Genomic DNA, 230686 nt, shown 5'->3' on the forward strand with positions numbered 1-230686 from the left:
GCCGCTTGATGAGCCGACGAATTCAGGGAAAAGCGAGTTTTGCGGAACTTCAGGACTCTGCCGGTAAAATTCAGGTATATTTTAACCGTGATGAGATTTGTCCGGGCGAAGACAAAACGCTTTACAATGAGGTTTACAAGCATCTTTTGGATATTGGTGACATCATCGGTATCGAAGGTGAACTTTTTACCACACAGGTTGGTGAGATGACCGTAAAAGTGACGAATTTTAAGATTTTAACCAAATCTCTACGTCCGCTTCCACAACCAAGAACCGACGAAAACGGAGTAATTCACGACGCTTTCAATGATCTGGAACTTCGCTACAGACAGCGTTATGTGGATTTAATTGTAAATCCGCAAGTGAAAGAAGTTTTCATCAAAAGAACAAAACTGTACAATGCAATGCGTACTTTCTTTAACGACGCAGGATATTTTGAGGTAGAAACGCCAATTTTACAGGCAATTCCGGGCGGCGCTGCGGCGAAACCTTTCATCACGCATCATAATGCTCTCGATATTCCCCTTTATTTGAGAATTGCGAATGAATTATATTTGAAAAGACTGATTGTTGGAGGTTTTGACGGTGTTTATGAGTTTTCTAAAAACTTCAGAAACGAAGGAATGGACCGAACGCATAATCCGGAATTTACCGCGATGGAAATCTATGTCGCGTACAAAGATTATAACTGGATGATGGATTTTACCGAGAAATTGCTGGAATTTTCCGCAATGCAGGTAAATGGAAGTGTAGAATCTACGTTCGGTGAGCATACAATCAGCTGGAAAGCACCGTATCCGCGCGTTTCTATGACCGAAGCTATTAAAAAATATACAGGTTTCGACATTACGGGGAAAACCGAAGAGGAACTGTTTGATTTTGCAAAATCCATCGGTGTGGAGGTGAATGAAACCATGGGGAAAGGAAAATTGATCGACGAAATTTTTGGTGAAAAATGTGAAGGCAATTTCATACAGCCAACTTTCATCACCGACTACCCTATCGAAATGTCGCCTTTAACCAAAAAACACCGCAGCAAGGAAGGTTTAACGGAGCGTTTTGAGCTGATGGTTTGCGGAAAAGAAATCGCAAATGCCTATTCGGAATTAAATGACCCGATTGACCAAAGAGAACGCTTTAACGAACAGCTGAAATTAGCTGAAAAAGGCGATGATGAAGCAACCGGCTTTATCGATGAAGACTTTCTTCGAGCGCTGGAATATGGAATGCCACCAACTTCCGGTTTGGGAATCGGTATGGATCGTTTAATTATGTTTTTAACCAACAATCCGTCCATCCAGGAAGTGCTGTTTTTCCCGCAAATGAAGCCGGAAAAAGCTGCACCAACATTCGAGCTTGATGAAGACGAGAAAATGGTTTTAGAAATCCTGAAATCGCAGGAAGAACCGATGACTTTGAACGTGGTAAAAGTGAAAAGTCAGCTTTCCGGAAAAAAGTGGGATAAAGCCGCGAAAAATTTAACCAAATACGATTTGGTTAAAGTTGAAAAAATTGATGACGTAGTTTTGATGAAAGCACTTTAAGCGCTACATTTTTTGAATATTTAATCCCCAAATTTTCGGGGATTTTTTTATGGATTTTCCAGAATTTTATAAGCGAATAAATTTCAATATTTCACCGAAATTCAGTATCTTTGTTGGTCTTTTGAAATAGAGAAAAAATGCTCTGTTTCTCAGCAAATTTTTAATTTAAAAATATTTAAAATTCGGGGCTTTGGTCCTGAAGAATAGAAAAAATATGAGCCAAAAAGAATACACAGCGAGCAGTATACAAGCATTAGAAGGAATGGAGCACGTAAGAATGCGACCATCAATGTACATTGGAGATGTGGGCTCCAGAGGTCTGCACCACCTGGTTTACGAAGTGATTGACAACTCCATAGATGAAGCTTTGGCAGGCCACTGCGACACCATTTCAGTGGTGATTCACGAAGGTGAAAGTATTTCGGTAAGAGATAACGGCCGCGGTATTCCGGTGGATATGCATGAAAAAGAACAGAAATCTGCGCTGGAGGTTGTAATGACCAAAATTGGTGCGGGTGGAAAGTTTGATAAAGATACTTACAAAGTTTCCGGTGGACTCCACGGTGTGGGTGTTTCGGTGGTAAATGCGCTTTCCAATTCTTTGGTGGCGACCGTTTACAAAGACGGTAATGTGTATCAGCAAAAATATGCTAAAGGAAAAGCTTTGGCAGATGTAGCGCAAATAGGTACGACTGAAGAACGCGGAACATTGGTTTCGTTTACGCCGGATGACACCATTTTTCAGGATTTGGTTTACAACTACGATACTTTGGCGAGCAGACTTCGCGAACTTTCTTATTTGAATAAAGGCATCACGATTACTTTGACCGATGAAAGATTCATCGATGAAGAAGGCGCTCAGAAATTCGATATTTTCTACTCCGAAGGTGGTTTGAAAGAATTTGTTGAATATATCGATGGTAACCGCGAAAGTATTATGAACAACGTCATCTTCATGGAAGGTGAAAAAGACAATATTCCGGTGGAAGTTGCAATGCGTTACAACACGTCTTACAACGAAAATCTACACTCTTACGTAAACAATATCAATACGCACGAAGGTGGAACACACCTCGCGGGTTTCCGTAGAGCTTTGACAAGAACTTTAAAAAAGTTCGCTGATGAAATCGGTCTTCCTGCAAAAGAAAAAGTAGAAGTTACCGGTGACGATTTCCGTGAAGGTTTAACTGCGGTTATCTCTGTGAAAGTGATGGAACCTCAGTTTGAAGGACAAACCAAAACCAAACTTGGAAACTCCGAAGTTTCCGGTGCGGTAGACAAAATTGTTGGCGAAATGCTTACTAATTTCCTGGAGGAAAACCCGAACGAGGCGAAATTAATTGTTCAGAAAGTAGTTCTTGCAGCAAAAGCACGCCAGGCAGCGAAAAAAGCACGCGAAATGGTACAGCGCAAATCGCCGATGGGCGGCAGCGGTTTACCGGGAAAACTTTCCGACTGTTCTTCAAAAGATCCCGCAATTTCCGAACTGTTTTTAGTTGAGGGAGATTCCGCAGGCGGAACAGCAAAACAAGGACGTGATCGTCATTTTCAGGCGATTTTGCCTTTACGAGGTAAAATTCTGAATGTTGAAAAATCAATGCTTCATAAAGTTTATGACAATGAAGAGATTAAAAATATTTATACCGCATTAGGAGTTTCTGTAGGAACCGAAGAAGACAGTAAAGCGCTGAATATCTCCAAGTTACGCTACCATAAAGTGGTGATTATGACCGATGCTGATATTGATGGTGCGCACATTTCAACCCTGATTCTTACCTTTTTCTTCCGCTATATGAAGGAACTCATCGAAAACGGTTACATCTACATCGCGCAGCCGCCATTGTACTTACTGAAAAAAGGCAGCAAAAAGATTTATGCCTACAACGAGAAAGAACGCGAAGAAATTACGCTTCAACTGGCGCCTGATGGCAAAGGTGTGGAAGTACAGCGTTACAAAGGTTTAGGGGAAATGAACCCCGAACAGCTTTGGGACACGACTCTGAACCCAGAATTCCGTATTTTGAAACAGGTAACCATTGAAAGTTTAGCAGATGCAGATAATGTTTTCTCAATGTTGATGGGCGACGAAGTTCCACCAAGACGTGAATTTATTGAGAAAAACGCCATCTATGCAAAAATCGATGTGTAACACTTCAATTATTCAAAAACAAAAAAACCGCTCAATTTGGGCGGTTTTTTTTATTTTAAGATTTCAGCGAAATAAAAATAATTAAGTAAATTTAGACATGAAATTTTCCGTCATTTATTTTCTCGCTTCGTTTCTCGCAATTTCCGGTTGTGAGCAGAAAAAACCAGCCGTACAGAAGTCTGCCACGGAGAAAACTGAAACTGCAAAAACGGTTCCTACTTTTGCGGTAGATTCAATTTCGGTAAATGATTCGCTGGAAATAACTAAAAATCTAACGGCGTCTTTCACCAAGAAAATCCTGATTTTCCCCACTTTTAACCGCCAAAATATTTTAGATTCCATTTACGCGCCCGAAAAGATTCAGCTTAAAGACTATTCAAAAGAAAATCTGGGAAAAGCTTTGGAAGAAAAAAAACAAGGCTATTTCGATGAAACCAAAAAATCGCTGAAAAACTTTAGTCCGGATTTCAAGCAAACATGGACCAACAATTCAAAAATGGCAGTTTTTTCCAATACCAACGGTTTTCTGACTTTGGTGTATACCGGCGACGGTTACACGGGCGGCGCGCACGGCTATTACTATAAAAAATTCAAAGTTTTCGACCTTAAAAATAATAAAACTGTTCAGCTTTCCGACGTACTCACCAATCAGGATGCTGGAATCTGGGGACGGATTTTAATGGATAACTTCCTTAAAAATGATCTGCAAAAAGGCCAGAGCGAAATGCTTTTGGTGAAGAAAATTCCGCTGAATGACAACTTTTATTTCGACGCCGAACATCTTTATTTCCTTTACAATCAGTATGAAATTGCAGCGTATGCCGCCGGTCCGGTTTTAATTAAAGTTCCGCTTTCGGACATTAAACCGTTTTTAAATTCCGATTTTAAAAAGCGAATCGGTTTGTAATCTAAACTGAAAACCACCATTAGTCGCGTACTTTCTCTATTTTTGTAGGTATGAATCATGTCGCCTTCATCATCAACCCATTTTCTGCCCAGAAAAATTACCAGCCGTTTTTAGAATTATTAAAAAAAAGCCTCGAAAAGCCGGTAATTTTTCTTTCAGATTCCGTTGAAGGGACTGAAAAATTCATCAAAGAAAATTTTGATCACATTGATATTTTTGTGGCAGTTGGCGGTGATGGAACAATTTCTTCTGTAGCAAAAAACCTCATTTTAACCGACAAAATTCTCGCAATTTTTCCCGCCGGTTCCGGAAATGGATTTTCGAACGAAAATAATTTTACCAAAAATCTGGTCAGTTTGCTCGGAAAAATCAAGAACGGAAATCACCGCGCAATCGACACTTTCATGGTGAATGAGCATTTTTCCATCAATGTTTCGGGAACCGGTTTCGATGGAAAAGTGGTGAAAGATTTCGAAAAAACAAGCCGCGGCTTTTCAAATTATATCAAAGTTTCTCTGCGTACTTTTTTCCGTTTTAAAACCGTGGCAATTCAGTTTAAAGCAAAAGAATTCCAGCAACACAACGGAAATTATCTGATGATAAACGTCGCAAACACGCGCCAGTTCGGCAATAACGCCTACATTGCACCGCACGCCAGCACAATGGACGGTCTTGCCGAAATTGTTTTGGTAAAAAAATTCCCGATCTGGTATAGCGGAATTTTTACGGTGAATATGTTTGCAAAAAAACTGAAAAAAAACCGTTACCTCACCTACCTTTCCGTTCCGGAAATTGAGTTTAGCGTTGATTCTGAGGATTGGCATCTGGATGGCGAATATACGGTGATTAAATCGCCAATCAACGTAAAAGTTTTACCGAAAAGTTTAAAAATTCTGGTTTAAAATCAGCTGTTTTCAAGACCAGATTTATAAGCCTTTAAAGCTCTTTCGCGCGCAAACTTATGCTCGATCATCGGTTCCGGATAATCTTTTGACCCAAATTCCGGCACCCATTTTTTAATGTAAATAAAATCCGGATCGAACTTTTTTTGCTGCTCCATCGGGTTAAAAATCCGGAAATAGGGCGCCGCATCACAGCCGCTACCGGCGCTCCATTGCCAGTTTCCGTTGTTTGCGGAAAGATCGTAATCAAGCAGCTTTTCCGCGAAATATGCTTCACCAATCCGCCACTCCATCAACAAGTGTTTGGTGAAAAATCCGGCGCAAATCATACGCACGCGGTTGTGAATAAATCCCGTTTCATTGAGTTGCCGCATCCCGGCATCTACAAGCGGATATCCTGTCTTTCCGGTTTGCCATTTTTTTAAATCTTCTTCATCGAAAAGCCAGGCAATTTCGTCGTACTTTCTTTTGAATGACTGATGGACAACGCGCGGAAAATGAAAAAGAATCTGCATAAAAAATTCCCGCCAGATCAGTTCCTTTAAATACGTTTGGTTAAAATTTACCGCTGAAGCAGCCAATTTTTTAATACTCACCGTTCCGAAACGCAAATGAACACTCATTTCGCTGGTTTTCACCGTGGGAAAATTACGTGTTTCGTGGTAATTTTTTATGATTTCAGGATTGAAATGCGGAATTTCAAAATTCAATGAAGTTTTTTCAAAACCGATTTTTTCGCACGAAATATTTTGCGGCTCAACATCTATTAAATGATGCAGCAAATTCTCACTTCGGTATTCGGCTAATTTTTCACTTTCAAACCGCAGCAACCACTTTTTGGAATATGGTGTATAAACCGTGTACGGCGGGCCGTCGGGTTTCGCAATATCGTTTTTATGAAAAATTACCTGGTCTTTAAAAGCGAAAAAATTTACCCTTTTAGCGGCTAAAAATTCCGCTATTTCAGCATCCCTTTTAATTGCTGCCGGTTCGTAATCTTCATTGCAGAACACCGCTTCCAGATCATATTTTTCCGAAAGTAGCTGAAAAATTTCTAAAGGTTTTCCGTGAAAAACTTCGATCGATTTGCCTGTTTTTTCTAAAAACGCATTTAATGTCTGTAAAGTCTGAACAATATAATCAACGCGTTTGTCTGCCTTATTTTCTAATTTCGACAGAATATCTGTATCAAAAATAAAAATCGGCAAAACTTTTTCGGAAGTTTCAAGTGCGCGAAAAAGTCCGTGGTTATCGCTTAACCGCAGATCGCGCCGAAACCAGAAAACCGTAATTTTTTCAACCATTTCCCACCATTTTCAGGATTTTTTCCGGGTCTTCATTCCGCAGGTTCGTGTAAACCGTATGGTGAAAAGTATTCAGCTTTTTCAGTGAATTCAGCAGCTGCTCCTTTTCTTCCGAACTAAGTTTGCCGCACATGATTTTTGAAACCACCGTGATATCCTGCATTGCTTGCTGAAAAACTTTTTTCCCTTTTTCAGTCACCGCGATACGAGTGCTTCTTTTATCATTTTCATCGGGACTTTCTTCGATCAAACCATTCCGAACCAGCCTTTTAATAATTTCAATTCCGGACTGTTTTTCGTGCGCGTTTTTCTCGATCAGCTGCATCTTCGTAAGCGACGGATAGTCCATGAGGCGGAAAAGATAAGTGAAATCTTCGTTTATGAGATCGCTGTGATTTTCGAGCGACTTTTTAATTAAATGTTTCGAATAACGTCCCAACATAATCACCTGTTTCGCGATTTCATTTTCCAGGTCGAAAACTTTTAAATCATATTTTTCCGTCAGATTTCTCGGATTTTCCCTTTCATAAGCTTTTTCGTTCAGGTAAAGCCGAAAATCATCCAGGGTAGGTTGGTTGCTGTTCTGGCTTTTTTGAAAAGTATTAAGCTCCGACAGAATCTCAATGACTAAATTTAGTTCCATACCGATATTATAATTTTATATTACCTAAACCTCCGTCTACACCAATAATTTGGCCCGTCATCCAGGAACTTTTCTCGGAAAGTAAAAATTCCACCAGGTGCGCACTGTCTTCTGCCGTCCCAACTCGCTGCAACGGATGACGTTTTGCGGAAGCACTTCTTTTCTCCTCCGTCGATAGCAATTGCGTGGCAAGTGCTGTGTCGCTTAATGAAGGTGCTATTACATTCACCCGGATTTTATAAGCAGAAAATTCAGCTGCTAAACTTTTAGCAAAACCTTCAATAGCACCTTTGCTGGCAGTAATTGAGGTATGGAAGGGCATCCCGAGCTTGGCTGCCACCGTGGAGAATAGCACGATGCTGGCGCCACGTGACTTTTTTAAAGCAGGTAAAATTTTCTGAATAACCTTTACAGCGCCCAAGAAATTTTGGTTAAAATCAGCTAAAAAATCGTCTTCCGAGAGGCGGTTAAAAGGCCGTAAATTGATGCTGCCGGGGCAGAAAACCAAACCGTGCAATTCCTCCGGCAGATTTAAACCGGAGAGATCATCCTTTGTAACATCGGCTTTGTAAAAAGTTGTATTTAATGCCTCTAATTCCGTGGTTAGGTTTCTGGAAACTGTGAAAACATTTTCTGTTTTTAAAAGTTGTGCGCTCGCTAAACCAATACCTTTTCCGGCGCCGATAATCAGAATATTTTTCATTAGTCGGCAAAGTTCTTATAATTATTAATGCGGATTTCTTTCGCGTTGATTTCGTGCATCAAATTGAAAAGCCCGAAAAACGTACGGTTCATGTAAATAAAATGTTTGGAGCCGCGGTTTGCATTTCTACCTTTAATTTGCGTGTTTTTCGCGTATTTCTGACCGAGATCTGCAATAGCTGCGAAAAATTCGCCGTCAGAAAAATCGAAAGTTTCGTCCTGGAATGGTGTCGTAAACAGGAAAAGCAAGTCGTAGAAAATTTCGGTAAAAAATGCTTTTTCCTCGGGTGAATCGTCAGGTCTGATGATTTCCAGTTCCAGTAATTTCCGGTCAAAAAACGCCTTATTTTTCAGGTTTTCTCTTGACGCAAGTTCAAAATACGGAACGTAAAAATCCTCCGGAATGGTTTTCATACAGCCAAAATCGATGGCCGTTAAAGTTCCGTCGTCAGTCACCAGAAAGTTTCCGGGATGCGGATCGGCGTGAACTTTTCGCAGCTCATGAATCTGAAACATATAAAAATCCCAAAGTGCCTGCCCTACTTTATTTGCTTTTTCCGGATCGGAATTTTCCGCACAGAAAGTCGAAAGATGCTTGCCGTGCATCCAATCCATGGTGATGATTTTGTCGTTCGACAGTTCCGGATAATAATTCGGGAAAATTAAATTCGGCAAATTTTCACACTTTTTCCTGATTTCCAGACTTTGCTCAATTTCGAGTTTATAATCGGTTTCTTCCAACAATTTATCTTCAACTTCCTTAAAGTATTGGTCGGAATTTTTGCCTTTAATATTGAACATTTTCATTGCAATTGGTTTTACCATCGCCAAATCGGAGGAAATGCTGTCGGAAACTCCGGGATATTGAATTTTTACTGCGAGTTCCTTTCCGTCTTTAAAAGCTTTGTGAACCTGTCCGATGCTCGCCGCATTGCTGGAAGTGCTATTGAAAGAATCAAATAATTCTGTCGGCTTTTTACCGAAATAATTTTTGAAAATTTTGTTCACCAAAGGCGCAGAAAGCGGCGGAACCTGAAACTGCGAAAGCGAAAATTTCTCCACATAAGCAGCGGGCAGAATATTTTTTTCCATGCTGAGCATTTGCGCGACTTTCAAAGCGCTGCCCTTCAGTTCTTTTAAGCTGTCATAAATATCTGAAGCATTGTTGGTGTTCAGATTTTCCTTGGCTTCGTCTTCGGTTTTGGTGATTTTTTCACCATAATATTTAAGATAATTAACGCCAACTTTGGCTCCGGTGGAAATTAATTTGCTTGCGCGCTGTATTTTACTGGTAGGAATTTTGTCTAATGTTTTCATGAATTGGGTCTCACTTTTTCGTTAAATAAAAATTTTCCCAGATCCAGCAGCTTTTTAAACGGTTTTACATCAAGCAAATCCATGCCTGTGTCTACAGATTTTTCGATGAAAATATCGGTTTTTTCGAAGTTTGAACTCGTGTCATCAAGCCAGAATTTCAGCGTTGCCAAAAACTGTCCCCAATAAAATTCCTCGATTCCTTTGTTTTTAATTCTTTCAAGCTTCATCTTGCTTTCTGAAGAGTTTCCTAACATCGAATCTGTAACATCAAGACTTTTAATAAATCTTAAAAATTCGGCCTTTAAAGCCCATAATTTTTTAAAATTCTGAAGGTTGTTTTTTTCCTGACCAATGAGGTAAATCACCAAAGTCCGGTTCAGCGTAAGCTGTTCGAAAAAGGTAAAGTAAAAAGAAAGCAGCTTATTTTTCGGTGTCTCCATAATATAGGATTCTTCCGCGGAAATCAGCAGCAACGTTTGCTCAAGGAAATATTTTAAATAATCAGCTTCCAGCTGGTCAAAATTCGCGTAATAAAAATAAAAATCGCTTTCTGAAATCTCGTGATCATCGCAGAAAGTAAAGACATTCAGCGGCTTTCGGTTTTTGCGAAGGACATAGTTGGAGTACAGCTCCAAAATATTTTCCTTTGTTATTTCTGTATTTTTCATATCTTCTCTGTGTATTAAAGTACAAATTTAGTAAAAACATTTTCTATTTAAAAAATAAAAGTATATTTTTGTTCCATTATAAAATTAATGAAAAAAGTTGTAATCATTGGATCTGGTTTTTCTGCGCTCGCTTCCGCCTGTTATATGGCGAAAGCTGGTTTTGCAGTGCAGGTTCTGGAAAAAAATGAGCAGCTTGGCGGGCGGGCTTCGATGTGGGAAAAAGATGGTTTTAAGTTTGACATGGGTCCGAGCTGGTATTGGATGCCTGATATATTTGAACGTTTTTTTTCTGATTTTAGTAAAAAAGTTTCAGATTATTATTCACTTGAAAAATTATCGCCGGCTTACCGCGTAGTTTTTGGTGAAAATGATTTCATTGATATTTCCGACGATCCGGACAAAATCATTGAAAAATTTGAAGAAGTTGAATCCGGAAGTGGCGCTCATCTCAGAAAATTTATGGAAGATTCGCGGAAAAATTACGAAATCGCGATGCAGGATTTGGTTTACAATCCAGGAAAATCTCTTCTCGAACTTGTAAGCTTTGAAACAGCAACACGGCTTCCGCTATTTGTAAAAAATATCTCCGAAACGGTCCGAAAAAATATTAAAAATCCAAAACTTCAAAGTATTTTAGAATTTCCAGTTTTATTTTTAGGCGCAAAACCGCAGAACACGCCGGCTTTTTACAATTTTATGAACCATGCCGATTTCGGTTTGGGAACCTGGTATCCGAAAGGTGGTTTTAATGCTGTGGCGCTCGGAATCGTCAGTTTAGCTAAAGAATTGGGTGTGCAATTTCACGTCAATCAAGAAGTGACGAAAATTGAAACCGAAAATAACCTGGTAAAAAAAGTGATTACCACGACAGATTCTTTTGAAGCTGACATCGTAATTTCCGGCGCTGATTATGCACATACAGAAAAACTGCTCAAACAACCGGAAAAAAATTACAGCGACGATTACTGGATGAAAAAAGTTTTCGCACCGTCGTCCTTTCTATATTATGTCGCGTTCGATAAAGAAGTTCCAGAATTGCAGCACCACAATTTGTTTTTCGATACCGATTTTGGCAGGCACGCGGTGGAAATTTACGACGAACCGCAATTGCCAAAAAAACCGCTTTTTTATGCCAATTTTTCTTCAAAAACAGATAAAGATCTCTGTCCGCCAGGAAAAGAAGTCGGATTTTTTTTAATTCCTGTTGCGGTAGATTTAGAAGACAGCCCGGAAATTCATGAACAATATTTCGAGCTAATTATGGATCGAATTCAGAAAAATATAGGCGTTGACCTCCGAAAAAATGTTCTGTTCAAAAGAAGTTTCGGCGTTCAGGATTTTAAAGACCGTTACAACTCCTGCCGCGGAAACGCTTACGGATTGGCTAATACTTTGCTGCAAACTTCCGTACTGCGGCCCAGCATCAACAATAAAAAGATTAAAAACCTTTTTTATACCGGACAACTTACGGTTCCGGGACCTGGTGTGCCGCCGGCTTTAATCTCCGGAAAAGTGGTGACAGACTACATACTTAAACATGAAAAAAACACGACCAGATGAATAATTTAGAAATTTTTAATGAAGTCTGCGGTCAGTCATCCAGGTTGGTGACGGAGCGCTACAGTACCTCTTTTTCTCGCGCTTCTACCCTTTTCCAGCCCGAAATTCGCCAGCACATTTACAATATTTATGGCTTTGTACGCTTGGCGGACGAAATTGTGGATACTTTTCACGATTTCGATAAAGGAAAACTCATGGCGGAATTCGAACAGAATTATCACCAAGCGCTTGAAAACGGCATCTCGCTGAACCCGATTTTACAATCTTTCTGCACCACGCAGCGCGAAAAGAATATTCCGCAAGATCTTGTCGATTCCTTTCTTTATTCAATGAAGATGGATTTGCATGAAATTAAAAATCTCAATGACGAAAAGTATAACGAATATATTTACGGCTCGGCCGAAGTGGTGGGTTTAATGTGTTTAAAAGTTTTCGTAAACGGAAATGTGACAGAATATGAAAAGCTGAAACCTTACGCACAAAGCCTTGGCGCAGCTTTTCAGAAAATAAATTTTTTACGGGATATAAGCGCAGATTTTAACGATTTAGATAGAACGTATTTCCCGAATGTAGATTTCCGAAATTTTTCGGCTGCTGATAAGGAAAAAATTGAGCTGGATATTGCAAAGGATTTCGCGCACGCAAAAACCGGAATTAAAATGCTGCCGTTAACCTGTAAACTAGCGGTTTTTATGGCATATAAATATTATTTCAACCTCTTTAAAAAAATACGGAACACAAAACCGGAACTTTTGCTGACGAAAAGAATCCGCGTTTCGAATGCAAGAAAAATCTATCTTTTTGGAGAAATGATTTTAAATAAAAACCTGAATTTGCTTTAATGAAAAAAATTAGCCTCTTATTAGTCCTTTTTTTTATGAACGTCACCAATGCGCAAAACCTTAAAGATTACCGTGCGCTTCTTCAGAAAGGAGAAAATTCTGAAGTCGCGGCGAAAAAACTCATTGAAAAATCTGCCTCGGCATTCGATGAAACAAAACAACCGATTTACGCCGGGTTTTTGGCAGTTGGAAAGTTTTTTATGGCAAAACACGTTTTCAATCCTTTAAAAAAAATGTCCTATTTTAATGCAGGAAAAAACACCATGGAAGCGGCAGTAAAATCTGATCCGAAAAACCTGGAAGTCCGTTTGATGAGGCTTATCACCCAGGAAAGTGTCCCCAAATTTTTGGGTTATTATCAAAATATTGAGGAAGACAGAAATTTTCTCACCAGAGATTATAAAAAAACGGCAGATAATGACCTAAAAATTTACATAAAAGCGTATTTAAAACTATAAAATGGAATTTACAGGATATATATTTCTCACCATCGCTGTAGTTATCACTATGGAAGGCGTTACGTGGCTTACACACAAATTCATCATGCATGGTTTGGGCTGGTATCTGCATGAAGACCACCATCAGCCCGGATATCCGCATGTTTTTGAAAAAAACGACGCTTTTTTCGTGGTTTTTGCCATTCCAAGCATGTTGCTTTTTTGGTTCGGAACAGTAGACGGCATCAACTGGATGTTTTTTGTCGGCCTCGGAATTTTAATTTACGGAATCTGCTATTTTCTGGTTCACGATGTTTTGATCCACCGCCGTTTTAAATGGTTTGACAAAACCAATAACTGGTATTTCCGCGGACTTAGAAAAGCGCATAAAATGCACCACAAACATCTGGGCAAGGAAGACGGAGAATGTTTTGGAATGCTGTATGTTCCGATGAAATATTTTCGCGAAGCGCGTTTATCCACTTTAAAAAAATAAATTTTGCAGTCCTACTATTATCTTCTCCTCGATTTTTTCAGCTTTATAATACCCTTCCTGTTCACTTTTGAAAAAAAGCGGATGCATTTTATTCAGCACTGGAAGGCTTATTTTACGGCGATAATCTCCGTCGGGATTTTCTTTATTTTATGGGACAGCTATTTTGCGTACAATGATGTTTGGGGTTTTAATGACCAATATTTAGTCGGTTGGCGAATCTTAAAATTACCGATTGAAGAATGGCTTTTTTTCCTTTTAATACCTTACGCCAGCGTTTTTATCCATTATTCACTGAAATATTTTTTTCCGCAAATTATTCTTTCTAAAAAAATTACGCATATTATTACTTATATTTTATTTGCAGTTGGTTTGGTTTTGTCGGTTTCCAATTACGACAAAATGTACACGTTCATCTGCATCGGGCTTTTCACGATTTTAATGCTGTTACAGATTATTTTTGAATGGAGTTATGCCCGAAGATTTTACCTCAGTTTTATCATTATTTTTATTCCTTTCTTTTTTGTGAATTCTGCGCTGACGGGAAGTTATTCTGAAAATCCTGTGGTTTTTTATGACAATTCAGAAAACCTCGGAATTCGGCTCGGTACTATTCCGGTGGAAGATGCTTTTTATTGTTTTGCGCTTTTGTATTCCATCACTTTGGTTTTCGAATATTTGAAAACAAAGAAATTATTCCGTTCCAGCCATGAAAATTAATTTGACCAAACAATCAGGAATTTATACGCTGACCTCGGAGCAGGTTTTGCCATTATCTTTAGAAAAAGCCTGGGAATTTTTCACATTGCCGACGAATTTAGACAGAATTACACCGAAGGAAATGGAATTCAGAATTACAAATAATCCGCCAAATAAAACTTACAAAGGTCAGATTATCACTTACAAAATTGGCGCTTTACCTTTCATTAAATCTAATTGGATTACAGAAATCACGCATCTGGAAGAGCAAAAATTTTTCGTCGATGAACAGCGATTCGGACCTTATGCGATGTGGCATCACGAACATCATTTTAAAGCAGTTTCGGACAACGAAGTTTTGATGACGGATATCGTGAATTTTAAACTTCCTTGCGGAATTTTTGGTGATTTAGTGGCCGGAAATTATGTAAAAAACAAGGTGAAATTTATATTCGAAAGTCGCTATAAAATTTTAGAAAAAACCTTTTTATCATGAAAATTCTCCTCACAGGCGGCACCGGTTACATAGGCAAAAGACTTCTGATTCAGTTGCTCGAAGAAGGTCACCACGTGGTGTGTTCTGTGCGTGATAAAAACCGGTTCGGTTTAAAACTTTTTAAAGATAAAATCGACCAGATTGAGGTTATTGAAAACGATTTCTTAGATGAATCGAGCTTAGAAAATATTCCGAAAGATATTGAAGCTGCGTATTATTTAATTCATTCCATGTCGTCCAGCGACGGAGATTTTGAACAAAAAGAAAAAATTTCTGCCGATAACTTTCGAAAAGCTTTAGAAAAAACAGCCGTAAAGCAGGTAATTTTTCTCACTGGAATCATCAATGAAGAAAAACTCTCGAAGCATTTACAATCGCGGAAAAATGTGGAAGGAGCTTTGCAAAGTTCGGTTTACAGTTTGACGAGTTTACGCGCTGGAATTATCGTGGGTTCCGGCAGCGCGTCCTTCGAAATCATCCGCGATTTGGTGGAAAAACTTCCGGTCATGATTACACCAAAATGGCTGAATACCAAATGTCAGCCAATTGCAATCAGGAATGTGATGCAGTTTTTAGTCGGCGTTTTGGGCAAAGAATTTACCTACAACCAAAATTACGATATCGCAGGAACCACCGTTGTTACGTACAAAGAAATGCTTTTGCAATATGCAAAAATTAGGGGCTTAAAGCGGCAAATTTTTATAGTCCCTGTGATGACACCGAAATTATCGTCTTACTGGCTCTATTTTGTAACATCAACAAGTTATTCGCTCGCCGTAAATTTGGTGGACAGTATGAAAATTGATGTGGTGGCAAAACCGAATAATCTGGCTGAAAAGCTCGGTATTCATCTATTTTCTTACGAAGAAGCCATCCGTCAAGCCTTTGATAAAATCAAGCAAAACGATGTTTTGTCCAGTTGGTTTGATTCTTTTACAAACCAGTTTCACAACAGGAAAGTTTGGCAATATCTGGAAGTGCCGACGGAAGGCTGTTTTAAAGATATCCGAGAGGAAAAAGTGGATGATGTAGAAAAATCTCTAGACCGAATCTTCAGCATCGGCGGTAAAACAGGCTGGTATTACGCAGATTTTCTCTGGAAAATCCGCGGGCTTTTAGATAAACTTTTTGGTGGTGTAGGATTACGCCGTGGCCGCCGAAATATGAGTGAGTTGGAAGCCGGCGATTCCGTGGATTTTTGGCGCGTGCTTTATGCCAACCGAGAAGAAAAACGGCTTTTGCTTTTCGCTGAAATGAAACTTCCTGGCGAAGCCTGGTTGGAATTCAAAATAAAAAATGGCGTCCTGCATCAGGAAGCCACGTTTCGTCCGCTTGGATTATCTGGAAGATTGTATTGGTATTCCGTTTTGCCGTTTCACGGTTTAATTTTTAACGGAATGCTGAAAAAACTGGCTGGAAAATAATTTATTCCACCGCTACGGAATCATCGCCGCGACCATCTGCAATAGCGACCGCATTTCCATTTTCATCGATTACGATTACTTCTGTACGACCGATTTGCGCGGTTCTTTCCATGGTGTATTTATTTTTAACTAAATCAGCAATCGTGGTTTCCGGGAAATTCCTTTCAATCAAAACCGATTCTGGCAGCCACTGATGATGAAATTTTGGTGCATTGACCGCCATATTCGGACTTAATTTAAAATCGATGATGTTTACGATCGTTTGAAAAACAGAAGTGGGAATCGTAGTTCCACCCGGCGTTCCAACAATAATATATGGTTTTGAATTTTTCAAAACGATGGTCGGTGTCATAGAACTCAACATTCTTTTTCCCGGTTGAATGGAATTTGCTTCGCCACCTACCGCACCGAACATATTCGGAACACCTGGTTTTACGGAAAAATCATCCATTTCATTGTTTAGGAAAAATCCGGCACCAGTAACCACCACTTTGCTGCCGTACAAACCGTTCAACGTTGTTGTCACCGCCACCGCGTTTCCTTCTTTATCGATGACCGAAATATGCGTAGTCTCGGTGGATTCTTTAGGTTGTGGAATAATTTTGCCGACTTCAGCACTTGGCGTAGCGCGGTTCATAGTAAAAGTTTTCCAGCGGTTTTTTAAATATTCTTCGGAAATCAGCATTGCTGTTTGATCTATTATAAATTCCGGATCGCCCATAAATTCTGCGCGGTCTGCAAACGAACGTCTTTCAGCTTCCACCATTATTTGCACCGCAGGTGTTGAGTTATGCTGATATTTTTCCAGATTTTCGAACGAAGTCATTTTCAGCATTTGCGCTAATAAAATTCCGCCGCTGGACGGTAACGGCATGGAAACAACTTCGTTTTCTTTATAATTAAAAGTGATCGGTTTTCTTTCCACCACCTTGTAATTTTTCAGGTCGCTTAAAGAAATAATGCCATTTCCGCGCTGCATTTCTTTTACAATTAAATCAGCTGTTTTGCCTTCATAGAAACCTTTTGCACCGTTTTTCTGGATGAGTTTCAAAGTTTCTGCAAGTTCTTTCTGAACTAAAATTTCTCCCGCTTTCCAGGGCATTTTTTTGTGAAATACCGTGGCGGTTTTATTATGCTGGTTGAAAAATTCCATTTGGGTATTCAGCAGATTTGCTTCTTTTTGGGTGATTGCAAAACCTTGTTCCGCCAAATCTATCGCGGGCTGAATAAGTGTTGACATCGGCAGGTTGGCGTGTTTCAACGTAGCGTAAAAACCAGCAACAGAACCCGGAATACCAACCGCAAGTCTGCCGTTTTGGGAAAGATCGGTATTTGCGTTTCCTTTTTTATCGAGATACATGTCTCGCGAAGCTTTTGAGGGCGCGGTTTCGCGGAAATCGATGGTGAATTTTTCACCGTTTTTTTTCACGCCGACTAAAAATCCGCCACCGCCGATGTTTCCCGCCTGTGGATAAACCACCGCCAAAGCGTATTGTGTGGCGATGACCGCATCGAACGCGTTGCCGCCGGCTTTCAGTATTTTTGCGCCGGCTTCGCTGGCTAAAGGATGCGCAGAAACCACGAGACCTTTGTCTTTGGTGTGGATTTCTTTGACGACATTTATATCGGTGAATTGCGCGAAAACAAACTGGGACAAAAGAAGAAAGGAAAGAAAGAACTTTTTCATGCTGAAGAATTTTACCAAAATTAGGGAAAAAATGCCCAAATAGCAGCTAATTTTTTTTGGTGCGATTACCGCGACCCGGCTTGAGTGGAGCTCTTTTTGCGGAGCGAAGCGGAGCAAAAAAGCGGGAACGGAAGACGGAAAAAGTCGCCCAAAAAAAATAAAAAAATCGGCCTTCGAAGCCGTAAAATGTCACCCAAAAAATTCCGGGGAAAAACGGGTAATTTTAAGCGATTTTTCTAAATTTGTGGAAATCTAAAATCAACGCATGGAATCTCACACGGAAAAAATACTTATTACAGGCGCTTTGGGGCAAATCGGGACCGAACTTACTAACCGTTTGGTGGAAATTCACGGTGCTGAAAATGTAGTCGCTTCGGGCCTTGACCGCTGGGACAAAAGCCTGACCTCCGCGGGATTTTATGAAAGAATGGACGTTACCAACACCCAGCTGGTGCGCCAGGTCATTAAAGATTACGAAATTACAACCGTTTACCACCTTGCCTCATTACTGTCCGGAACATCCGAAAAACAGCCGCTTTTCGCCTGGAAACTGAATCTGGAACCACTTATCCAGTTTTGTGAAATGGCGAAAGAAGGTTTGATTCAGAAGATTTTCTGGCCGAGCTCCATCGCGGTTTTTGGGAAAGGAATTCCAAAAGAAAATGTGGGTCAGGAAGTGGTTTTAAACCCAACGACGGTTTATGGGATTTCTAAAATGGCTGGTGAAAAATGGTGTGAATATTATTTTGATAAATATGGCGTGGATGTGCGCAGCATCAGATATCCGGGATTGATTTCCTGGAAAACTCCGGCTGGCGGCGGAACCACCGATTATGCAGTGGAAATTTTTTATGAAGCGGTGGAAAGCGGAAAATATACGAGTTTTATTGCCGAAAATACCGGAATGCCAATGCTTTACATGGAAGATGCGATAAACGCAACATTGAAATTAATGGCGGCGCCGAAAGAAGATTTAAGCGTGCACACCTCCTACAATTTAGGTGGTTTGTCTTTTACGCCGAAAGAACTTGCGGCAGAAATTCAGAAAGAAATACCGGAGTTCAGCATTGATTACCAACCGGATTTTCGTCAGCAAATTGCAGATTCCTGGCCGGCTTCCATCGACGATTCAGTGGCGAAAAAAGACTGGGGACTCAGCTACGATTACGACATCACGGAAATGACGAAGGATATGCTGAAAAACCTGAAGGTAAAACTGCAAAAAAATTAAATTTTACAAAACCCCAAAAAGTCTGCAATACGCAAGTTTGCAGACTTTTTTTATTATCTTTCTGACATGATTTTACTGACTTTCAATATTCTGGCGAACGATTTCAGCTACAAGCAAAAAACGGAAAAAACCGCTGTAGAGCCGGTAGAATTTGCAGTTTCTACTACGAAAACCATTTTAAAAAGTTTAGAACAAGCTGAAATTTCCGCCACGTTTTTTGTGGAGATCTCATTTTTGGCCAAAATGGAAAATCTGCTGAAACAAATGCGAAATGAAGGTCATGAAATTGCTTTTTTTCACCAAAATTCAAGTTTGGAAGAAATAGAAGCTGCTAAGAAATGGACTGAAGATTTGCTTGGAAAAAATGTGCGCGGAATCCGCATTAATGAAAATGCTTTTGAGGTGAGCGCGCTGAAAAAACTTCAGTTTAATTATATTTCATACATCGATGATCAGCAAGTTTCTTTTCCGCTGAAAAAGCTTGTGCGCAAAGCGCCTTTGAAGGAAGAAAATGGTTTGACACTACTCTACCAAAGCATTTCGCCGTATTCGCAGATGCCGTACAACGATTTGGTTTTTCAGCTGGTTCCGTTTTTTTATTACCTGAATATGGTGGTAGAAACGGTAAAAAGAGACGATTTTGTTTTGGTAAATTTAAATTCCTGGCAATTTGGAAATGTGAAAAATCTGCCGTTTCAGCTGCCTTTTTTTAGAAAATTAAAAAGCGGAAAAGCGATGCAGCTGAAACTTGAGCGTTTTCTGGATTGGATTAATGAAAACCAAATGGCGACTTCGCGCGTAAAAGATTTTATAAGCTAATCACAAAAAATATCGCGCTAAAACGGCTTTATTTTGAGATTTTGCTCATTCGCGAAAATTCAGCATCGAATATAATTTCGAAAGTGCTTTTAATTCCTTCAGTATCTTGCATGTTAGCAAAAGAAGTTATATTTTTGCACCTCGAAATAATTAACAATTTTAATTAACATTATGAACAATTACGAAACTGTTTTCATTTTAACTCCCGTTCTATCTGACGCACAGGTGGAGGAAGCAGTAAAAAAAGTTGAAGATCTTTTAAAATCTAACAATTGCGAAATCGTTGCCAAAGAAAACTGGGGACTGAAAAAATTGGCTTATCCAATTCAATTAAAAAAGAATGGTTTTTACACTTTGATCGAGTTCAAAGGTGAAGGAACTGTGGTTGCAGATTTAGAGTTGATGTTTAAGCGTGACGAAAGAGTAATCCGTTACCTTACCACAAAACTTGACAAGCACGCGATCGAGTATGCAGTGACAAGAAGAACCAAAGTAAAAACTGCAAAAGTTTAATTTAACCCTCAAAAAAAAGAACAATGGCAATAGATGATATGGCTAAACAAGCCTCAGCAGGTGGTGAATCGGAAGTAAGATTTTTAACTCCAGTAGACATCAACACAAAATCTGACAAAAAATACTGTAGATTTAAAAAATACGGTATCAAACACGTAGATTATAAAGATCCTAATTTCTTACTTCAGTTCGTTAACGAGCAAGGTAAAATTTTACCAAGAAGATATACAGGAACTTCTTTGAAATACCAAAGAAAAGTATCTGCAGCTATTAAAAGAGCAAGACACTTGGCAATGATGCCTTACGTAGCAGATTTATTAAAATAACATTAATCATTGGTTGTTGGTTATTGGTTGTTGGTTGTTGGTTCGCTAACTTCTGACCTCTAAAATCTAACTTCTAAATAAAAAAGGACAACAACAATGGACATTATCCTAAAAAAAGACATAGAAAACTTAGGTCTTGAATTCGACACGGTAAGTGTAAAACCTGGTTACGCAAGAAACTTTTTATTGCCACAGGGCGTTGCAGTATTGGCAACTCCAAAAAACAAAGCAGACTTAGAAGCTACTTTAGAAGCAAGAAAAGAAGAGGAAGCGAAATTGGTTGCTGCAGCTAACGCAACAGTAGATCAGTTGAAAAAAACAAACATTACCATCGCTACTAAAGTAGGTTCAGGTGATAAATTGTTTGGCTCTATCAACAATGCAAATCTTTCTGAAGAATTATCTAAAGCAGGTGTACAGGTAGATAAAAAATACATCAAAATTCCAGGGAACAATATTAAGAGAACTGGTAAATTCACAGCATTGATCAGACTTCACAGAAATGTAGAGCACAGCTATGAATTCGATGTTGTATCAGATGCACCACCCGTTGTAGAACCAAAAGCAGCTCCGGCAAAACCGAAAGCACAGCAAGAGGAAACTCCGACTGAAGAAGCTTAATCGCTCTTTTAAAATAAAAAAATCCGGTATTATTGCCGGATTTTTTTGTTTTAGTGGTCAGGTTTTCAGTTGGCAGTAGTCAGTGGTAGGACGCTTATCGCTTACTGCTTATTGCCTACAGCTTATTGCTTACTGCTTATTGCTTAAGACGACAACGCCCCAAAAAAAAGCTCCGAAAATAATCCGGAGCTTTTTTATTATTGTTTAAATTTTAATAACGGTGAACAGGCGCTTTTACGTTTCCTAAAATATCTGGGAAATAATAATCGGCCAAGTGTTCGAACTCGTCACCACGCATAAACATGCTCGCATCCACTTCTTCGTACGACGTTCTTCCGGCAGCAGCAATCAGCTCGTTGCAGGTTCGTAAGGTGTTCTTGTGGAAGTGATACACTCTTTCACTTTTATCGGTTACATCAAGGCCTTTAATAAGCATTTTGTCCTGTGTTGCAACTCCCGTCGGGCAAGTGTTCGTATTGCAGCGCAAAGCCTGAATACAGCCGAGCGCAAACATAAATCCGCGCGCGTTGTTACACATATCAGCGCCCATTGCGATAGCGCGCAGAATGTCAAGCGAGGTTAAAACTTTACCGCTTGCGATTACTTTCAATTTGTCGCGAACGTTGAAGTTGGTTAAAGTTTTATTCACGAAAATCAAAGCCGGTTCCAGCGGCATTCCTACTCCATCCGAAAATTCCGGCGGCGCGGCTCCTGTTCCACCTTCAGCACCATCAACGGTGATGAAATCCGGATAAATTTTCAGGACATTCATCTGAACGCAGATGTCTTCAAATTCTTTGGTATCGCCAATACATAATTTAATTCCGACAGGTTTCCCTTCTGAAAGATCGCGCAGCTGTTTCACAAAACGCAACATTCCTGCAGCATCTGAAAAGGCTGAATGCGACGGCGGCGAAATAATGGTCATTCCTGGTTGTACATGACGGATTGCGGCGATTTCCGGTGTATTTTTAGAACCTGGTAAAACTCCACCATGTCCCGGTTTTGCACCTTGAGAAATCTTGATCTCGATCAATTTTACACTAGGTAAAGACACATTTTTCTGAAAAATTTCCGGTGAAAAATTTCCATGGTCATCGCGGCAGCCGAAATATCCGGTTCCGATTTGCCAGCAAAGATCACCACCTTGCAAATGGTAAGGTGAAATTCCACCTTCGCCGGTATTGTGGAAAAACCCACCTTTTTTGGCTCCTCTGTTCAAAGAAATTTGCGCGCGGTCACTTAACGAGCCGAAACTCATCGCTGAAATATTGAACAAAGATGCTTTGTATTTTTGTTTACAGTCTACACCACCAACCAAAACCGTCGGTAATTCTTCCGCCGGTGATTTTGCGTAAATGGAATGCTTAATTCCTTCGTAATGTCTGTTATTAATTTCCAACTGAGTTCCGAAAGGCACCGTATCGCTGATGTTTTTAGAGCGTCGGTAAGCTGCTGAACGTTGGTTTCGCGGAAAAGGTTTCCCGTCGGTTTCTCTTTCGATAAAATATTGCTGCATTTCGGGTGAAATGCCTTCAAAAATATATCGGAAATAACCGATCACGGGGAAATTTCGCAGGATTGCATGTTTTTTCTGGAAGCTGTTATACAGTCCCAAAGCGTAAATGGCGGTAAGTAAGATGGGAATCCAATAGTGGGTTTTAATCAAAATAGCAATTGCCCAGGTGACCACCAGTATTACAATTCCCCACTTAATGAACTTGTCTCTCATTATAATTTTATTTTGTATTTTCTGCAAAATTACCAATAATAAACCGATAAAAAAACCGCACAGCGCCGAAAAAGGGATAAAAAATTGCGAATTTAGAAATTCGAAAAAAAAGCCGTTTTAGCACCATATTTTTTGGCGTGCTATTTGTGATGCATCGATAAATCAAAATACAAATATTATGAATAGAAATACAATATTAGTGGCAACCATGGCAGTTGCAACTATCGGTACCACAGCGCAATCCTGCGTTGCTTTAGCTACTTCGGCGGTGGGCATCGCGGTTTTAAAACAGATTCTTTTAGGTGGTATCACCAAAGGTCTTAATATTTTCGGCGACAAAAACAGCTTCCTTGCAAATAATCTCATCGATGCTGCGCTTCCGTCGCAATTGCGCGACCTCAACAATACTTTACAGAAACTTGGTCTGAACAGTTTGGTTCAGAAAGAAAAAGAATATATCGCTGAAGCTGCTGCTTTTACCGTAGAAACTTCGCGACCGATTTTGGTAAATGCTGTAAATTCTTTAACCGCAGATGATGCAGCCAGAATTTTACAGGGCGGAAGCGGCGCCGCAACACAAATTTTGCGCGAAAAAACTTCAGAACAGCTGATGTTGGCAATAGCGCCGAAAGTTGATGCAAAACTGAATGAATTCGGATTGGTACAATCGCTGAATTCTGCGCTTACCGGCACCAATCTTTTGAGCGGAATTTTCGGTGGACAAACCAATAACGGACTCACCAGCGGAATAAGCAAATTTGCAGCACAACAAATGGTGAACGGACTTTTCAACATTATTGAAAGTCACGAACAGCAAAACTCAGCAGCGATTATAAACTCGCTGAGCGGCGCAAAATAATATATTATTAAATACGTAAATTTGAAAATCCGGCCTTTGGTCGGGTTTTTATCATTTTAATTAAAACTTGCAAAATGAATATTATAGATAACGAAAGCAGCAAAAATCCGGAAGAATTTTACACTTCTCTGAAGGAAAAGCTGGATCACACGCATAATTTTCCCGAAGATTTCCTTTTTAAATTTATAATTGAAGGCAGCGAAGCCAAAAGCACCGAAATTTTTCGCGTTTTTGATGATGTGAAATTCACTTTATCCACGCGCGACAGCTCTAACGGAAAATACACATCGATCAGCATCAACGCTTTTGTAATGGATTCCGATCAGGTGATCAGGCTTTACAAAGAAGTTGGTAAAATTGAAGGCGTGATGATGCTTTAATTATGAACATTTTAATCACGGGCGGCACCGGCTTGATCGGTAAAGCTTTAACCGAAAATCTTCAGCAAAAAGGTCATATCGTTCGGGTTTTAAGCAGAAAACCTGAAGGCGACGAATTTTACTGGAATTTGAAAGAGAAAAAAATCGATGACGCGGCTTTTGAAAACTTAGACTGCATTATTCATTTAGCCGGTGCGACTATCAGCCAGCGCTGGACCGACGATTACAGAAAAGAAATGTTTGCAAGCCGTGTAAATGCGGCGAAACTTCTGAAAGATTATTGTCTTAAAAATAATGTCCATTTAGATTCTTTTATTTCGGCTTCCGGAATTAATTATTATGGCACCCTTACTTCGGATGAAATTTTAGATGAAAAATCCGGCGTTATAAAGGCAGATTTTTTAGCAAAACTTTGCGTTGACTGGGAAAAAGCTGCTGATGATTTTTCTGATATTTCCGATCGTGTAGTTTGTTTACGAACCGCAATGGTTTTCGCGAAAGACGGCGGCGCTTTTCCGCTTTTAGAAAAAACCGTTGCTTTAAATATCGGTTCTGCGGTTGGTTCCGGAAAACAGTGGATGAACTGGATTCACCTCGACGATTTGGTAAATATGTACGTTTTCGCGGTAGAAAACCCTGAAGTAAACGGAAAATTTAATGCCGTAGCGGACGATATTCCAACCAATAGGGAATTCATGAAAAAACTGGCAAAAAGCAAGGAAAAATTTTTCCTGCCGCTGAATGTACCGGCTTTTTTACTTCAAACGGTTTTAGGAGATATGAGTTCAATTATTCTCGAAGGAACGCGCGCCAGCAACAAAAAAATCAAATCGCTGGGATTTGATTTTAATTATTCTACTTTGAAAGAAGCTTTTAAAAGCTTGGTCTATTAAGGTTCAACAAAAAATTTTGCCAGTTCTACCGGTCTTGCGATCATCGCCACGGCATCTTTAATGATAATTGGCCGCTGAATGAGTGACGGATTTTTTACCATGACATCAATCCATTCATCTTCGCTTAAATTTTTGTCGCTGAACTGTTCTTTAAAAAGATTTTCGTTTCTGCGGATTAAATCTTTCGCTGCGATGTGCAGCTTTTTCAAAACCGTGCGGATTTCCAGCTCGCTTAAAGGATTTGTAATAAAATCGATTATTTCAAACGGTACGCCGTTTTCGTCCAGATATTCCAAAATTCCGCGACTTTTGGAGCAGGTATTATTGTACAGCACTTTTACCATGATGAATAGTTTTTTAAAATTACGGTTTGTGATAAAAACTGAGGTTTTTAAGCTCAATTCACTTAGAATAAACCGTGTAATTCTGTCTCTATTCTTTCCAGGATATAACCAAAATCTTCAGGTCTTTCTACAAAATCCAGGTCATCAACTTCGATGATCAGGAGTTTTCCTTCATTATATTCAGAAATCCAGCGTTCGTATTTTAGATTAAGTTTGGAGAGGTAATCAATGGAAATTGAGGATTCATAATCGCGGCCTCTTTTATAGATTTTCTTAACCAGATTCGGTACGTCAGACTTCAGGTAGATCAGCAAATCCGGTGCCGAAACAAAGCTTTTCATCAGGTTAAAAACCGACGAATAATTCTGGAAATCGCGGTCGGTCAAAAGGTTCATATCGTTCAGGTTTTCCGCGAAAATATGCGCATCTTCATAAATCGTGCGGTCCTGCACAATATCTTTTCCGCTTTCGCGGATTTCTTTCACCTGACGAAATCTGCTGCCCAAAAAATAAATCTGCAAAGCAAAACTCCATTTACTCATATCCGCGTAAAAGTCCTCCAGATAAGGATTGTGGTCTACATCTTCAAACTGAGCTTCCCAATTATAATGTTTCGCCAACATTTTGGTTAAAGTGGTTTTTCCCGCGCCGATGTTTCCTGTGACAGCAATATGCATTCTTAAAAGTGTATTTTTTAATTAAATTTTGGCTGCTTTTTGGGCAAATTATTGTGTTTTACCCTCGCCGCCAAATCTTTTTTCAAGCGGGTAAAGATAAAGTTTGTTGCCGCTGACTGCAAAATAAGACGAGGTGTTTTTATCCACAATTTCGCAATCTTCACACTGAAATAAAACAGTGAGTTGATTACCAGAAATTTGTGCAACAGCATTTTGACCGACGATTAAAATTTTGTCATTTTCGCGCCGAAGTTTTCTGGAATTTTTCGCTGCTATTTCAACCAATTTTTCCGATTTGAAATTATAGATTTCCAGTTTATTTTTGAACAGAAGATACAGCTGCTTTTCGTACACGAGCATATCCAAAACCTCGTCGAAATCAAAGTTTAAAGGAAATTTATTTAAAACTTTATCGTCGCGGAAATGGTATTGAATTAAATTTCGGGAACTAGCGTCCAGAAGCCAGATTTGCTGTAAATCTTCAGCGTAAGCAGCTTTAATGAACCCGAATTTTTGCTGAAATTTTACGGTTTGAATTTCTGCCAGGTTTTTATCGAAAAATTTCAGTTCCTGTGCATTTTCCGAAAAAGACGGAATATTCAGCGGATTTTGCACCGACTGAACTTTGAACGGAAAAGTCAGCCGCAACTGCGCGTTTAAATTTCCTTGCGAATCATATTTCGCAAAACTAAAATCGGAATTTTGGTAAAAATAAAAATTGCCGTAATCATCGGCGAAAAAATCTTTCGTTTCAGGTAAATTTTCGGCGATTAAAACCGCTTTTTTCTGCGCTGAAACCGAAGTGAAGAAAAGCAAAAGAGCAAAAAATATGATTTTCATAAAATTAAAAAATTTGCCCTTTTAACCGGGAATTATTTGATTTTAACTTCGTAAATCGTCGGCCAGTTTTTTCCGGTAACCAGCATATTTTCACCTTTAAAGGTAATTCCGTTTAAAACAGAATCGGTGTCGGTTTGGTGCTTTTTCGCGATTTCAGACAAATCAAATTTCCCGACAACTTCGCCGTTTTTTGGATTGATTTTCAAGATTATCGGTTTCTGCCAAACATTAGAATAGATGAATCCGTCGTGAAATTCCAGCTCATTCAGCTGGTCATAAGCTTCGGTATTTCCGGCAACCGAAATATAGCGCACCATTTTTGAGGGATCATTCACATCCAGAAAATAAATATTTTTCGTACCGTCGGACGCGATGAGATTTTTACCGTCGTAAGTAAGTCCCCAACCTTCGCCCATCACGTTTGGATACTCGAATTCGCTTAATAATTCAAATGAATTTTTGTCGTAGATAAAACCTTTTTTATTTCTCCAGGTCAGCTGATAAATTTTATCACCAACAATGGTGCAGCCTTCAGAAAAAACGTCGGAAGCCTGCGGAGCTTCTTTCAGCGCAGTTGTGGTGCCGAGCGTATATTTTAAAATTCGGGATTCCCCAAACTGACCTTCCGATTCATAAATGGTGTTTCCTTCAAGTTCAAATCCCTGCACGAAATTATTCGGGTCGTGCGGATATTCTTTTACAATTTCGTAAGTCAAAATAGCTTCCGGATTTTTCGCAAAAACATTGATGGTGGCATCCTGCGTTAAAATTTCGCCGCCTTTCTTTTTAATATTAAAAGTCACCGCATTATCTCCAAGTGTAAAAAATTCGGGGTCTACAACGAGTTTATCGGTTTCTTTATCGCCAAAGCTGATGGTAATGCTTTCCGCGTTTTCAAGCACTTTTGCCGGCAAATCCAGCTTGTCGCCAAAATGATAACCTTTACTTTCCATTGACAGGTTGTAATCGTTCAAAGTGTTTAGAACTTCCTTGTCGTTGTTACAGGAAAACAGAAAAATAAGGGCAAAAAGGGCGGAAAAAATTCGAAGTTTCATTGAATAAAATTTTTTCAAAAATACTGAATTTAATCAAGAATAATTTGAGAGCCATTTTTCGTCGCGGACTTCCCCGGAAATAATAATTATATTTGCCTTGCTTATCAAACTAAACATGAAAAAAACAGTCATTGTCCTGCTAATTTCCTCGGGATTTTTTTCCGCGCAGCAAGCTACAAAACAAGACACTTTAAAAGGTTCCAATACCGAATTCCGCAATTTTTGGGACGTAAAAAAATATGAAATTTCCGTAGAGCCGAAGTTTGCCGATCAATCGGTTTCCGGCACGAATAAAATTACTTTTGAAATCCTACGCGATGTTACCAATCCGGTTTTCCAGATTGATTTACAGCAACCGATGAACTATAAAATCATCGATTCTGATGAAAAGTTATGCTCCTCCAGACGCGACGGAAATTTTATTTTCATCGAAACCAAACGCGCATATAAAAAAGGAGAAAAACACACTTTTACCCTGCAATTTTTTGGAAAACCAACCGTGGCGAAAAATGCGCCCTGGGACGGTGGTTGGGTTTTCAAAAAAGACGAAAACGGCAATCCGTGGATGTCTGTAGCGCAGGAAGGAATCGGTGCTTCGGTTTGGTTACCGTCGAAAGATTTGTGGAGTGATGAACCGGACAATGGAATCGTGATGAATATCATCACCCCAAAAGATTTGGTTGGAGTAGGCAACGGCAGATTGATTTCGCAAAAATCAGAAAAAGATAAAAATGTCTTCATCTGGGAAGTGAAAAATCCCATCAACCTCTACTCCATTGTGCCGAATGTTGGGAAGTATGTAAATTTTAAAGATTCTTATGCCGGTGAAAAAGGTGCGCTGGATTTGGATTATTGGGTTTTGGATTATAATCTGGATAAAGCCAAAAAGCAGTTTACGCAGGTAAAACCGATGATGAAGGCGTTTGAATATTGGTTCGGGCCGTATCCTTTCTACGAAGATTCTTATAAACTGATTGAAACACCGTATTTGGGAATGGAACATCAAAGTGGTGTCGGCTACGGAAATCATTATGAAAACGGTTATTTGGGCAGAGATTTATCCGGAACCGGCGTGGGTTTAAGTTGGGATTTCATTATCATTCATGAAAGCGGCCACGAATGGTTTGCGAACAACATTACCGCAAAAGAAAAAGCGGATATGTGGGTACACGAAGGCTTCACCAACTATTCCGAAACTCTGTTTGTTGAAAAGTTCATCGATAAAGCTTCCGCGGAAAAATATGTGGTGGGAATCCGGAAAAACATCCGTAATGATGAACCGATTATTGGCCAATACGGAATTGCAAAATCTGGCAGCGGCGACATGTATTATAAAGGTGCAAATATGCTTCACACGATTCGCCAGGTCATTAACAATGATGCGAAGTTCCGGGAAATTTTACGCGGTTTAAATGCTGATTTTTACCACCAAACCGTAACTTCAAAAGATGTTGAAAATTATATTTCCGAAAAATCCGGCATTGATTTTTCAACTGTTTTCGACCAATATTTGCGCACCACGCAAATTCCGACTTTACAGTATTCGCAGAATGGAAATACTTTGAAATTCCGTTACGACGTGGCGGTGAAAAATTTAAAACTGCCAATTAGAATTAATGGAAATCAGGAAATCAAACCTACGGACAAATGGCAGACTGTAAAATTAAATTCCGCAGAACCAGTAAAATTTGATGAGAATTATTACATCTATTATTCTGCAGAAAAATAAATTTTACCGGCATTTTACCCCGATTTTTTTTAAAATAAAAAAAATACCGTCTTTTAAGCGGTATTTTTTTGGTTTTAGCTGAATTAGGAATTCCGTATCATAATCCGGAAAGTGGTTCCTGCGCCGAGGGCGGTCGCTGCAATTTTAATATCTCCGCGGTGATATTCCTTCACCACACGGCGCGCCAGCGAAAGACCCAGACCCCAACCTCTTTTTTTCGTCGAATAACCAGCTTTAAAGGCGTTTCGCGCCTGTGAACTCGTCATGCCCGAACCGGAATCTTTTACATCTATTATCGTCGTATTATTTTTTTCGTACAGCTCAATTTCTAGGCGGCCTTCCCCTTTCATTGCATCTACGGCGTTTTTCACCATATTTTCTATCACCCAGCTCATCAAAATCCGGTTGTGCGGAATCAGCAGCTGTTGTTTCGGCAAGACGAGCATGAATTTTACTTTTCTGGAAATTCTGGACTTTAAATAATCATAATTCTGCTGCACGGTTTCATTAATATTCAAATCGTTCAGCTCCGGCACGGAACCAATTTTTGAAAATCTTTCCGAAATTGTTTTCAGGCGGTTAATATCATTTTCAATTTCTTTCACACCAACACTGTGTTCGTTTTCCATGCGAAGAATTTCAATCCAGCCAATCATCGAAGATAAAGGTGTCCCAATTTGGTGTGCGGTTTCTTTCGCTAAACCGGCCCACACATAACCTTCGTCGGTTTTTTTGATGGTGCGTAAAAACCAAAAAGAAAAAAAGATGTATGACAAGATCAAAAGTCCCAAAATATACGGTGTGTACCGCAAATTATTCAAAAGATTAGAGTTCGTGTAAAATACATATTGGTTATTTCCGTCGGGCATTTGAAGTTCAATCGGTTTATAGGAACTTTCCATTTGCCGCAGCAGCGCCAACATTTTTTCCGGGTCTTTCCGTATGTTTTCCGGAATATTTATCTGAAACCCTTCGCCGTCAATAGGCACTTTATTTTTATCGGTAACAATAACAGGAATGGTATTGTTGGTTTTGGTGATCTGCAGAATTAGATCTAAAGTCATTGGATCTTCGATGATTTCTTCCTGCTGATATTTTATGGCTGTTGCGAAAAGTTCAATACGTTTGATTTCCTCTTTCCGTAAATAATCAATAAGAACGATCGACGCCACGACGATTGCAGCCACCGCCAAAGTCAGCAGAAGATAAATGATCCAGTTGTTGAATTTCGATAAAATATTCCGCTGTTTCATCGTTTTTTTGCTATTTCAATGGACTTAAAACCTGGTACAGCGCGTCGCTGATGTTGCTTCCCTGATAATTATTGATGATGATTGCAAAAACATACTTTTTACCGTCGCGCGAAGTCTGGTAACCCGCGAATGACTTGGTGTCTTTCATAGTGCCGCTTTTCATTTTCATGCCGTTTCCCTGCGTTGGGAAACCTTCAAAAAATTCCGGGAACCACGGCTGTTTTTTGCTGTAAATTAAAGCCTGAACTTCAGCGCGCGCTGAGACGTAATTTTGTGGTGAAAGCCCGCTGCCGTCCGCAAAATTAATCATCGATGCCTGGATTCCTTTTCCTTTCCAGAAGTCTTTGAGATATGAAATTCCTGAATCGAAACTGCCGTCGCGCTTTTTTTCTTTTGCTAAAGTTTTAATTAAAGTTTCGCCGTACAAATTCACGCTTTTTCGCATAAACCAGAAAATTATTTTGTCTAAGGTCGGCGATTTATATTCGAGCAAAATATTATTTTTAGAAAAATTTGCCGTTTTCTCCCCTAAAATTTTTTGTTCGGAAACCGTTATTATTTTTCCTTTTAAATCAATTTTTGAAGTTTTCAGCCAATCACCAATTTCATTTCCAAAAGTCAAAGGCGGATTGGGCATCGCACCGGAAACGGTAATGGATTTTGCAGGCAATTTCCCATTAATATAAGCAACATCGGAATGTGGCGCGGTAAAAATCAAGCTTTGATCGGAATTTCCGCCGGTTGCAACTTCATTTACCCACTGAAGATTTGGCAATTTCACATTGGTGTTTTTCAGTTTCCCGTTCACCATTTCCATATCAAACTGATTTTCACGCCAGTTAACACCCCAAACACCCGCGCCGTAGTAATTTCCGAGATCGTTCCAAGGCCAACCGCCGGGCACGGTTTGGAAATCGAAATAAGAATCATCGATGATGAGATTTCCGGTAATATGGGAAATGCCTTTCTCTTTTAGCGCCTGCAGCAGTTTTTGCCTGAAATTTTCAGGTTTGTAACCGTCGTAGCGCCAGCTTCCCAAAGTAGGGTCACCGTTTGAAGTTAAATATAAGTCACCGTTTAAAGTGCTTCCGGACACCGTTCCGTTATACTGAAGTGTGGTGGTATACCGAAAATCTTTACCTAAAGTTTCCAGCGCGGCCGCGGCTGTGAAAATTTTTTGGGTTGAAGCGGTAGAAAGCCCTTTGTTTCCGTTGTATTCGTAAACAAAATTTCCGTCTTCATCGGCCACATAGAAAGAAAGATTCGCTGAATAGGCGGCATCTGAGCTTAATAATTTCCGGGTTGTATCGTCTAATTTTTGCGAAATAGTCTGCGAAAAACAAATTTGCGAAATCAAAAGCAAAGCGGGAATCAGTCTCTTCATAAAAATTTTATTTCAAATATAAAGAAATTAAAAATTCGGTATAATTAAAATACGGTTATTCCACTCCAAAGGCACTGTTAAAAACAAAAATATTTGACGTTTTTATTGCATTTTTAATAATTAAAACGTAAACTTTGTACATAAAATTTAATTAATCACACAATGACATCAATTATTACCGGCTTATTCAGAAGCCAAAGCCTGGCACCCATTATTGCCTTAGATTTAGAGAACGCTGGTGTTAAAAAATCATCTTACATTTTGTACTTACACCCTATCGCTAAAGAAATTAAAACCTCGCTCTGGAATTATTTTTTCAAAGACAACCTAATTTTGCAGGACGACAGTTTGGTCGTAAGTGTAAAAGCGAAAACACCAGAACGTAAAGAAAGTGTACAGTGCATTTTCTGCGGACATGAATGTTTGGTTCAAAACTATTTTGAAAATATTAAATTTAAAGATGCGCGTTCGCTAGAATATTTGCACAGACTTGCTGCCATCCGCGCAAAAGCTCAAATTTATTCTTTACCGCCAACACACCATCACATTTCGCATGAAGGAATGAGCTCCGAAATTAACTTTGGCAGAGCCTGATTTTTCATTATGAAATCTGTGCCGTAAGCCATTTTCCATTAAAAACGGTTATGAAGAGTTCATGTTTTTTTTCTTATTTTCGTAACTTAATTGCAGTGGATAAATGGTTTACGATTTAGAACAGGAAAACAAAGAAATTCTGGCAAGGTACAGGGATTTGATTACCAATACGTACCGAAACTTAGATGAGGAGCAAAATAAACTCATCCGGAAAGCCTTTGATATTGCGTTGGATGCTCACAAAGATCAGCGCCGCAAAACCGGTGAACCTTATATTTATCACCCGATTGAAGTTGCTAAAATCGTAGCCAACGAAATTGGTTTGGGAGCAACTTCAATCGCTTGCGCACTCTTGCACGACGTTATAGAAGATTCCGATTACACCTACGAAGATTTACAGAAGATCTTCGGTAAAAAAATTGCGGATATCGTAAATGGTCTGACCAAAATTTCGGTCATGAACCACCAGAATATTTCCATCCAATCCGAAAATTACCGAAAGTTATTACTGACTTTATCTGAAGATTTCCGCGTGATTTTAATTAAAATCGCCGACCGGCTGCACAACATGCGTACGCTGGACAGCATGACGCCCGAAAAACAGAAAAAAATTGCCTCGGAAACCGTTTATATTTATGCACCACTCGCACACCGTTTGGGACTTTATAATATTAAATCGGAGCTTGAAGATTTATCGCTAAAGTTCAATAATCCAGAAGTTTACAATGAGATTTCGGAGCAGTTAAAATCTGCAAAAGAAAACCGCGAAAAATATATTGAAGAATTCCGGAAGGAAGTTTCTGTTCAGCTTGAAGATGAAGGTTTAAATGTTTCCATCAAAGGCCGCGCAAAAGCAATTTCATCGATTTACCGGAAAATGCTGAAACAGGGCGTAACTTTCGATGAGGTTTTCGATAATTATGCGATTCGGATTATTTATAGATCTGATGCTAAAAACGAGAAATTTCTCGCCTGGAAAATTTATTCCATCGTAACAGATTTATACCACAGCAATCCGCACCGTATGCGAGACTGGATTTCACGGCCGCGTTCAACAGGCTATGAAAGTTTGCATTTAACAATTTTAGGCCCGGATAAAAGATGGATTGAAGTGCAGATCCGTTCCGAAAGAATGGACGATATCGCCGAAAAAGGCGTTGCAGCACATTATAAATATAAAGAAGGTTTTAACCAGAATCAGGACGAGAAAAATTTCGAAACTTGGGTGGCAGAAATCCGTGAAGTGCTGGAAAATCAGCAATCGCTTTCAACAACCGAATTGCTTGATGATATTAAATTAAACCTTTATTCCAAAGAAGTTTTCGTCTTCACGCCGAAAGGTGAAATTAAAATTTTACCGATAAATTCTACCGCTTTAGACTTTGCTTTTTCTGTCCACTCCGATCTCGGGACTAAATGTCTGGGCGCAAAAGTAAACGGAAAACTCGTCCCAATTTCCTACATTTTAAAAAACGGCGATCAGGTGGATATTCTGTCTTCCCAAAACCAGAAACCGAAAGCAGACTGGCTGGAATTTGTGGTAACCTCGAAAGCAAAATCCAAGATAAAAGCCATTTTAAACTCGGAAAAAAACCATCTGTCAGAAGAAGGAAAAGAGATTTTGCAACGTAAAATGCGTCATGCGAAAATCCCCTTCAATGATGAAGAGATCAATAAAATGCAGAAGTTTTTCGGATTAAAATCTTCGCAGGAACTTTTTTTGAAATTCCAGAACGGTCAACTCGACATCAGCGATATTAAAAAATATACCGAAGGAAAAGGAATTTTCAGCAATATTTTGCAGCGTTTCCGCAAGTCACCGGAAAAAAATACCATTTACGAAGAGACGCCGGCGACCAATTTAGATATGATTGTTTTCGGGAAAGATGAGGAAAAAATGAACTACTCTTTCGCTAAATGTTGTACAGTTATTCCAGGAGATAAAATTTTCGGGTTCATCACGATTTCGGAAGGAATTAAAGTCCACAACGACAATTGTCCCAACGCTGTAAACCTTCGTGCCCAGTACGATTACCGCGTTTTACCGGCGAAATGGGTAAATGAAGAAAGCTTCCGAAACCGAATTAAAATCGAGATTGAAGGACTTGACAGGATGGGAATGATCAACGATATAACGGCTGTAATCAGTAATAATATGAACATGGACATGAAAAGCATGTCTATTGAATCCAATAACGGAATTTTCCTCGGTAATATCAACCTGGAAGTGAAAAACCGCAGCCAGCTTGACGAAACCTTCAAGCAGCTAAAAAACATCAACGGCGTTTCGCGCATCAAACGACTTTAATATTTAAATTTTTCCATGCTCATCACCGATTATTTTAAAAAATTCCTCCACAGTTCACAATCTTCCGGTATTTTGCTGATTTTATGCGTTTTGATCTCGCTTTTCATCGCAAACTCTTCGATGGGCGAAGCTTTTCAAAACCTTTTAGATACCAAAATTGGCACTGAACTTTTTCATCTGAATTACCCAGTCAGTATCTGGATTAATGACGGTTTAATGGCTGTTTTTTTCCTTTTGGTCGGTTTGGAAATTAAGCGTGAAATAGTTGAAGGCGAGCTTTCAAGTTTCAAATCTGCATCATTACCAATTGTTGCGGCGTTGGGCGGAATGGTAGTTCCGGCGCTGATTTACGTACTTTTTAACCAAGGAACAGATTATGCAAACGGTTGGGCAATTCCGATGGCAACAGACATTGCTTTTTCTCTTGCAATTATTTCGATGTTAGGAAAACGCGTGCCGCTTTCTTTAAAAATATTTCTTGCAGCACTGGCGATTGTAGATGATTTGGGCGCTATTTTAGTGATTGCGATTTTCTACACTGACCAGATTAACTGGATGTATTTAGGTCTCAGCGCGCTGATGGTAGCAATTCTGGTGACTTTTAACTTGCTGAATAAAGTCAGACATTTTTGGTACGTAATACCAGGAATTTTTCTGTGGTATTTCATGCATAATTCCGGGATCCACGCTACAATTGCCGGCGTCGTTCTGGCATTCACCATTCCCACAAATACCTCAGCGACGGTGAGTTCACCGCTCGAAGAAATGGAGCATAAACTGCATCTGCCGGTAAACTTCCTCATCATGCCGATTTTCGCGCTTGCGAATACGAATATCATTTTTAAATCGGGCATGGTCGATGGGTTATTTTCGAATTTCGGTTACGGAATAATTTTTGGGCTCTTTTTTGGCAAAATTATCGGAATTAACTTGTTCTCTTGGATTTTTATTAAACTAAAAATCAGCACCTTACCGGACCAAAGTTCCTGGTCGCAAATGTTGGGCGCAGGACTATTGGCCGGAATTGGTTTCACCATGTCTATTTTTATTTCGCTTTTATCTTTTAAAGGACATCCGGAAATTCAGGATGAAGCGAAATTCGCCATTTTGGTCGCCTCGGTTTTATCCGGATTTGCCGGTTTTTCGCTGCTGAAATATATTGGTAAGAAGAGAGAAGCGCGGGCTGAGGCAGAATAATTACTGAACAGTGATGTGGTGATGATCTTCCAGATCGTCATTAATTTCCATTTGCTCTTTGGTGATTTGCAGGCTGTTTGTGTAGATTTCATCCGCAATCATTTTTTCTACCCGAACTTTTTTAATAGCAATGTTCAGCTCATTTCCGAGCAGAATTAAAATAATGTTGATATTCACCCAGATCATTACCAGAATAATGGTCCCGATGGAACCGTAAAGCACGTTGTACCGCGCAAAATTCCGCACATAAATGGCAAAAAAATAGGTTACAACTACAAATAAAATCGTGGTTAAAATAGCGCCCGGAATTGCCTGCTTAAATGAAGTAATTTTCAGGCAGCCAACCCAGTAAAACAAGCCAAGTAGGATAAAGTAAAATACCGGAAACGAGATAAATCCGATGATCCTCGACATGTTATCCACTAGCCAGGAAATATTGATTTCCGGTGTGAAAAGTTTCAGCACCACCTCGCTATAATACACGCCAAGCAGCGAAATCACGATTAACAGGATAAAAGCGATCGTAATCCCAAACGCGACCAGATATTCTTTCACCACCCCGCGCTGCAAATTGGTGTGAATATTAAAACCATTTATCAGCGAGTGCGTGCCATTTACCGCGAAAACCATCGCGAAAATAATGGTCAGATTGCTTATGTTTTTAATGTTTGGAAGGATAAAATTCTGGATATAACCCGTGACATCTTTCTGGATGTGCGCCGGTAAAATATTGTTCATCAGAACCTCGAAAATGTAAAACTGAAGTTTGTCATAATGCGGCAAATACGGCAGCATGGACAGCAAAAAAAGAATAAACGGAAAAAGACTCAGGAAAAAACTCCAGGAAATGCTCGCGGCGCTGCGGCCAATCTGCATTTTAAAAACGCCCTCACCATAAATTTCGAACATTTTAAGCAGAGAAATCCCTAAAAATGGAATATGAATCTCATCCAGAAAGTCCCGTATTTTAATGATGAATCTAGGAGTTTTAATACCCATTAATTTATATTTGCAAAACAAAGATATGAAATGCGAATTAATTTAGTGTGCATGGGCAAAACGGCGGATAAGGAAATCGGCGTGCTGCTGAAATATTACGAAAACCGGCTGCCCAAATACTGGAACTTCGAATTGGTGGAAATCAGCGATGTTAAAAATGCCAAAAACCTCACACCCGAACTTCTGAAAAAAGAAGAAGCAAAATTATTTCTGAATTTCATTGAAAACTCCGACTATGTTGTAATTCTGGACGAAAAAGGTTCGCAATGGACCAGCCGCCAGTTCGCCGGAAAAATAGACCAGTGGATGTCTGCCAGCATTAAGAAAGTCGTTTTCATTGTTGGCGGCGCTTATGGCTTTTCCGATGAAATTTATTCCCGCGCGAACGAAAAAATTTCACTTTCGAAAATGACTTTTACCCACCAAATGATCCGGCTTTTTTTCCTCGAACAAATTTACCGCGCCGACCAGATTCTTCAGGGAAAACCGTATCATAACGATTAGCGCAAAATTTTCAATTCAAATTTCTCTTTCAAAAATTTCCCGCTAAAAGCACCAATTTTTCCAAATTACCAACTTCCACCTAAATCCTTATTTAATAATGGTTTATGGTACATTTTTTTCTGTATAGCGAAAAAAATAAATTATGGCTCTGGAAAATCTCGATAATTACGCTAAATTTTTCGCTTTTATTTTAAAATATTACAACAGCGATGTTGTAAAATCCACCACAGAAACCGCTTTAGGAGAATCTGATCCGACAGAAAAATCGCAGGATTTTTCCCAAAAACCGGAAGAATTGGTGGAAGATCTGAAAAAAATGGGCCCAACTTTCGTAAAACTGGGCCAGCTCCTTTCAACAAGACCGGATTTGCTGCCCGACAATTATCTCGAAGCGCTCGCTGATTTGCAGGACGACGTGGAAACCATTTCCTATGAGGAAGTTGCAAAGATTTTCGAGGAAGAAATTGGTGTAAGCATCAGCAAGGCTTTTGTGGATTTCAATCCAGAGCCGCTTGCAAGCGCTTCCATTGGTCAGGTTCACCGCGCGACGCTGCATTCCGGACGCGAAGTTGCAGTGAAAATTCAGCGGCCAGGCGTTCGGAAGAACTTTATTTCAGATCTTGAAACTTTGCAAAAAATGGCCGATTTAGCCGTTAATTATTCTAAAGGTGCCCGGAAATATGCGCTGGATAATGTAGTTGAAGAGTTGCGCTTTATATTGTTAAATGAACTTGATTATAATAAAGAAGCACAAAATCTTTTAACCTTAAGAGAAAATCTGAAGAAATTCAAAAACCTGCTGATTCCCGCGCCAGTGAAAGAATATTCCTCGTCAAAAGTACTGACGATGGATTACATCGAAGGTAAAAAAATTACCTCGCTTGGAAATCTGAAAAAAGTTGAAACCGATTTTACTCCGATTATCGATGATTTGGTGGAAGCATATTTACAGCAAATTGTGGTTGATGGTTTTGCGCACGCCGATCCGCATCCCGGAAATATTCACCTCACGCCAGACAATAAAGTAATTTTGATGGATTTGGGCATGGTGGCGAAATTCAGCCCGCAAATGATGGAAAAAATCATGATGCTGATGGTGAGTATCAGCAAAAAAGACGGCGACGCCATGGCTGATGCGCTGCTGGAAATGAGCGATTTCGATTATGACAAAACCAAGATTGCGAGCTTCCGTAAAAACATCAACCGACTGGTTTTAGAAAGCACAAGCACCGCCGCCGAAGATATGGAAACCGGAAGAATCGTTCTGCAAATGAACCGAATTGCTGCAAACGACGAAATAAAAATCGCCGTTGAGCTGAATATTTTAGGCAAAATCTTGCTTAATCTCGACCAGATCATTGCCGTACTTACACCGAAATACGACCTGCAGCAAGCGATTCGCCGTTTTATGGAAAAAATGGTGAATAAGCGGATGAAAAACGAGCTGAAACCAGAAAACCTTTATGGCTTTCTTCTCGACAATAAAAAACTGGTAGAAAATTTACCGAGCCGTTTAAACAAAATTACCGAAAATCTCGCCAATAATCAGTTTGAACTTAAAATCCAGGCGCTGGATGAAAAACGCCTCACCGACGGTTTTCAGAAAATCGCAAACCGAATTACGGTCGGCTTAATTATCGCCGCCATGATTATCGGCGCTGCACTATTAATGAGGATTCCATCGGCTTTCACCATTTTGGGTTACGGCGTTCTGCCGTTTATTTTCTTCTTAATCGCCATCAGTCTCGGACTTTTTCTGGTGTACAATATTATGTTTAAGGACGAAAGTTTTAAAGAACAGAAAAAATAAGCTGCTTTAACGGCAAATTTTTTCGTTTTAAAAAGTTATTCTTTCGGATAACTTTTTTCTTTATTTAAATCCTTATTTTTGCACTATGCCAGATTTAAACCTTCGGACCGTTACGGTGATGCGGTATATTTTGCCTTTGCGTGAAGGCGGTTCCCTGCCGGCTTTAGCGGAAGCGGATGACGATTTTAAATATGTTTTAAAGTTTCGCGGCGCGGGCCATGGCGTGAAAATGCTTATTTCTGAACTTTTGGGCGGAAAAATTGCGCAGGTTTTAGGTTTGCCTTTGCCGGAGCTGGTTTTCGCGAATCTGGATGTTGATTTTGGCCGAACCGAAGCTGATGAAGAAATTCAGGATCTGCTGAAATTTTCCGAAGGTCTCAATTTGGGACTGCATTTTCTTTCCGGCGCAATTGCTTACGATCCGTCAGTGAAAATTGATGAGTTTTTAGCCTCAAAAATTGTTTGGCTGGATGCCTTTATCACTAATATCGACCGCACTTTTAAGAATACCAATTTGCTGATGTGGCACAAAGAACTTTGGGTGATAGACAATGGCGCGTCGCTGTATTTCCACCACTCCTGGATGAATTTTGAAAAACATGCGCTGAGCCCGTTTCCGTATATTAAAGATCATGTTTTGCTTTCGCAAGCCACGAAACTTGATGAAGCGGATGAATTTGCAAATTCGGTTTTAAGTGATGAAATTTTAAAGGAAATCGTAGAGCTCATTCCGTTGGAATGGCTGGATTGGGCGGACACCGACGATTCACCGGAACAGATAAAAGAAGTGTATTACAATTTTCTGAAAACGCGCCGCGACCACTCGGTAAACTTTTTAAACGAAGCCAAAAATGCAAGAGGTTAAAATCTACGAATACGCGGTAATACGGCTTGTACCAAAGGTTGAAAGGGAAGAATTTTTCAACATCGGGCTCATTATGTTTTCGAAAAAAGAAAAATATATCCGTTTTGAATTTCATTTGTGTCCCGATAAATTCCGGTTAATGCATTCAAAGTTAGATTATGACGATGTGCAGAAAAATCTCGAAAATTTTCAGCATGTTGCCAACGGTGATAAAGCCGGCGGCGAAATAGCAACTTTCGATATTCCGGAAAGATTTCGCTGGCTGACAGCGGTTCGAAGTTCTGTTATCCAGACTTCGCGGCCACACCCTGGAAAAACTTTGGATTTAAATGCAACTTTCAACAGGCTGTTCGAAGAATTGGTAAAATAGAAAAATCCGGTCTTTTAGCACCGAATTTTTATTGTTGATTTTGATTTGCTAAAGTTTAATGCAGAAAAAAACTGCCATTTATAGCGGAATTTTTCAAATTGGTAAAACATAAAAATCTGGTCTTCTAGCACGGAATTTTTATTATTGATTTTGATTTGCTAAAGTTTAATTCAGAAAAAAACTGCCAACTAAAGCGGAATTTTTTTAAGAATTTTAAAACGAAAAAATTTGCTCTTAAAAGCACTAAATTTTTGTCAGCTTCGCGAATTTTAAAATTAAATTCTTTTCGCCTTCGTGCTGAAATTTCACTTTTGCTTTAATATTTTGCGGATCGGTTCCATCAAGGAAAATCACTTCGCCCACACCGAAACGATCGTGTCTTACCTGATCGCCCACTTCAATATCCTGAGACGAAGCGCCACTGGGATTGATAATTCGCGCTGTTGCGACAGGTTTTAAATTCTGCGGCACGGACAACGGTTCGTTTCTTTCGATGGATTTTTTCGGTTCTTTCTTTTTGAAAAAACGCGGTTCTGATAAATCATCATCAAAAATATTGGATTTCAAACCGGAATGATTTACAAATCGGCTTTCCACTGCCGGATTTATAAATTCCAGATATTTTTCATCGACTTCACTTAAAAATCTGGACGGTTCTGCGTCGGTAATTTTTCCCCATTGAAAACGCGAAATTGCATACGTGAAAAACGCCTGCTTTTCTGCGCGCGTAAGTGCAACATAGAACAAACGGCGCTCTTCTTCGATTTCCTCGCGAGTGGACGAACTCATAAAGCTTGGGAATAAATTTTCTTCCAAACCAACCAAGTGTACCACGGGAAATTCCAAACCTTTTGAAAGGTGAATGGTCATCAATGAAACTTTGTCGCCATCATCATTTTTATCGGTTTGCGTGTCCGCGGAAAGCGCGATATTTTCAAGGAAATTGGATAAGGACGGATCTCCGTCTTCCAACTGCTGCTGTTCTTCGATAAAGCCCTGCATGGAGTTCATCAATTCCTGCACGTTTTCAACGCGGGAAATACCTTCGGGCGTTTGATCGTCTTTTAAAAATTTAATCATTCCCGTTCTTTTCGCGACTTCCATCGCGACGTTGTAGGCGTTTTCGGTTTTCAACATGACCTGAAAAGCTTTAATCATCGACCAGAAATCTGATAGTTTGGTCAGAATTCCGTTGTTTAAACCGATGTTTGGGGCATAAAATCCGAGGTTATCCAAAACCTGCGAGACCGAAACATTCTGGCTGTCGGCAAATACAATCAGTTTATTTTGCGTTGTTTCGCCAATGCCACGTGCGGGATAATTGATAATTCGTGTTAAGGCTTCGGAATCGTTTTCGTTGATTAATAACCGCAAATACGCGACTAAATCTTTAACCTCTTTTCTTTGGTAAAAAGACAGTCCGCCGTAAACGCGGTATGGTATATTTTTACGGCGCAATGCATCTTCGAAAGCGCGCGTCTGTGAATTGGTGCGGTAAAGTATGGAAAAATCGGTGAATTTTCGCTGCGCAGAATTGTGCTGTTCCCAGATGTTAGAAGCCACAAAATTGGCTTCATCAGCATCGGAAAGTGCGCGGTAAACCTTTATTTTATCGCCTTCTTCATTATCGCTGAAAACATTTTTTGCGAACTGCTGCACGTTTTTCGAAATGACGACATTTGAAGCATTTACGATGTTTTGCGTGGAGCGGTAATTCTGTTCGAGTGAAACCGTAATTGCGTCCGGGTAATCTTTTTTGAAATTTAAAATATTGTAAATATTTGCGCCACGGAAGGAATAAATGGATTGTGCATCGTCCCCTACCACGCAGATATTTTCAAACTTTGAAGCCAAGGCTTTGATAATCAAATACTGAGAATGGTTGGTATCCTGGTACTCGTCCACCAAAATATAACGGAACCTGTCCTGATACTTCGCGAGCACTTCCGGAAAGCGGGTTAACAACTCGTTGGTTCGTAAAAGCAAATCATCAAAGTCCATTGCGCCATTGCGGAAACAGACTTCCACATATTTCTGGTAAATCGCACCGATCAATTTCATGTTCGCGCGCTCATCAGCTTCGATAAGCTCCGGATTGTTATAATACGCTTTTACCGTAATCAGGTTATTTTTGTATGACGAAATCCGAGCCTGAACTTTTTTAGGTTTATAAAGATCGGAATCAACATTCAGCTCTTTTAAAACTTTTTTAATGACATTCAGCGAGTCCTGGGAATCGTAAATGGTAAAATTGGAAGGGAAACCTAAATAATGTGCTTCGGAACGTAAAATTCTGGCAAAAACGGAGTGAAAGGTTCCCATCCACAAAGATTTTGCTTCGCTTTGTCCCACGACTTTCGCGATACGTTCTTTCATTTCTTTCGCCGCTTTATTGGTAAAAGTAAGCGCAAGAATATTAAAAGGATCAACCAGATTCGTAATGAGGTGCGCGATTCTCATTGTGAGAACGCGCGTTTTCCCGGAACCTGCGCCGGCAAGTACCATCAGCGGTCCTTCCAATGTTGTTACGGCTTCATATTGAGGTTCATTCAGTCCTTCTAGGTAATCCATCTGCATTTTTTATAATCTTCAAATTTAGGGATTATTTAGAAATTAGTTGTAGTTGTAACAGTAGTGCAAAAGTTAAAATTCGGGTATTTTTCGCCAATCGAATAAAAGGGCATAATTCTTGAGTAATTGTCAGTACAAAACACAAAAATTTACCACTATGTCAGAAAATATATTATCTCTTGAAGACCTTAAATTTCTGGAAGTCCTGTATCATAAATACGGACTGGAATTTATAAAATGTGACGAAGCGGGAATTAAAATTAACAACCAGGAGCAAATCTCGCAGGCGAAATCTATTGATTCCTACGATAATATGAGTTACATCGCACAAATTTCTAATAAATTAAAATACCGTTTGGATTCTAACTTTCAGCTGAATTTTTCGCGTGGATTTAATTTCGACTTACAGAGAATTTAAGAATTAGATCAGAACATAAAATAAGACAATCTTTACAGGTTGTCTTTTTTTTGTCTTATGATGCCAGTTGCTGCACCGCATTAATAATATCATCAATCTCGAATGGCTTCGCAATGAATGCGTTGGCGCCAGATTCAAGAGCAGTATGTTCCAGACCGCGGCTTGCGGACATTATTACCACAGGTATATTTTTAGTTCGTTCGTTTTCCTTTAATTTTTTACAGATATCCCGGCCATCTTCGCCGGAAAGCCACATATCTAACAGAATGATATTTGGTTCGTACGATTGTTCTACTAATCCGAAAATTTCGGAACCTCTTTCGAAGGTGTTTACTTCAAAACCTTCAAAATCCAACATTGTTCCTAAAGAATCCAGAATGGCAACATCATCGTCGATAATTACTATTTTTTTAGAATTCATTTTTTACGCTTAACTATTAACTTTAGGTAGAGAAAAACAGAAAGTTGATCCGTGGTTTAAAACACTCTTTACAGAAATTTTACCGTGTGATCTTTCAACAATCTGCGAAGAAATGTACAAACCGAGACCTAAACCCGGAAATGTACTTTGTTCGTCGCCGCTTACGCGATAATACTGTTCGAAAACCCTGTTTTTTTTATCTTCAGCCATCCCGATCCCGAAATCCTGCACAGACAATTCCACATAATTATCGGTGTCTGTAACAGTGACCATAATGGTATCCGCTTTAGGCGAATATTTTATGGCATTGGAGATGAGATTGGTAATGACCTGACCTATTCGATCCCTGTCGGCAAAAACCATACCTACCGGTTTGGTATGCAGATCAATTTTATATGCTGTAGACATTTGTTGCTCCTCAATCACTTCTATGACGAGCTTTTCAAAGTCGAAAACATCTTCATTCAAATAAATTTTTCCTGAATTTATTTTGGTTACGTCTAATAAATCACCGATCAGGGAAGTTAATTTTACGATCTGAACGTCCATTTTTTTTGCAAATTCCGCGTTCTTTTCGTCGCCGGTTTTTCGCAACATTCGTTCCAAAACCTGCGCATATAATTTCAGCGAGGTCAATGGTGTTTTCAGCTCGTGGCTTGCAATCCCGAGAAATGTATCTTTTTGTGCTGAAAGCGTTTTAAACTCATCGATATTCGTACTGGTGCCAATCCACTGTCGCAGATTTCCGTTCTCATCCAATACAGGCGTAGCGCGGTTTAAAAACCACACAAAATCATTTTTTTCCGGGCTGTAAAGGCGAAATTCCATTTCGAAGAATTTATGCTCCATGGTGGATTTTTCCCAAACATCTTTAAATTTAATTAAATCTTCGGGGTGAATAACCGCAGAAAAATCAAACGAATCGATCTCGTCTTCCTTTAAATTTAAAAAGTTGATTAAATTTTTATTGTAGTAAACCAGTTTATTCTCCAGGTCGGTGGTCCATACGATATGTGGCATTGCTTCGGCCAAATCTCTGTATTCCTGTTCTGTGTTCTGAGCTTTAATGCGGGATTGCACCAATTCTGTAACATCCATAGCACTGTTCCAGATGGCGTAAATTTTTCCGCTGGAATCACGAAGCGGCCGATAGGAAAAACTATAGTAAAAACGCTGAAGCTTTCCATCAACCTCCAAATCTACAGCATCTTCTGTCGCCATGTACGGTTCACCTGTACGGAAAATATTGCGCAGAATATCGATAAAAGGCTGACCGTCTAATTCCGGAACAGCTTCTTCTAATTTTTTACCAATTACAGCTCTTGTTTTGCCCCAGGTTTTAATCATCTGATCGTTAGCGAACTCAATTACCAAATCTTCTCCTTTATATAAAGCGTTGGAATATTCGGAAATTTCCATGAGTTCTTTGAAAAGCATTTCATTTTCCTGTAATTTCTTTTCGCTCAAAACCTTATCCGTCACATCAATTGCGACAACGGAAATTCCCGAAATTTCATCACCGGAAAAAATTGGTGCGTAGATGAAATCAAAATAAAATGGCTGCAAAACGCCGTCCCGCTCCAGGTACGCTTTGGTTTTGGAACCATTATAAGTAACGCCCGTTTTATAAACTTTTTTAAGAATTTTCGGGAATTCCTGGTTTGTAATTTCCGGCAGTGCTTCCAAAATCGGCAATCCGATCACAGTGGAATCTTTCTGCCAGAATTGCAAAATCTGAGTGTTGGCATTCTCTATTACGAAGTCTTTGCCCATTAACAGGGCAAGTCCTACAGGTGCCTGACTGAAAAGAGAAATGATGGATTCTGGACTGATCGTACTGTTCAGGAAATTTTTCATTAATACAAACATAAAAAATTATTGTTACATTATAAAGAAAAAATTTTCCGCCTTAAAACGGCAAAAAATTACCGTTTTTATAGCCGAACTTTTTCAATATTTAAAGCTGAACAACTGCTTAGATATATTTCTGATTTAGCACAAATCTTTTCCTTAAATAATTAAAAAATATGATTATATTTGCCCTTCGAAAACTTTAAATTAAAGATGAACACAATATTTACCTTATTCATGATCCTGATCATGATTTTAAGTATCTTACTAATCATTATTGTTATGGCACAAAACCCGAAAGGTGGCGGCCTTTCCGGAACCTTCGGCGGAACGTCTGCGGCGCAGTTCGGTGTTCAGCGTACCAATGATTTCATGGAAAAAGCAACATGGTGGTTAGGCGGCGGTATTGTATTTTTAATTCTGTTAAGCGTAATTCTTACCGCAAACCCAACAACTGTACAAAATGCTCCGGTTCGTACTGAAGTTCCGGCACCGCAAACTGCACCAGGCACCAACAACCCAGCGACGTTGCCAGCTACACCGGCACCATCCAACTAGTAAAAATTATTTATTTAATACCGAAAGAGATGCAATTATTTTGCATCTCTTTTATTTTATCCGCTGCTTTTCCAGGGTATGCCGAACCTGCAAACCGGCGGAAAGAATGCGGTGCTGTAGCGGTTTTTGGTCTTTATAATATTTATCAATAAAAATCTGCATCGCACCGTAAAAACGTTTTAAATAATCTAAATCTTTGGTAGTGCTTTGACCTTTGTGATGTAAAATGGAAGTTTTTCCGTAATACCAATTGCTGTAATCTGCGCGTAACAAAGTGAAACAGAAGTCGATGTCTTCGCCGTACATGAAATATTTTTCATCCAGACCACCAATTTCCAAAAAAACTGCCCGTTTAGCAAGTAAAAAAGCGCCGGTAAGTATTTCTACTTCCGCAACCTCAAATTCACCGATATCATTCCGGTAATATGACTTGGTTTTTTCGTTTTTAAAATTCAGATAAAGCTTGCGAAAAGAGCTGAATAAATTTGGAACCGAACGTTTGCTTTCAGGTAAAAAATTTCCGGCTGCATCGTGCATGCGAACGCCGAGACAGCCAAAATTCTGTGTTGAATCCGCGAAATCCATCAGATCTTTCATCGAAAAATCCTCCAGTTCCGTGTCCGGATTTAAAAGCAAAATATATTCTCCACGCGCGATTTTTGCTGCTTGGTTATTTGCTTTTGCAAAACCGCAATTTTGGTCGGAAGTAAGAAAATGAAAATCGGGAAATTCATAAATTAAATTTTTCCACGACGAATCCGTAGAACAGTTATCAATTACAATTACCTCATAATCAACACCTTTAATATATTTTTGCAGCGAAACAAGACAGTTTCGCAGCAAATCGGTGACGTTATAGTTTACAATTAGTATTGATAATTTCATCGGCCTTGCTTATTAAAATAAAAATTCCGGGCTATTCGGACTAAAAATTTCATTTTATAAAAAATGAAATAAGCGACATATTCCGCAAAACCAATCTTTTTCAATGATAAAAGCTCCTTTAGATTTCTCTGAAAACCTTTTTCCATTTCAAGCAAATTTGCAGATAAACCAGAAACACCGAAACTGCGTTTTCCATCACCCGCCAAAATCAATTCTTCATTTAAAATATACATTTTGCAATGCAGAGAAATTTTTAACCAAAAATTCAGGTCTTCAGCAAATCGGAAATTTTTGCCAAAAAAGCCGGTTTTTTTTAAAATCTCTTTTTTGAAGATTACGGTCGAAGGTTGAACTTCATTCCGAAGCATCAACTTTCTAAAAGTAACTTTTGCAAGATTATTTTCTCCCACCCAAAACGGCCATAAAATTTTTTGATTTTTTCTCAAACAACCCAGAAAGTCCACATCCAGATTTCTGTCTTCGAGAACGTCCATCTGCCTCTCGGTTTTCTCTGGCAGCCATTCGTCATCAGCATCTAAAAGCGCGATATATTCTCCTGTCGCTAACTGCATGGCAACATTTCTGGCTACTGAAACACCCAAATTTTCCTGATTGAGTAAAGTGATTTTCAGCGGACTTTGCTTCATATAATTTTCCACCACCGCGGCACTTGCGTCCGTGGAACCGTCATTCACCACAAATATTTCAAACTCACCTTTCCATGTTTGATTTTTGATGGAATCTAAAGTTTTTTCAATACTATTTTCAGCATTGTAAAGCGGAATGATGACTGAAATCAAGGGTAAAAAATTAAACAGCAATGAAGATAGTAAATAATCTGAAATCCGCGCTGTTAATCCTTCTCATTGTAAGGCAAACGGTTTTGGATGGAACGTCCGAGTGAAATTTCATCAGCATATTCCAGTTCATCGCCAACGGAAATTCCGCGCGCAATTGTGGAAAATTTCACGTTGCTGTTTTTAAACTTTTTGTAGATAAAATACGCGGTCGTATCGCCTTCCATCGTGGCGCTCAGCGCAAAAATAAGTTCCTTAACAATTCCTTCTTCAAGTCTTTTTTCAATCGAAGAAATATTGAGTTTGCCCGGTCCAATGCCTTCCATCGGTGAAATTTTACCGCCTAAAACCAGGTATTTTCCACGAAATTTCCCTGTGTTTTCAATAGCCATCACATCGCGAACGTCTTCTACTACGCAAATTACTTCTTCTGCACGTTTCGGATCGGCACAGATTTCACAGACTTCAGAATCCGAAAAATTATGACATTGGCGGCAATACTGGATTTCGGTAACAAGTTTTTTTAGTGAATCGCCCAAGGCCACCGCTTGGCTCGTCGGCTGCTTCAAAAGATGAAGCGCTAACCGCAAAGCAGATTTTTTACCAATGCCCGGCAAACCTGAAATTTCTTCAACGGCTTTGGCTAAAACTTTACTCGGATAATCCATTGCACAAAAATAAAATTAAATCCCGCAATTACCAAGTCTCTCCTATTTTATTATCTTTAAAAAAAATTCTGATGACGCTTAATAACCTGAACTATCCACTCGATTTTAAATTTAAAATCACCACGCTTTCCAGCGACTTCAACATCACCGACAAAAACGGAAATTATGTGGCATACGTGCGGCAAAAAATGTTTAAATTAAAAGAAGATGTGCTGGTTTTCAATGATGAAACAAAAACGCGCGAACTTTTCCGGATTAAAGCCGACCGCTGGCTGGATTTTAACGCAAGCTATTCCATCAAAGATGCCGCGTCACAGCAAAATTTCGGGCGCCTTGCACGAAAAGGAATGCGCTCGCTCTGGAAATCGCATTATGAAATTCTCGACGAAAATGACAATATGAGATTTACCGTCAGCGAAGACAATGCGTGGGTTAAAATTCTCGACGGATTGATCAGTGAAATTCCTTTGGTAGGAATGTTTTCGGGTTATTTTTTAAATCCGGCTTATACCGTGAAAGATGTGGAAAATAATGATGTTTTTAAGCTGAAAAAAATGCCGTCGCTTGTAGGCAGACGATTTCAGCTCGACCGTTTGAATGACATTGCGGATTCCGAAGAATCATTGGTGGTTTTATCACTATTAATGATGGTTTTGCTGGAACGCGACCGCGGATAAATTTTAATAAAAAATATATTTAATGAAAAAATTATTGTTTCTCGCAGCTTTTGCATTTTTATTTTCCTGTTCCAAAGACGAAAAAATGGCCGAAAATACCGGTAAAATTTCAGATTCCACGGTAGTAATCCAGGATTCTGTAAACTCAAATCAAGCGGAAGTTCCGGCGCAAATTAAAGTAGAAGCCTTCGGCTTTCCGGCGGAAGTTTCGGGTTGTTCCTGCTATTTCAGCACCAATAAAGAAGATTTTCAGGATGAAAAATTCATATACATTGATGATTACGGCAATAATGCATATTTAAAACTCGATGGAAAAACCATAAAAATTCCCATGAAAGAAGGTGATTTCGATCCGGAAAATTTCAATAAATCCATAAAAAACGATGAATTTACGATCACCATTAAGGGTAAAAAAATCAAAGAATTTGACGAAGTGATGATGTTTGAAGGCACCATGACGGTTGAAAATAAAAAAGGTGAAAAAACCGTGACACCAATTTACGGTGAATGCGGCTGTTAAAATAGTCACAAAATCTGCTGCGAAGCGCTTCTGGATATTCCGGAAGCGCTTTTTTATTCGTAATTTTGAGCTAAACAAATTTTTAAAATGGAATTATCACAACTCGAACCGCAGATCGTCTGGAAGAATTTTGCAGCTTTAAATTCGGTGCCGCGTCCTTCAAAAAAAGAAGAAAAAGTAATTGAATTTATAAAAAATTTCGGCGAAAAACTCAATCTGGAAACTACCGTTGATGAAGTCGGAAATGTCATTATCAAAAAACCTGCAACCGCCGGCATGGAAGACCGCAAGCCAATTGTACTGCAGTCGCATCTGGATATGGTTTGCCAGAAAAATAACGACGTAAACTTCGATTTTGAAAGTGAAGGAATTCAAATGGAAGTTTCGGGCGATTGGGTAAAAGCTAAAGGCACTACTTTAGGTGCGGATAACGGTTTGGGCGTCGCCTCGATCATGAGTATCCTGGAAAGCGATAATATTCCGCATCCGGCTCTTGAAGCACTTTTCACCATCGATGAAGAAACCGGAATGACCGGAGCAAAAGGTTTAAAACCCGGTCAGCTTCACGGCGAAATTTTGCTGAATTTGGATACCGAAGAAGATGATGAAATCGATATCGGCTGCGCGGGTGGAATTGATGTTACAGCCTCACAAAATTATAATCTGGAAGACGCCAAAGGACAAATTGTAAAAATTACCGTTCAGGGCTTGCAGGGTGGTCACTCGGGAATGGATATTCACAAAGGTTTCGGAAATTCCAACGTGCTTTTGGGCAGACTATTGTACACCGGACTTTACAACCAAAATATTCAGCTGATTTCCATTGACAGCGGTGGTTTGCGTAATGCAATTCCGCGGGAAGGAAATGCCGTTTTATCGGTGCGAAACGCGGTTGAATTCATTGAAAACACAAGTATTTTAAAGCAGGAAATCCTGGAAGAATTTGCGGAAATTGAAAAAGATTTGCAGATCAACATCGAAAATTTTTCCAGCGAAGAAAAAGCCATTTCGGAAAAAGATTCAAAAAACATTATTTTAGCTTTAAAATCAGCACACAACGGCGTTTACAGAATGTCGCCGGATGTGAAAGATTTGGTGGAATCTTCAAACAATATTGCGCGTGTGGAACTGCAGAACGGTGCTTTGAAAATTTTAAATCTTTCCCGCTCATCTGTAGAATCTTCGAAAAATTCGGTCGCAGAGCAGCTAAAATCTGTCTACGAACTTGCCGGAATGGAGGTGGAATTCAGCGGTTCTTATCCAGGCTGGAAACCAAAACCAGGTTCTGAAATCGTGCAGATTATGGAAAAAATATACGAAAAAGATTTCGGTGCAAAACCAGCTGTCGTTGCTTGCCACGCCGGTTTGGAATGCGGCATTATCGGCGCCAATTATCCCGAAATGGAAATGGTAAGTTTCGGCCCGACCATCCGCGGCGCACACTCGCCGGATGAAAAAGCAAACATCCCGTCTTTACAGAAATTCTGGGGCTTTTTGCAGGAAATTTTAGCAAATATTCCGAAGAAATAGATTACCACCTTTCAATAAATAAAAGCGATATACAATATTTGTGTTTCGCTTTTTTATTTAAAATTCGCCGCTATTCGGGCAGATTTTGTCAAAATAGCTTTCTACCTTTCGGAATTTATATGTTGGTTCTGAAATTTTTTCCGGAAAATATTAGGGCTTTCACCGGCAATTTTCTTGAAATATTTTCCGAAATGCGATTTGTCGGAAAAGCCCAGCTCAAAAGAAATTTCAGTTACTGAAAGATCGGTGTTTAACAACAATCGTTCCGCCTCCAGAATCACGCGGTTTTGAATTAAATTCTCCGCTGAAACATCGAGTTTTTCTTTCACCAAAGCATTGAGATAATTTGCAGAAATAGCCAAATATTTGGCATAATCTGAGGTTCTTTTTAAATCTTTAAAATGAAGTTCAATAAGATTTTTAAACTGCTCTATATGCGAATTTTTCCGGTTTGTCTTAAATTTAATATAATCGGCATTATTGGTTTTCCGGATGAATTTTAACATCGAAACTTTCAGCATCAGGCAGATGATTTCTTTGTTCAAAAGCGCCGCTGACTCGAATTCTTTTTTTATATCTGAAATGCCGTGGCGGAAATTAATGAAGCCACTTTTAGAAAAATCCATCATCGGCGGTAAATCCGAAAAAGCCGTATCATTTTTAATTTTCCGATTTCCTGTGTAAATCAGGTTGTAAAAAGAACGCGTAAAAAGTACCGCTTCACCGGCAAAATTTTCGACTTCCGAAAACCGGAAAACCTGATTGTAATCCACGAAAAAAACACGGCTTTTTTTCAGGTCGTAAATTTCATGGTCGATGAGAAGTTTTCCCGCACCGCTTTCCACCGTCATCAATGTGTAAAATTTACTCTTGAAGGCATCACTGCGGGAAAATATTTCACCCAGTTCTTTTCCGTTTAGAAATATGAATTCACCTTCCAGCGAATTTGTTTTCTTTAATGAATTGATGGTAACAGAATTGATTTTTGTTTTCGCCATTGGTAGAACATATTACTAACCAAACAAAGGTAAAACAAACCATTTTAATGAAAAAATTCGGCCTTAAAACACCTAAATTCTATGATTTAGTTCAAACATAAATAATGATCTGAACTACCGCCAAGGTGAACAACTTCAGTTTTCACCTTTTTGTCTACGTAATCGGAATTCATGGCGCGCAAAACCGCCATATAATTCATGCTGAAATCGATGGTGTCGCCAACCTCCAGATTTTCAGAATTTTCACCTAAATCTAAAATCAGCATATCCGAACTCGCGCCAATAATTTCGATATCGGAATTTAAAGCCTGAATATCTTTATGATCAATATCCAGCAAACCGACATCAACAATGGCGCGCAGCGAAAGTTTTCCTTTTTCATTTTCGGAAAAAACAGGTGTTTCGCCGGTTAAATTTGTCCCGGGGGTTCCGGACGGAATCGTTGGTTTTTGCTGCATTTCGATAATTTCAGCGGTCAGCGTGAAAACATCGTGGTACATTCCGCTGAGCAGGGAATCCTGATAGACATTCGTACCAAAAAACAAAGTTTCACCAACCCGGAAATGATTGATTCCAAACGGAACTTCATTGGTAAAAATAAGTGGAATTGTCACCGAAGAACCACCGGAAATGTACGGAATTTTCTCACCGGAATGTTCTTCCACGATTTCTTTGAAACGGTTGAGCTTGGACAATTTCTTCTCGTCTGGTAAGATGCCGTTCAGGCAATTCAAATTGGTTCCCAGACCAACGACTTCAATATTCGGCAGCGCCAAAACGTCGTCGTAGAAAGACATCAGGTTGCGCGCCATAATTCCCTCACGCAGCTCGCCCATTTCGACCATGAGCACCACTTTGTGGGTTTTCTGCTGTTTTACGGCTTCCGCGGAAAGCACTTCCAGCGTCGCAAGCTCGGTATTGAAACTTACATCAGCAAACTGCACAATGCTTTTTGCCAAACGTTTTGCAGGAGGTTTAATGTAAATCGTCTGCGTTTTTGGTGAAAGTTTTTTGATGGTTTTCAGATTGCTTAGCCGCGAATCGCAAATCTCGGTGTTGCTGATATTGAGCAAAACTTCCAGGAATTTTTCGTTGCCACACAGCAGTTTTGCTACAATCGCCCACTCGATTTCGTGTTCGCGGAAAAGTTGATCCAGAACTTTGAAATTATGACGCAATTTTGTAGCATGTAAAGTAATATATGACATCTTATTTTTTTAATCTCATTTCGAGATATTTGCTTGTAAAACCAAGGTTTTGGTAAAGGAATTTTGCCGGATTATCCGGTTCACAGTGAAGCGCCATATCGCCTTCGGAAACTTCTATTGCGGTCTGCATCAGTCTTTTGCCAAGCCCCTGACCGCGCATTGATTTGTCGGTAGCTATATATACCAGAATATTTTCCGGAATATAACCTTGCATGCCGGTTTTGTTCACCACCACGGCGCCTGCAATGCGTTGTGTCACGGTATTAAAAGCACTCAGCACCACACCGCCGGGTTTATTATCAATTCCAAAAGCGTAATTCACCGCTTTTTCTATTTCGGCTTTCGGATCGCCGTATTGCTCCAGACTTTCCACCAGAAAATCTATAATATCTTCTTTTGTGTGTTCGTCTGCTATATTTTCGTGGGTATAAATATTTATTTTAATCATTATTTTAATTTTTATCCGGGAAACGGCAAAGTCACGTCGAAACCTGTAAGCGGCTCTTCGCTAATTCGTTCACCTTTTGTCTTCACAATAAAAAGCGGGACATCGGTGCCGTTAATCATTTTTTTAAAGAAATTTTCAGCCATAAAAGATTTCCAGGAATTTTCGTCCTGATCCGCCAATACGATAATATCGCTTTCTTCGCGCTGTGCGGTTTCTACAATTTCGTCGGCATTATCCGCGCACAGTTTGAACTCCGAAACATAATCAGCCCCTTTCGTCTGCATTACTTTCCGCATTTCAGCGTAAGATTTTTTAATCATAGCAAGCCGCTCAGCATCTGCAACACCTAATAAGTTAATTCCACCTTCATTTTTTTCGGCCAAAACAAGGGAAATTTTTGCTTTTTCAGCTAAATCATTTTCTACACGAACCGGCAAAAGGATTTTCTTGAAATGCGTTTTTTTTGTAAAAGTCTCTGGAACCAAAAGCACCGAAGTTGCCGCGTACTGCAGGATATTGTACGAATTGGAACCTAAAATAAAGCTTTTCACATCCTGTTTTCCCGAGGTTCCAAGAACAACTAAATCCACACTTTCTTCCCGAATCAGTTCATTAATGCTGGCAGTAAGACCTTGCGTGCTTAGCTTAATTTCGATTTCGATATTGAAATTCTGCTGAAGCGCTCCGCGGATCTCATTAAGTTTAAGCTGCGCCACGTCAAGCGATTGCTGCACAATTTCGGAACCTATTACCTGCTTTCCGCCGCGATCCATTAAATAATAAGTGTGTACGACATGCAGAATAATTATTTTCGAACCGTGGCGCATTGCCATTTCCGTCGCCAAACGCACAGCGTTTTCTGCTTTCGCGGAAAAATCCGTAGGAACTAAAAGTGTTTTCAATGGACTGCTCATCATCAGAGTATTTTATGGTTTGCAAATTTATGGGCTCGAATTTCAAAAGCGTGGCTAAAAAAAGCCGGTTTGTGGTATCAATTATCTTCTTTAAGAATGTATTTTGACACACAAATTAAATAAGAAAATCTGCTAAATGATTTTTCGTTCATTAAATATCGGAAAATTTAAATTGAAAAATTATCTGCTTTATGATCATATTTTCTTCAATTTCAAAAAATATTATCTTTAACTTCAAATTCATTGCCATGAAAAATACCGAGACTAATGACGCTTTGCTAAAGATTTTAAAAAAACGTTTCGACCAAAATATGCAGCGGCACGAAAATTTAAGCTGGAGCGAAATTGAAAAAAAACTGCAGAATAACGCCGAAAAATTAAACTCTTTACAGCTTATGGAAGCCAGCGGCGGCGAACCGGATGTAGTGGGTTTTGATGAAAAAAGCAATAAATTTCTCTTTTTCGATTGTGCTCCGGAAAGTCCCGCGGGCAGACGAAGTTTTTGCTACGACAAAGCGGCGCTGGAAAAACGCAAAGAAAACAAACCGAAAAATAATGCCGAAGAAGCGGCAAAATTAATGGGAATTGAACTGCTGACCGAAGAAGAATATCATTTTCTGCAAACTCTGGGAAAGTTCGACACGAAAACTTCAAGCTGGTTGAAAACTCCGGAAAACATCCGTAAACTTGGTGGTGCTATTTTCGGTGATTGTCGCTATGACACGGTTTTCATTTACCACAACGGCGCAGAATCTTATTACGCTTCTCGCGGCTTTCGCGGTGTTTTACGCGTTTAGAACTTCAGAAAAATTAGTCGTTAAAAGGGCAAATTTTTCGGTTTTTTCCGAACGTTTTAAGCCAAAATATTCAGTGTATTTTCGTCTTTTTTACCATCGTAATATTTCCCGAGCGCTTTGCTGAAAATGCGGTATTTTCCCTCGGAAAACTTTTTTGGATTTTCTTCGACCATGAAATTAAACAAGGTGAGACATGATTTAAATTTCAGAAAATCCGGATAGCCAAAAATCTGCTCCGCCGATTTTCCGTGTACGTCATCAACCAAAATTTTTGTTAACCGCAACAGCCTTTCACCTAAAACTTCGTGGGTCAAATACGCTTCAGCTTCCGCTAAATCCTGAATTTCAAATTCGCGCGCGATGGCAGATCTTCCCAAACCTTTAATCTGCGGAAAAATATACCACATCCAGTGCGTAGTTTTTTTACCGTTTTTCAGTTCCTGCAAAGCATCTTCGAAAGAATTTTTCTGCGCCTCGACGAAACGGTTTAATTGAGTTTCCATTTTTTGTGTTTTAAAGCTTAAAGTTACCGGATTTAATTCAAATTTTTTAGCTGCTTTAAGGGCTAATTTTTCAAAATTTCTAAAGTCTGCTTTTCTCAAAACCTAACATTTCTCATCGATTTTACCGTGCCGTTTCGGCAAAAAACCGCGCTTTAATGGTTATATTTGCCAAAATTTTTATCCATGCGCGAAGCACTTTTCAATCCGTTTCAGGAAATGATTTTCAATGACCAGTTCTGTTTCCTCACCGGTGACCTGACGACCGAAAAAATGTCGGTTTATCCGGAGTGGCTGCTGAATCATTTTGATTTTGCCAATGACCGGATTGAAATGATGGACAAATCGAAATCGTATCAGTACAAAGATTTGCAGCTGCCGTGTTCACCGCGCGTGAAAAAAGCTTTCGAAGCTTTGGAAGAACAAATCCAGACCGCTTATAAAAAAGGCTACGAAGGAATGGCGACGCTGGACGAGCAGCTGATTTTCCTTTGGGCCGGACGCATGGTGTACGGAATGTTGTACTATGAAATGCGCTACGAAACCACACGACTGATGAAAAAAGGAGAAAATTTTGACCTTTCCTCATCGCTGCGCGAAAGGTTTGGGAACTTCCATCTGATGATGCAGTCCATCGTGGAACCTATAACTTTCGTGGGCAGAAAACCCTGGACAATTGTAGTTTTTCCGCTGAAATATTCCGCGGACATCATCAGTTACCGCGACGATACCATTAATTTGCTTTTCCAGTTCGGCATCAATGGTTTTGGATTTATCGCATGTTTGCAGGACAACGGCGTGATCGGCAATAAACAGCAGGAAATTCTGGAAAAAATGAAAGGTCACGTTTTGCATCCGGTGCAGTTTGAGGAGCTTTTCGCGCGTTTCCACTATTCCGATTATATTTTGCAGTATAAAGCGGAATATGATATTAAAAAAAATATAAACGGAATTACGATTGAAGCACTTCCGATTGAAGCTAACGCGAACCGGCCGGTTTTCGGATTTTGGGATGAAGATATTTTTGCGCAGCTACTTGCGAATTATTGGTCGGTGTACGGCATTCAGCGCGAAGATATTATTCAGTTCCAAAAACCGCCGATGAGTTTTCTGGAAAATCCATACACCAAAGATTTCATTTTACCGGAAAATATCGATTTGCCGTTTTAGAAAAATTTGCCGTTTAACCGGCATTTTTTTCATTTTCAGCTTGCTGTTTTTCTACGTATAATTTATTGACGACCGTCATGATGATGGCAACAACCGGCGTGGCAAGCAAAACGCCCCAAAAACCGGCGATCAAACCCATCGCGACCTGACCAAAAATGAGCAAAGCAGGTGGAACGCTGACCATTTTTTTCTGAATTAAAGGTTGAGTGACGGTGCTTTGAACAATTTGGATAAAAGTATACAGGCCGAGCACAAGCAGCGCGGTGTTTGGACCTTGCATCAAGCCCAGTAAAACTGCTGGAACGAGCGCAATGAGCGGTCCGAAATTCGGGATGAAATTGAGCAAACCGGCGATTAAAGCTAAGGTAAGAATCAGAGGCATACCGAGAATCCAAAGTCCCAAACCGGAAAGAACGGCGATGAAAAAAAAGCCGAAGATTTCACCTTTAATCCAGTTTTTCAGCACGCGGTGAATTTCGTCATAAAGATTTTCGGCGGTTTTTTTTCCTTTCGACGGTACGAGGTGAATGATGCCGCGACGGTAAACACTGGGACCTGCGGTGAAAAATATGGCAAGCAAAAGCACGATATAAATATCACTTAAAATTCCGAAAGTTGAAGAGAAAAAGGATTTCAAAGCGGAAGTTGCTTTGCCGGAATTCAGAGACTTGGTAGAATAATTAAGAATTTTTTCGCCCAAAGGTCTTTCGGAAAGCCAGGTTTTGGCATTGTTGATCGTTTGCGGCAGTTTTTGTGAAAGTTCATCAACCTGAGAATTTAAGCGTGCACCGACGAACCAAAAAAACGCGCCGATAATAATGAGATTCAGCACAATTGAAACGATAAGCGCGTAAGGTGAACCGATTTTCAGTTTTTCGGTAATTAAACCTGCGAAGGCGTGAAAATAAATACTGATTAAAGCGCCGGCAAGAACCAGTAAAAGCAGATTTAAAAGCGTGCTGAAAAGATAGGCGATTACCACAAAAAGCAAAAGAATTCCGGCGGCGATCCAGACTTTGTTTTTGAAATCGAGGTTTTTTGAAGCAGGAGAATTTTGATCCATAAGGCAAGAATTTTATGGTAAAAATGAAGAAGTGCTATTGTAAAGGTAGAAATTTTGAAATAAAAAATTTTTAAATATCAAAAGCTAAATCGAAAATTTTGGCCTTTTTAGCAGCAAATTGTTTAGAAGTTCAAAAGTTTAAAATGGAAAAAAATGCGGTTTTAGCACGGAATTTTTTAGAACAACAAAAATTAAAATCGAAAAAAATGATGTTTTGTGCGGGATTTTTTTTAAGACAGTAAAATATTCTTTAGTTAAAATTGAAATTTTAGCGGTTTAATTGTTTTGTATTAAGTAATTTTGTACCTTATCACTTAATCTAAAAACACCAAAAATTATATGGCGGATTCTTTCTCCAAAAAAGAAAACTTTAAGAAAAAACTTCAGAAACAAAAAGAAAAAGCTGCTCGCCGTGAGGAGCGGAAGGACAGCAACGACAAAGGAAAAAGCCTGGACGACATGATTATGTACGTGGATGCCAACGGTCAGTTCACTAGCACGCCTCCGGATAAAAGAAATGATGAAGATTTTGATTTAGGAAACATTCAGCTTGGCGCGGCGCCGATTGAAGCTGAAAATCCTATTAAATCAGGTATCGTTACTTTTTTCAGCGAAAAGGGTTACGGTTTCATCACCGAAGATAAATCGAAGGAAAATATATTCTTTCACAGCAATAACTGCGAAGAGATGATTAAGAAAGGCAATAAAGTGTCTTTCGAGATTGAAAAATCGCCCAAAGGACTGTCGGCAATGAACATCAAACTCATCCGATAAAAAATAAAAAAAGCTTCTTTCAGGAGCTTTTTTTTATGTTAATTTGAGCGGGTAAAAATTCTTTAAAATGCCAGCACGACTTTGCAAATCCTATTTTCAGGAGAAAAATGCTCCGGAGCTTGCGCGCGAGCTTTTGGGAAAAACTTTGGTACGCCAATTCCCCGATGGCCGGGAAATCCGCAGCAAAATAACGGAAACCGAAGCCTATTTCGGAACCGATGATGAAGCAAGTCACGCCAGCAAAGGCCGCACGCCACGGACTGATCTGATGTTCGGCGAGGGCGGTCACGTCTATGTTTATCTGATTTACGGAAAATATTGGCTGCTGAATATCGTCACCGGAAGAGCGCATACGCCGGAAGCCGTGCTTATCCGTGGACTGAAGACCGTAAGCGGACCGGGACGGTTGGGGAACCTCTTGGAACTGGATCGTAGCTTTTACGGAGAAGATCTAGGCATTTCGGAAAGGCTGTGGCTGGAAGATTCTAAAATATCGGGAACTATTAAAAGCGGACCGCGCGTGGGAATTGATTATGCAGAAGAAGAATGGCGGTTGAAGCCCTGGCGCTTTTGGCTGGAAAAAGATTAAATAAAAAAATATCGCTATTTAAGGCGATATTTTTTTTAATCGGAAGACATCAAACTTAATTTGTACAATAGCATTTTCAATTATTCGGTGTATTTTTTTACTGTTTTTTCAAAGAGATAAACGTCAAAAGGTTTTGCAAGGAAATCATCTGCGCCGGCTTCCGTGGCAAGTTTGCTAATATTGCTGTTTGCAGAAAAATAGATTACCGGAATGTTTCGCAGTTTGGGATCTGTTTTAAGCAGTTTAGTCGCTTCAATTCCGCTGATATCAGGCAACCAGTTGTCCATAAAAATCAGGTCGGGCATATAATCAGTAACCTGCTGCACCACGCTGTTGGTAGTTGGCGACGTTCTTACTTCGCAGCCTATGTCCTGAAGAATTTCGGTACAAAGTTCCAAAATTTCGACATTATCATCAAAAATAAACACTTTCTTTTTCATATCACTTTTGGCATTACGCCATTTTATTTATATAATTGGCCATTTCCGTGGGGTACAGCACCGCATCAACATTTACGTGATCGAGCGCAGATTGCGGCATATAAGTTACCACCGCGGAAGTTGGATTCTGAACGAGGACGGTTCCCCCATATTTTTTAATCGCCTGTAACCCTGCGGTTCCGTCGCTGTTGGCTCCCGAAAGCAGCAGACAGGCAAGGTTTTCACCAAAAACTTCGGCAGCACTTTCAAATGTTACATCAATAGACGGACGGGAAAAATTGACTTTCTCTGAGGCATCCAGCGAAAAAGTGTGATCGTTTTCGATGAGCAAATGGTAATTGGGTGGCGCAATATACAGGGTTGCAGGCAACATTTTTTCTTTTTCCTCAACTTCTTTTACCGTCATTTTAGTTCTGGCGGCGAGCAGATTGGTTAAAATATCGTCTTTTCCGGGTTTGCGGTGGAGCACCAGGATAATGGGAAAAGGCAGTGCGGGCTTCAGTCCCGGGAGTAGTTTCAGGAGTACCTCCAGGCTGCCGGCAGATCCGCCAATGAGTAATGCTTCACAGTGTTTCATTATTCATGGATTTTGCGCCAAATTTTTTCACCTTTCAACCTTTCAAAGTTCTTCGCCACGCTGGAGAAATCCAGTGTTTCCTTTGTGCCCAGCGCCAGATAACCAAATTTTTCCAGACTGTTGTTAAAGAGTTCGAAAACCTTATTCTGCAGCGGCCGGTCGAAATAAATGAGAACATTGCGGCAAAGGATGAGCTGGAATTCATTAAAGGAATTGTCGGTCACGAGGTTATGGGTTGAAAAAATAATTTTTGATTTCAGTTCATCATTCAGTTTACCGAGAGAATAATTTGCAGTATAGTAGTCAATAAAGTTTTCAGTTCCGCCTGCGGCGATATAATTTTCGGTATACAATTTTAATTTATTGAGCGGAATCATCGCCTGTCTGGCATTGCCCACGACCTCGCTGTTGATGTCGGTTGCATAAATCAGGGATTTCTGCAGGAGATTAAGTTCCTTTAAAAAAATAGCAACGGAATAGACTTCTTCACCCGTGCTGCAGCCAGCGACCCATATGCGGATAAATGGATAAGTGCCGAGTCGTGGCAGGATTTCGTCTCTTAAGGTTTTATAGAATGCCGGATCGCGAAACATTTCGGTGACATTGATCGTGATTTCCTCCAGAAACCGTTTAAAATACCCGGGTTCGTTTCTTATTTTGTACCGGTATTCGGCGAAACTCACGAATTTGTCCATTTCATAAAGCCGCAGGATTCTGCGTTTCAGCGAAGCGCGGGAATAGCCCGTAAAATCGTAGCCATAGACTTCCAGTACATCGGAAAGCAGAATTTCTATCAGTTCGTCGTTATGCTCGGATGATTTCAAAACTAACCAATTAATTTATTAAGTAAAACAAGCAATTCATCCACATTCACCGGTTTGCTGATATATCCGTCTGCACCAGCTTCCAGACATTTTTCTCTGTCCCCCGTCATGGCCTGGGCTGTAATGGCAATCACTGGGATGTTCTGCAGGGCGCTGTCGTTTTTCATTTTGCCAATGGCTTCATACCCATCCATTTCTGGCATCATCATGTCCATGAGTACGGCTCCGATATTTTTGTTTTTCTCCAACAACTTCAGTCCTTTTACTGCACTTGACGCGGAAAGACAAGTGTACTTTTTAGCTTTCAGTACCGCGCTGAGCGCGAAGATATTCCGGCTGTCGTCGTCGATGATCAGGATTTCCTTTTCGGTATTCATCATAATGAATTTTTAAATTTTATCGTACAGCCAAACTCTAAGTAATGAGATCAGCTGGTCGATGTCCACAGGTTTCGAAATATAATCTGAGGCGCCAACAGCGATGCATTTCTCACGGTCGCCCATCATTGCTTTTGAGGTTACGGCCAGCACCGGCAGGTTTTTAAACTGAGGCATGCTACGGATTTCGCGGATACTTTCATAGCCATCCATTTCCGGCATCATCATGTCCATCAGCACGACATCAATGGTGGGATCATTTTTAAGGGTGTTGAGTGCTTCCTTTCCGTCCATAGCAGGAACTACTTTCATTCCGTGAAGTTCCAGGGCTTTGGTGAGCGAAAAAATGTTCCTTACATCATCGTCCGCAATGAGTACGGTTTTGTCTTTCAGGATATTGCGAAGTTCACCCAAATTTTCGAAGCCTCCGTTATTTTGCTTGTTCTTTTTGGTTTTTTCTTCCACCAAGTGCAGAAACAAACCGGCTTCATCTAAGATTCGCTGATATGAGTACGCAGTTTTCACCACAATGGAATCTGCATATTTCTTGATTCGGTTTTCTTCACCCTGAGAAAGGTTTTTCCCGGTGAACACAATGATCGGAAGCTGCTCCAGTCCTTTGTTCTGTTTGATGGTTTCCAGTGTTTCGTAGGCGGTTCTGTCGGGAACACCCATATCCAGAATCACACAATCGATTTCACGGTTTTGCAGGGCGTCGATACTGTCTGAAACATTATTGGCGATGTCCGTATTGATGTTGTTGGCACTTAGGAAATAGCTCAGTGCTTTTGCATGCTGCTCGTTTTCCTCTACAATCAGCACTTTTTTTGGGCCTTTCGTCAGTACATTTTCAAGTTTTTTAAAGATTTCCTGCATCTGCTCAAGGGCAAATGGTTTGTTGATGAAATCTACGGCGCCGCGCAGCAAACTCTCCTGTCTGAACTTCATTGAAGACATAATATGCACCGGAATCGGTTTGGTTTCCGCGTTGGATTTCAGCGCTTCCATCACCTGCCAGCCGTCCATGACCGGCAGCTGAATGTCCAGCAGAATTGCCAGCGGTTTAAAATGCTGTGCCATTTCAATCCCTTCATCGCCACGTACGGCAACAAGCACTTTATAGTTTTTCGTGCGGGAAAAATCCACGAGAATCTTGGCAAAAGCCGTATCGTCTTCAATAATCAAAATTACTTTATCACCGGCCTGGATACTTTCGCGGTCGTCATCGATAGATTCAGGAATCCTGTCGGAAATATAACGTTCAGGTTGTGGTTTGGTTTCTGGAATATAAACTGGCGGTTCCAATTGAACTTCCGGCTGGGCATCCTGCACTTTTTCCGAATCTACAGGAACGGTGAGGGCAAATTCGCTTCCTATTCCTTCGGTGCTTTCCAACGTAATTTTGCCACCCAGAAGCCTTGAAAGTTCGCGGCTGATGGAAAGTCCAAGACCTGTACCACCATATTTACGCTGGGTTGAGCCGTCAGCCTGCTGGAAGGCTTCAAACACGAGCCTCATCTTGTCTTTAGCAATACCGATTCCGGTATCAATGACTTTAAAAATAACTTTTTCCTTCGATTCGTCTTGCGAAACTTTCAGCGTAATGCTGCCTTCAGAAGTGAATTTTATGGCGTTTGAAAGCAGGTTTTTAAGAATTTGTTCCAGGCGGAGTTTGTCGGTACGCAGCATCTGGACAACTCCGGCATCTGTTTCAATGTTGAGTTCCAGATTTTTGTCTTTCGCAATAGGGCTGAAAAGCATTCGCATATCTGCCGTAACTTCATTTAAAGGAACATCATTGAACTCAAGCGTCATTTTACCTGATTCAATTTTCGAAAGGTCCAGGATTTCATCGATCAGGGTCAGCAAGCCCTGACCGGAACTCTGCATCACTTCTGCGTATTCAACGTATTGTTCATCCAGATCCTCGCTTTCAGACATGAGTTTCGAAAGCAGTAAAATGGAGTTCAGCGGAGTGCGCAGTTCATGAGACATGTTGGCAAGGAATTCCGACTTGTATTTGGTGCTTTGTTCGAGCTCACGCGATTTCTGCTGAATATCAATGTTTCTTTCCTCAATAAGAGCATTTTTCTCTTCAAGAAGGCTCGTGCGTTCTTCTAGTTCCTGGTTGCTTTGCAGAAGTTCTTCCTGCTGCACGCGGAGTTCTTCTTCGGAAGCTAAAAGCTTTTGAGACTGAGCTTCAAGTTCGGTATTGATATTTTCCAGTTCAGCATGCTGAGACTGAAGTTCCTCGGATTGTGCCTGGGTTTCCTCTAAAAGTTCCTGAAGTCGCACACGGCTCTGCGAACTGTGGAAGGCAAGGCCTATATTTCCCGCAACCGAGGAAAGGAATTCGAGTTGAAGCGGTGTATATTCATGCGTACTCGCAAGTTCCAGTACGCCCAAGGGAATATTGTATCTGGTAATTGGGACGGCCACGACGTTGCGTGGTTTGGTGTTTCCGGTAGCAAAACTGATGGTGGTCTCGTCATCTGGAATCTTTTCCACAACAATTTGCTGTCTAGACTGGAACGCCTGCCCCACAATACCTTCACCAATCTGCAGGACTTTTTGGGTGTCGCTGCCCGAGAGGGCAAAACTGCCTTCCAGATGCAGCCGGTTATCTTCGTGCTGCACATAGAGCGCTGCCACATGACTGTTCGTCTTGGTGGTGATGTGGTCTAAAATATCTGCGGCCAGAACGTTGATATTTTTTTCGCCCATCATACGGTCATTCAGTTGGGCAATCGAAGTGCTCAGCCATTCTTTTTCCTCCAGCGAGTTGAATGAAGTCTGAAGCGATTGGGCCATACGGTTGAGTGGCTCGGCTACATTCCCCAGGCTTTGCTGTGCGTTGTCATCAGAAAGAATATCGTAATCACCATCAGATATCCGTGCGGTTACTTTCTCAATGGCGATAAGGCGGTTCACGGTTTCTTTGTTTATTTCTTTGAGCTCGGTGGCAAGTTTGGTTTTCTCATTAAAATCCAACATGACCTTTCGGAAGAATACCAAGGTGATCGTTATGGCAAGCAGTGCCGAAATAATAATCAGGAACGGCGTGTACGAAGCAAAGCTGTTCATGGTATCGGTACGTTCTTGCAGAATTCTTTCTTCCTCGCTCTGCATTGTATCGACCGTAGCGCGAATTGCATCCATGTATTTTTTACCCGACAGCAGCTGTTCGGCCGTCACATCCTGATTTTTTAACCTTTTGTAGTTTAAGTTTCTATCCAGGATCATAATCCTGGTTTCGATATTTATTTTTAACTGTTCCAGATTTTGGGCCTGTACCGGAGAGGGAGTAATTTCGCTGTTGAGTTCGGTTATGGCCTGTGCAATTTTAACCTTGGCGTTATCATAAGGGGTTAGAAATGCTTCGTCGCCCGTAAGCAGATACCCACGCTGGCCGGTCTCCGCATCTTTAACGAGCGAAAAAACCCGGTCCAGGTTTTTAATTGTATCGTTGCTTTCGCGGACCATTTTGGAACTCCCGATGAGGTTTTTAATACTGATAAAAGACGCCGCAGAGCTTACCAGCAAGAGCAGCATTGATATGCCAAGTCCGTAAAGAAGATTGTTTTTAAAATTCATACACTTTAATTATGATTTCGCATCCATTTCGGGATGCAGGGGGATAGTAAAATAAAATTCAGATCCTTCGCCCGGCACACTGTTTATGCCAATGCTGCCCTGGTGTCTTTCGATGATTTCCTGACAAATATAGAGACCGATTCCCAATCCCTGAAAACGCTCTGAAGTTTCCTCAACCCGGTAAAATTTATCGAAAATCCGAAGCTGATGGTCTTTTGCTATTCCAATGCCAAAATCCCGAACCGAAAAATAAATTTCATTACCACGCTGTTCGGACGTGATGTGAACTTCGTTGCTGTCGGGAGCATATTTAATCGCGTTGGTAATGAAATTAATAATAACCTGTTCCACACGCATTTCGTCACCAAAAATTTCGGTATTGATTTCACCTTTTCTAATGAACTTCACATCGGGATTGGCCTGCTGCATGATTTCAATAATATGATCAAGAATTTCATTGAAATTGAAATATTTTTTATTGAATTTCAGTTTGCCGCTTTCAATCTTGGAGATATCGAGCAGGTCAGCGACCAACAAATTCAGCTTTTCAACCTGGTTCTGTACCTTTTGCAGCCGGGCTTTCACGGTTGCAATGTCGTTTTTGTCCACGCTCCTTTCAAGTAACTGAATATAACCTTTAATACTCGTCATAGGCGTTTTAAGTTCGTGACTGGCAATGCTGATGAACTCGTCTTTTTTACGTTCAGCTTCTTTTCGGAATTCTATTTCTTCCAGAAGTTTTTTCTGCATTTCATTCAGCGCGCGGCTTTGCTCATAAATACGGTAAAATGTTTTCACCTTCAGCAAAAGAATATTCATATCCACGGGCTTGCTGATATAATCCAAACCACCTGAAATATAACCTCTTGTAATCAAATTTACATTGGCGCTGGCGGCGGAGAGAAAAATGATGGCGGTTTCTTTGGCTTTGCTGTAGCCGGATATCGCTTCTGCAACTTCAAATCCATCCATCCCCGGCATCTGTACATCAAGTATGATTAATACGTAGGATTTTTTGAGGATTTTTTTCAGCGCTTCGTCACCTGATGAGGCGGTATCCACCTCAAAACCGTTTTTTTCAAGAACGATCTTTAGCGAAATTATGTTTTCAGGAGCGTCATCAACAATAAGAATCATTTTATAGTAAATTTTTTACAGAAGTGGACAAATATAATGTTTTTGAACGTTAGAAGCTTAAAGCAAGCGGATAAGACCGATGAAATATAACATTTCTAAGTTTATCATATTAAATTCTCTAAAAAGTCTGATCCCGCAAATCGCTTAAAAATCACAAAATGGAAAAAATACCGCGTTCAAGGGCGATATTTTTTGAAATTGTAAGATTTAAATTTTAATTAAACGGACTCGGCGCAACCTCAACTGCAGTTGCGCTTTACTTTAAATACAAAATGAAAAAATACCGCGTTCTAAGGCGGTATTTTTTGAAATTGTAGGATTAAATTTTAATTAAACTTAAGCTGCTGCAACCCAGTACCGTCGCTTTTTACTTTGATAGACAAAATGAAAAAATACCGCGTTGTAAGGCGATATTTTTCTGAGTAAACGTTGCAGACTTTAGTTAGAGACACCACCTAAAACCCCGATAATCTGGCCGGTGATGTAAGAGGAACAAACAGGCGCAGCGAGGAATACGTAGGTTGGTGAAAGTTCTTCCGGTTGTGCGGCACGTTTCATGGGATTTTTAGCTCCAAATTGCTTGACATCATCTTTTTTCTGATCGGCGGGATTTAGTGGCGTCCATACGGGACCGGGAGCAACAGCGTTGACGCGGATGCCTTTTTCCACGAGGTTTTTGGCGAGCGACTGCGTGAAAGCATTGATGCCACCTTTGGTGAGGGAATAATCGATCATCTTCTCATTGCCGAAAAGCCCGTTTACGGAACTGGTGTTGATGATGGAATCTCCTTCTTTCAGGTGTGGCAGCGCGGCCTTGGTCATGTAGAAATAGCCGTAGAGATTGGTTTTCAGGGTTAAATCAAAATGTTCGTCGGAAATCCAGTCGAGCTGTTCGGCGTGCGCCTGAAAAGCTGCATTGTTAACGAGAATATTGAGACCGCCGAGCTGGTTTACGGTTTCTGCCACGGCGGCGCGGCAAAATTCAGCATCGGTGACGTCACCGGAAAGGATTAAGGCGCGGTGACCTTCCGCTTCCACGGCTTTTTTAGTGACTTCGGCGTCTTCGTGTTCGGTGAGGTAAACGATGGCGACGTCGGCACCTTCGCGCGCGAAGAGAACAGCTACAGCGCGTCCGATGCCGGAATCTCCACCCGTGATGAGCGCGACTTTACCTTCTAATTTCCCGGAACCTTTGTAATCGGGAGCTTCGTAGCGCGGCTGAAGCTCCATGTCGGCTTCCAGGCCGGGTTTTTCCAGTTTCTGGTCGGGAAAAGGCGGCGTAGGCTCGTCGCGCTCGTTGGCTTGTGCAGATTTTCCGCCGGATTCTTCTTCTTTCTTTTTTGATTTTGATTTTGATTTTTTATCGAGTTCATCGATATAATCCTGAATTTCGCGGTGTTTTTTGGCGGTTATTTCGGCATTTTTTGCAAATTTTTCCAGATTGTTTTCCATCGTCGTATTTTTTTGTGTTGGTGAATTTTAAGCCAAGGAAGGAGCAAAGATTGTGCAAATGAAGCTTCGGAAAACGGGAAAGCTATTTGAAACGCGCCACCCTAGCCCTGATTGCAGCGGCTACCCCGCAACACGCGTGGGGAAAAGCGCAGGCGTGAGGAGTAATAGCGGAAAGCAGGTTCCCGGCTACGAAAGATTAGTGGTCAGTAATCACTTGTCGGTGGGACAAAATGGAAAAAAACGGTTAAAATGCGGCAAATAAATGCGGCGCTGTAACTTCAGGCTCATAAGTCGCTCACCTTCAAGGGTGGTGCCAAAAAAAATTTCGAGCTAAAAGGCTTATTTTTTGCGGATTTTTTGATAACTTAGTTTTTCCTAAACACTAATGCTATGAAAACCAACAAATTAAAAGACGTGTTATCGTTTACGGGCTTCGTGGGAATGATTGGTGCCCTTATTTTCTTAACCACCAATTCTACCAAAACCTACAAACCGATCAGTGAGTCGCAAACCGAGTGGAAAAACCTGAAAATTCTACCGAAAAACATTACCAAAGACAGCCTGATGTTTGTAATGAAAACCTTCAATGCGTCTCTGGGCGTAGATTGTGCGCACTGCCATGCGGCGCAGAAAGACAACCCGCAAAAGCTGGATTTCCCGTCTGACGCGAAAATGACCAAAGAAGTTGCGCGCGGTATGCTGGCGATGACGAACGACATAAACTCCAAATATTTTCTGCCGCATCGCCCGGACGCGAAACCTAAAAATCTGGTTGCCGTGTACTGCGTTACCTGCCACCGCGGAAATCCGAACCCCGAAAAATATTTGCAGGATGTAAGCAAAATGATTCCGAGACTTATGCCGACCAAACAGAAAAACGAAAAATAGCCGGTTTTACCGGCTTATTTTTTTGCTTTAAGTTTTGCGATAAGCCTTAGGAGCGCCTCACGGTTTTTGGCTTCGTGGTAAAAGCGCGGAAGCTTTTCCAGCAGCGTAAAATGGCTGCGATCTTTGTGTTCGCGCAGTGTGGCTGAAATATAGGCTTCCAGATAATCCAGATGTTCGAGATTAAATGCGAAAAATTCTTCGTTTTTAAAAGGCGCCGCGAACCACAACTTGGCGCCGAAATATTCGTGTGCAGGAATTTTAAGGTCGCCGCGAATTCCCAGCACTTCAGTTGTTGTAGTCGCGATTTTTGAGAAGCCACAGTGCAGGCAGTACAGGCGGGCTTCTTTTTTCTCATGGTCGGCAGTAGCCGCTGCCTTTTTGCCACAGCCGGGACACACGACATCTACGTGATCCTGAAAATGGCTGAGCCGGTGGTTTTTGTCCTGGAAACGGTGAGGCATGGTGGCTAAATATTTAAATAGGTATTTAAGTGTTTAATAAGTCTGGCCGGTGATGGCTGTAGAGAAACTCCCGGAACTTCCTGACATCATCTTCAAGCGCATAACCACCCAGCCAGTGGGTGTAACGGTTATACAGCAGCGCTTTCAGAGACATAGGAATACCATCATCCTCATTAAAAAGGGGCAGCACATCACTCATATATTCCTGCATACGGGGGTGGTCATTACTTCTCTCCTCTTCATTTTCTGCCCACAACTGCTCATACTCCCAGATGAGTCTTTTATTATTTTCGTTATCCCCCGGTTCGGTACCGGGACCTTTGTAGTAGCGAGTGAAGGTGTAAAGGGGGTTACTCATGTTTAATATGTCTTATTTAAGCGCCTGATGACAAAATTTTAGACTTATAAAATAATAGGCAAAGAAATCCCTAGCTTGTATACTTTATGATATGCCAAAAGCTCGCTCCGCTTCTCAATAATATATTCTAGATTAAAATCTTGATTTTTTTGAGCATTTAAATCTGGATAAACAATTAAACAGTCAATATGTCGTTCGTCGTCCTTATCAATACCTAATTCCTTCCTCACTTTATTCAACCGGGTATACCCTGATACTTGCCTGATATCTGCATGAACGTCCTGTGATTTATGCTGCAGCTTATATTTTGTATCGATTACCATTTGAAATCCCGGCTGTGTAATTAAAATATCTAGTGAATTGCCGTACGTGGAAAATTGATATTTTATTTCAGTGGCATACTTAGGATTACTTTGTAATAACTGACGATAAAAGTAGAGTTCAAAAAGAATAGGCATATCGATCCAGAAAGGCGGCGTGAAAATCTTTGTTTCGGTAGTATTTGAAATATTATATGAGAATTTTTTTAGAATATAACCACCGAGTTTGATTCCCTCCTTGTATTCTTTAAAGAATGGATTAAACTTTACATTTTTTAATTCCTCCTCTTTAATTTCATTAGAAACGTTTTCAAAAGCGGGACGACAGTAATTGATAATATGCAGCAACTCTTCCTTAAAAAATACAGATTTATCTGTATTTTTTTGGACGAAAAATATTTCATCATTCTGCACATAATTTACTGCAAAAGCAAAAGCTTTCTTTAAAAACCTGTTCTCGAGATCATTAACACCGAATTCCTGGTATTCACAATACGTTTTGGTAATTCTGTTTTTAAAAATATTCTGCTTGATATGGTGCCCCACCAAAATTTTCCCTTTGACTCTATTAGTCAAATTATTCTGCACTTTGTAATAAGATTTTTTCAAACCTTTTCTAACGATAGACTTCAGAATCTGTAAAAACTGAACAATTAAAAACGGCGTTAGACGGTCTTCTTTTTGTTCAATAGGAATCTGTTCTGCATCCCAATCAATTTTGAGAATAGAAGAAATTAAAGGAGCCGTTCGTGGACTACCAGATAAGTCGAGTAAAATGCTTAAATAATCAACTTCTACTGTACTTTCTGCAGTCTCGGCAGCTTTTTCTGCCGCCTTTTCCACCTGCTGAGTTCTTGGATCTGCAATATCATCTGACTCGGTATGGGCAACGAAGGCGGTTATGAGGGCTGAGTTAATTTTAGGCTCTACCTGAACGAACTTCTCTCCTTTTATTAACCAATCAATGCCTACATAATAATTCGCTGTCAGGTCGCAGGTGTTTTCCTTTAACTGTAGTTGAAAGGGATAATGATGTTGCCCACGGTCCGTTTTGAAAATATTAATGTTCTCAGGATTGAGTTTTTCGAATAGATCTGCAGTGAATTCCAAATGATTTCCTGTTATTGGCTCATCTGCAATGGAAATTGTCTGGCGCCTGTGTTCTGACAGCAGAATTTTCATGACACTTTTTTCAAAGACCGGATATAATCACGGATTGGTTTGTTTTCAACCTCACCCATTAGAATACCATCTTTCACATACTCCTCCAATATAGGAAGGACTTCATACTGCATTTTCATATTAAAAATGGCATCCCGTGCAGTTTCGTCTTTTGCTTTAATTTTATCAGCAATAAAATAACTGTGACCTATCTGGACGTCCTGTATTTCAAACTCAGAACTTACATTTGTCGTCGTAAATAGTTCTGCTACCAAATCGTAGCCTGTCACATTAAAATATATTTCATCATTGTCCGCTAAGCGTTTTGGCGGAACCTCTACAAAAGCAAATCTTCTTCTTATCGCATAATCTATATGACCTACACTTCTATCTGCGGTGTTCATTGTTCCGATGATGAAGAGATTTGGTGGAAGCATAATTTGATATTTATTATCTAAAACTGAGTCTTCAACTGAATACATGCTTTCTACAGCTTTTTCTCGATATTCTAAAGCGTAAATTAACTCTCCTAAAACAGACGAGAGATTGGCTCTGTTGATTTCGTCGATGACTAAAACATAATTTTTAGTTTCTGATAAAATTTTGTTTTCATTTTTAAATTCAGTTTTTATAGAATTTTGAAAATCACTTAAAACTTTGTAATAGTAGCCGTAATGTTGTTTTGCAGAACCGGAAGTATTTGGTAATGCTTTGAAACTTTTTGCATCTACAACATTATTAATATATCCTTCCTTAATATCCGAAAATTTCATTCTGTGTTTTGGTTCACCAAACCAACTATCTCCCGTATAATAAAATGATGAGGCATCTAAATCAAATAATTTTACTTTATCTGTTAGGCGATACTCTCCGCTATTATCTATAGAAGCTTGAACTGTATCTATAAAATTATCAAACTGGTCGTCAATCCAATCTTTGTATGAAATTTGACTTTCTGTTTTTGTGGATTGCTCATAATTTTTATAGGCTTCTTGCGCGAATAAACTCAAAATTTTATTTTCCGCTTTGTACAGTATTCCCTTACCATCTTCCGAAGGTATCGCGCTAATTCCTCTTACAAAATCCTCATAGGTGTAACTTGGGTGAAACTGAACCAATTTGTATTGATCATTATTTTCTAATTGTTTAATATCAGAAAGTCCTAACATTTCTTTTGCAATTAATTCTGCTTCTCTAGTTTTACCAGTTCCTGGTGGACCTTGTAAGATGATTTGTTTTTTATATTTGAGAATCGTTTTTATGTTTTGCATTTTTTGTTTTTTATTGTATAATTTATTCCATTCTCTTATAAAATCTTTAGTTGCATTATTATTCACGCACTTGGTGAGAGTTCCGGAGGCCTGAATATAAGACTTATTATATTTTGACAGCATTATATGAAGTAGATCTTCAGCATCCTCATCTCTAAATGACAATACTTTAACATGACGATAATTCTGGTTCTTATATTTAGCTTCTAAAACGGAGTCTCTAAAACTTTCACTATATACTTCGCAAAGAGCAATCGGATCTTTACCGTCTCGGACCATAACAATATCTCCGACTTTCATACCAGTGCCCTTTTCGTCGGTGAAATTTCTGCATTGTTCATCATCCCAGTTTCCAGTGCCAATGACGGGAACTGTTTCTCGAAGCATTGCCACTGGATCTATTTTAATACTGTTTCTGCCCCAAGGCTGATTCATTTGTATGTGCCAATAATTCATCTATTTATTTTCTTTTTTTACTTCTTGTAGTTTTAATCTTTTCTTTCTGTTTTTTACCATATTCTTCTCTACATTCCTTCATAAAATCCGGCCTTAATAGCATTCTTTCAATTAATGGAATTAACGCTTCAGAATATTTATGAATTTGCGACTTTTTACCAAGACTTATTTCTGTATGATATTTATTATTCTCTTTAATTTTCAGTTTTGAAATAATGCATTGAATCTCATAAGAATTTAATTCGAGCCGCTCCTTTAAATCTGTTGATAGCAAAGGAAATAACTTATCACTTTCCATAACAACCGAGGGCTCCACTAATCCTTCTATATCACCTATCAATCTTAAAGTTGGCAAACCTTCCTCATCACTTTCAACAAACTTTCCTTTTTTTATAAAGTTTAATTTATCAACTATCGATTTATCTAGTAAAATCCTTCCATTTCCTACACTTATTTCTCCTTTATAAGTATCGAAAAGACTAACATTTTGAGGACCGATTTGAGCAATTTTCTGTATGTGCTGCATCCACATTAATCTTTCTTTTTCATTTTCTTTATCTAAAACTGTTCGTAGTTCAGAATATTCAATTTCTTTTGTTTCAGCACGATATCTATAATAAATAGCTCCCTCTCTTAATAATCCATCTTTATTTTTCTTACAAATGAGTGGTTTATTTTCTGCTTCGAGTACAGTTATTTGTCCAAAATCTTTACCGTCGAATTCTAATATTTCTGCAGTCCACTGTATTTCCTGCGAAAAATACTCTCGTATGATTCTATCAATTTTTTTGGGGTCTGTTTCGTGCCATCTTCTGGATAAAATACCAATCGGCAAATGCGGAGAATCTTTAATACCAAAAATTATCTGTCCTCCCTTATTATTTGCCATTCCGACCAGTGTTTTTGCGTATTTAAGTAAATTATCGCCGCCTTGGAAAGATTGCTTGTATTCTAGATCAAAGGATTCACGTCGTTTTACATAGTTACGTCTGTCCAGTTCAAATGTAAAGGTCGGCTTCATGTATTATTTTTTAATAGTTCTCATCTTCCTCCGCCACCATTCCCAAACTCCCCTCTTCCATTTCATATTCCCCAGAAGCTACCGTTACCTGCCCGTTCATCAGCATAGGCAGCAACCAGTCCCGTAATTGGGCGAGCTCCTGGTTTTGTTTTGTATTAATTTTTATTTTAGCGTCAAACTTTGAAACTATTTTTTCAAATTTCTCAAGAATATGCTTGTTTGGATAGCAGAGTTCTAGATTGTATAAATCATCTTTCGTCAGGGAGCCAAAAGTGGTACCTACTGAATTTAAATAGTCAAATTTTTTCTTGAAATAATTCATCTGATAGATTAAGAATGAATTATAATTTTCTTTACTGTTTAATGCAGATAAACCACGGCCAATACAGCAATCGTACATCGCAATATTCATAGTCCCGATAGGAGCTCGTACACTTAATAGAATATCATTTTCTTTTGCGAACCTCGTTGGAGAAGTTGTGTAAATTCTATTCTCAGGAAAGCGCCACCCAAAATCAGTAGAACCCTGAAAAAATATCATTCCCCCTTTCTGTTCGTTATAAGATTCTCCGGAAGGCGACTGCCCCATCGTAATATTCGCAATCTCGTGAAGTCTTTTCACTTCCCACCCCTCAGGAATCTCCCTCTTCAGCACTTCGTTATAAACCATTTTGCCACCGGAGGATTTGTAGCCTCGACTCCGCTCGGCTACCGTACGGCTCCGCTCGGCTACCGGTAAGGGTTGGTCGGCTACCGGTGCGTGTTCGGCGGCTACCGGTGAGTATCCATCAGCTACCGGTGCGTGACGCTCGGCTACCGGTGCGTGTCGATCGCCTATAGTTGCGTGTTCCTCTGCTACTGTTCCATTCTGCGACGCCGGACCCTGAGCGGAGGCGATGGGACCGAAGTCGAAGGGTTTACCCTGAGCGCAGTCGAAGGGAAAATCAAACTGCACAAACCAATAATCATAAAGCGTTTTGGCCATTTCTTCCAGCTCCGCATTGATTTGATTGTTGAGTTCTATTTTGTCATCTAATGCAGAAAGAACTTTGGCGATTTTCTGTTGAACTTTTAGTACGGGAAATTTGAATCTTAAATTGCCAATTTCTTCTGGTTTTATTGACGGATATGCAGAGACAGAATTCTCTGCAATGGTTTGTAAATAACTTGTTACAACGGGATTAGTAAGTTTATAGTAAAGGTATTTGGGATTAATCTCATTTGATTTTACATCGATTGTTGTAAAACCCGTAGAAACAATTAAATTATTGATATTAGTATTTTCTACTATCCCAAAGTGCTCTTGATTTGGCCTAACTGTAGAATATAATATTGTATCGGCTTTTACTTTCCTTTTTGCTCGACTAGGAAAATTAGTGTCAAGATATTGAATATTTTCAATTTTGTTTCTAGTCAAATTACTAGTATCCAGGTAATTTATATATTCATAATTATCTCTGGAAGTTAAACTGCTTCGGTTAAGATCTGCAATTTCATAAATGCTAAAAGACTTATTCATAGCTGACCAGTTTCAATTGCGACTGAATCTCCATATCCAAACTATTTCCCTGCTGAAATAATTCAGCCAAACGGTTTTCAAAGCCACTCATTTTTTCTGCAAATTCTGCGGGAGTAATATCTACATACTCAATCTTCACCTCAAAATACTGCCCAGCCGAAAAAGAATAATTCTTTGCTGCAATTTCTTCTTTTGAAACTACCACAGACAAATCCTCGACGGCCTGCTTTTCATTAAAAGTAGAAATTATTTTATCTTCTTCCGCTGTGGTTAACACGGTTCGCTGGTTTTTGCCTTCTTTAATGGTTTCACCCAGTTTGGTAATATCAGGTCTAAATTCTTCATCCCCGCTTTTACAGGTCAGCTCGGTGGTTACATGAAAACTGTTGTTACTGAAGCTGTCGAAATCGATTAATTTGATGCCGGAAGTTGCAGTTAAGCGCTCATAGAATTTCTTTCCTAAATCGTCATAATCGAGCTCCAGATTGATTTCATCCAATATCCGTTGGGCCTCTTCTTCCGAAATCTCATTGATTCTCGAGATCTCTAATATAAATATTGAAGAAAAAATATTGTTTTCTTCGTTTCTTATCTGCTTAGACGAGGGAACATACTCATAACCCAGACTCATTAATTGCAGTATTGCGGGAATTTTGACTCTTGAGTTTTCGTTGAATGCCATTTAGTTTATAATGGGGTTAATGGTTGTGAAATATACAAATTCCTGCACACATATTCAATTCCCAGTTTTGCCCAAAAACATAAAATCCACCTTCGCATTTTACAGCACTCTCCTTCCCAAAAACACCTTTTTTCCGAAACATTCCGCAACAATTCCGCAAGGACGCCGCAACAAAACCTGCATCAGCGCAGACAGAAGGTGACAGGAGGAGACATTTAAAGACAGAAAAAGACCTACACAGTCAAGCGGTGCCACTTTCGGCCACTACCAGAATCCCAGCGACAAGCAAAGAATAATCCACAGAAAAAGCGACAGAAAAAGCCTGACAGCGCCAACCGAAGACAGTTAAGATGTTTCTGGTGACAGGTGACGCAAATAGGTGTCTTTAACTGAAAGTAGCAGTCAAATTCAGTCAATGCAAGTCACTGTAAATCAATTACTTGCATTTAAAAAGCGCCTGCGTTATATTTGTTACTTAATCTTTAAAACCCCTAAAATTATGGGAACAATCAAGAAAGGAATCCTCGGAGGATTCAGTGGTACGGTAGGTACCGTAGTAGGCGCCAACTGGCGCGGCATGGACGTCATCAGAAGCCGTCCGAAATCTTCAGGCAGCAACCCCACACCTCTGCAGCTTTTGCAGCGCGAGAAGTTTGCCCTGGCGATTAAATTCCAAAACTCCCTGCGCAGCATGCAAAGCCGGCTCTATGGAGAAAATGCAGGTGTAAAATCCCGTGTGAACCTGGCAGCGGCTTATCTGCTTCGTGAAGTGGTGGCGGAAGAAAACGGGCAGGTCTCCCTGATGATGGAAAAAGTGATCGTCACAAAAGGCACGCTTACCGGTTTCCAGAACCTTACCGTTACAGCAGCGCCCGGGCAAACCCTGAACTTTACCTGGGACGACAACAGCAACCAGATGCTGGCGCAGCCAACGGACATTTTCTGTACGGCGGTCTACGAGGAGGAATCGGGTGAGTTTGCCATTAAGGAAGGTCCGGAGGAACGGAGCACAGGTGCATCCTCTATAGTGCTCGCGGAAACGTGGAGTGGAAAGAACGTACATGTATATGCCTTCTTTCAGAATGCCCAACAGGACTCCGCATGTAATTCGGTATATCTGGGAACGGTGGTCGTGCAATAGTGCCGCCGCATTTACGCGGTCACAAAGCGCCGCAGGATTCAAAAGTTCCTGCGGTTTTTATTTATTCGGTAAATTTCCTACTCTTTGGCATCATCACCCTTGCGCATCATCCTGAGGACATCTTCGGCAAGATAGAAGATCTTTCCTCCTATCTTTTTATAGGGAACGATCCCTTCTTTACGCCAGCGCTGCAAGGTTCTGCCCGATACATGAAACAGTTGCATCATGTCTGCATTGTCATAAATTGGCGGCGAAGTCTGCCGCTTTTTTCCCCCACTGAAAGGTGGTGTTCTGTAGGATGGCCGTTTTTTATTTCGTTTCCGTTCGTTCATCTTTACTACTTATTCTTGGTCGTTTTCTCAGATTTTTAGCGCTGCATTAAATGGTAACACTGCGCGGAGTAAGAAAGTTCAATCGCTTTGTGCAGATCTTTCTATACTTCCAACCTAAGCAACTATCTAATATAGTGGATAACTTTCAGAAACAAAAGATGACTGCTTAAAAATCAGTCATTTAGGGTGAAAAGTTTTCCACATTTACACAGACTCTGCAGTATAAAGTCGCTGCCAAAGATTTAATAGCGTAAAACACGAAAAAAGGGCGATTCCGGTTAAACACAACGCTGCTGACACCTATACATAAAGCAAATTTATTTAAACGGAAAAATTTTCGGTGCTCAACGAGGCATTTTTTGTTTGCTGGTAAAATAGAAAAATCTGCCCTTTTAGCGGCAGATTTTTTTTGAATAGATCGGTTTACATACAAAGCCAGCCTCAAAGCTTCCTCGGTTTTTGGTTGAATAAACTCAATTATTTCAGAATCTCGGATGAATTCACGTGCGGCGTGAAGTCAAACAATATATTCTTTAATAATGCCGGTTACCTCCTGATAATTATCACTTAGTGCGACAATATAATCGCCGGTTGCAGCGGTTTCGATGGCATGGCGGATGGCTTCCTTTTCGTCCGGAATCAGTTCATACGGCACCTTTCGCCCGCTTTTTTCCATTCCGCGGATCATCAGGCTGTTCATCTCCTCCAGCTCCCGGCCACGCAGACTGTGTTCCTGTCGTACGATGATACGGTCAAACATATTCGCCGCGATTTCCGCCAGTTCAATAATATCACTGTCGCGGCGGTCACCCACTCCCGCGATGATTCCCACCTTGCGGGGCGCCTGCACATGGCGGAGGTAGTCCTGCATTTCACACATGCCGTGTGGATTATGGGCATAATCGACCAACACTGAAAAATCGCGGATTGTAAAATGGTTCATCCGCCCTGGTGTCTGTTCCGGACCAGGTAAAAAAGTCTGCCACGCCTCTTTGATCTGCGTTGCAGAAAAACCATACGCAAAGGCGGCGGCAGTGGCGGCCAGAATATTCGCCGTCATACATCGGGAAGTACCGTTCAATGTGAGCGGAATACCCTGGATGCTTGAAATTGCGGTTTTTTTATTCCTTTTTATTACAACTACGTTTTCGTCCTCAACCGTCACCACTAAGCCTCCTTTCCAGAGATGTTCTTCAACCGTTGGGTTGGTTTCCAGTGAAAAATAGGCGATATTACAGTTTAAAGTATTTGCGATTTGAACGCAACGGTGATCATGAGCATTCAGCACCGCCCAACCATCCTTTTTTACGCTTCGCACCACAGCTGCTTTTACCTCCGCCAATTCCTCCAATGTATTGATGTTCTTGAGACCTAAATGATCAGCCGCAATATTGGTCAGGATTCCTACGTCGCATTCATCAAAGGCTAGTCCTGCGCGCAGCAGTCCGCCGCGTGCCGTTTCCAATACCGCAAAATCTACTAGAGGATCGGCTAAAACCAGCGCAGCACTGGAAGGACCGGAGCAGTCGCCTTTCATCACTTCGTGACCTCCGATATAAATTCCATCTGTTGTGGTATAACCCGGAAAATAACCGCAGGATTGTGTGAGGTGTGCGAGCAGGCGCGTAGTCGTAGTCTTTCCGTTGGTGCCGGTAATGGCAAAGATGGGTATCCTGCTGGGCTTCTTGGGAGGATAAAGCATATCAATTACAGCAGCGGCTACATTTCGCGGCTGACCTTCAGTTGGAGCAAGATGCATCCTGAAACCCGGCGCAGCATTGACTTCGATCACGGCGCCGTTGTTTTGGATGATCGGTAACTTAATATCCGGTGTTATGATATCAATGCCGCAAATATCGAGATTCAGAAGAGCCGCGACGCGTTCCGCTAAAAATCGGTTTTCCGGGTGAACTTCATCTGTTACATCGACGGCAGTGCCGCCGGTGCTGAGATTGGCGGTAGATTTTAAAATGATGATTTCATCTTTCGCCGGAATGCTTTTGATATCGTAATTTTTTCTGCGCAGTATTTTTTCCGTGTCAGCATCAACTGAAATTTTGGTCAGCACATTTTCGTGTCCTTCACCTCTTTTCGGGTCAAGGTTCACTTCTTCGATCAATTCATGAATTGTAGATTTCCCGTCGCCCACGACCCGAGCCGGCTGGCGTTGCGCTGCTGCCACCAATTTTCCACCGATCACCAAAAGGCGGAAATCTTTTGCTTCAACATACTTTTCAACCATCACCGAAGAGCGGAAATCTTTTGCTTCATCAAAAGCCTGTCGGGCAGCATATAAATCCGGAATATTGACGGAAACGCCGCGACCGTGGTTTGCACCGGCAGGTTTAATAACCAGCGGAAACCCGAGTTCTTTACAAATATCTTCCAGTTCTTCAATAGTATGGCAAATTGTACCACCAGGCACCGGAATGCCGGATTCATCTAAAATCTTCTTGGTTTTAAATTTGTCATCCACTGTTTCTACGCCAATACAGGAGGATTTTCCGGTTATGGTGGCGCAGAGCAGCTCCTGATTTTTACCGTAGCCCAGAAGGATTTTCGAACCTTCATTCAACCGCCGCCAGGGGATGCCGCGTTTTTCAGCCTCTGCAATGAGGCTTAGTGTACTCGGTCCCAGATTTTCGGTATTCCGGAGTTTTGCCATCATGCTGCCAAGTGCAAAGGGAAGTGGTTTTTGATTTTCAGTTTTCTCAGGACAGTGCTGAATATCCTCGATATCCGTCTGATTAGCTGGACTGTTCTGATCGGTTGTTATTTTCGCCATTTGTTCTGTTTTGTTTTGCTGATACTGCTCGTGCAGATGAAAACAGCTGTCTCACTTTAAAAATAAGAAAGGTGCGCCCACAGATTTAAAAAAGAAAAAAACCCGCGTACACGGATTTTTTCGAATCAAAGTAAATGCCAAGCTTAAGGATTGAAAATCAGAATTTTGCCAAAAATAACAGGTTAAATCCATCAAAAAATATTTGCGAGACTTTCCCTTTTTTCTAACTGAATGATAATTTTTACTATCGTAGCTGCGCTTTTTATATTCCATTTTAACCATTTTTTGGGAGAAGTATCGCGAAATTTTTTCAGCCATGAACGGCGTGCTTTTTGATTCTGGACATTTCAAATCACCGGATTGCCGTGCTTTTTAAAATGGAAAAAACAGGCCTTTAGCTGGATATTTTTTTTCTTTAAAACATCTTTGAACGAGAGTCGCGCGCCCTTAAAATTCATTAAAGCTAAAAGAGTAGAAAATCCGAAAAATCACCCAAAATAGCCGCTAAAAAATTGGTCTTGCCCTCTGAACAGACCACTGAATAATACTTTTTGTCAACTAAAAAACACAACGATGGCTTTAGAAAAATACCGTGAAAAACGTGACGAAAACCAAACGCCGGAACCTTTCGGTGGAAAAACTTCCGGAAAAGAACTTGTTTTTGTGGTTCAAAAGCATGACGCCTCGCACCTGCATTACGATTTCCGTATTGAGATGGACGGTGTCCTGAAAAGTTGGGCTGTGCCGAAAGGTCCGTCACTCGATCCCGATGTGAAACGCCTCGCCATGATGGTAGAAGACCATCCATACGATTACCGGAAATTCGAAGGTCTTATTCCGAAAGGACAATACGGCGGCGGCACCGTAATTGTCTGGGACGAGGGAACTTACGAAGCCATCGATGAAGCTGGCAGTGATGTGAAAAAACAGGAAAAAAGCCTCGTGGAGCAGCTAAAATCCGGAAAGATAAAGATACGAATGCACGGCAAAAAGCTAAAAGGCGATTTTGCGCTGGTAAAAGCGCACGGCCGTGGAGAAAACGGCTGGCTCCTGATGAAACTGGAAGACGAGTTTGCCTCGACCGAAGACATCACCAAAAAAGACAAATCTGTAATTTCCAAAAAAAGCATTGCCCAGATGGAAAAAACGCCGGACCGCATTTATGGTGAAGAGAACGCAGCTGATACTGAAAAAGCCAAAACCAAAAAAAAGCCTGAAAAAGCGCCGAAAAAATCATCAAAAATCTCCAAACTTTTAAAGTCTGCACCGGATGAACCTTTTTATGATACGGTAGAACCGATGCTGGCGACGCTCGTGGATAAACCTTTCGACAGTGAAGACTGGCTGTACGAAGTAAAGTGGGACGGTTACCGCGCAGTGGCTTTCCTTAATAACGGTACTGTAGAGCTGAAATCCCGGAATGATAAAAGTTTCAATGAAAAATTTTATCCAATTTTTGAAGAACTTAAAAAATTAAAAATCAATGCCGTTCTGGATGGAGAAATTGTGGTGCTGAATTCCGAAGGAAAAGCAGATTTCGGTGCGCTGCAAAACTGGCGTAGTGAAGCAGACGGCGACTTGGTGTATTATGTTTTCGACATTTTATGGCTGGATGGCAAAGATCTGAAAGATTTGATTTTCACGGACAGACGTGCCATTTTATCGGAAATTTTGACGGAAAACAAAACCATCTTGTTGAGTGAAGCCTTCGATACTTCAGGTATTGAATTTCTGGAAACTGCCAGGAAAATGGGTCTGGAAGGAATTATGGCAAAGCGGAAAGACAGCCGCTATCAGACGAAAAACCGCACAAAAGACTGGCTGAAAATCAAAGCCAATAAAAGACAGGAAGTGGTTATTGGTGGTTTTACACTGAATGAAGATTCCAACAAAAAATTCAGCAGTTTGTTGCTGGGCGTTTATGAAGGGAAAAAACTCGTCTACACCGGAAAAGTAGGCACCGGTTTCAATGCGAAAATGCAGACTGAAATGATGGAACTTTTCCAACCGCTGATTACGGATAAGGTACCTTTTTCGGAGGAGCCGGACGTCAACAAACCTTCGCGCTTCCGTCCAAATCCGCCCCACGCCACAGTCACCTGGCTAAAACCCGAACTTTTATGCGAGGTGAACTATACGGAAATCACGAGTGACGGCATTATGCGGCATCCTTCTTTCCAGGGAATGCGCACTGATAAAGACGCAAAGAAAGTAGTTTTAGAAACCGAAAAACCAACGGAAGAAATTGTAAGTGAAGAAACATCACCCATAAAAATGCGCGGAAAAGCCGCAAGAAAAACTTTGCTGAATCCGAAGAATAAAAGCCAGGCTCGCAAAATAAACGGCCGTGAACTGAAATTCAGTAATCTCGACAAAACATTCTGGCCAAAAGAAAAGATTACCAAGCGTGACCTCATCAATTATTATTATCAGGTCGCGCCCTATATTCTCCCTTATTTAAAAAAACGTCCCCAAAGCATGAACCGTTTCCCCGACGGCATTGAAGGTGAACAGTTCTACTACAAAGACGTGACGGGACGCGCGCCAAGTTGGGTGGAAACCTATCTTTACCACAGCGAAAAAGATAATCGCGACCGACATTATCTGGTGGGGAAAGACGAGGCGACGCTGTTGTACATGGCAAATCTCGGATGCATTGAGATGAATCCGTGGAACAGCACCATAGAGAAACCCGAACATCCCACTTATTGCATCATCGATCTGGACCCGGATCAGAATTCTTTCGACCAGGTGGTTGAAACAGCATTAGTGACACGAGACATCTTATCAGATATGGGCGTGCAGTGCTACTGCAAAACCAGCGGTTCCACAGGTCTGCATCTTTATATTCCACTAGGGAACAAATATACGTATGAGCAAAGCAAAGAATTTGCGCGTGCTATCGTAACTTTAGTACACCGTGAGCTGCCGGGAATTACGAGCATAGAACGCATAATTAAGGAGCGTGAAGGCAAAATGTATCTGGATTTTCTGCAAAACCGTCCGCACGCTACCATTGCATCCGTATACTCCGTCCGACCAAAACCCGGTGCTACGGTTTCAATGCCACTTCACTGGGACGAAGTAAAAATAGGACTGAAAATGACAGATTTCACCATTTTCAATGCTGTAAAAAGGCTTGAAGAAGTAGGTGATATTTTTAAACCCGTTTTAGGAAAAGGAATTGATTTGCTGAAGGTTTTGCAAAAGTTTGAGGAGAAATAATTTTTTGTTTTTTCAATTAGGCAATAAAGAAAAAAAGAGCCGTTTATGCCGGAAAAAAAGCTTTAGTGAAATTCCGGGAAGTTAGCGTCAAGCTTTTTAAGCTTCGCAAAATGTTTGCGGCAATTTATCATGGTTCTCCAGCCTTGTTTAAACTTATCGTATTTCACTCCATTGGTTCTGTTATGTCTGGAGATGTGAGCCAAAATTAGCCAGTGTTCAGCCAAAATTTTACAAGCTTTAAGCAATGAATTTCCGTTTCCGTAGACGTGATGTGGCTCGGCACCGCAGCCATTATATTCAATAATTGAGTAATTTTTACCAACTTTTAAATCGTCTACCGAAGCACATTTGATGTCAAACCGCCCGTAAAATAAACTATCAGAATACGAGCTGATTTTATCAAAAACCTGGTGCAAAGCATCATCTTTTTCATGCTCCAGACTCATTAAACGGCAGCCTTTGCTGAGGTTTAAAGCATAACTCAAACATAAAGTTTCATTATCTTTTAAAACCATTTGCAGCCGGTCTTTGTGTCGGATTTTCATGTCCTGAATTCGTGCGCTTACTCTGTTGTTGGCCAACATCAACTGCTCAACAGTAGATTTTCCGTCTCCACAAATCTGCAGGTATTCCTTGCGTACAAAACCAGTGATGGTGCCGCAATGTTTGTTCGGAAAGCGGTAATAGAAAACGCTGACTTCAAGCGGATAATTTACTTTTTCCTGAATAAGGTAATCCACAGACATCGCGCCATTGTAAGCCAACAGCTGCGCGCGGTTGTGAATAATGCGAAACATAAATCCCATGCGTCCGATATCCGGTTTTACGATAAAAGGATAAGTAAATTGGTTTTCTATGGAGTTTTCAACTTCGGAAAAAGAGGTCTGCGCCTTTACGAAAAGCGATTTGGGAAAACTTCCGGGCGGTAAATGTTCGTAGATCGATGTTTTGGTGGCTCCCTCGAAACCTCCAAAGACCAGTTTTGGATTTGAAGGTGTAAAAAACCAAAAAGACCTGGCGCGCAGACAGTTCCAAACCCACACGGGCAGAATCGGCACGTATTTTATACGCCAGTCCCACCGCTCCCAGGAGGCTAATTTGAGAAACAGCGTTTGCATTTTAATTAAACTCAGTGTTTATTTTTTGTGAAGGTGATTAGATAATCTGGAAAAATAGTGCTTTCGCTGTTTTATTTCAACTTTTTGTGCGGCTTAAAATAGCTAAAATTCAGGATTTTAAGATTATTATAAATTTATTTCCCGATACAAAACTTCGAAAATATATTACCCAAAACCTCATCATTGGTAAATTCACCTGAAATTTCCCCCAAATGTTCAAGGGCGTTTCGAAGTTCATAAGCCAAAAGTTCGGTATGAATGCCGGAGCGTACCGCCTCTTCCACCTGTAATACAGATTGCAGCGATTTTTCTAAAGCATCGTAATGTCTTTGGTTGGTAATGATTACATTACTTTCGTGATCTTTCAGATTTTCCACGTAGTCGGTCAGCACATTTTTTACCGCCTCAATGCCCGTTTTTTCCTTGGCTGAAATCCGCAAAATTTGGTCACAGTAGTCCGGAAAAAGTTCCTCCGTTAAAATGCGATCAAATTCGTTCGGGATTTCGTCATTGGTCAAATCCACTTTATTATGAATCAGCACAATCTTCAGATCCTCGCGATGAAACTCCTTCACGAACGCAATCACCTCCTCCGTCGTAGAATCCTGTTCGTCGTAGAGGTACAACAGCACTTTCGCAGAAGCAATTTTTTCTTTCGCTTTTGTCACGCCAATCTTCTCAATAACGTCGGTGGTTTCGCGAAGTCCAGCGGTGTCCACAAAGCGGAAAGCCGTTCCTTTCAGGTGAATCACTTCTTCAATCGTATCGCGTGTTGTTCCGGCAATTTCCGAAACAATGGCTCTTTCTTCTTTCAGCAAAGCGTTCAGCAAAGTAGATTTCCCCGCGTTTGGTTTCCCGATGATAGCCACTTCCACGCCGTTTTTCAGCGCATTTCCGTATTGGAAACTTTCAATCAGCGCGCGCAGTTTTGTGCGCAGGTTTTGTAGCAGACTGTTCATGGCGGTGCGGTCGGCAAACTCCACATCTTCTTCAGCAAAATCCAGTTCCAGTTCAATGAGCGAAGTGAAATTCAGCAGGTCATTGCGCAAAACCGAAATCTCATTGGTAATTCCACCTTTCAGCTGGTTCAGCGCGACTTTGCGTGACGTTTCATTTTCGGAAGCGATTAAATCTGCGATGGATTCTGCCTGCGCGAGGTCAATTCTGCCATTCATAAAAGCGCGCATCGTAAACTCACCGGCTTTTGCGAGGCGTGCGCCGTTTTTCACCAAAACTTCCAAAATTTTTCTGGCGATATGGGGCGAACCATGGTACGAAATTTCCACCACATCTTCGGTGGTAAAAGTTTTTGGCGCCCGAAAAACCGCAACCATCACCTCATCAATCAGCTCAATTTCCCTTTCAGCACTCACCTCTTGGTTCCTGGCGCTTTGCTCTTGGCTCTTTACTCTTGGTTCTTTGCTCTCGGTTCTTTGCTCTTGGCTCCCGGCTCTCAGCTCTCGGTTCTCATAAATATACCCATAATGCACCGTATGAGACGCCGCTTCTTCCAGGTTTGCGCCTTTAAAACACCGTTGCGCAATCTTCACCGCTTCCGCGCCCGAAAGGCGGATAATTCCCAAAGCGCCCACACCGTTCGCGGTGGCAATCGCACAGATCGTATTTTGATTCATGCCGCAAAATTACGGAAATATTCCGGTCATTAGAAGCAACAGAAATCTCGCTTCTCCGAAGATTCCAACCCGTTTTCCGCTGTATCTTTTATCGGCGGCGCTGACGCGCCGCCGATAAAAGGATGCCGCTACAACCGGGGCTAGAAGTTCAGGCCACCATTCTTCGCCGCGACGAAAAGGTGTTTTTAAAAAATTCCGCGCTAAAACACCCAATTTTTGAAAAATGTCTTTTCTTAAATTATAACATTTCGAAGTTGCTTAAAAAAATTCCGCCTAGAACGGCCAATTTTTCAAAAATATCTTTCCAGCGCTTTGAAACAAATGTGGAAATCAGTTTTAGAAAATTTCGCGCTAAAACGCAAAAAAAAGCGCAAATGACCGGAAATTTTTTCGGTCTTTTTTTTGGTAAATTTGTGAATTGGTTAAAATGAAAATTTGAAATTGAATATGAAAAATGCTGTAATAGATCTGCATTGCGACTTGCTGAGTTACCTCGCCCAACCGAATTCTGACATCAACAACCCAGATGATATTGGTTGTGCTTTTCCGCATTTAAAAACGGGAAACGTAAAGCTGCAGGTGCTGGCGATTTTTGCAGCGACCGAGCCCAAAAGCGTGGAATTTGGTTTGAAACAAAGTGAAATTTTCCGGGATTTAAACGAAGAAAAAACCGATTTCTATACTTTTGAAAAAAAGCATCTTGCGGATTTTGGAAGTTATGAAAAAGTCGGAATGATTGCGGCGGTGGAAAACGGTTCGGCTTTTTGTGATGAAAATATGCCGTTGAAAGAGGGTTTTAGAAATCTGGAAAAAATCATCGAAAATACCGGTAGAATTTTATACATCGGACTTACGCATCATACCGAAAATCGTTTCGGTGGTGGAAACTTTGCAACAGCAGGTTTGAAAAACGACGGAAAAGCGCTGATCGATTATCTGCACGGCAGAAATATCGCGATTGATTTTTCGCATGCAAGTGACGCGTTGGCGTACGATATTTTGAATTACATCTCCAAAGAAAATATTAAAGTTCCGGTTATCGCAAGCCATTCCAATTACCGCGAAGTTTTTGCACACAACAGAAATTTGCCTGATGAAATTGCAAAAGAAATTATTCACCAAAAAGGTTTAATCGGCCTGAATTTCATCCGCGCTTTTGTAAATCCGGAAAAAGTGGAAGCTTTGGAAGAACACGTCGCGCACGGACTACAATTGGGCGGTGAAAACGCAATGTGCTACGGCGCCGATTATTTCTACACGAAAAGCCATTCGGACCAGTCGCGGCAGCCTTTTTATTTTAAAGAACACGACAATGCGGGTGAATATCAAAACATCAATTCAAATTTCGAGCGGATTTTTGGTGCGGAACAGGTCGAAAAAATAAGCTTTAAAAATACACTGAATTTTTTGGAAAGAACCTGGATTTGAGGAGGAAAGATGATGGATGAGGGATGAAGGGTGGAGGATGAAGTGTGAAATGTGAAGGTGGAGAAAAGCAAAAAATTGCTATTTAAGCAGCTAAAAATTTAATAAAAATGAAAAAAAATATTACAGAAGCCGATAAAAAATATTTAAAAAGATGTGTAGAACTTGCCGCTTTAGCAGTTGACGCGGGAGATGAAGCGTTCGGTTCCATCTTAGTTGACAAAGAAGGAAAAATCATCGCAGAAGACCACAACCGCGTGAACGAAAAAAATGTGCTGGCACATCCGGAAATCGAGCTGGCGCGTTGGGCAGTGGAAAACCTATCCGAAGAAGAAAGAGCTGCCATCACCATGTACACTAGCGGTGAGCACTGTCCCATGTGTTCCGCGGCACACGGCCTGGTTGGTTTGGGCGCATTGGTTTATCTGAGTTCTGCAAAGCAATTAGGTGAATGGAAAAATGAATATCAGCAACCGCCAGCGAGGATAAATTTTTTACCTGTAGAGGAGATTATAGTTAATGTTGACGTTCGCGGTCCGGCTGAAGGTGAGCTTTTGGAAGAAATAAAAATGCTACATATTGAAAGCTGGAAGGTAAAGTAGCAACAACATGGCAGCCCCTGCTAATAGGGAAAATTGAAAAAAGAGGCCGAATAGCCCGTAAAAAATCCGGGAAGGCGCGAGCGAAGCGAGCGCCAAAAAAGCACAATTGTAGCAGCGAGTTTTACGGCAAAAATTCATTAAAAAACACCCAATTAGCCGGTATAACTTGTGGTTATTGCGTGAGGGATGGCAATGGAAATCCTTTTTGTTTTTTCGCGCCGGGAAAGGTGTGGAAAAAACAAAAAGATTGCAATGAAGAGCCCGACCCGCGCGGCTGGAAAATGCGGCTGCGAGGGGCACGCCCCAATAAAAAAAGTGTAGAAAAATCTACACTTTTTAATTTTTTACAGTGGCTTCACCTGGTCTAAAAACCAGTCTTTCACCTCGCCTTCCAAATCGTTTTCGAGTTTCTCGCGACACCACGCGTGATATTCGTTGAGCCAGTTTTTTTCCGCCTCCGTGAGCAGTTCTGCAGCGATGACATTGCGATCAAAAGGACAGACCGTGAGGGTTTCAAAATTGTAGAAGGTGCCAAAATCCGTAGTTTCTACTTCGCGCACGGCGATGAGGTTTTCGTGACGGATGCCGTAGTTATAATCGGAGTAAAATCCGGGTTCGTTGGACAAAACCATGCCCGGAATCAGCTGCTGCATATTCATGTCCTTGCGGATGTTCTGCGGACCTTCGTGCACGTTCATAAAACTGCCGACACCGTGGCCAGTGCCGTGGTTGTAGTCTTTACCTTCCATCCACAGCGCAAGTCGCGCAAAAGCGTCGAGCTGCACGCCGCGCGTACCTTTCGGGAATTTAACCATCGAAAGTTGAATGAGGCCTTTCAGGGCCAAGGTTGCATTGTGACGGAATTCATCCGACGCCGTGCCGAGCGCTAAAGTTCGAGTGATATCGGTAGTTCCTTCCAGATACTGACCGCCGGAATCCACCAAAATGGTGTCCTGGTTGGTGACTTCTTTGCTGCCTTCTCTTTTCGCGGAATAGTGCATGATGGCGCCGTTTTCGCGGTAACCCACGATGCTGCCAAAACTTTCGCCGACGAAATTTTTACCTTCCGCACGGAAACCGCGAAGTTTTTCACCAATGGAAAATTCCGTCATCGGTTCTTTGCCGGCTTGATGAGTAAGCCAGTAAAGAAATTTCACCATCGCTACGCCATCACGCTGCATCACGGTGCGGAAACCTTCGAGTTCAGTTTGGTTCTTGATGGCTTTCATTAAATTACCAGGAACAGCTGCTTTGATGAAGGTATTTTGGTCTTTTAAAGCTTCAAAAATTGCCTGATTGCTGTTTGGCGAAATAAGGATTTTTTCGTCTTTATAGGTTTTTAATTCGTCGAAAAACTGGTCGTAAGGCAGCACTTTTACCCAACATTCCTGCATTTGCTCGCGCGCGTCGGTATCGAGTTTCTCCAGATCTACGAAGAATTTGGTTTCGTTTTTCGTTAAAATGATATAGCCAAGGAAAACGGGATTGGACTGCACGTCGCTGCCGCGTAAATTAAGCGTCCAGGCGACATCATCTAAACTTGAAATAATGTGTACGGAAGCTTCAACCTCCTCCATTTTCTGGCGGATGTCGGCGAGTTTATCAGCCACCGATTTTCCGGCTCTTTCAATCGGATGAACAAAAATCGGGTTTTTCGGTGCACCGGTACTTCGGTCTTTCCAGACTTCTTTTAAAAGCGGCAAATCGACCAAATTTTTGCCTTTTGCGGAAAGTTTTTCCTGCAAAAGTTCCCAGTTGGTATTGGAAGTTGCTAAAGCATTTACTGCGACCGTTCCATTTTCCGGAATTTCGGTAATGATCCAGTCGATATAATTCGGAGTTCCATCCATTCCATCTTTAAAAAGATCGATACCAGAACCTTCCAGCTCGATTGGTGCCTGCACGAAATAACGGCCATCCGTCCACAAACCTGCTTTATCTTTGGTGATTACGACAAAACCTGCAGAGCCGGTAAAGCCTGAGAGCCAAGATCTTTCCTGCCATTCTTCCGGCAGATATTCGCTCATATGGGGATCGGCGGAATACACAATAAAAGCATCAATATTATTTTCTGCCATTTTCTGGCGCAGCACGGCTATTTTTTCTGATGATGTCATAATCTTTAATTTGACGTGAATTTACGAAGAATGTCAGACTTTAAAAAAAATTAGCCGTTAAATCGGCAAATTTTTCAGGAATTACGCACAAAAAAAGTATACTGAAAAAGGTTCAGTATACTTTAAAGAATTGAACTTAAAAAAAAATTATTTCTGAGCCGCTAACATGGCAGCTTCTCTATCTTTAAATTCTTTGTATTTAGCTTCGTTTTTTGTAGAAAGGTACAGACCTTTAAGCAAACTCACGACGTCGATATTATTGCTGTCGTACTGATACCATTTTTCTGCGTACGGTAATGTAGCGGCTAATCTGGCTCTTCTTGCTTCAATGATTTTATTTGCAAGTTCGGTTTTTCCGGCTTTACGTGCGGTATTGTAATCTTCGGTAGCTTTTGCATCATCACCCATTGTAAGATAGGTAAGGTTTTGGTGCGCCTGAATTAAATCCGGCTTCACTTCCAACGCTTTTTTGTAAGAAGCAACAGCATCTGCTACTGTTGCAGGATCTTTACTTTGTAAAACTCCAAGGTTGTACCAGTTATTGGCATCATTCGGGTTTTTCGCCAACTGCGATTTCAGGTTGGAAACAAATTCATTGGTTTTACCGGATTTATAAAAAGCTGTTCCCTGCAGTTCCATCAATTTCGCACTTGTCGGGAATTTTTTCAGACCTTTTTCGATAAAAGCTAAAGCATCATCGGACCGGTCGGAATCCAAAAGCAAAGCTGCTGTTGTTTCATATAATTCCTGCTCCAGACTTTTGGATGTTTCAGTCTTGAAATCTGAATAATCTCCGGAAGCACCCATTTTTTTGTAGAGTTCCCAGGTGGATTTTTCCAGATTTTCTACCTCACCAGACTTTTTGTTTTTTGCGGTGTAGGTAGTTTCAATTCCGGTGTAACCGGAGTTGATCAAGTCCATATACACATCAGTTGCTTCTTTTTTCATGTCACCCAAAGCGTAGGTTAATCCGGAATAATAAAGGTATTTTTTGTTATCCTGACCTGCTGCGCTCAAAAGTTCATAAACTTCTCTAAATTTTGGTGCTGCAACGCTGTATTTTTTCTCGTTATAGGCTGCTAAAGCTGCTTTGTTTGCCGCTTCGATTACCGGATTTATAGATGTACCTAATTTTCCCATCAAAGTAGGAACATAAGTTTCTTCCTTCAAGCCCTGAATACCGGAAGCGTCAGCTGCTGTTTTACCAACATAGTACACTTTGTTTTTAGAAGAATCTTTACCAACATAAATTTTATTTTTGGCAAGATCAGTAATTTTTGCTAGGTAAGATGCGCCTTCTGCAGATTTACCTGACTTTAAAAGCGATAAACCCTTCGCGTAGTAATACTGCTCTAAAAGTGCAGGTTCCAAAAGGTATGTTTTGTTTCCCATTGCACTTTCTGCCTGCGCAAGCTGAGCGGTAGTTGCTGCAATATCACCGGCATCAATGGCTTTTACGGCTGCTGCAATTTCTTTTTTCTGTGCAAATGTGAACACAGCTGTAAGCATTGCGACGCTTAAAAATATTTTTTTCATTAGTTTTAAATTAAATGGTTGCTATTTATTCTTCCTCGGTTTCATTTGTAGAATCTAGAGTATCCCGGGTTGGATGGATTTCATCACCAGAAGTTGGATTGAGATTTAAATTTACATCATCTTCCCCATTTTCGCCACCTTCAAAATCTGCTGAAGCTTCAGTTTCATCAACGATTACTTCTTTATCCATTTCAACTTTTGCGATGGCTGCAATTTCATCATTCTTCTTCAGATTGATGACCTTTACACCCTGTGTATTTCGTCCCATGATGCGCATTTCGTCCATTCCCATTCTGATGGCTACGCCGGATTTGTTGATGATCATTAAACCATCATCGTCGGTTACCATTTGAATTGCAATTAAATCTCCGGTTTTTTCGGTGATATTTAAGGTAATTACGCCTTTTCCGCCACGATTTGTCACACGGTAATCTTCTACCGCGGTACGTTTTCCGTAACCTTTTTCTGAAACTACCAAAACAGATTCGTTTTCAACATCTTCTACGACAATCATCCCGATTACTTCATCGCCTTCGTCTAAGGTAATACCACGAACACCGATAGAACCACGTCCTACGGCTCTCGCTTTTTCTTCAGGGAAACGGATACATTTTCCCTTTCGCGTAGCGATCATGATTTCAGAACGTCCGTTTGTAAGTCTTGCACCTAATAACTGGTCGTCCTCGCGGATTTCAATAGCGTTTACACCATTTGTTCGAGGTCTGGAGTATGCTTCCAGTGAAGTTTTCTTGATGGTTCCGTTTTTGGTAATCATCACTACGTTCATCTGGTTTACATATTCCGCATCTTTCAGATCATTGGTTCGGATGTAAGCTTTAATTTTATCATCCGGTTCGATGTTAATTAAATTCTGCACCGCTCTACCTTTCGCCGTTTTTGATCCTTCCGGAATTTCAAAAACTCTTAACCAGAAACATTTACCTTTTTCCGTAAAGAAAAGCATGTATTGGTGATTGGTTGCTGCTACAATATATTCAAGGAAATCTTCATCACGTGTGGTTGCAGCACGGTTTCCAACGCCTCCTCTACTCTGTACTTTGTATTCGGATAGTGAAGTTCTTTTAATATAACCTGCATGAGAAATAGTTAAAACCACTTTTTCATCCGGAATTAAATCTTCGATGGACATTTCACCACCGGAATAATCAATTTCAGTACGTCTTTCGTCTCCGTACTTTTCTTTCATTTCCAGCATTTCATCTTTAATGATTTGATATCTTCTTGGCTCATTAGCTAAAATATCTTCCAAATCATTGATTAATGCCATAATGTCATCATATTCCGCACGGATTTTATCAAGCTCCATTCCGGTTAAACGAGCCAATCTTAAATCAAGAATAGCCTGCGCCTGAAGGTCGGAAAGTTCGAATTCAGTCATCAAACCATCTTTCGCTTCGGCGGGATTCGAACTGTGACGAATAATGGAAATAGCTTTATCCAGAGCATCCTGAGTTCCAATCACTTTCATGAAACCTTCAAGGATGTGGGCTCTTTCGCGGGCCTTATTCAAATCATATTTTGTACGGCGAACAATTACCTCATGGCGGTGTTCAACAAAATGATGAATAATGTCTTTAACGTTCAGCTGTACCGGACGGCCTTTTACCAACGCAATATTATTTACGCTGAAGGAAGTCTGTAAAGCAGTATATTTATAAAGCGTGTTTAAAACAACATTCGGAATAGCGTCATTTTTCAGTTCATAAACAACGCGCATCCCCTGACGGTCAGATTCGTCGCGGATTTCATAGATACCCGGAATTTTTTCATCTTTAACAAGGTCTGCAGTACGGGCAATCATGTCCGCCTTGTTTACCTGATACGGAATTTCCGTTACGATAATTGCGTTTCTGTTACCGATTTCTTCAAAACCTACTTTTGCACGTAAAACGATACGGCCGCGACCGGTATGTAAAGCATCGCGAACACCATCGTAACCATAGATAATTCCACCTGTCGGGAAATCGGGTGCGATGATGTGCTTCATGAGCTCATCAATGGTTATTTCGCGGTTATCAATGTACGCACAAATTGCATCAATTGATTCCGTAAGGTTATGCGGCGCCATATTGGTCGCCATACCTACCGCAATACCGGAAGTTCCGTTCACCAAAAGATTTGGAATTTTGGTTGGCATTACGGTTGGTTCCGTAAGGGAATCATCAAAGTTGTTCTGGAAATCTACGGTGTCTTTATCAAGATCGGCCAAAATCTCATCTGAAATTTTTCGAAGTCTTGCTTCGGTATAACGCATCGCTGCCGGCGGATCGCCATCAACGGAACCGAAGTTACCCTGACCGTCTACCTGCTGATAACGCAAGCTCCACGGCTGCGCCATTCTTACCATCGCATCATACACTGAAGTATCACCGTGCGGGTGGTATTTACCAAGAACATCACCCACGATTCTGGCTGATTTTAAATGTTTTCTGTTCGAAAATACATTTAAGCCGTACATCCCATAAAGAACTCTTCTGTGTACGGGTTTTAAGCCATCTCTTACATCGGGTAGCGCGCGGGACACAATGACCGACATCGAATAATCGATATAAGAGGATTTCATTTCATCAACAATGTTGATAGGAATTAACCTTTCTCCTTCTGTATGCATAATATTTTAATGTAATGAAAGTCAAGCGGTTATAATGATGCCTGAACCTTCTCTAAATTCTGATTTTAACAACGTGCTAAATTACGAAAAAAAACCCGAATTTTGCACCAAATAAATCCCGGCAACCATAAAAATAATTTAAAAAAAATGAGCCTTTTAAGCGTCACTTTTCACAGCACAGCAGACATCCAGGACCAGTGGTCCGATTACCTCACAACGGAACTGCACCAGATGGTAGAAAATCTTTTGGATGTTAAAAAATATATTCTTTCTGAAGTGGAAAGCGACATGGTTTCAGAAGGTCAGAACACCAACCTTTTGCTGATGTTTTCCGATGCCGAAAAACGCCAGGACTTTGTAGAGATCGAACTCACCAATATCACCGAAATTATCGAGAAAAAATTCGCTGATCAGGTGATGGTTTTTGTTACTTTTTTGAATCCGAGTAAGACCCGATTTTAATTAAATTACTTCTAAGAACGCCATGGTGTCCACGTGATCGGCGTAAGTTGATAGCGAAGGATTTTGTGCTTCGCCAAATTCGATGGAATCTAAGCCCAATTCATTTTTCGCTGCTATAGCCTGAATATTTTGGTTATTTTCTGCTATAAATTCTTTGACTTCCTCGATGTTTTTATAACGCGTAAAATTAAGCACAGAAAGCGGCGAAAAAAGATCAGCATCCTCTTTCAGCATCACAAAATTATTATCCCAGAATCTTTCCTGATTCAGCAGATAAATCGCACGGTTATATTCATAATTATTCGCGTATTTGTTGTGGTTGATGATGTCTTTGAAATAAACAAAACTTTCAAAAAGCCGGTCAATAATAAAATCTTCGGGAATAAAAAATCGAGTAACATTTCGGCAACCCAAACCGAAATACCTGAAAATATCTTCGGCTAAAAGCTGAAGTTCTTCCGCTGTTTCATCACCTTTTAAAACTGCGATTGATGTGCGGTTTTTCCGGATGATGTTCAAAGAATCTTTGAAATAATATTCCAGATAACGTGCGGTATTGTTACTGCCCGTTGCGATTACCGCATCGAAATTCTGTAATCTTTCAACGAATTCAAAAGGAACATTTCCCTCAGAAAATTCGTTCCATTTACTCAAAAGAAAAGGCATCAAGCGTTTGTCTTTCGACGATAGTTTAATAAGCGGAAAATGTTGGCTTAAAACGACCGAAATTACATCATGAAATCCCACCATTGGGATGTTTCCTGCTAAAATTAAACCGACTTTTTTGGGTTTTTTTGCCGGTTTGTATTTTGAAAGCCAGTTTTCGAGCGAATTTTCCTTCAATAATTCCGCCCACTGCTTTAGAGCAAATTTTTGATTTTCAAGCGTAAACCATGGATTTTCGATTTCCGATTTTCGCAACACTGCAAAAAATTCCTCATCAATTTCGTTATAATTTTCTACTTTTTTTTCTAAAAAATCCTCAATATAACTGCTTAATTTACAAAGGCCTGAAATTTGTTTTTGTAGCTTCATTGTGTGGAAAATTGGGGGATTTTTAGTAATTTTGTGCAAATTTAAAAAATAAAGTAGCAATGGCTATCAAAATAACAGACGAATGTATCAATTGTGGTGCTTGTGAACCGGAATGTCCGAACAATGCCATCTATGAAGGCGCCGTAGATTGGAAAGCTTCCGACGGAACGGCATTGAAAGGGACCGTAGTTATGAAATCCGGCTTAACCATCGATGCTGATGCACCGCAGGAACCGGTAAGCGACGATATCTACTTCATCGTGACCGATAAATGTACCGAATGTATGGGCTTCCATGAAGAGCCACAATGTGCGGCGGTTTGCCCGGTAGACTGCTGTATTCCAGATGAAGACCATGTAGAGTCCGAGGAAAGTCTGCTGCAGAAAAAAGCCTTTTTACACGGCGAATAACCGCGGTTTTATAACCAAAAATTTGCCGCTTTACGACCATTTTTTCCGAAATATTATTTATTTAAATATCATCGACCATGAGTAAAAAACACAATTTCAGCGCAGGCCCCTGCATTTTACCTCAAGAAGTTTTCGAAAAATCCGCAGCAGCAATTCTCGATTTTAATGGCATCGGCCTTTCACTTTTAGAAATTTCGCACCGCAGTAAAGATTTTGTTCCCGTAATGGATGAAGCGCGCGCGATTGTAAAGCGATTAATGAAATTGGGTGATGATTATGAAGTACTTTACCTTGGTGGCGGCGCAAGCTTACAGTTTGTGATGGTTCCTTTTAACCTCATGAAATTAGAAAACGGCAAAGCTGCGTACCTTGACACCGGCACGTGGGCAGCCGGCGCAATCAAGGAAGGAAAAAAAATGGGTACTGTAGATATCGTCGGTTCTTCAAAAGAAAAAAATTACTCCTTTATCCCGAAAAATTATTCCGTAGGCAGCGAATATGATTATTTCCACTGCACGTCGAACAACACGATTTACGGCACGCAGATGAAAGAATTTCCGAAAGTGGATACGCTGATGGTTTGCGATATGAGTTCTGATATTTTTTCGCGCGTAATTGATTTTTCACAATTCGATCTTATTTACGCCGGAGCACAGAAAAATATGGGTCCTGCGGGCACCACTTTGGTTGTGGTTAAAAAGGAAATTTTAGGCAAAACTGGCCGGGATATTCCTTCTTATCTTGATTATTCTCTCCAGATTGCAAAAGAATCCATGTTCAATACACCACCAGTTTTCCCGGTTTACGCTTCGCTTTTAACTTTACAGCATCTAGAAAATAACGGCGGAATTGAAGCCGCTGAAAAACGAAATATCGATAAAGCAGCCTTGCTTTATGCGGAAATTGACCGAAATCCTTTATTTGAAACTTTCTGCGAAAAAGAAGACCGTTCACTCATGAACGTTTCTTTCAAATTATTGGATGACTCTAAAAAAGAAGAATTCGACACCGCCTGGAAAGAAGCCGGAATTAACGGTTTAAACGGTCACCGCAGTTTAGGCGGTTATCGCGCCAGCACGTATAATGCGTTGCCCATAGAAAGTGTTCAGGTTTTGGTTGATGTCATGAAAAATTTAAATTAAGATGAAGGTTCTTGCAAACGACGGCATTTCTGAAGCCGGAAAAACAGCGCTGAAAGAAGGCGGAATTGAACTTTTAGATGCAAAAGTTTCTCAGGAACAATTAGCAGATTTTGTCAACCAGAATGACGTGGATGTCTTGCTCGTGCGCAGCGCCACAAAAGTGCGTCAGGACCTCATCGATGCCTGTCCCGGTTTAAAAATTATCGGTCGTGGCGGCGTTGGTATGGATAATATCGATGTGGAATACGCCATCGACAAAGGTCTTTACGTTATCAATACCCCAAAAGCTTCTTCACGCTCTGTTGCAGAAATGGTCTTCGCACACTTCTTTACTTTAGCAAGATTCCTGCACGAATCGAACAGATTGATGCCGCTGGAAGGCGAATCTAATTTTAATGCCCTTAAAAAATCTTTTTCAAACGCTTTTGAACTTCAAGGCAAAACTTTAGGAGTCATTGGCTTTGGTGGAATTGGTCAGGAAGTGCTGAAAATGGGAATTTCTCTCGGCATGAAAGTGAAGGTTCTCACCAGAAATCCGAAAACGGAAACGCTGACTTTAGAATTTTTCGACGGTCAAATGGCAAATTTTCAGATTTCTACAGAAAACGATATCAATACCTTTTTGGAAGGTGTAAACTTTCTAAGCATCAATACGCCAGCTTCGGACGGTTATATCATTGATAAAGCGCAGTTTGAAAAAATGACGGACGGAATTTACATCGTCAATACCGCGCGTGGTGGCGTCATTAATGAAGTCGAATTGCTGAATTTCATCGAGTCCGGAAAAGTGGCCGGTGCAGCTTTGGATGTTTTCGAAAGCGAACCGAAACCGGAACTGGCTTTGCTGATGAATCCAAATCTTTCACTAACCCCACATTTAGGCGGAAATACCGTAGATGCGCAGGAGAAAATTGGCCGGGAACTGGCAGAGCAGATTATTGAAATTAATAGAAATTCCAAGTAAATATGCCGATATTTAAACCTTTTCGAGGAATTCGTCCGAGCGAAGATTATGTCGATATTTTCCCGACCCATCCGCTGGATAATTTCTCCCAGGACGAAATTATTAAAAAAGCACAACAGGAATCGTCTTATATTCAGATGGTAAAGCCTTTCGTGGTCAGCAAATCCAAAGATGTGGACCGCAACCTGCGGAAAATCCGGACCAATTTCGAGGAAATGATGGCCGACCGGAAACTCATCCAAGATAATGCTTCCTATTATTTATACGAACAGATTCTTCCCAATAAATGCGTTTACCGCGGACTTTTAGGTCTGGTAAGCGTGGAAGATTTCTGGAACGGCAACATCAAGAAACACGAATCTACCCTCACCCACCGAAAAGAAAAACTCGCCTATTATCTTGATAAGGTAAATATTCAGGCAGAGCCGGTTTTGCTGACTTATATGGCAAATCCGAAGGTGGAATTGCTGATGAATCACGAACAGAAAAACGTTCCGATTCTTAATTATTTATCTGAAAACGGAACGCGACACAAAATCTGGCGAATTGATAACCGCCTGAAAATGCTGCAGTTTAAAGAGGTTTTAGATCAAATTGATTCGTTTTATATTGCTGACGGCCACCACCGGATGGGCTCGGCGGCGCTTCATGCAAAAAATCAAAAAGAGAAAAACAAAAAGCACAACGGTACAGAACTTTACAATTATGTATACAGTTTTATCGTGAGCAACCAATCGATTAAAATCCACGATTATAACCGGCTTTTAGAAGATTTGAACGGTTTGGATTCTGCGGATTTTTTAAAGAAAATCGAGAAGAATTTCCAGATTCATGAAAAGGGTGAAAACATCTATTTTCCGTCGCAGAAATTCCATATTTCGATGTATCTCGACGGTAAATTCTATTCGCTGCACGTAAAGCACGAACTGCGGAAAAAAGAGGGCGAGCTGAATGATCTCGACCATTTCCTTTTGGAAGAATTTATCTTTAAAGATATTCTGGGCATCGAAGATCCGAAAACCACCGAAAAAATAACCTATTTAAAAGGAAATTCCACAATTGAAGGCATTAAGGAAATGAAAGAAAAAGTAGATTCCGGACAATATAAAATTGGTTTCGGAATTTATCCGGTGAGTTTCAATGACCTGTTGAAAGTATCGGACAATAATATCAAAATGCCACCGAAATGCACCTATATCGAACCAAAGCTGGTGACCGCACTTTTGATGTATGATATGAAACAGTAAAAATTTGCCGTTTTAACGAGATTTTTTTTACATTTGGTTACCAATTTACAAACAATGAAATATTCCTTTCTAAAAATACTTCCGCTCTTTCTGGGCGGAATTTTGTTTTCCCAGCAAAAAGCCGATTCGCTTCAGTTCAAAAACATTTCCGATGAAATTTTGGTGAACGGAAAAGCTTATGAAAATCTGCGCGATTTAACTCAAAATGTCGGGCAGCGTTTGAGCGGTTCTATAGGCTATGAAAAGGCCACCGATTGGGCGGTACAAAAGCTGAAAGAAGCCGGCGCCGATAAAGTCTGGAAAGAAGAAGTAATGGTTCCCGTTTGGGTGCGCGGTGCAGAATCACTTCAGATCAAAGAAGGAAACGGAAAATGGAAAGAGCTGAAAATGCTGTCGCTCGGAAACTCCGAAGGGACAAAAGGCAAAGATGTGGAAGCTGAAATCGTTTTTGTACGCACCAAGGAAGATTTCGACAAACTTTCGGATGACCAGGTAAAAGGCAAAATCATTTTCTTTAATTATGCGTTTAACCAAAAATTCGTGAATACCGGACAGGCTTATGGCGACGCGGGAAAATACCGCCGCAGTGCCGCTTCCTGGGCCGGAAAAAGAGGCGCAAAAGCCGTAATTATCCGTTCGCTGTCTTCAGCGTTTGATGATGTGCCGCATACCGGCGCAATGCGTTATGATGAAAATGATACCGCAAAAATAGCCGCGGTAGCAATCGGTCCGAAAAGCGCAGATGAACTGGAAAAAACACTGAAAACCCAGAAAGTTTTTGCCAAACTGAATTCCAACTGCACCATGAAAGGCGAAAAATTGTCCTACAACGTCATCGGTGAAATTACCGGGAACAAAGACAAAAGTGTTCTTGTAGTGAGCGGGCATCTTGATTCCTGGGACGTGGGCGAAGGCGCGCACGACGATGGAACGGGAATCGTGCAAAGCATTGAAGTTTTGCGCGCTTTCAAAAAGCTCGGACTGAAAAATAACCACACCATTCGCGTGGTTTGCTTTGCCAATGAAGAAAACGGTGTAAAAGGGGGTAACAAATACGCGGAAAACATCAAAAAAAATAACGAGAAACATATTTTCGCCATCGAAAGTGACGGCGGCGGCTTTACGCCACGTGGTTTCGGTTTGGTGATGACGCCGGAACAAAGAGCGCAGATCCAATCCTGGAGAAATCTTTTTGTGCCGTACAACGTGCATAATTTTGAAATGCAGTACGCGGGCACCGACATCACGCCAATGGAGCCAGCCGGAGTTGCCTTAGCCGAACTTTTCGTAGATCCGCAGCGTTATTTTGATATTCACCATTCCGAGGAAGATACTTTTGACAAGGTGAACCGTCGCGAACTTCTGCTCGGTGCCGTGGCAATGGGACAATTGATGTACATGATAGATAAAAACTGGTAATGAGAAAACCGCCGCTGCAGCGCAGTTTTGCCAACGCCGCCAGAGGCATTGTCTGGATTTTCCGTTATGAGCGAAATTTCCTGATTGAATTTTTGGCGCTTCTAAGCAATATTTTTTTGATTTTCTATTTTCAGGTTTCACCCGCGGAGGCGGCGATTATTATTTTGGTTTGCTTCGCGGTGCTGAGTCTGGAACTGCTGAATACGTGCATTGAAAAAATCTGCGATGTGGTACAACCGGAATATGATGTGCGCATTAAAATCATCAAAGATGTGGCGGCAGGCTCGGTTTTTCTGATGGCCATTGCGGCAATCATCATTGGATTGCTAATTTACCCGAAATATGTTTTTTGAAAAAATATGCCGTTTAAATGCGGAATTTTTTCGATTTACTATTTATAAAAAAAATGCCGTCGTAGCGGCATTTTTTTATGATTTCAGGAAGATTTTGTTGTGGAAAATTAGCTGTTAAAACGGCAAATTTTTCATTTTTAAAGTTCATCGGGAATTTCGGGTTCCACCAACATTTTTAGTTTTTCCAGGGATTCCTGCCAACCCAGATAACACGCATCCAAGGGAATGGCTGCGGGAATATTTTCCTGCGTAATTTTCAGTTCTGTTCCTACGGAAACCGGTGTAAAGGAAATTGAGGTGATCATATCTCCCGGTAAATTGGGATCGTCGAAGCGGTCGATGTATTTTATAAATTTGTCAGGTTCTATATCTAGATATTCGCCGCCAAAAGACTGTTTTTTTCCGGTGGAAAAATTGGTAAAAGACATTTTATATTTTCCGCCGACTTTCACCTCCATTTCTTCAATTTCAGCGAACATGCCGTAGGGCGCCAGCCAGGACAGAAAAGCGTTGGCATCAATAAAAGCACGAAAAACTTTCTCGGGCTTCGCCGTTAAAACTCTGTGTAAAGAAATGCTGTTGTTTGACATCACTTTAATTTTTGAGTAAAATTAGTGAAAACAGTGTTTTTGGAAATGGTGTTTTAGCGGGAATTAGTTTGGTAATTTGCTGGTGCAAGGTGGAATTTCCCTGCAACGAGGCTGTGTATGGCGATAGCGGCGGAATGGAAAGGGAAACATTTAAATTTTGCCCTAATCTAAATAAGAGCTTTTTATTATTGACTCAATTAAGAAAAAAGGAAATATAAAAACTTTTGCGGCAAGAACGGATAACTTTCAATTGCTCTCTTAAACCGGCATTTCGTCAATCCGATGTTATGTGAAGGAGCAACTGTTCATTTTTAATATATATTTTTTTTTGTAATTGATGGTTTATCAGCAAAATGTAAATATATTTGTTCTCCAATACATTCATTGTATTAATCTATATGGAAAGTCCTGAATTAGAACATTTACGCGAAATTGCTCTTACTTTAAAACTAGATCCAACTGGTAGTATTGGACATGCTGCTTCTGTTTCAGATGTAATTCAGGTTCTAAGCGGAGTAAAAGAATCATATAGAAATTTTCTTAAAATCGCATTATCTAAAAAATTTCCCGAGATTGAAAATCTTGATCTAGAAGTTGATGATTTCGTAAGCAGAACCGAACTTTTAATTGTTGATACAAAATTTAGTAGTTATCAGAATTCAATAGCTCCAAATGTTCAAGATAATATTTATTCGTTGTTCGGAAATAGTGAAGAATTTTCAACACAAGAACAGATTTTTGATGATTATAAAGATCAAGTAATATATTCCGACGTCAACAATTATCAAGATTTACAAACATTAAAAAAGAAATATTCAGCTGTTGAAAGGCAAATGATTTTTGAACCTTTGTTTAAAGCGAGCTCTAATAAAAAGTTTAATGTTTTTGTGTGGGAGGGCAAAAAGGAAAAAAGAAAAATTATCAAACCACGAACAGAATTTCAAACCTATTTTAAAGTTCCTAAAATAAACAAGATTGAAATTCCAGCAAAATATTATCAGTTTTATGCTAGAGTTTCAGAGTCAGGAGATATAATAAATAAAAATAGTATTAAAGATATTGTTTATTATGAAGCTTTAGAACATGAAACTTATCCTTTTAAACCAGATGTTTTAACATTCGGAAAGTATGTTTTTAAGCTGAAGAAGAAATTGGAATGTAGTGTTCATTTTGAAGATGATCTTTATTTTATTGAAAATGAAAATTTAGACGTAACTGTTTGGGCAAAAACAAGAGAAGATGTTGAGAAGGCATTTAATTTTGAATTTTATTCTTTATATGTGAATTACGCTTTAGAATTTGATGATAATCTTACAGACAAAGCAATTTCCTTAAAAAATAAAATTTTAAGTCTAATTGAAACCGTTTATGAAAAGTAGAAAAGCGAAAGATTTAAAAAAAACTCTGCTTAAAAAAGGTTTCGAAATTAATCCAAAGCAGCAACATCACGAATCATATTTTTTGATAGTTGATGGAAAAAAGAGTCATATTCATACGTATTTTAGTCATAATTTACCTGACTATGGATCTTCATTAATGGGAAAGATAAAAAAGCAACTAAAATTTGTTGAATCAAATCTTGCTGAAAAATTCTTTGACTGTCCAATGTCCAAAGAAGAATATCTTACTATGTTAAAAAAAAATGGGGACATTTAGTTTTTGCGCAATAATTATTTTCGCTTCACATAACTCTCAAGAACTCCCCCAACAAATAACCAATTTTAAGATACCCGCAGCCCCCCGCTTGAACCGAGCTCTTTTTTGTTATTGCGAGTGCCCTTTTCTAAGGATTGCTTCGCGTTGCTCGCAATGACTACAAGGTTTGACGGATTGCTTCGCTGCGCTCGCAATGACTTCACGTGTACTCGCAATGACGTACAAAAAAAATTCCAGCCTTAAACTGGAATTTTTTTATAAATATATTTTGTCCTTTTAGATGTGAATCACTTCGCCGTATGCGGCTGCTACAGCTTCCATCACCGCTTCGGAAATCGTTGGGTGCGGGTGAATGGATTTCAAGACTTCGTGACCGGTAGTTTCCAGTTTACGCGCCACAACAGCTTCCGCAATCATGTCGGTTACGCCGTCGCCCACCATATGACAACCAAGCCACTCGCCGTATTTCGCATCAAAAATTACCTTGATGAAACCGTCGGTGTCGCCGTTTGCCGTTGCTTTTCCGGAAGCTGAGAACGGGAATTTACCCACTTTCAGTTCGTAACCTTTTTCTTTTGCCTGCTTTTCGGTTAAACCAACCGACGCCACTTCCGGATGCGCATACGTACAACCTGGAATATTGCCATAATCTATTTTTTCAACGTGCAGACCTTTGATTTTTTCCACGCAGGTAATTCCTTCCGCAGACGCAACGTGTGCCAATGCCTGAGTCGGCAAAATATCACCAATCGCATAATAGCCCGGAACAGAAGTCTGGTACCATTCGTTCACCAAAACTTTTCCTTTTTCCGTTTGAATTCCCACTTCTTCGAAACCTTGTCCTTCAATGTTGGAAGAGATTCCAACTGCTGACAATAAAATATCGGCTTCTAAAGTGATATTTCCTTTCTCGGTTTTTACCGTCGCTTTCACGCCGTTTCCGGAAGTATCTACCGATTCTACAGACGCGTTGGTCATAATCTCGATACCCAATTTTTTCAGCGATTTTTCAACGTGTTTTGAAGTATCTTCATCTTCCACAGGAAGAATATTCGGCATAAATTCTACGACAGTCACTTTGGTTCCCATGGTATTGTAAAAATCCGCGAACTCAATTCCGATAGCGCCGGAACCCACCACAATCATGGATTTTGGCTGTTCCGGAAGACTTAAAGCCTGGCGGTAACCGATCACTTTTTTGCCGTCCTGTGGCAAGTTCGGCAATTCGCGGGAACGCGCGCCGGTTGCGATGATGATGTGTTCTGCGGAATATTCAGTGGTTTTCCCGTCTTTATCAGCAACAGAAACTTTTTTACCTTTCTGAACTTTTGCAGTTCCCATGATGACATCGATTTTGTTTTTCTTCATCAGAAAGGCGATTCCGCCGCTCATTTTCTGAGCAACGCCGCGGCTTCTCTGGATGACTTTAGAAAAATCAAAACCCGGATTTTCTACTTTATTTAAACCGTAATCTTCGGCTTTCTGTAAATATTTAAAAACGTGTGCAGATTTCAGCAAAGCTTTTGTTGGGATACAGCCCCAATTCAAGCAAATTCCACCTAAACTTTCTTTTTCGATAATCGCAGTTTTGAAACCCAATTGTGCGGCTCTGATTGCCGTAACGTAACCACCAGGTCCACTGCCGATGACAATAATATCGTAGTTCATTATTTAAAAATTTGATGCGAATTTACGGAAAATTATTGAGTGTTTTTGGGGATTTCTGCGCGGGTTTTCTTTAATTTTTATAATTTATTTTTATCAAGCCACGCCTGCAATTGGGCAATTTCTGAAGTTTGATGCTGCACGATCATATCGGAAAGATCCAGCAGCTCTTTTTCCTTGCCAAATTTCTGATACACTTTCGCCATGTCCACCGCACTTTGATGGTGTGGAATCATCTGTGCCGCGTAATCTTTGTCGATGTCGTTATACACTTTCGTATCGCTGTTCATCATCGCTGCCATCGACTGATTCAGCGCCTGTTCAAATTCTTTATTTTCCGGAAAATTTGCCGTTTTAGCGGCATATTTTTTCATTAAAGCAATTTCGGTATTTTGGTCTGCGATGACTTTCTGAGCAAATTTTTTCAGCTCCGGATTGGTGCCTTTTTCAAGCAAAAGTTGCGACATATCCACCGCGCCCTGATGATGTGCCATCATCATTTTAGAAAAATCCACATCGATGTTGCCGGTAGGTTTGTCGCTGTGCATGTCGTCCATCATTTCATCTATCAAAGCGACCATTTCATTATTTTCGGAATTTTCGGAAATTTTGCCCGAATCAGGGGAAATTTTTTCGGTTTCGGTGCAGGAGATTATCATGAATGACAAGGAGAAAACCAGCAGTATTTTTTTCATTTGTTAAATTTCTGGAGAGGCTGCAAAAATGATGCACAAAAAAAAGCAGAACCATGTCTGCTTTCTTAATTTTAAATTTTCGGAAACTTTTCCGGATTTACTTCGTGGAAAACGCCGTAAATTTTTTCTACCATATCATCAACACTTGGTTTGCTGAAATAGTCGCCATCGCTCGCGTACGGCGGGCGGTGATTTTCTGCAGAAATGGTCAGCGGATCGGAATCCAAATATCTGAAGGCTTTTTGTTTTTCTAAAATCTGCTGTAAAATAAAGGCTGAAGCGCCACCTTCCACATCTTCGTCGATGACAACGAGACGGTTGGTTTTCTTCACGCTTTCTTTAATTTCGTGGCTTAAATCGAATGGAATTAAAGACTGAATATCAATCACTTCCGCTGAAATACCAATTTTTTCCAGTTCCTTCGCAGCTTCCATAACCAATCTCCAGGTAGAACCGTAAGTTACCAACGTAACATCAGAACCTTCTTTCGTGATCTCAACTTTCCCGACTGGAATGGTAAATTCACCTAAATTGTCCGGCTGCGTTTCTTTCAAACGGTACCCGTTCAGACATTCGATAATTAAAGCCGGCTCGTCGGATTGAAGCATGGTGTTGTAGAAACCGGCAGCAATCGTTAAGTTTCGCGGTACGAGAACTAAAATTCCTTTGGAAAGGTTTAAAATTCCCGCCATCGGCGAACCTGAATGCCAGATTCCTTCCAGACGGTGACCACGCGTTCTAATGATTAAAGGCGCTTTTTGCCCGCCGCGTGTTCTGTACTGCACTGTCGCCAAATCATCGCTCATGCCTTGCAAACAGTACAAAATATAATCGAGGTACTGGATTTCTGCAATCGGTCTTAAACCGCGCATTGCCATTCCGATTCCCTGACCAAGTATGGTTGCTTCCCGAATTCCGGTATCGGCAATACGAAGCTCGCCGTATTTTTCCTGAAGACCTTCCAAACCCTGGTTTACGTCGCCAATATTTCCGGCATCTTCACCAAAAATCAACGTTTCCGGATATTTTTCAAATATTTTATCGAAATTATTTCTCACCACTACCCGACCGTCTACGGTTTCGGAAGCATCAGAAAAAACAGGTTTTACTTCCAGCACTTTGGTGGCTTTCCATTCGGACTGTGAATATAAATGCGAAGAATAATTTTCTTTTTCAGCAGCGAAAACCTGCTCGTATTTCAGCTGAAGATCGTGTCTTTCAGCAGTTTGGTTGGCTCTTGTCAGCAATAAGGTTTTTCTTACCAGATGGAAAATATCTCTTTTTGCCACCGAAACAATTTTGCTGAACTGTTCCAATTCCGCAGCTACTTCCGTGTTTTGAGATTTTAAATTCTCAACCAATGGAAGCATTGCATCTTTTAAATCCAGAATAGTTTTCTGATAATCTTCCCAAGCTTTTTTCTGGCCTTCTTTGACCATTTTTTTGGCTTCAGCTTCTATTTTTTCTAAGTCTTCAAGCGTAGCAAGTTGTTGTTCCTCACCTTCAATCTCAATGGAATAATTAAAAATCCACTCCCTGAATTTCAGTAAACCATCATATTCACCTTCCCATTTCAGGCGGTCTTCGCTTTTATATCTTTCATGAGAGCCGGAAGTCGAGTGACCTTGCGGCTGCGTAACTTCTACCACGTGCACCACGACCGGAATACTTTCAGTGCGGGCAAAATGTTCGGCACGCGCGTATGCATCCAAAAGCGACGGATAATCCCAGGCTTTCACCTGAATGATTTCGCAACCTTGCGTCTCGCCTTCCTTTCTTTGAAAACCTGAAAGCATTTCCGCGATATCGGCTTTCGCACGTTGATTCTGGGTAGGTACGGAAATTCCGTAACCATCATCCCAAATTGAAACGATCATCGGAACCTGCAAAGCACACGCAGCGTTCAGCGTTTCCCAGAAATGACCTTCCGCAGTTGACGCGTCACCGATTGTTCCGAAAGCAACTTCATTTCCTTTGTTTGAGAAAATTTCAGAACCTTCAAACTCTACAGATTTGTACACTTTTGAAGCAAGTGCTAAACCTAACAATCGCGGCATTTGTCCTGCAGTCGGCGAAATATCTGAGGAAATATTTTTCTGTTTAGTTAAATCTTTCCAGCTGCCATCCGCATTTAAGCTTCTGGTTGCGTAATGACCGTTCATTTGTCGGCCCGCAGAAGCTGGTTCACGTTCGATGTTGGTATCTGCATACAACTGCGCGAAAAAGTTTTCTACAGTTATTGCATCAATTGCAAGCGCAAAGGTTTGATCCCTATAATAGCCGCTTCGGAAATCACCGTTTCTAAAAACTTTTGCCATTGCCAGCTGCGGCAATTCCTTACCGTCGCCGAAGATTCCGAACTTTGCTTTTCCGGTCAGCACTTCGCGTCTGCCCAGATAAGACATTTCGCGGGAAATACGGCCGAGCTTATAATCTTCGAGGATCTGGTTTTTAAAGTCCTGAAAGGAAATCTGCTGAGTTTCTATATAGGTGGATTCCATAAAATCTGATTTTTACAAAGATAATAATTTCCTGAAACAGCGCGCTTAAAATCAGCAAAATAGGGCAAAAAAAATCGAAATCTCCGGAAAGATTTCGATTTCTGTAAAACGTAAAATTTAAAAATATGAAGTTGTTTTAGTTTTTGCTTAGGTTAAATTCTGATTCTTTTAGCATTTCATCGATGATTTCAAATGCTTTTTGCTCATCCTGCAAATTTACCATTACCCGTACCATGGTGGCTGTTGGCGTTGTCGTAAACGACATATAGGTGTTATTGGTGTACGTGGTAATTTTTGCGGCTTCTAATTTTGATTTTACCAATTGTACTTTTGCTGATTGGTCACTTTCAAATACAGGGACTCTTGTTTCTCTTTCCATTTATCTTGATCATTTAGAGACCTAAAGGTACAAAAAAAATCGGTAAATACTAAATTTTAACATTAAATTTACTTAATACCCATTTAAAAAGCACAATTAATAGCAGTTTTTTACAGGTATCACATTTTCTTTAAACAAACCTCAATAAGGTCTAACGCCATTTGCAGCTCTTCCCGCGAAACATTTAAATGCGGTCGGAAACGTATGGAACGGTCACCGCAAGCTAAAATAATTAAATGTTCATTGTACAAAAGCTCACGTAACTGGTCGCGCTGTTCGCCGGTCGGTAAATCTACAGCGCACATCAGGCCGCGGCCGCGCGCATTTGAAACCAAATTCGGATATTTTGCCTGAAGATTCTGCAGTTTTTCAAGCAAATAATCTCCCATAATCCGGGCATTTTCAACCAGATTTTCATTTTCGATCACTTCCAAAATCAGCTGAAAACGCAGAATATCGATAAAGTTTCCACCGAAAGTTGAATTGATTCTGGAGCTTTCGCGGAAAACATTGTCCGGAATTTCATCAAACTTTTCTTTGTTCGCCAACACACCGCAAACCTGGGCTTTTTTCCCGAACGAAATAATATCCGGTGCCACGCTGAAATGCTCAAATGCCCACATTTTTCCCGTTAAACCAATTCCGGTTTGCACTTCATCAAAAATCAATAAAACCTCGTTTTCGTCGCATATTTTTCTTAAACCAACAAAAAATTCATCGCGGAAATGGTGGTCGCCGCCTTCAGCCTGAATTGGCTCAATGATGAGACACGCAACTCTGTTTGGATTTGCAAGTATCGCTTCTTCAATATTTAAAAGTGCTAAATTTTCGTGTTTAATGGTTTCCTCCAGATTTTCTTCGGTGATCGGGAAATTCAAATGTGGATTAATGATTCTCGGCCAGTCGAATTTCGGAAAATACATGTATTTCCTGGGATCTGCTGTGTTTGTGAGACTCAAAGTATAGCCGCTTCTGCCGTGGAACGCCTGTTTAAAATGAATGCAGATTCCCGCTTCGATGTCTAAACCTTTTTCGAAATTCTTTCGTGTTTTCCAGTCGAAGCACGCTTTCATTGCGTTTTCTACGCCCATCGTTCCGCCTTCAATGAAAAAGCAATACTGCAGTTCTTTCGGAATTGCAACTCTTTCAAAAACCTTCATAAAATCGGCAAATTCCTGCGAATAAACATCGGCTAAAGTGGGTTTGTTAACGGCCATTTTTCCGAGCCAGGCAGATTTTTCCATGAGATATGGATGATTGTAACCGATCGATGCGGAGGCAAACATCGAAAACATATCGAGATAATTTTTTCCCGTCACACGGTCGTGAATCCAGGAACCGTGAGATTTGTCGAAATCCATCACAAAATCAAAACCATCTGCGAGCATGTGCCGCGAAAGCGTTTGCTTAACAGCGTTTGAAGGTTCTGGATGTGGAGCTATTGCGTTGTTCATAGTTTTAAAATTAGAAAGTTGAAATTGAAAAATTTGCCGTTTTAGCAGGTTATTTATAAATCGAATTTTATTCCCTGCGCGAGTGGCAAGCTGTCTGTATAATTAATGGTGTTGGTTTGTCGGCGCATATAGTATTTCCAGACATCGGAGCCGGATTCGCGGCCGCCACCGGTTTCTTTTTCACCGCCAAAAGCGCCACCGATTTCAGCACCGGACGTCCCGATATTTACATTCGCGATTCCGCAATCGGAGCCTTGCTGAGAAAGGAATAATTCTGCCTGACGCATATCTGTCGTCATGATGGCGGAACTTAAACCTTGCGGAACGTCGTTCTGCATTGCAATTGCCTCTTCCAAAGTTTTATATTTCATGATGTAAAGTATCGGTGCAAATGTTTCGTGCTGTACGATCTCAAAAGAATTTTCGACTTCCGCGATACACGGTTTTACATAGCAGCCGGACGTGTAATGTTCACCTTCTAAAACGCCACCTTCGACCACAAATTTTCCGCCTTCTTTCTTGCATTTTTCAATGGAATCCAGATATTGCTGTACCGCGTCTTTATCGATCAATGGTCCCACGTGATTGTTTTCATCCAAAGGATTTCCGATTTTCAGTTGCGCGTACGCCTTCACCAAACGGTTTTTCACGTCTTCAAAAATAGATTCATGTATGATTAAACGTCTCGTAGATGTGCATCTTTGCCCCGCAGTTCCTACAGCGCCAAAAACAGCACCGATAATCGACATATTTAAATCTGCATTTTCAGTGAAAATAATGGCATTATTTCCTCCCAGTTCCAAAATTGATTTTCCGAAACGCTGCGCCACATTCGTTCCGACCATTCGTCCGACTTTCGTAGAACCTGTGAAAGAAATTAAAGCCACATTTTTATCATTAACCAATCGGTCACCGATTTTGTGATCGCCCACAATCATGCTGGAAATTCCTTCCGGCAACTCGTTTTCCCTTAAAACTTCAGTAATAATATTTTGACACGCAATTCCACAAAGCGGTGTTTTTTCCGAAGGTTTCCAAATGGTGACATTTCCACAGATCCACGCAAGTGCTGTATTCCAGGACCAAACTGCTACCGGAAAATTGAAAGCGGAAATAATCCCCACGATTCCGAGCGGATGATATTGCTCGTACATGCGGTGCCCCGGTCTTTCAGAGTGCATCGTAAAACCATACAGCTGGCGCGATAAACCTACGGCAAAATCACAGATATCGATCATTTCCTGAACTTCACCCAAACCTTCCTGCAAAGATTTTCCCATTTCATACGAAACCAGTTTTCCCAAATCCTCTTTGTAGTGACGCAGTTTTAAACCAAACTGCCTCACCAGTTCGCCTCTTTTCGGTGCGGGAATTTGTCGGAATTCTAAAAATGCTTTTTTTGAAGTTTCAATCACCGCGTCGTAATCGCTGAAATTCGCGGTGGTGACTTTTGCGATGAGTTTTCCGTCGGTTGGCGAATAACTTTCGAGCACATCACCATTGGCAAAGTATTTTCCGCCGGTTGAAACTCCTAAATTTTCTGTTGAAATTCCTAAATTAGAAAGGGATTTTTCGATTCCAAAATCCTGATTTGTGTGGGACATAATTCTATTTTGAGTTGACCTTAAAGATAGAAAATTTAGCCAAAGCAGGAAAATTTCGGGAGCTTTTCTTCGGATTTTTTTAAACTTTAAGTGATAAAAAACAGGAAAAAATGCCGAAATAAGGCGGAATTTTTATGGAACGAAAATCAGGCGTCCGAAAAAATAATGTTAATTTTGAGGAAAAGTATTCAATGGAAAATATTCAGCCGGAAAACGGCAAAAATTCCAAATTTAGAAAATGGTTTAAACGCGTCGGCATCGGCGGTTTGATATTTTTCACCGTGAAAGGAATCGCGTGGCTTTTTGTGTTTTATTACGGTGCAGAACTTTTTCAGGACTGCAGTGCGAAATAATTTTAATGTAAATTCTGCTTGATTTTCCAGGCTTTTTTCGTGATTTGGAAAACGGTATTTATTTTTGAAGCTTCGCCGAAATACGCCACTTCCTCGTTCCCCAAATTTTCTGCGCCCAACTTTTCCATCGCTTTTATGGAGCGTAAATTATCCTTTCCGACATGGAAAATCACCTTTTCCACAAACTGGAAAATATAATCCAGCATCATATTTTTCACCTGCGGATTGATGTTTTTCCCCCAGGATTTGGTGCCGTAAAAAGTGTAACCGATGAAAATGCTGTTGTCTTCTTCGTTAAAATCATAAAATCTGGTGCTTCCCAAAACTTCCTCTGAATTTTTATCGATGACCAAAAATGCACCTTTGCTCTGAAGCGCGCCGGTGAAAAAATTTTGAAAAACTTCTCTTTTATAGCGTTCTTTATTCGGATGCATTGCCCAAACTTCCGGATCGGAAGCGACCGCAAATAACCTTTCAAAATCGTTTTTCTGCAAAGGAACGAGCTCAATATTTTCGTTTTCTAAAGTAGGTTGAATGGAAAAATTCATGGCTTTTCGGGTGTTTTTTTTGATTTTAAAAAGTTAAGAAATTTTCTAATAAAACGCGTTTTCGCAAGAGGGATCGCAGTGGAAATCCCGCAATACCGGCCGCCAGGTCGGGATGAGGAATTGCAACGAAGAGCCCGGCTTTTTTTGAAAAGGTGAAGCAAGGAAAAAAAGCTTGCCCAAAAAGAATTAAAAAAGAATTGCCTGCTCCAGTTCCAGCAACTTCTGTTTGCGCCAGATTCCGCCGCCGTAACCGGTTAACGTTCCGTTGCTGCCGATGACGCGGTGACACGGAATTAAAATCGAAATCTTATTCATGCCATTTGCATTGGCGACCGCGCGAACTTTTTTCGGATCACCCAAAACATCCGATTGTTTGCGGTAAGACCAGGTTTCACCGTAAGGAATGTGGCGCAAAACCTGCCAGACTTCTTTTTGAAAGTTTGTTCCGACCGGCGAAAGCGGAACCGTAAATTCCTTTCTTTCACCCGAAAAATATTCCGCGAGTTCCTTTTCCAAAATTGTAAAATGCGGATTTTCGCCCTGAATAATTGTGGCGTTTAAGGATTTTGCCAAATCTTTAAACTCGGTTTCCAGCATTTTTCTATCGGTGAATTCCAACATGCAGATTCCGTCTTCAACGGCCGCGGCGTACATCGTTCCGAGCGGAGTTTCAAGTCTTTTTAGATCGATAATTCTTTGCGTTTTAGAATTTTTCGGTGAGACACCAAAAATAGTTTTAAAGCTTTCATTAAAACCGCTTAAACTCTCAAAACCGCTGTCGTAAGCCGTTTCAATAATATTTTCACCTTGCTGAAGTTTTTTAAAAGCAGTATTTAGGCGAAACATTCTTTGGAAAGCCTGAAACGTCATTCCGTGGTTTTTCTGAAACCAACGACGCATGGTTGCAGGTTCGATGTCGCGCTGCATCAAATCATAATCTTTAAATTTCAACGCGGGATTTTCGCGGAGTTCTTCTAAAATTTTTTGGATATAAACGGGCGTTTTTTCCGGGTTTTCCAGAGGTTTGCAGATTTTGCAAGGTCGGTAACCTTTTAAAATTGCCGCTTTTGTGGACGAAAAAAATTCTACATTTTCAGATTTTGGTTTTCGCGCCGTGCAGGTGGGGCGGCAAAAAATTCCGGTGGTTTTTACGCCCATCCAAAAAACGCCTTCGAACTCGGAATTTTTTTGAAATGAAGCTTGGTACATGATATCGTCTGAAAGTTGCATACGGTAAATTTAAAGCAAATATACTTTAAGACAAAAACCAATACAACCGAAAAATTGACAACTATTTTTCATAAAAAAAGTGAACCGAAGTTCACTTTGAAATTATTTTTTCGCAGCGGCGTCTCTTTGGATTTTGTTGATCTCGTTAAGTTTTTCAATAATCTGACCGACGACTTCGGGTTTTGCTTCTTTAATATTAACCGTTGCTTTGGTCATATCCCAGGATAAAACCAAATCTATAGAATGCGCATCCACAGGATTTAAAGCGATCTCAAACCATTCCTGTTTTTCGGAAGATTTCTGAGCCGGTACGGTTACATCGATAACATTGAGTTTCTCGTCGTAAGTATACGCGCCCCACTGCTGTGCATCTTTATTTAAAATGATTTTCCAGTCTTTTTCGGTTGGAATCACGAAAAGTCCGTAAGTTCCTGCCATTACTTCTTTTCCGCCGAAGTTTACATTTTGGCCGAAAGTGATTTTAGTTGAAGAATTTGCGCCAGCACGCCACACTTTTCCGAAAGGAACGAGGTCGCCGAAAATTTTTCTGCCTTTCACGCCCGGTCTGCCATAATCAACAGTAATTTTTGAAAGTGAAAACTGCTGTTCCACAGTTTGGCGCGGACTGGCAGTTGGTACGCTGAACTGCGCAAAGCCCATCATAGAGAAGGATAAAGCGAAAAGTAAAATGATTTTTTTCATAGTTAAAATTTATTCGGTGTTAAAAAGGTATTTTTTTCAGTTTTGCTAAGATAGAAATTTTGAGCCGAAAAGCCGGAAATAAAAAGTCACTTAAACCGAAATTTAAGTGACTCCCATTAAAAATAAAACTATGAAAACTATGGCATAAGAACCGTGTCTATAACGTGAATTACACCATTTGACTGATTAACATCTGCAATTGTAATTTTTGCAGAGTTTCCTTTGGCATCGGATACATACATCATATTATTTTTCATCCAGAAGCTTAATTCTTCACCCTGAACTGTTTTTGCCATGTATTTTCCACCATTTTTTGTGATCCACATGGATAAATCTTTAGCGGAAATTCTTCCCGGCACCACGTGGTAGGTTAAAATTTTGGTCAACATTTCTTTGTTTTCCGGCATTACCAGCATATTTACCGTTCCAGCTGGCAATTTTTCAAAAGCTGCATCGGTTGGTGCGAAAACCGTGAAAGGTCCGTCTCCCTGTAAAGTTTCTACTAAACCTGCGGCTTTTACGGCAGCGACTAAAGTCGTGTGATCTTTGGAATTTACGGCATTTTCAATAATGTTTTTGGTTGCGTACATTGGTGCGCCGCCCACCATTACGGTTTTTTCCTGCATTGTCATCGGTGCGCAAGATTGTGTTGCCATTCCGAAAGTTAAAGTTAGCGCTAGGGCTGCTGTGGTCATTTTTAAATAGTTCATTTTAAATTGATTTAATGTTATATAATTGATGTGTTGTTTGGAGATACGAGGTTTGGAAAGTTTTGGTTCTCTTCTGCTTGAAATTATTTTGAATTTTTTGCATTCGGCTCAAATTCCAGCGAAATTGAATTCATACAAAAACGCTTCTTCGAAGCTGTTGGTCCATCATCGAAAAGATGACCTAAATGCGCGTCGCATCGTCCGCACCGAACTTCGGTTCTGACCATATTATAAGAAGTGTCCTTTTTATAAATCACCGATTTCGGGCGGATGGTTTCAAAAAAACTCGGCCAGCCGCAGGTGCTCGCAAATTTTGCATCCGATTTAAATAAAGCATTTCCGCAGGCAGCGCAATAATACGTTCCGAGGCCGTCAAAATCATTGTATTTTCCCGTGAAAGCCATTTCAGTGTCATTGAGTCTGGAAACCGAAAAAAGATTAGCGTTCAAAACTTTTTTCCAGGTAGAATTCGGCATATTCAGGATTTTGGTATCTGTTCGGGAATAGAACGGATTGACGATATTTTTACCGTTTATTTTCTGGATTCTTTGCGCTTCCATCATTTGAACCGAAAAAAGAGAAACCAAAAAAATTGCCGATATTTTAAGGAAATTTTTCATTTTATAAATTTTATTTAAAAGATATACGGCTGAAGTGAAAAATTGGTTTTATATCTTAAGAAAATAAACTATTTTTGAGGGCGAATAATTCATTTGAAAAGAGAAACCATTTCTACGGAGCAACTTTTGTCTTTACTGTTAAGTAGAGATGAAAATGGTTTTAACTATTTGTATGATAATTATTCAGGCGCACTGTATGGAGTAATTTTCCGAATTGTGCGATATGAAGTGGAAGCTAATGAAGTGATGCAGGACGTGTTTGTAAAAATCTGGAATTCCATCACCAGTTATGACGCGAAAAAAGCCACACTTTACACCTGGATGCTGAACATCGCCCGAAATTCTGCCATCGACCGCCTCAAATCAAAATCTTTCCAAAACGATTTAAAAAACCAAAGTATCCCCGACTTCGTAAATGACAATGCAGCACTTTCTACGGAACAGATTCACGAATTTCATGAGGTTCAAAAAGGAGTAAATTCTTTGCGGGACGACTATAAAATCCTGATCAACAAAGCCTATTTCGGTGGTCTTACCCAAGAGGAAATTTCCGAAGAACTCGGCATTCCGTTGGGCACAGTAAAAACACGTACAAGAGCTGCCTTATCAGAATTAAAAAATATTTTAAAAGATTTTAAATTTATTATTATTTTATTTTTTTTGCTTAAATAAAAGTGGATATTAAAACTTACATATCATCTGGCGTGATTGAAGATTATGCATTGGGAATCCTTCCGCAGGAAGAATCTTCGATATTGGAGTGTGTAATGAGCAATAATGCAGAAGTTAAACAAGCCGTACTTGAAGTGCAGGAAACATTAGAAAAATTAGCAACAATACAGGCGATTACACCGCCGACCACTTTGAAGGAAGAAATCCGGAAAAGAATCGAATTCGGAAATCCCGCCGTGAATTCCGGAAAAATAGTGCCTTTAAGCACCGAAAAAACTGAAATTAGAAAAACCGGCGATTTTTCCGGTTGGATGAAAGCCGCTTCTGTAGCCTTGCTTCTTGGTTTAGGATTTTTAGGTTATCAGCTTTCAAATAAAAATGCGGAGCTGCAAACCATCGCGCAACAAAACACGGAACTATCCACCAAAATCACCGATTTGGAACAGATGAATTCCATCATTATGAATTCCAGAAGAATTGAATTGAAAGGCGTAGAAAAACATCCGGACATGATTGCGGACGTGTATTGGCACACCTCGAAAAAAGTTTTTCTCGAAATTAAAAATTTGCCGCCAGCGCCGGCCGGGAAACAATATCAGCTTTGGGCAATTGTTGATGGAAAACCGGTAGATATGGGAATGCACAATGCGAAATCCGATTCTACCGTTCAGGAAATGAAGTCTGTAGACAAAGCACAGGCTTTCGCCATCACTTTAGAAAAAGAAGGCGGCAACGCGCAACCTACGATGGAGGAAATGTACGTTATGGGAACAACTTAAAAAAAATTTGCTCTTTTAGCACCAAAAAAATCCACATTTTTCAATGTGGATTTTTATTTTTTGTAGTTCTTACAAATTGTTAGAATCATCAGTATACCATCTGTTGTAGGTATCTCTGGCGTCATCCTCATGTCTTGGTTTGAAGCCCATGTAGATTCCACCGTTTTTGATGTCGTCCTGGTATCTTTCAGCTTCATCTTCCGGCACGCCCATTCCGGTAAGTGCTCCGATTAAACCTCCTGTTGCGGCTCCTGCTCCTGCTCCTGCAAGTCCTGCTGCTAACGGACCTGCAACGATCAAACCTAAACCAGGTAATAATACGTTACTTCCGATTGCTGCAATTGCACCTACAACAGCACCAACTCCACCACCGATTAAGGAACCGGTTCCGGCATTGTCAGCTACTTTATCTCCAAGAGCAGTGTCTGTATCAACATCGTTTTCGAAGTGTCTTTTTCTGGTTTCGTCAGACATCATCACGTTGATATCATCCTGTCCATAACCTCTTGTTGATAAATCGTTGTAAGCACGATCCGCATCTTCTCTGGTGTTGAATACTTTTGACACATAATCATTTCTGTACTCTGGCTTGTAATTTTCCATAATTAAATAAATTTTAATGTTAGTATAGTGTTGCTGTCCTAAATTCAATTAAGGTGCCACCCTCCGGTCATTTCGGTTTATTTAACATTTTTTATGAATTACTGCTGAATAATAAAAATTTGGGGTTGTTTGGGAAAAAAAATTCAGATTAATATAAGGAGTGCATACTAATGAAAAATTCTGTTTTAAATTTTATTTGAGTTAAATCAGAAAAATTCCGCCTTAAAGCAGGTAATTTTTCGGAATTGAATAGGAAGAATTTTGATGAATTTTGTTTAAGCTGAAACAGAAAAATTCGGCTTTATTTCAGAATAAAAAAAGCGAAGATTTCTCTTCGCTTCAGTTATAATTAATGGAAAATTTACATCATTTCCATTTTGAAACTCATGCTTTCGATGACTTTCAAAATCGCTTCCACTGTGTCCATGGAAGTTAAACACGGCACTCCGTTTTCCACCGATGTTCGGCGGATCTGGAAACCGTCTCTTTCCGACTGCTTTCCTTTGGTCATGGTGTTTACAATGTATTGAACTTTTCCGGTTTGTATTAAATCAATTAAATTAATTTCCGGATTTTCCTCGATTTTATAACCGATTTTTGTGCGGACGCCATTTTCTTTAAAATAATTTGCGGTTCCTTCCGTCGCCCAGATTTTAAAACCAATTTCCTGAAATCTGCGCGCAAGTTCACAAGCTTCAGCTTTGTGCTTATCAGCAACGGTGAATAAAATGGCACCGTGTAGCGGCATTTTTCTGCCTGCACCTACCAAACCTTTGTATAAAGCTTTTTCTAAAGTGACGTCTTTTCCCATCACTTCGCCGGTGGACTTCATTTCCGGTCCGAGGGAAATATCAACGCGCGTAAGTTTTGAAAATGAAAACACCGGAACTTTTACAAAAACACCTTTTTTCACCGGTGCTAAGCCGTTTTTATAACCAAGATCTTTCAGTTTTTTACCGAGAATCACTTTCGTTGCTAAATTTGCCATCGGGATTTCGGTGATTTTCGATAGAAATGGTACAGTTCTGCTCGAGCGTGGATTTACTTCGATTACGTAAACACCGCCTTCAAAAAGCACGTATTGAATGTTCATTAAACCAATAACATTTAAGCCTTTCGCCAGTCTTTCGGTATAATCAACCAAAGTCGCAATTTGCTCCGCAGTAATGTTTTGCGGTGGATAAACCGCGATGGAATCTCCGGAGTGAACTCCCGCCCTTTCGATGTGCTCCATAATTCCCGGGATTACCACCGTTTCACCATCACAAATCGCATCCACCTCAACTTCTTTTCCGGTTAAATAGCGGTCGATCAAAATCGGATGTTCCGAATTTTCTTTCACCGCATTTTCCATATAATGCGCGAGCTCGGCTTCGTCATAAACGATTTCCATTGCCCGTCCACCGAGGACATAACTCGGACGAACCAGAACCGGAAAACCAATTTCTTTTGCGATAATTTCAGCTTCCTGTGCAGTGAAACAGGTTTTCCCTAAAGGTTGTGGAATTCCCATTTCCTGTAAAGCTGCTTCAAATTTATTTCTGTTTTCAGCGCGGTCTAAATCTTCCAGGGAAGTTCCGAGAATTTCCACGCCGTGAGCCGCTAATTTATCAGCTAAATTGATGGCTGTTTGTCCGCCGAACTGCACCACGACGCCTTTTGGTTTTTCCAGGTCGATGATGTTCATCACATCTTCTTCGGTCAATGGTTCAAAATATAACTTATCCGAAATTGAAAAATCGGTAGAAACTGTTTCCGGATTATTATTAATGATAATCGCTTCGTAACCCATTTCTTTAATCGCCCAAACCGAATGAACTGTGGCGTAATCGAATTCTACACCTTGTCCGATGCGAATTGGTCCGGAACCCAGAACGATAATTTTTTCTTTTTCAGATGGAATGCTTTCGTTTTCTTCTTCGTAAGTTCCGTAAAAATAAGGCGTTTCGCTTTCAAATTCTGCAGCGCACGTATCCACCATTTTATAAACCGGCATGATGCCGTTTTCTCGTCGGAATTCGAAAATTTCCTTTTGACCGGAATTCCATAAAGTTGCAATGCTGAGGTCGGAAAATCCTAATTTTTTAGCTTCCAATAAAATTTCCGTGCTGAACTTATTTTCCGCAATTACTTTTTCAAAATCGATGAGCTTTTTAATTTTCCAGATAAAAAATTTATCTATTTTGCTCCACTCCACAATTTTTTCCCAGTCATAACCACGTCGTAAAGCGTCACCGATGATGAATAAACGCTCGTCATCACAAACGCGGATTCTTCTTTCGATTTCTTCGTCGGTTAAAGCTGCAGCGTCCTTCGATTTTAAACCGATGTGTCGCAAACCTGTTTCCAACGAGCGGATGGCTTTTTGTAAAGATTCTTCGAAATTTCTTCCGATCGCCATCACTTCGCCGGTTGCTTTCATTTGTGTTGAAAGTCGGCGGTCCGCGGTCTCAAATTTATCAAATGGAAAGCGCGGAAATTTCGTTACCACATAATCGAGAGCCGGTTCAAAACATGCATAAGACGTTCGGGTCACGGGATTCATTATTTCATCTAAAGTAAGTCCGACGGCAATTTTTGCTGCAATTTTCGCAATCGGATAACCGGTTGCTTTACTCGCTAAAGCGGAAGAGCGCGAAACTCTCGGGTTCACTTCGATGATATAATAGTCGTAAGAATTCGGATCTAAAGCGAGCTGGACATTACAGCCACCTTCAATTCCCAAAGCACGGATTATTTTTAAAGAGGAATTACGCAACATTTGATATTCGCGGTCGGACAACGTTTGCGACGGCGCAACAACAATAGAATCTCCGGTGTGAATTCCCACGGGATCGATGTTTTCCATGTTACAAACCACAATCGCGTTGTCGTTTTTGTCGCGCATCACTTCGTACTCAATTTCCTTGAAACCCGCGATTGATTTTTCAATTAAACATTGTGTTACCGGTGAATATTTAAGGCCAAAACTGGCAATTTCTTTAAGTTCGTCGTCATTATTAGCAATACCGCCGCCGGTTCCACCCATGGTAAAAGCCGGACGAACAATCACCGGATAGCCGATATTACGAGCGAATTCCAACGCTGACTGCACGGTGTTTACAATATCAGATTCCGGTACCGGCTCATTCAGTTCACGCATTAAATTGCGGAACAAATCGCGGTCTTCAGCCTGATTGATTGCGGAAAGTTTCGTTCCCAAAACTTCCACTTTACATTCTTCTAAAATGCCGGAATTTTGAAGTTCCACCGCCATATTCAGTCCGGTTTGTCCGCCCAAAGTTGGCAAAAGCGCGTCTGGTCTCTCCTTCCTGATGATATGACTTACAAATTCCAGCGAAATCGGCTCGATATAAACTTTATCTGCGATTTCCACATCGGTCATAATCGTTGCAGGATTGGAATTGATGAGAATCACTTTGTAGCCTTCTTCACGCAGAGAAAGGCAGGCCTGGGTGCCGGCATAATCAAATTCTGCCGCCTGACCGATGATAATGGGACCTGAACCAATAACTAATATCGTGTTTATATCTGCTCTTTTTGCCATGCTTAGTTAGATAATTTTTTAAATTTAAATTCCTCCATTAATGTAATAAACTCATCAAAAAGATAGTTCGCGTCTTCCGGGCCGGGGCTGGCTTCCGGATGATATTGCACCGAAAAGCATGGATGAATTTTATGTTTAAAACCTTCATTGGTTCTGTCATTCAAGGCCACGTGAGTTTCCACAAGGTCGGTGTTTTTTAAAGATTCCTGGTCAACCGCATAACCGTGGTTTTGTGAAGTAATGGCTACTTTATTTTTTGCTAAATCAAGAACGGGGTGATTGCCGCCACGGTGACCGAATTTTAGTTTGAAAGTTTTTGCACCGCACGCCAAACCGATCAGTTGGTGGCCGAGGCATATTCCAAAAATTGGCACTTTTCCCAGCAAATTTTTAATCATTTCAGTAGCGCCTTTTACATCTTCCGGATCACCGGGACCGTTTGAAAGCATCACGCCGTCTGGATTGATAAGCAGAATTTCTTCCGCCGTGGTATCCTGTGAAACCACAATAACATCGCAATCTCTTTGTGCCAGTTCGCGTAAAATCCCATGTTTGGAACCGTAATCTACCAAAACCACTTTCAAGCCTCTTCCAGGATTTGCAAAAGACGTTTTAGTAGAAACCTGCGCCACTTGATCGGTTGGAAAAACCGTGTTTTTTAAGCTTTCAACAACTTCAGATTCTACCGCCTTTTCGTCCACAATTTTGCCTTTTACCACACCGGAAGTTCGGAGAACGCGAGTTAATCGTCGCGTATCGATCCCACTGATTCCTGAGAGATTTCTTTTTTTGAAGAATTCATCCAAATCCATTTGCGTACGGAAATTAGAGGGAAAATCACAGACTTCTTTTACGATTAAACCTTTAATAGCCGGCTCGATACTTTCGTAATCATCGCGGTTGATGCCGTAATTTCCGATGAGCGGATAGGTCATGCAAACGATTTGGCCACAATAAGACGGATCGGAAATAAGTTCCTGATAGCCTGTCATTCCGGTATTGAAAACCACTTCACCTTCGGTGTCGGTCTCCACTCCGAAACTTTGCCCGTGGAAAACCTCGCCTGTTTCTAAAATTAGTTTCTTTTTCATCAATTTTTTATTTGTATAAGGTCGGGATGTAAAAAGTACAATGTTTCAACTATCTGTACCTTACGCTTCAATTTACTTAAACTCAAACCCTTTTGCTTCCAAAGCTGTTTTTAAAATCGCCATTCTGGCGAAAACGCCGTTTTCCATTTGTTTGAAAATTCGGGAGCGGCTGCATTCCACCAAATCTGCATCGATTTCCACACCTCGATTTATCGGTGCCGGATGCATAATTATTGCGCCTTTTTTCATTGCTTTTTCGCGTTCTTTCGTCAAACCGAATTTGCGGTGGTATTTGTCGGCAGAAAATTTCATTTTTTTGTCATTTTCGTGTCTTTCATGCTGAATTCTGAGCAGCATTACCACATCAACTTCTTTTACCAAATCATCGATCGATAAATAGGTTCCATTAATTATTGTTCCTTCATCAAACCATTCTTCCGGTCCGGAAAAATATACTTTCGCACCTAATTTTCTTAAAACTTCGGCGTTGGAATTGGCGACGCGGCTGTGTTTTACATCACCCACAATTCCTATTTTTAAACCTTTAAAATCACCGAATTCCTGCTGAATGGTCATTAAATCCAAAAGATTTTGGGAAGGATGATTACCGGTTCCGTCACCACCGTTGATTATAGAAATATCGATGTTTTTAAATTCATCGTAAAATTTCTCCTTTTTGTGGCGAATAACGCAAAGATCAATTCCGATGCTTTTCAAAGTTTTCACTGTGTCGTAAAGCGATTCGCCTTTGTTTACCGAGCTTGCTGAAACATCAAAAGGGACAACGTTTAAGCCTAATTTTCTTTCAGCAACATCAAAACTTGTTTTCGTGCGCGTACTGTCTTCAAAAAAAAGGTTCGCTACATGGATTTCGCTGGTGGCTTTCAAAACTTTACCTTTTGAAAATTCGGTGGCTTCTTCCAGCAATTTGTGGATTTTTTCTACGGATAAATCGGCGGTTCTGAGCATAATTTTAGTTTTTAAATCAAAAAAAAACGAAGCCAAAATGACTTCGTTTGTTAATAAATATCGTGATTATCGGCATTGCTGCCTTTATGTAAATCGTCTAATGGAAATATTCTTTTCATTAGATGCAAAGATATAAATTTTTCTGAAATCTGAAAATGGTTTTCACATTTTAAAACAATTTCTCTGTAATAGCGGCTTTCCCAATAACTTTAATATTTTTGTTAAAATGGATTTTTATGGGCGCAAAGGATAGGATGATTCTCAGTTTGCTTCAGGAAGAGTCAACTATTTTAAGAAAAACGATTTAAAGTTCCTGCTAAAACAGCCATCGACGACGCCAGCAATTTTTCGGATTTTCCACGCGTCATCTGTGCGTAAACCGAATTGTAATTTAATGTTTTGAAATTCAGGTGATACGTCGTGCTTTCGCGGTTAAAATCAGGAAGGAAGAACCGTAACCGCCGCAGAACCCAAAGGACTTTCATTAATGATGTTCACCAATAAAAGCATTTCAGCATCGTCTGTCAAAGCTTCCGCTTAAGCGCCAAACCACAAACCGAACGACGACGGCATGGCGATTTGAAAATGCGTGTAGCCGGTAAGCAAAACATTTTTATGCTGATTGGCGAGGCGAATTAGCAATTGAAATAATTGGTCGGTTAAGCCGCCAATTTTCCGGATTTCATCCAACAAATACAGTTTAATATCCAGCAAAACCTGATCGTTTCTGGAACGAGCAGTGTGTATTTTTTACCTGCTAAACCGAGCTTTTTTATTAAAATAGCTTCAATTTGCGAATGGATATCTTCAGCTTCCGGATCGATTTCGAAAGTATTATTTTGGATTTCTTCTAAAATTTCGTTTAAAACTGAAAGCAAATCCAGCGATTCTTTTTGCGAAATCAAGCCGATTTCCGCCAACATTTTGCAGTGCGCCATCGAACCAAAAACATCATATTTTGCCAGTCGGTCATCGAAATCCAAATCTTTCCCGACGGTGAAACGGTTCACCAAATCATCGGTTAAAGATTGGTCTTTTTGCCATATTTCTTCATCATTTTCTTTAATTTAAAACATTTTTTACCGGCTGTTTACAGTATTTTTCTAAAATTTTGATATAAAAATCAATGCCTTCCTTTAGCAGATTATTTATCTTGAGAATTTATATCTAAATTTTTTTCGCTTCTATCAAATATTGCTCATTTATTATATATTTGCTAAAAAGATATATTTATGCCGAATTCCTGTCCGAAATGCAATCAGCAAAATATTGTGAAAAGCGGTATTATTAAAGAACGGCAACGTTTTTTGTGCAAAGACTGCAAATACTACTTCACGGTTAAAAAACTCGGTAAGCAGATTGATGATTACGTGGTGACAAAAGCACTTCAGCTTTATCTGGAAGGTCTGAGTTACCGCGAAATAGAACGGATTATCGGTGTTTCACACAACACGGTAAGTTCCTGGATTAAGAAATATAACATTACGCGGCCGCCGCATTCCGATTTTCATCCGGTTTACAAAGTTTTTAAACAAAACGAGCTTATACAGTATATGTCCAAAGAGGAAAATCTAAAAGGCTCCGGACTTGTTATCACAGAATTTGGGGACAAATACATGATGATTAAATGGGAAAGGTTTAAGAAATAAATTTCCCCGTATTTGGGAATTTTTTTTCAATGTGGATTTGTAGCTATATGCATTACACTTGTATATATTAAATTTCTTCAGATAGATTTTTAGTTTCAATTTAGTTTCAGCAAAAAACTAAACTAAAAATTATTAATCCATGAAGAAAACTGCTGTTTTATTAGGAATTATTTCTTCGCTTATATTTTCAGATTTTCTCGTGGCGCAGGACACGCCCACCAACGAAGAGCTTTTGAAAAGAATCGAAGCTCTGGAAGCTGAGAAAAAAGCACCGAAGGAATGGGACGTTTCCCTATACGGTTGGGTGCGCACCGAATATAATTTTGACAGCAGACAATCCGCGTACACCCGCGAGCTGCAACTCAATCTTTATCCACTGGATGAAAAACTAGACGCAAACGGAAACGATATAAACGCTGCCGGCGGAAGTAATATTTTAGCAATTACGTCGCGTGTCGGCATCCGTTTTCGTGGTCCGGATGTATGGGGCGCAAAAGCCACCGGACATATTGAAGCTGATTTTTACGGAAATACAGAGCTCAATAAAAGCTCAGCAGGTACGGGAAGTACCGGCTTGATGAGACTTCGCCACGCAACAGCAACTTTGGCCTGGCCAAAAACTGCGGTAACTTTCGGACAAACCTGGTATCCCACTGTAATTCCTGATGTTTTTCCTGGAGTAATGAACTTTAACAGCGGCATTTTATTCAATCCTTTTGGATGGGCAGGTCAGGTAAAAGTTGCACAGAAATTAAGTCCGGAGCTTACATTTACGGTTGTTGCGTATAAAGACCGCGAATTTCAAACCGCAAACGCTACCGGCGCTTCACCGAACAGCGCAGTATTCAACTCTGCCCTTCCCACTTTCCACGGACAGCTGCAATACAAAAATAAAAACGTCACCGCCGGTGCAGGCGCAGAATACCGGTCCATAAAACCGGTAATTGAAAATGCAGGTTTGGCTTCTGATGAAACGGTAAAATCTGAGCTCTTTTTCGGGTATTTTAAATACGCGAACGAAAAAATAATCACCAAATTATACGGAATTACAGGCAGAAATCTGCATCATCTGGTCATGCTCGGCGGTTTTGCCGGTTATACGGAAACCAACGGTCAGGAATCTTATGAGGCTTCCAAAACTTCCTCTTTCTGGGTAGATGTTGCCAGCGCAAATGCGAAAGTTGCGCCCGGTGTTTTCTTCGGTTATACTAAAAATTCCGGTGTCGATGCTGGTTTTAAAAATCTTTACGTGCGCGGTGCCGCGGCACAACGAATTATCGACGATGTTTGGCGCGCATCTGCCCGCGTGGAATTCAAACAGAATAAATTCAATATCGCGCCCGAAATAGAATATACAGCTGCTACCTGGGGCGATGTTAATACAGAAGGTCAGGCGCAAAATAATCTGAAAGATGTGGGCAATTTCCGTGCGATGCTACGGGTGATGTACTCCTTTTAAGCAGTTTTCTTATCAAATCTAAAATCAAAAAAAAACAAGTAATTATGGCCAAAAAATTTAAATCTCAGGAGGAGCATGATGCTTATGTCGCCGAGAAAAAAAAGAACAAAACCATTTGGGGCGTCATCATGGCGTCGTCACTCGGGACGCTGATTGAGTGGTATGATTTCTACATATTCGGAAGTTTAGCCGTGGTTTTAGCGACCAAGTTTTTCCCGGCAGATAACCCAACAGCCGCGTTTCTTTCAACTTTAGCAACTTTTGCTGCAGGATTCGTTGTTCGGCCTTTTGGGGCATTATTCTTTGGAAGACTGGGCGACATCATCGGTAGAAAATATACCTTTTTGGTAACGCTTCTCATCATGGGTTTTTCAACCTTCCTCATCGGTTGCGTTCCGGAATATGAAACCATTGGTTATGCTGCACCGGTTTTGGTTTTAATCCTGAGACTTTTACAGGGATTAGCATTAGGTGGTGAATATGGCGGTGCCGCAACGTATGTAGCAGAATATTCGCAACCGCACCGGCGTGGTTACTGGACTTCATGGATCCAAACCACTGCAACTGCTGGTTTATTTATTTCGTTGATTGTAATTCTAGTAACCAAAACCTCGCTTTCTGCGGAAGAATTTGACAGTTGGGGCTGGAGAATTCCATTCTGGATTTCCATTTTAATGGTGGGAGTTTCGTATATCATCCGACGGAATATGGCAGAATCTCCACTTTTTGCGAAAGCGAAAAAAGAGGGAAAAACCTCGAAAAATCCATTAAAAGAAAGTTTCGGCAATAAGTTCAACTTCAAATTTGTTTTGCTGGCGCTGTTCGGAGCCGTCATGGGACAAGGCGTTATCTGGTACACGGGACAATTCTACGCAATGAGCTTTATGCAGAAAGTGATGAACATAGAATCGTCACAGGTTGACACGATGATGGCACTGGCACTTTTTGTCGCAACACCGCTTTTTGTACTCTTCGGTTGGTTATCCGACAAAGTTGGTAGAAAACCGATTATGATGATCGGGATGTTACTCGCCATTATCGCCTACCGCCCGATTTACAAAGCCATGTACAATTCGGTTCAAATCGAAAGCAAAGTCATTGCAAAAAATGGTTTAACGGAGAAAAGAACTGCTAAAGCACACGCAAAAATTCCGACAGACAGCTTGATTACTTTTCACCAGGAAAAAATCTTTACTGATGGAACGTTATTGAAAAAAGACAGCATCGTACACTGGGCTGCAGCCGGACCAATTATGGTTGACGGAAAAGCTGAAGCGCCACTCATCAAACAGTCGATTACCGTAAATCCTGACACGCGCTGGTATTTGATTTTATTGGTCTTTATACAGGTGGTTTTTGTAACAATGGTTTACGGTCCTATCGCAGCCTTTTTGGTGGAAATGTTTCCACTAAAAATCCGCTACACATCGATGTCGCTTCCGTATCATATCGGGAATGGAGTGTTCGGCGGACTGCTTCCGGCCGTAGCGACCTATCTGGTGACTTCCGGTAAAGATGCCGGTCATGCTGAATGGTATCTCGAAGGTTTATGGTATCCGATCGTCGTTGCCGCGGTTTGTCTGGTCATCGGAACACTTTATCTGAAAACCAAAAATAAAAGCTTAACCGAAGATGAATTTATAGAAACGCCGGCAGAAATTTCCGTGCCAGAATAAGGCTTTTTAGCGCATTATCTTCAAAATTTAGTAACTTTAAACAGGAAAAAAAATGGATCAAGTAAAAAAAATATTAGGAATTGTCTGGATGCTTTTAGCGCTCGTAGTCGCATATTACGGTTTGACAATGTTCGGAATTCCAAAAGTGATGTCCGACAAACAGGAAGACAATGTTTTCGGCTGGATTATCCTCACCGTTTTAATGCCGATTATCGTCGGTGGTTTAGGAATTTTCGGTTGGTATTCTTTCACGGGCGAATACGCGGACGATAAAATTTAATTAAACTGAACACTAACGGGAAATTCGTTTCCCGTTGGTTTCTTTTAAAATCAAAATGAAAAAAAGACATCAACAAAAGCTGGTTATTTTAAGCATTGCCTTGTTTATTTTATTCAATGCGCCGGTGTTGTTGCTGTTTAACAGTACTGAAAGATTTCTCGGTTTACCGCTGATTTATGTCTATATTTTTTTCGTCTGGGCGGCTTCTTCGGTAAGTTCGTTCCTCATTTTCAAAAAGTTCAATGAATAGTTATTTGCTTTTCGCCCTGGTCATCATCTATCTGGGACTTCTATTTTTCGTGGCATACTTTGCCGAAAAGAACAGAAGCAGCTTTTGGGTGAACAATCCTTACGTTTACGCGCTGTCGCTGGCGGTTTACTGTTCTGCGTGGACTTATTACGGAAGTATCGGCGTCGCCGCAAATCAGGGTTTGGAATATATGGCGATTTACATCGGGCCTGTGATAATTATTCCGGCCTGGATTTACATTAATTCAAAAATTATCCGCATTTCCCGCGTGAATAAAATAAGCAGTATTGCGGATTTTATTTCGCTGCGTTACGGTAATAGCCGGTCTTTAAGCGCTTTGATTGCGCTGGTTTGCATGTTCGCGATCGTTCCTTACATCAGCTTGCAGATTAAGGCGATTTCCGAAACTTTCCATTTGCTTACAGAAACCGAAAATACCACCAATATTTTCTACGATTCAGCGACGTATGTGGTTGTAATTATCGCTTTATTTTCCTCATATTACGGGACAAAATATGTTGACGCCTCGGAAAAAAGGCTCGGAATAATTTCCGCCGTTGCGGTGGAAAGTTTTCTGAAAATCATCTTTTTTATCATTCTCGGAATTTTCGTAGTGTACGGCGTTTTTAATGGTTTTGAAGACATCTACGCCAAAGCTGAAAAATTGCCCGATTTTGCCGCCAAAAATTCTTTTAACGGTTTGGAAGGCGGCTTTAATTGGTTTTTAATGTCGATGCTTTCGATGTCGGCGATATTCCTTTTACCGCGGCAATTTCACACCGCAATTATAGAAAATCGCAAGGAAAAGCACCTAAAAACTGCAATCTGGCTTTTTCCGCTGTACCTTTTAATTTTTAATTTTTTCGTCTTTCCTATCGCCTGGGGCGGAAAAATATTGTTTTTTGGCGAAGATGTAAATCCAGAGTTCTACTCTATTTTAATTCCGCAAAAATTTGGAAATACCGTCATCGCAGCGATGGTTTTTTTCGGTGGTTTAAGCGCGTGTATTTCGATGGTGATCATTTCCAGCATTTCACTTTCAATAATGCTGTCTAATAACCTCATCATTCCGTACGGCTGGCTCGACAGATTTAAAATAAGCTCCGATGTTGACAATACTAAAACCATTGTAAACATCAGGAAAATCAGCATTTTTCTGCTCATTATCACCGGATTTATTTTCTATAAATACTTGATGGTCGGCAAAAGTCTCTTCAGCATCGGTTTGGTTTCTTTTGTAATTATTGCGCAGTTGGCGCCAAGTTTTTTCGGTGCCGTTTTCTGGCGCCGCGGCAATTACATCGGTAGCGTTGCTGGGATTATTGTGGGAATTACAATTTGCTATTTAGGCCTTGTTTTGCCGAGTTTTTCTGAAACTTTCAAACAAAGTGCTTTTTATAACAGCAGCTTTTTCCATTTTTTTAATATCCCTTATTTGTCGCCGATTGCACAGATTTTTTTCTGGAGCGTATTGGTAAATGCGCTGCTTTTTACTTTGGTTTCCGTGAATACAGTTACGAGCTACCGCGAAAGAAATTATGCCGAACTGTACGTGGACATCAACGATTATATTCAAAATCACGAAAACGCGTATATCTGGAAAGGACGAGCGAACATTTCAGATATCCGAAAGATTTTGGTAAGATTTCTCGGTCAGAAAAAAACCGAACAGGCGCTGAAAATTTTCAATTTAAAATATAAAATTACCGGCGGCAGCGACACGGCAGATTCGCGGTTTATCAAGTTTTCCGAAAATCTATTAAGCGGAAGAATCGGCACCGCTTCAGCTAAAATTTTAATTGAAGGTGTGACTAAGGAAGATAAAATTTCGTTGCCCGAAGTTTTGCAGATTTTAGAAGAATCAAAGGAAAATATCACGTTGAATAAAAGGTTGAGCGAGCAATCTTCGCAGCTGCTGAAACTTTCCGATGAGCTTCAAAACGCCAATCAAAATCTCATTGTTAAAGACAAACAGAAGGATGATTTTCTGGATAGTGTGGCACACGAACTTCGGACGCCGCTCACCGCGATTCGCGCCACAAGCGAAATTTTGCTTGACGACGACGAAATGCCGCAGGAACTGAAAAGAGATTTCCTTGAAAATATAATTTCAGAATCTGATCGGCTGAGCGAAATTATCAATGACATTCTGTATCTGGACAAGCTTGAAACCGGGAATATTCCGCTGAATATCCAGTCTTATAATATTATCGAAACCTTCCATAAATCGGTAAAACCGTTGCTTCATCTTTTCGAAAAAAGAAACCTGCATCATTCTGAAGTTAATCTTTTAGATGATGAAATTTTTGAATATGACGAGCCGCGCATGATTCAGGTTTTTCAGAATATTTTAGGTAACGCTCTGAAATTCACCAATGAACAGGGAATGATCCAGACGAAATTTCAAAAACAGAATGAAAAACTGAAAATTTCGGTCTTTAACACCGGAAAAATTATTCCGCCCGAAGATCTCGATTTTATTTTCGAAAAATTTTACCAATCGAAAAACCAGAATTTACAAAAACCGGCAGGAAGCGGACTTGGCTTGGCGATCTGCAGACAGATTATGCGCGCACACGGCGGCGATATTCTGGTGAAAAACAAAGAAATTGGGGTGACTTTTGAGATTTTTTTACCACTCAGAATCTCATCTGAAGACGACACAGAAATTGAAAAAATACCCGATGAAAACGAAGTAATGCTATGAAGAAAATATTAATTGCTGACGACGAACATAAAATAATAATGACTTTGGAATATGCTTTTCGTAAAGCGGGTTACGAAGTGTTTATAGCGCGCGACGGTTCTGAAGTTCTGGAGCTGTTGAAAACCGAAATCCCAGATTTGATTTTGCTGGATATCATGATGCCGAAAATGGACGGATTTTCCACCTTGCAAGAAATAAAAACTCAGGAAAAGCTGAAAAACGTAAAAGTAATTTTCCTGAGCGCAAAAAATAACCCGGTAGATATTGAAAAGGGTTTGGAAATGGGCGCGGATGATTATATCACGAAACCGTACTCGATAAAAAAACTTACCGAACGTGTAGATGAACTCCTAAAATAACCATGATGAATGCAAATGAAATGTTTACAGCGAGCATCGCTCAAAAAGAAAGATTCTGGCAAAAACAGGCCGAAAAAATTGAATGGTTTAAAAAACCGACCAAAATCCTGACCAACGATCACGAAAATTACCCGACTTGGTTTGCCGACGGCGAACTCAATACCTGTTTTCTTGCCCTCGATAAACATGTTAATGATGGATTTGGCGATCAAACCGCGATTATTTATGATTCGCCGGTGACGAACAGAATATTCAAATTTTCATACAGCCAGGTATTAGAAAACGTTTCAAAGTTTGCGGGCGGTATAAAAAAATTAGGTTTAAAAAAAGGTGACACGGCAATCATTTACATGCCGATGATTCCGGAATCTGTCTTTGCCATGCTGGCGTGTGCTCGTTTGGGAGTTACGCATTCTGTGGTTTTTGGCGGTTTTGCTCCGCAGGAATTGGCCATCAGGATTGATGACTGCAAACCAAAAGCTATTATTACTGCCAGTTCGGGAATGGAAGTTTCCCGCCGGATTCCCTATTTGCCTTTTGTAAAAGAAGCAATCACACTATCGGAACATCAGCCGGAAAATATCATTGCTTTTGACCGTAAATTATTAGGAAACCGGGTTGACTTTAAAAATGATTCCGCGCTTATTGATTTTGAAAAATTAATGACCGAATCTGAGCCCGCAGATTGCGTACCGGTAAATTCCGCTCATCCTTTATATATTTTGTACACCTCCGGAACCACCGGAAAACCAAAAGGTGTTGTGCGTGATCATGGCGGCCACGCCGTGGCTTTAAAATTTTCCATGGAAAATATTTATGGCGTCAAAGAAGGTGAAACATTTTGGGCAGCTTCAGATATTGGTTGGGCAGTTGGCCACAGCTATTCTGTTTACGGGCCACTTATTAACCGCAATACGACCATTATTTTTGAAGGAAAACCCATTGGAACTCCGGATGCCGGAACATTCTGGCGCGTTATCGAAGAACATAAGGTCGCAGTTATGTTTACCGCGCCTACGGCCATTAGAGCCATCAAAAAAGAGGATCCGGAGGGACATTTCATCAAAAAATACGATTTATCGTCCTTACGGACGCAATTTTTAGCGGGCGAAAGATGCGATGTCGCTACTTTGGACTGGTACGAAGAATTTGTGGGTGTACCCGCAATAGATCACTGGTGGCAAACAGAATCTGGGTGGCCGATGCTGGGATTGATGCCAGGTGTAGAGGACGTAAAAATAAAAAGAGCATCTGCCGGAAAGCCTATACCGGGATATGACATTAAAATTTTCAGCGAAGAAGGCTATGAACTCGAGCCGCACCATGAAGGTTATCTCGTCATTAAACTTCCCTTGCCGCCTGGGGCGCTGCGCGGAATATGGGGCGATCCGGAGCGTTTTAAATTCGGTTATCTCACAAGATTTCCGGGCTATTATTTCTCGGGTGACGGTGCGATCAAAGACGAAGACGGCTATGTTTTCGTGACCGGAAGAGTTGATGACGTGATCAATGTGGCGGGGCACCGGCTTTCTACCGCGGAAATGGAGGAAGTAGTTGCCAGCCATAAGGAGGTAGCGGAATGTTGCGTGGTAGGTATTGATGACGATTTAAAAGGTCAGGTTCCCTTCGCCATCGCAGTTTTAAAATCCGGTTCTTCCGTTGATGAAAAAATGCTTGAAAAAGAAATTGTACATCTTGTCCGTGATAAAATTGGTGCGGTGGCCAGTATGAAAAATGCATTGGTCGTGAACCGTTTGCCCAAAACACGATCCGGCAAAATATTGCGAAAACTCATCCGCACCATGCTCGATGGAAAAGAATATCAAATGCCCTCAACGATTGATGATGAAAGTGTGGTCGCCGAACTGCAGCTTAAGATGAATGAGTATAAAGCCATGTTTTTGTAATGTTTTGAACCCCAGAAAAGTAATGCGTCTAAAGTGATTCTGCAAAGTGAAAAAAAACCGTGGGAAAGCGGCGAATTTTTTACAAAGATCACTATGGAAGCGGGATAAAAATAGTAAAATAATAGCCCAATAGCAGCCTATTTTTTAAATATCTAAAAACAGAAAAAAAAATGTTCTCCATGCGGTAAAAATAGCCCTGATAGAAGCGGTTACCCCGCAACTTGCACCGGCAAAAGCCCGGTCGTGAGGAGTATGAGCGGATAGCAGGTTCCCGGCTCCTAAAATAACAAAACAAAAAATTAATAGATATGAAAAATTATGTAATTGATGATCTTCCAGACTATTTCAAACAGTACAAAAAATCCATAAAAAACCCGAAAAAGTTCTGGGACAAGGTTGCGGATGAGAATTTTGTGTGGTATCAGCGCTGGTCCAAAGTTGTGGACTACAATATGGAGGAAGCCAGGATTAAATGGTTTAAAAACGCAAAACTGAATATTACCAAAAATTGCATCGACCGCCATTTGAACGGGCGCGGTGACAAAACGGCGATCATTTTCGAACCGAATGACCCGAACGAAGAGGCACAACATATTTCCTACAGCGAACTGCGCAACCGCGTGTGTAAAATGGCGAATGTCCTGCGCGATCAGGGCATACAGAAAGGCGACCGCGTGTGCATTTATCTACCAATGATTCCGGAGCTTGCGGTCACCATGCTGGCGTGTGCACGTTTGGGCGCGGTACATTCGGTGATTTTTGCGGGATTTTCCGCAAATGCTGTGGAATCGCGAGTGAATGACTGCGGTGCAAAAATGATTGTATGTTCCGACGGAAGTTACCGCGGGGCAAAATCCATTGATCTAAAAGGAATTATTGATGAAGCGGTGGAAAAATGTCCGACCGTTGAGAAGGTTTTGGTGGTGAAAAGAACTGGCGGCGAGGTGAGCATGAAAGAAGGTCGGGACATGTGGCTGGAGCCGTTATACGACAAAGCACCGTCCGACTTTATTTCGGTGATTATGGATGCGGAAGATCCGCTGTTTATTCTGTACACTTCCGGCTCTACAGGGAAACCGAAAGGAATGCTGCATACGACGGCAGGCTATATGGTTTTCACGGCGTACACCTTTAAAAATGTTTTTGATTACAAAGAGAATGATATTTTCTGGTGCACGGCAGATATCGGTTGGATCACGGGACATTCCTACATTTTGTACGGTCCGCTGGCGAACGGAGCTACGACGGTGATTTTCGAAGGAGTACCGACCTATCCGGAGCCGGACCGTTTCTGGAAAGTGATCGATAAGCATAAAGTTACGCAGTTTTACACTGCGCCAACCGCGATTCGTGCTTTGGCAAAAGAATCTTACGAATGGGTGGAAAAGCACGATTTGTCGAGTTTGCGCATCATCGGGTCCGTTGGTGAACCGATAAATGATGAAGCCTGGCATTGGTATAACGACCACGTTGGCAAGAAAAAATGCCCGATTGTGGACACGTGGTGGCAAACCGAAACCGGAGGAATTATGATTTCCCCGCTGCCGTTCATCACGCCGACAAAACCAACTTATGCGACATTGCCGATTCCGGGAATTCAGCCGGTTTTGATGGACGATAAACGCAATGAAATCACCGGAAACCAGGTTGATGGAAATCTCTGCATCCGTTTTCCATGGCCGGGAATTGCGCGCACGATTTGGGGTGACCACCAAAGATATAAAGACACGTATTTTACCGCTTTTCCGGGCAAATATTTTACCGGCGATGGTGCTTTGCGCGATGAGGTCGGTTATTACCGAATTACCGGGCGCGTGGATGATGTGATCATCGTTTCCGGACATAATCTGGGAACAGCACCGATTGAAGACAGCGTAAACTTACACCCAGCCGTGGCGGAGTCTGCGATTGTCGGCTATCCACATGATGTGAAAGGAAGCGCGCTTTATGGTTTCGTGATGCTGAAAGACAGTGGTGAAGAACGCGACCGGGAGAATTTGAGAAAAGAAATCAATAACGTGATTTCCGACACCATCGGGCCAATTGCAAAACTCGATAAAATACAGTTTGTGTCGGCCTTGCCGAAAACGCGTTCGGGCAAAATTATGCGCCGAATCCTGCGAAAAATCGCGGAAGGTGATTTTGCCAATTTCGGTGACACTTCTACCCTTTTGAATCCGGAAATTGTTGATGAAATTAAAAATGAGAAGATTTAATTTGATAATTCGAGGATTTGATAATGTGATGATTGATAATGTGATGATTTGATAATTTGAAGATTTGAAGATTTGATAATGGTAAAAATGTTTACAATTAAACCTTGCGGAAACGTGAGGTTTTTTATTTAGTAATAATTCTTGACAGGCTTTTCTGGTCTCTTTCGCGCGACGTTTTTTAACTTTTAAACTTAAGTGAGTAATGCGTTAAAATCCAATCAAAAATCAAACTTTTGTAACTTTTGTGGTGAAAATTTTCACTACATTTAAATAAAAAAAGTTGCAAGATTTCTACCTCGATTCTGAAATTGTAATTATTGGCGGCGGTTTGGCAGGTTTAACCAGCGCTATACACCTTACGAAAATGGGGCGGAAAGTCGTAGTTGTGGAGAAAAATTCTTACCCAAAACACAAGGTTTGCGGTGAATATATTTCGAATGAAATACTGCCTTATTTTGACTGGCTCGGAATCGATATTGAAGCTTTACAACCTACAAAAATTACGCAGTTGCAATTTTCGTCAGAATCCGGGCGAAGCATTAGCGCGAAACTTCCGCTCGGCGGTTTCGGCGTCAGTCGCTATACTTTGGACTACGCTCTATATTTAAAAGCACTTTCACAAAATTGTGAAATCCTGGAAGATCAGGTAAATGAGGTTATTTTTATAGAAGATTTTTTTGAAGTTCATCTGCTGTCAGGCAAAATTTTAACAGCGAAAGCTGTACTTGCTGGTTTTGGTAAACGATCGAATATTGACGTAAAACTGAACCGAAGTTTTCTCCAGAAAAAATCGCCGTGGTTAGCAGTAAAATCTCATTATAAAGGCAATTTTTCCGCTGATGTGGTTGGCTTACATAATTTTAAAGGCGGTTATTGCGGCGTCTCGAAAATAGAAAATAACATAATCAATATCTGCTATATCGTTAATTTTAAATCATTTAAAAAGTATAAAAATATCGCGGAATTTCAGCAAAAAATTGTGTGCCAAAATCCTCATCTTAAAAATATTTTAGAAAAATCAACGCCGGTTTTTGAGAAACCTCTATCCATAAGCCAAATTTGCTTTGATAAAAAAGAAAACGTTGAAAATCATATTCTGATGATGGGTGACACTGCCGGACTTATTCATCCGCTCTGCGGAAACGGAATGGCAATGGCAGTTCACAGCGGGAAACTTGCTTCCGAGGAAACTTTAAAATTCTTAAAAGGAAAAACCTCGCGAGATGAAATGGAAAAAAACTACGCGGCAAACTGGAATAAAAATTTCAAAAAAAGGCTCAAATATGGCCGAATTTTGGGTAGCATTCTGGAGCATTCGAAATTATCAGAAATACTGACCAATTTGCTCACTATTTTTCCATTTGTCTTACCAGTTATTATCAGGAAAACACACGGAAAAGAAATTAATATGACTGAAAATTAATGGCTTTAAATACCACCTACAGAAGAACCGATTTAGAAGAATCGATGGACGATTTTTCCATGGACAACGAAAGTCTGGTCATAGCTTTAGACGATATTGCGCGAATAAACCAACTTTTGGGCGGAAATTCTGTGACTTTACAAGGCGTAAAAAAGCTCATCAAAGATTTTCCCATAGACCAAACCATTACCATAATGGATTTTGGTTGCGGCGGCGGAGATATGCTGCGAATGCTGGCGAAATTCGGCCAAGAAAACGGTTTGAAATTTAACTTGATTGGTATCGATGCAAATGAAGCCACGATTCGTCACGCTGAAAAATGTTCAGCACAATTTGATAATATTTCTTATTTGGCAGAAGACATTTTTTTGTACGATTTTTCGGAATATAAAATTGATATTGCGTTAATTACCTTAACCTTGCATCATTTTAAAGACGAAGGAATTTTGAAAATCGTAAATGTTATTCTGAATTTGGTTACCAAAGGAATTGTTGTAAATGACTTGCATCGCAGCAAATTGGCGTATAGATTGTTTCAAATGATTATCTTTATTTTCAATTTAAAAAAAATGACGGCGGAGGACGGTCTAATTTCAATTCTGCGCGGCTTCAAACGTGAAGATTTAGAAAAATATTCCAAGGATTTACAGCTAAAAAAATACAGTATTAAATGGAAGTGGGCTTTTCGCTACCAATGGATTATTGAAAAAATATGAGTGTAAAAATAGTTACAGTTGCGAAGCAATTGCCTAAATATTCCCGAAAAACCGCTGAGGTTATTCCTTTTCTGGATCAATGGCTCGTCGATCAGGATGAGCGTTTTATTCGGAAAGTAAAGAAGATTTTTGAAGGCGCCGCGGTTGATGAAAGATATTCTATTATGGATCCGGTAGAAGTTTTCACCGCGACATCGTTTGAAGATAAAAATGACATCTATGCGCGCGAAGTGGTGATTTTAGGCCAGCAGGTTTTGGAAAAATCTCTAAAAAAAGCCGGCTGGGATCCGCAATCGCTCGACTACATCATAACCGTAAGCTGCACCGGAATTATGATTCCTTCGCTGGATGCCTATTTGGTCAACAAACTGAATTTACGCCAGGATATAGTACGTTTGCCAGTAACCGAAATGGGCTGTGCTGCCGGAGTTTCCGGAATTATTTACGCCAAAAACTTCCTTCAGGCAAATCCCGGAAAGCGGGCCGCGGTAATTGCAGTGGAAAGTCCGACCGCAACTTTTCAGCTTGAAGATTTTTCGATGGCAAATATAGTGAGCGCTGCTATTTTTGGAGACGGCGCCGCGTGCGTTTTGCTGTCATCAGAAGAAATTGCGGAAGGTCCGGAAATTTTAGCGGAAGAAATGTATCATTTTTACGATAATGAACACATGATGGGTTTTAAGCTTACCAATTCGGGTTTGCAGATGATTTTGGATATCGAAGTTCCGGACACGATTGCGGAACATTTTCCGGCTATTTTACACCCTTTTTTAGCAAAACAAAATTTGGAAATCAAAGACATTGATCATCTAATTTTTCATCCGGGCGGAAAAAAAATCGTGCAAATGGTGGAAGGTTTATTTTCGGAATTGGGAAAAAACATCGATAAAACAAAGGAAATTTTACGGTTATACGGCAACATGTCGAGTGCGACAGTTTTGTACGTTTTAGAAGAAATTATGAACCAAAAGCCACAAAAAGGTGAAAAAGGTCTGATGCTGAGTTTCGGTCCCGGATTTTCGGCGCAACGCGTCTTACTGCAATGGTAAAAAGATTTGAAAATACAGATTACTGGGCGTTAATTCTAGGCGGAAATTCCGGCCTGGGACTTGCTTCGGCAAAAAAATTAGCCGCTGAAGGCATGAATATTTGTATTATTCACAGGAATTCCCGCGCGGAAATGGAAAAGATAAATCAAGATTTTTCGGCCTTAAAGCAGGAAAAAATTCAGTTTTTAAGTTTTAATAAAGACATTTTAAATCCTCAGAATCAGCACGAAATTTTAGCAGAATTAAAAAAAACATTGGGATCGGGCGGAAAAATTCGTTGTTTGTTACACAGTATTGCAAAAGGAAATTTAAAACCAATGACCGGTTCGCTGAACGAAAGTTTGTCGTGCGACGATTTCGCGATTACGCTGAATGCGATGGCTACAAGTTTATATGACTGGACCAAAATTATTTTCGATGAAAACTTATTCGCTGAAGATGCGCGGGTTTTAGCTTTCACGAGTGAAGGCAGCACTAAACCTTTGCAGAATTATGGCGCGGTTTCCGCCGCAAAAGCTGCTTTAGAAGCAATTTCACGAAATATCGCGGTAGAATTTGCGCCATTTGGTTTGCGTTCGAACTGCATTCAGGCTGGCGTTACCGATACGCGCTCTTTGCAGATGATTCCCGGAAGCGAAAAAATTGTGGAACACACCAAAAAACGAAATCCGTTTAAAAGATTAACCACGCCCGAAGATGTCGCAAATGTAGTGGCTTTGCTGTGTACCGACGAAGCTGCGTGGATCAACGGCTGTGTAATTCCGGTTGACGGCGGCGAACATTTATGCTGATGGAAGTTTCAGAAATTTTAAAAAAATTGCCCTATTCTGCCCCATTTTTATTTGTGGAAGAATTGCTGCACGTCGATGAAAACGGCGCCACCGGAACTTTCACCTTCAATGAAAACTTAGATTTTTACAAAGGCCATTTTAAAGAAAATCCGGTCACGCCAGGCGTTATTTTAACCGAAACGATGGCGCAGATAGGTGTCGTTTGTCTCGGAATTTTTTTGGTCGGAAACGAGCTGAATTCAGAAAGCCAGATCGGATTAGCGTCCACAGAAATCGAATTTTTAAAACCTGTTTTCCCTGGTGAAAAAGTCACGGTGATTTCGGAAAAAATTTATTTTCGGTTTAATAAATTAAAGTGCCGCGTGAAAATGCTGAACGAAAATTCGGAAATTGTGTGTGAAGGCACGATTGCCGGAATTATAAAAGTGAAATAAAATGGAAAGAAGAGTTGTCATCACCGGTTTAGGCGTGGTCGCACCAAACGGAATTGGTTTGGATGATTTCCGGTCGGCGCTGAAAAATGGCCGCTCCGGAATTAAATTCGATCAGCAGCTCGCAGATTTAAAATTTTCATGTCAGGTTTCCGGAACGCCACCGGTTGACAAAGTAAATCATACAGGATATTTCACTGATCTGGAGCTTAGAAATTTTAATTCTACCGGAATTATGTACGGCGTAATCGCAGGTTTGGATGCCTGGAAAGATGCTGGATTACCAATTTCAGAAAGCGAAAATCCCGACTGGGACAGCGGAACTATTTTCGGCACAGGAACTTCCGGAATTGAAAAATTTCGGGAAAGTATTTACAAAATTGATGACCTTCAAACGCGGCGCCTCGGCAGCACAGCGGTTTCACAAACGATGAACAGTGGAATTTCGGCTTATTTGGGCGGAAAATTGGGTTTGGGAAATCAAGTTACAACCAATTCATCAGCATGTACGACCGGAACAGAAAGTATTTTAATGGCTTTTGACCGCATAAAATCCGGAAAAGTAAAGCGAATTTTAGCCGGCAGCACGAGCGATTCCGGGCCGTATATTTGGGCGGGTTTTGATGCGATAAAAGTCTGCAATTATAAATCAAACGGCGAACCCGAAAAAGCCTCACGACCGATGAGTGCTTCGGCGGCGGGTTTTGTGCCCGGAAGTGGCGCCGGTGCTTTGGTCATCGAAGATTTAGAGTCTGCTTTGGCGAGAAATGCGAAAATTTACTGTGAAATTTTAGGTGGAAATCTGAACAGCGGCGGGCAACGCGGCGGCGGAAGTATGACCGCGCCAAATTCCACGGCGGTGCAGAAGTGCGTGAAAGACGCGCTTTCGGAAGCCAGAATTGAAGCCGGCAACATCGATTATATCAGCGGGCATCTTACTGCGACCGCAAAAGACAGCACCGAAATTAGAAACTTAGCAGAAAGTTTAAACCGTTTCGGCAAGGATTTTCCGTACATCAATTCCTTAAAATCACTGACGGGACATTGCCTTTCCGCGGCTGCGAGTGTGGAATGTGTAGCAGCGGTTTTGCAACTTTCCGAGAATTTTGTCGCTCCCAATATCAACTGTGAAGATTTAAATCCGGAAATTACGGCGATCATCGATGCGGAGTGTATTCCGAAAAAAATGGTCGAAAAGCCCCTAAAAATTGCGATGAAAGTAAGTTTCGGTTTTGGTGACGTGAACGGATGCGTTATCTTTAAAAAATATTTTAAATAAATTAAAAATGAATCAAGAAGACGCGATACAGAAACTGAAAAAAATTGTAAAACCTTACGTTAAAGACGAAGAAGCTTTAGAAAAAATCAGTGAAAATACAGATTTCATCAACGATTTAAATATCAATTCCGCGAATCTCGTGGATGTAATTTTGGATGTGGAAGAAGTTTTCGATATTGAAATCGACGCAGAATCGATGGAGAAAATGCGTGACGTGAAATCCGCTTTAGCGGTAATCGAAGAAAAACTTTCCACCAAATAGCATTAGAAATTTTTTAGGAGCCAAATCATTTTCCAGTTGGACGTGAAAATCTTACCTTTGAATAAATAAAAGTAATATGAAATTTTTTATCGACACTGCAAATCTTGAGCAGATAAAAGAAGCGCAGGATCTCGGAATTTTAGACGGAGTCACCACCAATCCATCTCTGATGGCGAAAGAAGGAATTACCGGAAAAGACGCCATTATGAATCATTATAAAACCATTTGCGAAATCGTATCTGATGGTGACATCTCTGCAGAAGTATTGGGCACAACCTACGATGAAATGATTAAAGAAGGTGATGAACTTGCAGCCATACACCCCAATATCGTGGTGAAAATTCCGATGATAAAAGATGGTATTAAAGCCTTGAAATACTTTTCAAATAAAGGAATCAAAACGAACTGTACGCTTATTTTTTCCGCAGGGCAAGCATTATTGGCAGCGAAAGCAGGTGCGAATTATGTGTCACCTTTTTTAGGAAGACTTGATGATATTTCTGTGGACGGACTGAATTTAGTAGAAGAAATCAGGGTTATTTTTGATAATTACATGTACGATACCGAAATTTTAGCCGCTTCCATCCGTTCGCCGATGCACATCATCAATTGTGCGAAAATCGGTGCTGATGTAGTGACTTCACCTTTGGATTCAATTTTAAATTTATTGAATCACCCGTTGACAGATAAAGGCCTGGCTCAGTTTGTAGCTGATGCAAAAAAAATGGGCTAAAAGCAGCCAATTTTTTAATAATATAAACCGCCAATTTTTTGGCGGTTTTTTGGCATTTTTTTTTAAAAATTTAAAGCATCGATTCTCTCTATCAATTTAAATTGCGCGCAATATGGTTGTGAACTATCTTTGTCTTTCAAAATAGAAAAACAAAAAACTTTACAATATGCAGCTAATAGAAAACCTGAAATGGAGACACGCCGTGAAAGCTTATGATCCAGAAAAAAAAGTTTCGCAGGAAGACCTCAACACCATATTAGAAGCCGCGCGCCTGGCGCCAACTTCTTCCGGTTTGCAACCATTCAGAATTATCGTGGTGGAAAATCAGGAATTGAAAGAAAAAATGGTTCAGGGAGCGCTGAATCCTGAAGTCATGAGAGATTCGTCACATGTTTTGGTATTCGCCGCCTGGGACAATTATTCTGAAGAAAAAATCGACAAAGTGTACGATTACCACACCGACGTGAGAGAATTACCTCGCGGAAAATTCGGCAGTTATACCGACAAATTAAAACAAATTTACAGCGCGCAAAGTGCGGAACAGAACTTCGGACACGCTGCAAGACAAACGTATATCGCACTTGGTTTGGCAATGGCGCAAGCCGCGGAACTGAAAATTGACAGCACACCAGCCGAAGGTTTCAGCAACGAAGTCGTGGATGAAATTTTAGGTTTGAGAGCTTTAGGCTTAAAAAGTGTCAGCCTGCTTTATTTAGGTTATCGCGACATTGAAAAAGATTACCTGTCGCACATGAAAAAAGTGAGAATTCCGATGGAAGAATTCATCATCAAAAAATAAAAATTCCGAGCTAAAACGATGGAAAATCCCGAAACACCAAAATTAGGAAACCAGCTGTGCTTTCCGTTTTACGTAATTGCCAAGGAAATTACGGCAATGTACCGGCCTTTTTTGGAAGAACTGGACATCACGTATTCGCAGTATCTGGTGATGATGGTGCTTTGGGAATATGAACGGTTGACCGTCACGCAAATTGGCGAAAAACTCTATCTCGACAGCGGGACCTTAACACCATTATTAAAAAGACTGGAAGCGAAAGATTACCTCGTCCGCCACAGAAAGCGTGAAGATGAGCGCGTCGTGGAGGTTTTCCTGACAGAGAAAGGAATACAACTGCAGAACAAAGCCTGTTTGATCCCCGGAAAACTGCAGGAAAAGCTGGATTTATCCGAAAACGATCTTTCCGCAATGAAAGACACCGTAACTAAATTACTTCACAAAATAGAAAAATAAAAAAGATGAAAACATTGTACACCACAAGCGCAACGGCAAAAGGCGGCCGCGACGGACATGTAAAAAGCGAAAATGGAATTTTAGAACTCGACGTACGTGCGCCGAAAGCGCTCGGCGGCAACAGCGACGATTTTGCCAATCCCGAAATGCTTTTCGCAGCGGGCTATTCTGCTTGTTTTGGCAGCGCCTTGAGTTTGGTTATCGGTAAAGCAAAAATCCAAACCGGTGAACCCGCTGTGACGGCTAGAGTAAGTTTAGGACAAATTGAGAACGGCGGCTACGGTTTAGCGGTAGAAATGGCGGTGAATATTCCGCAGATTTCATTGGAAGAAGCACAAAAATTGGTCGAAAAAGCTCATGAAATTTGTCCCTATTCCAACGCTACGCGAAATAATATCGAGGTTAAACTTACCGTAACGAACGATTAATTTTTTTAAACTTCAGCAGTTTTGAATTAAATAAAAAGCGGCAAAACTTCAAGAAGTTTTGCCGCTTTTTGTGTGACCGCGAAGGGATTCGAACCCCCAACCCTCAGAGCCGAAATCTGATATTCTATCCAGTTGAACTACGCAGCCGTCGAAACTTAATTCAATTTTTTAGAAACTTATTTTTACACCTCCCAAAAACTGTGCTCCCAAAACTTTATAACCTTTGAAAGTTTGATATTGGGTGTTGAGTAAATTATTTCCGAGTGCGAAAATACTGAAATTTTTGTGAATTTTATACTCTGCAGACAAATTTAAGTCCGCAAATCCACCAACTTTGTCGTTTTCGTTTTCGGTAGTGGTGTAAACTCCAGGATTCAGCGCGTCAGTGCTAATGTTATAGGAATTGGTCGTCATATCACTGCGGAAAATTGCTTTCGCGCCCAAATTCAACTTCTTATCAAGCATTAAATATTTACCGCCTAAACTGGCTTTTATTAAAGGTTTGTTATACATATTTTCGGTGTTATCCAAGTCATATTTTTCAAAATTCACTTCAGCATCCAGACTTAAATTTGCCAACGGGAAATACTGCACACTTCCGCGAACTTCACTCACGTTTCCGTCATCATAAACAGAGGAAAAAGTATTCGCAAAATCATAAGCCGGGCGGTTATAATCCACCGTATTATTGAAAAGATCGTTCGCTTTAAAGAATAGGATATCATTCATTTTACCGTAACCTGCGCTGAAATCATATTTCAACTGCTGATCGATGTCGCCGCGTAAACCAAAATAAAATTTATACTTTGTTTCCGTCGAGCGCAATTGCTGATCAGAAACCAAGTACGGATTTTCTTCTAGCAAATCAGCATAAGAATTCAGTTTTAAACCTCCGGTAATTCCGGCATAAAATTTAAATTCATCAGCTGCGGCAAACTGCAGTTCCGCCTTGGGAAACCAATAGGTTTTGTTATTTTTCACCTGATCTGCTAAACTTAAATTGGAGTTTTTAGCGTTTAAAAATGAAAAATCCGAACCGATCATCAGATAAGAATTTTCTTTAAAAAAGGTAATTTTCGGCGCTACAGTGGCATTTAAAAACTCTGAAGAATTTTTGTCTAAAATGTCAAAATCTGTTTTTAAAGTTTCAACATTTAAGCCTAAATCAGCGTTAAAATTTATGTCATTAAAACTGGAAATTTCAACGCCGTGTTTTGATAAATTCAGCATCATTTCAGCCTGTGTTTCTTTCGCGTGGAACTCATCGGTGAGGAAAGATGATTTCAAGCGGACATCATTTAAAATGTCATTTGAATAAAAGTCGTAGTAACCGTTCAGCTTGATCTGGCTGGTTTTCTGCTGCAAATTAACATTATTTGAAGCCGGCGTCAGCGCATAAATTCCATAATAGTTGTAATTATCCAAACCATAATCGGCGTTGATGCTGAACTTGCCCTTTTCACCGTAAGAGTTTAAAAATGCGCCAACATTAGCGGAATTTTGCTTGGAATCCCAATCATAAACCTTCCGCAAACCGGTGGTGGAAAGGAAATGCACGTCACCGCCAACTTCCATATCATTTTCCAGTTTCGTAGAAATGTTTCCGTCCGCAAGAATTTTACCGTAATTTCCCATTCCAAGCTGGAAATAGTTGTTCTGGTAATCGGCGTCAAATTTCGGCGAAATATCTTCACCCTTAATAAGAGAAGTTTTAAAATCTGAAGATGCCGGCACATTGGTAATATCGTAAGTCGGCGGATTGGCAGACTTTTCTTCCGGCGGATAATTTTTTTCCGCCTCTACGGAGGTTTTTTTCTTTTCTATCTTTTTTACTTCCGGCTCACGCTTTTTATCTAAAATTAATTTTTCCTCCTTTATCTGCGAAAAAACCGCTGTTGAAGAAAATAGTAAACCGATGAAAAATATATTCTGAATTCTCTTGCTCATTTTTTTTAATGTTTATTTTTTTTTCAGACAAATTGGAAAAATTTCCATTCGCTAATGTTTAAAACAACACGTGTTTTCACGCATCAAGTCCCTCTCCTTTGGAGAGGGATCTAGGGTGAGGATTACTTTTTAATTAGTTTTTTTAGTTCTTTCGCTTCGCTTATAATTTCCGGGAAATCGCCGTAGTTTTCGATGATTTGGTCGGCGGTGTAGCTCGCCTGGTAATTATCTTTCAAGCCAATATAATTTTTCACCATTAAAACCAAAGATTTCGCGCCCCAATATTCCTCAGAAGCGTAATTATTGGCCAGTTTGAAAATGGTTTCGTTGGAAGATTTAAAGGCTTTTCCTTTGTTTTGGTAAAACGCTTTTGCGTATAAAGCTTCTGCGGCAACTTCGGTATTCGAGGATTTTTCCAAAGCGTAGTACGCCGATTTCGCTTCGGAATCTTTTCCGTTGTTCATCAGACTTCTGGCTTTAATGACTTTCGCAAGCTCGTTTACCGAAGCTGGATTTTTCGGATTTTGAAGCACCAAATCAGCGAGCATTTCCGCTTTTTTGAAATCTTTTTCGTCCGCGTAGATTTTCATTAATTCTACATTCGCGAAATTTTTCACGTTTATATTCGTAGAATTTGCCAAATTAACGAGATATTTTTTCGCTTCATTCGGGTTGTTCTGCGCCAGATAAATCTGTGAAATCCGCGTTTGTGCATCTTCCTGATAATCGTTCTGAACATTTGCAACTTCCTGTAAAACCAATAATGCTTTTGTCGGATTATTGGTTTGGAAATAACTTTCACCGAGCTGATATTGCGCCTGATACAAACCTTCGCCCGTTGGATTTTGAGTGAGATATTTTTCAAAAAGCGGAATGGCGCTTTTGTAATCTTTGTTTGCGTAGAATGTTTTCGCGCGGTTCAGGTTAATTTCATCGATTTCCGAAGCATCGATGCGTACACCTAAACTTTGTGCAAAACTTTGGTAACCCGAAACGTCATTATTTTTAATGAAAACCGGGCGCGCTGCTTGCACTATTTTGCTGGCATAAGCAGTGTTTTTATACTGATTTACCAGCGATTTGAATTCCGATAAAGCTTTCGCGTCGTCATTTAAATCGATATAATTCTGCGCGCGGTAAATCTGCGAATTCGCAACCAAATCTTTGTCAGAACTTGTTTTGATGACTTGTGTAAAGTAATCGTTTGAGGTTTTGAAATCGTCGTTCGCTGCATAAGCAGTTGCGATTTCATATTGTGCATCGTCGAAATATTCCGAGTTTTTGTACTGTGTCAGAAGTTTTTTCAGTTCCGCAATTTTCGCTACCGTATCACCTTTAAAACCTAAAGCCAGCGCTTTTTGGAACAATGTATAATCATCAGCATTTTCGGCTTTGTCGTAAATCGCGATCGCTTCGTTCAAATCGTTATTCGCGTAATACGTGTCTGCAAGACGCAGTTCAGCATCATTTTTAAACTCCGGTTTTGGGTTTTTCAGATATTCCGTGAAATATTCCTTTGCTTTATCGAATTTTTTCGATTTGAAGTACGCGTAGCCCAAATCGTAATTTAATTGCTGCTTTTCCGGGAAATTTTCGGTTTTTAGCTTTTCAAACCTCACAATAGCCGACGGATAATTTTCTTTTTGATAATAGGTTTGCGCCAGCCAGTATGTGGCTCTGGTATTGAATTCTTTATTAATATTAAATTCCAGACTTCGTAAAAAATACCGCTCTGCAGCGTCTAAATTTCCTTTATTAAATTCTTCCGTCCCGATTAAAAAGGATACTTCCTGGTCCACTTTATTGGTTTCCGGTGTAGAATTCGGCATTTTATCAATCGCCGCCAAAGTTCCTTTGTAATCGCCAGAATACAGATAAGATTTCACCAAAAGCGCCTTCATATCTGTCGTGTCCGGGCTGTTCGGATATTTCGAAATATAACTTTGAATCACTTTTGAAGCAGATTCAAACGGATTTCCGAGTTCATAACTCAGCTTCGCATATTGCAAATGCGCAAGTTGCTGAACTTTAGCGTCGTAAGTCATTTGGTACGCCGAACGGAACGCCGAAAGTGCTTCCTGTTTTTTACCGACTTCCAGATACGCGTTCCCAAGCTGGTAATACGCGTTTTGCGACGTCGCCGATTTACTGTTCAATAACTGATTATAATAAGAAACTGCTTCATCATATTTTTTCAGATGAGCCGAGACAAAACCCATTTCGTACAAGTCGCTTTCAGATGGAGTTTTCTTGCTGTCCAGATAAATTTTCAGATGCGGATACGCCGATTCGTAATCACCTTTCATAAAATAACTTTCACCAATCATCTTGTGAACCTCGGTTTTATATTCCGCAGAAATATCCTCATTTAGCAGGGAATTTCCTTCAACAATCGCTTTATCGTAATCTTTCTGGTTGAAATAAAGCTGCACATAATATGGTTTTACAACACGTGCATATTTTTCATTGTCTTTGATTTGATCGAAAAATGAAAATGCTTTGTCATTCTGGCCGTCTGCGTAGTACAAATGTCCGAGCATGTAAGCAACATCGTATTTATCTGAACCTTCCGCAGATACATAAGCTTCTTCCAAAGCTTCAATCGCGCCGCGCGAATCGCCGGTCATGAATTTCGCATAACCGAGTTTCATGATATATTCGGTGTTTTCTTCCTTTGAAAGTTGATACTGATTAACATTTTTCAACGTTTCCAAGGCTTTGTCAAAATCTTTCTGTGCCAGATAAAAATCGGCTAAAGGCAAATTCGCCTGAGCAAAATACGCGGAGTTCGGATATTCTTTAATAAAAGCATCCAAACCTTCTTCCGCATGGTTTTTTCGTAAAATCACACCGATGACATTATCAAAAAACTGCGCCGCTTCTTTTTTTGATTTCGACAGATTTTCGTTGTAGAAATACTGTCGCGCATATTCAAACTGTGAAGCGTTGTAAATTTTATTTTGGTAAAGATTTTCTGCGAGGTTAAAGCGGTAATTTTCGCGCTCGCTGAAGTATTGGGATTGTTGTGCCTCCGAGAAGCCGAAATAGAATATCGCCGTTGCGACGAAGATTTTTTTTGAATTCATGAAATCCTAGTTTTCAAAAAGTTTTTTTTAGAAAGTGGACGAAGCATTTCAGCAAAAATCTGCCGGATACTTTTCCACATTTAATCAACGAAATTAACGAAAACTTATTGCTTTCACAAGTTAATTTCTGGCTTGTGGAAAAGTGGATAATTACTAAATTGGTGAGCTTCAAACTTTAACCGTAAAAAATTCGGGCATAAAAGCGGCTTTTTTTTGAAATTTAATTAAGCAACATCAATTCATTAAAATCGAAAAAAACACCAAAATAACCCGGAATTTTTCAAGCTAAAAAGGTGAAATTCTGGTGAAAAAATTAAAGCTAATTTTTACCTGCTAAACGGGCATTTTTTTCAATAATTTCCTGCTTAAAGCACCAAAAAAGTCATTTTTCCAAATTTTCTTTTACATTTGTGTAAATTAAACTAGAATATGAAGCAGCTTTTCAGAAGAAAACAATACAGCGCAAAAGACCATTCCTCGGGACTATTGCGCGTTTTAGGAGTTTGGGATATTGTCTTTTTCGGAATTGCAGCGATTATTGGGGCAGGAAGTTTCAGCTCCCTCGGCGAAGCGGTTTTCCGCGGTGGTCCTGGCGTCATCATTCTCTATATTATTTGTGGTTTTGCGTGTGGTTTTACGGCGCTTTGTTATGCAGAATTTGCGAGTAGAATTCCGACCGCGGGTTCGGCTTACACCTATGCTTACGCGAGTTTTGGCGAAATTATGGCGTGGATTATCGGCTGGGCTTTAATTATGGAATATTCCTTCGGAAATATTTACGTGGCTTTTTCCTGGTCTGATTATTTTACCAGTTTTATGGGCAGAATCGGGCTTCACATCCCGGAATATTTAACTGCCAGTTATCCGGAAGCGAAAAAAGCTTTTTTCGGCGGTTCCCAAAATCTGGAATTGTTGAACGCCTGGAAAAACGCACCGCTCCTAGGCAATTTGAAAATTATTCTGGATGTACCGGCGCTGGTTATCAATGGGTTAATTACCTGGTTGGTTTATGTAGGCGTTAGAGAATCGAAGAATTTCAACAATATTTTCGTCCTTTTAAAGCTGTTTATTATCCTTTTGGTTATCGCGGTTGGAATTGCTTTTATCAACACCGACAATTGGTTTCCGGTGAGTTTGGAAACCGGAGAGCAGTCATTTATGCCGAACGGCTTTGCCGGCGTCATGAGCGCCGTTTCCGGAGTTTTCTTCGCCTATATCGGTTTTGATGCGTTGAGTGTTCTTTCCGAAGAAACAAAAAATCCACAAAAAAATCTGCCGCGCGGAATGATTATTTCGCTGGTTTTGTGTACCGTAATTTATATTATTTTGACGTTGGTTCTTACGGGAATGGTGGATTACAGAAGGTTTGAAGGCGTAGGCGATCCACTTTCTTTCATCTTCGAAAAAACCAACGCAAATGTTGCCTGGATGGAATTTGTGGTTTCGCTCGGTGCTATTATTGCGATTACCACGGTTTTACTCGTTTTTCAGATGGGACAGCCGCGGATTTGGTACGCCATGAGTCGCGATGGTCTCATGCCGAAAAAATTTATGGAAATTCACCCGAAACACAGTACGCCGTCTTTTGCAACTATTATTACCGGCGTTGTGGTCGGGATTCCGATTTTATTTACCGATAAATCCTTTATTTTAGATTTTACAAGTATCGGTACAATTTTCGCTTTTGTGCTCGTTTGCGGCGGCGTTTTGCTGCTGCCATCGAAAGAAAAATTACCTGGAAGGTTTCATTTGCCTTACATCAGTTCTCAGTTTATATTTCCGGTTCTTTTCCTGGGAGGACTTACTTTTTTCTACTTTTGGCAGCCGGCATTTTTCCATAATTTAATGGACTGGAAAGATCCAAACGAAGGTGAATTCAGAATTTCAATGTTCTTTTTCCTTTTAATAAATATTGGTTTGTGCGTTTTAACTTTAATTAAAAAACTCTCACTAATCCCGCTGATGGGTTTAAGCTCTTGCCTATATTTATTAACCGGAATGACGCATAACAACTGGTTTTGGTTCCTCGTTTGGTTCGCTTTGGGCATGATAATTTATTTTGGGTACGGTTTTAGACATAGCAAACTGAACCGCGAAAAAAATGCGGTGTAAGCTCAATGGAAGACCAAATAAAAACCTTTTCAGAATTTTACGAATTTTACCTCTTACAGCACCGAAAAATGTGGACACGGATTTTCCACTTCGTTGGAACCGCGCTGGTGCTTGTAGTTTTAATTTATGTCATCCAGTCCGGAAAAGAAAGATTTCTGTGGTATTTGCCGATTTTTGGTTTGGGTTTTTCGGCGCTCAGTCACTATATTTTTGAAAAAAATAAACCGACCACCTTTCAATATCCACTCTTCACCTTGATAGCGGATTTTAAAATGTTTTATGAACTGATTATCGGTAAGGAAAAATTTAAAAAAGCTGAAGAAAAAGAAACTGAAGAAAAAGCTGAAATTTAATTTTTAGAAAAATTCAAAAAACATGCTTTTTAGGCGAAAAAAAACGCTCCCAAATCGGAAGCGTTTTTTTTATTTTTATGAAATTAGTGCGAATGAGATCCCGTTGGAGGTGGATAATCGCCTTTGCTGGTTTCTTCCATTTTCTGCGTAGCTGCCATTGAAACTACAAGATCGTTCAACATTGAACTTGCAGCACTTGGCGAATTCGGTAAAAGCACAAGGTTGCTTCTGTTATTCGCTCCAATCGAATGTAGCGTGTCATAATGCTGCGTCACTACAATCAGCGCGGAAGCTTCCTGAGAGCTTATTCCCGCTTCATTCAGCATTTTTACAGATTCTTCCAGACCTTTCGCAATTTCGCGTCTTTGGTCGGCAATACCCATACCCTGAAGTTTTTTAGATTCTGCTTCCGCTTTTGCAACCGCAACAATTCTAATTTTTTGAGCTTCAGATTCGTATTCCGCAGCGGTTTTTTCACGTTCTGCAGCATTAATTCTGTTCATCGCATGTTTTACCTGCTCATCCGGATCGATATCGGTTACCAAGGCTTTGATAATGTCGTAACCGTAACTTTGCATCGCTTCCTGCAGCTCACCTTTTACAGCGATAGCAACGTCATCTTTACGTACAAAAACATCATCGAGTTTCAGTTTTGGAACTTCCGCGCGCACCACATCGAAAACATAAGAAGTAATCTGGTTTTCCGGGTTTTCCAAACGGTAAAATGAATCGGCAACCTGCGCGGTAATTACCTGATACTGAACAGAAACTTTCATTCTGATAAATACGTTATCTAAAGTTTTGGTATCAATAATTACATCTAACTGCTGGATTCTCAAATTCATACGTTTTGCAACCTGATCGATGAAAGGTATTTTTAAATGAAGACCGGACTGGCGCACGACGTGAAATTTACCCAACCGTTCCACAATCGCAGCAGTTGCCTGCTTGACCGTAAAAAATGAGGCAAAAAGGACGATTAATCCTAAAAAAATAATAATTCCGAAATAAGTCATATTTTAGTTTTTATGGTTAAACTGGTTACTTCTTAAAGATAATCAAATTTTCGGAATTTACATCGTCATTCCGATCTCAATTCCTTTAATTTTCCGGTAAAGATCGGTCGCAAAATTATCCGTCATTCCTGAAACAAAATCAATAACGCCCAAAACCTTTTGGTAATCGCTTCCGTTTTCGTAAACAAACTGTTGTGGCAGAAGTTTCAGTGCCATTTTATCGTAAGATTTTCGTTTCTCATTTTCGGTTAAAATAGGCGGAATAAAATGATTAAGCAATTCGTACATTACATTATAACCCGCATTTTCAATTTCAATGACGGCTTTGTGACCGTAAATTTTCTCAATCGAAAAACTCTCGATTTCCTGAAGCGAAGAATTTTCACTTTTAAAAATATCCAGCAGCGCTTTATCTAAAGTTCCTTCTAAAATGTCGGAAAAACGCTCTTTATAAATTTCGATCGATTTATTAATTAAAGCATTGATGACTTTTGCGCGCAAATAGGAAATGCGTTCATTAGCATTGGTCAAAACCGCAAGTTTGTCTTCTACCCTTTTGGTATTCGCGTTTTCAGATTTTATGAGGTCAAAGAAGAGATTTTCGCAATCTGCCGTGGATACGATTCCCAGGCGGTGCGCATCTTCCATATCGATAATGTTATAGCAAATATCATCCGCCGCCTCCACAAGCCAAACAAACGGATGCCTTTTAAAAATTACGGGTTCTTCACTTTCAGAAATCAGCTGAACTGATTTTGCGATATTTAAAAAAGTATCTTTTTCGTTCTGAAAAAAACCGAATTTTTTCCTGTGTATTTGCCCCTTTTTTTTTGCTACAGCTTCGCACGGATATTTAGCAATACTTGCTAAAGTTGCAAATGTGAGCTGCGTTCCGCCATCATCTTTTCCGGTTTGCTGATGCGTTAAAACGCGGATGGCATTAGCATTCCCCTCAAAATTCACCAAATCTGCCCATTCTTTTTCGGTAAATTTTGGTTTTAAATCAGCTTCATTTTTTTCGAAATAGCTCGCAATGGCGTCTTCCCCGGAATGTCCGAACGCCGGATTTCCAACATCATGACACAAACACGCCGCAGCGATTACATTTTGAAGATTGTGCTGATAAAAATTTTGGGCGTTCAAATCGAGTTTTTTCTCGAAATTCTGAAAGATAAATTCACCAACTGAACTTCCCATGCTTCGGCCGACCGAGGAAACTTCCAGCGAGTGCGTAAGCCGGTTATGCACAAACACGCTGCCCGGAAGCGGAAAAACCTGAGTTTTATTTTGCAGTCTGCGAAACGGTGCCGAAAAAATAATTCGGTCAAAATCGCGCTGAAAATCTGTTCGTGAAGCAGGCGTTGAAGTTGGGTTTCCCGTGCGCTGATGCGTGAAAATACTGTTTAAATCCATATTTCAAAAGTACGTTTTTTCTATAGCTTTTTAAAATGGTTTAAGTTTTGGATTTGCTTTTGAAAATTTCACCATGCCGGAAGGACCTTCCATAAAAATCCTGAAAGACCTCGCAGAAAAATTCATCGGTCAGGAAATCATTTCCGCTTCCGGGAACGCGAAAATCGAAATGGACCAACTGCCGGGAAAAACTTTCGAAGCGTATAAAACCTACGGCAAGCAATCTTATCTGGTTTGCGGTAAACTGGTCGTCCGGATTCACCTGCTTTTGTGGGGCAGCTATTCACTGGACGAGCAGACAAAGCCCAACCGTCAGCTTCGCTTGCATCTCAAATTCGAAAATGGTGATCTGTATTTTTATTCGTGTTCGGTTAAATTGTTAGATTCAAAAGTTTTAAAAGAAATCGACTGGAACGCCGATGTTTTGAGTGATGAATGGAAACCTTTAAAAGCGAAAAAAAAGCTCAAATTGCAGCCAGAAATGTTGGTTTGTGATGCACTGATGGACCAGAATATTTTTTCCGGCGTCGGGAATATCATCAAAAACGAAGTTCTTTTCCGGATTGGCGTTCATCCGGAAAGTTTGATCGGAAGATTACCACCGAAAAAGTTATCAGCGCTTATTTTCGAAGCTCGCAATTACAGTTTTGATTTTCTGCGTTGGAAGAAAGAATACGTGCTGAAGAAAAACTGGCTCGTACATACCAAAAAAATATGCCCGAAATGCGGCGAAAATTTAACAAAAAGACACACGGGTCTCAACAGCAGACGCAGCTTTTTCTGTGAAAAAAACCAGAAACTATATCAATAAAAATTCCCGGCTAAAACCGGGAATTTTTTCAATTTATATAAGCAAGTAATCTTACATATAACTTTCAATCGGTGCACAGGTACAGATTAAATTTCTGTCGCCATAGGCTTCATCAACGCGGGAAACCGAAGCGAAGAACTTGCGGTCGCGAACCCAATCCAATGGATAAGCTGCTTTTTCGCGGCTGTATGGTTTATCCCAGGAATCAGAAATTACAACTTGCTCGGTGTGAGGCGCGTTTTTCAAGACGTTATTCGCCATATCTGCTTTTCCTTCTACGATTTCGTCGATTTCTTTTTTAATGGAAATCAGTGCTTCTGCGAAACGATCCAATTCTGCTTTACTTTCAGATTCCGTCGGTTCGATCATCAACGTTCCCGCAACCGGGAAACTTACCGTTGGTGCGTGATAACCGTAATCCATCAAACGTTTTGCGATGTCGGCAACTTCAATTCCGAACGCTTTAAACTGTCGGAAATCTACGATACACTCATGTGCCACGCGACCCTGTCTGTTTGAATATAAAATCGGGAAATGTTCTGCTAAAACTTCTTTTAAATAATTGGCATTTAAAATGGCAAAATTTGTAGCCTGTTTCAAGCCGTCGGCGCCCAACATTTTAATATAAGCGTAGGAAATATTCAGCACCAAAGATGAACCATAAGGCGCACCGGAAATTGCAGCAATAGATTCATTTCCACCGGTTTTAACGTTCGGATTTCCAGGTAAAAATTTCACCAAATGTTCAGCGACGCAAATCGGACCAACACCAGGACCGCCGCCACCGTGTGGAATTGCAAAGGTTTTATGAAGATTTAAGTGGCAAACATCAGCTCCAATGTCGCCAGGTGAAGTGTAACCAACCTGCGCATTCATGTTTGCGCCATCCATATAAATCTGTCCGCCGTGCTGATGAATTAAATCTGTAATTTCTTTAATATTATCATCGAAAAAACCATAAGTTGACGGATAGGTAATCATCACCGCTGAAAGATTTTCGCTGTGCTGTTCTGCTTTCGCTTTCAAATCTTCAAAATCGATTTCGCCATTTTCCAGGTTTTTCACCACCACCACTTTCATGCCGGCAATTACCGCTGAAGCAGGATTTGTTCCGTGCGCAGACTGTGGAATTAAAACAATATTACGGTGACTATCGCCACGTGATTTGTGATATTCGCGAATCACCATCAATCCTGCATATTCACCCTGCGCACCAGAATTCGGCTGCAAAGAAGTACCTGCAAAACCTGTGATTTCCGCTAAATCTTTCTCTAATTCTTTAATTAAAATCTGATAACCTCCCGCTTGATCGGTTGGTACAAACGGATGCACACTGCCCCATTCCGGCCATGAAAGCGGAAGCATTTCTGTTGCCGCGTTCAGTTTCATGGTACACGAGCCAAGAGAAATCATGGAATGTGTGAGTGAAAGATCTTTTCTTTCCAAACGCTTGATATAGCGCATCAATTCGGTTTCCGTATGATAAGCGTTGAAAACTTTTTCCTGTAAAATAGCGTCGGTTCTCAAAAGCTCTTCCGGAATATGAACTTCATCTTTGAAGGTTAATTTAAAACTCTGGGAAGCTAAAAAGTCTGCAAAAGCATCGAATAAATACTGAACTTTCTGAATGGTAGAAGTTTCATTTAAAGAAATGCTTACAATTCCGTCCGAGAAAAAATTCAGGTTAATTTTCCGGTCGAGCATCAGTCGCATCAATTTTGCTTTTTGCGCTTCATCCATACGGATTTTTACCGTATCGAAAATCGGTTCATCGGTGATGTCATAACCTAAAGTTTTCAAACCATTTTGCAGCGCGATTGCTTTAAAATGAATTTGGTCCGCAATGAAATTCAAACCTTTCGGTCCGTGATAAACCGCGTACATTCCTGCCATTACCGCCAGAAGCACCTGCGCTGTACAGATATTGGAAGTAGCTTTTTCTCTTTTAATATGCTGCTCACGCGTTTGCAAAGCCATACGCAAAGCACGTTTTCCGTAAGCATCCTGAGAAACTCCGATAATTCTTCCCGGTAAATCGCGTTTATATTCGTCTTTACAAGCGAAAAAAGCCGCGTGAGGACCACCGTAACCCATCGGAATACCAAAACGCTGTGTAGTTCCCACCGCGCAATCTGCGCCCATTTCAGCCGGTGATTTTAATTTCACCAAAGCCATCGGGTCACAGGCAACTACAACCTGCAAGTCTAAAGCTTTGTAAGCGCTGATCGTATCGGTATAATCGATGACAACTCCGTTTTTTCCTGGGTATTGTAAAATCGCACCGAAGAACGATTCATCAAGTTTTTTTTCTTCAAAATTGCCGACCACAACGTCGATTCCTAAACCTTCAGCTTTAGTTTTTAAAACCGCAACGGTTTGAGGTAATACCAAATCCGAAACAAAAAATTTATTTGCTTCGCCTTTCTTCTGGGTTTTTGTACGGCTTTCGAAGAACATGTGCATAGCTTCCGCAGCTGCTGTTGATTCATCTAAAAGTGAAGCATTCGCCAATTTAAAACCAGTTAAATCGCAAACAACAGTTTGGAAATTCAATAATGCTTCCAGACGGCCTTGCGCTATTTCTGCCTGATAAGGCGTGTAAGCGGTATACCAGGACGGATTTTCCAGAATATTTCGTTGGATGGCACTTGGTAAAATGGTATTGTTATATCCAAAACCGATATAATTATCGAACATTAAGTTTTTCGCCGCCAACTCTTTGGAGTGTGCAAGCATTTCGTACTCAGAAAGAGCATCGGAAATAGAAAGTTCCTCTTTTGAGCGAATGGAATCAGGAATGGTCTGACCGATGAGTTCCTCAATATCTGCAACTCCAATACGGTCTAGCATTGCCTGTTGATCGGCTTTATTCATGGAAATGTGCCGGTTTACAAATTGTGTAGTATTCATATTACTTTTACTGGATTTTTATAAAATAAAGGTTTGTAAAAATACGAATATTTGGGCAACGCTACAATTGATAAATGTCGCTAAATTCAATTTATTGAAAGTATTATTTGGAACTGTTCTAAATAATTTTTACTTTTGCGGCATGAATATCCAGATTATTCCGTTCAAAGTTGCGCCGTTAGCACCTGCCCAAAGTTTCAAAGAAGAAATGCTGTGCGGCAAAAAGAACTGCTGCAAAAAGTTTAAGAAAGGAAAAAGGTGTAAAAAATGCCCCGGAAGGTTGAAATTAGCTTAAACTAAATTTCAATACCGAAAAGTACTTTAGCTAAAAGCATCGCGGCGATAATCAGGAAAATTATCGCGATGGTAATTCGGCTTGCTTTTGACGGATTTTGCGTTTCTACTTTTTGTGCATGCTGCGGATTTACCAGTTTTTCAGCCTCTTCACGGTTTTGGTTCTCCGTATTTTCAAAAACTTCGGTAATTGTAATTTGCTGCACTAAAGTTTTATTCAGCAAAGAATTGGTCACATGCAGCAACAGCTGAAACTGGCCGTTTTTAAATTCCGTTATTCTGATAGTTTTTTCGCCATAACCTTTTTCGAGACCAAAAGGCAAAACTTTTACAATATCAGCATTGATAGTTTGCCAGGAAATAATGACTTCCTCACCTTTTTGAACGCGGACTTTGTTCGTGGTAAACGATTTGATGACCGGCGGCAAATTCGGTCTGTAAGTGCGTTGCTGATGTCCTAAATTATCATCGTAAATCCGTCTTTTTTCTTTGTCATTCAGCATTTCGTAAGCTTCCTGAATTTCGCGAAAGCGGTTTTCGAAAAACTCATCGCCAGGATTTTTGTCCGGGTGATATTTCAAAGAAAGTTTCCGATAGGCTTTTTTGATGTCTTCTTCAGAAGCATTTTCGGCCACACCAAGAAAATAATAATAATTCTTCATTCAGGATTTTCGGGCTGAGCAGCACTCGATTTTGGTACGCAAAAATAGAGCTTTTAAATTTTTTGAGCAGAAGATTTGGTTAAATTTTTACTGTGCTGGCAGATAAATTCCGAAAAACCACGTCCAAACAATCAAAATAATTTGCATGGGTAAACGCTCTTTAAATAGATAAGCCATTCCGGGTCCGGAGAAATCACCTTTAAAAAGATTAACTTTTTTCCGCGAAGAATTGATGTTGGCAAAAAATACAAGAACTAAAAATACAATCAGGAAAATGGCGGTCGCTTCACGAAAAGCGCGAAAAAAGAGCAAAATACCGGCAAGAATTTCTAGCACGCCGGTGAAGTAGACCAAAAACATTTTTGCCGGTAGAAAATCCGGAATCATGAGCGCCATTCCTTTTTGAAATTTAAAATGCGCTAAGCCGGTGAAAATCATAAAAACCGAAAGGCCAAGGTTTCCGGAAAAAATATAGTCAAAATACCCGTAAAAAATTTTGGTAACACCCAGACTCAGCAGAAAAGTTACCGCGATGATGGAAAGTAATTTCATCTAGCTTTCGGCAATTTTTTTCAAAAGCTCAAAACCCTTATTAAAACCGGTATTCATCATATCCACCATACTTTCATCGGCGTGTACAATTGCGCGAAGTTCGGTAGTTGTATCGTCCACTGCGCGCAGGAAATATTTTTCCTCGGTTCCGCTCCACTGCTTAACATCTCGGCTTTGCGTGTCTTCAACACCGTTTTGGTAAGTGCCCAAATGACTGAAAACCACTTCGGTCGGTTCATTTAAACTCGCGATGGTAGAAACCATTCCTTCACCATTTTTATTGGTAAAATAGGTTTTTCCGCCAACTTTCCAGTCGGTTTTGAACTGCGAACCTTCGTCAAAAAACTGGGTCCATTGTCCATAAGTTTCTTCGCTCCAAAGCAAATTCCACACATCCTGAATCGGTGCGTTGATGTACATTTCGTAATTTAAAGTTTCCATTTTTGCGTTTTTTTAAAATTTATTCTTCAGAAAGCTGCTTGATTAATTCCAGATTTTTCGGGTATTTCGTTCGGAAAAAATCCACAAATTCATCAAGTGAATTTACTTTCACGGTGAGCAGCGTGCCGTTTTCATTTGACTCTAAAAAATAACTGACGGTAGAATCTTCCCAATCTTGTGGTTCCGGTTTTCCATCCATGATCCAGCCGAGGTGTTTCATCGAAAGTTGCTGCGGAAAGTTATTTTTTTCAACCACGTTATACATGCCGTTGTTCGACTTATCTAGAAATTTCATCGTGCTGGCTTCACTCCAGTCGCCTTCAAAATAGGTACCTTCGTTCATTGCAGAAGACCATTTTCCGTAAGCATCCTGCGTAAAAAGCACTTCCCAAACTTTTTCGCGATTGGCATTTATTTGCTGCTCAAAGACCAAATTTTTCATTTTTATATAACTTATGGTTGCTAAGAATTGTACGCTGTTTCCAGATCAGATATTATGATTTTCTGCATCGTCATCATCGCCTGCATCACCTTCGCGCCTTTCGCGTGATCTTCACCATTCATCAACTCCAGTAATTTTTTCGGAACAATTTGCCAGCTTACACCGAACTTGTCTTTAAGCCAGCCGCACATCGATTCTTTCCCGCCGTCGGCGGTTAAGCCATTCCAATAAAGGTCGGTTTCTTCCTGAGAATCTGTCATTACAACAATTGAAATTCCTTCATTGAAATCAAACGGATGATTGTAGGAATAATCCATGCAGAAAAGGGTGTAACCGTCGATTTCAAAATGGGCGTGCTGAATATTTTCCGGGTTTTCTTCGGCTTTATCTCCGTCGCCGTATTTTAAAATTGAACCTATTTTGGAATCCGGAAAAATGTCGGTGTAGAAAATCATGGCTTCCGCAGCTTTGCCGTTGTTTTCGTGTAAAAACATTAAGGTCGGCACAATTCTTTGAACCTCTTTTTTAGCGTTAATAGAAAGTTGCCACGTAACACCAAATTTATCACGAACCCAACCATATAATTCCGACCAAGGCTGCTCCGCCAGTTCCAGTAAAATTTTTCCGTCTTTGACTAAAATTTCCCAGCATTTTTTAAGTTCATCCACGCTTTCACACAAAACGGTAAATGAAATTGAAGCGTTTTTCTGAAACTGTGGACCGGCATCTAAAATCATTAATTTTTGACCAAACAGCTCGATATTTATTACCATTTGGGTGTCAACCGTGATTTTACCGCCAAAGGTTTCACAGTAAAAATCGGCGGCCGCTTTGCCGTCTCCATCAAACCAAAGACAGGGAAAAATTTCGTTCGTCATTTTTAATTTTATTTAAATAAAAAAAGCCGCAGCTTTAGTGGTTTTCCACATATTTGTGAAAACGGTCTAAAATCGCGTACCAGCCGATTCTTTGCATTTCGCGTGAAAACTGAACTTCGGGTTCGAAAACTTCGATAATTTCAGTGGCATTTTCGTCTATTTTTTTGAAAAAGACTTCCACTTTTCGGCCGTCATCCAGAACGGTTCTCACATATTCCAGCGGGCGGATTTCATCAATATTGCCGGAAAAATTATAACCAAAGGATTTGTCTTTGTATTCCAGCCGATAATCAAACCGGCCGCCTACCCGAAAATCGATAACGGCCTTAGGGCAATGCCAGTTTGTAGTGGTAAAATTCCATTTCACAATATGCTTGGGCTGATAAAAAAAATCCCAAACTTTTTCTATTGGTTTTAAAATGGTAATGTTCACGGTTATGGGCTCCATATTAGCTTATTTTTCATAAAAATACGGAATAAATTCCAAACCGCTTAAGCCAAAATTGATTTTAGGTTAATTGTTTTCCACATATTTATGAAAGCGATCGAGGATAGCATACCAGCCGTCACGCTGCATTTCGCGCGAGTTACTTTCTTCCGGATCAAAGGTTTCCGTCACCTTTGTGGTGTTTGCATCTACCTCTTCAAAAGTCACTTCAACCTGGCGGTTATCATCCAGATGATAGCGTATTTTCTGCTTCGGAATTACTTCATCATACGTTCCTTTAAAATCAAAACCGAACTCGCCATCGCGCTGCTCCATTCTGTAATTAAATTGGCCGCCAACACGCAGATCATTTTCCGCGGACGGACAAACCCAGGACTCATCGGCGAAGTTCCACTCCGTGATGTGAGATGGTTCTGTAAAGAATTTCCAAACCTGCGAAACAGGTTTTAAAATCGTAATTTCAAGTGTTATTGGCTCCATATTTCTGTTTTATTTTTAAATGAATTTATTTGCCGCTAAAAGCTGCTTTTTTTCGATTTTAAAAAAATACCGTTTTAGCAGCTAAAAAAGCGACAGCTGAATTGCGGTATTTCCTTTTGGTTTTTCAGCATCACCAAATACGGTTTTTCCGCCATATTTCCAGGAATTTTTGCGTTCTTCTTCAATAACGTCATTGATATCAAAATTAGGTTTAAAATGTTCTTCCGCTTTTGCCATCATGCGGTGGAGCTTTTCAACGGTTTTCAATTGATCGGAATTTCCGAGCTTTGATTTTTCGACACCTTTTTGAAGAATTGAAATCGTCTCATCATAGATTTTCAGCGGCACTGGAAACGGATGACCGTCTTTGCCGCCGTGCGCAAACGAAAACCGCGCGGGATCTTTAAATCGTGAAGGCGCGCCGTGAATGACTTCGCTCACCAAAGCTAAACTTTGCAGCGTTCGTGGTCCCACGCCTTTCAGTAATAACAGTTCTTCGAAATTTTCCGGCGGAAGTTCGCGCGTCATAGAAAGTAAAGCGCCGAGTCTTTTCAAATCTACGTCCGAAGCCTGAACATCGTGATGCGCCGGCAGGATTAACCGGGCAAAATCTGCCATTATTTTCTCGGAATTGGTGTGCGAAATTTCCAGAATACCGCTGCGGTTATCTTTTGCATTTTGGGAAGTCAAATTAAGGATCTGACCGCGGTTGATACCTTCAATTCCTGTATGCGGTTCTTCCACAAAAGATTTTAAGTTTTCAGAATGCCAGTGATAGCGCCGCGCGGTTTTATCTTTCACATTCATTCCCTGCTGAATCACCGCCCACTTACCTTCATCGGTGAGCATAAAATTGTGCGTGTACAACTGATAGCCATCCTGAACGGCGGTATTATCTACTTTTGCTGAAAGTTTGCTTGCACGGACAAGTTCTGTACCGTTTAAACCAGTGGTTTCCGAGATCTTCACAAGCTCATTTGGTGTTTGGAGCGACAGTTTTCCTTTTCCGCCAGCGATATAAATTCCAAGCGATTTTGCCTGCGGATTGATGGCTTTTTTCAGCGCACCCATCACCGAAGTGGTGATTCCCGACGAATGCCAATCCATGCCCATGACCGCACCAAAACACTGGAACCAAAACGGATCGCTCATGCGGCGTATAACCTCATCTTTGCCGTAGTCGCACAGCATAACTTCCACCACCGAAAGACCGAGTGTGGACATTCGGTCGTAAAGCCATTGCGGGACGTAGCCGTAATGCAGTGGTAAATCTGCAGAACCCGAACGTTTCATTTATTGAATTTACTTTTCTATTTCAGACAAAAAACCTCGTCAGAAACTGCTTCCTGACAAGGTTAAAACTTTTAATTTCGGATTTTATTTTAAAGCGTTTAAAGCTGCTTCATAATTCGGCTCCTGTGCAATTTCTGCAACCTGCTCGGTATAGATCACTTTTCCGTCTTCATCAGCAACGATTACCGCGCGGCTTAAAAGGCCCTGCATCGGCGAATCTTCCATCGTCACTCCATAGTCATCACCGAAAGTTCCGCGGAAATCAGAGAGACTTTCTACGTTATCCAAACCTTCTGCAGCGCAAAAACGGTTTAAAGCAAACGGTAAATCTTTGGAAACATTTATTACGACTGTGTTTTCCAAATCAGCTGCTGCTTCATTGAATTTTCTTGCAGCTTCGGCGCAAACGCCGGTATCGATGCTTGGAAAAATGTTGAAAATTTTACGTTTTCCGCTGTAATCTTCGCTAGTTTTTTCTTTCAATTCTCCGTTGATTAACCGGAAATTTTTAATGGTGCTTCCAACTTCAGGTAAATTTCCCACGGTGTGCACCGGACTGTCGTGTAATGTAATATCTGCCATAATTGTAATAATTTTTAATTATCTCAAATTTAATGAAACTTTCACCAAGTCCCGAATTATCAAAGTTAAATAATTCTTAATTGATATTTTTCGGCGGTTAAACAATCACTTTTTTAAAACCAAAAAAAATCCGCTTTTAAGGCGGAATTTTTTTTTAAGCAGCTTAAAAATTTACTTAATGTTTTAGCAACAGGTCGGGCCGCAGCACTCGTTTTTCTTTTCACCGTAAACCGTGATGCTGAAAATTATATTTTTGTTGGACTTATAAATTTCAATTTCCTCTTCATTCAGATAATTTTTCAGAATATCGTTCGGAATGATAATCGGTTTTTCTTTCTGAATGGTGACGTTCTGAAAGCCGCAATTTTTAATGATTTCCAGATATTCATCTTTCTGAATTGCGCTCGCCACACAGCCCGCATACATTTCGGCGGCGTTTTTAATTTTTTCAGGTAAATCACCGGTTAAAACAATATCCGAAATGCTGAAATGTCCGCCAACTTTCAAAATCCGCTGCACTTCGCTGAACGCTTTCGGTTTGTTCGGCACGAGATTCATCACGCAGTTGCTCACCACAACATCCGCAACATTGCTCATCGTAGGAATATTCTCAATGTCGCCCAGACGGAATTCCACATTGTTGTATTTCAATTTTTCGGCGTTCAAACGTGCTTTATTGATCATTTCCGGTGTGAAATCGATGCCGATGACTTTTCCGGTTTCACCCGTTTCGTGTCGCGCCACGAAGCAATCATTTCCGGCGCCGCTGCCCAAATCGATGACGGTGTCACCAGGTTTAATTTTCGCAAATTCGGTTGGTAATCCGCAGCCTAATTTTAAATCTGCTTCGGCGTTATAACCTTCAAGATGTTCGTATTCATCGTTCATCACGTTGTAGACCTCGGTGGAACAACCGCCGCTTCCACAGCAAGAAGTTGCATTGGTGTCTTGATTCTGCAAAGCAATTTCACTGTATTTTTGCTTTACCATTTCTTTGATTTCTTCGTTGGTTGTCATGGGTTTTGAAATAAGAGATTAGATTTTTAGGGATAGAGGATTTGAAAAAATTTGCGTTGAAAGGGGGAATTTTTTAGTTTTAATGATTAACAGCAAGAACTTTTTTCGCTAATTTTTGTTCGGTTTTGCTTGCGTCCATATTCATATTTTGATATTGCAATATTACGATATAGTTTTTCACATCTCCAAATTTTTTAGCGATTATTTTTAGGCTTGAAGCAAAAAAAAAGCACCTAAAAGATGCTTTTTTTTAAATTTATAAAAATTAATTTTTTACTCCGAAACTTTTTCTTCTTTCTTTTTTCCGAAGAAAAATTTAATGATAATCGGTAAAGTAGTCATCAAAACGATGATAATGATAATCATCTCGAGATGCGATTTTAAATCAATCCCGAATTGGTTCTGAAAAAGTGCATCCAAATAATGTCCGGCAAAAATCAGTGAAAAAGACCACAAAATTGCTCCAATAATATTATCAACTAGGAAACGCGTTTTATCCATCTTCACAATTCCGGCAACGATCGGCGTAAAAGTTCTTACAACCGGTAAAAATCTTGCCATTATCACCGCCAAAGCGCCATGCTGCTCGAAAAAGTCATGTGCCTGGAAAAGATATTTCTTTTTGAAAAGGAAAGAATCTTCTCTTTTGTACAATGCCGGGCCGGCTTTTAAACCAAACCAATATCCGACTTCATTACCGATGATTGCCGCAACTGAAACCGCTGAAGCTAAAATGGTAGTGTCTAAAAAATCGCTGCCTGTGGAGCCTAATGTTTCATTTACAAGTTCTACCGCGTAAATACCGGAAACAAAAAGCAGGCTGTCACCCGGAAGAAAAAAACCGACAAACAAACCTGTTTCCGCAAAGATTATAAATAAAATGAGCCAAAAACCGCCCATTTTTATGTAAAACTCAGGATTTAATAAATCCTTCCAACTTTCAAAATTCTCCATATTTGCAAAGATAACAAAAGAGCTCTTCTGCAAAGAATAAGAAATTGTTAAAGTTTATTAAATTTTAAAGCTCGAAGTTATCGTCAGAAACTGCCGTTCCGTCGGCCATTAGAAATGCTTTAAGAAACGGCGTCAGATTTCCGTTCATCACACCGTCCACATCCGAAGTTTCAAAGCCAGAACGCACATCTTTCACCAGTTTGTACGGGTGCATCACGTAGTTGCGAATTTGGCTGCCCCACTCGATTTTCATTTTACCGGCTTCTATCTCAGTGCGCGCTTTCATACGCTCTTCAAGTTCCATTTCGTAGAGGCGTGATTTCAGCAACTGCATTGCTTTTTCTTTGTTTTGAAGCTGCGAGCGCGATTCGGAATTTTCAATTATAATTCCAGTGGGTGCGTGACGCAAACGAACTGCCGTTTCTACCTTATTTACATTCTGTCCACCGGCGCCACTCGAACGCATGGTTTCAAAGGAGATATCTGCAGGATTAATGTTGATTTCAATCGTGTCGTCCACTAAAGGATAAACGTAAACCGAGACGAAACTGGTGTGGCGTTTTGCATTGGAATCAAACGGAGAAATACGCACCAAACGGTGCACGCCGTTTTCACCACGCAGATAACCGAAAGCAAATTCACCGTCAATTTCCAAAGTGACGGTTTTAATTCCGGCAACATCGCCTTCCTGATAATTCAGTTCGCGAATTTTGTAGCCTTGATTTTCTGCCCACATCTTGTACATCCGCATCAGCATCGAAGCCCAATCGCAGCTTTCCGTTCCTCCTGCACCAGCTGTAATTTGTAAAACCGCCGAAAGTTCGTCGCCTTCATTCGAAAGCATATTTTTAAATTCTAAATCTTCGATTTTCTGAACTAAAACCGGAAAAGCTTCATCAAGTTCCCGCGCGGAATCCGGATCTTCTTTCGCAAATTCCATTAAAACCTGAATATCTTCAAAACGTGTGAAAATTTCCTCGTAATCATCCACCCACTTCTTCTTGGAGCGCAGCTGTTTCATGAAGATTTCCGCTTCCTTCGGATTGTCCCAAAACTCTGGTGAAACAGTTTTTTCTTCGTCATTTGCAATCTCAATTTTTTTACGGTCGATCTGCAGATATTTATACAAATCTGCTATCCGGGATTGCGTTTCTTTTATTTGGTCGCTGTTGATCACTCGATTTTAATTTTAGCAAAAGTAATATTTTTTTAAAGGAAACGTAAATCTGCAAAAAATCCAAAACAGAAAAAAATGCCCAAAAAGCGGCAAATTTTCTTTAAGTTTAATTCAGTAAGTTTTTAAAAATTAAAAAATTCGGCACAAAAAAGCCGGAAAATCTGCATTCTCCGGCCGGTATTTTTTGGTAATGATTTAAAGGTAAATCTGCTTGTAATATTCATCGGCCATTCGGTCGGAATTGAAAGCAACTTTTACATCATCCATCGCGGTTTGCTGTACAGTTCGCCATTCATCCGGACGATCGTAATACATTGGAATAATTTCGTTTTCTAAGATTTCATAAAGCTTATTCAAATCGTAATTATCCTGGTCGTAAACGCTCATATTATCGTAATCCGCTTTCGGCACTACAAATGAGTTTTTGCCGTGTTTGGCAAATTCCGGAATCCAACCATCGTCTGTAGAAAAGTTTACAGAACCGTTCATCGCAGCCGTCATACCGGAAGTTCCGGAAGCTTCACGCGGCACACGCGGATTATTTAACCAAACATCAGAACCTTGCTTCATCGATTTGCTTAAAGACAATTCGTAACCTGTAAGCACCGCCATATTTTTGTAATTTTTACTTTCTTCAACAAGTCCGTTAAAGGTTGAAATCGCGGAATAATCCATCGGATAAGGTTTTCCTGCCCAGATAATCTGCACCGGATATTTCGGATTGTTCAACAGTCTTTCAAACCTTTCTTTGTCGTGAAGCAATAAATCTGCGCGCTTGTAGCCAGCAAATCTGCGCGCCCAAACGATGGTTAAAACATTAGGATCGAATAAATTTCCTGTTTGATCGGCAACAATTTTGAAAAATCTTTTCTTTAAATGCTTTTTGCGGAAATCAAATAAGGTGGAATCAGCTTCATCTTTCGACTGATAAAGCGGTTTATCTGCCCAATATTTAAATTCCTGTGCGTTCGTAATTGCTTTAATTTCACAAATATTTGGGTATTTGCTCCACATTTCACGGGAAACTACTCCATGCAGTTGGGAAACACCATTAGCAACCCTCGCCATTCTGAGCGCACACAGTGAGTGGTTAAAACGGTCATCTTCTACACCTTCGATGTTTTTAACCTGATCAATGCTTAAACCTGAAAAGTAAGACATATCATGGCACATGGTAAGATTATGCTTTTCATTTCCGGCTTCTTCCGGCGTATGCGTGGTGAAAACCAGTTTTTCTTTAACTTTATTCAAATCGCCACCGAATTTCTTCAACAAATAAAATGCTGCCGGCAAACCGTGCGCTTCATTTAAATGATAAACATCGCGCTCGAAATTCATCATGTCCAGAAGTTTTGCGCCACCTTTTCCTAAAAGAATATATTGCGCAAGTTTGGTAGATTCGTTCGCGTCGTACAGACGGTGACAAATTGTTTTTGAAATATGGTCGTTTTCCGGCACGTCGGTGGAAAGGAAAAACATCGGCGCAGTGTGGAAAACTTCCGGCGCCAAATAATACACTTTCACCCAAACCGGCGCGGAATGGATATTTATTTGAAACTTAATGCCCGTGTCCTGCAAAAAAGAATACAATTTTACCGTCCAGGTTGGTTGTAAAGTCTGGTCGTGATTTCTCGCCTGATCGTAATAACCAAATTTCCACAGAATCCCAATTCCTACCAAATCCTGCTTTAGGTTATAAGCACTTCGCATGTGCGAACCCGCCAAAAATCCGAGCCCGCCGGAATATATTTTCAACGCCTGATCAATGGCAAATTCCATTGAAAAATAGGCAACTTTTTTAGAATACTCCGGATTGATGCTGTACGGCATCGTATAGTTTTTAAAATCCATTTTTGTTTAAAATTAAAAATCAGCTGCAAATGTATTGATTAAAAAGCGGTCTGAAAATGAATGACACCAAAATTTTGCAATAGCTGCGCGAACTCATATTAGGCGCCGAATAGCAAATTTTAAAAATTACATTGCGTAAATTTGAGTTTTCAAAAGTTTCATCATGAAAGAAATAATTTTTGCTGAATTCCAGAAATATAAACATCAAACCGACGAGATTTTTTCGGTGTTAAATGAGCCTGTTTTCTTAAAAAAAATTAATGATGAAAGCAAAACTATCGCAGATTTGGTTCTGGATTTTGCTGAAAAATTCGGGGCAAAAACGGCATTTTTTTCTGAAATAGAAAATGAAAAAATTGGGCAAAATAGCAACGAATTTTTTCAAAATAATTTAACTTCAAAAACCGAAGTTCTACAGTTTTGGTCTGAAAGCTGGGAAATTATATTTAAAAACATTGAAGAAATTTCCGCGGAAAAATGGGAAAAATTCGGTCAAATAAGCGGTAAAAAATCTGATTTTGAATCAATGGTTTTAAGCCAACTTTCAAGCTGTGTGTTTTCCGTGGGTCAAATTATTTTTCTTGCAGAATTGCTTCAAAACGAGAAAGATTCTGCTGAAAAAATTCAAACAAAAATTCCGTTTTCGCAAAAACCGGAAAATACAGCCGATTTGCCGGAAAATTCTTCGCCCGTGTGTTTTGCGAAAAGCGACGAAGTGCGCGACGAATACAAAATTTAAAATAGCTGATAAATTTCAGTATTGATTTAAGTCAGTACCAAAAAATATTTCTCCTCGCCGCTTGTGTTTACATTTACACCATCAAAACACAGGTAATGGAAACACCTATCGGATTACAGAAACTCGAGCAGGTTTTAGCAGATCTGAAAGCGAAAAATAGCCTAAGCTTCGAGGAAGTTTGCGATTTACTTTTCACCTTTCACATTAAGGATTTCGAAGAAATCTACCAGATTTCTGCCTTGGAAATTCCAGCAGAAACCTGTATGAGAATTCCGGTTTTTCAGGGCGAATTTTTCGCGGCGCTGAAAATCTGGGGCATAAATTACTGTTCGGTTATCCGGGATCATGTGAATTATGATACCAAACTTAAAGTGCTGAAAGGCAGCCTGACGGAAATTAGTTACCGCGAAAATGACAATTTTATTGAATACGATTCGCGCGCAACAGCTAAGGAAGGCGATATTTTAATTGAGAAAACTACAGACATCAATTCGATTATCAATAATTCCGACGAAATTACGGTAAGTCTTCACGTGTACAGAACGCCGAAACTGAATGTAGAAAACGTAAGGATTTTTGATACAGAACAGCGCAGAATTGGCCAGCTGTCGCACCACGCCACGGTCTGCTCCTGGAAAGCAGTTGATAATCATTTTAAGAAAATAACCCAGATTTAGGGCAAAAATTTATATTTAGTTAGATTTCATTTCATTAAGAATCGCGCTTCGGCGCGGTTTTTTTTCGTAATGAACCGAAATTTTTCTTTGCACCGAATAAATCTTTAAATTTGCAGTCTGAAAATATGGAACATCTTACCCAAAAAACCGCCGCTTTTCATACGCTTGGGTGTAAACTCAATTTTGCGGAAACTTCAACAATTGCACGCCAATTAACAGGTGCCGGCTACGCAAAGGTTAGCTTTGATGAGCGTGCGCATGTGTACGTCATCAACACCTGTTCTGTGACAGAAAATGCTGACCGCGAATGTAAATTTCACGTGAAAAGAGCCATGAAAGCCAATCCCGACGGTTTGGTAGTGATTTTAGGCTGTTATGCGCAGCTGAAACCTGAAGAAATTTCGGGTATTGAAGGCGTAGATTTGGTTTTGGGTGCGAAAGAAAAGTTCAATCTTTTGAGCTATCTGGATGATTTGCAGAAATCTGCTGACAACGGAATTATCCATTCCTGCGAAGTTGATCAGGCTGATTTTTTTATCGGAAGTTATTCCATTGGCGACCGCACGCGGGCTTTTCTGAAGGTTCAGGACGGTTGCGATTATAAATGTACGTACTGCACCATTCCTTTAGCACGCGGAATTTCCCGTTCAGATACCATTGAAAATGTGGTTAAAAATGCTGCAGAAATTGCGTCGCGCGGAATTCGGGAAATTGTTTTAACCGGCGTAAACATTGGCGATTACGGTAAAGGTGAATTTGGGAATAAAAAACACGAGCACACATTTTTAGATTTAATTTCAGAACTCGATACCGTTGAAGGTATTGAAAGAATCCGTATTTCTTCGATAGAGCCGAATCTTTTGAAAGACGAGAGCATTGAACTCGTCGCGAAAAGCAAGCGTTTTGTGCCGCATTTCCACATTCCCTTGCAAAGCGGCAGCGATGATTTATTGAAGAAAATGAAGCGCCGGTATATGTCCGGACTTTACACCAATCGTGTGCAAAAAATCCGTGAAGTCATACCGGATGCGTGTATAGGTGTTGATGTTATCGTAGGGTTTCCGGGGGAAACCGAGGAAAAGTTTTTGGAAACCTATCGTTTCCTAAATGAATTGCCGATTTCTTATCTGCATGTTTTCACCTATTCTGAAAGAGAAAATACGGAAGCTGTAGAAATGGACGGCGTAATCCCAATTGCGGAACGAAAAAAACGCAGCAAAATGCTCCGAATTTTATCTGAGAAAAAGAAAATGGCATTTTATGAAACGCAGCTTGGCAAAACTTTGCCGGTGTTGTGGGAGCACGAAAATAAAAACGGATTTATGTTCGGTTTCACCGAAAATTATGTGCGCGTAAAAAAAGCTTTCGACGAAAATTCCATTAACCAGATTGAAAACTTAAAACTTCAGAAAATAGAAAATGACGGTACCGTAAGTGTACACGCCGCTTTCGAAGCGTTTTTAAGTAAAGTTTAGTTCGTCGGCACAGGTTGAACGGTTCCCGTAGGTAAAATCCGAAATAAGTCGGGGAAAAATACTTGTAAAATCAGGTAAGAAATTATTGCGATGATCATTGATACAATTGCAAAAATCACGATCGGTCCTGGTGTATTTTTTTTTCTTGGTTCCATAGCTGCATTTTTAATGTTAAATTTTTCCCTGCAATTTCTGCACCACCTTATTTTGGAGATTCGGTTTGTGCTTTTGCCATTTTAAATTGGGTATAGCGCGGCTGCAAAATTTTGGCGATTAAACCCGTCCAGCCCGTTTGGTGTGAAGCGCCGACGCCGCGGCCATTGTCACCATGAAAATATTCGTAAAAGAGAATATAATCCTTGAAATCTTCATCGTCCTGAAATCTCGGATATTGGCCGTTAAAAGCGCGTTTACCGTTTTCGTCTTCAAGAAAAATTTTCGCCAGTCTTTTGCTTAAAAAATCTGCAATTTCATTTAAATTTAAATATTCTCCACTACCGGTCGGACATTCTATCTTAAAATCGGGGCTGTAATAAAAAAAGAAGCGCTGCAGACTTTCGATAATTAAAAAATTAATCGGAAACCAAATAGGCCCGCGCCAGTTGCTGTTTCCGCCAAACATGTAACTGTCACTTTCCGCAGGCAGATATTTCACCGTATAGTCCGTGCCACCTAAATTGATATGAAAGGGATTTTCCTCATATTCCTTTGATAAAGCGCGCACACCGTAATCGCTAAGAAATTCTTTTTCGTTCAGCATACGTTCCAGCAATTTTTTCAAACGGTGACCACGCAGCAATGAAAGTAGATGTTTGGATTCGTCACCTTTTACGTCCCAATGTGAAACAAGCGCCGCAAGTTCCGGCTTGTTTTTTAAGACCCATGACATTCTTTCGCTGAAAACCGGCAATTTGTCCAGCATTTCTTCGTCGATGACTTCCACCGCAAACATGGGAATTAAGCCGACAATCGTGCGGATACGCAAAAACATATTCGTGCAGTCTTTCAGTTGCAAAGCGTCGTAGAAAAACTGATCCTGCTCATCCCAAAGTGAAAAATCGCCTTCGCCCATATTGTCCAGCGCATAAGCAATATGAAGAAAATGTTCGAAAAATTTCGTCGCCATATCTTCATACACTTTGTTGTAAAGCGCCAGTTCCAGAGCGATACGCATCATGTTTAAAGAAAACATGGCCATCCAGCTCGTGCCGTCTGCCTGTTCAAGATTCTGTCCGTGAGGCAAGGTTGCATTCCGGTCGAAAATGCCGATATTATCCAAACCAAGAAAACCGCCTTCGAAAATATTGTTGCCGTTATTGTCTTTTTTATTCACCCACCAGGTGAAATTCATCAATAATTTCTGGAAAACGCCTTCAAGAAATTCCAGGTCTGGTTTTCCTTTCTGGACCTCATCAATTTTAAAAACCCGAAATGCTGCCCAGGCATGGACCGGCGGATTTACATCACTGAAATCCCATTCGTACGCCGGAAGCTGACCGTTCGGGTGCATAAACCACTCCAGCGTGAAAAGTTTGAGCTGCTGTTTGGCAAAATCGGAATCGATGAGCGCATAACTTAAAGTGTGAAAAGCCAAATCCCAGGTCGCAAACCACGGATATTCCCACTTGTCGGGCATGGAAATAATGTTCATGGAATTGAAAGTTTCCCATTCTTCATTTCGGATTTTCCGTCGTGATTTCGGTGGTTTTACTTCGGCAGGATCGCCTTCCAGCCATTTTTCGACGTTGTAATGGTAAAACTGCTTACTCCACAACATTCCGGCTAAAGCCTGTCGCTGCACGAGCTTTTCGTCATCGGTTTTAATGCCTTTTTGCAGATCTTTATAAAATTCATCAGCTTCATCTTTTCGTTTTGAAAATGTTTCGTCACATTTTTCAAATGGATTTTCCACATCTTTGTCCGATAACCGAAATTCGAAAATTTTGGTCGATTTAGCCGGAATAATTTCATCGATGAAAAAAGCGGCTTTTGTACTCTTTTTTTCCGGATTTACCGCATTCTCATTTCCATTAATTACATAATCATTAATTCCGTCTTTGCAGTATTTCCCGCTATTTTCAGATTGATACAGCCTTTGGTTATTGGTTTCATTATCGCAAAAAAGGATTTTTTGGGCACTTTTGCCGTAAAAATTTTTAATGCTTAACGCTCTGTGCTTTATGCAGATTTGGTTAGAATTTATTTCATTTAGTTCTGGTCGGTAATCATCGTAGCCCCAGCTCCAGGTATTACGAAACCAAATCGTAGGCAAAAGCACGAGCGGCGCGTCTGCCTCGGATTTATTGGTAACAGTGACTTTAATGAAAATATCCTGTGGTGAAAATTTCGCAAATTCTATAAAAACATCGAAATATTTATTCTCATCAAAAATTCCCGTGTCAATGAGTTCATATTCTGGTTCCAGTTTTCCTGCAGCTGCGTTTCTTTCAATTAATTCTTCGTACGGATACGCGTTTTGCGGATATTTATAGAGCATTTTCATGTAGGAATGCGTCGGCGTGTTGTCGAGGTAATAATAATATTCCTTCACATCTTCGCCGTGATTCCCCTGACTGTTCGTAAGGCCGAAAAACCGCTCTTTGACCATTTCGTCTTTCTTGTTCCAAAGACCCAGTGAAAAAATTAAAAGCTGCTCATCGTCAGAAATTCCACAGATCCCTTCCTCACCCCAGCGGTAAGCTTTGGCTTCTGCGGTGTCGTGCGTCGTATAATTCCAGGCATCGCCGTTAGCGGAATAATCTTCACGCACCACGCCCCATTCCCGGTTGCTCACATAGGGTCCCCATTTTTTCCAGGCTATATCGGGTAATTTTTTGCTTTCTTCGGTCATCGGGTGTGTTTTTTGTTTAAAGGCTTTTGCAACGCGCTAAATTTAGCCGCCGGTAGTAAAAGACTCAAAAGTGGTCATGCCGCCATCGATAAAAATGCTTGCGCCACTGATATAATCTGCCAAATCGCTCGCTAAAAAAACGGCGAGATTTCCAATATCCTGCGGCTGGCCGATTCTGTTATATGGAATCAGCGTCAAAAGCGAATTCATTTCCTGTTGCGTTTCCCAGGCGCTTTTATTAATCGGGGTTTGGATTGCGCCGGGACAGATAGAATTCACGCGAATCCGGTCGGCGCCGTATTCCTGGGCCAAAGTTTGCATCAACATTCTGATAGCGCCTTTGCTGGCTGCGTAATTTGCGTGCCCAGCCCACGGAATGATTTCGTGTACCGACGAAATATGGATGATTTTTCCGCATGCAACGGAACGCGCCGGATCAATTCCTCTTCTTAAAAATTCTTTTATGGCCTCACGCGCGCAGAGAAACTGTCCCGTTAAATTCACACCAATTACGGCTTCCCAGGCGCTTAACGACATTTCCGTAAACGGCGAATCTACCTGAATTCCAGCGTTATTCACCAAAATATCCACTGTTCCGTAATTATCGGTGACTTCTTTAAACATTTTAATCACCTCATCTTCCTTCGAAACATCGCACTGGCAAAGCATTCCTTCGCCGCCTTTCTCAACGATTTCATTTAAAATAACTGCGGCTTTTTCGCGTGAGCTTTCACTCGGATAATTAATGACCACGTTCGCGCCGGATTCCGCCATGGATTTTGCAATTCCCGCTCCGATGCCGCTGGAGGAACCTGTGATTAAAGCGACCTGGTTTTTTAATGAAACTTCCATATTTATATATTTTTGAAATGATGATTTTTAATGATGATATACGTCATCGTACATCACGCCAGCCTCAATTCTTACCGGTAGAAAATTTTCTGGCGGAACAATCGGGCAGTTATAATCGAAAGCATTGTAAGCGCAGTACGGCTGATAAGATTTATTAAAATCGATGATGATTTTGTTTTTGGCTGGAATTTTTAAATCCAGATATTTTCCGCCGCCGTAAGTTTCTTTGCTGTTGGTTTCGTCGCGGAATGGCAAAAAAAGATAATCTTCATATTCTTTCTGCTTCATTAAGTCTAAACTTTGGTAAAGCGAAACGGTGTAATTTTTTCCATCTAAATTAAATGTTGCTTTACCGTATTCGCGGTATTTTTTAGTTTTCCCGGAAGAAGTTGGCATTTCGAAAGTTTCCGGATTTTCGGTTTTCTTGAAATCTGCATTTATCCGATATTTTAAATCGATCGGGAAAAACGGATGCGCCGTAAAACTGGTAAAATTACTTCCGCGCAATGGTGTTGTTTTTATGTTTTTGTATTCGGAATTCAATTCCTGTTGAAAGTTTTTAATGTCCGAAACCGGGTTTTCAGCAACCGACGTGGCGCAGGCGAAAATCAGAAAAAAACAGGCAAAAAGGGCGATATTTTTCATTAAATTAAAATTAAAAAAGATAAACTATCAGCAGATAAAATCGCTGATACGAAGTTTCTAAAAAAAAGGCCGTTTTAAGACGATATTTTTACACGGTAAACATCGGTACCGTTTCTTTTTATATTCGGCACGTAAAATCCGCCATCTTCCGGTATTTCTTCTTTGAGGTCAAAACTTTTACAGTCGCGCGGCAAGCCGGAAAAAACCAGCGTAAACCAAAAGTCTTTATGCGACGGAACCTCTGTCCAATACGGAAAAAGCGAAATGTTTTCGTGGTGAATCAGCGTGCTTTTGTGGCTGGAATTATTATCGATTAAAAACGTGGACGCCCAAATGCGTACCAGCATTCCGGAAAACGGACTGCCCGGAAAACAGCAATGCACGATGACCTGTTTTTCTTCTTCAACCAGTGGCTGAAGCGATTCCAGAATCTCCGTGGTGATTTCCGGCTTTGTAACGGTGCCGGGCTCGCTCATTTTCCAAAGCAGTTTCATTGCTTAATAATTCAGTTCCAGTTTTTCCTTGGTATAAGCGCGAATTTTTTCAGTCAGCTCAGGATTTTGGGATAATTTCTGGCCGTAAGATGGAATAATTTCGCACAGTTTTTCCTTCCATTCGTTTTCCACCTTGTCGGGAAAACATTTTTCAAGCACCTGCAACATCGCATAAGCAGCGGTAGAAGCGCCCGGCGAGGCACCCAATAATGAGGCGATTGTGCCGCTTTTATTCACCACGACTTCGGTCCCGAATTCCAGTTTTCCGCCGTCTTCTTCATCTTTTTTAATGATCTGCACACGCTGTCCCGCAATTTTCAATTGCCAGTCGTCTTCATGCGCGTCTTTCACAAATTCCCGTAAATGTTGCATGCGCTGATCTTTCGTCATCGCGACCTGTCGGACTAAATATTGAGTTAAAGGCAAATTATGCCACCAAGCACCAAACAGTGAACGGATGTTTGAAAAATTCACACTTTCGGGCAAATCCAGATAGCTTCCTTCCTTTAAAAATTTCGTTGAAAAGCCCGCAAAAGGCCCGAATAAAAGCGCCTGCTGACCATCGATGATGCGCAAATCTAAATGCGGAACGCTCATTGGCGGGGCATCTACAGTGGCTTGCGTGTAAACCTTGGCTTGATGTTGTGCGATGAGTTCAGGTTTGAAGGAAACCAGCCATTCACCGGAAACCGGAAAGCCGCCGTAGCCATCGCTTTCAGGAATATCCGAACTGTCAAGCAGAGGAAGCGCATAACCGCCAGCGCCGATAAATACAAAATCAGACGTGAGTTCGTACTTCTTCGGATGCATGCGGTTTTTGACTTTTATTTCCCATTTTCCGTCGTGGCGCGGATCGATGTCTTTTACGTCGTGGTAAAGGAAAACATCAACATTAGAATCATCAGCGAGAAACCGTCCCATTTTTCTGGTTAATGTCCCGAAATTAACATCGGTTCCCATATCCATTTTTGTAGCCGCTAAATGCTCGGTTTTTTTGCGGTGGCTCATTATTAAAGGAATCCATTCGCGCAGCTGGTTGTGATCGGTGGTAAACTGCATTCCCTGAAAAAGATGAGATTGCGTCATTTTTTCATGCCGGCGGCGCAGAAACTCACCATCGCCTTTGCCAAAAACCAAACTCATGTGCGGACAGGAATTTATAAATGTTTTCGGGTCAGATATATAATTTTTGGAAAGTAAGAAAGACCAAAACTGTTTAGAAACTTCAAACTGTTCAGCTATTTTTTCAGCTTTTGAAATATCAATGGAACCATCTTCCTGCAGAGGTGTATAATTTAATTCACAAAAAGCAGAATGACCGGTTCCTGCGTTATTCCACGCGGCGGAGCTTTCGCGGGCAAAGCGGCCGAGTCTTTCAAAGATTGCGATATTTAAAGTAGGTTCCAGTTCGTGAAGTAAAGTTCCGAGCGTGGCGCTCATAATTCCACCACCTATTAAAACTACGTCGTAGTGCGACTTCGGAACTCGTGCAGCGATATATGAAGGCATAAAAAAACAGTTTTGTGTTACGAATTTCGGTAAAACTTTTGTTTTAAAGCTAATGGAACTTGTTAAACTTAACTTAAATTAAGCCCTGAAAATCACAAAATTTCAATCAAACAAGACCAAAAATTTCTGAATAATAAAATTTATAAAAGCAAAAATTTGGTATTTTAGCAGGAAATATTTTGAAATTTTTAAATTGAAAAAATTCCACAAAAAAAGCCCCGAACAAGGGCTAATTTTTGAAATGATGAAATATTTTGGTTTAAATTTAATTCAACATCAAAGTCAGTTTCTTAAATTCAGTTTCAGCATTTTTTTCTTTGTATAGAACCCCGTAAATCGTATCGATAATCGGTGTTTTCAGTTTTTTATCTTTCGCCGTATGATACACGGAATCTGCAGCGTAATAACCTTCCGCAATCATATTCATCGATTGTATCGCTGATTTCACGGTGTAACCTTTTCCGATGAGATTTCCTAAATTTCGGTTTCGCGAAAACAGGGAGTACGCCGTAACCAGCAAATCGCCGAGATACGCGCTTTCATTCACATCACGCGGAACTTCGTACACCGCATCGAGGAAAACTTCCATTTCGCGTACTGCATTAGAAACAAAAACCGCCGTAAAGTTGTCGCCGTAACCCAGTCCGCTGGAAATTCCCGCGCCTACGGCATAAATATTTTTCAAAATCGCGCTGTACTCGTTGCCCAAAATATCTTTGCTGCAATGAACATTGATAAAATCTGAGGCAAAAAGGCCGGATAATTTCTGCGCAACTTCTTCTTTCGCCACCGCAATCGTGAGGTAAGAAAGTCTTTCCATACCGACTTCCTCGGCGTGACAAGGGCCGGCAAGTACGGCCTGATTGGTGAAGCCAATTTTAAATTCATCCCGTAGATAGTGCGCCACAACATCGTTCACTGCGGGAACTATCCCTTTTATCGCGGAAACGAAAATTTTGTTTTGGTAATCGCAGGTCATTTTTTCCAGCGCTGCTGAAAGGTAAATGGATGGTGTTGCAAGCACAACCACTTCGCAGGCTGAAACTAGCTCGTTAATATCTGTAGTAATTTTCAAATGCTTTACATCAAATGAAACCGACGTGAGGTAAGTTGGATTGTGACCGCGCAGCTCTATTGCGCCTTTTACAAACTCATTCCGAACACACCAGTGCACCACTTCGCAGTTTTCTACCAGCATTTTTACGATGGCCGTGGCAAAACTGCCGCTGCCCACAACACCTACAGCAATCTGGTTTTTTGGGCGTTTTTTGTCGGAATTTTTCTTTTTTATCATATCGGATACGGAAAAGTTTTCAGCTTCACTTATCGCCATTCTGGCTTTCACAAAGATATTAAAGCTTTCTGAATTACCATTAATAAATGTTTTTTGTCATTAAACTGAAAGTTGTTAGAATTATGGAAACCAAAAAATTAGGTGCTTATTGCCCCGAATTTTTTATTTATTTTTTTCTTAAATTTGCAGCTCATTTTTTTCGAAAACCTTAAGACGATTTTATAAAGATGAAAAACTTTTTAAGCAGCAAAAAAAATATTAATGTAATCCTGGGATTTTTAGTATTAATGATTTTTGGACAGGCGCTGTTAATCGGAAAACTCTATGCTGAAAAGGATTATAAATCCTACGAAGTAAATTTGGTTCCCATTAAAACCGAAAAAGACAGCATTGATTATCACAGCATGAAAAATGACCTGGCACTCGTAGACCACACGGTGCGCGAGCTGAATTCCTTTCTGGCTTCAAAAAACCTAAGCGAAGGAAAAATAGAAATGTTAGCGAAAGACAGCCTTTCGAATGCAGTTTATCTTGCGAAACAAACCAACCGTTACAGCCAGTATTTAATGGATTTACAGCTGAAACTTCAGCAGGTTCCGCTCGGAATTCCGACGGACGGTTATATTTCTTCGCAGTTCGGGAAAAGAACGAATCCGATTCCGCCAAAAACCGTGATGTTAGCTTCATTTAAACCCGTAAAAGCTGAGCCCCAATACATTGAAGAAAAAGACAGTTTAGGAAATGTGGTGAAAAAAACATTGGTTGCAGTTACTCCAGCGCCACAAAATAATGCTCCCGCAGAAAAAGACCAAATTCAGTTTCACAAAGGAATGGATTTCGCAGTAGCGCCCGGCACACCTGTTCGCAGCGCGGCTTCCGGAAAAGTGATTTTCGCGGGCGTGAAAGGCGGTTACGGAAATTGTGTAATCATTTCTCACGGCAATGGATTGGATACTTTGTACGGACATTTATCCGCGATTTTAGTAAAAACCAACGATGTTGTAAAAGTAAACGACGTGATTGCGAAATCCGGAAATACTGGCCGCTCCACCGGACCGCACCTCCACTACGAAGTACATAAAAACAATACACCGGTAAATCCGAAATTGTTCATTAATATTTAATAAAATTCAATTTTATACAATAGCGCTTCTGAGTTTTCGGGAGCGTTTTTGGTTAAATTCAATTTTGCTAAAACCTAAAAATTGCTTCATTTAGCAGCCAATTTTCCTGAAATAATTTCAAAAAATTAAACTTTTTTGTGGTAAAAATTGTGGAGATTTGCACCTCGTGTAAAAATCCGTCGTAGAAGTATGAAGTTATGTATTGCTGAAAAGCCTAGTGTTGCCCGTGATATTGCCAAAGTTTTGGGAGCAGATATGCCCAAACAAGGTTATTTCGAAGGAAACGGCTATTGGGTTACCTGGACTTTCGGCCATCTTTGTACGCTGAAAGAACCGCACGATTACGGCGCGCACCTGAAATCCTGGAATCTTATTTTTTTACCCATTATTCCGGAACCTTTTGGTATAAAACTGCTGGATAATCCCGGAGTGCTGAAACAGTTTAAAACCATTGAAAATTTGGTTGAGGAATGTGAAGAAGTCATTAACTGTGGTGATGCCGGGCAGGAAGGTGAAGTGATTCAGCGCTGGGTTCTCCACAAGGCGAAATGCAAAAAACCGGTGAAAAGACTCTGGATTTCTTCGTTGACAGAAGAAGCAATTCGCGATGGTTTTGCCGCCCTGAAACCTGCTAAAGATTACGAAAACCTTTATTTAGCCGGAAATGCGCGCGCCATTGGCGATTGGCTTTTAGGAATTAATGCGACACGATTATTCACCAGAAAGTTTGGTGGAAATAAAAGTGTACTTTCTATCGGGCGCGTGCAGACACCGACGCTCGCGATGATCGTTCAGCGGCAGAAAGAAATCAATGCTTTTGACACGGAAGATTATTGGGAACTGAAAACGAAATACCGCGACGTGATTTTCAGCGCGGCGATCGAGCGCTTAAAATCGAAGGAAAAAGCCGAAAAAGGCCTCGAGTATCTGAAAAAAAATCGTTTTGAAATCATCGCTTTTGAAATTAAAGAAGGAAAAGAAAAAAATCCGCGGCTTTTTGATTTGACCTCACTACAGGTTGAAGCCAACAAAAAATACGGTTTTTCGGCCGAAAATACGCTGAAATTCATCCAAAGTTTATACGAAAAAAAGCACACGACTTATCCGCGCGTGGACACCACTTACCTTTCGGAAAATTTATATCCGAAAATTCCGGGAATCCTGGAAAGCATGAACTTTTACACCGAATTGACGGCACCACTTTTATTGCAGCCTTTACCAAAATCAAAAGCGGTTTTTGATGATGCAAAAGTTACCGATCACCACGCCATCATTCCGACGGAAATTCCGCCGACATCCAATTTAAGCCGCGAAGAAAAACTGATTTACGACTTGGTGGCGAAACGTTTTATCGCGGTTTTTTATCCGGAATGTAAAATTTCAAATACTTTGGTGGAAGGTCAGGTGGGCACCATTAATTTCAAAACCAGCGGAAGGCAAATCCTGGAAATGGGCTGGCGCGAAGTGTACAAAAAAGAAGACGCTGAAAAAAAGGAAAAAGATGAGGAACAAACCATTCCGGAATTTACAATAGGTGAAACCGGGCCGCACAAACCTTTAATTCATCAGGGAAAAACCACGCCGCCGAAAGCTTTTACGGAAGCCACTTTGCTGCGAGCCATGGAAACCGCGGGCAAGCAGGTGGAAGATGAAGAACTGCGCGAAATGATGAAAAATAACGGCATCGGCAGACCGTCAACGCGGGCTAATATTATTGAAACGCTTTTCCGGAGAAAATATATCGAGCGAAAAAAGAAAAATATTTTTGCGACAACAACTGGTGTTGAACTTATCGATACGATTCAGGATGAGCTTTTAAAAAGTCCGGAACTGACCGGTGAATGGGAATCGAAACTGAGAAAAATTGAACGCGGTGAATATGAAGCTGAACAATTTAAAAAAGAACTTATTGAAATGGTGACAACTTTAACTAAAAACGTCATCAATGAAAAAGCAAAAGTTATCACGGCTCACGAAGAAGTAAAACCAAAAGAAAAAAAGGAAGCTGTTCCTCGTAAAATCACGACAATTATTTGGGAGAAAGAAATTTGCCCGAAATGCCGGGAAAATAAACTTATGAAAGGAAAAACTGCGATTGGCTGTTCTGATTTTAAAGGCTGCGGTTTCAAAATTCCTTTTCAGGTTTTCGGAAAAAAACTCAGCGAAAAACAAATTCAGGATCTCGTAACCAAAAGCAAATCAGCAAAACTAAAAGGTTTTACGGCGCATCCGCAAAATATTTTGGAAGGAGTTTTGCATATAAATCAGGAATTTTCGCTGGAACTGAAATAGAAACTTTACCCGATTATTTCATGTTTTTTCAATTTTAAAAAAAGGCCATTTCAGCGCCGAAAATTTTAAAACCGAAATTTGTTTTTGATATTTTTAAAAAATTCGCCGTTTTAGCACCGAGAATTTTGAAAACTTGAAATCATTATATTTGTACTGAATGGTTTTAGGTAAAACTCACTCCATTTTATTAAAACAGGAAAAAAAACAAGTCATGACAGTAGACAAAAATCACGTAGTTGCGCTGCACTACACGCTAAACGCCATTGAAGAAAACGGCGAAAAATCATTTATCGAAAAAACAGATGCGGAGCAACCTTTCGTTTTTTTATACGGCGTCGGTATGATGTTGCCGAAATTCGAAGAACAACTTCAGGGCCTGTCAGCAGGTGATAAACGCTCTTTTACCATCACTCCGGAAGAAGGTTATGGTGAAAAAGTTGCCGATTCTACCACGCAGTTGCCGGCAGAAATGTTCGGAGATTCGGGAATGCCGCCGGTTGGCGCTATTTTGCCGCTGCAGGATCCGGACGGAAATCACCTCAATGCGGTGGTTTTGGAAGTTACGCCAGAAGCTGTAACTGTAGATTTGAACCATCCGATGGCGGGAAAAACTCTGCATTTCGAAGTTGAAATCGAATCAACAAGACCAGCGACCGAAGAAGAATTGCAGCACGGCCACGCGCACGGCGCTGACGGTCACAGCGGACATTAAAATAACTTTTTACAATTTAAAGCTGCGATTTTCGCGGCTTTTTTTGGTTTAAATTCAAACCAAATCGAATTAAAATATCTTTTTTATCTTTAAATAAATAATGCGATTATGAAAGATCAGGCAATAAATTTTTCGATCGGTTTGCAGAACTCTGTCATCAATTATTGGAATATGTTCGTGCTTTCACTGCCACGAATAATGCTTGCGCTGCTGATTTTACTGTTTTTTTATTTCGGCTCAAAATACCTGTCCGCGCTGATCAAAAGAAAATTTTTAAACGAAGATCACGATCCGCTTTTCGTAAATTTCCTGAGCAAAACATCGAAAGTTTTACTGGTTATTGTTGGAGTTATTTTAGCGATGCAGGCAGTTGGTCTCAGCGGTATAGCGCAAGGGTTACTTGCAGGAGCCGGAATTTCAGCTTTTATTTTCGGTTTTGCTTTTAAAGATATTGCGGAGAATTTTCTTGGCGGTTTAATCTTAGCTTTTAACCGGCCCTTCAGCCTGGATGACACGATACAAATCCGTGATTTTGTAGGCCATGTTAAAGCTTTGAATTTTCGGACAACACATATTAAAACTTTTGATGAAAAAGATGTTTTTTTACCGAATTCCATTGTGGTAAAGGAGCCGGTGACGAATTTTACGCGAGACGGACAAATCCGTGTCGATTTTGCAGTCGGCATCGCTTATGAAGACGATATTAACCGCGCCATTTCGCTGATTGTTAAAACTGTAAAATCCATCGCTGACCACGTCAAAGACCAGGAACCTTTTTCCGTGGTTGAAGAATTGTCGTCCGGAACGGTAAATCTTCGCGTCTATTTTTGGGTAAGAACCATCGATTACAAAAAAGGCGTGCTTGAAATAAAAAGCGAAGTCATCCGCCGGGTAAAAGAAAATTTAATAAGAGAAGGCTTTTCGCTGCCGTCTGATGTTCAGGAAATTAAATGGTACGACGGAAATAAAGCGTTTCCGGTTGATATTTTAAATATGAGAAAAAAACCGGAGGAAACCTCCTAATAAATAAAAAATTCCAAAGCGAAAATCACTTTGGAATTTTTTATTAATAAGAATTTCAGGGAAATTATTTTTGAAGTTTTGCCAACAACATTTCAGCAACTTTTTCTGAGGAAGCTGGATTTTGACCGGTGATCAACAAACCGTCTTCCAAAGCGTATTCTTCAAAATCGCCGGCTTTGCTGTAAATCGCGCCTTTTTCTTTCAGCATATCTTCAACCAGGAAAGGAACAACATCGGTCAGTTTCACCAATTCTTCTTCGGAATTTGTAAAACCGGTGACTTTTTTTCCTTTTACCAAAGCTTCGCCATCAGCATTTTTAACATTTTTCAAAGCTGCAGGTGCATGGCACACAAAAGAAACCGGTTTTCCGGTAGTATAAAAATCCTCGATAAGCTGCGCGGAAACCTCGCTTTCCGCCAAATCCCATAAAGGACCATGGCCACCGGGATAGAAAACCGCGTCGTAATTATCCGCAGAAACTTCCGAAAGTTTATGTGTTTTGCTCAATTTTTCCTGTAATTCTTCATCCGCTTTAAATCTCTTTGTGGATTCCGTTTGATTTTCCGGTTTGTCGCTCGTGGGATCGATGGGCGGCTGACCGCCATTTGGTGACGCCAAAACGACGTCCACTCCTTTATCGACCAAATAATAATACGGACTTGCAAATTCTTCTATCCAAAAGCCGGTTTTTTCACCGGTATTGCCGAGTTCCGAATGTGATGTAAGGACAAATAATATTTTCATAATTTGTGTTTTTTAATGTTTTTAAAAATTTAGTAACTCATTTCGATAATTTTCTGCGCGTCCGATGGTTTCAGGGATTTATGTTCGCCAAGACCTTCCCAACCTCTCTTTGTAAAGCGTTTTGCAACGGTGCTTCCGGTTTCTGAATAATCTTTGGTGTAATCCGAAAGTTTAATATCAATTCCTAAAGATTTGAAGAACTCATCGGTTTTCTCGATTCCGGCGTGCGCTTTTTCTTCTAAAGTTCCCTCGGTAATATTCCAGACGCGTTCCGCGTATTGCGCTAATTTTTCTTTTTTGGTTTCAAAATTATATCGGTAATGATTTCCTGCTAAAATGACTAAAGTTCTGGCGTGATCAATCCCGTACATCGCGGTAAGTTCGTGTCCCATGGAATGGATTGCCCAGTCGCCGGGAACACCTTGCTGAATGAGTCCGTTCAGCGCCATGGTACAGCTCCACATAAAATTGGAAGCAGCTTCGTAATTCGACGGATCCGACATAACCTGCGGGGCAACTTCAACCAAAGTCTGCATAATGCTTTCTGCGAAACGGTCCTGCAATTTAGCTCCTATTGGATACGTCATATATTGCTCCATCACGTGCGTAAAGGCATCTGCAATACCGTTCGCAAGCTGGCGCTGCGGAATAGATTTAATGACTTCCGGATCGAGAATTGAAAAAACCGGAAACATGCCGGGACCGCCGAAAGATAACTTTTCCTGAGTTTCAGCGCGCGTAATCACCGAACCGGAATTCATTTCCGAACCCGTCGCCGGCAGCGTTAAAACCGTTCCGAACGGTAAACCTTCGGTTACCGGTTTTTTGTTGGTTAAAAGTTCCCACGGTGTTTCGCCTTCATATAAAGTGGCTGCGGATAGAAATTTCGTACCGTCGATGACGGAGCCGCCGCCTACTGCTAAAAGAAAGCTAATGTTTTCATCTTGAATGATTTTCAGCGCGTCCAGTAAAATGCTGTATTCCGGATTTGCAGGAATTCCGCCGAATTCCAAGACTTCAAAATTTGAAAGTGCAGATTTTACCTGCTCGTAAATTCCGTTTTTCATAATGCTTCCACCGCCGTAAAGCATTAAAATTTTAGAATTTTTGGGTATTTCTGTTGCGAGATTTTCAATTTGTCCTTTACCAAACAAGATTTTGGTGGGGTTTCTGTATTTGAAATTATTCATATGAATTTATTTTTTTCGGTGCTTTTTGGGCATTTTTTCGTGAATTTCTGAATACCAAAGGTACCACCTAAAATTTAAAAATTTCATTTGTTTTTTCTATTCTGGATTTCTAAAATAAAATTTATTAACTGAAATAACATTTGCGATATTTTGCGCTTTTCGAAAAATTTGGCGCTATTTGGCTATTTTTATTAAATTTGCATTTTAAAAAAAAAGCGCTGTTTAATGGTTAAAAATCTTCTTATTTTTCTTCTTGTAAGCCTGTTGTTGCTAAGTTGTAAAACCGCAAACAAAAATATTTACATGCTGCCAACTTTGCATTCCATTCATAAAATTAATGCGAATTACGATTACCGTCAGCTAAAGGAAGCTGTGGCAGAAATCAATCCTGATATTATCGCTGTTGAAATCCGTGCTGAAGATATTTCGCAGGATTCTTTGTACCTAAAAAAGAATTATCCGTACGAAATGTGGATGATGAAAAAATGGTTTCCGGCAAAGAAGATTGTTGGTTTTGACTGGCTCGGAAGCGATATCGAAGGTCAGTTTATCCCCGCGAACTATTGGAAAGAAATTTCACCAATTAAAAAATACGAAAAAGCGCTTGCGGAAGATTCCGTTTATTCTGCAAAAAAAGCAAAATGTGAACATTTCAGCACCGAAAGACTTCCGATTTTAAAGACTAACAGCCTGGCAGAATTGCTGAAAAGCAAAGATGCGCAGCTCACCAGCGATTTTTACAATTGTTTGAATAAAAGTCTGGAAGGCAGTATTCATCAGCGCGTTCCTGATTTTTATGCAAAAAGAAATGACGAAATTCTGAAAAATATCCGGGAGATTATTTCGGAAAATAAAAATAAAAAAATTCTTTTTTTAACAGGCGACGACCATTATATTTTTCTGAAAGACAAAATCGAACACCGCACAATTCAAGATAAAATAAAAACTAAAAAATTAAAAACTAATATTTAACTAATCTGTTTGGCGCGCCAACCTTTCATCAACCATGAAAACAAAACATTTAAGCATTTTATTAATTGTATTGAGCCAAATATTTTTTGGTCAGAAAAAGGCAGAAAATATAAAAACAGCTCAGGAATTTTTTACCGTAACTTCAGACAGCACTAAGCTTTTCACCAGGATTTCCGGCACCGGCGACCTTTGCATTTACGTTCACGGCGGGCCCGGAATGTGGAGTGATTCCTTTGAAAATTTAAAAGGAAAAAACCTGGAAAGCCGCCTGAAAATGGTGTATTACGATCAGCGCGGCAGCGGAAGATCTTTCGCGGCAACGCAGAATAATTATTCGGTAGACAGAATGGTAGAAGACATTGAAGATGTACGGAAAAATCTGGGTTCGCCGAAGGTTTATCTGATGTCACACTCGTTTGGCGGAATTATCGCCACAAGTTATGCCGCGAAATACGGCGAAAATTTAAAAGGTTTAATTCTTGTAAATTCCACGCTTTTTCTGAATAATTCCGTAATCAGCCAGGTTGCGTATGCGAATAAGCTTGCAGGAACGAAAATTGAAATTAAAGACGACCAGTTTATGCCTGCACTTTCGGAAGCGATGGGCGCTTTAAACGATAAAGGTTTGATGTACAAACTGCTGACCGACAGCCCGAAAAACATGGAAATCCTGAATAAAATCGATGAAAAAAGACCCGAAGAAAACGGTTTCCGCAACAACGTCTGGTCGATGAACGAATATTTTGAAGATTTTACAAAATTAACTGCGGACGTTAAAGTTCCGGTTTTGGTAGTCACTGGCACCGAAGATCACGCCGTTGGTCCGGATCATTATAAATTATTCAAATTTCCGAACCAGAAAATTGCAAAGATAAAAGGCGGGCATTTGCTTTATTTCGAAAATAATCCGGAATTTTTACATAGCGTTTTCGGTTTTATCGGCAAGAAAAATTAGCCGCTAAAAAGGTATTTTTTTAATTTACACGTAGGTTTTTTTAATTCTGATTTAAAATTTCAGCGTTCGAAAAGCCTGCGTTTTTCTGTTTTAAATTCCTTTATTCTTTCTATTTTAGCGCTCTGAAAATTACCGCATGACGCCTGCAGACTTTATAAAAAAAACCCTTAATTTACCCGAAAAAAATATCGATGCAACATTAAAACTGTTGGCGGATGACTGCACAATTCCCTTTATTTCCCGCTATCGGAAAGACGCGACAGGAAATCTCGATGAAGTTCAGATTGAGGAAATCTTTAAACTGAAAAGGCAGTTTGAGGAAATTTCAAAACGCAAGGAAAGCATTTTAAAATCCATCAGCGAGCAGGATGCTTTAACTAATGATTTAAAACATAAAATTGAGCAAAGTTTTGATATTTTACTATTGGAAGACCTTTATTTGCCATTCAAAAAAAAGCGAAAAACAAAAGCTGATGCGGCAAAAGAAAAAGGTTTGGAACCTTTAGCAAAAGCGATTACACAGCAAAACATCGAAGATTTGGAAGCTTACGCTTCGAAGTTTTTAAATGAACAGGTTGAAACTGAAGACGAAGCTTTACAAGGCGCGCGCGACATTATCGCGGAATGGATTAATGAAAATACTCTCGTACGGAAAAATCTGCGCCGACTTTTTCAGCGCAAAGCCTGCATCAGTTCTGAAGTGGTAAAAGACAAAAAAACAGACGAAAACGCCCAAAAATTTGCGCAGTATTTCGACTGGGAAGAAGCTTTACATAAAATTCCGTCGCACCGTTTGTTGGCTATGTTACGCGCGCAAACCGAAGGTTTTGTGAAAACAAAAATCGTCATCGATAAAGATGAAGTTTTGAATTTAATTGAAAGCGCGCTCATCACTTCGAATAACGAATGTTCGGAGCAGATTTCATTAGCCATAAAAGACAGTTACAAAAGATTGCTGAAACCCGCCATTGCCAATGAAGTTTTGCAGGAAGCCAAAGAAAAAGCAGACCAAAAAGCTATTGCCATTTTTTCGGAAAATCTGCGCCAGTTGCTGCTCGATTCACCGTTGGGTGAAAAAAGAATTCTGGCGATTGATCCGGGTTTTAAAAGCGGCTGCAAAGTTGTGTGCCTTGATGAAAAAGGCGATTTGCTGCACAATGAAACTATTTACCCGCACGCGCCGCAAAATGAAAGCGGCATGGCGATGAAAAAAATCCGGTCGTTGGTGAACTCCTTTAATATCGACGCGATTTCGATTGGAAACGGAACCGCGAGCCGGGAAACCGAATTTTTCATTAAAAAAATTGCCTTCGAAAAACCGCCGCAGGTTTTTGTAGTGTCGGAAGCTGGCGCTTCGGTTTATTCGGCGAGTAAAATTGCGCGTGAGGAATTTCCGAATTATGATGTTACGGTGCGCGGCGCGATTTCAATTGGGCGAAGACTTTCGGATCCGCTGGCGGAACTGGTGAAAATCGATGCGAAATCCATTGGTGTCGGACAATATCAGCATGATGTTGACCAGATTCAGCTTAAAAACGAACTCGATTCTACGGTGATGAAATGTGTAAATTCCGTTGGCATCAACTTGAATACCGCCAGCAAATCGCTTCTAAGCTACGTTTCCGGAATTGGTGAAAAGATGGCGGAAAATATCGTAAAATATCGCGCAGAAAATGGCGCTTTTCAGGAGCGGAAAGAATTGAAAAAAGTGCCGAGACTGGGCGAAAAAGCTTATCAGCAAGCTGCGGCATTTATTCGGATTTCGAATGGTAAAAATGCTTTGGACAATTCAGCAGTTCACCCGGAAGCATACGCTATTGTTGAAAAAATGGCTAAAGATTTAGGTTTGAAAACCGAAAATCTTATCGGAAATAAAGAAAAAATAAGCTCAATTAAGGCCGAAAATTATGCTACTGAAACGGTGGGAATTATTGGTGTTCAAGATATTTTGAAAGAGCTTGAAAAACCCGGTTTGGATCCGCGAAAAGCCGCAAAAATTTTCGAGTTTGATTCCTCGGTGAAATCAATCAAAGACTTAAAAGCCGGAATGATTCTGGCAGGAATTATAAATAATATTACGGCTTTCGGCTGTTTTGTGGATGTCGGTATTAAAGAAAGCGGTTTGGTGCACATTTCCCAGCTAAAATCAGGTTTTGTCTCGGACGTGAATGAAGTGGTAAAACTTCACCAACAGGTTCAGGTTAAAGTTGCGGAAGTTGATGAAGCGCGGAAAAGGATTCAGCTGACAATGATTTTTTAATGGTTAATGGTAATTATAAAAAAGCTGGATATTTCCGTAGAAATTCCAGCTTTAAACAAAACAAATTCTGAAAAAATATCTTCTATTTCACCTTAAATAAAGAGGAAAAATTTAATCCTAACCATGTCCAGCTCTGCATCGAAGACGGATTTGCCACATTTTTAAGACGTTTCATTCCTTCCGCCGCAAACATTTGCGAATGACCAAGTTGCATCGTAAAAGCGTTGGCGAATTTATAATTGAAAACAGCGTCTGCTTCTGTACCTAAATATTTAGAAAGATTTTTCTGTTCTTCGACATCAAATCCAAGTTCGGCATTGGCTTCAAACGCGTGAATCTGGAGCGCCAGCGAAGCTTTCGGCGTAAATTTAAAATTGGATTTAAGGTAATAATCATTCAAGCCCACATTATTGAAATGATTTCCGACGAAAAAATAATCCATAAAACCATTGAATTTATGGTTGGTTCCGTACAGCGGGCTGAACGAATTATTTTTGAAATTATTGGCGTCATAATCTGTCCCGGAAAGCCATTCAGCTCCTAAAATCACATTAGCTTTTGGATTCAAAATAAAATCCACATTTGCAGAAAACTGATAAGCATTTTTGCTTTGTGCTAAAGTATTTTTACCGGTTTGCCAATACGCTGAACCAAAAAAACCGAAGTTTTCGTAATATTTTTTAGCATTTACACCAATGGTCAACATATCATAATGTGTTCCGGTCACATTCTGAACAACATTATTAAGTCCGATAAAAGAAAAGCTGGCTTTTGGTAAAAGATACTCATAATGAACGATCTGCATTGATCTTGTGCGTTCACCGGAATCCAAAATGCCGTAAAATTCTCTGTCTCCCAAATCATTTGTATCAATTTCATCGTTGTTATAGGTAACAACGGCCTCGAGTTTGGATTGCGGACTGAAGCGGAAAATGCCTTTAGCGCCGTCAAAACTTCTCCCCTGCATTTGCCAGTCTAAAGCACCAAGCAATCTTTCGTCGTCGTAGGAAAGAATTTGGCGACCAACTTTTACCGCCGCATTTTTATTAAACTGATATTTTGCCCACGCTTCATTGACGTTCAAGCTGCCGCTGCGCTGATCGGTTGAAGCCACTTCGCCCCAAACGCGGACATCCTGCAAGGACATGTAAAGCTCCACATTTTGGAAATAATAATCTACACCTAACCTGGCTCTGGAAAAAACGGTAGTTTCAGGGCTTTTATTTTTGGGAATTAATGTTTTATAACCGTTATCCAGCTCTGCACGCGTGCGGAAATCAAGGTTTAATTTTAAACTGTCAACCTGGGCCTGTGCGGAAAAGCTTATAAAAGTAAGGGCGGAAAGCGCTAAAATATGTTTTTTCATGATTTTCACAATTTCAAATAAGATAATTTTGTCTTATTAAATATTGGTGCGAAAATACTTAGAAAATTCCCCAACTCTTTGCTGAGTTCGGCCCTTATTTTAAAATGCTGAAAAAAATCATAAGAAACTTAGAAAGCTAAAACCGAAAAAAAATGCCCACATAAGGCTGAAAATTTAAATTTCACAATGTAAAACAACGAAAGACCACGGCGAAAGTTCCAGTTTCAGCTTTTCCGAAATATTTTTAGTTTCACCGGTAAAAAGGTTTTTATATTCACCGGATTCTTCCGAAGTATCGAAATTGACAAAGACATTTTCTCTACTTAAATTAAAGAAAGCCAACAATTTGTCGCCATTTTTTTCGCGCGAAAAAGAAACGACTTCGTCCATTCTGTCGTTTACAATTCTGATCATTTCACCGCCAAAAATTCCGTTCCAAAGCGCCTGATTTTTGTGTTTTAGCTCAAACAGCAGCGTGTATAATTTTTCATTTTCGTGAGATTTCCATTTAATCGGATCTTTTTCAAAAAATTTCAGCGAACGGTCCAGTCCGGCTTCCTCGCCGTTGTAAACCAGCGGGATGCCGTCCATTAACATGCTGAAAACTCTGGCAGCTTTCAGCGCCGGCCCAAAATTGCTTTGGGGAGTTCCTTCCCAGGAATTTTTATCGTGGTTATCGATGAAATTCAAACGGATGCCTTCTTTCGGGAAAATTGAAACGTGTTCCGCCAGATACGCTTCACTCAGCGTTCTCGCGCTTTTGTTGTAAATAGCAATTTGGTGTAGAATATTCCATAAGGTCCAGTTATAGGTGGCGTCGAATGCTTTCCTGTGAAGTTCTCTGTCTTCAGCTTCCGCGAGCATAAACACAGGTTTAATTTCTTCGAGTTCCAGACGCACATTTTCCCAAAAATCCAGCGGTACAAAACTCGCTACGTCGCAGCGGTAACCGTCAATATCATATTTTTTCACCCAAAATTTCAGTGCGTCCGTCATATATTTTCGCAAATCCGGTTTGCTGTAATCGAAATCGATAATGTCGTCATAATCGCGCCACGGTAACGATTGAAAATCACCGGACTCCGATTTTTTATACCATTCCGGATGACTTTTTACCAAATCATTATCCCAACTGCTGTGGTTCGCCACCCAATCCAAAATCACATACATTCCTTCTTCATGAATAGCTTTCACCAGATGACGAAAATCTTCTGCTTTCCCAAATTCCGGATTTACACCAAAATAATCGCGTACTGAATAAGGACTTCCGAGCGTTCTTTTCCGGTTTTTAATTCCGATGGGCTGAATTGGCATTAGCCAAATAATATCGATTCCCATTTTCTTCAGCCGGTGAAGTTCTTTTTCAATGGCTTTAAATGTCCCTTCTTCTGAAAACTGGCGAATATTCAGTTCATAGAGTGTGGCGTTTTTCAGCCAGTCCGGATTTTTTAGCTGAACGTATTTTTGGGGTTGATAGTGGGACATGAGCTAATTGTTAATGGTTAATGGTAAATTGTTAATGCTTTAAGCTGTAGGCTTTAAGCTATGCGCAAGTTGCTTAAAACTGGTAATAGTAAGTAGACAGCTGATTGCTTAAGGCTTACGGCTTATTTTCATCTTCATTTAATCCAAATTTATAACAAAACGAATTAGGTTTGATCTTTGCTGATGAAAATACAGCTGTTTAGCAGTTAAAAAAACTTCGATAAACTTCTCAAAAATTATTTTATGATTCCGAAAAAGATTCATTACTGCTGGTTTGGCGGGCACGAAAAAACCGAGCTGGCGCAACATTGCATTGCTTCCTGGAAACGGATTCATCCCGATTTTGAAATAATAGAATGGAACGAAAGCAATTCGCCGATCTTCGATAATGCTTATGTTAAAGAAGCGTTTGCACAAAAAAAATGGGCTTTTGTCTCAGATTATGTGCGGTCGAAAGTCATGTTTGAACACGGCGGAATCTATATGGATACAGACATGGAGCTAAAACTTCCGCTTAATGAATTCCTACATGAACAGGCGGTTTGCGGATTTGAGGTGAAAGGCGTTCCCTACTCCGCGTTCTGGATGGCCGAACCCCATCATCAATTGGCGCGAGATTTTATGGACTATTATAATGTTCAGGACGGTTTTGTAGAGCGCATCAATACCGATATTTTTTCTGAAATGCTGGAAGATATGTACGGTGCCGACCGTTATAGCGATACAATTCAGCATCTGAAATACGGTGTAAAGCTTTATCCGTCGGTTTATTTTTCGCAGGATTTACCGAAAAATTATGTGAGTCACCATTTCAGCGGTTCATGGTTTGGCGGTGATTCTGAAAACACCCATAAAAAGATGGTGAATGTTTACGGACTTTTAGAGAGGCTGGTAAACTATCCGGATGCCGCAAAAGCAGTGAAAAGTATTTTAGATGAACACAAAATTATCGACGTAAAAGATATTTTAGACCTGATTCCGCGGGAAAAAATTGAGGAATATTTGAAAAGAAGTGATTAGTAAGTAGTAATCAGTGGTCAGTGGTCAGTGGTCAGAATAGAGATTAAAAATTTTGTAAACAAAAAGTTCTAAAGCCAAAAACTCTAGAACTTTTTGTCGAATTTAAATTAGAAAAATTCGGGATTATTTTGAGGTTTTTTTTGATTTTTTAAATTAGCAAAATAAACTCGTTAAGGTTTATATTAATTAAATATCTCAGTTTAATTCAGCCAGATTTTCGCCGTTGATACCGAAGATTTTTACGTCATCTGGCAAAATATGTTCGCGCAGATTCTGTAAAAATTTAGCGCTGCGTTTGCCGTATACTCCCGGATCAATAACGATAGCGGAAAGATTTTCGGTTTTGCAGATGTTGAAAATACTTTCAGTTTCTTTCGGACGGATAATTTGAAAACGGCGTTTGGTAAAATATTTACGAAGGCGCTGAAGCGGCTGTGTTTGATTTTCTATAACAAGTATTTTGCTTTTCATAATGTGCTTTTTGATGTGAAGTCAAAAAGCGTTCCACGTATTAAATAACACATCCTGTGCAGTTTAAAAGTTAATAGAATTTTTCAATAACTGTTATAGCAGCGCCGATTTTGGTTAAAATTTAAGCAGTTTTTTAGTTGTTATTTAAGCATTTTTTCGGTTTAGATGTATAATAAAAAACACCTACAAGGCTGTAAGTGTTTAATTTCCAATTATTGTGGCCCCACTTGGGCTCGAACCAAGGACTTGCTGATTATGAGTCAGCTACTCTAACCAGCTGAGTTATAGGGCCTAACTTTTTTCCGAAGAAATAGAAGTCTCAATTGGGTTTGCAAAAATAACGCTTTTTTGAAAAAATCAAAAATTATTTAGCCTTTTTCCTGACAAAGTTCTACCAAAATACCATTTGTAGATTTCGGATGCAGAAAAACTACAAGTTTATTATCAGCGCCATCTTTCGGTGTTTCGGAAATGAAAATAAAACCCAAGTTTTTCAAACGCGCGATTTCAGCTTCAATATCATCCACTCCAAAAGCGATGTGGTGAATTCCTTCGCCACGTTTTTCAATAAATTTTGCGATGGGACTTTCGGGATTTGTAGCTTCCAAAAGTTCAATTTTGCTTTCGCCAAGAGCGTAAAATGATGTGGTAACACCTTCGCGTTCTACGGCTTCCTGTTTGTAATTTTCTTTACCGAGCAATCTGGCAAATAATTCGTCGGATTTTTCTAAGGATTTTACGGCGATACCGAGGTGTTCTATTTTCATTTTTTTTAGAGGTTGATGTGGGATGTTGCACCTTTAAACTTTAATGTTGCATCTTGAGTCTTCAGCGCGCTGTCGCGTGAGGGCGGAGTGCATTGTTGGAGCTCTTTTTCGGCGGCGGCTCCGCCGCCGCCGAAAAAAGCGACTGCACGCAGACCGACCTTTTTTCGCTTTGGCCAAAAGCGCCGGCAAAAAAGGGCACGCCCAAATAATTCAAACAAAAATAGTAAATTTGCACCATGAACGAAAGCAACCGACAAAGAAAAGTCGCACAGATTATACAGGAAGATTTTGCTGAATTTTTCCGCAAACAGGCTTCGGAAAGCAAACAGAATTTTTTGATCAGCGTTTCGGACGTGAAAGTTACCGCGGACCTGAGCATTGCCAAAATTTATTTGAGTATTTTCCCGGCGGAATTCCGTGCGGCGATTATGAAAGAAATCAACGAAAATAAGGCGCATTACCGCAATTTTATTGGACAAAAAATGGGTAAACAGGTGCGAATAATTCCGGAGCTGAATTTTTATCTGGACACGACTTTGGATGACGTGGAGAAAATTGAAAAAGAATTGAAAGGCCTGGGCGACAACCCGGTTCTGTAATCTGTTTTTAAATTTTTTTCCTTGAAAAACACCTCATTTTACATCGCAAGCCGCTATCTTTTGGCGAAAAAAGGCAGTACCGCAGTCACTTTTATTACGTGGCTCGCCGCGGTGGCCATGCTGGTTGCCGTAGCCGCGATGTTTATTATTATTTCGGTTTTTTCGGGGCTTGAAGATTTAAACCAGGATCTGATCGCAAATCTGCACTCCGACCTGACAATAAAAAACACGAAGGGCAAAACACTTTCGGATATCGATAAAGCCACAAAAATTCTGGCTAAAAACAAGGAAATTGCGCATTTTTCTAAAGTCATTGAAGAGAAAGCCTACGTGCGCTACCGCGAAAACGGTGATATTGCAAACTTGCGCGGCGTAGATTCGGCGTACATTTTCGTAAACCCGATCAACGAAAACATTTTTTACGGCACCTACCCGAGTTTTAAATATTCCAACGAAGTGCTGATGGAAAATAAGCTGGATAACCGTCTGACAATTCCTATTGGTGAAGGTTCGGAATACGCCACGGTGCTGATGCCGAAACCCGGAACCGGAATTATCAGCAAAGAAGAAGATATTTTTACGAAACGCGAAATTTTTGTATCCGGTGTTTTTCCCGGAAATGATCAACTGGATAATACCATAATTTCACCGATAGAACTGGTTCAGGAACTTCTGAACTTGCCGAAAAATGCGGCTTACGAAATCGTAATTAAACTACACAATCCGGAAAAAGCTGATGAGGTAAAAGCAGAACTTGCGCAATTGCTAGGCGGTAAATACGACATTAAAACAAAAAAAGAGGAAAACGCGGCGTTCTGGAAAATGATTAATACCGAAAAACTCTTTATTTACCTCATTTTCATGCTCGTGATTTTTATTACGACTTTCAATTTGGCGGGCGCGATTATCATTTTGCAACTCGATAAAAAAGAGCAGGCAAAATCGCTGCTTTCGTTGGGAATGAATTTAAAGTCGCTGCGAAACATTTACTTTTATACGGGAATCCTGATTGTATTTTTCGGAATTGTTTGCGGCTTATTAGTTGGGACAGCTGTTTGTTATCTGCAGATCAATACCGGAATTTTCAAAGCTGGCTCGAATACTGATTTGGCTTTTCCGGTGCGCGTAACTTTTCTGAATTACGTCATCGTGAGTGCAACAGCCGCAGTTTTCGGTGTTGCGATTGCAAGAATTTTTTCTAAGGTCAATAAAAGACATTTCAAGCTGAACTAAAAAAAATTTTTACCTTCTTAATAAGCATTTTTTTCGTTTTTAAACGTGAAAAAAAGTCCCATTTACCACCGAAAAAATTTCAATTAAATTTCACCAAATCCGGCGGAATTTATTTTTTTAAGTAACTTTGACGTTTAAATTTTATCTAAAAAATATGAAAAAATACATTACTCTTTTTCTCGGTTTTCTCTTCTCAATCACACTAGCGCAGGCGCCTGCAGGCTATTACGACGGCACGGCAGGTTTAACAGGATACGCGCTGAAAACAAAACTCAGCACCATTATTTCCAATGGCGCGCTCGACCTCGGTTACGGCGGTTTATGGACAACTTACGCAACGTCCGATGTAGATAAATACTACGAAAACGACGGTACTTTGCTTGATATGTATTCTGAAAAACCTGTTGCTGCGGACGCTTATAACTTCAGCATCGGGTCTTCCAATGACGGTGGCGACCAATGCGGTTCTGCGAACCAAAACAGAGAAGGTTTTTGTTACAACCGCGAACATTCTTTGCCGAAAAGTTATTTCGGTGGACAAATCGCGCCGATGGCAAATGACGCGCATTTCGTGGTTCCCTCCGATTATTATGTAAACAGCCAGCGCGGGAATTATCCGTACGGCGAAACTATTGCGCCGGTTTGGGTTTCTACCAACGGAAGCGAAATCGGACCTTCGAATTTTCCGGGTTATAGCGGGACAATTTTTGAACCTATCGATCAGTTTAAAGGTGATTTCGCGAGAATGCACCTCTACTTCGTAACGCGTTACGAAAGCAAACTGGCTTCTTTCAGCGATTTCCAGAGCGACCAAAATCCGCTTGACGGAACAACAGACCGCGGCTACAAACAGTGGTACATCAATTTATTGTTAAAATGGGCGGCGAAGGACCCAGTTTCGCAAAAGGAAATCGACCGCAACAACGCGATTTACGCAAGACAGCAAAACCGTAATCCGTTCATCGATCATCCGGAATGGATTAGCATGATTTGGAAATCTACCCTTTCCAGCAGTGAAGTTTTGGCGACTAAAAAATCAATTTCCATTTATCCGAATCCGGTGAGAAATGGGGAACTTCATTTAACCGGACTTGGTTTAAATGAGATTTCTGCAGTTGAAATCTACTCAATGGACGGAAAGTTAATCCAGACTGTGGAGCAAAACTTTAAAAATTCCGGAAGTATTTTGCTGAAAAACCGAACTAAAGGTTTGTATATTTTAAAAGCCGGTTCCCAAAGTTTAAAATTCATCGTCGAGTAATTTTAGAAAAATTTGCCGTTAAAGCAGTTAATTTTTAAAATTTGAGTGAAGCAAAAACAATTTTAGAAAATCAGAAAGACTAGCATTTTGCCGGTCTTTTTTTATTATTTTTGAATGATGGAGGAAAAAGTAAAATTCGGGCTGATTGGAAGAAATATTTTCTACTCGTTTTCAAAAAAATATTTTGAAGAGAAATTTTCCGAGCTAAAACTGCCAAATTTTTCATATTCTATTTTCGATTTGAAAGAGATTTTGGACGTACAGGAAATCTTTGAAATTGAAAATCTGCGCGGTTTTAATGTCACGATTCCTTATAAAGAGCAAATAATTCCTTTTTTGGATGAATTAAGTGACGAAGCTGAAAAAATTGGCGCTGTAAATACAGTTTTATTTAAAAACGGAAAAAAAATCGGTTATAACACCGATGCTTTTGGTTTTGAAAATACCTTGCTTCTGCACAAAAATCCGAAACAAAAATCGGCGCTGGTGCTAGGAAATGGTGGCGCTGCAAAAGCCGTAAAATATGTTCTGGAAAAGCACCAAATTCCGTATCAAACTGTTTTCCGGAACGGAAAGATAAACTTCAAAAATCTGCCAAAAGAGGCGGTAAATTCTCATTTAATTATCGTGCAATGCACACCGGTGGGCACGTTTCCGAACGTTTCAGATTCGGTGGATTTCCCTTTTGAAAACCTTTCCGCGGAGCATCTGGTCATCGACCTTATCTATAATCCTGCAGAAACCGAATTTCTGAAAAAAGCTGCGGCGCAGAAAGCTACAACGGTAAATGGCGAAAATATGCTGAAAATGCAAGCAGAAAAAGCCTGGGAAATTTGGAACATTTAAAAAAATTAGGTTAATTTAGTGCACAGTTTGCCAAGCTTGCGGCAACTTCAACAAAAAAAACAGTTTGCTATGATTACAGAAGATTCTCTTTCTGACAAACCCGGAAAAGAAACGCCGGTTGACCAATTTTTAACGGAAACAACTTCCGAACAAACTTCCGGAAACGAAACTGAAATGACTGCTGAAAACACTTCAGAAGAAAATTCTGCGGCACAAACAGCCGAATTTCCTGAAAATTCAGAGGTTCAAAATGAAGAAAATTCAGTTTTAAGTTTCGAAAATTCTGCTGATGATGTAAATGTTTCGGAAAATCAGGAAAATTTGCTAAATAACAAGGAAATTTCTGAGCAAACAGCAATTGAAAATTCCGAAGAAGCCGAAACTGATTTAGCAGAAATTATGGCCCAAGAGCCGGAAATAACTGCAGAAGTTCAGGAAAAAACAAAAGAGCCGGAAGATAAAATGAGTTTCGCACATCTGTCTTTAGCAGAAGTTTTAGCAGAGATGGAAAGCATTACAAAAATGGACGACGGCGCCGCGCATTACCGAAAATTTAACCAGCTGAAAGAAGAAGCAAACCAAAGAATTCTGGAGGAAAACAACATTCTGAAAGCAGATTTCGTGGCGGAAGGAAATCCGGAAGAACTTTTCACAGCACACAATGCTTCACAGGGAAAACTTTCTGCTATTCTGCACAGTTTCCGCGAGAAAACCGACAAATATCATCAGCAACAGGAGCAAAACCAAAGTGCAAATCTGGAGCACCGCCAAAGGATCATTGACAAGCTTAAAAATCTTTATACTAACACCGAAGCCGGAACCAACCTTTTTAAAGCCATCCGCGAGATAAAAGATGAATGGAAAAACGCCGGACAAGTTGCCAAATCGGAATTTAAGCTTCTGAATAACAACTATTTCCACCATTTAAACCAATTCTATCAAATGCTTGATATGAATAAGGAATATATGGAACAGGAATTTGCGCATAATCTGGAAAAACGCACCCATATTATTGAACGTGCTAAGGAACTTCTTACAGAACCTTCGGTTCAGAAAGCACTAAATGAGCTGCAATACCTTCACAAACTGTGGAAAGAAGAAGCAGAACCGGTTGCGGAAGAATTCCGTGAAAAAACCTGGGATGAATTTAAGGAACTTTCGAATAAAATTCATGACCGGAAATCTGAACTTAATGAGCAGCTTGAAAAAGAACTGAATGAAAATTTGGCCAGAAAGAACGAAATAATTGAAGAACTGAAAAAACTGGTTTCTCCGGCAAAAGAAGTGAACCACAGTTACTGGCAAAACGCGATTAACAAAGTGGAAGAACTGCGCACCGAATTTTTGCGTTTAGGCAATGTTCCGCGAAAATTTTCGAACCAAAACTGGAATGATTTCAAGCAAAATCTGCGCAGCTTCAACGTCAGCAAAAACGAGTTTTATAAAGGCTTAAAAAATTCTCAGCAAACCAATCTGGATGAAAAACTGAAATTAATCCAAACCGCAAAGGACAATATGCTGAGCGAAGACTGGGAAATTGCGGTTCCGCTTTATAAAAAACTGCAGGACGACTGGAAAAAAATCGGACATGTACCACGCAGCATGACCAACAAAGTTTGGGACGATTTTCGCGAAGCGTGTAACGTGTTTTTCAGCAATTACCGCGAGAAAAACAATACCGCGGGTGATAACTGGAAAGAAAATTTCAAAAATAAAAAGCAGCTTCTGGAGGAATTAAAAGCGATTGGTAATGAAGAAGGAAGCATTGAAAAAATTGAACAGATAAAAAACAGCTGGAATAATATCGGCAAAGTTCCGCGCGAGAAGATAAACATCAATACCGAGTTTAATAAAACGCTTCGCGAAAAACTGAAACTGAACCAAATCCATGAATACGACCTGAAAGAAGAAGGTTTAAGTGAAAATCAGCTGACCGATAAAGCAAGAAAAATTAAAAATCAAATTGCAGATTTGGAAGCTGAAGTGGTAAAAATGGAAAATAATTTAGGTTTTTTCAGCAATTCTTCACGCGAAAATCCGTTGCTAAAAGAAACCTATGCAAAAATCGATGAGAAAAAATCTCAGATTGAAACCATGAAAAAAAGCCTGCACAATATCGTCGCGGGCGAAAATTTTTAAAAAATGCTAAAAAACTTATTTTTAATCTTTCTTTTTTTAACAGCGTCTAATTTCAACGCACAGGAAAAAATGGATATGATTTCCGTTCCCGGGCCAATAGAATTACATGGAACAGAATTTTTTCTGTCCTGGAGTAAGCAGGCGTCTAAAACTTTAGTTCGCCAACAGTACCTGCCGCGTGAGGAAAAAATTGAAAACTTCACACAGTTGCTAGACATTTCTTATTTTAACAAGGAAATTGATATTGAACAGGCTGTTCGCCAAAAAGTAGAACAGATACAGGCTCGAGAAAAGACTGATAAACTTGCTAAAGTAAATGTTTCGCAAAACAAAGACGGGACAGAGTTTGTTGTAGATTATTTTATTTCGGAAACCCCTGCGGAAGGTGAACCATTTGTAGATTATGTCGTGGACCGGTTCGTAACTATTGAACATGGTTCAGGAAATACATTTTTAATTTTTTCTTACGTGAAACGTGCTTATAATAACATCAAATGGGAAGCGCGCGCTATGGCAAAAATGCGGGATGAAATCCTCATTAATGTAGTGGATTACAAGATTCCGACAATCAGGCTGAAAAATATTAAATAAAATTCAACACCCTAATTTGGGTGTTTTTTCATACCATGGACCATGAATTTTACATGCAGCGCTGCCTGGATCTCGCGTACAAAGCACTCGGAAAAACTTATCCGAACCCAATTGTCGGCTGCGTTATTGTTCATAACTGTGAAATTATCGGTGAAGGATTTCACGAAAAAGCAGGTGAAAACCACGCTGAAATTAACGCCATTAAATCGGTAAGAAATCCTGAATTGCTGAAAGAATCAACAATTTACGTTTCGCTGGAGCCGTGTTCACATTTTGGTAAAACACCGCCGTGCGCAAATAAAATTGTGGAAATCGGTTTTAAAAAGGTGGTTATCGGCTGTCTGGACTCCAATAAAGCGGTGAACGGAAAAGGTAAAAAAATAATCGAAGACGCAGGTATTGAAGTTATTTCGGGCATTTTGGAGCAAAAATGTAAGATTGCCAACAAGCGCTTTTTTACCTTTCAGGAGAAAAAAAGACCCTTCATTGTGCTGAAATGGGCGGAATCCGGTGATGGTTTTCTAGACCAAAATCGGCAGCCGACACAAATTGGAAATTATTTGACGAAGCAATTTGTACATCAGCTCAGAAGTCAGGAAGAAGCAATTTTGGTAGGTACAAAAACAGCTTTAACAGACGACCCAAGCTTAACTACACGTGAGATTGAAGGAAGAAATCCCATTCGCATTCTGCTGGACCTGGATTTAAAAGTTCCGGAAAACTTCAAAATATTTAATGGTGAAGCCAAAACCATCGTTTTCAATACGAAAAAAAATTCCGTGCTAAAGGACCTGATTTTTGTAAAAATCAACCGTGAAAATGTGGCGGAAGAAATGCTGAAGCATTTATATGAACTGCAAATTCAGTCTGTTCTGATTGAAGGTGGCGCATTTACTTTGCAGCAATTCATCAACAATAATCTTTGGGATGAAGCAATCATCATTAAGAATGAAAACCTGCGTTTAGAAAATGGAACAAAAGCGCCAACACTTTCGTCAAAACCGGAAAAAGTGCTTAAAATGCGGCAGAATTTTGTAGAATTTTACCAAAATTTTTAAGCGTGGAGTTTTCATTTGAAACGATAAAAGCCCCGGTAGAAAATATTTTTTTCCGGGAAAAAGGGAGCAAATTTATCGGTTTTGCTATTCCTGTCCGTAATGATGCTGAAATAAAGGACGCATTGCAGCAAATAAAAGAAATCCATCCAAAAGCTACGCATCACTGTTACGCTTTTCGCCTGGGCATTAACGGTGAAAATTACAGGGCTAATGACGATGGCGAACCTTCGGGCAGTGCGGGTTTACCAATTTACAACCAATTGCTAGCGCATAATCTTACTAATACTTTGGTAATTGTTGTTCGGTATTACGGCGGAACGAAACTGGGTGTTTCAGGTTTGGTTCGGGCTTATAAAGAGTCGGCGAGAGCAGCTTTGGCAGAAGCAGAAATCATTACCGAAGAACTGCAAAGCGGAATTGAAATTTCGTTTGACTTTTCACAACAGAACGTAATTTTCACCTTGCTGAATAAATTTAACGCTAAAATCCAGGATTTTATAACTGAAGAAAAATGCACAATTAAGGCGGTAATAAAATCGGCTGAAAAAGAAAGCATCTCAAACCAACTGGCTGAGATGCAAAATATTTCTTTTAAGTTTTTGGATTAATCCCTTCGTCCCATCAGCATTGAAGCCCAATAAAGAAGCTGTGCCAATGACCCTAAAGCTGCTACCACGTAGGTTCTTGCTGCCCAGGTTAATGAATCTTTCACGCCAACATATTCTTCGCTTGTCACGGTACCGGTATTTTTTAACCAAACCATCGCGCGTTTACTTGCGTCATATTCCACCGGTAAAGTTACGAAGGCGAAAAGCGTTGTCACCGCAAATAATGCCACACCGATTGCTAAAACTGTGGTATTTCCGTTTGGATTTTCAATGGTTCGCGTTGCGCCCATTAAAACGATACCTGCGATTAAAACAAACTGCATCAAATTGGAACTAATGTTTACCATCGGAACCAGTTTCGAACGAAGTTGCAACATCGAATATCCTACTGCGTGCTGCACAGCGTGTCCACATTCGTGAGCTGCAACTGCGGCAGCAGCTGCATTTCTCTGCATATAAACACCTTCAGATAAATTTACCGTTTTGTCTGCCGGATTGTAATGGTCGGTTAACTGCCCCGGAACTGAAATCACTCGTACATCATTGATATTATTGTCCCGCAACATTTTTTCGGCTATTTCTTTGCCTGATAAACCATTGCGCAAGTGGACTTGTGAATAGTGTTGGAATTTAGATTTCAACCGTGCCGACACTAACCAACTCACCAACATTGAAATCCCAATAATTAAATAATACCCTGTCATTCTTTCTATTTTTTCTGATTTTATAAATTCTTAGATAATAATAAAAAACGTGCCAAAATTTTGATTTTGCACTGAATCATTTATCTTTGTTTTTTCCAAATTGAACCTGATGTCTGTAGTTACAATTTTTGAAGTGAAAACTCAAAATGATTTAAAAAAATTCATCGAATTTCCGATGAATCTGTACAAAAATAATAAAAATTACGTTCCGCCTCTCATCAAAGATGAAGAAAACATCTGGAGCCCGAAAGAAAACGCAGCACTTAAATTTTCGGAGTTTAAAAGATTCCTCGCGCTGAAGGATAACAAAGTTGTCGGTCGTATCGCGGTGCTTATTAACTACAAAGAAGTTGAAGACCTGGGACACAGGAAAGTACGTTTTGGCTGGCTGGATTTCATCGATGATTTGGAAGTTTCAAAATCACTAATGAACAAAGCGGTTGAGTTCGCCAAAGAAAAAGATATGCAGATGATTGAAGGTCCTATGGGTTTCACCAATCTGGACAAAGCCGGAATGCTGACGATGGGTTTTGAAAAACTCGCCACAATGATCGGGCTTTACAATTTTCCGTACTATCCGGAACATTTAGAAAAATTAGGTTTAAAGAAGGAAAAAGAATGGGTGGAATATGAACTTCAATTTCCCGAAGTTCTTTCAGATAAAATCCAAAAATTTAGTGATTTAATCGCCGAAAAATATAAATTAAGCGTTCTGGAGTTTAAAAACAAACAGGAAATTTTACCCTATGTTTTCCCGATGTTTAAATTATTAGACCAAACGTATAAGTCGCTTTCGACGTATACACCGATCACCGACGAACAAATTCAAACGTACAAAGACAAATATTTTAATTTTATCGATAAGGATTATATTGTGTGTATCATTGATGAAAATAAGGAATTGGTTTCTTTCGCCATCACCATGCCGTCGTACTCCCTTGCGTTGCAAAAAGCGAAAGGTAAACTTTTACCTTTTGGCTGGTATCACTTCCTCCAGGCCGGTAAAAAAAATCTGCGCGCCAATTTCTACCTGATTGGTATTCATCCGGATTACCAAAGACGCGGTGTAACATCGCTTATCTTTAAAGAAATCTGGAAAAATTTCAGCAAAAAAGGGGTAAAATTACTCGAAACAAATCCGGAACTGGAAGAAAACAAAAGCGTACAGGTGCTTTGGCAAGACTATAATCCGGTGAACCACAAACGCCGCCGGACTTACGCGATGGACATCACCCCACAAACTCAACTTTTCCGATGAAAAAGCAGCTGTATTTTTACGTCATGATGATTATCGCTTTTATCGTTTACAACCAGTTTTTTCAGGTTGAAGACGAAAAGACCAACGCAGTCATCAATATTCTGTTTGCCAGCTTTTTATTTCTGTACATCGGCTATCTGGCCTACGAAGTTCTTAAAAGACTGAAAAATATCAGGAAAAAGTAAAACATAGTTTTGATGGATATAATTTTTTCTATTATACAATATTGCGTAAATTTGCACAAGTAAAAATATGTCTAATGAATGTTCCCGCTGATTATATCCCGATTTTTATTCAGATTGCTGTTGGTGCAGGTTTCGTTTTACTCTCCATCTTAGGAACCCATTTTTTAGGACCCCGCCAGAAAGCGGGTGACACCAAGAAAAATGAAAGTTTTGAATGTGGTGTTGATGTAGAAGGAAACGCCCGTACACCATTCTCTGTTAAGTATTTTCTTACCGCTATTTTATTCGTGCTGTTTGATATAGAAATTGTCTTTTTCTATCCTTACGCTGTAAACCTCCGCGAATTTGGTGTGGAAGGATTTTTAGCAGTTCTCACTTTCATCTCGATATTCTTCTTGGCGTTTATTTACGTTTGGAAACGCGGTGCATTGGACTGGGACAAATAGTTTAACAATTTTAAGAAAACAAGATGTCAGATAATAATAAACCAGTAATCCGGATGGACGCGGAAGCGCCGGAAGGTTACGAAGGCGAAGGTTTTTTCGCCACCAATCTCAGCAGTGTCATCGGTATGGCGCGTAAATTTTCTTTATGGCCTTTACCTTTCGCTACTTCATGTTGCGGTATTGAATTTATGGCAACCTTAAATCCAACTTTCGATGCGTCGCGTTTCGGAATGGAAAGAAACTCATTCTCACCACGCCAGGCAGATATGCTGATGGTGTGCGGTACCATTGCTAAAAAACTGGGTCCTGTTTTAAAACAGGTTTACACCCAAATGGCAGAACCAAAATGGGTAGTCGCAGTTGGAGCCTGTGCTTCCAGTGGCGGTATTTTCGATAGCTACTCTGTTTTACAGGGAATCGATAAAATTATTCCTGTTGACGTATATGTACCTGGATGCCCACCGCGCCCGGAACAGATTATCGAAGGAGTAATGCAGGTTCAGGCGCTGTGCGAAAGCGAAAGCATCCGCAGAAGAGATATGCCGGAATACAGAAAATTGTTGGAATCTTACGACATAAATTAAAGGAATGACAAACGAATTTGTGCTCGAAGCGATTACCAGAGAATTTCCCGAATCGCTGATTTCTTACGCTACACCTTACGATTTTTTAACTTTAGAAATTAAGAAAGAAGACATCAAAAAAGTGATTCATCACCTTCGAGATTCTTCGCTTCAAATTGACTTTCTTACCGATATTACCGGCATTCATTACCCGGAAATTCCCGAAAAAGAAATCGGTGTTATTTACCATTTGCATAATATGAGAACGAATTTCAGAATTCGTTTGAAAGCCTTTATGCCGCGCGAAAACGCGGAGGTAGACACCCTGACCGACCTTTATGCCGGCGCGAACTGGATGGAAAGAGAAACCTTCGAATTTTTCGGAATTAAATTTAAAGGTCATCCCGATTTACGTGTGATCCTAAACGTGGAAGATATGGATTATCATCCGATGTTGAAGGAATATCGCCTGGAAGACGGCACCAGAACGGACAAAGATGATAAAATGTTTGGCCGATAATTAATTTAATGCTTAAGAAATAAGCTTAAGCCATTTTTTATTATGAAAGATAACGCACTCTCTAATATACTCAGTCAGCAGGAATCCAGCGATCATATCGACGGACAGCTGTACACCCTGAACCTTGGTCCTACGCACCCGGCGACCCACGGTATTTTCCAGAATGTTCTGACCATGGATGGTGAGAAAATTCTGCATTCCGAGCAAACGATCGGATACATTCACCGTGCTTTTGAGAAAATTTCAGAAAGACGCAGTTTCACTCAAATCACTACGCTTACAGACCGTATGAACTACTGTTCAGCGCCCATCAACAACATGGGTTGGCACATGACAGTAGAAAAACTCATCGGTATTGAAATGCCGAAACGCGTAGATTATATGCGGGTGATTATGATGGAGCTTGCAAGGATTTCCGATCACCTGATCTGTAACGGTGTTATCGCAATGGATGCAGGTGCAATTACAGGATTAACCTATCTTTTCCAGGAAAGAGAAAAGATTTACAATATGTATGAAGAAGTTTGTGGTGCAAGATTAACCACAAACATGGGAAGAATCGGTGGTTTCGAAAGAGATTTCACGCCTAAATTCCACGAATTTCTTCAGGATTGGTTAAAGAAATTCCCGAAAATTTTCAGTGAATTCTGTGCTTTGAATGAAAGAAACAGAATTTTCATGGACCGGACCATTAAAGCCGGACCAATTTCAGCAGAACGCGCTTTAAGCTACGGTTTTACCGGACCAAATTTACGTGCGACAGGCGTTGATTATGACGTGCGCGTTGCTGATCCCTACTCTTCTTATCAGGATTTCGATTTTATAATTCCGGTCGGAACTTCCGGTGATACATATGATCGTTTTATGGTGCGTCAGCAGGAAGTTTGGGAAAGTTTGAAGATTATCGAACAGGCTTACAAAAATTTACCGGACGGTCCGTTCCACGCAGATGTACCGGAATTTTATTTACCGGAAAAAGCAGACGTTTACACTAAAATGGAAGCATTGATTTACCACTTTAAAATCGTGATGGGCGAAACCGATATTCCAAAAGGTGAAGTATATCATGCCGTGGAAGGCGGTAACGGCGAATTAGGTTTCTATCTTGTAAGCGATGGCGGACGAAGCCCATATCGTCTGCATTTTAGAAGACCGTGTTTCATTTATTACCAGGCTTACCCGGAAATGATCAAAGGCGGACCGATATCAGACGCGATTGTAACGATGTGTAGTATGAATGTAATTGCCGGCGAACTGGACGCATAAAAATTTAAAAAAATACCGGCTTTAAAGGCCAAATTTTTTAAATATCATTTTTTAGACAGTTTAAAAAAAATTAGAATTCAGGAAAAAATGCCGTTTTAGGCGGTAAAAAATAAAGTATAAAGTAAGATTCAGCCTGCTGAAACTTAGAATATAAAATATATAAAGTGAGCGAAAATATAGCTTTTCAACCTGAAACATTAGCTCAGGTTCAAAAAATAACCGAGCGATATCCGGCACAGCACAGAAAATCCGCATTGATTCCGGTGTTGCATTTAGCACAGAAAGAATTCGGTGGTTGGCTTCAGGTTCCTGTGATGGATTATGTGGCTGAACTTTTAGAAATTCAACCCATTGAAGTGTATGAAGTGGCGACATTTTACAGCATGTTCAACATGAAACCTGTGGGTAAATATGTTTTAGAAGTTTGCCAAACGGGACCTTGTATGCTGAACGGCAGCGATGAAATCATCCGCCACATCAAAGAAACGCTTCATATTGAAAACGGTGAAACCACAGCAGACGGTTTATTCACGCTGAAAACGGCGGAATGTCTTGGCGCCTGCGGTTATGCACCGATGATGCAGCTCGGCAAATTTTATCACGAACATTTAACGAAAGAAAAAGTAGACGAAATCCTGGAGCTATGCAGACAGGGCGCGCTTGCTTTGGATTAATTTATAAAACTGATGAGTAAAAAACTTTTACTTAAGCACGCACATGTAGAAGGCATCCGCACTTTCGATGTTTACCGTAAACACGGTGGCTACGAATCTGTGGAAAAAGCCCTGAAAATGGAACCAGACGCGATCACCGAAGAGGTGAAAACTTCCGGTTTAAGAGGACGTGGCGGCGCAGGTTTCCCAACTGGTTTAAAATGGAGCTTTTTGGCAAAACCCGAAGGCGTACCAAGATATTTAGTTGTAAATGCTGATGAATCTGAACCCGGAACTTTCAAAGACCGGTATTTGATGGAATATATTCCGCATCTTTTGATCGAAGGAATGATTGTTTCTTCTTACGCTTTGGGTGCAAACACCGCGTACATCTACATTCGTGGTGAATATTCCTGGATTCCGGACATTCTGGAAGCTGCGATTGAAGAAGCAAAAGCCGCTGGATTTTTAGGAAATAACATCCAGGGAACCGGATATAATTTAGAAATTTATGTTCACCGTGGCGCCGGCGCCTACATTTGTGGTGAAGAAACAGCACTTTTGGAATCGTTGGAAGGCAAGCGTGGAAACCCGCGTTTAAAACCGCCATTCCCGGCTGTTAAAGGTCTTTGGGCCTGCCCGACCGTGGTGAATAACGTAGAAACCATTGCCGCAGTTGTACCAGTCATTAATTTGGGTGGAGCGGAATATGCTAAAATTGGTGTCGGAAGATCTACCGGAACAAAATTGATTTCTGCCTGTGGAAACATCAATAAACCTGGAGTTTACGAAATAGATATGACCATCACTGTGGAAGAATTTATTTATTCTGATGAATATTGTGGTGGAATCCCGAACGGTAAGAGATTGAAAGCCTGTATTCCGGGTGGAAGTTCAGTACCAATTGTTCCCGCGAATTTATTGTTGAGAACAATTAATGGCGAACCGCGCTATATGAATTACGAATCTTTGGCTGAAGGTGGTTTTGCAACCGGAACCATGATGGGTTCAGGTGGATTTATCGTTTTAGACGAAGACCAGTCCGTGGTGAAACATACGATGTCTCTTTCGCATTTCTACGCACACGAAAGTTGCGGTCAATGTACGCCATGTCGTGAAGGAACGCCGTGGATGTTCAAAATTTTAAAGAAAATCGCGAGCGGTCAGGGAACAAGAAATGATATTGATTTGCTTTGGGACGTTCAGCGAAAAATTGAAGGAAACACGATTTGTCCGCTTGGTGACGCTGCGGCGTGGCCTGTGGCAGCAGCAATCCGTCACTTCCGTGATGAGTTTGAATGGTATATCGATAATCCGGACGCATTAACTGGAAATTATGGAATAGGAAATTATGATGTCCCAATCCCGATGCCTGAAAAAGCAGACGTTAATTCATAAATGGAAATAAGTTTTAGCTAAAAAAAGAAAAAAAAGCACGTTTCAGCCCGGAATTTTTATTAAAGGAAAACTTTAATGATATCTTAAATTTTTTCGGCGTTAAAACAGGTCATTTTTCAGTTTTACTAAATGCAAAAAAAACAATGAAATAGCAGGCAGAATTTTAAATATTCTGTTTTGAAAGAGGTTAATTTTAACCGTGGTGTAAGACAACCAAAAGTTTAATTAAAAGACAAATGCTTAAAGCTTTAGGCTGAAAGCTGACCTATATGAGCGAAGAAATAAAAAAATTTAAAATTACCATCGACGGCCAGACCACAGAGGTTTTGCCGGGTACTTCGATTCTGGAAGCAGCACGACAAATAGGGGGAAAATCTGTACCGCCTGCAATGTGTTACTACAAACCATTGGAAAACAGTGGTGGACGATGCAGAACGTGTTTGGTAGAAGTTTCTAAAGGTTCTGAAGCAGATTCGCGCCCTATGCCGAAACTGGTAGCAAGCTGCCGGACTTCTGTAATGGACGGTATGGAAGTGAAAAACATTACCTCAGAAAAAACTCAGGAAGCGCGTCACGCGGTGACTGAATTTTTATTGATTAACCACCCGCTGGATTGCCCTATTTGTGACCAGGCAGGTGAATGTCATTTGCAGGATTTGAGTTACGAACACGGTGTAGAAGCAACAAGAACTGAATTCGAAAGAAGAACTTTTGAACCGGAAGATATCGGTCCGTACATCAAACTTAACATGAACCGCTGTATTTTGTGCGCGCGTTGCGTTTTGGTTGCGAACCAACTTACTGACAACCGTGAGCACGGAATTTTATTCCGCGGTGAACATGCTGAAATTTCAACCAATTTAAATAAAGCTTTAGAGAGCGATTTCATCGGAAACGTTATTGATGTTTGTCCGGTTGGAGCTTTAACCGACAGAACTGCACGTTTCGCGAGCCGTGTTTGGTTTACAAAACCGGTGAATGCATCTTGCGAGTGTGATAAATGCGCCGGAAAAGCGGTGCTTTGGATGAAAGGTGAAGAAGTTATACGTGTTACGGCGAGAAAAGATCAGTATGACGAAGTTCAGGACTGGATCTGTAACGAATGTAGATTCCACAAAAAAGATGTGAAGAGATGGAATATTGAAGGTCCAAGACATATCGACAGACATTCGGTAATCTCTCTGAACCATTATCAAAAACCTAAAAACATGATTAATCTTTTGGACAATGCCGACGCCAAAGAAATCAGTGAAAAAGACGAAAAATAAGCATGGATTTACTTACATTTAAAATTATACTGGTTGTCAGCCTTTTTGCTGTGTCATTGGGTGTAGCAGCCTATTCCACCTGGGGAGAGCGAAAAGTTGCGGCAATTTTGCAGGACCGTATCGGGCCGAACAGAGCCGGACCTTTTGGAATTCTTCAGCCCTTAGCCGATGGTGGAAAACTGTTCTTCAAAGAAGGTTTTGTACCACAGGGCGCGGACCGTTTTCTTTTTTACGTAGGTCCCGCGATTACCATGTTTATTTCCCTGATTACGGGAGCGGTGATTCCATGGGGAAAATCCTTTAATATCGGCGGAAATTCTTTTGACATCCAGGTTGCGAATATTGACGTTGGAGTTTTGTATCTGATCGGTATGGTTTCAATCGGAGTTTACGGAATGATGATCGGCGGCTGGGCTTCGAATAATAAATATTCCTTAATTGGAGCAATTCGTGCATCCTCGCAAATGATTTCTTACGAATTGGCAATGGGACTTTCTTTGCTTTCAATTATTTTGATGGCTGGCAGTCTTGATTTAAATATGATTACGGGTTCCCAAGGAACCGGAAAAATCTGGGGCTTGATTCCAGCGGATGGTATGAATTGGAATATTTTTTACCAGCCTTTAGCCTTTATTATATTTTTCGTTGCTGCAATGGCGGAAACCAACCGTCACCCTTTTGATTTACCTGAATGTGAATCAGAACTTGTAAACGGTTATATGACTGAATATTCTTCAATGAACTTTGGCCAATATATGTTTGGTGAATATGTAAATATGTTCATTTCCAATGCCTTGATCGTAACCTTGTTTTTTGGTGGATTTAATTATCCCGGAATCAACTGGGTTGGTGAAAACTGGGGAGAAAATATTGCCGGTGTTTTGAGTATTTTTGCAATGTTATTCAAAGTCATTATAGGGATTTTAATTTTCATGTGGATTCGCTGGACGATCCCAAGATTCCGATATGATCAACTGATGCACCTTGGCTGGAAAACATTAATTCCGCTTGCATTAGGCAATTTAGTTATTACAGCTGCTGTAATTGTATTTTTTACAAATTAAAAAGAAGTTTTATTTCCAACTTTTCGTTGAGTTAAAACCTACAATATGAAATTGACAAACAGATCGAAAGTAGTCTCGAACAAAGAGATGACTTTTATGGAAAAATTATACCTCCCGGAAATCCTGAAGGGAATGGCAATTACCATGCGACATGCATTGGCAGGGCCAAAAGGAAAAGTATTTTCTTATCCGGAACAGGAAAAACCAAGAACTAAATTCTGGCGCGGGCTTCACGTTTTGAAACGTGACGAAGAAGGTCGCGAAAGATGCACCGCCTGCGGACTTTGTGCCGTAGTATGTCCTGCAGAAGCGATTACCATGACTTCTGCTGAGCGCACCCGCGATGAAAAACACCTTTACCGTGAAGAAAAATATGCTTCAGTCTACGAAATAAATATGCTGAGATGTATTTTCTGTGGTTTGTGCGAAGAAGCCTGTCCAAAATCTGCGATTTATTTAACAGACCGTTTGGTAGATGTTGAAACCAACCGCGGAAGCTTTGTTTACGGAAAAGACAAACTGGTTGAAAAAATCAACGAAAGAGTTGACATCACCGCGCGCCAAAGCGAATTGCAAAAGAAAACAGTTAAGTAATATGGAGCAGATTATCTTTTTCGTTGTTGCCCTGTTGGCCATTACGAGCGGCTTTTATTTTGTTTTTGCCAAAAATCCGCTTTATTCAATTTTATCCCTTATTATCACCTTTTTTTCCATAGCTGCACTTTACATTTTGCTTAATGCGCAATTCCTCGGGATTGTTCAGATCATTGTTTATGCCGGAGCAATTATGGTTTTGTTCCTCTACATTTTAATGATGTTGAATTTGAACAAAGAAGACGAAAGCAAGAAGCAGAATCTTTCCAAATTTATTGGCGTCTTTACGGCCGGAATTTTATTGGTTGGGATTTTAGGCGCTTTCAAAGGTTTGAACCAAACAACTTTCGGAACAGGTGCTGACAGCTCTGTAGGTCTGACCAAAAATCTTGGGAAATTATTGTTCAACGAATATGTTTTACCATTTGAACTGGCTTCAATACTCATTCTTGCCGGTATTGTAGGCGCTGTTTTAATCGGTAAAAAAGATTTATAAATTATGGGAGAAGTAAATTCATTTATTCAGGCGGTGCCACTGGAATATTTTATTATTCTGAGTTCCATCTTATTTTGCCTCGGTGTCTTAGGAGTTTTGATCCGAAAAAATGCCATCATTATTTTAGGTTGTGTGGAATTGATGCTGAACTCAGTAAACCTGATGCTGGCGGCTTTTTCTTCCTATAAAGGTGACGGAAACGGTCAAATTCTGGTATTTTTCATTATGGTAGTTGCGGCGGCGGAAGTGGCGGTTGGATTAGCGATTATCGCGATGCTTTACCGAAATACCAAATCTGTAGACATCAGTATTTTTAACAAATTAAGAGGATAATAGAAGATGGAAAATTTAGTTTACGCAATTATACTTTTACCTCTGGCAGGATTTCTTTTTAACGGTTTTTTCGGCAAAAAACTGCCAAAAAATTTAGTCGGTGGTGTTGCCACCGCAGTAGTTTTCGGTTCATTTCTTATCGCTTTAAGCTTATTTTTTAAGTTTGAAGCAGATTCGCAGCCGGTTATCGTGCGCGCTTTTGAATGGTTCCGCGTGAGCGGCGTTCAGGTGAATTTCGGTTTCCAGATCGATCAGCTGTCGTTGATGATGGTTATGATCATTACAGGAATCGGTTCTTTGATTCACCTCTACTCCATTGGCTATATGCACGATGACGACGGATTTTACAAATTCTTTTCTTACCTGAATCTTTTCATCTTTATGATGTTACTTTTGGTAATGGGAAGCAATTATTTAATTCTTTTCATCGGTTGGGAAGGTGTAGGTTTATGTTCTTATTTACTTATTGGTTTCTGGTACAAAAACAAAGAATACGGCGCAGCAGCACGAAAAGCATTTATCATGAATCGTATTGGTGACTTGGGAATGATTATCGGAATCCTGATGATTGCTTCACAAACCAATGCTATTGATTATTTATCTGTAGCTCAAAATTCCGGGAAATTTGAATTGGATTCTACCGTAATTATCTTTATTACGGCGAGTTTATTCATCGGTGCGATGGGAAAATCGGCGCAGATTCCCTTATTTACATGGCTTCCTGATGCAATGGCTGGTCCAACGCCGGTTTCCGCATTAATCCACGCTGCAACAATGGTTACCGCGGGAATTTACCTGGTTGTACGGTCAAATTTTCTGTTTTCTCTGGCGCCAACCACGATGGACGGAATACTGTTCGTTGGATTATTAACAGCATTAGTTGCAGCATTTATCGGCTTGCGCCAAAATGATATTAAAAAAGTTCTAGCTTACTCAACTGTCTCTCAGTTAGGATTTATGTTCGTTGCTGTTGGTGTGGGAGCTTATACCACCGCGATGTTCCACCTGATGACGCATGCTTTCTTTAAAGCTTTGCTTTTCTTAGGTTCAGGTTCGGTAATTCACGCGATGAGCGGCGAGCAGGATATGAGATTTATGGGCGGTTTAAGACGTAAAATTCCGATTACGCATATTACTTTTCTTATTGGGACTTTAGCAATTTCAGGTTTTCCGTTCCTTTCCGGAATGATTTCCAAAGATGAAATCCTTACCAATACGTACGCGAGAAGCCCAATTATTTGGGGAGTTTTATTCGCGATTGCTGCTATGACGGCAACTTATATGTTCCGTGCATATTATCTGACTTTCCATGGTGAATTCCGCGGAACTAAAGAACAGGAACATCACCTCCACGAAAGTCCTTTAAATATGACTTTACCGCTTATCGTACTTGCAGTTTTAACGGTGATTGGTGGTTTTATCAATTTACCACATTTCATCGGCCATGGTGATTATGCGAAACTTGCAGATTGGTTAAAAATAATTTACGTGTATGATGTAGAACTTGCCGAAGTTCCGTTCATGACCGAAATGATTTTGTTAGGTTTAACGGTGCTGATGTTTTTCGTCGTTTGGTTTCTGGTTAGAAACATTTATGTAAACAAGAAAAAAATGGCGCTTCCGGACGAAAAATATACTGGTTGGGAAAGACTTTCAAACCGCAAATTGTATCTTGATGAATTGAACAATGTGACTTTCGTAAAATTCATTGAAGGTCTTGGTGTCGGCGGCAATATGTTCGACAAAGGCGTGCTGAAAAGATTTGTGGATTATATCGGTATCGGAGCTGAAGATTCCGGCCGCGCAGCTAAGCGTCTTCAGAACGGAAACGTAGAAAACTACGTGCTCATCATGTCTCTGGCCGTGGGAATTATTTTAATCGTTAACTTTATATTACAATAGTAAATGTCGTACCTATTATTAACATTACTACTATTACCTCTTGTAGGTTCAGCATTGGTGTTCGCGTGGAAAAATCCCGCAAGTAAATTTTTAGCCTTAGGAATTGCATTTGCGCAAATGTTTCTTACTTTCTATATGCTGTCAGATTTCGATTTTAAACCGACTGTCGATGGTGTTTTACAGTACGAAATAAATTATCCATGGTCCAATTATATCAAAAGTAATCTGCATTTCGGCATTGATGGAATGAGCATGCTGATGGTGCTTTTAACCAATATTTTAACACCGATCATCATTCTGTCCTCATTTAATGAAAAACCGGGCTACAAAAATACGTTCTACGGCTTGATTTTATTGATGCAGTTTGGCTTGCTTGGACTTTTTACCTCTTTAGATGGCTTACTTTTCTATATTTTCTGGGAAATTACTTTAATTCCAATTTGGTTAATCGCCGGAATTTGGGGTCAGGAAAACAAAAAAATCCAGTTCACTACCCGATTTTTTGTTTTCACTTTCGTAGGTTCTTTATTTATGTTGATTGGGCTTATCTATTTGTACACCCATTCCGCATCATTTGCGCTTACAGATTTGTATAATGCAGATTTAACTTCCGGTGCGCAGACCGTAATATTCTGGTTTATTTTCTTTGCTTTTGCGGTGAAATTACCAATCTTCCCTTTCCACACCTGGCAGGCCGATACATACACCTATTCACCAACACAGGGTTCCATGCTACTTTCCGGAATTATGCTGAAAATGGCGGTCTACGGAATGTTGAGATATTTGCTGCCGATAACTCCGGAACCTATTTTCGGACTTTCCGGAAAAATAGTTTTGGTTTTGGCAATCATCGGAGTTGTTCACGGTGCTTTGATCGCGATTATTCAAAATGATTCAAAACGAATTATCGCGTACTCTTCACTTTCACACGTTGGTTTAATTACGGCCGGAATTATGGCATCTGCTATTTTAACGATGAACGGAACCGTAGTAACCACAGGTGGTGAAGGTGCTTTAGTTCAGTCTTTCGCGCATGGTATTAATGTGGTTGGCTTATTTTATTGCGCAGATATTCTTTACAAAAGATTTAAAACACGCGACATCCGCCAGATGGGTGGTTTGGCAAAAGTTGCCCCTAAATTTGCTGTTTTTTTCCTAATTATTTTATTGGGCTCCATCGCGCTTCCGCTAACCAACGGTTTTGTCGGCGAATTCATTTTAATTAAATCCATTTTCGAGTACAGCATTATCGCTGCAGTTATTGCCGGCTTAACGATGATTTTTTCTGCAGTTTATCTTTTCAGATTTTACGGAAAAGCAATGTTCGGTCCTGGTGACGAAGCGGTTTTATCCACTGCAACCGATGTAAATGCTGTAGAGTTTACCGTTTTGGCAAGTTTGGTAATTTTCGTTATTCTGTTGGGAATTTTTCCACAACCGATTATCGAAATGGTGAGCAGTTCATTGAAGTTTATTTATTCTTCAATGTTAAATTAAAAATAACTAATCAAGAAATTAAGAGATGGAGATACCGGACGAAAATCCTGATTCTCAAATCTATAAATCTCAAATCTAAATTAAATGAGCGTTTTAATCATTATTTTCCTTACCGCCTTAGTTGCGCTTTTTGCAGGTGTTTTTCAACAGGGAAAATTTTCACGTTATATCAGTATTCTGGGGCTGATGATTGCTTTTTACGTTAGTTTCCTGCCGGAATTAGCTTTCTTTTCGCAATACCAAAATATGTATGAATTTGGTGCAAACGCCGCCCTATTCACCAAAATTACCATCGTAATTACCATTTTACTGTTTTTTATCGCCGGTTTTGCCTTCAGCAATCACCGCAGTCACCAGTCAGAATTATATGCTTTAATGCTGTTCTCGCTTTGTGGCGGTGTTATTTTGTTCGGTTATCAGAATTTAGTGACTTTATTCCTGGGAATTGAAATTCTTTCCATTCCACTTTATGTCCTTGCTGGGAGCAACAAAACCGATTTACGTTCCAACGAAGCTTCAATTAAATACTTCCTGATGGGAGCTTTCGCAACCGGATTCCTTCTTTTCGGCGTTGCTTTAATTTACGGCAGCACCGGAAGTTTTGATTTGTACACCATCCACGCTTTCGCAGTTAAAAATCCGAACGATTTGATGTTCATTTTAGGAGCAGTTTTAATGTTAGTCGCTTTGGCGTTTAAGGTTTCTCTGGCGCCTTTCCACATGTGGAGTCCAGATGTTTACCAGGGTTCGCCTTCTTTGATTACCGCATTCATGATGTCCGTGGTAAAAATATCGGCCTTTTTCGCCTTTTTTAAACTGATGACCATCGGTTTCTTAGGAATTACCGGAGAATGGATCAACGTCATCGGCGTTTTAATCATCATTACTTTATTCCTTGCGAACGTGATGGGACTTGCGCAAACCAACGCGAAAAGAATGTTGGCATACTCTTCCGTTTCGCACGTTGGTTATCTTTCGCTCATTTTCTACGGAATGAACAGCCTTTCGAGTTACAATCTCGCGTTTTACTTATTCGCTTATTCGTTAGCAACAGTTGGGGTCATGATGTGTCTGATTTGGGTTGAAAAACTGAAACGCGAAACCTCGTATAACGCTTTTAGAGGTTTAGCACGCACCGAACCGATTTTAGCGGTTACAGCGACTGTTTCATTATTATCAATGGCCGGGATTCCATTAACCGCAGGTTTTATGGGAAAATTTGCAATCTTCGCACAGGCAATCGACACAACTCCGTTTTTGGTTTTAATCGCGGTTTTAGGATCAGCAATTTCAATTGCTTATTACCTCCGTTTAATTATGTCGATGTTTTTCCCGAAAGAAAGCAGCTTTAAAACTTCGGAAAAAGTGTCGTTAACTTACAATATCGTAGCGGTTTTCGTAGTTGTCGCGCTTGTAGCGATGGGCGTTTTCCCGGATTTATTCGCTAAACAGTTCGGTTTATAAATAATATTTTTTTTAGATATTAAAACGCAATTCTTCGGAGTTGCGTTTTTTTTAAGGCTTGTTTGATCATCTTGAATATATTGGTTTTAAATATTTAAGCTCACATTTCGCATTTATTTTTCGATTTGGAGTCGTAGTCACCAGCTGCTTAGTTTTACGATACAGGAAACAAACTAAGGCCAAATTCAAATGAAAAATTCAATTAATATAACTAACTTTAAGAAACCATCATGAAACGAAATTTACTCCTCATTTTCCTCTTGCTTTTCGGCGGTGTTACGCTGTTCATGAGCAGTTCCGTGCTTTTCGACTGGTTTGGAATCCGCGAAAAAGAAGGAAATTTTGTACCAATTATCGTCTGGGCAAATTTTGTCTGCGGCGTGCTCTACTTTGTGGCAGCTATTGGGATTTTAAAAACAAAAAAATGGGCAAAAGATCCGTTAATTTCTGCCTTAATCATTCTCGTAATCGCATTTATATTTCTCTTTCTCCACATCAATAATGGCGGAGTTTACGAAACAAAAACCGTCGGTGCCATGACTTTCCGAATTGCAGTTACGGCGCTTCTAATTTTTACAACTCATAAAATTTTAATAAAATGAAAAAAGCAATTTTATCAGCACTTTTTGCGCTGTCCATCGTGATTTCCTGCGAGAAAAAAGCAGAAACGGTAACCGATGAAAACGCGGTGTCGAACAAAGAGCAAACTTCACACGACGAACATTCCGCTGCAACGGAGGAAAAATCTGATGATCACGACGCTTCAGCAGAACTGACGCTTGACAACGGAAAAAAATGGGCGGTAAACGAAGAAATGAAACCGTACGTCGCTGAAATGGAAGACGCGCTGGTACAGTACAAACCTGAAAATGGTGATTATAAAATGCTTGCCACCAATATAATTGCCGCAAACGACAATTTGGTTAAAAGCTGCACCATGACAGGAAAATCTCACGACGTTCTGCATGTTTGGTTAACGGATCATATTCAGGATTTAAAGAAGCTGCAAAATGCGCCGAACCGCGACGAAGCCAATGAAACCGTAAAAGAACTGAAAGAATCAATGGACGAATACCACGAATATTTTAACTAAAATAGTGACATAGCAAAAGGTGGAAATGCTATTAATCAATAAACCTTTGGTATTGCCGAAGGTTTATTCATTTTTCTTGGCTTCTTCCCACAATTCATCCATTTTATCCAGGGATAAATCGGCTAAATTTTGCTTTTTATCTATAGCTAAATTTTCCATTTTCTGAAACCTGTTGATGAATTTATTATTGGTTCGCTCCAAAGCGGAATCGGGATTAATTCCTAAAATTCGCGCGTAATTTACAAGCGAGAAAAAAATATCGCCTAATTCCTGCTCTTTTTTGTCAAATTCCGTTTCGGCGTGAAATTCAGCTAATTCTTCCTCGACTTTTTTCCAGGCGTCTTCAGCGTTCGCAAATTTAAAACCAATTCCTTTCACTTTATCCTGAATTCGGTAAGCTTTAATCAAGCTTGGCGTGCCCTTCGTGACTCCGGAAAGCACGGATTTATTACCTTCTTTAAGCTTAAGTTTTTCCCAGTTTTGCTTTACTTCGTCTTCATTCTGAACCTGTACGTCGCCATAAATATGCGGATGACGGAAAATGAGTTTTTCATTCAAAGAGTTGATGACATCAGCAATATCAAAACTATTTTTTTCGGAACCGATTTTCGCGTAAAAAACCAAATGCAGCAAAACGTCGCCGAGTTCTTTTTTAATTTCGGGCAAATCTTCGGTCAGCAGCGCGTCGGAAAGTTCGTAAACTTCTTCTAAGGTCAAATGCCTTAAACTCTGCAAAGTCTGCTTTTGGTCCCACGGACATTTTTCGCGCAAATCGTCCATAATATCCAACAATCTGCCGAAAGCTTCTAGTTTTTCCTGTCTGGAATTCATTTTTTTGAGTTTTAGGTATGGAAGATGAAGTATGGATTACGAATTTAATCTTGCCAAATTAAACAAAAAACCTTGTCAAATTGACAAGGTAATTTCATTATAAACAGGAGTTTATCCCATTTTTCGGTGTGTACTTTTCGGCGCTGATTTCGGTGATGTCGTTGCAGCTTTCACTTTCGGTGTCGTAGTTTTTTCCTTTTTTGGTGCCGCTTTTTTAGCTTCTGTTTTTTCGGTTTTTACCTCATTTTCAGCAGGAGTTTCTTCTGCAGTTTCCGCTTTTACGAAACTTTCAGGCGTAATGTAACCAGCTTTATGCAGGATATTATACCACTGTGCAAGCTTTTTCATATCAGAAACATACACTCTTTCGGTATCGTAATTCGGCAAAGATTTAGACATTAACTCCTTCAATTCCGCTTCGGAAGATTTGTGAGAAATGGTTTCTTTATAATCTTCATTTTTAGCCAAATTTTCGAAAACATCGAACAACGGAACTTCATTATCGAAAGTAAACATCGCGATATTGTCCAACAAGCTTACCTGTGAAGAATTAGAAATACTGGCTTTTTTCTTGGTAATTACATCTTCTACGATAAAGCCGCTTTTCAACTGAGAAATAAGCTTATAAAGTCCTGGTTTTCCGGAAATTGAAATTATTTTTTCTAACTGCATATGTTTATTTTTTTTGATTTTAAATTCTGTTTTTTGCTGAATATTTACTTTGGAAAACGCATTTTATAATTCACCGCTACGTCGCCGTGCGAAATTTTCATAAGTTTTCCTTTCACTAATTTTTTCTTCAGTGCACTTAAATGATCGGTAAATAAAATTCCATCAATGTGGTCGTATTCATGCTGAATAACCCGCGCGCGCATGTCCGAAAAAGTGTCGGTATGTTTAACGAAATTTTCGTCGAAATATTCGATTTTTATGGTTTCTTTCCGTTTTACATCTTCGCGAACGTCGGGAATTGAAAGACAACCTTCATTGAATTTCCATTCTTCACCGGTTTCTTCCAAAATTTTTGCATTGATGAAAACTTTGCGGAAATCCTTTAATTCCTCGGCAATATCGGCATAATCTTCATCTTCTGCCAAAGGCGAAACGTCCACAACAAAAAGCCGGATATCCAAACCTACCTGAGGCGCCGCCAAACCAATGCCGCTGGCGCTTTGCATGGTTTCAAACATATTGTCGATCAGCGTATTCAGTTCCGGATAATCGGGCGAAATATCGTGACACATTTTTCGTAAAACGGCATCGCCAAAGGCTCTTATCGGTAAAATCATCTCTGTTTCTGTTCTAAAAAATTCTGCAATATTATGGTCGCACTTACTTTGTCAATCAACCCTTTTTCCTCTCTTTTTTTCTTTGTTTTTCCACTTTGTGAAATTGCAAAAGACGCCATTTTTGAAGTAAAACGCTCATCAAACCTCGAAACTTCAATGGTGGGAAATTCGTTTCTAAACTTTTCGATGAATTTTAAAATTTCCTTTTCAACTTCATTTAGATTTCCTTTCAGATCCGTCGGAAGCCCCACCACAATTTGCTCTACCCGATTCAGGGAAAAATAATTTTTCAAAAAAGAAAATATTTCTTTCGTGGGAACGGTTTGCAGGCCGCTTGCAATAATTTGCATATCGTCTGTTGCAGCTAAACCACAGCGCGCTTTCCCGTAATCAATGGCTAAAATTTGTGACATCAGCTGCAAATTTACAAATATTTGACTGTGTTCACAAAATTTAAAAAAATACCGGCTTAAAACGCCGAATTTTAATGTTTTAGCATTTTGTTTAATTAAATGTTTCACCTTTTAATTTAAAAAAAAATGGCCGATTTGTTTTCAATTTTTAATTAATTTTATTGTTTTAAAAAACATTAAGGAATGAAAAAATTAATACTTGTTCGTCATGCTAAAAGCGACTGGCCCGAAAACACAGATGATTTTGACCGGCCTTTGTCGGAAAAAGGTGAAAAAAATGCCGCTAAAATGGCAAAATTCCTGAAAGAAAATAATATAGAAATCGATAAATTTTACTCAAGTCCAGCGCTGCGCGCCTTTAAAACCTGTGAAATTTTCAATAAAGAATATCAGCTGGAAGTGGAAACGATGCAGAAACTGTATAACGCTTCGGAAAACAATTTTGAATCTCTGGTCACCGACTTGCCCGACGATCTGAATACCGTCGCAATGTTTTCGCACAACAACGGAATTTCTAATTTCGCGAACAGCATGGCACACGACGTTTTCATGTTTCCAACGTGTGGAGTTGCGGGTTTCGAGATCGAAGGCAATTCCTGGTCGGATTTCCACAGCGCTGAAAAGAAGCCCATTTTCTTCTACGAACCTTCGAAAATTTAAATAAAAAACCTCATCAGATTGATGAGGTTTTTTTGGCTGCTTTTTGGTATATTTTTTAGTTTTTCTTTACCAAGTCCAAATCTTCAAAATCAAAGCTGAAATCGGTAACATCAGAAATCGGTTTTAATTTCATTCCGGTTGCTTTTCCGTTTTCATCCAAATCGAAATTTACAAAAGCATCAGCATCGTAACTTCTGTCGTCCCATTTTACAATCATTACATTCGGCGAATACGGCAAAAGTTCACCTTTTAAGCGCGGAGAATTTTTGCTTGCGAAACGCAGGTTTTTTCCGTCTTGGGAAATGGTAACATCACCAAACCAAGGATCGTTGTAAGTCCCGGTGATTTGGTCGTTTTTAATCTGGCAATTTTTATCTTTTTTAAAGTTTTCAGATTTCGCAAAAATCTCTTTTTTATCTTTAGCATAATCGGCATTTACTTTCGCCATTCTGTCGCCGTATGTTTTCAGCCAGTCTTTTTCCGGCATGCTGAGGTAAGAATCTTTGATGGTATTGGTGATCGTGCTGAAGGCCGCACCACTTTGCTGGTTGGTGAGAACCACAATTCCGAGTTTCATATCCGGAATTAAGGTAAATTGTGTCACCGTACCAATTAAACCGCCGGTGTGATACACCTGTTTGTGACCTTTAACATCGGTAAGAAACCAACCCAATCCGTAACCGCCGAAGTTGCTGTCATACGGATTTTTTAAAGCAACCGGCGTAGAAATCTGTAAATTCCATAATTGCTGAATTTGCTTATCCGAAACCAGTTTTTTACCATCTTTTGTGGTGAAGCCATTCATTAAAAATTCTGCCCAGGTCGTCATATCTTTCACATTGCTGATGATTCCGCCTGCTGCATTTGCAGTTTCATTCCAGTCGTGCGGAACGGCGATTGCTTTTCCGTCAACCGGCGCGTGTGCTTCGATAATGTTGGAAACATTCGATGCTTTTGCGCGGTTGTAACTTCCGAAACTTGAGGTCATACCGACAGGTTTCAAAATTCTCTGCTCAATAAATTCCGCCCAGGAAAGTCCGCTTACCCGGTGAATAACTTCGCCAGCAACAATAAACATGATATTGTTATAATCTAAAGTCGTACGGAACGGATTTTCCGGCTTCAGATATCTCACGTTGTGAATAATATCGTTGACGCTCAAACTACCACCTTCCGGGAAAAACATCAGATCGCCCTGACCTAAACCTAAACCGGCGCGGTGCGTAATCAAATCTTTAATGGTTACGTTTTGCGTCACATACGGGTCGTACATTTGAAATTCCGGGATGTATTTGGTGACTTTGTCATCGAAATTCAGTTTTCCTTCATCAGCCAAAATCGCCAGCGCCGTTCCTGTAAAACCTTTGCTGTTTGAAGCGATTCCGACCAAAGTTTCGTCGGTCATTTTCTCTTTTGAAGTTAAAGATCTCACGCCAAAACCTTTGGAATAAATAACTTTTCCATCCTTCACCACACCCACAGAAATTCCCGGAACATCGAAGGTTTTTAAAGTATTTTGAATAAGTTCATCAAGCTTTTTTTCCTCCACCTGCGCGAAGACGAAAAAAGAAATCAGAAATAGAAAAAGAGAAAATTTTGCTTTCATAGCGGGATATTTTTGTTTTTAAATTTTTCGTGAAGGCGGTAATGTTTTTATAAAAAAATTACCGGCTAAAAGCGCCTTTTTTTGCGGTTTTTCAAAGATAGAAAATTTAAAAATTGTGAAGGCAAGGTGGCACGGAAATCTCTGTGCCTGTTTCTGATAAAATATTAACTTTGTGCATCAACAAAAAAATACATGGAAACTAAGAAAGAATTTTTTCTAGAGTGTTACAAACTCGGCATCATTAAATTTGGGAAATTTACCCTGAAATCTGGTATTGAAAGCCCTTTTTATGTGGATTTGCGTCCGCTCGCCTCGGATCCTAAAATCCTGAAATCACTCGCCAATTATCTTTTGGATATGCTTCCGCTGGATAATTTCGATGTGATTTGTGGTGTTCCATACGCAGCTTTACCCATGGCGACAGCAATGTCTCTGGAAAGCTATATTCCATTGATTATCAAAAGAAAGGAAGCAAAACAGCACGGTACCAAAAAATTGATTGAAGGAATTTTTACTAAAGGTCAAAACTGTCTTTTGGTGGAAGATGTCATCACATCCGGGGCTTCTTTGCTGGAAACGATTCCAGAAATTGAAAACGAAGGAATTACCGTTTCTGATATTATTGTTGTCCTGGACCGTCAGCAAGGCGGTAAAGAACTTTTGGAAAGTAAAGGTTACCGCGTCCATACTTTGTTCACCATTTCTGAAGTTTGCAAAATGTTGCGCGCAGAAGGTCATATTGATGAAGACGAAGTTTTACGGATCAATGATTTCCTGACCGGAAATGTGGTAAAATTCGATGAAGAAAAAAGGCTTTCTTACGAGCAGAAATTGGAAGTTTGTGAACATTCTGTAGCCCAGAAGATTTTACAAATTTCACTTGAAAAAAAATCAAATCTAATTGTTTCGGCAGATGTTACCACGACGCAGGAATTGCACGATTTAGCGGAAAAGGTCGGACCGCATATCGTGGCGCTGAAAACGCATATCGATATTATTTTGGATTTTGATGCTGATGAAACCATTTTGAAATTAAAGGATATTGCGACCAAGCACAATTTCCTTTTAATGGAAGACCGAAAATTTGCGGACATCGGAAATACGCAAGAACTGCAGTTTGCCTATGGAACTTTTAAAATCTCAAACTGGGCAGATCTTGTGACGGCACAAGTTATAGCTGGTTATGATTCGCTCGACTGTTTCCGAAATGTGGGTGTGGTTGCGATATTAGGAATGTCCTCAAAAGGAACTCTTACAGACCGAAATTATCAGGACGAAGCCACGAAAATTGCCGTTGCGCACCCGAATGTTTTTGGCGGTGTTTCGCAACGACAAATCCCGAATGAACTTTTGCTTTTCACGCCTGGAATTAACATTAACACCACTGGCGACGGAAAAGGTCAGCAGTATAATACACCGGAGCACGCATTCCGCAATCTGAAAACCGATTTTATCATCGTGGGACGCGGCGTTTACAAAGCTGATGATGCGGAAATGGCGGCTTTACATTATAAAATCGCCGGCTGGAAAGCCTACCGCGAGTCGTTGTAAAATCAAATAAAATACCCAATTAAGGCTGAAAATTTAAAAAAGTTCAGCCTTTCTTCATTTTAAAAAACAACTTAAAAGGTTTAAAACTTGGCTAATTTAATTTTACTTTTTCTGTGTCTTTTGCTCGGAATAATTTTGCGAAAGCTTAAACTTTTTCCTGAAAACGGCCATGTCGCGTTGAATTCTTTTGTTGTAAACATTTCGCTTTCCGCGCTGTCGCTTTATTATATCCCGAAAATTGTGCTCAATTATCAGGTGATTTTTCCGGTGTTGGTGCCGTGGTTAAACATTTTGCTGGCGCTATTGTTTTTCAGCATTCTCGGTAAAAAACTCGGTTGGTCTAAATCCTTAATCGGTGCTTTAATTTTATGCGCGGGTTTCAGCAACACTTCTTTTGTGGGAATTCCTGTTATTCAGGCGCTTTACGGCGAAAGCGGAATTAAAACGGTGATGTTGGTGGATCAGCCAGGTTCGTTTGTCGCACTTTCAACGCTTGGTATTACAATAGCAAATGTGTATTCCGGCGGAAAAAATTCAGCTTCGGAACTCACACAGAAAATTCTGAAATTTCCACCATTTATTGCTTTTTCAGTTGCTGTTGCTTTAAATATCTTCAATGTTGAAATTCCGAGTGAAATTGATGAAGTTTTTGCAAAATTGGGTGCGACCACAGTTCCGCTGGCGTTGGTTTCAGTTGGAAGTCAGCTGCAATGGCAGAAATTTAATAACGAAGCAAAACCGCTTTTTTTCGGGCTTTTATTTAAACTTTTACTTTTTCCGGCGTTTATTTTCATCCTTTATTTTTTGGTTTTAAAACAGCGCGGTGACATCATTGAAATTTCATTTCTGGAATCTGCAATGGGCCCGATGGTTACCGCAGCAATTATTGCGGCAGCGCACCGTCTGGAACCAAAACTGTGTAATCTCATGCTGGGAATCGGTATTCCGCTTTCATTTGTGACCTTAGCTTTCTGGTATTTCGTGCTGCATTTTTCGGGTTTTAATTAAAAGCGTTCTTACCTTAGGTCAATCCCATTGGTTTTACGATTGCTATCTTTGTGTAGTTAAATACAAAAGTTATGAAAGTAGATATTTGGAGCGACATTAGATGTCCCTTTTGTTATGTTGGTAAAAAGAATTTTGAAAACGCTTTGGAAAATTTTCCGAACAGAGAAAATATTGAAGTTACGTGGCACAGTTTTCAGCTCGATCCGAACTTGAAAACACAGCCTGAAAAAAATTCGCTTGATTATTTTTCTGAAGCCAAAGGTGTTTCTAAAGACCGAGCGCAAGAAATGCACGCACATGTTTCCAAAGCCGGAAAAGATGCCGGAATAACATTCAATTTCGATGATCAGAAAGTGGCAAATTCTTACCGCGCGCACTTATTAGTGAAACTTGCGGAAAGTAAAGGTTTAGCAAATGAAGCTGAAGAAGCGCTTTTTAAAGCACAACTGGTTGACGGAAAAAATATTGATGATGAAGCCACTTTAATTGAAATCGGTAAATCTTTGTCTTTTACGGAAGATGAAATTAAAGCCGCACTTTCTTCCGATGAATTCGGTCACGCGGTGGCGCAGGATATGCTGCAGGCGCGCCAAATGGGAATCAGCGGCGTGCCGTTTTTCGTTATTAATGACAAATACGGTGTTTCCGGCGCACAGCCAACACCGGTTTTTGCTGAGGTTTTAGAAAAATCGTGGCAGGAATTTGCAGAAGGCGACAAAGGTTTGAAAATCATTCACGAAGGTGAAAGTTGTGACACCGACGGAAACTGTGACTAAAATTTTCCGCGCTAAAATTTAATTTAATAAAACGTCTGAAACATTTCAGGCGTTTTTTGTTTTTTTGCTGCTTTTAGGGCAAATTTTTTG

221 protein-coding genes, 2 tRNA genes and 1 pseudogene (1 of these 224 cut by a window edge) are annotated in these 230686 nt (G+C 40.2%); 117 read left to right on the top strand and 107 right to left on the bottom strand.

What is annotated here, in order from left to right; all coding sequences use genetic code 11:
* From lysS to OA84_RS08825, 4 genes are all read left to right on the top strand, one after another.
* Positions 1-1544: the 3' portion of a lysine--tRNA ligase gene (gene lysS, locus OA84_RS08810; protein ID WP_039344919.1), read on the top strand. Its footprint begins 157 nt before the window's first position; the window shows 1544 of its 1701 coding nt (coding positions 158-1701); its start codon lies off the left edge, out of view; it ends in the stop codon at positions 1542-1544.
* Between the two features lie 214 nt (positions 1545-1758).
* Positions 1759-3693 (top strand): DNA topoisomerase (ATP-hydrolyzing) subunit B, encoded by a 1935-nt coding sequence (gene gyrB, locus OA84_RS08815; RefSeq protein ID WP_039344922.1) that lies wholly within the window; start codon positions 1759-1761, stop codon positions 3691-3693.
* 97 nt (positions 3694-3790) lie between these two features.
* Positions 3791-4600, top strand: a complete 810-nt coding sequence (locus OA84_RS08820) for a DUF3298 and DUF4163 domain-containing protein (protein ID WP_039344925.1) — start codon at positions 3791-3793, stop codon at positions 4598-4600.
* 50 nt (positions 4601-4650) lie between these two features.
* Positions 4651-5502: a diacylglycerol/lipid kinase family protein gene (locus OA84_RS08825; RefSeq protein WP_039344928.1), complete on the top strand. Its 852-nt coding sequence runs from the start codon at positions 4651-4653 to the stop codon at positions 5500-5502.
* Positions 5503-5504: 2 nt separating this feature from the next.
* On the opposite strand, the gene OA84_RS08830 is transcribed toward OA84_RS08825, so the two are convergent.
* Genes OA84_RS08830 through OA84_RS08850 form a run of 5 tightly spaced genes read right to left on the bottom strand, consistent with a single transcriptional unit; the run spans position 5505 to position 10136 of the window.
* Positions 5505-6806 (bottom strand): cryptochrome/photolyase family protein, encoded by a 1302-nt coding sequence (locus OA84_RS08830; RefSeq protein ID WP_039344931.1) that lies wholly within the window; start codon positions 6804-6806, stop codon positions 5505-5507.
* Complete coding sequence (locus OA84_RS08835) at positions 6799-7449, bottom strand: MarR family winged helix-turn-helix transcriptional regulator (protein ID WP_039344934.1); 651 nt, start codon at positions 7447-7449, stop codon at positions 6799-6801. Before OA84_RS08835 ends, OA84_RS08830 begins: the two co-directional genes overlap by 8 nt.
* Positions 7450-7456: 7 nt before the next feature.
* A complete protein-coding gene (locus OA84_RS08840; protein WP_039344937.1) occupies positions 7457-8152 on the bottom strand; it encodes an SDR family NAD(P)-dependent oxidoreductase in 696 nt (231 codons plus the stop codon).
* The gene (locus OA84_RS08845; protein ID WP_039344940.1) at positions 8152-9468 is read right to left on the bottom strand and encodes an ABC1 kinase family protein; all 1317 of its coding nucleotides are present in this window, start codon (positions 9466-9468) and stop codon (positions 8152-8154) included. Before OA84_RS08845 ends, OA84_RS08840 begins: the two co-directional genes overlap by 1 nt.
* Entirely contained in the window at positions 9465-10136 is a 672-nt protein-coding gene (locus OA84_RS08850) for a TetR family transcriptional regulator C-terminal domain-containing protein (RefSeq protein WP_039344943.1), read from the bottom strand. The genes OA84_RS08845 and OA84_RS08850 overlap by 4 nt, the downstream gene beginning before the upstream one ends.
* Before the next feature lie 87 nt (positions 10137-10223).
* Here OA84_RS08850 and OA84_RS08855 point away from each other — a divergent pair, with 87 nt between their 5' ends.
* The 7 genes from OA84_RS08855 to OA84_RS08885 are packed head-to-tail and all read left to right on the top strand — an operon-like array spanning position 10224 to position 16087.
* A complete protein-coding gene (locus OA84_RS08855; RefSeq protein WP_039344946.1) occupies positions 10224-11696 on the top strand; it encodes a phytoene desaturase family protein in 1473 nt (490 codons plus the stop codon).
* Positions 11693-12538, top strand: a complete 846-nt coding sequence (locus tag OA84_RS08860) for a phytoene/squalene synthase family protein (protein WP_039344949.1) — start codon at positions 11693-11695, stop codon at positions 12536-12538. Before OA84_RS08855 ends, OA84_RS08860 begins: the two co-directional genes overlap by 4 nt.
* Complete coding sequence (locus OA84_RS11245; protein WP_052252158.1) at positions 12538-12996, top strand: hypothetical protein; 459 nt, start codon at positions 12538-12540, stop codon at positions 12994-12996. Before OA84_RS08860 ends, OA84_RS11245 begins: the two co-directional genes overlap by 1 nt.
* Position 12997: 1 nt before the next feature.
* A complete protein-coding gene (locus tag OA84_RS08870; protein ID WP_039344952.1) occupies positions 12998-13471 on the top strand; it encodes a sterol desaturase family protein in 474 nt (157 codons plus the stop codon).
* A 3-nt stretch (positions 13472-13474) separates the two neighbouring features.
* Positions 13475-14188: a lycopene cyclase domain-containing protein gene (locus OA84_RS08875; RefSeq protein WP_039344955.1), complete on the top strand. Its 714-nt coding sequence runs from the start codon at positions 13475-13477 to the stop codon at positions 14186-14188.
* Entirely contained in the window at positions 14178-14663 is a 486-nt protein-coding gene (locus OA84_RS08880; RefSeq protein WP_039344957.1) for an SRPBCC family protein, read from the top strand. Before OA84_RS08875 ends, OA84_RS08880 begins: the two co-directional genes overlap by 11 nt.
* Positions 14660-16087, top strand: coding sequence for an SDR family oxidoreductase (locus OA84_RS08885; protein ID WP_039344960.1), 1428 nt, complete (start codon positions 14660-14662; stop codon positions 16085-16087). The genes OA84_RS08880 and OA84_RS08885 overlap by 4 nt, the downstream gene beginning before the upstream one ends.
* A gap of 1 nt (position 16088) precedes the next feature.
* Here OA84_RS08885 and ggt read toward each other — a convergent pair whose 3' ends face one another.
* Positions 16089-17774, bottom strand: a complete 1686-nt coding sequence (gene ggt, locus OA84_RS08890; protein ID WP_039344963.1) for a gamma-glutamyltransferase — start codon at positions 17772-17774, stop codon at positions 16089-16091.
* Between the two features lie 265 nt (positions 17775-18039).
* On the opposite strand from ggt, the gene OA84_RS08895 reads away from it, so the two are divergent.
* From OA84_RS08895 to rplI, 5 genes are all read left to right on the top strand, one after another.
* Entirely contained in the window at positions 18040-19005 is a 966-nt protein-coding gene (locus OA84_RS08895) for an NAD-dependent epimerase/dehydratase family protein (protein WP_039344966.1), read from the top strand.
* Positions 19006-19071: 66 nt separating this feature from the next.
* Positions 19072-19824, top strand: coding sequence for a polysaccharide deacetylase family protein (locus OA84_RS08900; protein ID WP_039344968.1), 753 nt, complete (start codon positions 19072-19074; stop codon positions 19822-19824).
* Between the two features lie 171 nt (positions 19825-19995).
* The gene (gene rpsF, locus OA84_RS08905) at positions 19996-20337 is read left to right on the top strand and encodes a 30S ribosomal protein S6 (RefSeq protein WP_039344972.1); all 342 of its coding nucleotides are present in this window, start codon (positions 19996-19998) and stop codon (positions 20335-20337) included.
* 23 nt (positions 20338-20360) lie between these two features.
* Entirely contained in the window at positions 20361-20663 is a 303-nt protein-coding gene (gene rpsR, locus OA84_RS08910; protein ID WP_039344975.1) for a 30S ribosomal protein S18, read from the top strand.
* A gap of 96 nt (positions 20664-20759) precedes the next feature.
* Complete coding sequence (gene rplI, locus OA84_RS08915) at positions 20760-21284, top strand: 50S ribosomal protein L9 (RefSeq protein WP_039344978.1); 525 nt, start codon at positions 20760-20762, stop codon at positions 21282-21284.
* Between the two features lie 211 nt (positions 21285-21495).
* On the opposite strand, the gene OA84_RS08920 is transcribed toward rplI, so the two are convergent.
* Positions 21496-23016 carry an FMN-binding glutamate synthase family protein gene (locus tag OA84_RS08920; RefSeq protein ID WP_039344982.1) on the bottom strand — a complete coding sequence of 507 codons (1521 nt, stop codon included), beginning with the start codon at positions 23014-23016 and terminating at the stop codon, positions 21496-21498.
* 178 nt (positions 23017-23194) lie between these two features.
* On the opposite strand from OA84_RS08920, the gene OA84_RS08925 reads away from it, so the two are divergent.
* The 3 genes from OA84_RS08925 to OA84_RS08935 all read left to right on the top strand — a co-directional run bounded on the left by OA84_RS08925 (position 23195) and on the right by OA84_RS08935 (position 25148).
* Positions 23195-23875 carry a DUF4197 family protein gene (locus OA84_RS08925; protein ID WP_052252159.1) on the top strand — a complete coding sequence of 227 codons (681 nt, stop codon included), beginning with the start codon at positions 23195-23197 and terminating at the stop codon, positions 23873-23875.
* A gap of 74 nt (positions 23876-23949) precedes the next feature.
* The gene (locus OA84_RS08930; RefSeq protein ID WP_039344985.1) at positions 23950-24255 is read left to right on the top strand and encodes a DUF493 domain-containing protein; all 306 of its coding nucleotides are present in this window, start codon (positions 23950-23952) and stop codon (positions 24253-24255) included.
* 2 nt (positions 24256-24257) lie between these two features.
* Positions 24258-25148: a TIGR01777 family oxidoreductase gene (locus OA84_RS08935; RefSeq protein ID WP_052252160.1), complete on the top strand. Its 891-nt coding sequence runs from the start codon at positions 24258-24260 to the stop codon at positions 25146-25148.
* Here the strand turns inward: OA84_RS08935 and OA84_RS08940 are convergent.
* From OA84_RS08940 to OA84_RS08955, 4 genes are all read right to left on the bottom strand, one after another.
* Positions 25145-25492, bottom strand: a complete 348-nt coding sequence (locus OA84_RS08940; RefSeq protein ID WP_084060895.1) for an ArsC/Spx/MgsR family protein — start codon at positions 25490-25492, stop codon at positions 25145-25147. The two genes, OA84_RS08935 and OA84_RS08940, sit on opposite strands and share 4 nt — an antisense overlap.
* Positions 25493-25554: 62 nt before the next feature.
* Positions 25555-26169 (bottom strand): deoxynucleoside kinase, encoded by a 615-nt coding sequence (locus tag OA84_RS08945; RefSeq protein ID WP_039344990.1) that lies wholly within the window; start codon positions 26167-26169, stop codon positions 25555-25557.
* A 48-nt stretch (positions 26170-26217) separates the two neighbouring features.
* Complete coding sequence (locus OA84_RS08950) at positions 26218-27009, bottom strand: hypothetical protein (RefSeq protein ID WP_052252161.1); 792 nt, start codon at positions 27007-27009, stop codon at positions 26218-26220.
* 32 nt (positions 27010-27041) lie between these two features.
* Positions 27042-28064 (bottom strand): glutaminyl-peptide cyclotransferase, encoded by a 1023-nt coding sequence (locus OA84_RS08955; protein WP_039344993.1) that lies wholly within the window; start codon positions 28062-28064, stop codon positions 27042-27044.
* Positions 28065-28179: 115 nt separating this feature from the next.
* Here OA84_RS08955 and OA84_RS08960 point away from each other — a divergent pair, with 115 nt between their 5' ends.
* On the top strand, positions 28180-29793 hold the full coding sequence (locus OA84_RS08960) for a M1 family metallopeptidase (protein ID WP_039344995.1): 1614 nt from the start codon (positions 28180-28182) through the stop codon (positions 29791-29793).
* An 83-nt stretch (positions 29794-29876) separates the two neighbouring features.
* Here the strand turns inward: OA84_RS08960 and OA84_RS08965 are convergent, their stop codons facing one another.
* Together OA84_RS08965 and dacB are read right to left on the bottom strand one after the other, a co-directional pair.
* On the bottom strand, positions 29877-31046 hold the full coding sequence (locus OA84_RS08965) for a sensor histidine kinase (RefSeq protein ID WP_039344997.1): 1170 nt from the start codon (positions 31044-31046) through the stop codon (positions 29877-29879).
* A 10-nt stretch (positions 31047-31056) separates the two neighbouring features.
* On the bottom strand, positions 31057-32430 hold the full coding sequence (gene dacB, locus OA84_RS08970) for a D-alanyl-D-alanine carboxypeptidase/D-alanyl-D-alanine endopeptidase (RefSeq protein ID WP_039344999.1): 1374 nt from the start codon (positions 32428-32430) through the stop codon (positions 31057-31059).
* A gap of 162 nt (positions 32431-32592) precedes the next feature.
* On the opposite strand from dacB, the gene OA84_RS08975 reads away from it, so the two are divergent.
* From OA84_RS08975 to nhaA, 3 genes are all read left to right on the top strand, one after another.
* Positions 32593-33024 (top strand): hypothetical protein, encoded by a 432-nt coding sequence (locus OA84_RS08975; RefSeq protein WP_039345001.1) that lies wholly within the window; start codon positions 32593-32595, stop codon positions 33022-33024.
* Positions 33025-33127: 103 nt separating this feature from the next.
* Positions 33128-35332, top strand: a complete 2205-nt coding sequence (locus OA84_RS08980) for a RelA/SpoT family protein (protein WP_039345003.1) — start codon at positions 33128-33130, stop codon at positions 35330-35332.
* 15 nt (positions 35333-35347) lie between these two features.
* Positions 35348-36529, top strand: coding sequence for a Na+/H+ antiporter NhaA (nhaA, locus tag OA84_RS08985; RefSeq protein WP_039345005.1), 1182 nt, complete (start codon positions 35348-35350; stop codon positions 36527-36529).
* Here the strand turns inward: nhaA and OA84_RS08990 are convergent, their stop codons facing one another.
* On the bottom strand, positions 36530-37528 hold the full coding sequence (locus OA84_RS08990; protein ID WP_039345007.1) for a YihY/virulence factor BrkB family protein: 999 nt from the start codon (positions 37526-37528) through the stop codon (positions 36530-36532). It abuts the gene before it with no gap.
* Positions 37529-37558: 30 nt separating this feature from the next.
* Between OA84_RS08990 and OA84_RS08995 the strand changes: the two genes are divergently transcribed.
* From OA84_RS08995 to OA84_RS09010, 4 genes are all read left to right on the top strand, one after another.
* A complete protein-coding gene (locus tag OA84_RS08995) occupies positions 37559-38032 on the top strand; it encodes a 23S rRNA (pseudouridine(1915)-N(3))-methyltransferase RlmH (protein WP_039345009.1) in 474 nt (157 codons plus the stop codon).
* Between the two features lie 142 nt (positions 38033-38174).
* On the top strand, positions 38175-39842 hold the full coding sequence (locus OA84_RS09000; protein WP_039345012.1) for an ABC1 kinase family protein: 1668 nt from the start codon (positions 38175-38177) through the stop codon (positions 39840-39842).
* A gap of 85 nt (positions 39843-39927) precedes the next feature.
* A complete protein-coding gene (locus OA84_RS09005; protein WP_039345015.1) occupies positions 39928-40707 on the top strand; it encodes a HipA family kinase in 780 nt (259 codons plus the stop codon).
* Positions 40694-41077 (top strand): DUF3037 domain-containing protein, encoded by a 384-nt coding sequence (locus OA84_RS09010; protein ID WP_039345017.1) that lies wholly within the window; start codon positions 40694-40696, stop codon positions 41075-41077. The genes OA84_RS09005 and OA84_RS09010 overlap by 14 nt, the downstream gene beginning before the upstream one ends.
* A 243-nt stretch (positions 41078-41320) precedes the next feature.
* Here OA84_RS09010 and OA84_RS09015 read toward each other — a convergent pair whose 3' ends face one another.
* Entirely contained in the window at positions 41321-43648 is a 2328-nt protein-coding gene (locus tag OA84_RS09015) for an ATP-dependent helicase (protein WP_039345967.1), read from the bottom strand.
* Positions 43649-43805: 157 nt separating this feature from the next.
* Here OA84_RS09015 and OA84_RS09020 point away from each other — a divergent pair, with 157 nt between their 5' ends.
* The gene (locus tag OA84_RS09020; RefSeq protein WP_039345020.1) at positions 43806-44066 is read left to right on the top strand and encodes a hypothetical protein; all 261 of its coding nucleotides are present in this window, start codon (positions 43806-43808) and stop codon (positions 44064-44066) included.
* A 55-nt stretch (positions 44067-44121) separates the two neighbouring features.
* Here OA84_RS09020 and OA84_RS09025 read toward each other — a convergent pair whose 3' ends face one another.
* Both OA84_RS09025 and OA84_RS11250 read right to left on the bottom strand, forming a co-directional pair.
* Positions 44122-44487: a response regulator gene (locus OA84_RS09025; protein ID WP_039345022.1), complete on the bottom strand. Its 366-nt coding sequence runs from the start codon at positions 44485-44487 to the stop codon at positions 44122-44124.
* 9 nt (positions 44488-44496) lie between these two features.
* A complete protein-coding gene (locus OA84_RS11250) occupies positions 44497-46356 on the bottom strand; it encodes a PAS domain-containing sensor histidine kinase (RefSeq protein WP_084060897.1) in 1860 nt (619 codons plus the stop codon).
* A 195-nt stretch (positions 46357-46551) separates the two neighbouring features.
* On the opposite strand from OA84_RS11250, the gene secG reads away from it, so the two are divergent.
* Complete coding sequence (gene secG / locus OA84_RS09035) at positions 46552-46896, top strand: preprotein translocase subunit SecG (protein WP_039345024.1); 345 nt, start codon at positions 46552-46554, stop codon at positions 46894-46896.
* A gap of 51 nt (positions 46897-46947) precedes the next feature.
* Here secG and OA84_RS09040 read toward each other — a convergent pair whose 3' ends face one another.
* The 3 genes from OA84_RS09040 to recR are packed head-to-tail and all read right to left on the bottom strand — an operon-like array spanning position 46948 to position 49246.
* Positions 46948-47781, bottom strand: coding sequence for a glycosyltransferase family 2 protein (locus OA84_RS09040; RefSeq protein WP_039345027.1), 834 nt, complete (start codon positions 47779-47781; stop codon positions 46948-46950).
* Positions 47778-48581: a glycosyltransferase family 2 protein gene (locus OA84_RS09045; RefSeq protein ID WP_052252163.1), complete on the bottom strand. Its 804-nt coding sequence runs from the start codon at positions 48579-48581 to the stop codon at positions 47778-47780. The genes OA84_RS09040 and OA84_RS09045 overlap by 4 nt, the downstream gene beginning before the upstream one ends.
* Before the next feature lie 53 nt (positions 48582-48634).
* A complete protein-coding gene (gene recR, locus OA84_RS09050) occupies positions 48635-49246 on the bottom strand; it encodes a recombination mediator RecR (protein WP_039345030.1) in 612 nt (203 codons plus the stop codon).
* A 71-nt stretch (positions 49247-49317) separates the two neighbouring features.
* Here recR and OA84_RS09055 point away from each other — a divergent pair, with 71 nt between their 5' ends.
* The 3 genes from OA84_RS09055 (at position 49318) to OA84_RS09065 (ending at position 51973) form a co-directional block, all read left to right on the top strand.
* Complete coding sequence (locus OA84_RS09055; protein WP_039345977.1) at positions 49318-49923, top strand: LURP-one-related/scramblase family protein; 606 nt, start codon at positions 49318-49320, stop codon at positions 49921-49923.
* A gap of 22 nt (positions 49924-49945) precedes the next feature.
* Positions 49946-50443 carry a hypothetical protein gene (locus OA84_RS09060; RefSeq protein ID WP_039345033.1) on the top strand — a complete coding sequence of 166 codons (498 nt, stop codon included), beginning with the start codon at positions 49946-49948 and terminating at the stop codon, positions 50441-50443.
* Between the two features lie 87 nt (positions 50444-50530).
* Complete coding sequence (locus tag OA84_RS09065) at positions 50531-51973, top strand: aminoacyl-histidine dipeptidase (protein ID WP_039345036.1); 1443 nt, start codon at positions 50531-50533, stop codon at positions 51971-51973.
* 101 nt (positions 51974-52074) lie between these two features.
* On the opposite strand, the gene OA84_RS09070 is transcribed toward OA84_RS09065, so the two are convergent.
* From OA84_RS09070 to OA84_RS09085, 4 genes are all read right to left on the bottom strand, one after another.
* The gene (locus tag OA84_RS09070) at positions 52075-52971 is read right to left on the bottom strand and encodes an AraC family transcriptional regulator (RefSeq protein WP_039345039.1); all 897 of its coding nucleotides are present in this window, start codon (positions 52969-52971) and stop codon (positions 52075-52077) included.
* An 86-nt stretch (positions 52972-53057) separates the two neighbouring features.
* Positions 53058-54179, bottom strand: a complete 1122-nt coding sequence (locus tag OA84_RS09075) for an alanine racemase (RefSeq protein ID WP_052252164.1) — start codon at positions 54177-54179, stop codon at positions 53058-53060.
* A gap of 1 nt (position 54180) precedes the next feature.
* A complete protein-coding gene (locus tag OA84_RS09080; protein ID WP_039345042.1) occupies positions 54181-54627 on the bottom strand; it encodes a GNAT family N-acetyltransferase in 447 nt (148 codons plus the stop codon).
* A gap of 11 nt (positions 54628-54638) precedes the next feature.
* Positions 54639-55544, bottom strand: a complete 906-nt coding sequence (locus tag OA84_RS09085; RefSeq protein ID WP_039345046.1) for a universal stress protein — start codon at positions 55542-55544, stop codon at positions 54639-54641.
* A gap of 245 nt (positions 55545-55789) precedes the next feature.
* Between OA84_RS09085 and OA84_RS09090 the strand changes: the two genes are divergently transcribed.
* On the top strand, positions 55790-56338 hold the full coding sequence (locus OA84_RS09090) for a DUF4256 domain-containing protein (protein WP_039345049.1): 549 nt from the start codon (positions 55790-55792) through the stop codon (positions 56336-56338).
* Between the two features lie 56 nt (positions 56339-56394).
* Here the strand turns inward: OA84_RS09090 and OA84_RS09095 are convergent, their stop codons facing one another.
* Positions 56395-56841: a DUF1810 domain-containing protein gene (locus OA84_RS09095; RefSeq protein WP_039345982.1), complete on the bottom strand. Its 447-nt coding sequence runs from the start codon at positions 56839-56841 to the stop codon at positions 56395-56397.
* Between the two features lie 183 nt (positions 56842-57024).
* Here OA84_RS09095 and OA84_RS09100 point away from each other — a divergent pair, with 183 nt between their 5' ends.
* Positions 57025-58008 carry a hypothetical protein gene (locus OA84_RS09100; protein ID WP_039345052.1) on the top strand — a complete coding sequence of 328 codons (984 nt, stop codon included), beginning with the start codon at positions 57025-57027 and terminating at the stop codon, positions 58006-58008.
* A gap of 13 nt (positions 58009-58021) precedes the next feature.
* Here the strand turns inward: OA84_RS09100 and OA84_RS09105 are convergent, their stop codons facing one another.
* A complete protein-coding gene (locus tag OA84_RS09105; RefSeq protein ID WP_039345055.1) occupies positions 58022-59071 on the bottom strand; it encodes an AI-2E family transporter in 1050 nt (349 codons plus the stop codon).
* Positions 59072-59410: 339 nt separating this feature from the next.
* Between OA84_RS09105 and OA84_RS09110 the strand changes: the two genes are divergently transcribed.
* Together OA84_RS09110 and OA84_RS09115 are read left to right on the top strand one after the other, a co-directional pair.
* Complete coding sequence (locus OA84_RS09110; protein WP_039345058.1) at positions 59411-59845, top strand: cold-shock protein; 435 nt, start codon at positions 59411-59413, stop codon at positions 59843-59845.
* A 67-nt stretch (positions 59846-59912) separates the two neighbouring features.
* A complete protein-coding gene (locus tag OA84_RS09115; protein ID WP_039345061.1) occupies positions 59913-60434 on the top strand; it encodes a DNA-3-methyladenine glycosylase in 522 nt (173 codons plus the stop codon).
* Positions 60435-60514: 80 nt separating this feature from the next.
* Here OA84_RS09115 and OA84_RS09120 read toward each other — a convergent pair whose 3' ends face one another.
* From OA84_RS09120 to OA84_RS09150, 7 genes are all read right to left on the bottom strand, one after another.
* Positions 60515-60874, bottom strand: coding sequence for a response regulator (locus OA84_RS09120; protein WP_039345063.1), 360 nt, complete (start codon positions 60872-60874; stop codon positions 60515-60517).
* Positions 60875-60887: 13 nt separating this feature from the next.
* The gene (locus OA84_RS09125) at positions 60888-61451 is read right to left on the bottom strand and encodes a chemotaxis protein CheB (protein ID WP_185093406.1); all 564 of its coding nucleotides are present in this window, start codon (positions 61449-61451) and stop codon (positions 60888-60890) included.
* Positions 61451-62275 carry a CheR family methyltransferase gene (locus tag OA84_RS09130; protein WP_039345069.1) on the bottom strand — a complete coding sequence of 275 codons (825 nt, stop codon included), beginning with the start codon at positions 62273-62275 and terminating at the stop codon, positions 61451-61453. Before OA84_RS09130 ends, OA84_RS09125 begins: the two co-directional genes overlap by 1 nt.
* Positions 62276-62277: 2 nt before the next feature.
* Positions 62278-62655: a response regulator gene (locus tag OA84_RS09135; protein ID WP_316930500.1), complete on the bottom strand. Its 378-nt coding sequence runs from the start codon at positions 62653-62655 to the stop codon at positions 62278-62280.
* Positions 62656-62664: 9 nt separating this feature from the next.
* A complete protein-coding gene (locus OA84_RS09140; protein WP_039345082.1) occupies positions 62665-66246 on the bottom strand; it encodes a response regulator in 3582 nt (1193 codons plus the stop codon).
* Positions 66247-66255: 9 nt separating this feature from the next.
* Positions 66256-67383 (bottom strand): ATP-binding response regulator, encoded by a 1128-nt coding sequence (locus tag OA84_RS09145; protein WP_039345085.1) that lies wholly within the window; start codon positions 67381-67383, stop codon positions 66256-66258.
* Between the two features lie 438 nt (positions 67384-67821).
* Complete coding sequence (locus OA84_RS09150; protein ID WP_052252165.1) at positions 67822-68835, bottom strand: SDR family oxidoreductase; 1014 nt, start codon at positions 68833-68835, stop codon at positions 67822-67824.
* Positions 68836-69225: 390 nt separating this feature from the next.
* Here OA84_RS09150 and OA84_RS09155 point away from each other — a divergent pair, with 390 nt between their 5' ends.
* Positions 69226-69723: a c-type cytochrome gene (locus OA84_RS09155; protein ID WP_052252166.1), complete on the top strand. Its 498-nt coding sequence runs from the start codon at positions 69226-69228 to the stop codon at positions 69721-69723.
* Between the two features lie 14 nt (positions 69724-69737).
* Here OA84_RS09155 and OA84_RS09160 read toward each other — a convergent pair whose 3' ends face one another.
* Genes OA84_RS09160 through OA84_RS09195 form a run of 7 tightly spaced genes read right to left on the bottom strand, consistent with a single transcriptional unit; the run spans position 69738 to position 76972 of the window.
* Entirely contained in the window at positions 69738-70184 is a 447-nt protein-coding gene (locus tag OA84_RS09160; protein ID WP_039345088.1) for a hypothetical protein, read from the bottom strand.
* 25 nt (positions 70185-70209) lie between these two features.
* Positions 70210-70542 (bottom strand): hypothetical protein, encoded by a 333-nt coding sequence (locus OA84_RS09165; protein WP_039345090.1) that lies wholly within the window; start codon positions 70540-70542, stop codon positions 70210-70212.
* A gap of 44 nt (positions 70543-70586) precedes the next feature.
* Positions 70587-72044, bottom strand: coding sequence for a 5-methylcytosine restriction system specificity protein McrC (locus OA84_RS09170; RefSeq protein ID WP_039345092.1), 1458 nt, complete (start codon positions 72042-72044; stop codon positions 70587-70589).
* Entirely contained in the window at positions 72041-73750 is a 1710-nt protein-coding gene (locus OA84_RS09175) for an McrB family protein (protein WP_052252167.1), read from the bottom strand. Before OA84_RS09175 ends, OA84_RS09170 begins: the two co-directional genes overlap by 4 nt.
* 4 nt (positions 73751-73754) lie before the next feature.
* On the bottom strand, positions 73755-74771 hold the full coding sequence (locus OA84_RS09180; RefSeq protein WP_039345094.1) for an RNA-binding domain-containing protein: 1017 nt from the start codon (positions 74769-74771) through the stop codon (positions 73755-73757).
* 10 nt (positions 74772-74781) lie between these two features.
* On the bottom strand, positions 74782-76290 hold the full coding sequence (locus OA84_RS11495; RefSeq protein WP_052252168.1) for a restriction endonuclease subunit S: 1509 nt from the start codon (positions 76288-76290) through the stop codon (positions 74782-74784).
* On the bottom strand, positions 76283-76972 hold the full coding sequence (locus OA84_RS09195) for a type I restriction endonuclease (RefSeq protein WP_039345097.1): 690 nt from the start codon (positions 76970-76972) through the stop codon (positions 76283-76285). Before OA84_RS09195 ends, OA84_RS11495 begins: the two co-directional genes overlap by 8 nt.
* Positions 76973-77387: 415 nt before the next feature.
* Between OA84_RS09195 and OA84_RS09205 the strand changes: the two genes are divergently transcribed.
* Positions 77388-78113: a DUF6266 family protein gene (locus tag OA84_RS09205; RefSeq protein ID WP_156965059.1), complete on the top strand. Its 726-nt coding sequence runs from the start codon at positions 77388-77390 to the stop codon at positions 78111-78113.
* Between the two features lie 77 nt (positions 78114-78190).
* On the opposite strand, the gene OA84_RS09210 is transcribed toward OA84_RS09205, so the two are convergent.
* The gene (locus OA84_RS09210; protein WP_039345105.1) at positions 78191-78445 is read right to left on the bottom strand and encodes a helix-turn-helix domain-containing protein; all 255 of its coding nucleotides are present in this window, start codon (positions 78443-78445) and stop codon (positions 78191-78193) included.
* A gap of 517 nt (positions 78446-78962) precedes the next feature.
* Complete coding sequence (gene cphA, locus OA84_RS09215) at positions 78963-81230, bottom strand: cyanophycin synthetase (protein ID WP_052252169.1); 2268 nt, start codon at positions 81228-81230, stop codon at positions 78963-78965.
* 573 nt (positions 81231-81803) lie between these two features.
* Here cphA and ligD point away from each other — a divergent pair.
* Positions 81804-84455, top strand: a complete 2652-nt coding sequence (gene ligD, locus OA84_RS09225) for a DNA ligase D (RefSeq protein WP_039345111.1) — start codon at positions 81804-81806, stop codon at positions 84453-84455.
* Between the two features lie 62 nt (positions 84456-84517).
* On the opposite strand, the gene OA84_RS09230 is transcribed toward ligD, so the two are convergent.
* Positions 84518-85573, bottom strand: a complete 1056-nt coding sequence (locus OA84_RS09230) for an ATP-grasp domain-containing protein (protein WP_039345114.1) — start codon at positions 85571-85573, stop codon at positions 84518-84520.
* A 134-nt stretch (positions 85574-85707) separates the two neighbouring features.
* Positions 85708-87207, bottom strand: a complete 1500-nt coding sequence (gene mnmE / locus OA84_RS09235) for a tRNA uridine-5-carboxymethylaminomethyl(34) synthesis GTPase MnmE (RefSeq protein WP_039345117.1) — start codon at positions 87205-87207, stop codon at positions 85708-85710.
* Positions 87208-87654: 447 nt separating this feature from the next.
* Here mnmE and OA84_RS09245 point away from each other — a divergent pair, with 447 nt between their 5' ends.
* Together OA84_RS09245 and OA84_RS09250 are read left to right on the top strand one after the other, a co-directional pair.
* Positions 87655-88635, top strand: a complete 981-nt coding sequence (locus tag OA84_RS09245; protein ID WP_039345123.1) for a dipeptidase — start codon at positions 87655-87657, stop codon at positions 88633-88635.
* Positions 88636-88742: 107 nt separating this feature from the next.
* Positions 88743-89234: a nucleoside deaminase gene (locus tag OA84_RS09250; RefSeq protein WP_039345124.1), complete on the top strand. Its 492-nt coding sequence runs from the start codon at positions 88743-88745 to the stop codon at positions 89232-89234.
* Positions 89235-89578: 344 nt separating this feature from the next.
* Here OA84_RS09250 and OA84_RS09260 read toward each other — a convergent pair whose 3' ends face one another.
* The 3 genes from OA84_RS09260 to gyrA form a co-directional block, all read right to left on the bottom strand.
* Entirely contained in the window at positions 89579-91351 is a 1773-nt protein-coding gene (locus tag OA84_RS09260) for an aminopeptidase P family protein (RefSeq protein ID WP_039345129.1), read from the bottom strand.
* A gap of 147 nt (positions 91352-91498) precedes the next feature.
* Positions 91499-92887 (bottom strand): tetratricopeptide repeat protein, encoded by a 1389-nt coding sequence (locus OA84_RS09265; RefSeq protein ID WP_039345133.1) that lies wholly within the window; start codon positions 92885-92887, stop codon positions 91499-91501.
* 25 nt (positions 92888-92912) lie between these two features.
* On the bottom strand, positions 92913-95519 hold the full coding sequence (gyrA, locus tag OA84_RS09270; RefSeq protein WP_039345136.1) for a DNA gyrase subunit A: 2607 nt from the start codon (positions 95517-95519) through the stop codon (positions 92913-92915).
* A gap of 147 nt (positions 95520-95666) precedes the next feature.
* Between gyrA and OA84_RS09275 the strand changes: the two genes are divergently transcribed.
* The gene (locus OA84_RS09275) at positions 95667-95981 is read left to right on the top strand and encodes a DUF4286 family protein (RefSeq protein WP_039346016.1); all 315 of its coding nucleotides are present in this window, start codon (positions 95667-95669) and stop codon (positions 95979-95981) included.
* On the opposite strand, the gene OA84_RS09280 is transcribed toward OA84_RS09275, so the two are convergent.
* A complete protein-coding gene (locus OA84_RS09280; RefSeq protein WP_039345139.1) occupies positions 95982-97016 on the bottom strand; it encodes an acyl-CoA reductase in 1035 nt (344 codons plus the stop codon). It abuts the gene before it with no gap.
* Between the two features lie 59 nt (positions 97017-97075).
* Between OA84_RS09280 and OA84_RS09285 the strand changes: the two genes are divergently transcribed.
* The 6 genes from OA84_RS09285 (at position 97076) to OA84_RS09310 (ending at position 102551) form a co-directional block, all read left to right on the top strand.
* Positions 97076-97426, top strand: a complete 351-nt coding sequence (locus tag OA84_RS09285) for a 4Fe-4S dicluster domain-containing protein (protein ID WP_039345141.1) — start codon at positions 97076-97078, stop codon at positions 97424-97426.
* 77 nt (positions 97427-97503) lie between these two features.
* A complete protein-coding gene (gene serC / locus OA84_RS09290) occupies positions 97504-98568 on the top strand; it encodes a 3-phosphoserine/phosphohydroxythreonine transaminase (protein WP_039345144.1) in 1065 nt (354 codons plus the stop codon).
* Position 98569: 1 nt separating this feature from the next.
* Positions 98570-99532, top strand: a complete 963-nt coding sequence (locus OA84_RS09295) for a D-2-hydroxyacid dehydrogenase (RefSeq protein WP_039345148.1) — start codon at positions 98570-98572, stop codon at positions 99530-99532.
* Between the two features lie 2 nt (positions 99533-99534).
* On the top strand, positions 99535-100779 hold the full coding sequence (locus OA84_RS09300; protein WP_039345153.1) for a DUF1015 domain-containing protein: 1245 nt from the start codon (positions 99535-99537) through the stop codon (positions 100777-100779).
* 54 nt (positions 100780-100833) lie between these two features.
* The gene (locus OA84_RS09305) at positions 100834-102198 is read left to right on the top strand and encodes a M20/M25/M40 family metallo-hydrolase (RefSeq protein ID WP_039345156.1); all 1365 of its coding nucleotides are present in this window, start codon (positions 100834-100836) and stop codon (positions 102196-102198) included.
* Positions 102198-102551 (top strand): diacylglycerol kinase family protein, encoded by a 354-nt coding sequence (locus tag OA84_RS09310; RefSeq protein ID WP_039345157.1) that lies wholly within the window; start codon positions 102198-102200, stop codon positions 102549-102551. The genes OA84_RS09305 and OA84_RS09310 overlap by 1 nt, the downstream gene beginning before the upstream one ends.
* Positions 102552-102688: 137 nt before the next feature.
* Here OA84_RS09310 and OA84_RS09315 read toward each other — a convergent pair whose 3' ends face one another.
* Positions 102689-103141: an SRPBCC family protein gene (locus OA84_RS09315; protein ID WP_039345161.1), complete on the bottom strand. Its 453-nt coding sequence runs from the start codon at positions 103139-103141 to the stop codon at positions 102689-102691.
* A 398-nt stretch (positions 103142-103539) separates the two neighbouring features.
* Between OA84_RS09315 and OA84_RS09320 the strand changes: the two genes are divergently transcribed.
* Positions 103540-104520, top strand: a complete 981-nt coding sequence (locus tag OA84_RS09320) for a hypothetical protein (protein WP_039345164.1) — start codon at positions 103540-103542, stop codon at positions 104518-104520.
* The gene (locus OA84_RS09325) at positions 104510-104797 is read left to right on the top strand and encodes a hypothetical protein (RefSeq protein ID WP_039345167.1); all 288 of its coding nucleotides are present in this window, start codon (positions 104510-104512) and stop codon (positions 104795-104797) included. Before OA84_RS09320 ends, OA84_RS09325 begins: the two co-directional genes overlap by 11 nt.
* A 276-nt stretch (positions 104798-105073) precedes the next feature.
* Here the strand turns inward: OA84_RS09325 and lpdA are convergent, their stop codons facing one another.
* From lpdA to amaB, 6 genes are all read right to left on the bottom strand, one after another.
* On the bottom strand, positions 105074-106465 hold the full coding sequence (lpdA, locus tag OA84_RS09330) for a dihydrolipoyl dehydrogenase (protein WP_039345169.1): 1392 nt from the start codon (positions 106463-106465) through the stop codon (positions 105074-105076).
* 77 nt (positions 106466-106542) lie between these two features.
* Positions 106543-107157, bottom strand: a complete 615-nt coding sequence (locus OA84_RS09335) for a DUF305 domain-containing protein (protein WP_052252170.1) — start codon at positions 107155-107157, stop codon at positions 106543-106545.
* Positions 107158-107228: 71 nt separating this feature from the next.
* Positions 107229-109658, bottom strand: coding sequence for an alpha-ketoacid dehydrogenase subunit alpha/beta (locus OA84_RS09340; protein WP_039345172.1), 2430 nt, complete (start codon positions 109656-109658; stop codon positions 107229-107231).
* A 136-nt stretch (positions 109659-109794) separates the two neighbouring features.
* Positions 109795-110037 (bottom strand): putative signal transducing protein, encoded by a 243-nt coding sequence (locus OA84_RS09345; RefSeq protein WP_039345174.1) that lies wholly within the window; start codon positions 110035-110037, stop codon positions 109795-109797.
* A 119-nt stretch (positions 110038-110156) separates the two neighbouring features.
* On the bottom strand, positions 110157-111491 hold the full coding sequence (gene lat / locus OA84_RS09350) for an L-lysine 6-transaminase (protein ID WP_039345177.1): 1335 nt from the start codon (positions 111489-111491) through the stop codon (positions 110157-110159).
* Between the two features lie 53 nt (positions 111492-111544).
* Positions 111545-113095: an L-piperidine-6-carboxylate dehydrogenase gene (gene amaB, locus OA84_RS09355; protein WP_039345180.1), complete on the bottom strand. Its 1551-nt coding sequence runs from the start codon at positions 113093-113095 to the stop codon at positions 111545-111547.
* Between the two features lie 134 nt (positions 113096-113229).
* Between amaB and OA84_RS09360 the strand changes: the two genes are divergently transcribed.
* The gene (locus tag OA84_RS09360; protein WP_039345183.1) at positions 113230-113448 is read left to right on the top strand and encodes a hypothetical protein; all 219 of its coding nucleotides are present in this window, start codon (positions 113230-113232) and stop codon (positions 113446-113448) included.
* 2 nt (positions 113449-113450) lie between these two features.
* On the opposite strand, the gene OA84_RS09365 is transcribed toward OA84_RS09360, so the two are convergent.
* From OA84_RS09365 to msrB, 5 genes are all read right to left on the bottom strand, one after another.
* On the bottom strand, positions 113451-113996 hold the full coding sequence (locus OA84_RS09365) for a GNAT family N-acetyltransferase (RefSeq protein WP_039345186.1): 546 nt from the start codon (positions 113994-113996) through the stop codon (positions 113451-113453).
* Positions 113997-114182: 186 nt separating this feature from the next.
* Positions 114183-115226 (bottom strand): bifunctional transcriptional activator/DNA repair enzyme AdaA, encoded by a 1044-nt coding sequence (locus OA84_RS11610; protein WP_039345190.1) that lies wholly within the window; start codon positions 115224-115226, stop codon positions 114183-114185.
* 102 nt (positions 115227-115328) lie between these two features.
* Positions 115329-115928: a DUF2911 domain-containing protein gene (locus tag OA84_RS09375; protein WP_039345193.1), complete on the bottom strand. Its 600-nt coding sequence runs from the start codon at positions 115926-115928 to the stop codon at positions 115329-115331.
* A 137-nt stretch (positions 115929-116065) separates the two neighbouring features.
* Positions 116066-116584: a fasciclin domain-containing protein gene (locus tag OA84_RS09380; RefSeq protein WP_233701842.1), complete on the bottom strand. Its 519-nt coding sequence runs from the start codon at positions 116582-116584 to the stop codon at positions 116066-116068.
* 137 nt (positions 116585-116721) lie between these two features.
* Positions 116722-117258, bottom strand: coding sequence for a peptide-methionine (R)-S-oxide reductase MsrB (gene msrB, locus OA84_RS09385; RefSeq protein ID WP_039345196.1), 537 nt, complete (start codon positions 117256-117258; stop codon positions 116722-116724).
* Between the two features lie 93 nt (positions 117259-117351).
* Here msrB and OA84_RS09390 point away from each other — a divergent pair, with 93 nt between their 5' ends.
* Positions 117352-117930 carry an RNA polymerase sigma factor gene (locus OA84_RS09390; protein WP_039345199.1) on the top strand — a complete coding sequence of 193 codons (579 nt, stop codon included), beginning with the start codon at positions 117352-117354 and terminating at the stop codon, positions 117928-117930.
* Between the two features lie 2 nt (positions 117931-117932).
* Positions 117933-118709, top strand: a complete 777-nt coding sequence (locus OA84_RS09395) for an anti-sigma factor (RefSeq protein WP_039345204.1) — start codon at positions 117933-117935, stop codon at positions 118707-118709.
* A 69-nt stretch (positions 118710-118778) separates the two neighbouring features.
* On the opposite strand, the gene OA84_RS09400 is transcribed toward OA84_RS09395, so the two are convergent.
* The 7 genes from OA84_RS09400 to OA84_RS11575 form a co-directional block, all read right to left on the bottom strand.
* On the bottom strand, positions 118779-119312 hold the full coding sequence (locus OA84_RS09400) for a hypothetical protein (RefSeq protein ID WP_052252171.1): 534 nt from the start codon (positions 119310-119312) through the stop codon (positions 118779-118781).
* A gap of 361 nt (positions 119313-119673) precedes the next feature.
* A complete protein-coding gene (gene carB / locus OA84_RS09405; protein WP_039345207.1) occupies positions 119674-122859 on the bottom strand; it encodes a carbamoyl-phosphate synthase large subunit in 3186 nt (1061 codons plus the stop codon).
* Positions 122860-122861: 2 nt separating this feature from the next.
* Positions 122862-123950 carry a carbamoyl phosphate synthase small subunit gene (locus tag OA84_RS09410; protein ID WP_039345208.1) on the bottom strand — a complete coding sequence of 363 codons (1089 nt, stop codon included), beginning with the start codon at positions 123948-123950 and terminating at the stop codon, positions 122862-122864.
* A 72-nt stretch (positions 123951-124022) separates the two neighbouring features.
* Positions 124023-124919 (bottom strand): aspartate carbamoyltransferase catalytic subunit, encoded by an 897-nt coding sequence (locus OA84_RS09415; protein WP_039346022.1) that lies wholly within the window; start codon positions 124917-124919, stop codon positions 124023-124025.
* Between the two features lie 290 nt (positions 124920-125209).
* On the bottom strand, positions 125210-125404 hold the full coding sequence (locus tag OA84_RS11570; RefSeq protein WP_233701834.1) for a hypothetical protein: 195 nt from the start codon (positions 125402-125404) through the stop codon (positions 125210-125212).
* A gap of 52 nt (positions 125405-125456) precedes the next feature.
* Positions 125457-125609 (bottom strand): lyase family protein, encoded by a 153-nt coding sequence (locus OA84_RS11595; protein WP_262493314.1) that lies wholly within the window; start codon positions 125607-125609, stop codon positions 125457-125459.
* Positions 125579-125929 carry a lyase family protein gene (locus OA84_RS11575; RefSeq protein ID WP_262493315.1) on the bottom strand — a complete coding sequence of 117 codons (351 nt, stop codon included), beginning with the start codon at positions 125927-125929 and terminating at the stop codon, positions 125579-125581. Before OA84_RS11575 ends, OA84_RS11595 begins: the two co-directional genes overlap by 31 nt.
* A 222-nt stretch (positions 125930-126151) precedes the next feature.
* On the opposite strand from OA84_RS11575, the gene OA84_RS09425 reads away from it, so the two are divergent.
* From OA84_RS09425 to OA84_RS09520, 20 genes are all read left to right on the top strand, one after another.
* A complete protein-coding gene (locus OA84_RS09425; protein WP_039345211.1) occupies positions 126152-126568 on the top strand; it encodes an IS1/IS1595 family N-terminal zinc-binding domain-containing protein in 417 nt (138 codons plus the stop codon).
* A 139-nt stretch (positions 126569-126707) separates the two neighbouring features.
* Complete coding sequence (locus tag OA84_RS09430) at positions 126708-128027, top strand: hypothetical protein (RefSeq protein ID WP_039345214.1); 1320 nt, start codon at positions 126708-126710, stop codon at positions 128025-128027.
* A gap of 44 nt (positions 128028-128071) precedes the next feature.
* On the top strand, positions 128072-129703 hold the full coding sequence (locus tag OA84_RS09435) for an MFS transporter (protein WP_084060899.1): 1632 nt from the start codon (positions 128072-128074) through the stop codon (positions 129701-129703).
* A gap of 52 nt (positions 129704-129755) precedes the next feature.
* Complete coding sequence (locus OA84_RS09440; RefSeq protein WP_039345216.1) at positions 129756-129983, top strand: DUF6814 family protein; 228 nt, start codon at positions 129756-129758, stop codon at positions 129981-129983.
* A gap of 55 nt (positions 129984-130038) precedes the next feature.
* The gene (locus OA84_RS09445; protein WP_039346029.1) at positions 130039-130233 is read left to right on the top strand and encodes a hypothetical protein; all 195 of its coding nucleotides are present in this window, start codon (positions 130039-130041) and stop codon (positions 130231-130233) included.
* Positions 130226-132940: an ATP-binding protein gene (locus OA84_RS09450; protein WP_039345217.1), complete on the top strand. Its 2715-nt coding sequence runs from the start codon at positions 130226-130228 to the stop codon at positions 132938-132940. The genes OA84_RS09445 and OA84_RS09450 overlap by 8 nt, the downstream gene beginning before the upstream one ends.
* The gene (locus tag OA84_RS09455) at positions 132937-133299 is read left to right on the top strand and encodes a response regulator transcription factor (RefSeq protein WP_039345218.1); all 363 of its coding nucleotides are present in this window, start codon (positions 132937-132939) and stop codon (positions 133297-133299) included. Before OA84_RS09450 ends, OA84_RS09455 begins: the two co-directional genes overlap by 4 nt.
* 5 nt (positions 133300-133304) lie before the next feature.
* Positions 133305-135206, top strand: a complete 1902-nt coding sequence (locus OA84_RS09460; protein ID WP_039346032.1) for an AMP-binding protein — start codon at positions 133305-133307, stop codon at positions 135204-135206.
* A gap of 308 nt (positions 135207-135514) precedes the next feature.
* Complete coding sequence (gene acs / locus OA84_RS09465; protein ID WP_039345219.1) at positions 135515-137422, top strand: acetate--CoA ligase; 1908 nt, start codon at positions 135515-135517, stop codon at positions 137420-137422.
* A gap of 280 nt (positions 137423-137702) precedes the next feature.
* Positions 137703-138845 (top strand): NAD(P)/FAD-dependent oxidoreductase, encoded by a 1143-nt coding sequence (locus tag OA84_RS09470; protein WP_039345220.1) that lies wholly within the window; start codon positions 137703-137705, stop codon positions 138843-138845.
* On the top strand, positions 138845-139561 hold the full coding sequence (locus OA84_RS09475; protein ID WP_039345221.1) for a methyltransferase domain-containing protein: 717 nt from the start codon (positions 138845-138847) through the stop codon (positions 139559-139561). The genes OA84_RS09470 and OA84_RS09475 overlap by 1 nt, the downstream gene beginning before the upstream one ends.
* Positions 139558-140610 (top strand): type III polyketide synthase, encoded by a 1053-nt coding sequence (locus OA84_RS09480; protein WP_039345222.1) that lies wholly within the window; start codon positions 139558-139560, stop codon positions 140608-140610. Before OA84_RS09475 ends, OA84_RS09480 begins: the two co-directional genes overlap by 4 nt.
* Positions 140604-141401, top strand: coding sequence for an enoyl-ACP reductase FabI (locus OA84_RS09485; protein ID WP_039345223.1), 798 nt, complete (start codon positions 140604-140606; stop codon positions 141399-141401). Before OA84_RS09480 ends, OA84_RS09485 begins: the two co-directional genes overlap by 7 nt.
* Positions 141401-141835 carry a 3-hydroxyacyl-ACP dehydratase FabZ family protein gene (locus OA84_RS09490; protein ID WP_039345224.1) on the top strand — a complete coding sequence of 145 codons (435 nt, stop codon included), beginning with the start codon at positions 141401-141403 and terminating at the stop codon, positions 141833-141835. The genes OA84_RS09485 and OA84_RS09490 overlap by 1 nt, the downstream gene beginning before the upstream one ends.
* Position 141836: 1 nt before the next feature.
* On the top strand, positions 141837-143111 hold the full coding sequence (locus tag OA84_RS09495) for a beta-ketoacyl-[acyl-carrier-protein] synthase family protein (protein ID WP_039345227.1): 1275 nt from the start codon (positions 141837-141839) through the stop codon (positions 143109-143111).
* 7 nt (positions 143112-143118) lie between these two features.
* Positions 143119-143373, top strand: a complete 255-nt coding sequence (locus OA84_RS09500) for an acyl carrier protein (RefSeq protein WP_039345229.1) — start codon at positions 143119-143121, stop codon at positions 143371-143373.
* Between the two features lie 76 nt (positions 143374-143449).
* Entirely contained in the window at positions 143450-144106 is a 657-nt protein-coding gene (gene fsa, locus OA84_RS09505; protein WP_039345231.1) for a fructose-6-phosphate aldolase, read from the top strand.
* Between the two features lie 166 nt (positions 144107-144272).
* On the top strand, positions 144273-144905 hold the full coding sequence (locus tag OA84_RS09510) for an NAD(P)H-dependent oxidoreductase (RefSeq protein ID WP_039345233.1): 633 nt from the start codon (positions 144273-144275) through the stop codon (positions 144903-144905).
* An 18-nt stretch (positions 144906-144923) separates the two neighbouring features.
* The gene (locus OA84_RS09515; protein WP_039345236.1) at positions 144924-145358 is read left to right on the top strand and encodes a MarR family winged helix-turn-helix transcriptional regulator; all 435 of its coding nucleotides are present in this window, start codon (positions 144924-144926) and stop codon (positions 145356-145358) included.
* A gap of 5 nt (positions 145359-145363) precedes the next feature.
* A complete protein-coding gene (locus tag OA84_RS09520) occupies positions 145364-145786 on the top strand; it encodes an organic hydroperoxide resistance protein (protein ID WP_039345239.1) in 423 nt (140 codons plus the stop codon).
* A gap of 73 nt (positions 145787-145859) precedes the next feature.
* On the opposite strand, the gene OA84_RS09525 is transcribed toward OA84_RS09520, so the two are convergent.
* The 3 genes from OA84_RS09525 to OA84_RS09535 form a co-directional block, all read right to left on the bottom strand.
* Positions 145860-145933, bottom strand: a tRNA-Arg gene (locus tag OA84_RS09525).
* A gap of 21 nt (positions 145934-145954) precedes the next feature.
* On the bottom strand, positions 145955-147733 hold the full coding sequence (locus OA84_RS09530) for a porin family protein (RefSeq protein ID WP_039345243.1): 1779 nt from the start codon (positions 147731-147733) through the stop codon (positions 145955-145957).
* Positions 147734-147855: 122 nt separating this feature from the next.
* On the bottom strand, positions 147856-150819 hold the full coding sequence (locus tag OA84_RS09535) for a tetratricopeptide repeat protein (RefSeq protein ID WP_039345245.1): 2964 nt from the start codon (positions 150817-150819) through the stop codon (positions 147856-147858).
* 429 nt (positions 150820-151248) lie between these two features.
* Between OA84_RS09535 and OA84_RS09540 the strand changes: the two genes are divergently transcribed.
* Both OA84_RS09540 and OA84_RS09545 read left to right on the top strand, forming a co-directional pair.
* Entirely contained in the window at positions 151249-152931 is a 1683-nt protein-coding gene (locus OA84_RS09540; RefSeq protein WP_039345247.1) for an APC family permease, read from the top strand.
* Between the two features lie 5 nt (positions 152932-152936).
* On the top strand, positions 152937-153284 hold the full coding sequence (locus tag OA84_RS09545) for a DUF962 domain-containing protein (RefSeq protein WP_039345250.1): 348 nt from the start codon (positions 152937-152939) through the stop codon (positions 153282-153284).
* A gap of 83 nt (positions 153285-153367) precedes the next feature.
* On the opposite strand, the gene OA84_RS09550 is transcribed toward OA84_RS09545, so the two are convergent.
* Positions 153368-154300 (bottom strand): SPFH domain-containing protein, encoded by a 933-nt coding sequence (locus OA84_RS09550; RefSeq protein WP_039345253.1) that lies wholly within the window; start codon positions 154298-154300, stop codon positions 153368-153370.
* Positions 154301-154357: 57 nt separating this feature from the next.
* Entirely contained in the window at positions 154358-155713 is a 1356-nt protein-coding gene (gene dgt, locus OA84_RS09555; RefSeq protein ID WP_039345257.1) for a dGTP triphosphohydrolase, read from the bottom strand.
* A 73-nt stretch (positions 155714-155786) separates the two neighbouring features.
* Here dgt and OA84_RS09560 point away from each other — a divergent pair, with 73 nt between their 5' ends.
* Positions 155787-156524: a DNA-formamidopyrimidine glycosylase family protein gene (locus tag OA84_RS09560; RefSeq protein ID WP_039345260.1), complete on the top strand. Its 738-nt coding sequence runs from the start codon at positions 155787-155789 to the stop codon at positions 156522-156524.
* Between the two features lie 51 nt (positions 156525-156575).
* Here the strand turns inward: OA84_RS09560 and gcvP are convergent, their stop codons facing one another.
* From gcvP to glgP, 14 genes are all read right to left on the bottom strand, one after another.
* The gene (gcvP, locus tag OA84_RS09565; protein WP_039345263.1) at positions 156576-159434 is read right to left on the bottom strand and encodes an aminomethyl-transferring glycine dehydrogenase; all 2859 of its coding nucleotides are present in this window, start codon (positions 159432-159434) and stop codon (positions 156576-156578) included.
* 296 nt (positions 159435-159730) lie between these two features.
* Positions 159731-160390, bottom strand: coding sequence for a J domain-containing protein (locus OA84_RS09575; RefSeq protein ID WP_039345268.1), 660 nt, complete (start codon positions 160388-160390; stop codon positions 159731-159733).
* An 87-nt stretch (positions 160391-160477) separates the two neighbouring features.
* A complete protein-coding gene (locus OA84_RS09580; RefSeq protein WP_039345271.1) occupies positions 160478-160942 on the bottom strand; it encodes a DoxX family protein in 465 nt (154 codons plus the stop codon).
* Entirely contained in the window at positions 160943-161383 is a 441-nt protein-coding gene (locus OA84_RS09585) for an SRPBCC family protein (protein WP_039345273.1), read from the bottom strand. It lies immediately after the preceding gene.
* A 19-nt stretch (positions 161384-161402) separates the two neighbouring features.
* Positions 161403-161825, bottom strand: a complete 423-nt coding sequence (locus tag OA84_RS09590) for an SRPBCC family protein (RefSeq protein ID WP_039345276.1) — start codon at positions 161823-161825, stop codon at positions 161403-161405.
* Positions 161826-161845: 20 nt separating this feature from the next.
* A complete protein-coding gene (locus OA84_RS09595; protein WP_039345277.1) occupies positions 161846-162703 on the bottom strand; it encodes a VOC family protein in 858 nt (285 codons plus the stop codon).
* Positions 162704-162737: 34 nt separating this feature from the next.
* Complete coding sequence (locus OA84_RS09600; protein WP_039345280.1) at positions 162738-163151, bottom strand: SRPBCC domain-containing protein; 414 nt, start codon at positions 163149-163151, stop codon at positions 162738-162740.
* A 66-nt stretch (positions 163152-163217) separates the two neighbouring features.
* Complete coding sequence (locus OA84_RS09605) at positions 163218-163631, bottom strand: SRPBCC family protein (protein ID WP_039345283.1); 414 nt, start codon at positions 163629-163631, stop codon at positions 163218-163220.
* 81 nt (positions 163632-163712) lie between these two features.
* On the bottom strand, positions 163713-164924 hold the full coding sequence (locus OA84_RS09610) for a DUF763 domain-containing protein (protein WP_039345285.1): 1212 nt from the start codon (positions 164922-164924) through the stop codon (positions 163713-163715).
* An 84-nt stretch (positions 164925-165008) separates the two neighbouring features.
* On the bottom strand, positions 165009-165506 hold the full coding sequence (tpx, locus tag OA84_RS09615) for a thiol peroxidase (RefSeq protein WP_039345288.1): 498 nt from the start codon (positions 165504-165506) through the stop codon (positions 165009-165011).
* Positions 165507-165689: 183 nt separating this feature from the next.
* On the bottom strand, positions 165690-166523 hold the full coding sequence (locus OA84_RS09620) for an arsenite methyltransferase (protein WP_039345291.1): 834 nt from the start codon (positions 166521-166523) through the stop codon (positions 165690-165692).
* A gap of 273 nt (positions 166524-166796) precedes the next feature.
* Positions 166797-167477 carry a DedA family protein gene (locus OA84_RS09625; protein ID WP_039345301.1) on the bottom strand — a complete coding sequence of 227 codons (681 nt, stop codon included), beginning with the start codon at positions 167475-167477 and terminating at the stop codon, positions 166797-166799.
* A 64-nt stretch (positions 167478-167541) separates the two neighbouring features.
* Complete coding sequence (gene prfB / locus OA84_RS09630; protein WP_039345302.1) at positions 167542-168654, bottom strand: peptide chain release factor 2; 1113 nt, start codon at positions 168652-168654, stop codon at positions 167542-167544.
* A gap of 195 nt (positions 168655-168849) precedes the next feature.
* A complete protein-coding gene (gene glgP, locus OA84_RS09635; RefSeq protein WP_039345304.1) occupies positions 168850-170505 on the bottom strand; it encodes an alpha-glucan family phosphorylase in 1656 nt (551 codons plus the stop codon).
* A gap of 163 nt (positions 170506-170668) precedes the next feature.
* On the opposite strand from glgP, the gene OA84_RS09640 reads away from it, so the two are divergent.
* From OA84_RS09640 to mtaB, 3 genes are all read left to right on the top strand, one after another.
* On the top strand, positions 170669-171244 hold the full coding sequence (locus OA84_RS09640; protein WP_039345306.1) for a DUF1572 family protein: 576 nt from the start codon (positions 170669-170671) through the stop codon (positions 171242-171244).
* 95 nt (positions 171245-171339) lie between these two features.
* Positions 171340-171921: a cupin domain-containing protein gene (locus OA84_RS09645; protein WP_039345311.1), complete on the top strand. Its 582-nt coding sequence runs from the start codon at positions 171340-171342 to the stop codon at positions 171919-171921.
* Between the two features lie 125 nt (positions 171922-172046).
* Complete coding sequence (mtaB, locus tag OA84_RS09650; protein WP_039345314.1) at positions 172047-173396, top strand: tRNA (N(6)-L-threonylcarbamoyladenosine(37)-C(2))-methylthiotransferase MtaB; 1350 nt, start codon at positions 172047-172049, stop codon at positions 173394-173396.
* On the opposite strand, the gene OA84_RS11420 is transcribed toward mtaB, so the two are convergent.
* From OA84_RS11420 to OA84_RS09680, 7 genes are all read right to left on the bottom strand, one after another.
* Complete coding sequence (locus OA84_RS11420) at positions 173393-173551, bottom strand: hypothetical protein (RefSeq protein WP_156965060.1); 159 nt, start codon at positions 173549-173551, stop codon at positions 173393-173395. The two genes, mtaB and OA84_RS11420, sit on opposite strands and share 4 nt — an antisense overlap.
* A gap of 47 nt (positions 173552-173598) precedes the next feature.
* On the bottom strand, positions 173599-176247 hold the full coding sequence (locus tag OA84_RS09655; RefSeq protein ID WP_039345317.1) for an MGH1-like glycoside hydrolase domain-containing protein: 2649 nt from the start codon (positions 176245-176247) through the stop codon (positions 173599-173601).
* Between the two features lie 42 nt (positions 176248-176289).
* Positions 176290-177099 carry a glucose 1-dehydrogenase gene (locus tag OA84_RS09660; protein WP_039345320.1) on the bottom strand — a complete coding sequence of 270 codons (810 nt, stop codon included), beginning with the start codon at positions 177097-177099 and terminating at the stop codon, positions 176290-176292.
* Positions 177100-177126: 27 nt separating this feature from the next.
* Positions 177127-177744, bottom strand: a complete 618-nt coding sequence (locus OA84_RS09665) for a DUF1684 domain-containing protein (protein WP_039345322.1) — start codon at positions 177742-177744, stop codon at positions 177127-177129.
* Positions 177745-177818: 74 nt separating this feature from the next.
* Positions 177819-178238, bottom strand: a complete 420-nt coding sequence (locus OA84_RS09670) for a hypothetical protein (protein ID WP_233701835.1) — start codon at positions 178236-178238, stop codon at positions 177819-177821.
* 3 nt (positions 178239-178241) lie between these two features.
* Positions 178242-179747 (bottom strand): malate dehydrogenase (quinone), encoded by a 1506-nt coding sequence (gene mqo, locus OA84_RS09675; protein WP_039345328.1) that lies wholly within the window; start codon positions 179745-179747, stop codon positions 178242-178244.
* Positions 179748-180012: 265 nt separating this feature from the next.
* The gene (locus OA84_RS09680; protein WP_052252191.1) at positions 180013-181041 is read right to left on the bottom strand and encodes an NAD(P)H-dependent glycerol-3-phosphate dehydrogenase; all 1029 of its coding nucleotides are present in this window, start codon (positions 181039-181041) and stop codon (positions 180013-180015) included.
* Positions 181042-181268: 227 nt separating this feature from the next.
* On the opposite strand from OA84_RS09680, the gene OA84_RS09685 reads away from it, so the two are divergent.
* From OA84_RS09685 to OA84_RS09700, 4 genes are all read left to right on the top strand, one after another.
* On the top strand, positions 181269-182165 hold the full coding sequence (locus tag OA84_RS09685) for a M23 family metallopeptidase (protein WP_039345330.1): 897 nt from the start codon (positions 181269-181271) through the stop codon (positions 182163-182165).
* Between the two features lie 189 nt (positions 182166-182354).
* A complete protein-coding gene (locus OA84_RS09690; RefSeq protein WP_039345333.1) occupies positions 182355-184457 on the top strand; it encodes a type IA DNA topoisomerase in 2103 nt (700 codons plus the stop codon).
* 211 nt (positions 184458-184668) lie between these two features.
* Positions 184669-185169: an FKBP-type peptidyl-prolyl cis-trans isomerase gene (locus OA84_RS09695; RefSeq protein ID WP_039346038.1), complete on the top strand. Its 501-nt coding sequence runs from the start codon at positions 184669-184671 to the stop codon at positions 185167-185169.
* A 108-nt stretch (positions 185170-185277) separates the two neighbouring features.
* The gene (locus tag OA84_RS09700) at positions 185278-186192 is read left to right on the top strand and encodes a mechanosensitive ion channel family protein (RefSeq protein WP_039345336.1); all 915 of its coding nucleotides are present in this window, start codon (positions 185278-185280) and stop codon (positions 186190-186192) included.
* Between the two features lie 64 nt (positions 186193-186256).
* Here OA84_RS09700 and OA84_RS09705 read toward each other — a convergent pair whose 3' ends face one another.
* Both OA84_RS09705 and OA84_RS09710 read right to left on the bottom strand, forming a co-directional pair.
* A complete protein-coding gene (locus OA84_RS09705) occupies positions 186257-186937 on the bottom strand; it encodes a type 1 glutamine amidotransferase domain-containing protein (RefSeq protein ID WP_039345339.1) in 681 nt (226 codons plus the stop codon).
* A gap of 29 nt (positions 186938-186966) precedes the next feature.
* On the bottom strand, positions 186967-188127 hold the full coding sequence (locus OA84_RS09710) for an iron-containing alcohol dehydrogenase (protein ID WP_039345342.1): 1161 nt from the start codon (positions 188125-188127) through the stop codon (positions 186967-186969).
* A 303-nt stretch (positions 188128-188430) separates the two neighbouring features.
* On the opposite strand from OA84_RS09710, the gene OA84_RS09715 reads away from it, so the two are divergent.
* The 3 genes from OA84_RS09715 (at position 188431) to OA84_RS09725 (ending at position 192314) form a co-directional block, all read left to right on the top strand.
* Positions 188431-189099 (top strand): DUF5694 domain-containing protein, encoded by a 669-nt coding sequence (locus tag OA84_RS09715; protein ID WP_143068732.1) that lies wholly within the window; start codon positions 188431-188433, stop codon positions 189097-189099.
* A 34-nt stretch (positions 189100-189133) separates the two neighbouring features.
* Positions 189134-190054: an alpha/beta fold hydrolase gene (locus OA84_RS09720; RefSeq protein ID WP_039345348.1), complete on the top strand. Its 921-nt coding sequence runs from the start codon at positions 189134-189136 to the stop codon at positions 190052-190054.
* A gap of 136 nt (positions 190055-190190) precedes the next feature.
* Positions 190191-192314: a Tex family protein gene (locus tag OA84_RS09725; protein WP_039345351.1), complete on the top strand. Its 2124-nt coding sequence runs from the start codon at positions 190191-190193 to the stop codon at positions 192312-192314.
* An 82-nt stretch (positions 192315-192396) separates the two neighbouring features.
* Here OA84_RS09725 and OA84_RS09730 read toward each other — a convergent pair whose 3' ends face one another.
* Positions 192397-193680 (bottom strand): alginate export family protein, encoded by a 1284-nt coding sequence (locus tag OA84_RS09730; RefSeq protein WP_039345354.1) that lies wholly within the window; start codon positions 193678-193680, stop codon positions 192397-192399.
* A gap of 174 nt (positions 193681-193854) precedes the next feature.
* Entirely contained in the window at positions 193855-195165 is a 1311-nt protein-coding gene (locus tag OA84_RS09735) for an alpha-amylase family glycosyl hydrolase (protein ID WP_039345356.1), read from the bottom strand.
* A gap of 225 nt (positions 195166-195390) precedes the next feature.
* Between OA84_RS09735 and OA84_RS09740 the strand changes: the two are divergent.
* Positions 195391-196185: pseudogene (locus OA84_RS09740) on the top strand (glycosyltransferase family 32 protein); the annotation flags it as partial.
* A gap of 195 nt (positions 196186-196380) precedes the next feature.
* On the opposite strand, the gene OA84_RS09745 reads toward OA84_RS09740, so the two are convergent.
* From OA84_RS09745 to OA84_RS11500, 4 genes are all read right to left on the bottom strand, one after another.
* On the bottom strand, positions 196381-196656 hold the full coding sequence (locus OA84_RS09745) for a hypothetical protein (protein ID WP_039345362.1): 276 nt from the start codon (positions 196654-196656) through the stop codon (positions 196381-196383).
* 218 nt (positions 196657-196874) lie between these two features.
* A tRNA-Ile gene (locus tag OA84_RS09750) sits at positions 196875-196948 on the bottom strand.
* A gap of 76 nt (positions 196949-197024) precedes the next feature.
* Positions 197025-197423, bottom strand: a complete 399-nt coding sequence (gene mce / locus OA84_RS09755; protein ID WP_039345365.1) for a methylmalonyl-CoA epimerase — start codon at positions 197421-197423, stop codon at positions 197025-197027.
* A 5-nt stretch (positions 197424-197428) separates the two neighbouring features.
* Complete coding sequence (locus OA84_RS11500; RefSeq protein ID WP_156965061.1) at positions 197429-197641, bottom strand: hypothetical protein; 213 nt, start codon at positions 197639-197641, stop codon at positions 197429-197431.
* Between the two features lie 18 nt (positions 197642-197659).
* On the opposite strand from OA84_RS11500, the gene rbfA reads away from it, so the two are divergent.
* The 8 genes from rbfA (at position 197660) to OA84_RS09795 (ending at position 205758) form a co-directional block, all read left to right on the top strand.
* On the top strand, positions 197660-198022 hold the full coding sequence (gene rbfA / locus OA84_RS09760) for a 30S ribosome-binding factor RbfA (protein WP_039345368.1): 363 nt from the start codon (positions 197660-197662) through the stop codon (positions 198020-198022).
* 21 nt (positions 198023-198043) lie between these two features.
* Entirely contained in the window at positions 198044-199255 is a 1212-nt protein-coding gene (locus OA84_RS09765) for an ABC transporter permease (protein WP_039345370.1), read from the top strand.
* A 154-nt stretch (positions 199256-199409) separates the two neighbouring features.
* Complete coding sequence (locus OA84_RS09770) at positions 199410-200516, top strand: endonuclease (RefSeq protein WP_039345373.1); 1107 nt, start codon at positions 199410-199412, stop codon at positions 200514-200516.
* A gap of 117 nt (positions 200517-200633) precedes the next feature.
* Positions 200634-201362, top strand: coding sequence for a shikimate dehydrogenase family protein (locus OA84_RS09775; protein ID WP_039346041.1), 729 nt, complete (start codon positions 200634-200636; stop codon positions 201360-201362).
* Between the two features lie 69 nt (positions 201363-201431).
* Positions 201432-203501 (top strand): DUF349 domain-containing protein, encoded by a 2070-nt coding sequence (locus OA84_RS09780; protein ID WP_084060902.1) that lies wholly within the window; start codon positions 201432-201434, stop codon positions 203499-203501.
* Between the two features lie 69 nt (positions 203502-203570).
* The gene (locus OA84_RS09785; protein WP_156965062.1) at positions 203571-204092 is read left to right on the top strand and encodes a hypothetical protein; all 522 of its coding nucleotides are present in this window, start codon (positions 203571-203573) and stop codon (positions 204090-204092) included.
* Between the two features lie 35 nt (positions 204093-204127).
* Positions 204128-205150, top strand: coding sequence for a bifunctional diaminohydroxyphosphoribosylaminopyrimidine deaminase/5-amino-6-(5-phosphoribosylamino)uracil reductase RibD (gene ribD, locus OA84_RS09790; RefSeq protein WP_039345377.1), 1023 nt, complete (start codon positions 204128-204130; stop codon positions 205148-205150).
* A gap of 2 nt (positions 205151-205152) precedes the next feature.
* Complete coding sequence (locus OA84_RS09795) at positions 205153-205758, top strand: IMPACT family protein (RefSeq protein ID WP_039345380.1); 606 nt, start codon at positions 205153-205155, stop codon at positions 205756-205758.
* Here OA84_RS09795 and OA84_RS09800 read toward each other — a convergent pair.
* The gene (locus OA84_RS09800) at positions 205755-206462 is read right to left on the bottom strand and encodes a zinc metallopeptidase (RefSeq protein WP_039345382.1); all 708 of its coding nucleotides are present in this window, start codon (positions 206460-206462) and stop codon (positions 205755-205757) included. The two genes, OA84_RS09795 and OA84_RS09800, sit on opposite strands and share 4 nt — an antisense overlap.
* 109 nt (positions 206463-206571) lie before the next feature.
* Here OA84_RS09800 and OA84_RS09805 point away from each other — a divergent pair, with 109 nt between their 5' ends.
* The 18 genes from OA84_RS09805 to OA84_RS09890 all read left to right on the top strand — a co-directional run bounded on the left by OA84_RS09805 (position 206572) and on the right by OA84_RS09890 (position 222462).
* Positions 206572-207720, top strand: a complete 1149-nt coding sequence (locus OA84_RS09805) for a hypothetical protein (RefSeq protein ID WP_039345384.1) — start codon at positions 206572-206574, stop codon at positions 207718-207720.
* Complete coding sequence (locus OA84_RS09810; protein ID WP_039345386.1) at positions 207717-207905, top strand: hypothetical protein; 189 nt, start codon at positions 207717-207719, stop codon at positions 207903-207905. The genes OA84_RS09805 and OA84_RS09810 overlap by 4 nt, the downstream gene beginning before the upstream one ends.
* Positions 207906-207979: 74 nt before the next feature.
* Positions 207980-208351, top strand: a complete 372-nt coding sequence (locus tag OA84_RS09815) for an NADH-quinone oxidoreductase subunit A (protein ID WP_039345388.1) — start codon at positions 207980-207982, stop codon at positions 208349-208351.
* Between the two features lie 23 nt (positions 208352-208374).
* The gene (locus OA84_RS09820) at positions 208375-208935 is read left to right on the top strand and encodes an NADH-quinone oxidoreductase subunit B (RefSeq protein WP_039345390.1); all 561 of its coding nucleotides are present in this window, start codon (positions 208375-208377) and stop codon (positions 208933-208935) included.
* A gap of 4 nt (positions 208936-208939) precedes the next feature.
* On the top strand, positions 208940-209434 hold the full coding sequence (locus tag OA84_RS09825) for an NADH-quinone oxidoreductase subunit C (RefSeq protein WP_039345392.1): 495 nt from the start codon (positions 208940-208942) through the stop codon (positions 209432-209434).
* Positions 209435-209476: 42 nt separating this feature from the next.
* A complete protein-coding gene (locus OA84_RS09830; protein WP_039345394.1) occupies positions 209477-210700 on the top strand; it encodes an NADH-quinone oxidoreductase subunit D in 1224 nt (407 codons plus the stop codon).
* Between the two features lie 164 nt (positions 210701-210864).
* A complete protein-coding gene (locus tag OA84_RS09835) occupies positions 210865-211374 on the top strand; it encodes an NADH-quinone oxidoreductase subunit NuoE family protein (protein ID WP_039345398.1) in 510 nt (169 codons plus the stop codon).
* 12 nt (positions 211375-211386) lie between these two features.
* On the top strand, positions 211387-212751 hold the full coding sequence (nuoF, locus tag OA84_RS09840) for an NADH-quinone oxidoreductase subunit NuoF (protein WP_039345401.1): 1365 nt from the start codon (positions 211387-211389) through the stop codon (positions 212749-212751).
* Positions 212752-213020: 269 nt separating this feature from the next.
* Positions 213021-214019, top strand: coding sequence for a 2Fe-2S iron-sulfur cluster-binding protein (locus tag OA84_RS09845; protein WP_039345404.1), 999 nt, complete (start codon positions 213021-213023; stop codon positions 214017-214019).
* Between the two features lie 2 nt (positions 214020-214021).
* On the top strand, positions 214022-215083 hold the full coding sequence (gene nuoH / locus OA84_RS09850) for an NADH-quinone oxidoreductase subunit NuoH (protein ID WP_039345406.1): 1062 nt from the start codon (positions 214022-214024) through the stop codon (positions 215081-215083).
* A gap of 45 nt (positions 215084-215128) precedes the next feature.
* Entirely contained in the window at positions 215129-215677 is a 549-nt protein-coding gene (locus tag OA84_RS09855; protein WP_039345409.1) for a NuoI/complex I 23 kDa subunit family protein, read from the top strand.
* A gap of 1 nt (position 215678) precedes the next feature.
* Positions 215679-216173: an NADH-quinone oxidoreductase subunit J family protein gene (locus OA84_RS09860; protein WP_039345412.1), complete on the top strand. Its 495-nt coding sequence runs from the start codon at positions 215679-215681 to the stop codon at positions 216171-216173.
* Positions 216174-216176: 3 nt separating this feature from the next.
* Positions 216177-216506, top strand: coding sequence for an NADH-quinone oxidoreductase subunit NuoK (nuoK, locus tag OA84_RS09865; protein ID WP_039345415.1), 330 nt, complete (start codon positions 216177-216179; stop codon positions 216504-216506).
* A gap of 6 nt (positions 216507-216512) precedes the next feature.
* Entirely contained in the window at positions 216513-218408 is a 1896-nt protein-coding gene (nuoL, locus tag OA84_RS09870) for an NADH-quinone oxidoreductase subunit L (RefSeq protein WP_039345417.1), read from the top strand.
* A 3-nt stretch (positions 218409-218411) separates the two neighbouring features.
* Complete coding sequence (locus OA84_RS09875) at positions 218412-219905, top strand: complex I subunit 4 family protein (protein WP_039345420.1); 1494 nt, start codon at positions 218412-218414, stop codon at positions 219903-219905.
* Between the two features lie 84 nt (positions 219906-219989).
* Entirely contained in the window at positions 219990-221369 is a 1380-nt protein-coding gene (locus tag OA84_RS09880; protein WP_039345423.1) for an NADH-quinone oxidoreductase subunit N, read from the top strand.
* Between the two features lie 230 nt (positions 221370-221599).
* Positions 221600-221971 (top strand): hypothetical protein, encoded by a 372-nt coding sequence (locus OA84_RS09885; protein ID WP_039345426.1) that lies wholly within the window; start codon positions 221600-221602, stop codon positions 221969-221971.
* Entirely contained in the window at positions 221968-222462 is a 495-nt protein-coding gene (locus tag OA84_RS09890) for a hypothetical protein (protein WP_039345428.1), read from the top strand. Before OA84_RS09885 ends, OA84_RS09890 begins: the two co-directional genes overlap by 4 nt.
* Before the next feature lie 63 nt (positions 222463-222525).
* On the opposite strand, the gene mazG is transcribed toward OA84_RS09890, so the two are convergent.
* From mazG to ruvX, 4 genes are all read right to left on the bottom strand, one after another.
* On the bottom strand, positions 222526-223293 hold the full coding sequence (gene mazG / locus OA84_RS09895) for a nucleoside triphosphate pyrophosphohydrolase (protein ID WP_039345430.1): 768 nt from the start codon (positions 223291-223293) through the stop codon (positions 222526-222528).
* Positions 223294-223404: 111 nt separating this feature from the next.
* On the bottom strand, positions 223405-223965 hold the full coding sequence (locus OA84_RS09900) for a DUF5606 family protein (RefSeq protein ID WP_039345434.1): 561 nt from the start codon (positions 223963-223965) through the stop codon (positions 223405-223407).
* Positions 223966-224009: 44 nt separating this feature from the next.
* Positions 224010-224582: a peptide deformylase gene (gene def, locus OA84_RS09905; RefSeq protein WP_039345437.1), complete on the bottom strand. Its 573-nt coding sequence runs from the start codon at positions 224580-224582 to the stop codon at positions 224010-224012.
* Positions 224579-224995 (bottom strand): Holliday junction resolvase RuvX, encoded by a 417-nt coding sequence (gene ruvX / locus OA84_RS09910; protein ID WP_039346050.1) that lies wholly within the window; start codon positions 224993-224995, stop codon positions 224579-224581. Before ruvX ends, def begins: the two co-directional genes overlap by 4 nt.
* Positions 224996-225178: 183 nt before the next feature.
* Here ruvX and OA84_RS09915 point away from each other — a divergent pair, with 183 nt between their 5' ends.
* Positions 225179-225655, top strand: a complete 477-nt coding sequence (locus tag OA84_RS09915) for a SixA phosphatase family protein (protein ID WP_039345441.1) — start codon at positions 225179-225181, stop codon at positions 225653-225655.
* Between the two features lie 55 nt (positions 225656-225710).
* Here the strand turns inward: OA84_RS09915 and OA84_RS09920 are convergent, their stop codons facing one another.
* The gene (locus OA84_RS09920; protein ID WP_039345445.1) at positions 225711-227261 is read right to left on the bottom strand and encodes a serine hydrolase; all 1551 of its coding nucleotides are present in this window, start codon (positions 227259-227261) and stop codon (positions 225711-225713) included.
* 192 nt (positions 227262-227453) lie between these two features.
* Here OA84_RS09920 and pyrF point away from each other — a divergent pair, with 192 nt between their 5' ends.
* The 3 genes from pyrF (at position 227454) to OA84_RS09935 (ending at position 230596) form a co-directional block, all read left to right on the top strand.
* On the top strand, positions 227454-228812 hold the full coding sequence (gene pyrF / locus OA84_RS09925) for an orotidine-5'-phosphate decarboxylase (RefSeq protein ID WP_039345448.1): 1359 nt from the start codon (positions 227454-227456) through the stop codon (positions 228810-228812).
* Positions 228813-228899: 87 nt separating this feature from the next.
* Complete coding sequence (locus OA84_RS09930) at positions 228900-229820, top strand: AEC family transporter (protein WP_039345451.1); 921 nt, start codon at positions 228900-228902, stop codon at positions 229818-229820.
* Positions 229821-229891: 71 nt separating this feature from the next.
* On the top strand, positions 229892-230596 hold the full coding sequence (locus OA84_RS09935) for a DsbA family oxidoreductase (RefSeq protein ID WP_039345454.1): 705 nt from the start codon (positions 229892-229894) through the stop codon (positions 230594-230596).
* The last annotated feature ends 90 nt before the right edge of the window (positions 230597-230686 follow it).

The organism is Kaistella solincola, from assembly GCF_000812875.1.
Classification (GTDB): Bacteria; Bacteroidota; Bacteroidia; order Flavobacteriales; family Weeksellaceae; genus Kaistella; species Kaistella solincola.

Excerpts from the sequence above, each read along its gene's own strand:
- OA84_RS09475 (WP_039345221.1), top strand. The coding sequence starts at position 138,845 with ATGGCTTTAAATACCACCTACAGAAGAACCGATTTAGAAGAATCGATG.
- OA84_RS09715 (WP_143068732.1), top strand. The coding sequence starts at position 188,431 with ATGCTGCCAACTTTGCATTCCATTCATAAAATTAATGCGAATTACGAT.
- OA84_RS09175 (WP_052252167.1), bottom strand. The coding sequence starts at position 73,750 with ATGAATTATTGGCACATACAAATGAATCAGCCTTGGGGCAGAAACAGT.
- OA84_RS09670 (WP_233701835.1), bottom strand. The coding sequence starts at position 178,238 with ATGAAACTGCTTTGGAAAATGAGCGAGCCCGGCACCGTTACAAAGCCG.
- rpsF (WP_039344972.1), top strand. The coding sequence starts at position 19,996 with ATGAACAATTACGAAACTGTTTTCATTTTAACTCCCGTTCTATCTGAC.
- OA84_RS09445 (WP_039346029.1), top strand. The coding sequence starts at position 130,039 with ATGAAAAAAAGACATCAACAAAAGCTGGTTATTTTAAGCATTGCCTTG.
- OA84_RS09110 (WP_039345058.1), top strand. The coding sequence starts at position 59,411 with ATGGCGGATTCTTTCTCCAAAAAAGAAAACTTTAAGAAAAAACTTCAG.
- OA84_RS09230 (WP_039345114.1), bottom strand. The coding sequence starts at position 85,573 with ATGCAAACGCTGTTTCTCAAATTAGCCTCCTGGGAGCGGTGGGACTGG.
- carB (WP_039345207.1), bottom strand. The coding sequence starts at position 122,859 with ATGGCAAAAAGAGCAGATATAAACACGATATTAGTTATTGGTTCAGGT.
- OA84_RS08955 (WP_039344993.1), bottom strand. The coding sequence starts at position 28,064 with ATGAAACTTCGAATTTTTTCCGCCCTTTTTGCCCTTATTTTTCTGTTT.
- OA84_RS08845 (WP_039344940.1), bottom strand. The coding sequence starts at position 9,468 with ATGAAAACATTAGACAAAATTCCTACCAGTAAAATACAGCGCGCAAGC.
- OA84_RS09720 (WP_039345348.1), top strand. The coding sequence starts at position 189,134 with ATGAAAACAAAACATTTAAGCATTTTATTAATTGTATTGAGCCAAATA.
- OA84_RS09810 (WP_039345386.1), top strand. The coding sequence starts at position 207,717 with ATGAAAAAGCAGCTGTATTTTTACGTCATGATGATTATCGCTTTTATC.
- OA84_RS09580 (WP_039345271.1), bottom strand. The coding sequence starts at position 160,942 with ATGAAATTACTTTCCATCATCGCGGTAACTTTTCTGCTGAGTCTGGGT.
- OA84_RS09205 (WP_156965059.1), top strand. The coding sequence starts at position 77,388 with ATGCAAGTCACTGTAAATCAATTACTTGCATTTAAAAAGCGCCTGCGT.
- OA84_RS09490 (WP_039345224.1), top strand. The coding sequence starts at position 141,401 with ATGGAAGTTTCAGAAATTTTAAAAAAATTGCCCTATTCTGCCCCATTT.
- OA84_RS08885 (WP_039344960.1), top strand. The coding sequence starts at position 14,660 with ATGAAAATTCTCCTCACAGGCGGCACCGGTTACATAGGCAAAAGACTT.
- OA84_RS09075 (WP_052252164.1), bottom strand. The coding sequence starts at position 54,179 with ATGTCATATATTACTTTACATGCTACAAAATTGCGTCATAATTTCAAA.
- OA84_RS09690 (WP_039345333.1), top strand. The coding sequence starts at position 182,355 with ATGAAGTTATGTATTGCTGAAAAGCCTAGTGTTGCCCGTGATATTGCC.
- OA84_RS08820 (WP_039344925.1), top strand. The coding sequence starts at position 3,791 with ATGAAATTTTCCGTCATTTATTTTCTCGCTTCGTTTCTCGCAATTTCC.
- OA84_RS09830 (WP_039345394.1), top strand. The coding sequence starts at position 209,477 with ATGAAAGATAACGCACTCTCTAATATACTCAGTCAGCAGGAATCCAGC.
- mtaB (WP_039345314.1), top strand. The coding sequence starts at position 172,047 with ATGGAACATCTTACCCAAAAAACCGCCGCTTTTCATACGCTTGGGTGT.
- OA84_RS09460 (WP_039346032.1), top strand. The coding sequence starts at position 133,305 with ATGAATGCAAATGAAATGTTTACAGCGAGCATCGCTCAAAAAGAAAGA.
- OA84_RS09430 (WP_039345214.1), top strand. The coding sequence starts at position 126,708 with ATGAAGAAAACTGCTGTTTTATTAGGAATTATTTCTTCGCTTATATTT.
- OA84_RS09710 (WP_039345342.1), bottom strand. The coding sequence starts at position 188,127 with ATGAATAATTTCAAATACAGAAACCCCACCAAAATCTTGTTTGGTAAA.
- OA84_RS08935 (WP_052252160.1), top strand. The coding sequence starts at position 24,258 with ATGAACATTTTAATCACGGGCGGCACCGGCTTGATCGGTAAAGCTTTA.
- OA84_RS09780 (WP_084060902.1), top strand. The coding sequence starts at position 201,432 with ATGATTACAGAAGATTCTCTTTCTGACAAACCCGGAAAAGAAACGCCG.
- OA84_RS09655 (WP_039345317.1), bottom strand. The coding sequence starts at position 176,247 with ATGACCGAAGAAAGCAAAAAATTACCCGATATAGCCTGGAAAAAATGG.
- OA84_RS09410 (WP_039345208.1), bottom strand. The coding sequence starts at position 123,950 with ATGAAAAAGAAACTAATTTTAGAAACAGGCGAGGTTTTCCACGGGCAA.
- OA84_RS09115 (WP_039345061.1), top strand. The coding sequence starts at position 59,913 with ATGCCAGCACGACTTTGCAAATCCTATTTTCAGGAGAAAAATGCTCCG.
- OA84_RS09515 (WP_039345236.1), top strand. The coding sequence starts at position 144,924 with ATGGAAAATCCCGAAACACCAAAATTAGGAAACCAGCTGTGCTTTCCG.
- OA84_RS09480 (WP_039345222.1), top strand. The coding sequence starts at position 139,558 with ATGAGTGTAAAAATAGTTACAGTTGCGAAGCAATTGCCTAAATATTCC.
- OA84_RS09520 (WP_039345239.1), top strand. The coding sequence starts at position 145,364 with ATGAAAACATTGTACACCACAAGCGCAACGGCAAAAGGCGGCCGCGAC.
- OA84_RS09890 (WP_039345428.1), top strand. The coding sequence starts at position 221,968 with ATGAAAAAAGCAATTTTATCAGCACTTTTTGCGCTGTCCATCGTGATT.
- OA84_RS08950 (WP_052252161.1), bottom strand. The coding sequence starts at position 27,009 with ATGAAAATCATATTTTTTGCTCTTTTGCTTTTCTTCACTTCGGTTTCA.
- OA84_RS09920 (WP_039345445.1), bottom strand. The coding sequence starts at position 227,261 with ATGAAAGCAAAATTTTCTCTTTTTCTATTTCTGATTTCTTTTTTCGTC.
- OA84_RS08990 (WP_039345007.1), bottom strand. The coding sequence starts at position 37,528 with ATGGGTATTAAAACTCCTAGATTCATCATTAAAATACGGGACTTTCTG.
- OA84_RS09620 (WP_039345291.1), bottom strand. The coding sequence starts at position 166,523 with ATGACAACCAACGAAGAAATCAAAGAAATGGTAAAGCAAAAATACAGT.
- OA84_RS08940 (WP_084060895.1), bottom strand. The coding sequence starts at position 25,492 with ATGGTAAAAGTGCTGTACAATAATACCTGCTCCAAAAGTCGCGGAATT.
- OA84_RS08930 (WP_039344985.1), top strand. The coding sequence starts at position 23,950 with ATGAATATTATAGATAACGAAAGCAGCAAAAATCCGGAAGAATTTTAC.
- OA84_RS08870 (WP_039344952.1), top strand. The coding sequence starts at position 12,998 with ATGGAATTTACAGGATATATATTTCTCACCATCGCTGTAGTTATCACT.
- nuoH (WP_039345406.1), top strand. The coding sequence starts at position 214,022 with ATGGATTTACTTACATTTAAAATTATACTGGTTGTCAGCCTTTTTGCT.
- OA84_RS09325 (WP_039345167.1), top strand. The coding sequence starts at position 104,510 with ATGAAAAGTAGAAAAGCGAAAGATTTAAAAAAAACTCTGCTTAAAAAA.
- pyrF (WP_039345448.1), top strand. The coding sequence starts at position 227,454 with ATGGAAACTAAGAAAGAATTTTTTCTAGAGTGTTACAAACTCGGCATC.
- secG (WP_039345024.1), top strand. The coding sequence starts at position 46,552 with ATGAACACAATATTTACCTTATTCATGATCCTGATCATGATTTTAAGT.
- OA84_RS09695 (WP_039346038.1), top strand. The coding sequence starts at position 184,669 with ATGACAGTAGACAAAAATCACGTAGTTGCGCTGCACTACACGCTAAAC.
- OA84_RS09305 (WP_039345156.1), top strand. The coding sequence starts at position 100,834 with ATGAAATATTCCTTTCTAAAAATACTTCCGCTCTTTCTGGGCGGAATT.
- OA84_RS09005 (WP_039345015.1), top strand. The coding sequence starts at position 39,928 with ATGCCAGATTTAAACCTTCGGACCGTTACGGTGATGCGGTATATTTTG.
- OA84_RS09380 (WP_233701842.1), bottom strand. The coding sequence starts at position 116,584 with ATGGCAACACAATCTTGCGCACCGATGACAATGCAGGAAAAAACCGTA.
- OA84_RS09600 (WP_039345280.1), bottom strand. The coding sequence starts at position 163,151 with ATGGAGCCCATAACCGTGAACATTACCATTTTAAAACCAATAGAAAAA.
- OA84_RS09015 (WP_039345967.1), bottom strand. The coding sequence starts at position 43,648 with ATGGATTACCTAGAAGGACTGAATGAACCTCAATATGAAGCCGTAACA.
- OA84_RS09060 (WP_039345033.1), top strand. The coding sequence starts at position 49,946 with ATGAAAAAATTATTGTTTCTCGCAGCTTTTGCATTTTTATTTTCCTGT.
- acs (WP_039345219.1), top strand. The coding sequence starts at position 135,515 with ATGAAAAATTATGTAATTGATGATCTTCCAGACTATTTCAAACAGTAC.
- OA84_RS08895 (WP_039344966.1), top strand. The coding sequence starts at position 18,040 with ATGGAATCTCACACGGAAAAAATACTTATTACAGGCGCTTTGGGGCAA.
- OA84_RS09575 (WP_039345268.1), bottom strand. The coding sequence starts at position 160,390 with ATGAAGAATTATTATTATTTTCTTGGTGTGGCCGAAAATGCTTCTGAA.
- ruvX (WP_039346050.1), bottom strand. The coding sequence starts at position 224,995 with ATGTCACAAATTTTAGCCATTGATTACGGGAAAGCGCGCTGTGGTTTA.
- OA84_RS09455 (WP_039345218.1), top strand. The coding sequence starts at position 132,937 with ATGAAGAAAATATTAATTGCTGACGACGAACATAAAATAATAATGACT.
- mce (WP_039345365.1), bottom strand. The coding sequence starts at position 197,423 with ATGAAAATAGAACACCTCGGTATCGCCGTAAAATCCTTAGAAAAATCC.
- OA84_RS09180 (WP_039345094.1), bottom strand. The coding sequence starts at position 74,771 with ATGAAGCCGACCTTTACATTTGAACTGGACAGACGTAACTATGTAAAA.
- OA84_RS09300 (WP_039345153.1), top strand. The coding sequence starts at position 99,535 with ATGCCGATATTTAAACCTTTTCGAGGAATTCGTCCGAGCGAAGATTAT.
- ggt (WP_039344963.1), bottom strand. The coding sequence starts at position 17,774 with ATGAAAAAGTTCTTTCTTTCCTTTCTTCTTTTGTCCCAGTTTGTTTTC.
- rplI (WP_039344978.1), top strand. The coding sequence starts at position 20,760 with ATGGACATTATCCTAAAAAAAGACATAGAAAACTTAGGTCTTGAATTC.
- OA84_RS08840 (WP_039344937.1), bottom strand. The coding sequence starts at position 8,152 with ATGAAAAATATTCTGATTATCGGCGCCGGAAAAGGTATTGGTTTAGCG.
- OA84_RS09880 (WP_039345423.1), top strand. The coding sequence starts at position 219,990 with ATGAGCGTTTTAATCATTATTTTCCTTACCGCCTTAGTTGCGCTTTTT.
- OA84_RS08920 (WP_039344982.1), bottom strand. The coding sequence starts at position 23,016 with ATGAGAGACAAGTTCATTAAGTGGGGAATTGTAATACTGGTGGTCACC.
- OA84_RS09415 (WP_039346022.1), bottom strand. The coding sequence starts at position 124,919 with ATGCTCAGAACCGCCGATTTATCCGTAGAAAAAATCCACAAATTGCTG.
- OA84_RS09135 (WP_316930500.1), bottom strand. The coding sequence starts at position 62,655 with ATGATGAATACCGAAAAGGAAATCCTGATCATCGACGACGACAGCCGG.
- OA84_RS09145 (WP_039345085.1), bottom strand. The coding sequence starts at position 67,383 with ATGATTCTTATTGTTGATGACGCTCCTGAAAACATAATTTCGCTAAAG.
- OA84_RS09100 (WP_039345052.1), top strand. The coding sequence starts at position 57,025 with ATGCGCGAAGCACTTTTCAATCCGTTTCAGGAAATGATTTTCAATGAC.
- OA84_RS09875 (WP_039345420.1), top strand. The coding sequence starts at position 218,412 with ATGTCGTACCTATTATTAACATTACTACTATTACCTCTTGTAGGTTCA.
- OA84_RS11495 (WP_052252168.1), bottom strand. The coding sequence starts at position 76,290 with ATGAATAAGTCTTTTAGCATTTATGAAATTGCAGATCTTAACCGAAGC.
- OA84_RS09820 (WP_039345390.1), top strand. The coding sequence starts at position 208,375 with ATGTCAGATAATAATAAACCAGTAATCCGGATGGACGCGGAAGCGCCG.
- OA84_RS09825 (WP_039345392.1), top strand. The coding sequence starts at position 208,940 with ATGACAAACGAATTTGTGCTCGAAGCGATTACCAGAGAATTTCCCGAA.
- OA84_RS11570 (WP_233701834.1), bottom strand. The coding sequence starts at position 125,404 with ATGAAAGTCCTTTGGGTTCTGCGGCGGTTACGGTTCTTCCTTCCTGAT.
- OA84_RS09295 (WP_039345148.1), top strand. The coding sequence starts at position 98,570 with ATGAAGGTTCTTGCAAACGACGGCATTTCTGAAGCCGGAAAAACAGCG.
- OA84_RS09020 (WP_039345020.1), top strand. The coding sequence starts at position 43,806 with ATGTCAGAAAATATATTATCTCTTGAAGACCTTAAATTTCTGGAAGTC.
- OA84_RS09685 (WP_039345330.1), top strand. The coding sequence starts at position 181,269 with ATGAAAAACTTTTTAAGCAGCAAAAAAAATATTAATGTAATCCTGGGA.
- amaB (WP_039345180.1), bottom strand. The coding sequence starts at position 113,095 with ATGTCCCACACAAATCAGGATTTTGGAATCGAAAAATCCCTTTCTAAT.
- OA84_RS09590 (WP_039345276.1), bottom strand. The coding sequence starts at position 161,825 with ATGAAAAATTTGGTCTTTGAGCAGCAAATAAATGCCAATCGCGAAAAA.
- OA84_RS08925 (WP_052252159.1), top strand. The coding sequence starts at position 23,195 with ATGAATAGAAATACAATATTAGTGGCAACCATGGCAGTTGCAACTATC.
- OA84_RS09530 (WP_039345243.1), bottom strand. The coding sequence starts at position 147,733 with ATGAGCAAGAGAATTCAGAATATATTTTTCATCGGTTTACTATTTTCT.
- OA84_RS11250 (WP_084060897.1), bottom strand. The coding sequence starts at position 46,356 with ATGTTTGTATTAATGAAAAATTTCCTGAACAGTACGATCAGTCCAGAA.
- OA84_RS09000 (WP_039345012.1), top strand. The coding sequence starts at position 38,175 with ATGGCTCTGGAAAATCTCGATAATTACGCTAAATTTTTCGCTTTTATT.
- mazG (WP_039345430.1), bottom strand. The coding sequence starts at position 223,293 with ATGAATTCCAGACAGGAAAAACTAGAAGCTTTCGGCAGATTGTTGGAT.
- OA84_RS09595 (WP_039345277.1), bottom strand. The coding sequence starts at position 162,703 with ATGACGAACGAAATTTTTCCCTGTCTTTGGTTTGATGGAGACGGCAAA.
- OA84_RS09150 (WP_052252165.1), bottom strand. The coding sequence starts at position 68,835 with ATGGAAAACAATCTGGAAAAATTTGCAAAAAATGCCGAAATAACCGCC.
- OA84_RS09550 (WP_039345253.1), bottom strand. The coding sequence starts at position 154,300 with ATGACTTATTTCGGAATTATTATTTTTTTAGGATTAATCGTCCTTTTT.
- OA84_RS08995 (WP_039345009.1), top strand. The coding sequence starts at position 37,559 with ATGCGAATTAATTTAGTGTGCATGGGCAAAACGGCGGATAAGGAAATC.
- nuoK (WP_039345415.1), top strand. The coding sequence starts at position 216,177 with ATGGGAGAAGTAAATTCATTTATTCAGGCGGTGCCACTGGAATATTTT.
- OA84_RS09845 (WP_039345404.1), top strand. The coding sequence starts at position 213,021 with ATGAGCGAAGAAATAAAAAAATTTAAAATTACCATCGACGGCCAGACC.
- OA84_RS09315 (WP_039345161.1), bottom strand. The coding sequence starts at position 103,141 with ATGTCAAACAACAGCATTTCTTTACACAGAGTTTTAACGGCGAAGCCC.
- OA84_RS09785 (WP_156965062.1), top strand. The coding sequence starts at position 203,571 with ATGGATATGATTTCCGTTCCCGGGCCAATAGAATTACATGGAACAGAA.
- OA84_RS09310 (WP_039345157.1), top strand. The coding sequence starts at position 102,198 with ATGAGAAAACCGCCGCTGCAGCGCAGTTTTGCCAACGCCGCCAGAGGC.
- OA84_RS09535 (WP_039345245.1), bottom strand. The coding sequence starts at position 150,819 with ATGAATTCAAAAAAAATCTTCGTCGCAACGGCGATATTCTATTTCGGC.
- OA84_RS08960 (WP_039344995.1), top strand. The coding sequence starts at position 28,180 with ATGAAAAAAACAGTCATTGTCCTGCTAATTTCCTCGGGATTTTTTTCC.
- OA84_RS09340 (WP_039345172.1), bottom strand. The coding sequence starts at position 109,658 with ATGGAATCCACCTATATAGAAACTCAGCAGATTTCCTTTCAGGACTTT.
- def (WP_039345437.1), bottom strand. The coding sequence starts at position 224,582 with ATGATTTTACCGATAAGAGCCTTTGGCGATGCCGTTTTACGAAAAATG.
- OA84_RS09725 (WP_039345351.1), top strand. The coding sequence starts at position 190,191 with ATGACGCCTGCAGACTTTATAAAAAAAACCCTTAATTTACCCGAAAAA.
- OA84_RS09375 (WP_039345193.1), bottom strand. The coding sequence starts at position 115,928 with ATGAAAAAAATCATTTTACTTTTCGCTTTATCCTTCTCTATGATGGGC.
- OA84_RS09730 (WP_039345354.1), bottom strand. The coding sequence starts at position 193,680 with ATGAAAAAACATATTTTAGCGCTTTCCGCCCTTACTTTTATAAGCTTT.
- OA84_RS08850 (WP_039344943.1), bottom strand. The coding sequence starts at position 10,136 with ATGAAAAATACAGAAATAACAAAGGAAAATATTTTGGAGCTGTACTCC.
- OA84_RS09860 (WP_039345412.1), top strand. The coding sequence starts at position 215,679 with ATGGAGCAGATTATCTTTTTCGTTGTTGCCCTGTTGGCCATTACGAGC.
- OA84_RS09645 (WP_039345311.1), top strand. The coding sequence starts at position 171,340 with ATGGAAACACCTATCGGATTACAGAAACTCGAGCAGGTTTTAGCAGAT.
- gcvP (WP_039345263.1), bottom strand. The coding sequence starts at position 159,434 with ATGAATACTACACAATTTGTAAACCGGCACATTTCCATGAATAAAGCC.
- OA84_RS09080 (WP_039345042.1), bottom strand. The coding sequence starts at position 54,627 with ATGATTAAAATAAATATTTATACCCACGAAAATATAGCAGACGAACAC.
- lat (WP_039345177.1), bottom strand. The coding sequence starts at position 111,491 with ATGAACAACGCAATAGCTCCACATCCAGAACCTTCAAACGCTGTTAAG.
- OA84_RS09170 (WP_039345092.1), bottom strand. The coding sequence starts at position 72,044 with ATGAAAATTCTGCTGTCAGAACACAGGCGCCAGACAATTTCCATTGCA.
- OA84_RS09085 (WP_039345046.1), bottom strand. The coding sequence starts at position 55,544 with ATGATGAGCAGTCCATTGAAAACACTTTTAGTTCCTACGGATTTTTCC.
- OA84_RS09775 (WP_039346041.1), top strand. The coding sequence starts at position 200,634 with ATGGAGGAAAAAGTAAAATTCGGGCTGATTGGAAGAAATATTTTCTAC.
- OA84_RS09450 (WP_039345217.1), top strand. The coding sequence starts at position 130,226 with ATGAATAGTTATTTGCTTTTCGCCCTGGTCATCATCTATCTGGGACTT.
- OA84_RS09510 (WP_039345233.1), top strand. The coding sequence starts at position 144,273 with ATGCAGCTAATAGAAAACCTGAAATGGAGACACGCCGTGAAAGCTTAT.
- OA84_RS09425 (WP_039345211.1), top strand. The coding sequence starts at position 126,152 with ATGCCGAATTCCTGTCCGAAATGCAATCAGCAAAATATTGTGAAAAGC.
- OA84_RS09210 (WP_039345105.1), bottom strand. The coding sequence starts at position 78,445 with ATGAACGAACGGAAACGAAATAAAAAACGGCCATCCTACAGAACACCA.
- OA84_RS09065 (WP_039345036.1), top strand. The coding sequence starts at position 50,531 with ATGGAATTATCACAACTCGAACCGCAGATCGTCTGGAAGAATTTTGCA.
- OA84_RS09105 (WP_039345055.1), bottom strand. The coding sequence starts at position 59,071 with ATGGATCAAAATTCTCCTGCTTCAAAAAACCTCGATTTCAAAAACAAA.
- OA84_RS09585 (WP_039345273.1), bottom strand. The coding sequence starts at position 161,383 with ATGGAAACTTTAAATTACGAAATGTACATCAACGCACCGATTCAGGAT.
- OA84_RS09610 (WP_039345285.1), bottom strand. The coding sequence starts at position 164,924 with ATGAAACGTTCGGGTTCTGCAGATTTACCACTGCATTACGGCTACGTC.
- dgt (WP_039345257.1), bottom strand. The coding sequence starts at position 155,713 with ATGGATTTAAACAGTATTTTCACGCATCAGCGCACGGGAAACCCAACT.
- OA84_RS08860 (WP_039344949.1), top strand. The coding sequence starts at position 11,693 with ATGAATAATTTAGAAATTTTTAATGAAGTCTGCGGTCAGTCATCCAGG.
- lpdA (WP_039345169.1), bottom strand. The coding sequence starts at position 106,465 with ATGAACTACGATATTATTGTCATCGGCAGTGGACCTGGTGGTTACGTT.
- OA84_RS08945 (WP_039344990.1), bottom strand. The coding sequence starts at position 26,169 with ATGCATATTGCTGTCACAGGAAACATCGGCGCGGGAAAAACCACTTTA.
- OA84_RS08900 (WP_039344968.1), top strand. The coding sequence starts at position 19,072 with ATGATTTTACTGACTTTCAATATTCTGGCGAACGATTTCAGCTACAAG.
- OA84_RS09915 (WP_039345441.1), top strand. The coding sequence starts at position 225,179 with ATGAAAAAATTAATACTTGTTCGTCATGCTAAAAGCGACTGGCCCGAA.
- OA84_RS09605 (WP_039345283.1), bottom strand. The coding sequence starts at position 163,631 with ATGGAGCCAATAACACTTGAAATTACGATTTTAAAACCTGTTTCGCAG.
- dacB (WP_039344999.1), bottom strand. The coding sequence starts at position 32,430 with ATGAAGAGACTGATTCCCGCTTTGCTTTTGATTTCGCAAATTTGTTTT.
- OA84_RS09095 (WP_039345982.1), bottom strand. The coding sequence starts at position 56,841 with ATGGAAACTCAATTAAACCGTTTCGTCGAGGCGCAGAAAAATTCTTTC.
- OA84_RS09265 (WP_039345133.1), bottom strand. The coding sequence starts at position 92,887 with ATGAAAAAAATATTTTTAAGCGTCGCAATGCTTACAGCTGTGTTCACA.
- OA84_RS09540 (WP_039345247.1), top strand. The coding sequence starts at position 151,249 with ATGAAGCAGCTTTTCAGAAGAAAACAATACAGCGCAAAAGACCATTCC.
- OA84_RS09335 (WP_052252170.1), bottom strand. The coding sequence starts at position 107,157 with ATGAAAAAAATACTGCTGGTTTTCTCCTTGTCATTCATGATAATCTCC.
- OA84_RS09855 (WP_039345409.1), top strand. The coding sequence starts at position 215,129 with ATGAAATTGACAAACAGATCGAAAGTAGTCTCGAACAAAGAGATGACT.
- OA84_RS09070 (WP_039345039.1), bottom strand. The coding sequence starts at position 52,971 with ATGGCGAAAACAAAAATCAATTCTGTTACCATCAATTCATTAAAGAAA.
- OA84_RS09195 (WP_039345097.1), bottom strand. The coding sequence starts at position 76,972 with ATGGCATTCAACGAAAACTCAAGAGTCAAAATTCCCGCAATACTGCAA.
- OA84_RS08980 (WP_039345003.1), top strand. The coding sequence starts at position 33,128 with ATGGTTTACGATTTAGAACAGGAAAACAAAGAAATTCTGGCAAGGTAC.
- OA84_RS09625 (WP_039345301.1), bottom strand. The coding sequence starts at position 167,477 with ATGGAGAATTTTGAAAGTTGGAAGGATTTATTAAATCCTGAGTTTTAC.
- OA84_RS09660 (WP_039345320.1), bottom strand. The coding sequence starts at position 177,099 with ATGGAAGTTTCATTAAAAAACCAGGTCGCTTTAATCACAGGTTCCTCC.
- OA84_RS09500 (WP_039345229.1), top strand. The coding sequence starts at position 143,119 with ATGAATCAAGAAGACGCGATACAGAAACTGAAAAAAATTGTAAAACCT.
- OA84_RS09260 (WP_039345129.1), bottom strand. The coding sequence starts at position 91,351 with ATGACATCATCAGAAAAAATAGCCGTGCTGCGCCAGAAAATGGCAGAA.
- OA84_RS09140 (WP_039345082.1), bottom strand. The coding sequence starts at position 66,246 with ATGAATTTTAAAAACAATCTTCTTTACGGACTTGGCATATCAATGCTG.
- OA84_RS09800 (WP_039345382.1), bottom strand. The coding sequence starts at position 206,462 with ATGACAGGGTATTATTTAATTATTGGGATTTCAATGTTGGTGAGTTGG.
- OA84_RS09665 (WP_039345322.1), bottom strand. The coding sequence starts at position 177,744 with ATGAAAAATATCGCCCTTTTTGCCTGTTTTTTTCTGATTTTCGCCTGC.
- OA84_RS09700 (WP_039345336.1), top strand. The coding sequence starts at position 185,278 with ATGAAAGATCAGGCAATAAATTTTTCGATCGGTTTGCAGAACTCTGTC.
- OA84_RS09770 (WP_039345373.1), top strand. The coding sequence starts at position 199,410 with ATGAAAAAATACATTACTCTTTTTCTCGGTTTTCTCTTCTCAATCACA.
- OA84_RS09055 (WP_039345977.1), top strand. The coding sequence starts at position 49,318 with ATGACGCTTAATAACCTGAACTATCCACTCGATTTTAAATTTAAAATC.
- nhaA (WP_039345005.1), top strand. The coding sequence starts at position 35,348 with ATGCTCATCACCGATTATTTTAAAAAATTCCTCCACAGTTCACAATCT.
- nuoL (WP_039345417.1), top strand. The coding sequence starts at position 216,513 with ATGGAAAATTTAGTTTACGCAATTATACTTTTACCTCTGGCAGGATTT.
- OA84_RS09245 (WP_039345123.1), top strand. The coding sequence starts at position 87,655 with ATGAAAAATGCTGTAATAGATCTGCATTGCGACTTGCTGAGTTACCTC.
- rpsR (WP_039344975.1), top strand. The coding sequence starts at position 20,361 with ATGGCAATAGATGATATGGCTAAACAAGCCTCAGCAGGTGGTGAATCG.
- OA84_RS08880 (WP_039344957.1), top strand. The coding sequence starts at position 14,178 with ATGAAAATTAATTTGACCAAACAATCAGGAATTTATACGCTGACCTCG.
- ligD (WP_039345111.1), top strand. The coding sequence starts at position 81,804 with ATGGCTTTAGAAAAATACCGTGAAAAACGTGACGAAAACCAAACGCCG.
- OA84_RS08965 (WP_039344997.1), bottom strand. The coding sequence starts at position 31,046 with ATGAAACAGCGGAATATTTTATCGAAATTCAACAACTGGATCATTTAT.
- gyrA (WP_039345136.1), bottom strand. The coding sequence starts at position 95,519 with ATGCATACAGAAGGAGAAAGGTTAATTCCTATCAACATTGTTGATGAA.
- cphA (WP_052252169.1), bottom strand. The coding sequence starts at position 81,230 with ATGGCGAAAATAACAACCGATCAGAACAGTCCAGCTAATCAGACGGAT.
- OA84_RS09560 (WP_039345260.1), top strand. The coding sequence starts at position 155,787 with ATGCCGGAAGGACCTTCCATAAAAATCCTGAAAGACCTCGCAGAAAAA.
- OA84_RS09120 (WP_039345063.1), bottom strand. The coding sequence starts at position 60,874 with ATGAAAAAGAAAGTGTTTATTTTTGATGATAATGTCGAAATTTTGGAA.
- OA84_RS09025 (WP_039345022.1), bottom strand. The coding sequence starts at position 44,487 with ATGAATTCTAAAAAAATAGTAATTATCGACGATGATGTTGCCATTCTG.
- OA84_RS09165 (WP_039345090.1), bottom strand. The coding sequence starts at position 70,542 with ATGAGTAACCCCCTTTACACCTTCACTCGCTACTACAAAGGTCCCGGT.
- mnmE (WP_039345117.1), bottom strand. The coding sequence starts at position 87,207 with ATGAATCAAAATACGATCTGTGCGATTGCCACCGCGAACGGTGTGGGC.
- OA84_RS08855 (WP_039344946.1), top strand. The coding sequence starts at position 10,224 with ATGAAAAAAGTTGTAATCATTGGATCTGGTTTTTCTGCGCTCGCTTCC.
- OA84_RS08975 (WP_039345001.1), top strand. The coding sequence starts at position 32,593 with ATGACATCAATTATTACCGGCTTATTCAGAAGCCAAAGCCTGGCACCC.
- OA84_RS09805 (WP_039345384.1), top strand. The coding sequence starts at position 206,572 with ATGTCTGTAGTTACAATTTTTGAAGTGAAAACTCAAAATGATTTAAAA.
- fsa (WP_039345231.1), top strand. The coding sequence starts at position 143,450 with ATGAAATTTTTTATCGACACTGCAAATCTTGAGCAGATAAAAGAAGCG.
- OA84_RS09495 (WP_039345227.1), top strand. The coding sequence starts at position 141,837 with ATGGAAAGAAGAGTTGTCATCACCGGTTTAGGCGTGGTCGCACCAAAC.
- OA84_RS11245 (WP_052252158.1), top strand. The coding sequence starts at position 12,538 with ATGAAAAAAATTAGCCTCTTATTAGTCCTTTTTTTTATGAACGTCACC.
- OA84_RS09680 (WP_052252191.1), bottom strand. The coding sequence starts at position 181,041 with ATGATAAAAAAGAAAAATTCCGACAAAAAACGCCCAAAAAACCAGATT.
- OA84_RS09275 (WP_039346016.1), top strand. The coding sequence starts at position 95,667 with ATGAGCCTTTTAAGCGTCACTTTTCACAGCACAGCAGACATCCAGGAC.
- OA84_RS09010 (WP_039345017.1), top strand. The coding sequence starts at position 40,694 with ATGCAAGAGGTTAAAATCTACGAATACGCGGTAATACGGCTTGTACCA.
- OA84_RS09935 (WP_039345454.1), top strand. The coding sequence starts at position 229,892 with ATGAAAGTAGATATTTGGAGCGACATTAGATGTCCCTTTTGTTATGTT.
- OA84_RS08825 (WP_039344928.1), top strand. The coding sequence starts at position 4,651 with ATGAATCATGTCGCCTTCATCATCAACCCATTTTCTGCCCAGAAAAAT.
- OA84_RS09705 (WP_039345339.1), bottom strand. The coding sequence starts at position 186,937 with ATGAAAATATTATTTGTCCTTACATCACATTCGGAACTCGGCAATACC.
- OA84_RS09360 (WP_039345183.1), top strand. The coding sequence starts at position 113,230 with ATGGAACGAAAATCAGGCGTCCGAAAAAATAATGTTAATTTTGAGGAA.
- OA84_RS11420 (WP_156965060.1), bottom strand. The coding sequence starts at position 173,551 with ATGGAACCAAGAAAAAAAAATACACCAGGACCGATCGTGATTTTTGCA.
- ribD (WP_039345377.1), top strand. The coding sequence starts at position 204,128 with ATGGACCATGAATTTTACATGCAGCGCTGCCTGGATCTCGCGTACAAA.
- OA84_RS09285 (WP_039345141.1), top strand. The coding sequence starts at position 97,076 with ATGGCTATCAAAATAACAGACGAATGTATCAATTGTGGTGCTTGTGAA.
- OA84_RS09280 (WP_039345139.1), bottom strand. The coding sequence starts at position 97,016 with ATGAAGCTACAAAAACAAATTTCAGGCCTTTGTAAATTAAGCAGTTAT.
- OA84_RS09155 (WP_052252166.1), top strand. The coding sequence starts at position 69,226 with ATGAAAACCAACAAATTAAAAGACGTGTTATCGTTTACGGGCTTCGTG.
- OA84_RS09745 (WP_039345362.1), bottom strand. The coding sequence starts at position 196,656 with ATGAAAAGCAAAATACTTGTTATAGAAAATCAAACACAGCCGCTTCAG.
- OA84_RS09320 (WP_039345164.1), top strand. The coding sequence starts at position 103,540 with ATGGAAAGTCCTGAATTAGAACATTTACGCGAAATTGCTCTTACTTTA.
- glgP (WP_039345304.1), bottom strand. The coding sequence starts at position 170,505 with ATGGATTTTAAAAACTATACGATGCCGTACAGCATCAATCCGGAGTAT.
- OA84_RS09900 (WP_039345434.1), bottom strand. The coding sequence starts at position 223,965 with ATGCAGTTAGAAAAAATAATTTCAATTTCCGGAAAACCAGGACTTTAT.
- OA84_RS09440 (WP_039345216.1), top strand. The coding sequence starts at position 129,756 with ATGGATCAAGTAAAAAAAATATTAGGAATTGTCTGGATGCTTTTAGCG.
- OA84_RS09735 (WP_039345356.1), bottom strand. The coding sequence starts at position 195,165 with ATGTCCCACTATCAACCCCAAAAATACGTTCAGCTAAAAAATCCGGAC.
- OA84_RS09640 (WP_039345306.1), top strand. The coding sequence starts at position 170,669 with ATGAAAGAAATAATTTTTGCTGAATTCCAGAAATATAAACATCAAACC.
- OA84_RS09485 (WP_039345223.1), top strand. The coding sequence starts at position 140,604 with ATGGTAAAAAGATTTGAAAATACAGATTACTGGGCGTTAATTCTAGGC.
- OA84_RS09400 (WP_052252171.1), bottom strand. The coding sequence starts at position 119,312 with ATGGAAAATTACAAGCCAGAGTACAGAAATGATTATGTGTCAAAAGTA.
- OA84_RS09365 (WP_039345186.1), bottom strand. The coding sequence starts at position 113,996 with ATGAATTTTTCCATTCAACCTACTTTAGAAAACGAAAATATTGAGCTC.
- OA84_RS09160 (WP_039345088.1), bottom strand. The coding sequence starts at position 70,184 with ATGCCTCACCGTTTCCAGGACAAAAACCACCGGCTCAGCCATTTTCAG.
- OA84_RS09250 (WP_039345124.1), top strand. The coding sequence starts at position 88,743 with ATGAAAAAAAATATTACAGAAGCCGATAAAAAATATTTAAAAAGATGT.
- OA84_RS11610 (WP_039345190.1), bottom strand. The coding sequence starts at position 115,226 with ATGCAACTTTCAGACGATATCATGTACCAAGCTTCATTTCAAAAAAAT.
- OA84_RS09885 (WP_039345426.1), top strand. The coding sequence starts at position 221,600 with ATGAAACGAAATTTACTCCTCATTTTCCTCTTGCTTTTCGGCGGTGTT.
- OA84_RS09545 (WP_039345250.1), top strand. The coding sequence starts at position 152,937 with ATGGAAGACCAAATAAAAACCTTTTCAGAATTTTACGAATTTTACCTC.
- gyrB (WP_039344922.1), top strand. The coding sequence starts at position 1,759 with ATGAGCCAAAAAGAATACACAGCGAGCAGTATACAAGCATTAGAAGGA.
- nuoF (WP_039345401.1), top strand. The coding sequence starts at position 211,387 with ATGAGTAAAAAACTTTTACTTAAGCACGCACATGTAGAAGGCATCCGC.
- OA84_RS09345 (WP_039345174.1), bottom strand. The coding sequence starts at position 110,037 with ATGGAAAGAGAAACAAGAGTCCCTGTATTTGAAAGTGACCAATCAGCA.
- OA84_RS09125 (WP_185093406.1), bottom strand. The coding sequence starts at position 61,451 with ATGAAACACTGTGAAGCATTACTCATTGGCGGATCTGCCGGCAGCCTG.
- OA84_RS09040 (WP_039345027.1), bottom strand. The coding sequence starts at position 47,781 with ATGAAATTATCAATACTAATTGTAAACTATAACGTCACCGATTTGCTG.
- tpx (WP_039345288.1), bottom strand. The coding sequence starts at position 165,506 with ATGGCAGATATTACATTACACGACAGTCCGGTGCACACCGTGGGAAAT.
- OA84_RS08835 (WP_039344934.1), bottom strand. The coding sequence starts at position 7,449 with ATGGAACTAAATTTAGTCATTGAGATTCTGTCGGAGCTTAATACTTTT.
- OA84_RS09090 (WP_039345049.1), top strand. The coding sequence starts at position 55,790 with ATGAAAAATACCGAGACTAATGACGCTTTGCTAAAGATTTTAAAAAAA.
- recR (WP_039345030.1), bottom strand. The coding sequence starts at position 49,246 with ATGGATTATCCGAGTAAAGTTTTAGCCAAAGCCGTTGAAGAAATTTCA.
- msrB (WP_039345196.1), bottom strand. The coding sequence starts at position 117,258 with ATGAAAAATTTCCTTAAAATATCGGCAATTTTTTTGGTTTCTCTTTTT.
- mqo (WP_039345328.1), bottom strand. The coding sequence starts at position 179,747 with ATGCCTTCATATATCGCTGCACGAGTTCCGAAGTCGCACTACGACGTA.
- OA84_RS08830 (WP_039344931.1), bottom strand. The coding sequence starts at position 6,806 with ATGGTTGAAAAAATTACGGTTTTCTGGTTTCGGCGCGATCTGCGGTTA.
- serC (WP_039345144.1), top strand. The coding sequence starts at position 97,504 with ATGAGTAAAAAACACAATTTCAGCGCAGGCCCCTGCATTTTACCTCAA.
- OA84_RS09435 (WP_084060899.1), top strand. The coding sequence starts at position 128,072 with ATGGCCAAAAAATTTAAATCTCAGGAGGAGCATGATGCTTATGTCGCC.
- OA84_RS09815 (WP_039345388.1), top strand. The coding sequence starts at position 207,980 with ATGAATGTTCCCGCTGATTATATCCCGATTTTTATTCAGATTGCTGTT.
- rbfA (WP_039345368.1), top strand. The coding sequence starts at position 197,660 with ATGAACGAAAGCAACCGACAAAGAAAAGTCGCACAGATTATACAGGAA.